The 228,491-nt window shown below is 59.6% G+C and carries 213 protein-coding genes and 6 pseudogenes (1 of these 219 running past the window's edge); 129 read left to right on the top strand and 90 right to left on the bottom strand.

Annotated elements, in window-relative coordinates:
* The 7 genes from EGT36_RS17575 to ligD form a co-directional block, all read left to right on the top strand.
* Positions 1-377, top strand: partial view of an ABC transporter substrate-binding protein gene (locus EGT36_RS17575; RefSeq protein ID WP_286084342.1) — the 3' end only. 1,162 nt of this gene lie to the left of the window's left edge; 377 of the gene's 1,539 nt are visible here — the last part of the coding sequence; its start codon lies off the left edge, out of view; it ends in the stop codon at positions 375-377.
* Positions 378-639: 262 nt separating this feature from the next.
* Positions 640-1,743: a hypothetical protein gene (locus EGT36_RS17570; RefSeq protein WP_125271407.1), complete on the top strand. Its 1,104-nt coding sequence runs from the start codon at positions 640-642 to the stop codon at positions 1,741-1,743.
* A gap of 185 nt (positions 1,744-1,928) precedes the next feature.
* Complete coding sequence (locus EGT36_RS17565) at positions 1,929-4,268, top strand: bifunctional diguanylate cyclase/phosphodiesterase (RefSeq protein ID WP_125270714.1); 2,340 nt, start codon at positions 1,929-1,931, stop codon at positions 4,266-4,268.
* Between the two features lie 245 nt (positions 4,269-4,513).
* Positions 4,514-5,407, top strand: a complete 894-nt coding sequence (locus tag EGT36_RS17560; protein ID WP_125270713.1) for an SDR family oxidoreductase — start codon at positions 4,514-4,516, stop codon at positions 5,405-5,407.
* Positions 5,408-5,448: 41 nt separating this feature from the next.
* A complete protein-coding gene (locus EGT36_RS17555; protein WP_125270712.1) occupies positions 5,449-5,736 on the top strand; it encodes a hypothetical protein in 288 nt (95 codons plus the stop codon).
* A complete protein-coding gene (gene ku / locus EGT36_RS17550; RefSeq protein WP_286084143.1) occupies positions 5,733-6,614 on the top strand; it encodes a non-homologous end joining protein Ku in 882 nt (293 codons plus the stop codon). The genes EGT36_RS17555 and ku (EGT36_RS17550) overlap by 4 nt, the downstream gene beginning before the upstream one ends.
* Positions 6,565-9,057 carry a DNA ligase D gene (ligD, locus tag EGT36_RS17545; protein WP_125270711.1) on the top strand — a complete coding sequence of 831 codons (2,493 nt, stop codon included), beginning with the start codon at positions 6,565-6,567 and terminating at the stop codon, positions 9,055-9,057. Before ku (EGT36_RS17550) ends, ligD begins: the two co-directional genes overlap by 50 nt.
* Before the next feature lie 9 nt (positions 9,058-9,066).
* Here ligD and ku (EGT36_RS17540) read toward each other — a convergent pair whose 3' ends face one another.
* The 3 genes from ku (EGT36_RS17540) to EGT36_RS17530 form a co-directional block, all read right to left on the bottom strand.
* On the bottom strand, positions 9,067-9,858 hold the full coding sequence (gene ku / locus EGT36_RS17540) for a non-homologous end joining protein Ku (RefSeq protein WP_125270710.1): 792 nt from the start codon (positions 9,856-9,858) through the stop codon (positions 9,067-9,069).
* Positions 9,859-9,948: 90 nt separating this feature from the next.
* Positions 9,949-10,953: an inorganic phosphate transporter gene (locus tag EGT36_RS17535; protein WP_004444749.1), complete on the bottom strand. Its 1,005-nt coding sequence runs from the start codon at positions 10,951-10,953 to the stop codon at positions 9,949-9,951.
* Entirely contained in the window at positions 10,953-11,597 is a 645-nt protein-coding gene (locus tag EGT36_RS17530; protein WP_111814143.1) for a DUF47 domain-containing protein, read from the bottom strand. The genes EGT36_RS17535 and EGT36_RS17530 overlap by 1 nt, the downstream gene beginning before the upstream one ends.
* A gap of 113 nt (positions 11,598-11,710) precedes the next feature.
* On the opposite strand from EGT36_RS17530, the gene EGT36_RS17525 reads away from it, so the two are divergent.
* The gene (locus EGT36_RS17525; protein WP_125270709.1) at positions 11,711-12,253 is read left to right on the top strand and encodes an NUDIX hydrolase; all 543 of its coding nucleotides are present in this window, start codon (positions 11,711-11,713) and stop codon (positions 12,251-12,253) included.
* 57 nt (positions 12,254-12,310) lie between these two features.
* Here the strand turns inward: EGT36_RS17525 and EGT36_RS17520 are convergent, their stop codons facing one another.
* Positions 12,311-15,496, bottom strand: a complete 3,186-nt coding sequence (locus EGT36_RS17520) for an efflux RND transporter permease subunit (protein ID WP_125270708.1) — start codon at positions 15,494-15,496, stop codon at positions 12,311-12,313.
* Position 15,497: 1 nt separating this feature from the next.
* On the bottom strand, positions 15,498-16,646 hold the full coding sequence (locus EGT36_RS17515) for an efflux RND transporter periplasmic adaptor subunit (protein ID WP_125270707.1): 1,149 nt from the start codon (positions 16,644-16,646) through the stop codon (positions 15,498-15,500).
* Positions 16,647-17,240: 594 nt separating this feature from the next.
* Between EGT36_RS17515 and EGT36_RS17510 the strand changes: the two genes are divergently transcribed.
* Positions 17,241-18,113, top strand: a complete 873-nt coding sequence (locus EGT36_RS17510; protein ID WP_286084341.1) for a DUF535 family protein — start codon at positions 17,241-17,243, stop codon at positions 18,111-18,113.
* Here the strand turns inward: EGT36_RS17510 and EGT36_RS17505 are convergent.
* Entirely contained in the window at positions 18,086-19,006 is a 921-nt protein-coding gene (locus EGT36_RS17505; protein ID WP_125271406.1) for a hydrogen peroxide-inducible genes activator, read from the bottom strand. The genes EGT36_RS17510 and EGT36_RS17505 overlap by 28 nt on opposite strands.
* Before the next feature lie 205 nt (positions 19,007-19,211).
* Here EGT36_RS17505 and katG point away from each other — a divergent pair, with 205 nt between their 5' ends.
* Positions 19,212-21,383, top strand: a complete 2,172-nt coding sequence (gene katG, locus EGT36_RS17500; RefSeq protein ID WP_125270705.1) for a catalase/peroxidase HPI — start codon at positions 19,212-19,214, stop codon at positions 21,381-21,383.
* Between the two features lie 126 nt (positions 21,384-21,509).
* Here the strand turns inward: katG and EGT36_RS17495 are convergent, their stop codons facing one another.
* A complete protein-coding gene (locus tag EGT36_RS17495; RefSeq protein WP_004444725.1) occupies positions 21,510-21,686 on the bottom strand; it encodes a hypothetical protein in 177 nt (58 codons plus the stop codon).
* A gap of 224 nt (positions 21,687-21,910) precedes the next feature.
* Here EGT36_RS17495 and EGT36_RS17490 point away from each other — a divergent pair, with 224 nt between their 5' ends.
* On the top strand, positions 21,911-22,804 hold the full coding sequence (locus EGT36_RS17490) for a helix-turn-helix domain-containing protein (protein ID WP_210211233.1): 894 nt from the start codon (positions 21,911-21,913) through the stop codon (positions 22,802-22,804).
* 131 nt (positions 22,805-22,935) lie between these two features.
* Here EGT36_RS17490 and EGT36_RS17485 read toward each other — a convergent pair whose 3' ends face one another.
* Positions 22,936-25,056, bottom strand: a complete 2,121-nt coding sequence (locus tag EGT36_RS17485) for a TonB-dependent siderophore receptor (RefSeq protein ID WP_125270703.1) — start codon at positions 25,054-25,056, stop codon at positions 22,936-22,938.
* 221 nt (positions 25,057-25,277) lie between these two features.
* On the opposite strand from EGT36_RS17485, the gene EGT36_RS17480 reads away from it, so the two are divergent.
* The 6 genes from EGT36_RS17480 to EGT36_RS17455 all read left to right on the top strand — a co-directional run bounded on the left by EGT36_RS17480 (position 25,278) and on the right by EGT36_RS17455 (position 29,879).
* Positions 25,278-26,285, top strand: coding sequence for an iron-siderophore ABC transporter substrate-binding protein (locus tag EGT36_RS17480; RefSeq protein WP_125270702.1), 1,008 nt, complete (start codon positions 25,278-25,280; stop codon positions 26,283-26,285).
* A gap of 2 nt (positions 26,286-26,287) precedes the next feature.
* The gene (locus EGT36_RS17475) at positions 26,288-27,325 is read left to right on the top strand and encodes a FecCD family ABC transporter permease (RefSeq protein ID WP_438860900.1); all 1,038 of its coding nucleotides are present in this window, start codon (positions 26,288-26,290) and stop codon (positions 27,323-27,325) included.
* Between the two features lie 2 nt (positions 27,326-27,327).
* Entirely contained in the window at positions 27,328-28,362 is a 1,035-nt protein-coding gene (locus EGT36_RS17470; RefSeq protein WP_125270700.1) for a FecCD family ABC transporter permease, read from the top strand.
* Positions 28,359-29,165 carry an ABC transporter ATP-binding protein gene (locus EGT36_RS17465; protein ID WP_125270699.1) on the top strand — a complete coding sequence of 269 codons (807 nt, stop codon included), beginning with the start codon at positions 28,359-28,361 and terminating at the stop codon, positions 29,163-29,165. The genes EGT36_RS17470 and EGT36_RS17465 overlap by 4 nt, the downstream gene beginning before the upstream one ends.
* 77 nt (positions 29,166-29,242) lie before the next feature.
* A complete protein-coding gene (locus EGT36_RS17460; protein ID WP_045533913.1) occupies positions 29,243-29,524 on the top strand; it encodes a type II toxin-antitoxin system RelE/ParE family toxin in 282 nt (93 codons plus the stop codon).
* Between the two features lie 55 nt (positions 29,525-29,579).
* Positions 29,580-29,879 (top strand): HigA family addiction module antitoxin, encoded by a 300-nt coding sequence (locus EGT36_RS17455; protein ID WP_112766393.1) that lies wholly within the window; start codon positions 29,580-29,582, stop codon positions 29,877-29,879.
* Positions 29,880-29,898: 19 nt separating this feature from the next.
* Here the strand turns inward: EGT36_RS17455 and EGT36_RS17450 are convergent, their stop codons facing one another.
* Positions 29,899-30,771 (bottom strand): helix-turn-helix transcriptional regulator, encoded by an 873-nt coding sequence (locus EGT36_RS17450; RefSeq protein ID WP_125270698.1) that lies wholly within the window; start codon positions 30,769-30,771, stop codon positions 29,899-29,901.
* Positions 30,772-30,903: 132 nt separating this feature from the next.
* Between EGT36_RS17450 and EGT36_RS17445 the strand changes: the two genes are divergently transcribed.
* From EGT36_RS17445 to EGT36_RS17420, 6 genes are all read left to right on the top strand, one after another.
* Entirely contained in the window at positions 30,904-32,118 is a 1,215-nt protein-coding gene (locus tag EGT36_RS17445; RefSeq protein ID WP_125270697.1) for an amino acid ABC transporter substrate-binding protein, read from the top strand.
* Between the two features lie 69 nt (positions 32,119-32,187).
* Entirely contained in the window at positions 32,188-33,060 is an 873-nt protein-coding gene (locus EGT36_RS17440) for a branched-chain amino acid ABC transporter permease (protein WP_125270696.1), read from the top strand.
* Entirely contained in the window at positions 33,057-33,965 is a 909-nt protein-coding gene (locus EGT36_RS17435) for a branched-chain amino acid ABC transporter permease (RefSeq protein WP_125270695.1), read from the top strand. The genes EGT36_RS17440 and EGT36_RS17435 overlap by 4 nt, the downstream gene beginning before the upstream one ends.
* Complete coding sequence (locus EGT36_RS17430; RefSeq protein WP_125270694.1) at positions 33,962-34,690, top strand: ABC transporter ATP-binding protein; 729 nt, start codon at positions 33,962-33,964, stop codon at positions 34,688-34,690. Before EGT36_RS17435 ends, EGT36_RS17430 begins: the two co-directional genes overlap by 4 nt.
* The gene (locus tag EGT36_RS17425; RefSeq protein WP_125270693.1) at positions 34,683-35,405 is read left to right on the top strand and encodes an ABC transporter ATP-binding protein; all 723 of its coding nucleotides are present in this window, start codon (positions 34,683-34,685) and stop codon (positions 35,403-35,405) included. The genes EGT36_RS17430 and EGT36_RS17425 overlap by 8 nt, the downstream gene beginning before the upstream one ends.
* Positions 35,406-35,421: 16 nt before the next feature.
* Positions 35,422-36,873, top strand: coding sequence for an aldehyde dehydrogenase (locus tag EGT36_RS17420; RefSeq protein ID WP_125270692.1), 1,452 nt, complete (start codon positions 35,422-35,424; stop codon positions 36,871-36,873).
* 29 nt (positions 36,874-36,902) lie between these two features.
* Here EGT36_RS17420 and EGT36_RS17415 read toward each other — a convergent pair whose 3' ends face one another.
* On the bottom strand, positions 36,903-37,799 hold the full coding sequence (locus EGT36_RS17415; RefSeq protein ID WP_004444701.1) for a choline sulfate utilization transcriptional regulator: 897 nt from the start codon (positions 37,797-37,799) through the stop codon (positions 36,903-36,905).
* Between the two features lie 94 nt (positions 37,800-37,893).
* On the opposite strand from EGT36_RS17415, the gene choX reads away from it, so the two are divergent.
* On the top strand, positions 37,894-38,847 hold the full coding sequence (gene choX, locus EGT36_RS17410; protein ID WP_080823145.1) for a choline ABC transporter substrate-binding protein: 954 nt from the start codon (positions 37,894-37,896) through the stop codon (positions 38,845-38,847).
* A gap of 14 nt (positions 38,848-38,861) precedes the next feature.
* A complete protein-coding gene (gene betC, locus EGT36_RS17405; RefSeq protein WP_125270691.1) occupies positions 38,862-40,376 on the top strand; it encodes a choline-sulfatase in 1,515 nt (504 codons plus the stop codon).
* 15 nt (positions 40,377-40,391) lie between these two features.
* Here the strand turns inward: betC and EGT36_RS17400 are convergent, their stop codons facing one another.
* The 6 genes from EGT36_RS17400 to EGT36_RS17375 are packed head-to-tail and all read right to left on the bottom strand — an operon-like array spanning position 40,392 to position 46,892.
* Positions 40,392-41,285 (bottom strand): carbohydrate kinase family protein, encoded by an 894-nt coding sequence (locus EGT36_RS17400; RefSeq protein WP_037092563.1) that lies wholly within the window; start codon positions 41,283-41,285, stop codon positions 40,392-40,394.
* Positions 41,282-42,322, bottom strand: coding sequence for an ABC transporter ATP-binding protein (locus EGT36_RS17395; RefSeq protein ID WP_006697291.1), 1,041 nt, complete (start codon positions 42,320-42,322; stop codon positions 41,282-41,284). The genes EGT36_RS17400 and EGT36_RS17395 overlap by 4 nt, the downstream gene beginning before the upstream one ends.
* On the bottom strand, positions 42,322-43,836 hold the full coding sequence (gene argH, locus EGT36_RS17390) for an argininosuccinate lyase (RefSeq protein ID WP_125270690.1): 1,515 nt from the start codon (positions 43,834-43,836) through the stop codon (positions 42,322-42,324). Before argH ends, EGT36_RS17395 begins: the two co-directional genes overlap by 1 nt.
* 4 nt (positions 43,837-43,840) lie before the next feature.
* A complete protein-coding gene (locus tag EGT36_RS17385) occupies positions 43,841-44,683 on the bottom strand; it encodes a carbohydrate ABC transporter permease (RefSeq protein ID WP_006697289.1) in 843 nt (280 codons plus the stop codon).
* Positions 44,680-45,621: a carbohydrate ABC transporter permease gene (locus EGT36_RS17380; RefSeq protein ID WP_111813810.1), complete on the bottom strand. Its 942-nt coding sequence runs from the start codon at positions 45,619-45,621 to the stop codon at positions 44,680-44,682. Before EGT36_RS17380 ends, EGT36_RS17385 begins: the two co-directional genes overlap by 4 nt.
* Before the next feature lie 17 nt (positions 45,622-45,638).
* Complete coding sequence (locus EGT36_RS17375) at positions 45,639-46,892, bottom strand: sugar ABC transporter substrate-binding protein (RefSeq protein ID WP_125271405.1); 1,254 nt, start codon at positions 46,890-46,892, stop codon at positions 45,639-45,641.
* A 251-nt stretch (positions 46,893-47,143) separates the two neighbouring features.
* Between EGT36_RS17375 and EGT36_RS17370 the strand changes: the two genes are divergently transcribed.
* Genes EGT36_RS17370 through EGT36_RS17360 form a run of 3 tightly spaced genes read left to right on the top strand, consistent with a single transcriptional unit; the run spans position 47,144 to position 51,700 of the window.
* Entirely contained in the window at positions 47,144-48,370 is a 1,227-nt protein-coding gene (locus tag EGT36_RS17370) for an ROK family transcriptional regulator (RefSeq protein WP_125270689.1), read from the top strand.
* A gap of 19 nt (positions 48,371-48,389) precedes the next feature.
* The gene (locus EGT36_RS17365) at positions 48,390-50,792 is read left to right on the top strand and encodes a PIG-L family deacetylase (protein WP_125270688.1); all 2,403 of its coding nucleotides are present in this window, start codon (positions 48,390-48,392) and stop codon (positions 50,790-50,792) included.
* On the top strand, positions 50,789-51,700 hold the full coding sequence (locus tag EGT36_RS17360; RefSeq protein ID WP_125270687.1) for a DMT family transporter: 912 nt from the start codon (positions 50,789-50,791) through the stop codon (positions 51,698-51,700). Before EGT36_RS17365 ends, EGT36_RS17360 begins: the two co-directional genes overlap by 4 nt.
* Before the next feature lie 10 nt (positions 51,701-51,710).
* Here the strand turns inward: EGT36_RS17360 and EGT36_RS17355 are convergent, their stop codons facing one another.
* Both EGT36_RS17355 and EGT36_RS17350 read right to left on the bottom strand, forming a co-directional pair.
* On the bottom strand, positions 51,711-52,178 hold the full coding sequence (locus EGT36_RS17355) for a hypothetical protein (protein WP_125270686.1): 468 nt from the start codon (positions 52,176-52,178) through the stop codon (positions 51,711-51,713).
* A gap of 77 nt (positions 52,179-52,255) precedes the next feature.
* Positions 52,256-53,142, bottom strand: a pseudogene (locus EGT36_RS17350) (AraC family ligand binding domain-containing protein).
* A gap of 198 nt (positions 53,143-53,340) precedes the next feature.
* Here EGT36_RS17350 and EGT36_RS17345 point away from each other — a divergent pair.
* From EGT36_RS17345 to EGT36_RS17295, 11 genes are all read left to right on the top strand, one after another.
* Positions 53,341-54,807 (top strand): alpha-glucosidase/alpha-galactosidase, encoded by a 1,467-nt coding sequence (locus tag EGT36_RS17345; protein WP_125270685.1) that lies wholly within the window; start codon positions 53,341-53,343, stop codon positions 54,805-54,807.
* Positions 54,808-54,913: 106 nt separating this feature from the next.
* Positions 54,914-57,001, top strand: a complete 2,088-nt coding sequence (locus EGT36_RS17340; protein WP_125270684.1) for an ABC transporter substrate-binding protein — start codon at positions 54,914-54,916, stop codon at positions 56,999-57,001.
* A 142-nt stretch (positions 57,002-57,143) separates the two neighbouring features.
* Positions 57,144-58,151 carry an ABC transporter permease gene (locus EGT36_RS17335; RefSeq protein WP_100911506.1) on the top strand — a complete coding sequence of 336 codons (1,008 nt, stop codon included), beginning with the start codon at positions 57,144-57,146 and terminating at the stop codon, positions 58,149-58,151.
* Between the two features lies 1 nt (position 58,152).
* Positions 58,153-59,289: an ABC transporter permease gene (locus EGT36_RS17330; RefSeq protein WP_022563840.1), complete on the top strand. Its 1,137-nt coding sequence runs from the start codon at positions 58,153-58,155 to the stop codon at positions 59,287-59,289.
* Positions 59,290-59,301: 12 nt separating this feature from the next.
* Positions 59,302-60,969: an ABC transporter ATP-binding protein gene (locus EGT36_RS17325; RefSeq protein WP_125270683.1), complete on the top strand. Its 1,668-nt coding sequence runs from the start codon at positions 59,302-59,304 to the stop codon at positions 60,967-60,969.
* Positions 60,970-60,992: 23 nt separating this feature from the next.
* Positions 60,993-62,366 carry an alpha-glucosidase/alpha-galactosidase gene (locus EGT36_RS17320; RefSeq protein ID WP_125270682.1) on the top strand — a complete coding sequence of 458 codons (1,374 nt, stop codon included), beginning with the start codon at positions 60,993-60,995 and terminating at the stop codon, positions 62,364-62,366.
* A 416-nt stretch (positions 62,367-62,782) separates the two neighbouring features.
* Positions 62,783-63,847 (top strand): HlyD family secretion protein, encoded by a 1,065-nt coding sequence (locus EGT36_RS17315; RefSeq protein WP_037092548.1) that lies wholly within the window; start codon positions 62,783-62,785, stop codon positions 63,845-63,847.
* An 11-nt stretch (positions 63,848-63,858) separates the two neighbouring features.
* Positions 63,859-66,627 (top strand): ribosome-associated ATPase/putative transporter RbbA, encoded by a 2,769-nt coding sequence (gene rbbA / locus EGT36_RS17310; RefSeq protein WP_125270681.1) that lies wholly within the window; start codon positions 63,859-63,861, stop codon positions 66,625-66,627.
* Positions 66,624-67,742 carry an ABC transporter permease gene (locus EGT36_RS17305; RefSeq protein ID WP_125270680.1) on the top strand — a complete coding sequence of 373 codons (1,119 nt, stop codon included), beginning with the start codon at positions 66,624-66,626 and terminating at the stop codon, positions 67,740-67,742. Before rbbA ends, EGT36_RS17305 begins: the two co-directional genes overlap by 4 nt.
* Positions 67,743-67,880: 138 nt before the next feature.
* Positions 67,881-68,483, top strand: a complete 603-nt coding sequence (locus EGT36_RS17300) for a hypothetical protein (RefSeq protein WP_035209641.1) — start codon at positions 67,881-67,883, stop codon at positions 68,481-68,483.
* Between the two features lie 217 nt (positions 68,484-68,700).
* Positions 68,701-68,847, top strand: a complete 147-nt coding sequence (locus EGT36_RS17295) for a DUF1127 domain-containing protein (protein ID WP_004444643.1) — start codon at positions 68,701-68,703, stop codon at positions 68,845-68,847.
* Between the two features lie 497 nt (positions 68,848-69,344).
* On the opposite strand, the gene EGT36_RS17290 is transcribed toward EGT36_RS17295, so the two are convergent.
* Positions 69,345-69,788 (bottom strand): response regulator, encoded by a 444-nt coding sequence (locus tag EGT36_RS17290; RefSeq protein ID WP_006700295.1) that lies wholly within the window; start codon positions 69,786-69,788, stop codon positions 69,345-69,347.
* 479 nt (positions 69,789-70,267) lie between these two features.
* Here EGT36_RS17290 and ftsZ point away from each other — a divergent pair, with 479 nt between their 5' ends.
* From ftsZ to EGT36_RS17275, 3 genes are all read left to right on the top strand, one after another.
* A complete protein-coding gene (ftsZ, locus tag EGT36_RS17285) occupies positions 70,268-71,230 on the top strand; it encodes a cell division protein FtsZ (protein ID WP_004444641.1) in 963 nt (320 codons plus the stop codon).
* A 241-nt stretch (positions 71,231-71,471) separates the two neighbouring features.
* The gene (locus EGT36_RS17280) at positions 71,472-72,170 is read left to right on the top strand and encodes a GntR family transcriptional regulator (protein WP_125270679.1); all 699 of its coding nucleotides are present in this window, start codon (positions 71,472-71,474) and stop codon (positions 72,168-72,170) included.
* A gap of 109 nt (positions 72,171-72,279) precedes the next feature.
* Positions 72,280-73,245, top strand: coding sequence for a dihydrodipicolinate synthase family protein (locus EGT36_RS17275; RefSeq protein WP_006700297.1), 966 nt, complete (start codon positions 72,280-72,282; stop codon positions 73,243-73,245).
* Between the two features lie 286 nt (positions 73,246-73,531).
* Here EGT36_RS17275 and EGT36_RS17270 read toward each other — a convergent pair whose 3' ends face one another.
* Positions 73,532-74,569: an Ldh family oxidoreductase gene (locus EGT36_RS17270; RefSeq protein WP_125270678.1), complete on the bottom strand. Its 1,038-nt coding sequence runs from the start codon at positions 74,567-74,569 to the stop codon at positions 73,532-73,534.
* Positions 74,570-75,013: 444 nt separating this feature from the next.
* On the opposite strand from EGT36_RS17270, the gene EGT36_RS17260 reads away from it, so the two are divergent.
* The 7 genes from EGT36_RS17260 to EGT36_RS17230 all read left to right on the top strand — a co-directional run bounded on the left by EGT36_RS17260 (position 75,014) and on the right by EGT36_RS17230 (position 82,022).
* Positions 75,014-75,820 carry an ABC transporter substrate-binding protein gene (locus EGT36_RS17260; protein ID WP_004444630.1) on the top strand — a complete coding sequence of 269 codons (807 nt, stop codon included), beginning with the start codon at positions 75,014-75,016 and terminating at the stop codon, positions 75,818-75,820.
* Positions 75,821-75,889: 69 nt separating this feature from the next.
* The gene (locus tag EGT36_RS17255; protein WP_004444628.1) at positions 75,890-76,555 is read left to right on the top strand and encodes an amino acid ABC transporter permease; all 666 of its coding nucleotides are present in this window, start codon (positions 75,890-75,892) and stop codon (positions 76,553-76,555) included.
* 12 nt (positions 76,556-76,567) lie between these two features.
* Positions 76,568-77,221: an amino acid ABC transporter permease gene (locus tag EGT36_RS17250; protein WP_006700301.1), complete on the top strand. Its 654-nt coding sequence runs from the start codon at positions 76,568-76,570 to the stop codon at positions 77,219-77,221.
* Positions 77,214-77,936 (top strand): amino acid ABC transporter ATP-binding protein, encoded by a 723-nt coding sequence (locus tag EGT36_RS17245; RefSeq protein WP_004444624.1) that lies wholly within the window; start codon positions 77,214-77,216, stop codon positions 77,934-77,936. Before EGT36_RS17250 ends, EGT36_RS17245 begins: the two co-directional genes overlap by 8 nt.
* Entirely contained in the window at positions 77,936-79,177 is a 1,242-nt protein-coding gene (locus tag EGT36_RS17240; protein ID WP_125270677.1) for an NAD(P)/FAD-dependent oxidoreductase, read from the top strand. Before EGT36_RS17245 ends, EGT36_RS17240 begins: the two co-directional genes overlap by 1 nt.
* A 111-nt stretch (positions 79,178-79,288) precedes the next feature.
* Positions 79,289-80,983: a cis-3-hydroxy-L-proline dehydratase gene (gene lhpI / locus EGT36_RS17235; protein WP_125270676.1), complete on the top strand. Its 1,695-nt coding sequence runs from the start codon at positions 79,289-79,291 to the stop codon at positions 80,981-80,983.
* Between the two features lie 10 nt (positions 80,984-80,993).
* Positions 80,994-82,022 carry a trans-3-hydroxy-L-proline dehydratase gene (locus EGT36_RS17230; RefSeq protein WP_125270675.1) on the top strand — a complete coding sequence of 343 codons (1,029 nt, stop codon included), beginning with the start codon at positions 80,994-80,996 and terminating at the stop codon, positions 82,020-82,022.
* A gap of 213 nt (positions 82,023-82,235) precedes the next feature.
* Here the strand turns inward: EGT36_RS17230 and EGT36_RS17225 are convergent, their stop codons facing one another.
* Both EGT36_RS17225 and EGT36_RS17220 read right to left on the bottom strand, forming a co-directional pair.
* Positions 82,236-83,258, bottom strand: coding sequence for a LacI family DNA-binding transcriptional regulator (locus EGT36_RS17225; protein WP_035209565.1), 1,023 nt, complete (start codon positions 83,256-83,258; stop codon positions 82,236-82,238).
* Between the two features lie 172 nt (positions 83,259-83,430).
* Positions 83,431-83,751: a hypothetical protein gene (locus EGT36_RS17220; RefSeq protein ID WP_022563853.1), complete on the bottom strand. Its 321-nt coding sequence runs from the start codon at positions 83,749-83,751 to the stop codon at positions 83,431-83,433.
* A 294-nt stretch (positions 83,752-84,045) separates the two neighbouring features.
* Here EGT36_RS17220 and EGT36_RS17215 point away from each other — a divergent pair, with 294 nt between their 5' ends.
* The 7 genes from EGT36_RS17215 (at position 84,046) to EGT36_RS17185 (ending at position 91,954) form a co-directional block, all read left to right on the top strand.
* Positions 84,046-84,849, top strand: coding sequence for a transporter substrate-binding domain-containing protein (locus EGT36_RS17215; RefSeq protein ID WP_125270674.1), 804 nt, complete (start codon positions 84,046-84,048; stop codon positions 84,847-84,849).
* 66 nt (positions 84,850-84,915) lie between these two features.
* Positions 84,916-85,620 (top strand): amino acid ABC transporter permease, encoded by a 705-nt coding sequence (locus EGT36_RS17210; RefSeq protein ID WP_112416631.1) that lies wholly within the window; start codon positions 84,916-84,918, stop codon positions 85,618-85,620.
* Positions 85,617-86,276 carry an amino acid ABC transporter permease gene (locus EGT36_RS17205; RefSeq protein WP_003521700.1) on the top strand — a complete coding sequence of 220 codons (660 nt, stop codon included), beginning with the start codon at positions 85,617-85,619 and terminating at the stop codon, positions 86,274-86,276. Before EGT36_RS17210 ends, EGT36_RS17205 begins: the two co-directional genes overlap by 4 nt.
* Positions 86,257-86,988: an amino acid ABC transporter ATP-binding protein gene (locus EGT36_RS17200; RefSeq protein ID WP_125270673.1), complete on the top strand. Its 732-nt coding sequence runs from the start codon at positions 86,257-86,259 to the stop codon at positions 86,986-86,988. The genes EGT36_RS17205 and EGT36_RS17200 overlap by 20 nt, the downstream gene beginning before the upstream one ends.
* 23 nt (positions 86,989-87,011) lie before the next feature.
* Complete coding sequence (locus EGT36_RS17195; RefSeq protein WP_125270672.1) at positions 87,012-87,947, top strand: 2-hydroxyacid dehydrogenase; 936 nt, start codon at positions 87,012-87,014, stop codon at positions 87,945-87,947.
* Positions 87,948-88,178: 231 nt separating this feature from the next.
* Complete coding sequence (locus EGT36_RS17190) at positions 88,179-90,353, top strand: putative bifunctional diguanylate cyclase/phosphodiesterase (protein ID WP_125271404.1); 2,175 nt, start codon at positions 88,179-88,181, stop codon at positions 90,351-90,353.
* A 452-nt stretch (positions 90,354-90,805) separates the two neighbouring features.
* Positions 90,806-91,954: a porin gene (locus tag EGT36_RS17185; RefSeq protein WP_125270671.1), complete on the top strand. Its 1,149-nt coding sequence runs from the start codon at positions 90,806-90,808 to the stop codon at positions 91,952-91,954.
* A 188-nt stretch (positions 91,955-92,142) separates the two neighbouring features.
* Here EGT36_RS17185 and EGT36_RS17180 read toward each other — a convergent pair whose 3' ends face one another.
* A complete protein-coding gene (locus EGT36_RS17180; protein WP_125270670.1) occupies positions 92,143-93,678 on the bottom strand; it encodes an amidohydrolase family protein in 1,536 nt (511 codons plus the stop codon).
* Positions 93,679-93,838: 160 nt separating this feature from the next.
* Between EGT36_RS17180 and EGT36_RS17175 the strand changes: the two genes are divergently transcribed.
* The 7 genes from EGT36_RS17175 to EGT36_RS17145 all read left to right on the top strand — a co-directional run bounded on the left by EGT36_RS17175 (position 93,839) and on the right by EGT36_RS17145 (position 102,267).
* Positions 93,839-95,404 (top strand): ABC transporter substrate-binding protein, encoded by a 1,566-nt coding sequence (locus tag EGT36_RS17175; RefSeq protein ID WP_125270669.1) that lies wholly within the window; start codon positions 93,839-93,841, stop codon positions 95,402-95,404.
* A 241-nt stretch (positions 95,405-95,645) separates the two neighbouring features.
* Positions 95,646-96,614: an ABC transporter permease gene (locus EGT36_RS17170; RefSeq protein ID WP_004444583.1), complete on the top strand. Its 969-nt coding sequence runs from the start codon at positions 95,646-95,648 to the stop codon at positions 96,612-96,614.
* 18 nt (positions 96,615-96,632) lie between these two features.
* Complete coding sequence (locus tag EGT36_RS17165; RefSeq protein WP_125270668.1) at positions 96,633-97,580, top strand: ABC transporter permease; 948 nt, start codon at positions 96,633-96,635, stop codon at positions 97,578-97,580.
* Between the two features lie 5 nt (positions 97,581-97,585).
* Positions 97,586-98,779: an amidohydrolase family protein gene (locus EGT36_RS17160; protein ID WP_045533954.1), complete on the top strand. Its 1,194-nt coding sequence runs from the start codon at positions 97,586-97,588 to the stop codon at positions 98,777-98,779.
* Positions 98,779-100,272 (top strand): amidohydrolase family protein, encoded by a 1,494-nt coding sequence (locus EGT36_RS17155; protein ID WP_125270667.1) that lies wholly within the window; start codon positions 98,779-98,781, stop codon positions 100,270-100,272. The genes EGT36_RS17160 and EGT36_RS17155 overlap by 1 nt, the downstream gene beginning before the upstream one ends.
* Positions 100,265-101,248 carry an ABC transporter ATP-binding protein gene (locus tag EGT36_RS17150; RefSeq protein WP_004444579.1) on the top strand — a complete coding sequence of 328 codons (984 nt, stop codon included), beginning with the start codon at positions 100,265-100,267 and terminating at the stop codon, positions 101,246-101,248. Before EGT36_RS17155 ends, EGT36_RS17150 begins: the two co-directional genes overlap by 8 nt.
* Complete coding sequence (locus EGT36_RS17145) at positions 101,245-102,267, top strand: ABC transporter ATP-binding protein (protein WP_125270666.1); 1,023 nt, start codon at positions 101,245-101,247, stop codon at positions 102,265-102,267. Before EGT36_RS17150 ends, EGT36_RS17145 begins: the two co-directional genes overlap by 4 nt.
* 8 nt (positions 102,268-102,275) lie before the next feature.
* Here EGT36_RS17145 and EGT36_RS17140 read toward each other — a convergent pair whose 3' ends face one another.
* On the bottom strand, positions 102,276-102,953 hold the full coding sequence (locus tag EGT36_RS17140; RefSeq protein ID WP_006700316.1) for a GntR family transcriptional regulator: 678 nt from the start codon (positions 102,951-102,953) through the stop codon (positions 102,276-102,278).
* 129 nt (positions 102,954-103,082) lie between these two features.
* Here EGT36_RS17140 and EGT36_RS17135 point away from each other — a divergent pair, with 129 nt between their 5' ends.
* The 8 genes from EGT36_RS17135 (at position 103,083) to EGT36_RS17100 (ending at position 112,698) form a co-directional block, all read left to right on the top strand.
* A complete protein-coding gene (locus EGT36_RS17135; protein WP_022563864.1) occupies positions 103,083-103,712 on the top strand; it encodes a flavin reductase family protein in 630 nt (209 codons plus the stop codon).
* A gap of 21 nt (positions 103,713-103,733) precedes the next feature.
* Entirely contained in the window at positions 103,734-104,456 is a 723-nt protein-coding gene (locus tag EGT36_RS17130) for an aspartate/glutamate racemase family protein (protein WP_072493768.1), read from the top strand.
* A gap of 100 nt (positions 104,457-104,556) precedes the next feature.
* Entirely contained in the window at positions 104,557-105,480 is a 924-nt protein-coding gene (locus EGT36_RS17125; protein WP_022563866.1) for a LysR family transcriptional regulator, read from the top strand.
* 114 nt (positions 105,481-105,594) lie between these two features.
* Positions 105,595-106,074: a formate dehydrogenase subunit gamma gene (locus EGT36_RS17120; protein ID WP_037092937.1), complete on the top strand. Its 480-nt coding sequence runs from the start codon at positions 105,595-105,597 to the stop codon at positions 106,072-106,074.
* Positions 106,071-107,627 carry a formate dehydrogenase beta subunit gene (locus EGT36_RS17115; protein ID WP_125270665.1) on the top strand — a complete coding sequence of 519 codons (1,557 nt, stop codon included), beginning with the start codon at positions 106,071-106,073 and terminating at the stop codon, positions 107,625-107,627. Before EGT36_RS17120 ends, EGT36_RS17115 begins: the two co-directional genes overlap by 4 nt.
* Positions 107,628-107,631: 4 nt before the next feature.
* Positions 107,632-110,514: a formate dehydrogenase subunit alpha gene (fdhF, locus tag EGT36_RS17110; RefSeq protein WP_125270664.1), complete on the top strand. Its 2,883-nt coding sequence runs from the start codon at positions 107,632-107,634 to the stop codon at positions 110,512-110,514.
* A 71-nt stretch (positions 110,515-110,585) separates the two neighbouring features.
* On the top strand, positions 110,586-110,930 hold the full coding sequence (locus EGT36_RS17105; RefSeq protein ID WP_125270663.1) for a formate dehydrogenase subunit delta: 345 nt from the start codon (positions 110,586-110,588) through the stop codon (positions 110,928-110,930).
* Positions 110,931-111,045: 115 nt separating this feature from the next.
* Positions 111,046-112,698: an OFA family MFS transporter gene (locus EGT36_RS17100; protein ID WP_125270662.1), complete on the top strand. Its 1,653-nt coding sequence runs from the start codon at positions 111,046-111,048 to the stop codon at positions 112,696-112,698.
* 135 nt (positions 112,699-112,833) lie between these two features.
* Here EGT36_RS17100 and EGT36_RS17095 read toward each other — a convergent pair whose 3' ends face one another.
* The 3 genes from EGT36_RS17095 to EGT36_RS17085 are packed head-to-tail and all read right to left on the bottom strand — an operon-like array spanning position 112,834 to position 115,421.
* Positions 112,834-113,730, bottom strand: coding sequence for a dihydrodipicolinate synthase family protein (locus tag EGT36_RS17095; protein ID WP_125270661.1), 897 nt, complete (start codon positions 113,728-113,730; stop codon positions 112,834-112,836).
* Positions 113,731-113,761: 31 nt separating this feature from the next.
* Positions 113,762-114,643, bottom strand: coding sequence for an SMP-30/gluconolactonase/LRE family protein (locus EGT36_RS17090; protein ID WP_125270660.1), 882 nt, complete (start codon positions 114,641-114,643; stop codon positions 113,762-113,764).
* A gap of 58 nt (positions 114,644-114,701) precedes the next feature.
* Positions 114,702-115,421 (bottom strand): FadR/GntR family transcriptional regulator, encoded by a 720-nt coding sequence (locus tag EGT36_RS17085; RefSeq protein WP_003521683.1) that lies wholly within the window; start codon positions 115,419-115,421, stop codon positions 114,702-114,704.
* A 301-nt stretch (positions 115,422-115,722) separates the two neighbouring features.
* Between EGT36_RS17085 and EGT36_RS17080 the strand changes: the two genes are divergently transcribed.
* From EGT36_RS17080 to EGT36_RS17025, 12 genes are all read left to right on the top strand, one after another.
* Complete coding sequence (locus EGT36_RS17080) at positions 115,723-117,672, top strand: ABC transporter substrate-binding protein (RefSeq protein WP_125270659.1); 1,950 nt, start codon at positions 115,723-115,725, stop codon at positions 117,670-117,672.
* Positions 117,673-117,793: 121 nt separating this feature from the next.
* Positions 117,794-118,780: an ABC transporter permease gene (locus tag EGT36_RS17075; protein WP_003521681.1), complete on the top strand. Its 987-nt coding sequence runs from the start codon at positions 117,794-117,796 to the stop codon at positions 118,778-118,780.
* Between the two features lie 9 nt (positions 118,781-118,789).
* Positions 118,790-119,914, top strand: a complete 1,125-nt coding sequence (locus EGT36_RS17070) for an ABC transporter permease (RefSeq protein ID WP_004444561.1) — start codon at positions 118,790-118,792, stop codon at positions 119,912-119,914.
* A gap of 8 nt (positions 119,915-119,922) precedes the next feature.
* Positions 119,923-121,647, top strand: a complete 1,725-nt coding sequence (locus tag EGT36_RS17065) for an ABC transporter ATP-binding protein (protein ID WP_172965661.1) — start codon at positions 119,923-119,925, stop codon at positions 121,645-121,647.
* A 42-nt stretch (positions 121,648-121,689) separates the two neighbouring features.
* Complete coding sequence (locus tag EGT36_RS17060; protein WP_125270658.1) at positions 121,690-122,877, top strand: galactarate dehydratase; 1,188 nt, start codon at positions 121,690-121,692, stop codon at positions 122,875-122,877.
* A complete protein-coding gene (locus tag EGT36_RS17055) occupies positions 122,864-123,751 on the top strand; it encodes an aldose epimerase family protein (protein WP_125270657.1) in 888 nt (295 codons plus the stop codon). The genes EGT36_RS17060 and EGT36_RS17055 overlap by 14 nt, the downstream gene beginning before the upstream one ends.
* A 153-nt stretch (positions 123,752-123,904) precedes the next feature.
* Entirely contained in the window at positions 123,905-124,666 is a 762-nt protein-coding gene (locus EGT36_RS17050) for a FadR/GntR family transcriptional regulator (RefSeq protein ID WP_034497871.1), read from the top strand.
* A 78-nt stretch (positions 124,667-124,744) separates the two neighbouring features.
* Positions 124,745-126,253, top strand: a complete 1,509-nt coding sequence (locus EGT36_RS17045) for an ABC transporter substrate-binding protein (protein ID WP_125270656.1) — start codon at positions 124,745-124,747, stop codon at positions 126,251-126,253.
* A gap of 67 nt (positions 126,254-126,320) precedes the next feature.
* On the top strand, positions 126,321-127,268 hold the full coding sequence (locus tag EGT36_RS17040) for an ABC transporter permease (RefSeq protein WP_125270655.1): 948 nt from the start codon (positions 126,321-126,323) through the stop codon (positions 127,266-127,268).
* Positions 127,269-127,280: 12 nt separating this feature from the next.
* Positions 127,281-128,153 (top strand): ABC transporter permease, encoded by an 873-nt coding sequence (locus EGT36_RS17035; RefSeq protein ID WP_162699385.1) that lies wholly within the window; start codon positions 127,281-127,283, stop codon positions 128,151-128,153.
* A gap of 21 nt (positions 128,154-128,174) precedes the next feature.
* Positions 128,175-129,959, top strand: a complete 1,785-nt coding sequence (locus tag EGT36_RS17030; RefSeq protein ID WP_125270654.1) for a gamma-glutamyltransferase family protein — start codon at positions 128,175-128,177, stop codon at positions 129,957-129,959.
* Positions 129,960-129,963: 4 nt separating this feature from the next.
* Positions 129,964-131,775 (top strand): ABC transporter ATP-binding protein, encoded by a 1,812-nt coding sequence (locus EGT36_RS17025; RefSeq protein ID WP_125270653.1) that lies wholly within the window; start codon positions 129,964-129,966, stop codon positions 131,773-131,775.
* Positions 131,776-131,814: 39 nt separating this feature from the next.
* Here EGT36_RS17025 and EGT36_RS17020 read toward each other — a convergent pair whose 3' ends face one another.
* The 7 genes from EGT36_RS17020 to EGT36_RS16990 all read right to left on the bottom strand — a co-directional run bounded on the left by EGT36_RS17020 (position 131,815) and on the right by EGT36_RS16990 (position 137,799).
* Positions 131,815-132,624: an inositol monophosphatase family protein gene (locus EGT36_RS17020; protein WP_004444544.1), complete on the bottom strand. Its 810-nt coding sequence runs from the start codon at positions 132,622-132,624 to the stop codon at positions 131,815-131,817.
* Positions 132,621-133,457, bottom strand: coding sequence for a glycerophosphodiester phosphodiesterase (locus EGT36_RS17015; RefSeq protein WP_125270652.1), 837 nt, complete (start codon positions 133,455-133,457; stop codon positions 132,621-132,623). The genes EGT36_RS17020 and EGT36_RS17015 overlap by 4 nt, the downstream gene beginning before the upstream one ends.
* Position 133,458: 1 nt before the next feature.
* Positions 133,459-134,493, bottom strand: a complete 1,035-nt coding sequence (locus EGT36_RS17010; protein WP_113730674.1) for an ABC transporter ATP-binding protein — start codon at positions 134,491-134,493, stop codon at positions 133,459-133,461.
* 9 nt (positions 134,494-134,502) lie between these two features.
* A complete protein-coding gene (locus EGT36_RS17005; RefSeq protein WP_004444541.1) occupies positions 134,503-135,327 on the bottom strand; it encodes an ABC transporter permease in 825 nt (274 codons plus the stop codon).
* Position 135,328: 1 nt separating this feature from the next.
* Positions 135,329-136,177: an ABC transporter permease gene (locus EGT36_RS17000; protein ID WP_210274067.1), complete on the bottom strand. Its 849-nt coding sequence runs from the start codon at positions 136,175-136,177 to the stop codon at positions 135,329-135,331.
* A gap of 32 nt (positions 136,178-136,209) precedes the next feature.
* A complete protein-coding gene (locus tag EGT36_RS16995) occupies positions 136,210-137,361 on the bottom strand; it encodes an extracellular solute-binding protein (protein WP_034497849.1) in 1,152 nt (383 codons plus the stop codon).
* Positions 137,362-137,595: 234 nt separating this feature from the next.
* Positions 137,596-137,799, bottom strand: a complete 204-nt coding sequence (locus EGT36_RS16990; RefSeq protein WP_004444538.1) for a CsbD family protein — start codon at positions 137,797-137,799, stop codon at positions 137,596-137,598.
* Between the two features lie 245 nt (positions 137,800-138,044).
* On the opposite strand from EGT36_RS16990, the gene EGT36_RS16985 reads away from it, so the two are divergent.
* The 6 genes from EGT36_RS16985 (at position 138,045) to EGT36_RS31075 (ending at position 142,801) form a co-directional block, all read left to right on the top strand.
* Complete coding sequence (locus EGT36_RS16985; RefSeq protein ID WP_034497847.1) at positions 138,045-138,452, top strand: low affinity iron permease family protein; 408 nt, start codon at positions 138,045-138,047, stop codon at positions 138,450-138,452.
* A gap of 82 nt (positions 138,453-138,534) precedes the next feature.
* Positions 138,535-139,152, top strand: a complete 618-nt coding sequence (locus EGT36_RS16980; protein ID WP_125271402.1) for a flavodoxin family protein — start codon at positions 138,535-138,537, stop codon at positions 139,150-139,152.
* Positions 139,153-139,345: 193 nt separating this feature from the next.
* Positions 139,346-139,663, top strand: coding sequence for a PepSY domain-containing protein (locus tag EGT36_RS16975; RefSeq protein WP_125270651.1), 318 nt, complete (start codon positions 139,346-139,348; stop codon positions 139,661-139,663).
* A 39-nt stretch (positions 139,664-139,702) separates the two neighbouring features.
* A complete protein-coding gene (locus EGT36_RS16970; protein ID WP_125270650.1) occupies positions 139,703-140,305 on the top strand; it encodes a hypothetical protein in 603 nt (200 codons plus the stop codon).
* A gap of 72 nt (positions 140,306-140,377) precedes the next feature.
* Positions 140,378-142,531, top strand: coding sequence for a catalase (gene katE / locus EGT36_RS16965; protein WP_125270649.1), 2,154 nt, complete (start codon positions 140,378-140,380; stop codon positions 142,529-142,531).
* A 138-nt stretch (positions 142,532-142,669) separates the two neighbouring features.
* Positions 142,670-142,801, top strand: coding sequence for a hypothetical protein (locus EGT36_RS31075; protein ID WP_286084092.1), 132 nt, complete (start codon positions 142,670-142,672; stop codon positions 142,799-142,801).
* Between the two features lie 54 nt (positions 142,802-142,855).
* On the opposite strand, the gene EGT36_RS16960 is transcribed toward EGT36_RS31075, so the two are convergent.
* On the bottom strand, positions 142,856-143,650 hold the full coding sequence (locus EGT36_RS16960) for an SDR family NAD(P)-dependent oxidoreductase (protein ID WP_113730680.1): 795 nt from the start codon (positions 143,648-143,650) through the stop codon (positions 142,856-142,858).
* A 9-nt stretch (positions 143,651-143,659) separates the two neighbouring features.
* Positions 143,660-144,829 carry a zinc-dependent alcohol dehydrogenase gene (locus EGT36_RS16955; protein ID WP_112552937.1) on the bottom strand — a complete coding sequence of 390 codons (1,170 nt, stop codon included), beginning with the start codon at positions 144,827-144,829 and terminating at the stop codon, positions 143,660-143,662.
* A gap of 220 nt (positions 144,830-145,049) precedes the next feature.
* On the opposite strand from EGT36_RS16955, the pseudogene EGT36_RS16950 reads away from it, so the two are divergent.
* From EGT36_RS16950 to EGT36_RS16915, 8 genes and pseudogenes are all read left to right on the top strand, one after another.
* A pseudogene (locus EGT36_RS16950) lies at positions 145,050-147,453 on the top strand (FdhF/YdeP family oxidoreductase).
* An 18-nt stretch (positions 147,454-147,471) separates the two neighbouring features.
* Positions 147,472-148,073, top strand: a pseudogene (locus EGT36_RS16945) (c-type cytochrome).
* Complete coding sequence (gene coxB, locus EGT36_RS16940) at positions 148,070-149,059, top strand: cytochrome c oxidase subunit II (RefSeq protein ID WP_125270648.1); 990 nt, start codon at positions 148,070-148,072, stop codon at positions 149,057-149,059. The pseudogene EGT36_RS16945 and the gene coxB overlap by 4 nt, the downstream one beginning before the upstream one ends.
* A pseudogene (gene ctaD / locus EGT36_RS16935) lies at positions 149,059-150,968 on the top strand (cytochrome c oxidase subunit I). The gene coxB and the pseudogene ctaD overlap by 1 nt, the downstream one beginning before the upstream one ends.
* Positions 150,965-151,567, top strand: a complete 603-nt coding sequence (locus tag EGT36_RS16930) for a cytochrome c oxidase subunit 3 (protein WP_125270647.1) — start codon at positions 150,965-150,967, stop codon at positions 151,565-151,567. The pseudogene ctaD and the gene EGT36_RS16930 overlap by 4 nt, the downstream one beginning before the upstream one ends.
* A complete protein-coding gene (locus EGT36_RS16925) occupies positions 151,564-151,875 on the top strand; it encodes a hypothetical protein (RefSeq protein ID WP_125270646.1) in 312 nt (103 codons plus the stop codon). The genes EGT36_RS16930 and EGT36_RS16925 overlap by 4 nt, the downstream gene beginning before the upstream one ends.
* Positions 151,863-152,750 carry a cytochrome c oxidase assembly protein gene (locus tag EGT36_RS16920; protein WP_125270645.1) on the top strand — a complete coding sequence of 296 codons (888 nt, stop codon included), beginning with the start codon at positions 151,863-151,865 and terminating at the stop codon, positions 152,748-152,750. The genes EGT36_RS16925 and EGT36_RS16920 overlap by 13 nt, the downstream gene beginning before the upstream one ends.
* A complete protein-coding gene (locus EGT36_RS16915; protein WP_064264239.1) occupies positions 152,731-153,138 on the top strand; it encodes a c-type cytochrome in 408 nt (135 codons plus the stop codon). The genes EGT36_RS16920 and EGT36_RS16915 overlap by 20 nt, the downstream gene beginning before the upstream one ends.
* Before the next feature lie 4 nt (positions 153,139-153,142).
* Here EGT36_RS16915 and EGT36_RS16910 read toward each other — a convergent pair whose 3' ends face one another.
* Positions 153,143-154,084: a c-type cytochrome gene (locus tag EGT36_RS16910; protein WP_286084091.1), complete on the bottom strand. Its 942-nt coding sequence runs from the start codon at positions 154,082-154,084 to the stop codon at positions 153,143-153,145.
* Positions 154,085-154,279: 195 nt separating this feature from the next.
* Between EGT36_RS16910 and EGT36_RS16905 the strand changes: the two genes are divergently transcribed.
* Complete coding sequence (locus tag EGT36_RS16905; protein WP_022563908.1) at positions 154,280-154,477, top strand: hypothetical protein; 198 nt, start codon at positions 154,280-154,282, stop codon at positions 154,475-154,477.
* 40 nt (positions 154,478-154,517) lie between these two features.
* On the opposite strand, the gene EGT36_RS16900 is transcribed toward EGT36_RS16905, so the two are convergent.
* A complete protein-coding gene (locus EGT36_RS16900; RefSeq protein WP_004444504.1) occupies positions 154,518-154,748 on the bottom strand; it encodes a hypothetical protein in 231 nt (76 codons plus the stop codon).
* A gap of 152 nt (positions 154,749-154,900) precedes the next feature.
* Here EGT36_RS16900 and EGT36_RS30550 point away from each other — a divergent pair, with 152 nt between their 5' ends.
* From EGT36_RS30550 to EGT36_RS16885, 4 genes are all read left to right on the top strand, one after another.
* On the top strand, positions 154,901-155,092 hold the full coding sequence (locus EGT36_RS30550; protein ID WP_004444502.1) for a hypothetical protein: 192 nt from the start codon (positions 154,901-154,903) through the stop codon (positions 155,090-155,092).
* Entirely contained in the window at positions 155,061-155,318 is a 258-nt protein-coding gene (locus EGT36_RS16895) for a hypothetical protein (protein ID WP_125270644.1), read from the top strand. Before EGT36_RS30550 ends, EGT36_RS16895 begins: the two co-directional genes overlap by 32 nt.
* An 11-nt stretch (positions 155,319-155,329) precedes the next feature.
* Positions 155,330-156,025, top strand: coding sequence for a class I SAM-dependent methyltransferase (locus tag EGT36_RS16890; RefSeq protein WP_125270643.1), 696 nt, complete (start codon positions 155,330-155,332; stop codon positions 156,023-156,025).
* Positions 156,026-156,121: 96 nt separating this feature from the next.
* Entirely contained in the window at positions 156,122-156,646 is a 525-nt protein-coding gene (locus tag EGT36_RS16885; protein ID WP_004444493.1) for a sigma-70 family RNA polymerase sigma factor, read from the top strand.
* Between the two features lie 2 nt (positions 156,647-156,648).
* On the opposite strand, the gene treZ is transcribed toward EGT36_RS16885, so the two are convergent.
* Positions 156,649-158,439, bottom strand: coding sequence for a malto-oligosyltrehalose trehalohydrolase (gene treZ, locus EGT36_RS16880; RefSeq protein ID WP_125270642.1), 1,791 nt, complete (start codon positions 158,437-158,439; stop codon positions 156,649-156,651).
* 197 nt (positions 158,440-158,636) lie between these two features.
* On the opposite strand from treZ, the gene EGT36_RS16875 reads away from it, so the two are divergent.
* Entirely contained in the window at positions 158,637-158,849 is a 213-nt protein-coding gene (locus EGT36_RS16875) for a hypothetical protein (protein WP_044458872.1), read from the top strand.
* Positions 158,850-158,873: 24 nt separating this feature from the next.
* Here the strand turns inward: EGT36_RS16875 and glgA are convergent, their stop codons facing one another.
* The 6 genes from glgA to EGT36_RS16845 form a co-directional block, all read right to left on the bottom strand.
* The gene (gene glgA, locus EGT36_RS16870; RefSeq protein WP_125270641.1) at positions 158,874-160,388 is read right to left on the bottom strand and encodes a glycogen synthase GlgA; all 1,515 of its coding nucleotides are present in this window, start codon (positions 160,386-160,388) and stop codon (positions 158,874-158,876) included.
* A gap of 162 nt (positions 160,389-160,550) precedes the next feature.
* Positions 160,551-160,733, bottom strand: a complete 183-nt coding sequence (locus EGT36_RS16865; RefSeq protein WP_004444486.1) for a hypothetical protein — start codon at positions 160,731-160,733, stop codon at positions 160,551-160,553.
* Positions 160,734-160,854: 121 nt separating this feature from the next.
* Positions 160,855-161,469: a cysteine hydrolase family protein gene (locus EGT36_RS16860; protein ID WP_125270640.1), complete on the bottom strand. Its 615-nt coding sequence runs from the start codon at positions 161,467-161,469 to the stop codon at positions 160,855-160,857.
* A gap of 110 nt (positions 161,470-161,579) precedes the next feature.
* Entirely contained in the window at positions 161,580-161,816 is a 237-nt protein-coding gene (locus EGT36_RS16855) for a hypothetical protein (protein ID WP_072493715.1), read from the bottom strand.
* Between the two features lie 113 nt (positions 161,817-161,929).
* Positions 161,930-162,691 carry a Crp/Fnr family transcriptional regulator gene (locus EGT36_RS16850; RefSeq protein WP_125270639.1) on the bottom strand — a complete coding sequence of 254 codons (762 nt, stop codon included), beginning with the start codon at positions 162,689-162,691 and terminating at the stop codon, positions 161,930-161,932.
* 14 nt (positions 162,692-162,705) lie between these two features.
* Positions 162,706-163,065: a hypothetical protein gene (locus EGT36_RS16845; RefSeq protein WP_125270638.1), complete on the bottom strand. Its 360-nt coding sequence runs from the start codon at positions 163,063-163,065 to the stop codon at positions 162,706-162,708.
* Positions 163,066-163,308: 243 nt separating this feature from the next.
* Here EGT36_RS16845 and EGT36_RS16840 point away from each other — a divergent pair, with 243 nt between their 5' ends.
* From EGT36_RS16840 to EGT36_RS30545, 4 genes are all read left to right on the top strand, one after another.
* On the top strand, positions 163,309-163,809 hold the full coding sequence (locus EGT36_RS16840) for a YciE/YciF ferroxidase family protein (protein WP_004444481.1): 501 nt from the start codon (positions 163,309-163,311) through the stop codon (positions 163,807-163,809).
* 124 nt (positions 163,810-163,933) lie between these two features.
* Entirely contained in the window at positions 163,934-164,281 is a 348-nt protein-coding gene (locus EGT36_RS16835) for a DUF982 domain-containing protein (RefSeq protein WP_072493713.1), read from the top strand.
* Between the two features lie 28 nt (positions 164,282-164,309).
* Positions 164,310-164,534: a hypothetical protein gene (locus EGT36_RS16830; RefSeq protein WP_004444479.1), complete on the top strand. Its 225-nt coding sequence runs from the start codon at positions 164,310-164,312 to the stop codon at positions 164,532-164,534.
* A gap of 24 nt (positions 164,535-164,558) precedes the next feature.
* Positions 164,559-164,705, top strand: coding sequence for a hypothetical protein (locus tag EGT36_RS30545; RefSeq protein WP_157952787.1), 147 nt, complete (start codon positions 164,559-164,561; stop codon positions 164,703-164,705).
* Between the two features lie 71 nt (positions 164,706-164,776).
* On the opposite strand, the gene EGT36_RS16825 is transcribed toward EGT36_RS30545, so the two are convergent.
* From EGT36_RS16825 to EGT36_RS31070, 3 genes are all read right to left on the bottom strand, one after another.
* Positions 164,777-165,118, bottom strand: a complete 342-nt coding sequence (locus tag EGT36_RS16825) for a hypothetical protein (protein ID WP_210211232.1) — start codon at positions 165,116-165,118, stop codon at positions 164,777-164,779.
* Positions 165,119-165,206: 88 nt separating this feature from the next.
* Positions 165,207-165,863 (bottom strand): UdgX family uracil-DNA binding protein, encoded by a 657-nt coding sequence (locus tag EGT36_RS16820; RefSeq protein ID WP_234882536.1) that lies wholly within the window; start codon positions 165,861-165,863, stop codon positions 165,207-165,209.
* 4 nt (positions 165,864-165,867) lie between these two features.
* Positions 165,868-166,593 carry a class I SAM-dependent methyltransferase gene (locus tag EGT36_RS31070; RefSeq protein WP_286084084.1) on the bottom strand — a complete coding sequence of 242 codons (726 nt, stop codon included), beginning with the start codon at positions 166,591-166,593 and terminating at the stop codon, positions 165,868-165,870.
* Between EGT36_RS31070 and EGT36_RS16810 the strand changes: the two genes are divergently transcribed.
* Both EGT36_RS16810 and EGT36_RS16805 read left to right on the top strand, forming a co-directional pair.
* Positions 166,474-166,989, top strand: a complete 516-nt coding sequence (locus EGT36_RS16810; protein ID WP_286084083.1) for a zinc-binding dehydrogenase — start codon at positions 166,474-166,476, stop codon at positions 166,987-166,989. The genes EGT36_RS31070 and EGT36_RS16810 overlap by 120 nt on opposite strands.
* A gap of 172 nt (positions 166,990-167,161) precedes the next feature.
* Positions 167,162-167,935, top strand: coding sequence for a Crp/Fnr family transcriptional regulator (locus EGT36_RS16805; protein WP_044458864.1), 774 nt, complete (start codon positions 167,162-167,164; stop codon positions 167,933-167,935).
* On the opposite strand, the gene EGT36_RS16800 is transcribed toward EGT36_RS16805, so the two are convergent.
* Positions 167,891-168,130, bottom strand: coding sequence for a DUF6894 family protein (locus tag EGT36_RS16800; protein ID WP_044458863.1), 240 nt, complete (start codon positions 168,128-168,130; stop codon positions 167,891-167,893). The two genes, EGT36_RS16805 and EGT36_RS16800, sit on opposite strands and share 45 nt — an antisense overlap.
* 47 nt (positions 168,131-168,177) lie before the next feature.
* Positions 168,178-168,366, bottom strand: coding sequence for a hypothetical protein (locus tag EGT36_RS16795; RefSeq protein WP_004444474.1), 189 nt, complete (start codon positions 168,364-168,366; stop codon positions 168,178-168,180).
* A 142-nt stretch (positions 168,367-168,508) separates the two neighbouring features.
* Between EGT36_RS16795 and EGT36_RS16790 the strand changes: the two genes are divergently transcribed.
* The 9 genes from EGT36_RS16790 (at position 168,509) to gst (ending at position 175,105) form a co-directional block, all read left to right on the top strand.
* On the top strand, positions 168,509-168,712 hold the full coding sequence (locus EGT36_RS16790; protein WP_113730704.1) for a hypothetical protein: 204 nt from the start codon (positions 168,509-168,511) through the stop codon (positions 168,710-168,712).
* Between the two features lie 14 nt (positions 168,713-168,726).
* Positions 168,727-168,915, top strand: coding sequence for a hypothetical protein (locus tag EGT36_RS16785; RefSeq protein WP_034497806.1), 189 nt, complete (start codon positions 168,727-168,729; stop codon positions 168,913-168,915).
* Positions 168,916-168,936: 21 nt separating this feature from the next.
* On the top strand, positions 168,937-169,227 hold the full coding sequence (locus tag EGT36_RS16780) for a DUF3175 domain-containing protein (RefSeq protein WP_004444471.1): 291 nt from the start codon (positions 168,937-168,939) through the stop codon (positions 169,225-169,227).
* Positions 169,228-169,354: 127 nt separating this feature from the next.
* Entirely contained in the window at positions 169,355-169,681 is a 327-nt protein-coding gene (locus tag EGT36_RS16775) for a GCG_CRPN prefix-to-repeats domain-containing protein (protein ID WP_022563936.1), read from the top strand.
* A gap of 167 nt (positions 169,682-169,848) precedes the next feature.
* Positions 169,849-170,541: a superoxide dismutase gene (locus EGT36_RS16770; RefSeq protein WP_022563937.1), complete on the top strand. Its 693-nt coding sequence runs from the start codon at positions 169,849-169,851 to the stop codon at positions 170,539-170,541.
* Between the two features lie 100 nt (positions 170,542-170,641).
* A complete protein-coding gene (locus EGT36_RS16765; RefSeq protein ID WP_125270636.1) occupies positions 170,642-171,631 on the top strand; it encodes a Bug family tripartite tricarboxylate transporter substrate binding protein in 990 nt (329 codons plus the stop codon).
* Positions 171,632-172,082: 451 nt separating this feature from the next.
* A complete protein-coding gene (locus EGT36_RS16760) occupies positions 172,083-173,873 on the top strand; it encodes an ABC transporter ATP-binding protein (protein ID WP_125271400.1) in 1,791 nt (596 codons plus the stop codon).
* A gap of 173 nt (positions 173,874-174,046) precedes the next feature.
* The gene (locus EGT36_RS16755) at positions 174,047-174,340 is read left to right on the top strand and encodes a hypothetical protein (protein ID WP_080823111.1); all 294 of its coding nucleotides are present in this window, start codon (positions 174,047-174,049) and stop codon (positions 174,338-174,340) included.
* Between the two features lie 66 nt (positions 174,341-174,406).
* On the top strand, positions 174,407-175,105 hold the full coding sequence (gst, locus tag EGT36_RS16750) for a glutathione transferase, Atu5508 family (protein WP_125270635.1): 699 nt from the start codon (positions 174,407-174,409) through the stop codon (positions 175,103-175,105).
* 47 nt (positions 175,106-175,152) lie between these two features.
* On the opposite strand, the gene EGT36_RS16745 is transcribed toward gst, so the two are convergent.
* From EGT36_RS16745 to EGT36_RS16705, 9 genes are all read right to left on the bottom strand, one after another.
* A complete protein-coding gene (locus tag EGT36_RS16745) occupies positions 175,153-176,922 on the bottom strand; it encodes a tetratricopeptide repeat protein (RefSeq protein WP_286084082.1) in 1,770 nt (589 codons plus the stop codon).
* Between the two features lie 81 nt (positions 176,923-177,003).
* Positions 177,004-177,813, bottom strand: a complete 810-nt coding sequence (locus EGT36_RS16740; protein ID WP_125270634.1) for a cyclase family protein — start codon at positions 177,811-177,813, stop codon at positions 177,004-177,006.
* 95 nt (positions 177,814-177,908) lie between these two features.
* On the bottom strand, positions 177,909-179,021 hold the full coding sequence (locus EGT36_RS16735) for an FAD binding domain-containing protein (RefSeq protein ID WP_125270633.1): 1,113 nt from the start codon (positions 179,019-179,021) through the stop codon (positions 177,909-177,911).
* A gap of 101 nt (positions 179,022-179,122) precedes the next feature.
* A complete protein-coding gene (locus EGT36_RS16730; RefSeq protein WP_125270632.1) occupies positions 179,123-180,370 on the bottom strand; it encodes an oxalate decarboxylase family bicupin in 1,248 nt (415 codons plus the stop codon).
* 1 nt (position 180,371) lies between these two features.
* Complete coding sequence (locus EGT36_RS16725; protein WP_125270631.1) at positions 180,372-180,836, bottom strand: hypothetical protein; 465 nt, start codon at positions 180,834-180,836, stop codon at positions 180,372-180,374.
* A 234-nt stretch (positions 180,837-181,070) separates the two neighbouring features.
* On the bottom strand, positions 181,071-181,445 hold the full coding sequence (locus tag EGT36_RS16720) for a response regulator transcription factor (RefSeq protein WP_004444449.1): 375 nt from the start codon (positions 181,443-181,445) through the stop codon (positions 181,071-181,073).
* A gap of 66 nt (positions 181,446-181,511) precedes the next feature.
* Positions 181,512-182,168, bottom strand: a complete 657-nt coding sequence (locus tag EGT36_RS16715) for a response regulator transcription factor (protein ID WP_113730722.1) — start codon at positions 182,166-182,168, stop codon at positions 181,512-181,514.
* Positions 182,161-183,741: a sensor histidine kinase gene (locus tag EGT36_RS16710; protein ID WP_125270630.1), complete on the bottom strand. Its 1,581-nt coding sequence runs from the start codon at positions 183,739-183,741 to the stop codon at positions 182,161-182,163. Before EGT36_RS16710 ends, EGT36_RS16715 begins: the two co-directional genes overlap by 8 nt.
* A gap of 195 nt (positions 183,742-183,936) precedes the next feature.
* Complete coding sequence (locus EGT36_RS16705; RefSeq protein WP_125270629.1) at positions 183,937-186,228, bottom strand: FdhF/YdeP family oxidoreductase; 2,292 nt, start codon at positions 186,226-186,228, stop codon at positions 183,937-183,939.
* 411 nt (positions 186,229-186,639) lie between these two features.
* Here EGT36_RS16705 and EGT36_RS16700 point away from each other — a divergent pair, with 411 nt between their 5' ends.
* The 3 genes from EGT36_RS16700 to EGT36_RS16690 all read left to right on the top strand — a co-directional run bounded on the left by EGT36_RS16700 (position 186,640) and on the right by EGT36_RS16690 (position 188,752).
* A complete protein-coding gene (locus EGT36_RS16700; RefSeq protein WP_125270628.1) occupies positions 186,640-187,158 on the top strand; it encodes a Dps family protein in 519 nt (172 codons plus the stop codon).
* A 14-nt stretch (positions 187,159-187,172) separates the two neighbouring features.
* Positions 187,173-188,153 (top strand): alpha/beta fold hydrolase, encoded by a 981-nt coding sequence (locus EGT36_RS16695; RefSeq protein WP_125270627.1) that lies wholly within the window; start codon positions 187,173-187,175, stop codon positions 188,151-188,153.
* Between the two features lie 392 nt (positions 188,154-188,545).
* Positions 188,546-188,752: a hypothetical protein gene (locus tag EGT36_RS16690; RefSeq protein WP_022563949.1), complete on the top strand. Its 207-nt coding sequence runs from the start codon at positions 188,546-188,548 to the stop codon at positions 188,750-188,752.
* Between the two features lie 118 nt (positions 188,753-188,870).
* Here EGT36_RS16690 and EGT36_RS16685 read toward each other — a convergent pair whose 3' ends face one another.
* The 10 genes from EGT36_RS16685 to EGT36_RS16640 form a co-directional block, all read right to left on the bottom strand.
* Positions 188,871-190,196, bottom strand: a complete 1,326-nt coding sequence (locus tag EGT36_RS16685) for an epoxide hydrolase family protein (RefSeq protein ID WP_125270626.1) — start codon at positions 190,194-190,196, stop codon at positions 188,871-188,873.
* A 180-nt stretch (positions 190,197-190,376) separates the two neighbouring features.
* Positions 190,377-191,795 (bottom strand): aldehyde dehydrogenase family protein, encoded by a 1,419-nt coding sequence (locus tag EGT36_RS16680; protein ID WP_125270625.1) that lies wholly within the window; start codon positions 191,793-191,795, stop codon positions 190,377-190,379.
* A gap of 289 nt (positions 191,796-192,084) precedes the next feature.
* Positions 192,085-192,501: an organic hydroperoxide resistance protein gene (locus EGT36_RS16675; protein WP_125270624.1), complete on the bottom strand. Its 417-nt coding sequence runs from the start codon at positions 192,499-192,501 to the stop codon at positions 192,085-192,087.
* Positions 192,502-192,617: 116 nt separating this feature from the next.
* Entirely contained in the window at positions 192,618-193,961 is a 1,344-nt protein-coding gene (locus tag EGT36_RS16670; protein ID WP_125270623.1) for an ATP-binding protein, read from the bottom strand.
* Positions 193,958-194,698 (bottom strand): response regulator, encoded by a 741-nt coding sequence (locus EGT36_RS16665; RefSeq protein ID WP_125270622.1) that lies wholly within the window; start codon positions 194,696-194,698, stop codon positions 193,958-193,960. Before EGT36_RS16665 ends, EGT36_RS16670 begins: the two co-directional genes overlap by 4 nt.
* Before the next feature lie 94 nt (positions 194,699-194,792).
* The gene (locus EGT36_RS16660; RefSeq protein WP_125270621.1) at positions 194,793-195,839 is read right to left on the bottom strand and encodes an alpha/beta fold hydrolase; all 1,047 of its coding nucleotides are present in this window, start codon (positions 195,837-195,839) and stop codon (positions 194,793-194,795) included.
* Between the two features lie 203 nt (positions 195,840-196,042).
* A complete protein-coding gene (locus EGT36_RS16655; RefSeq protein ID WP_125270620.1) occupies positions 196,043-196,801 on the bottom strand; it encodes an alpha/beta fold hydrolase in 759 nt (252 codons plus the stop codon).
* Between the two features lie 37 nt (positions 196,802-196,838).
* A complete protein-coding gene (locus EGT36_RS16650) occupies positions 196,839-198,617 on the bottom strand; it encodes a cytochrome c biogenesis protein DipZ (RefSeq protein ID WP_172965660.1) in 1,779 nt (592 codons plus the stop codon).
* Positions 198,618-198,798: 181 nt separating this feature from the next.
* On the bottom strand, positions 198,799-199,308 hold the full coding sequence (locus tag EGT36_RS16645) for a cytochrome P460 family protein (protein ID WP_125270618.1): 510 nt from the start codon (positions 199,306-199,308) through the stop codon (positions 198,799-198,801).
* A gap of 137 nt (positions 199,309-199,445) precedes the next feature.
* Positions 199,446-200,654 (bottom strand): MFS transporter, encoded by a 1,209-nt coding sequence (locus tag EGT36_RS16640; protein ID WP_034497759.1) that lies wholly within the window; start codon positions 200,652-200,654, stop codon positions 199,446-199,448.
* 216 nt (positions 200,655-200,870) lie between these two features.
* Between EGT36_RS16640 and EGT36_RS16635 the strand changes: the two genes are divergently transcribed.
* On the top strand, positions 200,871-202,814 hold the full coding sequence (locus EGT36_RS16635) for an ABC transporter ATP-binding protein/permease (protein ID WP_125270617.1): 1,944 nt from the start codon (positions 200,871-200,873) through the stop codon (positions 202,812-202,814).
* A 164-nt stretch (positions 202,815-202,978) separates the two neighbouring features.
* Positions 202,979-203,791, top strand: coding sequence for a nickel-binding protein (locus EGT36_RS16630; protein WP_004444419.1), 813 nt, complete (start codon positions 202,979-202,981; stop codon positions 203,789-203,791).
* A 112-nt stretch (positions 203,792-203,903) separates the two neighbouring features.
* Here the strand turns inward: EGT36_RS16630 and EGT36_RS16625 are convergent, their stop codons facing one another.
* The 12 genes from EGT36_RS16625 to EGT36_RS16570 form a co-directional block, all read right to left on the bottom strand.
* Positions 203,904-205,487 (bottom strand): Na+/H+ antiporter, encoded by a 1,584-nt coding sequence (locus EGT36_RS16625; protein WP_125270616.1) that lies wholly within the window; start codon positions 205,485-205,487, stop codon positions 203,904-203,906.
* A gap of 62 nt (positions 205,488-205,549) precedes the next feature.
* On the bottom strand, positions 205,550-206,374 hold the full coding sequence (gene eutC, locus EGT36_RS16620) for an ethanolamine ammonia-lyase subunit EutC (protein ID WP_125270615.1): 825 nt from the start codon (positions 206,372-206,374) through the stop codon (positions 205,550-205,552).
* A gap of 10 nt (positions 206,375-206,384) precedes the next feature.
* Positions 206,385-207,776 carry an ethanolamine ammonia-lyase subunit EutB gene (locus tag EGT36_RS16615; protein ID WP_042936983.1) on the bottom strand — a complete coding sequence of 464 codons (1,392 nt, stop codon included), beginning with the start codon at positions 207,774-207,776 and terminating at the stop codon, positions 206,385-206,387.
* 8 nt (positions 207,777-207,784) lie between these two features.
* A complete protein-coding gene (gene hisN, locus EGT36_RS16610) occupies positions 207,785-208,573 on the bottom strand; it encodes a histidinol-phosphatase (protein WP_125270614.1) in 789 nt (262 codons plus the stop codon).
* Positions 208,573-209,508, bottom strand: coding sequence for a choline/ethanolamine kinase family protein (locus tag EGT36_RS16605; protein ID WP_125270613.1), 936 nt, complete (start codon positions 209,506-209,508; stop codon positions 208,573-208,575). Before EGT36_RS16605 ends, hisN begins: the two co-directional genes overlap by 1 nt.
* A gap of 47 nt (positions 209,509-209,555) precedes the next feature.
* Positions 209,556-210,521 carry a phosphotransferase gene (locus EGT36_RS16600; RefSeq protein ID WP_172965659.1) on the bottom strand — a complete coding sequence of 322 codons (966 nt, stop codon included), beginning with the start codon at positions 210,519-210,521 and terminating at the stop codon, positions 209,556-209,558.
* Positions 210,518-211,807 (bottom strand): Zn-dependent hydrolase, encoded by a 1,290-nt coding sequence (locus EGT36_RS16595; RefSeq protein WP_125270612.1) that lies wholly within the window; start codon positions 211,805-211,807, stop codon positions 210,518-210,520. The genes EGT36_RS16600 and EGT36_RS16595 overlap by 4 nt, the downstream gene beginning before the upstream one ends.
* Complete coding sequence (locus tag EGT36_RS16590; RefSeq protein ID WP_006700553.1) at positions 211,800-212,561, bottom strand: DeoR/GlpR family DNA-binding transcription regulator; 762 nt, start codon at positions 212,559-212,561, stop codon at positions 211,800-211,802. Before EGT36_RS16590 ends, EGT36_RS16595 begins: the two co-directional genes overlap by 8 nt.
* Positions 212,562-212,619: 58 nt before the next feature.
* Positions 212,620-214,458 (bottom strand): dipeptide ABC transporter ATP-binding protein, encoded by a 1,839-nt coding sequence (locus EGT36_RS16585; protein WP_125270611.1) that lies wholly within the window; start codon positions 214,456-214,458, stop codon positions 212,620-212,622.
* Complete coding sequence (locus EGT36_RS16580) at positions 214,458-215,375, bottom strand: ABC transporter permease (protein WP_125270610.1); 918 nt, start codon at positions 215,373-215,375, stop codon at positions 214,458-214,460. The genes EGT36_RS16585 and EGT36_RS16580 overlap by 1 nt, the downstream gene beginning before the upstream one ends.
* Positions 215,375-216,355, bottom strand: coding sequence for an ABC transporter permease (locus EGT36_RS16575; protein WP_006700551.1), 981 nt, complete (start codon positions 216,353-216,355; stop codon positions 215,375-215,377). Before EGT36_RS16575 ends, EGT36_RS16580 begins: the two co-directional genes overlap by 1 nt.
* Positions 216,356-216,430: 75 nt before the next feature.
* Positions 216,431-218,014, bottom strand: coding sequence for an ABC transporter substrate-binding protein (locus EGT36_RS16570; RefSeq protein WP_125270609.1), 1,584 nt, complete (start codon positions 218,012-218,014; stop codon positions 216,431-216,433).
* Between the two features lie 454 nt (positions 218,015-218,468).
* On the opposite strand from EGT36_RS16570, the gene curA reads away from it, so the two are divergent.
* A complete protein-coding gene (gene curA, locus EGT36_RS16565; protein ID WP_022563963.1) occupies positions 218,469-219,494 on the top strand; it encodes an NADPH-dependent curcumin/dihydrocurcumin reductase in 1,026 nt (341 codons plus the stop codon).
* Entirely contained in the window at positions 219,491-220,453 is a 963-nt protein-coding gene (locus EGT36_RS16560) for a D-2-hydroxyacid dehydrogenase family protein (protein WP_125270608.1), read from the top strand. The genes curA and EGT36_RS16560 overlap by 4 nt, the downstream gene beginning before the upstream one ends.
* 134 nt (positions 220,454-220,587) lie before the next feature.
* On the opposite strand, the pseudogene EGT36_RS16555 reads toward EGT36_RS16560, so the two are convergent.
* The 6 genes and pseudogenes from EGT36_RS16555 to EGT36_RS31065 all read right to left on the bottom strand — a co-directional run.
* Positions 220,588-220,687: pseudogene (locus tag EGT36_RS16555) on the bottom strand (alpha/beta fold hydrolase); the annotation flags it as partial.
* Between the two features lie 395 nt (positions 220,688-221,082).
* Entirely contained in the window at positions 221,083-221,742 is a 660-nt protein-coding gene (locus EGT36_RS16550; protein ID WP_022563966.1) for an outer membrane protein, read from the bottom strand.
* 208 nt (positions 221,743-221,950) lie between these two features.
* Complete coding sequence (locus tag EGT36_RS16545; RefSeq protein WP_125270607.1) at positions 221,951-222,334, bottom strand: ester cyclase; 384 nt, start codon at positions 222,332-222,334, stop codon at positions 221,951-221,953.
* 109 nt (positions 222,335-222,443) lie between these two features.
* Complete coding sequence (locus EGT36_RS16540; protein ID WP_169692181.1) at positions 222,444-223,052, bottom strand: histidine phosphatase family protein; 609 nt, start codon at positions 223,050-223,052, stop codon at positions 222,444-222,446.
* A gap of 23 nt (positions 223,053-223,075) precedes the next feature.
* Positions 223,076-223,636: a P-loop nucleotide/nucleoside kinase family protein gene (locus tag EGT36_RS16535; RefSeq protein ID WP_125270606.1), complete on the bottom strand. Its 561-nt coding sequence runs from the start codon at positions 223,634-223,636 to the stop codon at positions 223,076-223,078.
* A gap of 114 nt (positions 223,637-223,750) precedes the next feature.
* A complete protein-coding gene (locus EGT36_RS31065) occupies positions 223,751-223,879 on the bottom strand; it encodes a hypothetical protein (protein ID WP_267900252.1) in 129 nt (42 codons plus the stop codon).
* 189 nt (positions 223,880-224,068) lie between these two features.
* On the opposite strand from EGT36_RS31065, the gene EGT36_RS16530 reads away from it, so the two are divergent.
* Together EGT36_RS16530 and EGT36_RS16525 are read left to right on the top strand one after the other, a co-directional pair.
* Positions 224,069-224,302 carry an AbrB/MazE/SpoVT family DNA-binding domain-containing protein gene (locus tag EGT36_RS16530; protein WP_125270605.1) on the top strand — a complete coding sequence of 78 codons (234 nt, stop codon included), beginning with the start codon at positions 224,069-224,071 and terminating at the stop codon, positions 224,300-224,302.
* The gene (locus EGT36_RS16525) at positions 224,299-224,703 is read left to right on the top strand and encodes a type II toxin-antitoxin system VapC family toxin (protein WP_125270604.1); all 405 of its coding nucleotides are present in this window, start codon (positions 224,299-224,301) and stop codon (positions 224,701-224,703) included. Before EGT36_RS16530 ends, EGT36_RS16525 begins: the two co-directional genes overlap by 4 nt.
* A 90-nt stretch (positions 224,704-224,793) precedes the next feature.
* Here the strand turns inward: EGT36_RS16525 and EGT36_RS16520 are convergent, their stop codons facing one another.
* Positions 224,794-225,114, bottom strand: a complete 321-nt coding sequence (locus EGT36_RS16520; protein ID WP_125270603.1) for a hypothetical protein — start codon at positions 225,112-225,114, stop codon at positions 224,794-224,796.
* Between the two features lie 417 nt (positions 225,115-225,531).
* Here EGT36_RS16520 and EGT36_RS16515 point away from each other — a divergent pair, with 417 nt between their 5' ends.
* Positions 225,532-225,804 carry a helix-turn-helix domain-containing protein gene (locus EGT36_RS16515; protein WP_125270602.1) on the top strand — a complete coding sequence of 91 codons (273 nt, stop codon included), beginning with the start codon at positions 225,532-225,534 and terminating at the stop codon, positions 225,802-225,804.
* The gene (locus tag EGT36_RS16510; RefSeq protein WP_286084078.1) at positions 225,801-226,016 is read left to right on the top strand and encodes a HipA N-terminal domain-containing protein; all 216 of its coding nucleotides are present in this window, start codon (positions 225,801-225,803) and stop codon (positions 226,014-226,016) included. The genes EGT36_RS16515 and EGT36_RS16510 overlap by 4 nt, the downstream gene beginning before the upstream one ends.
* A 125-nt stretch (positions 226,017-226,141) precedes the next feature.
* On the opposite strand, the gene istB is transcribed toward EGT36_RS16510, so the two are convergent.
* Positions 226,142-226,876, bottom strand: a complete 735-nt coding sequence (gene istB, locus EGT36_RS16505) for an IS21-like element helper ATPase IstB (RefSeq protein WP_003501246.1) — start codon at positions 226,874-226,876, stop codon at positions 226,142-226,144.
* A gap of 1 nt (position 226,877) precedes the next feature.
* Positions 226,878-228,376: pseudogene (istA, locus tag EGT36_RS16500) on the bottom strand (IS21 family transposase).
* Positions 228,377-228,491 lie beyond the last annotated feature (115 nt).

The following is a 228,491-nucleotide window of genomic DNA, read 5'->3' as shown; positions in this document are numbered from 1 at the left end:
CCGCGCACCGCGCGCGGGATTTTGATCTGCTCATCCCGCAGACCGGAGCCTACATGCCGAATGTTCTGGGCTCGATGGAGCAGTTCTCCAGCAACCCGGACAACTCGCTTGCCGCCAATAACGCCGGCAATTTCGTCTGGCGCTCGGCCTGGGATATTCCGGAACTGACCGCGCTCACGGCAAAGGCGTCACTCGAGCCTGATGCCAAGAAGCGCGGGGAAATCTACACCCAGATGCAGGAAATGTTCGTCGCGCAGAAGCCGGCGGTGCTGCCGATGTTCGAGAGATTCGAGCCGATCGTGCTGAATGCACGCGTCAAGGATTATGTGGGCCACCCCAGCCAGACGACCCGGCTTGAAAAGGTCACGAAGGACTGACGGCAAAGCATAGTTTGCGAAACAGGTGACGGGCGGTTTTACCGCCCGTTTTTATGCGTGACTGGGCCAATGCGCCAGAGTCTTCTCCCGCACATTGACCAGGCATACAGCGCCGGTACGGGAGATAGTCGTGCGCCATCCCGTAATTTCAGGGGGTTTTCTCAAGGACTTCATCGGTTTAGACCGTGCGGCAACTTTTCCTTCCGTCGGGCGAGAGTCGCGAACTCCGCTCACCTACCTCCCGAAGAATGCGTTGACGACTATGAACCTTGCACAGATAAAACTTCCGTCTCGGCCACTCAGCCTCAAACGTGGCGTCATTTCGGTGCCGGCAGCCTATTATTTCTCCGTTCCCGTGCTTCTCGTAATCACGATTGTCATGCTGGTAGCCGAAGGCCCGGGTGTCGTGCGTGACTACAAGATCAGCCAGGATCCGCTGGAGATTGAAAACGGCGATATCAGCGGCAGCTGCAAGACACGCAAGGCGATCTTCACGACCTGCAAGGCCAATCTTTCCTACGACCATGCGGGCGTGAGCTACAAGAAGGATGTCGAGGTCATGTTCGTCGATCTCCATTCCTGCGATTACGAAACCGGGCTGGTCATCTCCGCGAAGAACCCGGAACTCGCAACGATTTCGCTGGGTCTGGACATGCTCTGGAACCGCATCATCACACTCGGCGTGTTCGTCTTTCTGCTTGGTTTCGGCAGTCTCGCCATGCTGTTCACACTTGTCCGTATGCTGCGGGTCCGCCTGCAGCTACGCAACCCGGCGCCCTTGACCGTTATTCCGGTGGCGCTGACGGCCGTTGCAGAAAAACGCAGCCGTCTTTTCGTGACCTATGCCGATACGGTCAGAGACGATAAAACCAAGCGGCAATCCTTCACGCACCTGGAACGGGGTCGCATTCCCGTTGTCATCGGCAATACCGGCAAACAGGATGTGGCGCTTGCAGTCCTGCATGGTAACGGCGCCTTGCCTGTCCTGCTTGACGATCAGCTGGAGCGGATCGACCTGACGGAACAGGAGCGCGCGGAAGCTCTCGCATCGCTTGCCCCGATGGTCGCGCACGAGACACAGGAGGCTGCCGCCGCCCAGGCCGCGTCGATGAACAAGGGACCCGGCCTCTTGCGTAGGCTCGGGACTTTCGTCGCCATTCTCGCCGTCATCATCGTGGCGGTCATGGGCTACTGGCTTTGGTATGTCACAAGCGCTCCGTCGCAATTCAACTCCCCCGGCATGGACATCAACAACATGCTGCCGGCGGCACTCAACGAGTGGGGCTGCGCTCGCCTGCAAGAACGCTTCTCTGACGGCCGGGCTCCGTTTGGCTGCGCCGCTGCGGATTATCAAAGCTGGAAATAAAGGGTTTTCCTTTTTACCGTCGGGTCGGTTTGCCAAAAGCGTTACAGCCTGGCACACCGGCCCGGACTCTACTCAGGATTCTGGACGAGAAGAGGTCGTTATCAGTAGTTGCATTAGAGATTTATAAATAAACCACTTTCATAGTGCCATCGTGAGCGGTTCTTCAGAGGCTGGGAGAGTGCATCATGTTCACGGTGCTGGAATGCGTTGCCGTCCAACACGATCGGGAGATCGTGCTTCTTGCGGCATTGATCTGTCTGCTGGGAATGCTCGCCTTTTTTCACCTCTTGTTGCGCGCTGAGGAAAGTCCCTCCAGCCGAAAGCCCTATTGGGTCCTAGTTGCCGCCTTCGCGGCGGGGCTCAGTGTCTGGGCCACCCATTTTGTCGCCATGCTTGCCTATAAGGGCGCTGTTCCCATCGGCTTCGATTTTTACTTCACCGCGCTTTCGGCGGTTCTTGCCGTACTCGGCTTCTGGCTGGCGCTTACCGCCCGCACGCAGGCAATTTTCGGCCCGGTCATCGCCGCCACCCTGGTGACGCTCTCCGTTGCCGTCATGCATTTCGTCGGAATGGCGGGAATAGATGTCGCCGCCACGGTCAGCTACGATTGGGGGGCTGTTCTTGGCGGTTTTGCCGTCGCCTGGGCGTTTTTTCTTCTGTCCTCCTGGCTGTTTCACCGCCTCGGCTCCTGGAAGCGTATCGTTTTTCCCGCCGCCGCGTCGATCCTTGCAATCTGCGCGCTGCATTTCACTGCCGTGTCGGCCACCGTTCTCTCGCCCGATCCGTCCATTTCCGGACCAGACCCCGACAATCTCGGCCGGCTGATCATGATCGGCGCGGTTTCCGGCGTGACATTCCTGATCCTTTCCGCAACCGCGACCGCGGCGCTCGTGGACCGGTATCTCGTCGACCTCAAGGGTCTCGTCGACGCGACACTGGACGGCCTTGCGGTCGTGCGCGATGGCCGCATCGTCGAGCTGAATACGCGTTTCGCAGGCCTGCTGGGGCGCGATGAAACGTCGCTGGTCGGAAAGAATCCCGATGAACTTTTCCGGGCCACGGATGGGCAACCCGCCTATGTACCCCGTAATGCGCCCGTAGAGGCCATACGTGAGCGCGCCGACCGCGCGCAGGTGTTCGAACTCGCCGTGCGCACCATCGAATACCGAGGTCGTCCCTGCGAGGTCATGGCAATCCGCGACCTGACGGAGAAGCGTGAGGCGCAGCGGGAGATCGAATATCTTGCCCGCCACGATGTGCTGACCGGCCTTTCCAATCGCACCATGTTCCAGACGCGGCTGCGCCAGCAGATCGAGCATTGCGGCGAGGGCGACGAATTTGCGCTGCTGGCGCTCGATCTCGACCGCTTCAAGGCGGTCAACGATATATTCGGCCACGCCGAAGGCGACAGGGTACTCAAGAAAGTCGCGGCGATTCTCGATGAATGCGCGAGATCTGGAGATGTGGTCGCCCGGCTCGGTGGTGATGAGTTCGTCATTCTGACCGCGCGGCATACCAGGGCGGAAGAAGCGCGCCTGCTTGCCGAGACGATCCTCGCCATGTTCGCCCTGAAAATGAATGCCGCCAACGATCCGACCGCCGTCGGTGTCAGCATCGGTATTGCCGTCTTTCCGCGCGACGGAAAGGATGACGAGAGTATCCTGCATGCCGCCGATCTCGCGCTTTATCGCGCCAAGATGGGCGGCCGTGGCATATTGGCCTTTTATGACCCACTGATGGATCAGGAGGCGCGCGAGCGTCGCCAGCTCGAGACGGATCTCAGGCTGGCAATCAATCGTGATGAACTCGTGCTGAATTACCAGCCGGTCCTTTCCGTCGAATGCGGTGAGGTCGTCGGTTATGAGGCGCTGGTACGCTGGCAGCACCCCACAAGAGGCGTGGTGCCGCCGGACGTGTTCATCCCGATCGCCGAGGAAAGTGGTATTATCATCTCGCTCGGCGAATGGGTGCTGCGCGAGGCCTGCCGTCAGGCGAACACCTGGGCGCCGCATCTGAAAATCGCGGTCAATGTGTCGCCGCTGCAATTTTCCCTGGCCAATCTGGGCCATGTCGTTTGCACCATCCTGATGCAGACCGGCCTTTCGCCCAACCGGCTGGAACTGGAGATCACCGAAGCTGCCCTGCTGAAAGACCGAAAGGCGACGCTGACAATTCTGACCCAGCTCAAGGCGCTTGGCGTTGCCATTGTCATGGACGATTTCGGTACGGGTTATTCTTCGCTCAGCAACCTGCAGAGCTTCCCTTTCGACAAGATCAAGATCGACCGCAGCTTCATTGCCGCCATGAGCGATGACGACAATGCCCGCGCCATCGTGCGCGCAGTTATCGGCCTTGGCCGCAGCCTCGATCTGCCGGTAACGGCGGAAGGAATCGAAACCGATGCGCAATATCGCATGGTTGTCGATGAAGGATGCGCGCAGGCTCAGGGCTATCTCTTTGGCAAGCCGGATGTGGCGCCGGCACAGGCCGCGGGCACAACCACCCGGAAGAAATATACCGTTTGAGGAAGGCGCGGCAGCGCGTGGGGGGCGCTGCCGGCCATCTCTATGTCGGCCATCCACGCTAGGCCGTTCATCCTCCCAGCCTTATTTCATGGAACGAGAGCCTGCGCAGATCGTTAGGATTGCGTGTGGCGCGCCGTGTTGTCCGTGCCACTTCCGGCGCCGGTCAACCGCTCGGACAAAGCTGTCGGATCAGCTTTTCCCGGGCCGAGCGCGACGAATGCAACCTTTTATTGGGAGAGCCCGCAATGACAGACCGCCTCGAGCCCCAGGATCCGCGCAGCCAGTATCCGCGCCCGCCTTTTTCGACGCCGGAGCAGGAGATGCCGGGTCTCGTGACCAACATGACGCCCCTGCCGGATCATGGGGAGAAGACCTACAGGGGCTCGGGCAAGCTCGCCGGTCGCAAGGCGCTGATAACGGGCGGCGATTCCGGCATCGGCCGTGCGGTGGCAATCGCTTTCGCACGAGAAGGAGCGGATGTCGCGATCTCCTACCTTCCTGAAGAGGAATCCGACGCCGAGGAGGTGGTCGCGCTTGTCGAGGCGGAAGGCCGTCTGGCGGTGGCGTTACCCGGCGACATTACCGATGAAGGCTGGTGTCGCGAACTGGTCGAAAAAGCGGCTGGCGATCTCAACGGCCTGGATATTCTGGTAATCAATGCCGCAAGACAGCAATATCGCGAGAATATCGAGGAACTGTCGACCGAGGATTTCGACCGCACGATGAAGACCAATCTCTATGCTCTTCACTGGATTGCGCAGGCCGCCGTTCCGCATCTCAAGCCAGGCGCTTCCGTTATCACCACGGCCTCGATACAGGCCTACGAGCCTTCTGCAATCCTCTTGGATTATGCGACCACAAAAGCGGGCATCGTGGCCTACACCAAAGCGCTCGCGAAGCAGCTGATAGACAAGGGTGTGCGCGCCAACGCTGTCGCACCGGGCCCGTTCTGGACGGCGCTGCAACCGAGCGGCGGCCAGCCCACCGAAAAGGTGCGCAATTTTGGCAAGGATAGCGATTTTGGCCGCCCCGGCCAGCCGGTGGAGCTTGCGCCGGTCTATGTCCTGCTCGCATCGCAGGACGGCAGTTTTATCAATGGTGAGGTTTACGGCGTGACCGGCGGCAAGGGTATTGCCTGAGACAATGACTTTGTCGCCAGCTGGCTGGTCGAGGAGCAGACATGAAAAGGCACGAACGACGTTCACAAACGGACGCAAAACCCTTCGATGTACGCGACCGGCTGATATTGGCCCTTTACGCGCAGCTGAAGGCGGAAAGGCAGACGAGAGAGGCCATGGAATGGGTCATTCGCAATGGCGGCCTTTCCCCTGAAGTGCTGGAAGCCATGGCCTCCGACCCTGTGCCGGTTCTTGCGGAAGCGGACGTTCCTGCCATCGAGCGCATTCTTGCCGCAGACCGGAATGGGGGGAGCTCGTCGCGTAACGACAATCACGGGCGGGCGTCATGAACAGGAGGGCGAGCTGGAAAGGCCATCTGGTCTTTGGTGATTTGAATTGTGAAATCGGTCTTTATTCAGCGCTGACCTCGTCGGAGAAAATTTCTTTCAACATCGTCAACCGCAACACGGGCCACCGCGTGGAGCGGCAATATGTGGATAGCGATACCGGCGAGGCCGTCGACCGGGACGAGCAGGTCAAGGGCTACGAACGCGATAATGGCGATTACATCGTCATCGAGGGTGACGAAATCTCAAAGCTGATGCCGGAAAATGACAAGGTCATCCGTATCCGGCATTTCCTCCAGTGCGACGACATAGACAAGCTTTATTTCGACAGGTCCTATTATCTTGCGCCGACACAGGAAGGTGGCGAGGAGGCGCTGACGCTTCTCGCCAGAGCGATGGAAGACGAAAATGTTGCTGCCCTCGGAGAGGCCGTGCTGTTCCGGCGCAACCGCGTTGTCCTCATCCGGCCGAGCGGCAGGGCGCTCGTCGCAACCACGCTGAATTTCGGTTACGAGGTTCGGGCAGAGAACACCGTCTTCAAATCCATCCCGGACATCGAGTTCGATGACGAAATGCTGGAACTTGCCGGGCATATCATCGAAACGCGGGCCGGCACCTTCGATCCCTCCGATTATAGCGACCGTTACAACGATGCCCTTGCGGAGCTGGTGAAAGCCAAGATTGAGGGCCGGGAAATCCGCAAGCGGGCACCGCAGAAACAGGACAATGTGATTGATCTCAAGGAGGCGCTTCGTCGCAGTGCAAGGGAAGACGCCGGAAAAAAAAGCGAAGCCGTCAGGCCGCAAGACGTCGCGGAAAGCGAGCTGATCCATGGGATTGCAGACCTACAACGCCAAACGCAGCTTCGACAAGACCCCTGAGCCCAAAGGGACGAAGGCCGACGTTGAAGGCTCGAGCTTCGTCATCCAGAAACATGATGCCCGCAGGCTGCATTACGATTTTCGTCTAGAAATGGATGGGGTGCTGAAGAGCTGGGCGGTCACGCGAGGCCCAAGCCTTGATCCGGAAGAAAAACGCCTTGCCGTGCACGTGGAAGACCATCCGCTCAGTTATGGCGATTTCGAGGGTGTCATCCCAAAAGGACAATATGGTGGCGGAACCGTCATCGTTTGGGATCGCGGCGTCTGGCGGCCGATCGGCGACGCCAGAAAGGGCTATCGAAAAGGCCATCTCGAATTCGAGCTGGAAGGCGAGAAGCTGAGAGGCCGCTGGCATCTCGTGCGTATGCACGGAAAGCCTGGCGAAAAGCGGGAAAACTGGCTGCTGATCAAGGGCGATGATGACGAGGCGCGGCACGACGGCGGTGCCGACATTCTGGAAGAGCGGCCGGAATCGGTGAAAACCGGTCGCAGCGTCGAAGATGTCGCTTCAAAACCCAAGGACACGTGGAATTCCAAACCCGTGTCGAAAAAGGCCACGGCATCCTCTTCAGGCCGGAAGCAGGCGCATGATTTGCCCAGGGGCGCGCGTAAACAGGCGCTTCCGTCCTTCGTGCCGCCGGCGCTTGCCACGCTGAAGCCGAAACCGCCTGGCGGCGATCGCTGGCTGCACGAAATCAAGTTCGACGGATACAGACTGCAGGTCCGGCTCGACCACGGCAAACTCCAGCTTCTGACCCGTAGTGGCCTGGACTGGACAGAGAAATTTGGGGATGCGGTGGCCCGCGCGTTAAAGGCCTTGCCCGCCGCAACAGCCCTGATCGACGGTGAAATCGTCGTGGAACGGGACAGCGGCGCATCCGACTTTTCAGCCCTGCAACAGGATTTAAGCGAAGGGCGCAGCGACCGTTTCGTCTTCTACGCCTTCGATCTCCTGTATCTCGATGGGTCCGACCTGCGCGGCGCAGCGCTCACCGAACGCAAGGCTCTCCTCGAAAAACTCCTTCCGGCGGGCAATCCGCAGCTGCGTTACAGCGAACATTTCGAGGAGAGCGGCGCGCTGGTCCTTGACCACGCCTGTCGTCTCAGCCTCGAAGGGGTGATCTCCAAGGTCAAGGACAGCAAATATGCCTCCGGCCGCAAGGGTGATTGGGTGAAATCGAAATGTTCGATGCGGCAGGAATTCGTCATCGGTGGTTATACGGTTTCTTCCACTTCGGATCATGCCATCGGTTCACTGGCCCTCGGCGTGTATGAAAAGGGCAAGCTGCGCCATGTGGGCCGCGTCGGTACGGGTTACACCGGCGAGGTGGCTGAGATGCTGCTCGGACGCCTGAAGCCGCTCGCGCAAAAGGAAAGCCCCTTCGGAGAAAAGCTGACCGCGCTTGCACGTCGCGACCTCCACTACGTCAAACCGGAACTCGTGGCGGAGGTCGAATTCCGGGCGTGGTCGGGCGATGGCAATCTGCGGCACGCCTCATTCCGAGGACTGCGCGAGGATAAGCCTGCTCGAGAAATCGAACGCGAGGAGAAGGCCGTGAACGACACCAGACCGCCGCAGTCTGCCATCCAATTCACTCACCCGGACCGCCTTTACTGGCCGGATGACGGCGTGACGAAGGAAGGTCTTGCCGATTATTATGCCCAGGTCTGGAAGCAGATGGCGCCCTTCGTGGTAAACAGGCCGCTGGCGCTGCTGCGCTGCCCGGAGGGTATAGAAGGGCAGCGGTTTTTCCAGAAACACGCCTGGCGCGGCATCAACAAGGCCATCGAACAGATCAGGGATCCCAAGGACAAGGCCGGCGAACCACTGATCCGCATCACCGATTTTGACGGCATGATGGCGCTCGTGCAGTCTGCGGCGCTTGAAATCCACCCGTGGGGAGCGACCACCGCGAGCTGGGAAAAGCCGGATATGATCACCATGGATATCGATCCCGCCGAGGATGTCTCCTGGGAGGATGTGATAGAGGCGGCGCTCGAACTGAAGCGACGTTTTGAAGCGGCGGGTCTGGCAGCTTTCGTCAAGACATCAGGCGGCAAGGGGCTTCATGTGGTTGCCCCGCTGAAGCCGCAGGCGGGCTGGACGGCAGTCAAGGCATTTGCCAAAGCCATGGCCGCAGACATGTCGAAGGCCGAGCCGGACAGGTATCTCTCGGTCGCAACCAAGGCAAAACGCAAAGGCCGCATTTTCATCGACTATCTGCGCAACGGTCGCGGCAATACCGCGGTGGCGCCTTATTCGACCCGGGCGCGGCCGGGTGCGGCGGTCTCCGCCCCCCTCGAATGGTCCGAACTCACGGCCGATATCGGTCCTGCCCACTTCACGGTCAACAATATCGGGGCACGTCTTTCCGCATTGAAGAAAGATCCCTGGGAGGGCTTTTTTGCCGCCGCGGAGGCTTTGCCGAAAAAGGCACGCTAAGACAGCGTCTCAGCGCTTCTTTTCGGCCGCGATGCTTTTCTTCAAGGCGTCCATGATGTTGATGACGTTGCCGCCGGTTCGGGCCTTGGTGCCGGCCTTCTTGTTCGAGGCGGGCGCCTCATTGCCTTTGCTCTTGAGCAGCGACCTGATCTTTTTCTGGATCGGGTCCTGAACCAACGTTGGTTTCCACTCCGTCATCTGGCTGGAAATGCGTTTTTCCATGGCCTGCAGCAGCGGCTTTTCAAGTTTCATCTTCGGATCGAGAGCGTCAATGCTTTCGCGCACCTCCTCGCCGTAGTGCAATGTCCACAGGATGATACCCTTGCCGGAAGGTTCCAGCAGCACGGCCCGTTCCCGCCGGTAGAGCACAAGCCTGGCAATGCCGAAAACGCTGTTTGCCGTCATGGCCTCGCGAATGACGCTGAAGGCTTCGGCCCCGATCTTGTCTTCCGGGCGAAGAAAGTGCGGTCGGTCGTACCAGATCCAGTCTATGGAGCCTTTTGGCACGAAGGTCTTGATATCGATGGTGCGGGTACTTTCGAGCGCCACCGCATCGATCTCGTCATCCTCGAGCAGCACATAATCGTCCTCGCCACGGGGAAAACCCTTCACCTGGTTTTTCGCCGCAACGGGGCGGTGGGTGACGCTGTCGACATAACGGCTTTCGACGCGATTGCCGGTCTTGCGATTGAGAACGTGGAAGCGGTATTTGTTTCCTTCTGTCGTTGCAGGTGTCAGCGACACGGAGGCCGTCACCAGCGACAGCTTCAGATAACCCTTCCAGAAAACCTGACGTGCCATTTCCCGCGATCCGCTTGCCCGTTGATCTCCCGGATCAAACAGCCACGGTGTGGTTTTTGTTCCGGGAGGGGCCGATGGGGCAGGGGAGTGTCAGCCGAACAGCGATGTCAGCCAGTAAACGGAAGCGGAAATCAGTGCCGCTGCCGGCATGGTCACGATCCAGGCGATGACGATGTTGCCGGCCAGTCCCCAACGCACCGCGGAGACGCGGCGTGCGGCCCCGACGCCGACGATGGCGCCGGTGATGGTGTGCGTGGTGGAGACCGGGATGCCGAGCCACGTGGCGCCGAACAGCGTCAATGCGCCGCCGGTTTCAGCGCAGAAACCCTGCATCGGGTTGAGCCGCGTGATCTTTGAACCCATCGTATGCACGATGCGCCAGCCGCCGAACAAGGTGCCGAGCGCCATGGCAGACTGGCAGGAAATCACCACCCAGAAGGGCACGTAGAAACTCTCCCCGAGATGTCCCTGGCTGAACAGCAGAACCGCGATGATGCCCATGGTCTTCTGCGCGTCATTGCCGCCGTGGCCCAGCGAATATAGCGAGGCGGAGATGAACTGCATGACGCGGAAGGTGCGATCGACTGCAAAGGGGGTCTGCCGCACGAAAAGCCACGATACCGCAAGCACCAGAAGCAGCGCGAGGAAAAAGCCGATTGCCGGCGACATGAAGATGGCGCCGACTGTCTTCAGCAGACCCGACCAGACGATGGAATTGAAGCCGACCTTTGCCAGACCTGCGCCAACGAGGCCGCCGATCAAGGCGTGCGACGAACTGGAGGGGATGCCGAAAATCCAGGTGACGATGTTCCAGACGATCGCGCCGATCAGCGCCGCGAAAATCACCTGCGGAGATACGATGGCCGGATCGATGATGCCGGTGCCGAGCGTTTCCGCCACATGCAGGCCGAAGAAGAGGAAGGCTATGAAATTGAAGAAGGCCGCCCACGCAACGGCATATTGCGGCCGCAGCACCCGGGTGGAAACAATTGTGGCAATGGAATTTGCGGCGTCGTGAAGACCGTTCAGAAAATCGAAGAACAGTGCAATGGCGATAAGGCCGACAAGCAGCGGCAGTGCAAGTGCGACATCCATCAGACGTTCTCGATAACGATGCCGCTGATCTCGTTGGCCACATCCTCGAAGCGGTCAACCACCTTTTCGAGTTCGCCGTAGATCTCGCTGCCGATCATATAGGCCATGGCATTGCCAGCGGCGCCATGGCGGCGGAACAGGTCTTTCAGTCCCTGGTCGTGCAGGTCGTCGGAGCGACCCTCGACGCGGGTGATCTCTTCGGCGATGGACGACAGGCGCTGGGCATTGGTGCCGACCTTTTCGAGAAGCGGAATGGCCTCTGCGATCAGGCTCGCCGCGCGCACGATCTCATGGCCCATCTCCTTCATCAGCGGGTCGAATTCGCTCTGCTCGAAGAGGCGGATGGTCTTGACCGTTTTGTGCATCATGTCGATGGCGTCATCCATGGACTGGATCAAGTCCTTGATATCGCCGCGGTCGAAGGGCGTAATGAAACTGCGTCGCACCGCAAGCAACACGTCGCGGGTGATGTCGTCCGCCTGATGTTCGAGGGCAACGATGAGATCGCAGTTCTTTTCGACCTCGACGCCGCTCAACAGGCTATCGAGGGCTTCGGCCGCTTTGATGACGGTTTCGGAATGTTTGCTGAACAGGTCGAAGAAACGATCCTCGCGCGGCATCAATTTGCGGAAAATGCTCATCATGCGAATTGGCCCTCAGTGGCGCTTTTTATGTTGTGGGGGGTAATTGTCATAAAACTGTCATAAATGCACGCGGGGCATTGATGCAACCCGGAAAATCAGCACTATCAACGGATATGAAATCGACGAAGAAAAGCCGGAAATCCCGCCCGGCCCGCCCCCTGACATTGCTTCAGCAGCTTGCTGCGGTTCCGGAAAAGCTCTTCACAGGCGCTTTCCGGCAGCAATATGCTGCGCTGTGCTTTCGATATGGCGGGGGCGATGACAATGTCGAAATCCTGCTTGTCACGTCACGCACCAGCGGCCGCTGGATCATTCCGCGCGGCTGGCCGATGAAGCGCAAGAAGCCTCATGAGGCCGCGGCAATCGAGGCTTGGGAAGAGGCCGGTGTTCGTGGCCGGGTCAGAAAGGAAGCGGTCGGCCGCTATACCTATCTCAAGATGCTGGATAATGGCGAAGTCGTGCCCTGCGTCGTGGACGTGTTTCAGATCGAAGTGACGGGTGCGGAAACCAAATTCAAGGAGCGTGGCGAGCGTCTGGTGGAATGGGTTCGCCCGGACGAGGCGGCAAGAAGGGTCAGGGATATCGAGCTGAAATCGCTGCTGGTCGATTTCAGGCCAAAGGGCAAACGGAAGGGCCGCACGGGCGAAGGGGCATGAATATCTGCCGCATCGCCTGGCTGAACCGACGACTAATGTGGGCATAAAACGACAGGCTCAAATCTGCCGGATATCTTCTGGCAGGTGAAGCTCATGCTGAAGAAACTGCATCTGTCGATCCGACACGTCGTGCTCATCCGCCTCGTCCGGCGGTTTCGGCAGCAGTCGGGCGAAACGCGTGCTGATGCTGTCGATATAGGACAGGATGGTCGGCACGACGATCAGGGTGAGAAAGGTGGAACTGATGAGGCCGCCCACCACCGCATGGGCCATCGGCGCGCGCTGCGCGCCGCCCCCACCTATGGCGAGCCCGAGAGGGACCATGCCGAAGATCATCGCGAGCGTCGTCATGATGATCGGCCTGAAGCGGATCACGCCCGCATTTTCCAGCGCCTCGTTCAGCGAAAGGCCGCGCCGCCGTTCACGATTGGCGAAATCGACCAGCAATATGCCATTCTTGGTCACGAGGCCCATCAGCATGATGAAGCCTATTAGCGAGAACATGTTGATCGTACTGCCCGCCACCATAAGGCCGGCGAGGGCGCCGACAAGCGAGAGCGGCAGCGATGCCATGATGGCGAGTGGTTGCATGAAGCTGCCGAACTGCGAGGCAAGGACGATGTAGATGAAGATGACCGCCATGGTCAGCGCTGTCACCATATGGCCCACGGTTTCCTCCATTGTTTGGGCCTCGCCGCCGAAGCGTATGCGGTAACCATCCGGCAGATCGCGATGCGCTGTGAGGTTCTGCAACGCTTCCGTCAGATCGCCTAGCGTGCGGCCGGCAATATTGGCCGTGACCAGCACCTCGCGGCGATTGTCGATACGGCGGATTTCCGCCGGTGCCGGAACGACGTTGATCTCGGCGACCTGATCGAGACGCACCATGACGGGGGCGCCGTTCGACGTGGTCCGTCCGGTTGCGATCATGAGGTCGCTGATCGCCATGACATCGGAACGCCGCTCGGCGGGCAGACGCAGGACGATGTCGTAGCTGTTGCCGTTCCTGTCCGTCCATTTCGATACGTCTTCGCCGCCGATGAGCGGGGAGAGTGCTGCAGCGAGTTCGGACCTGCTGACACCGAGATCGCTCGCGGCTGCGGATTTCAGGCGTACGGAAAGGATGGGTCTCACGTTGCGGGCGCTGGAGGTTACATCCACAAGGCCCTGGATTTTCTTCATGTCTTTCATCAGGGCGGATGAGATTTTGTCGAGTACCTCCCTGTCGTCGCCGAGAACGCTGAGCTGCACCGGGCTTTCCTCGCCGCCAAGTCCGTCCTGCAGGATCGAGAACTCAATGCCGGGTATGGCCTTCAGGCGTTGGCGGATCGGGTCGGCAAGCGCCAGCGGCGTCCTGCTCCGCATATCGAGCGGCACGAGCGCCACCTGAATGATGGCGCGATGTTTACCGGCGGCGCCGCCGGTATTGATCGTGGAATAAAGCGTCTCGACTTCTGGAAACTGCCTGAGCGCCTTTTCGACCTGCCGGACCTTCACCGTGGTGTAATCCAGCGAAGAGCCGGCCGGTGCGGTAACGGCTATCTGGAAGCGGCCCCCGTCGGCGGTCGGCACGAATTCCGCGCCGAGCAGCGGCACCATGAAGAGGCTACCGATGAAAATGGCGATGGTGGCAAGCAATGTAACGAGCCGATGTCGGAGGGTCCAGCCGATCACGCGTCGGTACCTGCCGGCGAAACGTCCGAAGCCATGATCAAAACGTGCAATCAGGCGACCGATGCGCCCACGTTTCGCGTCAGGCTGTGAATCAGGATCGTACCAGACGCTCGACAGCATCGGATCGAGCGTAAAGGCGACGAAGAGGGAAATGAGCACGGCGGCCGAGACGGTGACGCCGAATTCGTAGAAGAACCGACCCACAATTCCGCCCATGAAGGCGACCGGCAGGAAGACTGCCACGATGGTCGCGGTGGTGGCGATAACCGCAAGCCCGATCTCGTTCGTTCCATCAAGTGCTGCGCGGATATGGGATTTGCCCATGTGAAGATGGCGGGTGATGTTTTCGCGTACCACGATCGCGTCATCCACCAGAATGCCGATGGACAACGTCAGCGCCAGCAGGCTGAGCGTATTGAGCGTGAAGCCGAGGAAATCGATTACTGAAAGCGTGCCAATGATGGCGACGGGCAGGGTCAATCCGGTAATGACCGTGCTGCGCCATGAATTGAGGAAGAGAAAAACGATGGCGATTGCAAGTGCCGCGCCCTCGATCAGGGTTGTCTGCACCTGAGTGACGGATTCCCGGATCGGGATAGACGAATCCGTGACGATGCGCAGTTGCACGTTCTGCGGGGCGAGTTCTCTATTGAGGTCGTCAAGGCGGCTCTTCACGTCCCTTACGACCTGAACGGTGTTGGCATCCTGTATCTTGACGATATCGATCGCCAGTGCCGTCTGGCCGTTGTAAAGGGCGCGGCTTTCCGCGTCGGCCGCCCCTTCGAAAACTGTTGCCACGTCGCCAAGCAGGATCGGCGCTCCGCCGCGCCGCGCCACGACCATCTCCAGCAGTGCCTGTGGGGTGTCGATGCGGCCCTGAACCTGAATGGTACGTTCGGAGGTTGGCTCCACGATGCTGCCTGCCGGGCTGTTACCGTTGCCACTGCGCAGCGCATTCGCCACCTCGTTGACGCCAATCGCGAGCGCGCGCATGCGCGTCTCGTCCATTGCAACATCGATCTGCCGCTTTCGGCCGCCGACGAGTGTCGCCTGTCCGACGCCTGAGACGCTGGTCAGTTGCCGCAACACCTTCTGGTCGGCAAGTGTGGTGAGGGCAGGCACATCGAGTGCCGTGGAGCTGATCGCGATCGAAAGGATCGGTTCCGCAGCGGGGTCGAAGCGAGAGATGACCGGCTTTTTCGTGTCTTCCGGCAGACTTGCCTCAATGGTCGCCACCCTGTCACGCACATCCTGTGCGGCGGTCGCGCCTTCAACCTCCAGCTTGAATTTTGCGACCACGACGGATCGCCCCTCATAGGAGGTAGAGGTGATTTCATCCAGACCGCCGACGGTGTTCAGGGCCTCCTCGACCGGACGTGTCACGTCGGTCTCCACCGTCTCCGGTGTCGCGCCTGGATAGGTAATGGCCACCACGACCACGGGCACGTCGACCCTGGGATACTGGTCCAGCCCCAGTCTCTGCAGTGAAAAGAGGCCCAGGACCAGCAGCGCCACCATCATCATGGTGGTGAAAACGGGATGAGTAACGGATATGCGGGTCAGAACCATGTCAGCCCGCCCTGTCTATCGTCACCGCCATATCAGGCTGTAACTCCGGCAACGGCGCGGTGAGGATCGTCTCGCCTCCGTTCAGGCCGGCGGCGATCTCGACGGAGCTTCCACCGTTCCAGCGCGCTCCAAGCGCAACGGCCTGGCGGCGGAGATGGCCGTTCAGCACCTTGAGGACATGATAGCCCGTCTCATCCTTGCGAAGCGCGATGGCGGGAACTACCAGCGCGTCGTTTTTTTCCCGCAGAAGGATCGATCCGCTTGCGAACATTCCGCCCCATAACCTGCCGTCACGGTTGGCAAGCCGCAGATAGACCGCGACGAAACGCGTCCCCTCTTCGGCAAGAGGATTGATGCGGTCGACGGTGCTCCTGACGACGTCCCCACTTAGCCCGTCGATCTCCAGGTCGGCCATCTGGCCGAGTGCGATGCGGGGAACATCGCGGGTGGCTACGAGGACTTTTGCTTCCATCACGCTGCTGTCCACCAGCGTCAGAAGTTCGCCATCGGCGCTGATCCGCGACCCCGTCTCTGCCACACGTCTGGTAACGGTACCGTCAAATGGTGCACGGATTTCGGCGTTGCGGAGGGCGAGACGGGCAATATCCACCTGTGCCGACAGGCTCTGAACCCTTGCCGTCTTCACCACGACATCGCTTTTCGCCTTGTCGAGCTGCTCTGCCGAGGCAATGTTTTTTGCAGCCAGCTGTTCGGTTCTCGCCAGCGCCTGCATCGCCAGTGTCAGCTCAGCCTCGGCCGCATTCCGGTCGCTTTGCCGGAGCAGCAGCGTTGATTGCAACTCGTCGGTTTCAAAACGCGCAAGCAGGTCGCCCGCCTTGACCGGCTGCCCCTCCCGGACCGTCATCTCAAGTATCTTTCCGGCTTCGCGGGCGCGGATCACAACGCGGCTGATTGGCTGAAGCTCGCCGCTGATGCTGAGGCGCTCCGCCATGGAGCTTGTACCGATCTTTGCCGTTTCCTGCTCTGTGAGTTCGAAAGGAATGCCGGCAGGGCTCATGGTAGCCGCCGCCACGACACCCTTGACGCGCTCATTCGCATCCGCGCTTCCGCGTACCGGACCGGGAGCGGTGACGACGAGAACGCAGCCAGCAAGCGCGCCCCCCGCCTTTATCGTTCTCTTCATCCACATAACATTGTTTCTCCAGATAAAACCGACCCGTAACCGTCGGGTCACGCCGCCTGCGCTCGGGCCGATGGCCAAGGGATAGGCATTCATAATTGCAGCAGCATTACCCGGCCTGAATGCCCGGCGGCATAATGTTGACGTAACGTTACCGGTGCAGAACGCCCTTCAGACTGACCGAACTGAGTTGGTTTGTGGTGTGGAGACGGATCGTGACTGATGGCAAAGGCGCTATGGGCCGGGATGGCGCAGTGGGTCCCTTCTGGAGGACGCCGGTGCCGTGCCGCCACGTGAAAACTCCCCGTCTGGAAAGTCTTCGTTTTCATCACGCGCCGCCCGTTTGGATTCACAGTCATGTCAGCTTGACGGGCCTAATTGGATTGGCGCGGCAAAATCCGAATTCGCAGGTGATTGCTATTATCGAGATGTCCTTCTCCCTCTTTTCCCTTTGCTCTCATTCTCTCTGCAGGTGTCAAAATGTGGCGCGCTGAAACGTCTGCCCTCCGGCGTGCTCATGACCCTGGTGCGCTTGATCCGCTGCCGGCTTACCCGGAAGGTCTCCCAGCCGCTGAGAGGGCGGGAGTGTCTTTTTTGCCGCTTATGACAAGGCTCGCGCGGTTCACCCGGCGGGCACACTGGAAGCGCGGTTTTCTTTTATGGATGCGTTTTGCGGGCAATCCCATCGTGACGCTGCGATGGTGGCGTTTTCTCATGCGGTTTTCGGCAATGGAGCAATTAGCGCTTCCGCACGACGATCTGCTGCAAAAACCTTTCTCGAAATTCCTTATCGCCAATCTGGGCTCCCAGAAACGTCTCGCACTTCTGACCACGAATTTTCACCTCGCCAGGGAGTGCCTTTCGCGCGGTGTGATGGCAGCGATCTGGGCTGGGGAGGCCGTCCAGATGTCAGTGATTTCCGGCCGTTCCGACGATTACCGGTGTATCCTGGCGCTTGCGGACCGCTTTGGCGGCCGGCACGAGGGCGCGTTTGCCATCCGGTTGATCCGATGCCGGGATGAGGCGACAGTTTGGACAGCCAAGTTCATGTTCGTAAACAGGGGCGATGTCAGGACGATCGTGGTCGGCGGAATGCAGGGGCCGCACGCGGCGAAGCAGGAAATGGTGGCTGTAACGCGTGATCTTTGTGGTCTGCGCCCCAAAGAGGCGGTGTTGATGGTTATGCAGGCCTATCTGGGAAAGGGTGCTTATAGCTTCTTTGCGATCTCGCAGGCCCGGCATCCGATAAACCATCGGCGAAGACGGCGCCAGAAGATGCTGCTTTCGGACATTGACGCTTTCTGGAACGAGCGGCTTGCAATGCCGGAGAGCATATTCGGGTTCGAAGTGCCCATTTCCACAATGGATGGCAGTGACAAGCGCAGCCGCATCAAAAAGGCTTTTTTCGAGGCTTCGGCCCGACTTTGCGCACCCTGTGCGCCTGACCTCTATCTGGTGGAAACGTTACCGCCCTGAATTTTTTGCAGGCCACAGTCTCGGATGATCTCCGAGATATGAGCGAACCGCGCCGAAAGCGGGTTACTCTTCCGCCACACAATACCGATGGTGCGGGACGGTCGCGGTTCCGCCAGACGGAAGACCGAGACCGTGGACTGCCGGGTCTCCATGTCGACGGCCATCTGTGGAATGAGTGTGACGCCGATGCCGGCGCCGACCATTTGCACCAGAGTGGATAGTGAACTCCCCTCCATCAGCACGCGGGGTGGCGCATTCGTGGTGCTGCAGAAGGATAGCGCCTGATTGCGGAAACAGTGGCCTTCCTCCAGAAGCAGCAGGCGCATTTCGCCGAGCTTGTCGGCGCTCGGCACCGGCATGCCCGCATCCTCCATCGGCCGCACCAGGATGAATTCCTCGGAAAACAGCGGGATTTCCTCCAGCGACGGTTCCGAGACGGGGAGGGCGACGATGGCCATGTCCAGCCGGGCCTCCAGAAGGTCCTCGATCAGTTTTTGCGTCACCGCCTCTCGCGGACGTGCTTCCAGCCCGGGGTAATGTCTCGTAAGCGTCTTGATGACCTGTGGCAGAAGATAGGGAGCGACGGTCGGAATGACGCCGATGCGCAGGCGGCCGCTGAGCGGGCCGTGCCGAGCCCGCGCCAGATCCTGCAGCTCATCGACCGATTGAAGGATCGCGCGGGTGCGCTCGGCAAACTCCTCGCCAAGAGTGGTCAACCTGATCTGCCGGCTGCCTCTTTCGACCAGCGGCGCACCGATCAGTTCTTCCAGTTCACGGATCTGAAGCGAAAGGGCGGGCTGCGAAATGGCGCAGGCCTCGGCAGCACGCCCGAAATGGCCAATCTTCGCCAGAGCGTCAAAATAGCGGAGATGTTTCATGGAGAGCGCAATCATAAGCTCAGCATATCGCAGCATTTAGAATATACAATTGGAAATTATGGAACCCGCCTGTTAGTCATCATCATGACAGAAAGAGGCTGTAGCTGTGAAAGGCCGTCAGTGTCGTTGCGGTTGGCAGTAACCCGTTGCGAACGCTGATTCATACCGCTGCCCGTGTCGAACTTATTTTGTTTAATTGCTAAACCCATCGGAGGGCGAAATGGACGCAACTTCAAAACCGGCTGGCAAATGTCCCGTCATGCACGGAGGCAATACGGCTTCCGGCAAATCGGTGACCGACTGGTGGCCGAACGCGCTGAACCTCGATATTCTTCATCAGCACGACACCAAGACCAATCCGCTTGGCACCTCCTTCAACTATCGCGAAGCGCTGAAGACGCTTGATGTCGAGGCCCTCAAGGCCGATCTTCGGGCCCTGATGACCGATAGCCAGGACTGGTGGCCGGCCGACTGGGGCAGCTATGTGGGTATGATGGCCCGTGTCACCTGGCATGCCGCCGGCTCTTATCGCGTAACGGACGGCCGCGGCGGCGCCAACACCGGCAACCAGCGTTTTGCACCGCTGAACTCCTGGCCTGACAACGTCAACACCGACAAGGGTCGCCGCCTGCTGTGGCCAATCAAGAAGAAATACGGCAACAAGATTTCCTGGGCAGACCTGATCGCGCTCGCCGGCACCATTGCCTACGACGTTGCGGGCCTGAAGACCTTCGGCTTCGCTTTCGGCCGTGAAGACATATGGGCTCCGGAAAAGGACACCTATTGGGGTGATGAAAAGGAATGGCTGGCGCCGAGCGACGGTCGTTACGGCGACGTGACGAAGCCGGAAACGCTGGAAAACCCGCTTGCCGCCGTGCAGATGGGTCTCATTTACGTCAATCCGGAAGGCGTGAACGGCAAATCCGATCCGCTGGCGACGGCGGCGCAGATGCGCGAGACCTTCGCGCGCATGGGCATGAACGACGAGGAAACCGTGGCGCTCACCGCCGGCGGCCACACGATCGGCAAGTCGCACGGCAATGGCAGCGCGGCCAATCTCAGCCCCGATCCGGAAGCCGCAGGCCCGGAATATCAGGGCCTTGGCTGGATCAACACCAAGGGCCGCGGCATCGGTCGTGATACCGTCGTCTCGGGTATCGAAGGCGCGTGGACGAGCCATCCGACCAAGTGGGACAACGGCTTCTTCGACATGCTGTTCAAGCATGAGTGGACGTTGACGCACAGCCCCGCCGGTGCATCGCAATGGGCGCCGATCACCATCGCCGAAGAAGACAAGCCTGTTGACGTCGAGGATGCCTCGATCCGCACCATCCCGATGATGACCGATGCGGACATGGCACTGAAGGTCGATCCGATCTACCGTGAGATTTCGCTGAAGTTCAAGGATGATCAGGATCATTTCTCCGAAGTCTTCGCCCGCGCCTGGTTCAAGCTGACGCACCGTGACATGGGGCCGAAATCCCGTTATTTCGGACCGGATGTTCCCGCAGAAGACCTGATCTGGCAGGACCCGGTGCCTGAAGGCTCGACGAGCTACAATGTGGCTGCCGTACAGGCCAAGATCGCCGCTTCGGGCCTTCCGGTCGCAGATCTGGTTGCCACCGCCTGGGACAGCGCCCGCACCTTCCGCGGTTCGGACAAGCGCGGCGGCGCCAATGGCGCACGTATCCGCCTTGCTCCGCAGAAGGACTGGGAAGGCAACGAGCCCGCCCGTCTTTCCCATGTGCTTTCGGTTCTCGAGCCGATTGCCCGTGAAACCGGTGCGAGCATCGCGGATGTCATCGTTCTGGCCGGCAATTACGGCGTGGAACAGGCCGCGAAAGCGGCCGGCTTCGATATCGCCGTGCCGTTTGCACCGGGCCGCGGCGACGCTTCCGCCGAGCAGACGGATGCCGACAGCTTCGCTCCGCTCGAGCCGCTGGCGGATGGTTTCCGCAACTGGATCAAGAAGGACTATGTTGTCAGCCCCGAAGAACTGCTGCTGGACCGCGCCCAGCTTCTCGGCCTGACTGCGCCGGAACTGACAGTACTTATCGGCGGTCTGCGCGTCATTGGCGCCAATTACGGCGGTGCGACACATGGCGTGTTCACTGACAAGCCCGGCGCCCTGACGACCGACTTCTTCACGACGCTGACGGATATGGCCTATTCCTGGGTCCCGACCGGCAACAATCTCTATGAGATTCGTGATCGCAGGACTGGCGTGGCACGATATACCGCCACTCGTGTCGATCTCGTGATCGGCTCGAACTCGATCCTGCGTGCCTATGCGGAAGTCTACGCACAGGACGACAACAGGGAAAAATTCGTCCGCGACTTCATCGCCGCCTGGACGAAGGTGATGAACGCCGACCGTTTCGATCTTCTGTAACGAGCCTGTTTGCCATTAAAAAGCGCCTCCCTGAGAGATCGGGGAGGCGCTTTTGTTTTCGGCTTCTCGTAGATCGGCTTGGCGCTCTCACACGCGTTGCGCAAATGTGCTGGACGCGGCGGCGGCTCACCGACGGTCGGAAGACGGTACCGGACGCTCCGGGGATGATTTCTCCGCCCCTTGCGACGGGGTTCTACCGCTCTTTTCATTCTCGTGGGCATCCGGTCCGGCGACGATGACGCCGCGGCCCTGTTCCTCGCGCTTCTTCTCTGCGAAGTCGCCGGGTTCCTTGTTGCGGTCCATGAATAATCTCCCTCGTTTGGTTCCTGTCAGGAATTCAACGGTCGTCCCGGGCAGAGGTTCCAGCCTTTTCGCGGGGGAGAATGTTTCTATTCATAATGATCTTTGCTATTAACATGAATAGATAAGTCATGTTATGGCGGCGTGCTGGGTGATCGCCACGATTGCACTGTGCCACGTTTATTTCCACGCCTCGGCCTCGGCTCGACAACCGGACGGTAACTGCATTGGGTTTCTGGCATTCCATGACCTGGTACACGGAAGGGATCAGCGTCACCGCGCCGGTCAAGTGGCGCCAGTTCGACGGGCTGGTCAGCGCTTTCTGGGAGGCGGAGAGCCAAGTGGGGGCGAAGGGGTATTATCTCGCCGCCGATCCACGCATCATGATTTTCTTCAACGACGTCTCGTCGCGGATCCGCATATCAAATCGCGACGGCGAGCTTTCGCAGCATTCGCGGCCGATGACGCGGGCGGTTTACGTGCCGGCAGGCGTGCCCATGTGGACGGGCAGCAGCGCCACGCATCGTTTTTCCCATCTCAACCTGCATATCCACAAGGACCGCCTTCTCCGCTTCCTGTCCCCGGCAGTCGGCGGTTCGGCGGCCATGACCGCGTTACGCCGTCCGGTCGAGATACAGGATATCGGCGGGGTGGAAACCCTGGCGGGCCTGCTGGTGGATGAACTGGCCGAGCCGCAGAAACATTCGCTTTATGCCGAAAGCCTCGTCGGCAGTATTGTTGCCGGCTTGCTGGATATTCCCGGACCAACGCCCGAGCAGGCCAATGGCAGGCTGACGCAGGCGCAGATGAACCGGTTACTCGCCCGCGTGGAAAAGCGCGGTGATGACCGCATGACGGTCGCCGAGATGGCCGATATTGTCGGGCTATCGGAAAGCTGGTTCGCCACGGTGTTTCGCCAGACAACCGGCAAAACACCTCTGCAATGGCAACTTGAGCGGCGTATCGATGCCGCACAGAAACTTCTGCTGGAAGGCGATCTGACGGTGGCCGATGTTGCTGCCCAGCTCGGTTTTTCCGATCAGGCTCATCTCACCAAGGCGTTCCGTCAGTCCGTGGGTAACACGCCTGCTGCCTGGCGACGTCTGCACAGGCTGCTTTGAAAAGGCGGGATTTGCGTCCTGATGCGTAGGCCGTGGTGGGCGACCGCCTGTTTGAATCTCGGCAAGCCAGAGCATGACATCGTGCATCAGGAAATATCCACAATATATTGAAATATGGTGGATATCTTACATCACCATGTCTTGCGCAGGGTAACCGAAAACGCCCTGCCCGGATTGTAGAAGTCTGCTCCAAACCCGCCATAAGAAACGTGTTTTTCGTTGAAAAGGTTGGAGACATTGACATCCAGCGAGGCGGTTTCCTGGATCTTGTAGCTGAATGCCGCATCCACGGTCACACTGCTTCCGGTTTCGACCTTGTTGGCATTGTCGAAGTAATAGGCGCCGGTATAGCGGCCGCCGAGACCGAACGTCATGTCACCGAAATGGTCGTTGCCCGCAAGCGTATAGTTGACCCATAGTGAGGCCTGATGTTCGGGCACAAACTGCGGCCTGTTGCCGACATTGCCGCCAGTGCCGTTTTCGGCGATTTCCGCATCGAGATAGGAATAGGCTGCCGTCAGGCTGAGACTGTCTGTGACCTCAGCCTTGGCCTCGAGGTCAAGACCACGCACACGCACCTCGCCGATCGTTGTGGGCAGGCTGGTGATCGGGCTTGTGACGGTGATGTTGTTCTTTTTCAGATCGTAGATCGAGGCAGTGAAGAGAGCCGGGAAAGCGTCCGGCCGGTACTTCACGCCGAGTTCGATCTGTTCGCCGCGCTCCGGCTCGACGGTGAGACCGGACGCGGGCACTACCGATTCAGCATAGCTGATATAGGGCGCGATCTCGTTGGTTATCTTGTAGGACACACCAATGCGCTTCGTGAGTTCGCTGATGTCGCCGCTCGCCGTCGTGCGGTTCAGCCGGTTTGTCTGGTCGGTGTCGATCCAGTCGTTTCTAAGGCCGGCGCTGATGGTGAGCCTGTCGAAGAAGGTCAGGTCCTGCTGCAGATAGAGCGCTCTTGTCTTCTGGTCCGTCAGGGAGTCCGCATAGAGCGGCACGGAAGAGGGCGCGCCGGTATAGATCGGGTTCATCCAGTCGATGCTCGGTGCAGCGCCAAAGTAGCTTTTGCTGCCGGAGGTGTAGTCATTATAGAAAACACCGACCAGGCTGCGGCTTTCTACGTTGTCGAACCGCGTGTCATATTGCAGGCGCGTGTCGATCAGGAAGTTTTCGGTCTCGGTGTCGTTGCCGAAATAGGAACGATTGGCGATGGTCGAACCGTTGGTCGGCGTCGACGATATATAGGCATAACCGAAGTCCGTATTCGCCTTGCTGTAGCGGGCGTTGGAACTCAGCGTCAGGCCGGATCCGAAATCGTGATCGAACATCACGCTCAGCGAGTTGCGGTTCGTGCCGCGATAGTTGTAGTCGGGTTCTCCGAAGAAGCGGCTCCGGTCGAAATGCGAGCCGACGGGATGGCCGCCGCCACCGGGAACGCCATCCTTGTTAAGGTGGTCGTAAACGACAGTCAGGCTGGTGGCGTCGGTCGGACGCCAGGTAAGACCGCCCATGAAGAATTTCTCGTCGTCGCGGGAATAGTCATATTCCGCATCGGCGTTGCGAAGCTTGCCGGTCAGACGATAGGACAGAGTGTCGTCCCCGGTGATGTTGTCGCCGAAATCGAAGCCGGTCTCGGCGCGGCCATAAGAACCGCCGGTCACATAGGCTTCGCCGAAGCGCGCATGTTTCGGCACTTTTGTGGAGTAATTTACCGAACCGCCGGGGTCCGAAACGCCGAAGGTGGTAGAATTGCCGCCCTTTATGACTTCGACGCGCTCATAGGCATAGGTTTCTTCGCGCAGCGCGCCGAAGGGGCGGCCGAGCGTCAAGCCGTCGCGGTACATGTAAGCGTCGAAACCGCGAATCTTGAAATAGTCGAAACGGTCGTCGGAGCCGTAAAAATCCGTGGTGACGCCGGCGGTATATTGCAGTGCTTCTTCCACCGTCTGCACGCCGCGCTGCTGCATTTCCTTGGCGGTAATGACAGAGACAGAGGCAGGTGTGTCGAGAATATCGGTCGCCATCTTGCTGCCGCTCGTCGTGCGGGTGGCGACGATCGATTTCTGATCATTGTCACCGCTGTCGATGGTGATGGTCTCCAGAACCGTGCTGCCGCCCGTGTTGGCAGCCTCCTGCGCCACGAGAAGGCCGGGCATGGATGCGGCAAGCGCCGTGCAGGTCAGCAGGGCCGCTTTCCCGTGGAGACGTCGCGCGGTTTTGCGGTTTCTGCCTTGGATTTCGATATTCATTGGTAGGTTCCAGAAATTAATGCCCCGATCGCCGTTTTCACGGACCACTCTCGATGCGCCCAATAACTTGAGAAAGTTTGTCCGGTATTGTAAATTTTTTCGGTTTTGTACAAAACCCCGGAAATTTCACCGCTGTTGCGGCAGCATTTCCTCCCCGGACTTGACGGGGGCAATTGAAGCTGAGAATTCAAGTCCACTTTTGAACTTTGAAAGCCTCGCTCATGCCCCGCCTGTTTTGTGGTCTTCTACCGGTCTTCGTGTTTTTTCTGTCCGTGATCGCACAGAATACAGCTGTGGCGGAGGAGACGGCACCCTATCCCGTCACCATCAAACATGCGTTCGGCACGACGACGATTGCGAAGAAGCCCGAGCGGGTCGCTACCGTCGCCTGGGCCAACCATGAGGTGCCGCTGGCGCTCGGCATCGTGCCCGTCGGCTTTGCCGCCGCCAACTTCGGCGATGATGACGGTGACGGGCTGCTGCCCTGGGTGGCGAAGCGGCTATCTGAGCTCGACGCGCCAAAGCCTGTGCTGTTCGACGAGGGTGACGGCATCGATTTCGAGGCTGTGGCGGCAACGCAGCCGGATGTCATCCTCGCGGCCTATTCCGGCCTTAGCCAGTCCGACTACGACACGCTCAGCCAGATCGCGCCGGTGGTCGCTTATCCTGTTTCGCCATGGGCGACGGACTGGCGCGACATGATCCGGCTGAATAGCGCCGGTCTTGGAATGGCCGCAGAAGGGGAGGCGCTCATCAGGCGCATCGAGGGTGAAATAGCCGAGGTCGTTGCCGGCCACCCGCAACTGAAGGGCAAGTCGGCCATGTTTGTCACCCATCTCGACGCCACAAATCTCAGCGTCGTCAATTTCTATACGGCCAATGATACCAGAGTGAAGTTCTTCAAAGATCTTGGCCTTGCGTCCCCCAAAAGCGTCGCGGAGGCAACGAGGCCTGGGCAATTCGCTGCCAGTATCAGCGCCGAGCGCGTCGATGCCTTCGACGATGTCGATATCATCGTGACCTATGGTAGCGAGCCGCTGCTGAATGCCATGCGCGCTGATCCGCTTCTCGCCCGGACGCCTGCCGTCTCAAACGATGCTGTCGTTATGCTGGGGCGCGATCCGCTCGGCACGGCTTCTAATCCAACGCCTCTGTCGATTTCATGGGTGTTGAAGGACTATGCCGATCTTCTGGCAAGGGCCGCGGGCAAGTCCGGGAAATCACAGTGACAATGTCCGGATCCGGCAAAGCGGCTGCCGTGCTTTTGGCCGGGCGCTCGAACCGCGTGCGGATGGCGTGGCTTGGCGCGGTGCTGGCGCTTCTCGGGCTGCTATGTGCGTTGTCGGTTGCCATCGGCACGCGTGAGGTCTCATTTGCGGATATTCTTGGTGGGGTGAGTGGCCGTGTCGAAACGGTTGCAGAAGCGGCGGTTGCTGTGCGCCTGCCGCGCACCGTGCTTGCGCTTATAGCGGGTGCCGCGCTGGGGCTGGCCGGCGCGATCATGCAGGGGGTCACACGCAATCCGCTTGCTGATCCCGGTATTCTCGGCGTGAACATGGGGGCGTCGCTTGCCGTTGTCATCGGCATCGTCTGGTTCGGCATCGCCTCGGCTCAGGCCTTCATCGTCACGGCAATTGCCGGGGCGGGGGCATCCGCGATCTTCGTTTATGTTGTCGGTTCGCTCGGGCGAGGCGGGGCCACGCCGCTGAAACTCGCACTTGCGGGTGCCGCCACCTCCGTCGCCTTCTCGTCGCTCGTCATCGCCGTGGTGTTGCCGCGCAGCGATATCGCCGGCGGCGTCCGCGCCTGGCAGATCGGTGGTGTCGGCGGGGCGACCTTCGAACGTATCGAGACCGTATTGCCCTTTCTGGCTGCCGGTTTCGTCATAAGCCTGCTTTCGGCGCGGAAGTTGAATTCACTGGCGCTTGGCGACGAGCTGGCCGCCGGCCTTGGAGAAAACGTTGCCGTCGCCAGAGCCATGGCATCCTTCGGCGCCATTCTTCTGTGCGGCGCTGCCACCGCCATTTGCGGCCCGATCGGTTTTGTCGGTCTGGTGGTGCCTCACCTCTGCCGCTCGCTGGTCGGGGTGGACAATCGCTGGCTCCTTCCGTTTTCTGCACTTGGAGGCGCCTGCCTGCTGCTGGCCGCCGATATTGTCGGCCGCATCGTCGCGCGGCCCTCCGAACTCGATGTCGGTATCGTCACGGCGCTGGTCGGCGCGCCCTTTTTCATCTGGATCGTCAGACGGCAGAGGGTGCGTGAGCTGTGAGCATGTTTCCCTCAGTCGTCGAAACGCTGGGTTTCAACCGCCATCGTCGGCAGGGCCGGCGCCGTCTCGTCATCTTTTGCCTGCTGACGCTTCTCGTCGCGGCTTTTGCGCTCACGCTGACGCTCGGCCAATCATTCACCCCGCCCGGTCAGGTGATCCGCGTGCTGCTCGGCGAGGACATCGCCGGCGTCAGCTTCACCGTCGGACAATTGCGCCTGCCACGCGCGCTGCTGTCGGTGCTGGCGGGGCTGAGCTTCGGCCTTGGCGGCGTCGCCTTTCAGATCATGCTACGCAACCCGCTCGCCAGCCCCGACATTATCGGCATCAGCTCCGGCGCCAGCGCCGCCGCCGTCTTTGCCATCGTCGTATTGCAGATGAACGGACCGCTGGTTTCGGTTGTCGCCGTCGTCGCCGGCCTTGGCATCGCCCTACTGGTCTATCTCCTCTCCTTCCGCAACGGCGTGGCCGGAACGCGTCTGATCCTTGTCGGCATCGGTGTTTCTGCCATGCTGGAAAGCATCATCGCTTATATTCTCTCCGTCGCGCCGGCCTGGACACTGCAGGAGGCGATGCGCTGGCTGACCGGCAGTGTCAATGGCGCCAAACTTGCCCAGACACTGCCGCTTGCCATCGCGCTGGTTTTCTTCGGCGGCCTGCTTCTCAGCCGTGCACGGGATCTCGAGACGCTCAGGCTCGGTGATGATGCCGCCGCGGCACTCGGCGTTCGGGTCGGGGCAACACGCATCGTCGTCATCGTCGCAGCCGTTGGTATGATCGCCTTTGCTACGGCCGTCTCGGGGCCGATCGCCTTCGTTGCGTTCCTGTCCGGACCAATTGCAGCGCGTATCGTTGGCAGCAATGGATCGCTGCTCCTTCCCGCCGCACTGGTCGGGGCGGCGCTGGTGCTGGCGGGTGACTATTGCGGCCAGTTCCTGCTGCCCGGCCGTTACCCGGTCGGCGTCGTCACCGGTGCGCTCGGTGCACCCTATCTGATTTATCTGATCGTGCGGGTCAACCGCAGCGGAGGCTCGTTATGACCGGCCACTCTCTTTCCGTAAGCGGCCTCTCGGCCGGCTATGGCGACAGCCTCATCATAGAAGAGCTGAACCTCACCGTCCCGCGCGGGAAGATCACGGTTATCGTCGGCGCGAATGCCTGCGGCAAGTCCACTCTGCTACGCAGCATGTCGCGGCTCATCACACCGCGCGCCGGTCAGGTCCTGCTTGACGGCAAGTCGATCCATCGTCTGCCTTCCCGGGAACTGGCTCAGCGGATGGGTCTCCTGCCGCAATCGCCGATAGCGCCTGTAGGTATCGTGGTTGCGGATCTCGTCAGCCGTGGACGACATCCGCATCACGGCCTGTTCGCACGCTGGACACGTGAGGATGACGAAGCGGTTGCCGCAGCACTCGTCGCCACCGACACGGTCGAGCTTGCCGAACGGCCGGTGGATGAATTATCGGGCGGTCAGCGGCAACGCGTGTGGATCGCCATGGCGCTTGCCCAGCAGACCGACATATTGCTCTTGGATGAGCCGACCACCTTCCTCGATATCAGCCATCAGGTCGAGGTGCTGGACCTTCTCCCAGACCTCAACCAGTCGCGTGAGACCACCATCGTCATGGTCTTGCACGATCTCAATCTCGCAGCCCGTTATGCCGATCATCTCGTCGCCATGAGCGACGGAAAGCTGCATGTCTTCGGCACGCCGGAAGACGTGTTGACGGAAGAAAATGTCCGCCACGTTTTTGGTATTGAAAGCCGTGTCATCACGGACCCGACGTCGGGCAAGCCGATGATGCTGCCTATCGGGCGGCATCGGACCGTGCAGGGGAAATAATAACGTATCTCTTTGAGATACGGTTTCGTTGACTTCTGCGCGTATCTATTTATGATACGAACATCAAGAGGCAGGCGATGATCCGTTCTTTCAAAAACAAGCTGACTGCTTCGATTGACGACGGATCTGTGAAGAAGGGATTTCCCTCCGATATGCTACGCCGCGCCCAGCAACTGCTCACGGTCCTGGATGCGGCGACTACGGTTGAAGACCTTCGGTCACCGCCCGGTAATCGTTTGGAAAAGCTTTCCGGCGACCGTGAGGGACAATATTCGATCCGGATCAACAAGCAGTGGCGCATCTGCTTCGTCTGGACGCAAGCAGGACCGGAAAACGTGGAAATAACCGACTATCACTAGTCGGTTATTCTCGTGGAAAGGCTCATGACAAATCGGCCAAGGAGGGCCAGCGAGCATGACAATCAGTAAATCGCCTCCGATCCATCCGGGCGAAATCCTGCGGGAACTCTATCTTGAGCCGCTGGGGATGTCGGCATACGCGCTCGCAAGGCACCTCAATGTTCCGCGCACCCGCATAGAACGGATTGCGGGAGAGAAACTTGGTATCACCGCGGACACCGCCTTGCGTCTGGCAAAGTTTTTCAAGACCACCCCGGAATATTGGCTGAACTTGCAGAACGCTTTTGACATTAAGGCGGCTGCAACGAGGCTGGAAACGGACCTTGCGAATATCAAGGAATTGGAAGCCGCGTAGTTGTCAGCCTCCTGTCCCGTCACGGCCAGGCCGCATAGGATGGCGGCGGCATGTTCTGCTTCTGCCTTGCCGTTCTTCTGAAACGGCCGGGAGAGGTCCCCTCGTTGCGGGTGAAGAAGCGATTGAAGTAGCCGGGGTCCTGAAAACCCAATCGAAACGCGATTTCAGCGACTTGCAGCGAAGAGTTCAGAAGAAGGTCGCGCGCCTCTGACAGGAGTTCCCGGTGGATATAGGCCTGTGGCGAAAGCCCCGTGGCCTTGCGGACCGCGAATCCCAGTCGCTCGCGGGTAACGCCGAGATGGTGTGCATAATCTTCGACGGCCCATTGATCGTGCTTGTGCTGGCTCACCAGAAGGACGAAACGTTCGGTGAGGCCGCCCGGGGTGGAGACGGCGGCAGCAACATCGGCGATGGCGTGCTGACAGACCCGGACAAGGGTGACGCAGAGCAGGCTGGCGATGATCGTGTCGGAACCGGTCGCTGCGCGGACATTTTCGCTCGCGATTGTCTGGAGATAAGCCTCCAGTTCCTTTTGGTCCAGCTCTTCGGGCGTCTGTACCAGAATACGCTGCAGTATCGCGCGTACGGCGTTTGCGCTCGTGCCCGTCGGCATCGCGTGAGCCAGCCCGATTTCGGTGGTCGTCAACAGCGATCCGCGGCTTCCGGCGCTCAGTCTCACGCGGCCGGCCGGGCCTATGGGCAGCCAGATGAGCCCCGGCGAAGGGACATCCAGCCTCTTATCGCCCTGCGTGATCTCCGCTTCCCCGACAGAAAGCAAAAGCATGTGGGCGCTGTCTGCTTCCAGCCGGAATTCCGATACGCGCAGCGAGGAGGCGAAGGCACGTGCCGTGATCTCCACGCGATTGGCGGCAAACTGGCTGTGCAGCGGCATTCAACCTCCAAAAGTGCAATAATGTACTACACTAGTGCATTTTATATGCGACTGTCATTGCTAAACTTCGATCAGCGCGTGGGGAGTCTTGAGGAGAAGGGCTGCCCGATCGAGCGCTTTGGGAGGAACATCATGAACAATTTGAAGCGCAGAACGCTGTTCTGCCTGCTCTCCGGTGCTGCCCTGTCTGCAGTGTCTTTCAGTCATGCCACTGCGCAGGACCGCACTTCCGTAAAGATTGGCTATGCCGTGTCAAAAAGCGGCGCCAATGCTACCGGCGCGGGTATCACGACCATTCCGAACTACAAACTATGGGTGAAGGAGGTCAACGATGCCGGCGGCCTCACGCTGCCAGATGGCAAGCGCTTGCCAGTTGACGTGGTCGAATATGACGACCGTTCCTCGGCCGAGGACGCGGTGCGGTTCACCGAGCGGCTGGCCAGCCAGGACAAGGTGGATTTCATCCTGCCGCCCTGGGGCACGGGGTTTAATCTGGCGGTTGCGCCGCTCTATGACCGTTTCGGCTATCCGCAGCTCGCGGTCACCGGCGTCACCGACAAGGCGCCCGATTTCGCCGCGCGCTGGAAGAAGAGCTTCTGGATGCTGGGCGGGGGGCACGACTATGCCGTTGCACTGGCCGATGTTTTGAAAGCCGCCCGCGAAGCAGGCCAGATCAATGACAAGGTGGCCGTGATATCTGTCGCGGACGGTTTCGGCATCGATCTCATCAAGGCTGCGCGACCCGCGCTGAAGGAAGCAGGTTTTACGCTTGCTTATGACAAGACCTATCCGGTCGGCACCTCCGATTTTGCTGCGTTTGTGAACGAGGCCGCGGCAAGCGGTGCGGACAGTTTCATCGCCTTCTCCTACCCGCCGGACAGTTTCGCGGTAACGAAGCAGGCGCAGACTGCACGATATAATCCGAAGGTGTTCTACGTCGGTGTCGGCGGTGCTTTCCCGATTTTCCCGAAGGTTTCCGATGGCAAGCAGGAAGGTGTCATCAGCATCGGCGGCGTCGATGGCAGCAGCGACAGGATCGAGGATTATTTCAAGCGTCACGAAGCCTTCATCGGCACCAAGCCGGACAGCTGGGCAAGCGCCATCACCTATGCGAGCCTCGAAATGCTGGCCCAGTCAATCCAGCGCGTCGGGCTCGACAAGGCGGCGGTGGCAGGCGAGCTTTCGACGGGAAGCTTCGACACCGTTATCGGCCCGGTCAAACTTGAAGACAACCAGCTTCGTCAGCTGTGGTGGGCGGGGCAATGGCAGGGCGAGCGTTTTGTCGCGATTGCGCCCGCGGAACGTCCAGGTGCGGCCAAGCCCGTTGTCCCGAAGCCGCAATGGTAAGCCCTTTCCGGCCGGGGCCGTGAACCCGGCCGGAAGGCTTCGGCCATGTTCCAGACTGGAGACATTTCCTTGTTCTTATCCACCCTCATCTTCGGCTTGATGCTGGGAGGGACCTATGCGCTGATCGCGCTTGGACTTTCGCTGCAATATGGCATCGCCCGCATCATGAACCTCGCTTATGGCGAAGTGCTGATCGCGGCTGCCTTCATCACCTTCGTTCTGTTTTCCGGTTACGGGCTTTCGCCGCTCTGGTCGCTTTTCATCATCGTACCGCTCGGTTACGGCCTGTCTTTCGCGATCTACCGGGTCATGATGCGACCGCTGGTGCGCCGTTCAGGCGGCTCCGGCCGTCTGGAAGTCGCTTCCATTCTGGCAACCTTCGGACTGCTCTTCGTTATCCAGGGCATCATGCTCGTGGCGTTCGGCGGCAATTACCATTCCTATTCCTATCTCGCCGATGGAGTCGATATATTCGGCACGACGGTGGCAATGAACCGGCTTCTGTCTTTCGGCTTGTCCGTCCTGATTGGCGGTGGGCTTTATCTGGCGCTCACCCACAGCCGCTGGGGTCTTAACCTGCGGGCAGTGGCGCTGTCGCCCCGTTCCGCGCCGCTGGTCGGCATCGATGTGAACCGTGTGGCTTCCCTTGGCTTTGCTCTCGGTGGCGCACTCGCCGTGGCGGGCGGGGTGATGATCTCGATGTACCAGACCTTCTCCGCTTCCTATGGCGTGGTCTTCACCATGAAGGCGCTTGTCGTCGTCATCATGGGCGGTGTCGGCAATCTGCTCGGCGCGCTGGTCGCCGGGCTGCTGCTCGGTCTCGTGGAAACCTTTGTGCTGGTTTATGTCGATCCCGGCCTCACACTTGCCGCCACCTACCTGCTCTTTCTCATGGTCCTGCTTTGGCGTCCGGAAGGCATCTTCGCAAGGAGGGGCAAATGATTCCGCTTCTGATCGGCCTCGCCGCAGCCGCGCTGCTGGCGCTTTCCCCCTTCTTCTTCGATGCCTATGGTGTCGGCGTCATCATCGGCCTTCTCGGTTATGCCACGCTTGCTTCCGCCTGGGCCATGTTCTCCGGTCCGACCCGCTATATATCGCTCGCCACCGTCGCCTTTTTCGGTGTCGGGGCCTATACGGTCGCGGTGCTGAGCGAGGTCTTGCCCTGGCCGCTCGTCCTCCTGTGCTCCGCCCTTGTCGGCGCGGCGCTTGCCTTCGTCGTTGGGCTTTCCACGCTGCGCGTCGCCGGCATTTATTTCGTGATCTTTTCTTTCGGCCTCGCCGAACTCATCCGCCAGCTCATCACCTGGTATGAAGTGAATGTGACCGGAACGCTCGGGCGCTATATCTTCCTGCCGCTGGAGCCGCAGCATGTCCTCTGGCAATTGCTGGTGCTGGCCGCCGTTACTCTTGTCCTGTCGACTCTCATCGACCGCAGCAAGCTCGGCCTGGCGCTGAAGGCAATCGGCGATGATGAGGTGGTGGCCGCCCACGCAGGAATTAATCTTGCCCGCACCAAGTTGGCGCTCTTCGTGCTGTCCGCCACCATCATCACGCTTGTTGGCGCCATCCAGGCCCCGCGCTGGGTCTATATCGAGCCGGCCATCGTCTTCAATCCTCAGGTTTCCTTCCTCACCGTGATCATGGCCCTGCTTGGCGGAGCGACGCGCCGCTGGGGACCCATCCTCGGTGCTGTGCCGCTGTTCCTGCTGTTCGAATGGCTGGGCGCCAATTTCCCCAACCATTTTTCCATCATTCTCGGCGCTCTCTTCATCCTCATCGTCTTTGTGTTGCCGGATGGCGTGCTGGCGGCGCTGGAGAAGTTGCGCAAAAAGGAGAAGATGGCATGAGCACGGTTCTCGAAATTGCTGATATCCGCAAGACCTTCGGCGGGCTGAAGGCAGTGGACGGTCTGGGCCTGACTATCAAGGCTGGCGAGGTCGTGGGGCTGCTCGGGCCGAACGGTTCCGGAAAGACGACGCTGATGAACCTGATTTCGGGCGCGCTGAAGCCGACGGAGGGATCAATCCGGCTGGAAGGGCAGGAGATTGCCGGCCGGCGGCCGGATGCGATTGCGCGCGCCGGCGTGGCGCGCACCTTCCAGCTCGTGCGGCTTTTGCCTTCGCTCTCCCTGCTGGACAATGTCGCGGTTTCGGCCATGTTCGGGCCGCAGCGGTTGTCCCGCCCAGCGGCGGAGAAGGTCGCGCGCACCTGTCTGCAAAGAATAGGGCTCGCGGGGCGGGAAGTCATGCCGGCCGGCGATCTCACCTATATCGATCAGAAGCGCCTCGAACTGGCGCGTGCGCTTGCGGGCGAACCGAAGCTTCTGCTTCTTGACGAATGGCTCGCAGGCCTCAACCCCACGGAGCTGCAAGAGGGGATCGCGCTGATCCGGCGGCTGGCATCGGAAGGGACGACCATCCTGCTGGTGGAACATATCATGGCGGCCGTGCGCGCCCTTTGCCCGCGCTCCGTGGTCATGGCGGCCGGCCGCAAGATCGCCGACGGGCCGACGGCAGCGGTGCTTGATGATCCGCAGGTTATCTCCGCATATCTGGGAGCGGCACATGCTTGAAATAGATGCATTGACAATCCGCTACGGCAAACATCTCGCGGTTGACGGCATATCGCTCAATGTTGCGAAGGGCGAAACCGTGGTGCTGCTTGGCGCCAATGGCGCCGGCAAGTCGTCGCTGCTGAAAGCTGTCGGCGGCATGGTTGTGCCGGCATCCGGGGAAGTGCGCGTCGACGGTGCGTCGCTTGCCGCTGTTCCTCCTCATCGGATCGTGGACTGCGGCGTGGCGCTGGTGCCAGAAGGGCGCGGAATTTTCGCGGCGCTGACAGTGGAGGAAAATCTCCGCCTCGGCGCCAATCCTCGCCATGCCCGTTCCGCAGAAAAAGTGACGCGGGAGCATATTTTCTCGCTGTTTCCGCGTCTCGCCGAACGCCGGCAGCAGCTTGCCGGCACCATGTCCGGCGGCGAACAGCAGATGGTCGCCATCGGGCGGGCGCTGATGTCGGCACCGGATTATCTCTTGCTGGACGAGCCGAGTCTGGGTCTTGCGCCCATCGTCACGCAGGAACTTTTTGCCGCCCTGGCCGAGATCAAGAAGAGCGGCCTTTCCCTTCTGCTCGTGGAGCAGAATGTGCGCGAAAGCCTGGCGCTGGCCGACCGGGGTTATTTGCTGGAAGCGGGGCGTATCGTCGGGACAGGTTCAGCTGAAGCCCTCTCCGCCGATGCCGCCGTGCAACGGGCGTTTCTCGGCGGCACCACCGCCGCCATTGTCTGAATTCAGGAGGAAGACCATGCAGACTGTCAATCTTTTCATCGGTGGCGACCATTGCCCGGCCGCGAACGGAAAGCGCTTCGAGCGTCACAATCCGATCACCGGCGACGTTGCGACCAGCGCGGCGGCGGCAACGGTGGAGGACGCTACCCGTGCGGCCGATGCTGCCGCGGCCGCCTTTCCCGTCTGGTCGGCCACATCGCCCGGCGAGCGCCGCCGCCTGCTGCTGGCGGCGGCTCAGGCGCTGCTCGCCGCCGGGCCTGACATTACCCAGGCGATGAAGGAAGAAATCGGCGCGACCGATGCCTGGGCTGGTTTCAATGTGAAGCTCGCAAGCGATATGCTGGTGGAGGCCGCAAGCCTGACCACCCAGATCAAGGGCGAGATCATTCCTTCCAACCGGCCGGGAACGACGGCGATGGCACTGCGCCAGCCGGCGGGCGTGGTATTGTCCATCGCCCCTTGGAATGCGCCCGTCATTCTCGGCGTACGTTCCATCGCCACGCCGCTGGCTTGCGGCAATACGGTGGTGATGAAAACCTCGGAACTTTGCCCGCGCACCCATGCGCTGATCATCGAGGCGGTCTCATCGGCAGGTCTGCCGAAGGGCGTGCTCAACGCCGTCTCCAATGCGCCGGAGGATGCAGCAAAGATCGTCGATACGCTGATTGCGCACTCCGCTGTCAGACGCGTCAACTTTACCGGGTCAACCCGCGTTGGCCGCGTGATTGCCGAAACGGCCGGCCGTTACCTGAAGCCAGCGCTGCTGGAACTCGGCGGCAAGGCGCCGTTCATCGTGCTTGATGATGCCGATATCGACGCCGCTGTCGCGGCGGCCGCCTTCGGCGCCTACATGAACCAGGGCCAGATCTGCATGTCGACGGAGCGCATCATCGTGCTCGACAGCGTTGCCGATACATTCGTGCAGGCCTTCGCCAAAAAAGCGTCCAACCTCACGGCCGGGGACCCACGCGAGGGAAAGACACCGCTAGGCTCACTGGTCAGCGCCGAAGCGACGTCACGCATAAGGGCGCTGGTGGACGACGCCGTGTCCAAAGGCGCAAAGCTGGTCGCGGGTGGCGGCGGCACCGGCACCATGCTCGATGCGATCGCCATCGATGGCGTCACTCCCGCCATGCGGCTTTATTCCGAGGAAAGTTTCGGTCCGGTCGTTTCCATCATCAGGGCCGGCAGCGTCGATGAGGCGGTAAGCATCGCCAATGAAACAGAGTTTGGTCTTTCCGCCGCGATTTTCGGCAGGGACCAGGCGCGGGCGCTTGCCATTGCCGCGCGGATCGAAAGCGGCATATGCCACATCAACGGGCCGACTGTTCACGATGAGGCGCAGATGCCTTTCGGCGGGGTCAAGGCCTCCGGTTACGGCCGCTTCGGCGGCACGGCGGGCATTGCGGAATTCACCGAATTACGCTGGGTCACGCTGCAGGACGGGCCGCTGCATTATCCGATCTGAACCGGACGCCGGGGGCGGCTGCGGCGGCCTCACCGCCGCTCGTCAATCAGCCAGCCGGTGAGTTTTCTCACCGCGCTGTCGCTGCTTTTCGGCCGCATCAACCAGTAGCCGCGCCCCGGTGCATCGAGGCTAGGGCCTGCCGTGACCAGTACGCCAGCCTCGAGCAGTGGATCGACGAGCCCGGCCCAGCCGAGCGCAAAGCCCTGTTCTCCGATGGTCGCCTGAACCACCATGGTGTAATTGTTGAAGCTGATGTCGCCGCCGTCGTTTTCGGGGCCTCTCTGAACGCCGAAATGCTTGAAATAGGAAGGCCAGTCGAACCAGTGCGCTGATGAGGTATTTTCGAGGTGGATGAGTTTCCGCCGCGAAAAATCAGCAACGCCTGCGGGCGCCGGCGTTGCTGCCAGAAACGCAGGTGAACAGACCGGCGTGACTTTTTCCGAAAGCAGCAGTACGGCCCCGTCACCCGCCTCCTGCCGGGTGCCGAAAATGATCATCACGTCGCTGTCATGCTTGCCCTGACCCAACGGGTCCTGCGTGGCGACGATCTGGATGTTGATGTCAGGGTTGAGCGCTCGAAATCCGTGCATCCGCGGAATGAGCCACAATGACGAAAAGGCATAGTCCGTATGCAGGCGGATGGTCTGGCGTTCCTCCGTCCGCCGAAGCTGCTGCGCGAGCAGATCAATGGCATCGACATTGCGGGAGACGATCTCGAACAGCCTTTGTCCCTCTGCCGTCAGATCGATGCCGCGATGTTTGCGGCGGATGAGCGCCACCCCAAGCTCCTCTTCGAGCCTGCGCATCTGATAGCTGACGGCAGGCTGGGTGAGCCGCAGGGAGCCCGCCGCCGCCGTCAGGCTGCCCTGGCGGGCAACCTCGGTAAAGATGCGCATCCATCCGAGATCGAGCGGCCGGTCTGACATTAAATTTCCTTATATCACTTATCGAAAAATACCCGCTTCACAGGCAAAAACAATGTGGTGTTCAATAAACTGGACTAATACAAGGGGAGCCGCAATGAAAACCGTTTCTCATCTGCACCGCATCGCCGCCGGCCTGTTCCTGTCCGTGGCGGCCTTCTCCACCCCGCTTCAGGCGGCCGATGACGCGTCCTGCAAGCTCGTACGTCTAAGCGATCCCGGCTGGACGGATATTACCGCAACCAATGGCGTCGCCTCGGTACTGCTCGATGCATTGGGTTATGAAGCCGACGTCAAGACGCTTTCCGTGCCCATTGGCTATCAGGCGATGAAGAACGGCGAAATCGACGTTTTCCTCGGGAACTGGATGCCGGCGCAGAAATCCTTCGTAGATGACCTCAATTCGGCGAAAGCTGCCGAGGTCTTGACGAAGAATCTCGAGGGCGCCAAGTTCACGCTGGCGGTGCCGTCCTACATGGCGGAGAAGGGCGTGAAGGATTTCGCCGATCTCGCCAAACATGCCGATGAATTCGAGAGCAAGATTTACGGCATCGAGCCCGGCGCACCCGCCAACCAGAATATCCAGAAGATCATAGACGCCAATGATTTCGGCCTTAAAGGCTGGCAGCTCGTCGAATCGGGTGAGCAGGCCATGCTGGCGCAGGTGGAACGGGCGGGCCGGGATAAGAAGGCCGTGGTCTTCCTTGCCTGGGCGCCGCATCCGATGAACGAGAAGATCGATATCGCCTATCTCTCCGGCGGTGACGCCTATTTCGGCCCGAATTTCGGCGGCGCAGAGGTTTATACGCTTGCCCGCACCGGCTGGCCGGAAAAATGCCCCAACGCGGCGGCGCTCTTCAAAAACCTGAAGTTCGATATCGGCATGGAAAATACCCTCATGGGTTCGATTCTCGGCGGAGAGGATTCCAAAGCCGCGGCAGCGGCCTGGGTGAAGGCCAACCCCAAAGCGCTGGATGGCTGGCTTCAGGGCGTTACCACGCTGGATGGAAAACCGGGTGCGGATGCCGTTAAGGGCAAGCTTGGTCTCTGAGCCGGAAAGTGGAAATGCCGCGTTCCAATATCCTCATTCTGATGGTCGACCAGTTCAACGGGACGTTGTTTCCCGATGGACCGGCCGATTTTCTCCATGCACCGCATCTGAAAGCCTTGGCGGAGCGGTCTGTACGCTTCGCCAATACCTATACGGCCAGCCCGCTTTGTGCGCCGGCCCGCGCCTCCCTAATGTCCGGGCAATTGCCAAGCCGGACGCGGGTTTACGACAATGCCGCCGAGTTCGCCTCCGACATTCCGACCTATGCGCACCATCTGCGGGCAGCCGGTTATTACACCGGTCTCTCAGGCAAGATGCATTTCGTCGGGCCTGACCAGCTGCACGGCTTCGAAGAGCGTCTGACGACCGACATCTATCCCGCGGATTTTGGCTGGACGCCCGATTATACCAAGCCGGGCGAGCGGATCGACTGGTGGTATCACAATCTGGGTTCGGTGACGGGTGCAGGGGTTGCCGAAATCACCAACCAGATGGAGTATGACGACGAGGTAGCCTACCACGCCACTCGCAAGCTCTATGACCTGTCTCGTCGGCTCGATGACCGGCCGTGGTGTCTGACCGTCAGCTTCACCCATCCGCACGATCCCTATGTGGCGCGGCGGAAATTCTGGGATCTCTATGAGGATTGCCCGGCGCTCGATCCGCAGTCGGAGGCCATTGCTTTCGATCAGCAGGACCCGCATTCGAAACGGTTGCTGGAAGCCTGTGACCACAATGCCTTCGATATTTCGCCGGAGCAGATACGCCGGGCACGCCGCGGTTACTTCGCCAACGTCTCCTATATCGACGAGAAGATCGGCGAAATCCTTGGCGTCCTGAAGGCGACGCGGATGGAGCAGGACACCATCGTCCTCTTCCTTTCAGACCATGGCGATATGTTGGGTGAGCGCGGCCTGTGGTTCAAGATGTGCTTCTTCGAGGGCTCGGCCCGTGTACCGCTGATGATCGCCGCGCCAGGCTGGCAGCCGGCATTGATCGATACGCCGGCCTCGACACTGGATGTGACGCCGACGCTGTGCGGTCTGGCAGGGCTTGATATCACCTCGCTTAAACGCTGGACGGATGGCGAGGATCTGGCGCCGTTGGCTGCTGGCACCGGCGGGCGCGGCCCGGTGCCGATGGAATATGCGGCCGAAGGCTCGATCTCGCCGCTCGTCGCCATCAGGGACGGTCGATACAAATTGTCCGTCTGTGAGGCCGATCCGCCGCTGCTTTACGATCTGGACGCCGATCCCGAAGAGCGCACCAATCTCGCCGGCGATCCCGCTTTCAGCGACGTGCTCTCGTCGCTTTCCGCGGAAATTGGCCGGCGGTGGCAGTTGCCGGTGTTCGACGCCGCCGTTCGCGAAAGTCAGGCGCGGCGCTGGGTGGTCTACAAGGCGCTGCGCAACGGCGCCTATTACCCGTGGGACTACCAACCCTTGCAGAAGGCTTCGGAACGCTACATGCGTAACCACATGGACCTCAACGTTCTGGAAGAAAACCAGCGTTTTCCGCGCGGCGAGTGAGGTGGGCAAGGTGCCTCAAGCGGTGGTCGACACCCTCGGTGCGCCGCCCGCCGCCTGCACGGCAAGACTGCCCGCGGCAACCCCGGCTGTGAGGCATTGCTGTTCGTCCCTGCCTTGAAGCCAGGCATCAAGAAAACCGGCATTAAAGGCGTCGCCGGCTCCGGTCGTATCGACGACGGGTACTTCCTGGGCTGCCAGATGCTGCAAGCCCCTTCGACAAGATATCCACGCGCCCTGCGCACCGCCTTTCAGCGCCACGACGGGAAAGGCCTCTGACAGGGCGTGGATGGCTCGTTCCGGGTCAGAATGCCCCGTGATTGCTTCCGCCTCTTCGAGATTGGGCAAAAACACGTCGACACCGGCACAGGCCTTCAGCAGCCCCTTGTCGTAAATCAGCGAAGCATCCCAGCTTGGATCGAGCGATACTGACAATCCGCTTGCCTTGGCGCGTGAAACCAGATCAGGCATCTCATGCAGCGTGGCGAATTCGGCGATGTGCAGATGCCGGGCGTTATCCCACGCGAAGGCGGCATCGAGCGTCGAGGGACGGGCGGCACCGGCGCGGCGCGTCAAAAATGCCCGGTCCTGGCCAACCACTGTCGCCACCGTCACCTGCGGTCCGGCATCTGCTGCATGTTCCAGAAACCGCAGGTCAACGCCGCTTTGCGCCATTTTCTCACCGATGTCGCGCGAAAACGTATCGGTGCCGAGCCTTGCGAGCAGAGCAACCGGGCGTCCGACATGGGCGAAATGGGCGGCGGCAATGAAGGCTCCGCCGCCGGGGGCGATTTCCATGTCTCGGGCAAACAGTTCCCGGCCGAGCACTGGCAGTTCATTAAGACCGGTGAAAATGAGGTCACAATAGATCCGGCCGATGCTGATGACGGCAGTTTTTTCCGTTGTCATCATGCGCGGCCCAGAAGCTTTTCCGTCTTGGCGTCGAAAAGATAAAGCGAACCTCGCGCCGCCTGGCATTGCAGCCTGCCGCCGACGGCCGGAATGGTTTTGCTTCTCGCCGTGGCGATTACCGAACTGGTGTCGGTGTCCAGATGAACAAGCGTCTCCGGCCCGAGCGGCTCGACTGCCGTTACCGTTCCTTCCAGGGTAAACGTCCCCTGAGCGGACCCAGACTCGCCAACAAGCAGATCATGCGGCCGGACGCCGATCAGAAGCTCACCCGTGGCGGACGGCGCGACGCTGTCGCCGGCTCTGGTTCCGCGCAGCAGGTTCATCGAGGGGCTGCCGATGAAGCGTGCGGTAAAGATGTCGACGGGTGTTTCATAAAGTTCCGTTGGCGTGCCGACCTGCAGGATGTGGCCGTCCTTCATGACGACGATCCTGTCGGCCATGGTCATGGCTTCCACCTGATCGTGGGTGACATAAACGGTTGTCGTCTTAAGACGCTGATGCAAGCGCTTGATTTCAATACGCATCTGTGCGCGCAGCTGGGCGTCTAGATTAGACAGTGGCTCATCGAACAGGAAGGCGGCGGGATCGCGCACCATGGCGCGGCCGATGGCGACACGCTGCCGCTGGCCGCCTGACAGGGCCGCCGGCCGCCGGTCGAGCAGGGCCTCCAGACCGAGCACCCGGCCGGCCTCCTCGATGCGGCGGTTCTTTTCCTCGCGGTCAAGCTTCGAGGTGTAGAGGCCAAAGCCGATGTTCTGGCGAACCGTCATGTGCGGATAGATCGCATAGTTCTGGAAGACCATCGCGATATTGCGCTGTTTCGGTTCCTTCTCATTGACGATGTCGCCGCCGATCTTCAGCGCTCCGTCGGAGATTTCTTCCAGCCCGGCGATCATTCTGAGGGTGGTGGATTTGCCGCAGCCGGACGGGCCGACAAAAACGACGAATTCGCCGTCTTCAATGGCAAGATCGATGCCCTTGACCGCCTCGACCTTGCCGTAGCGCTTCACGAGTTTATTGAGTTCGATTGTCGCCATCATCGGGCTCCCGTCAGGGCGGTGAATTTCTCTGTGAGTTCCGCGGCCTTTGCCGCTTCGTGATCGGCGGATCGCCGTGCTTCGGCCTCGAATGCAGCAAGCGTGTTGCGATAGGTGGCAATCGCCTCCCGCATCGGCTCGGGCGCAGGGCCGCCGAAACGGCTGCGTACGGCAACGAAGTGCTCGGGCGAGACGATCTGCATGAATTTTTCCTCATCGATCCCGGTTTGCCGCCCTGTCAGCTCATGGAACGCCTTGAGGAACGGCTGGTAACCGTCGTTCGGCAGATCGCCTTTCAGCGCGACGACGCTCTTGGCAACAGTCGCGGCAATCTCATGGGCCTGGCGGAAAGACAGGTCTTCGATGCGGACAAGCGAATCCGCCAGTTCCGTGATGGTGATACACGACCGGCGGATGTTCTGGTCGACCCTTTCGGGATCGATGCTGATCTGGCCAACGAGGCTGGCAAGAAGATCGAGAACCCGGCCCGCAGAGGCGAAGGCCTCATAACCCATGCCCTGCGTTTCGCCCTCACTGTCATTCATGTCGGTGAACGGCGTATTATGCATCACATCCAGCACCGTGCGCGCCCGCCCGAATGTCTGGCTGGCGAGGTGGCGCAGATGTTCAATCGGCACCGGGTTTCGCTTCTGCGGCATGATCGAGGAAATCTGCACCAGCGCATTCGGCACGTAGATCTGGCCAACCTCGAAACTCGTCCAGAACTGGAAATCCTGGATGAGCCGTCCGAGATGCAGGAACATCAGCTCGATCGCGCCATAGGTCGCGGTCGTGTAATCCACGGCGGCGATGCAGGAATAGGAATTGCGTAAGGGTGCAGCAAAACCCAGCAATTCGGCGACCCGCGCCCGATCGATGGGAAAGCCCGAGGTGGTGATGGCGGCAGCGCCCATCGGCGAAAGATCGACGATGCGGCGCGCCTCTGCAAAACGTTCGATATCCCGGATCAGCACCTCGATCGCGGCGGAAAGGTAGTGGCCGAAGGTGGTGGGCTGGGCCGGCTGCCCATGGGTGTAAGCCACGATCAGCGTGGCTTGATTGCGTTCGGCGGCATCGATCAGCGCTTTCAGCAGGACACGCGCCTTGACCGTGAGCGTGTCGATCTTTTCCTTGAGGCCGATCTTGAATAGAGTGTGATCGATATCGTTGCGCGAACGGGCCGTATGCAGGCGGCCGGCGACATCGACGCCGATGCGGGCTTTCAGCTCTTTTTCGATCAGGAAGAAGAAATCCTCGACTTCGCCGGTATAAACAAGCTCCGCGGGTTCGATGGTTTTGTCGATGTCTTCGAGTGCGCCGGCGATCTTGGCCGCCGTCTCGGCATCGAGAATGCCGGTCTCGCGCAGCATGACAAGGTGGGCGCGGTCTATGCGGCGGAACCCATCTACGTGGTGGTTCTTGGCGCCGTCGAAAAGCGGGCGCAGCACGGTTTCCTTGTAGACAGGGTCGGGAAACTTGCTGGTATCCGACTGGCGCGGGTTGATATCGGCCATGATGTTATCCTTTCAGGCCCGCCAGCATCACACCGCGAACGATGTAGCGTTGCAGGACGATGAAGACGATGAGGGTGGGGATGGTCGCAATGGCTGCGCCCGTCATGATCATTTCCCACTGGATCTGCTGTTCCACGGCAAAGCTCGAAAGGCCGACCGGCAGGGTGTAGAGCTCCTTGCTTGTCGTGACGATCAACGGCCAGAAGAATGCTGTCCAGTTCCCTAGGAAGGTGAAGATCGCGAGCGCGGAGAGCGCGGGCGTCACCAGCGGCAGGGCGACTTTCCACCAGATCTGGAATTCGTTCAGCCCGTCGACGCGCGCGGCCTCGATGAAGTCGTTCGGAACCGTCTCGAAGAACTGCTTCATCAGGAAGGTGCCGAAGGCCGTCATCATGCCCGGGAACATGATGCCCCAGTAGCTGTCGAGCCAGCCCAGCTGGCTGGACATCAGATACCAGGGAATGACGAGCATTTCGGTCGGGATCATCAGCGTCGACAGGATGGCGAGGAAGATGAAATAGCGGCCGCGAAACTCGAACTTCGCCAGCGTGTACCCGACCAGACTGTCAAAGAAGCAGTTGGAGACGGTAACGATGACCGCAACCAGCATTGAGTTGAAGAACCAGCGCAGGAAACGGCCGTCGGCCATGACCGTGATATAGTTGGCAAGCGTCGGTGCTGCGGGAATGAGCCTGAGATCATAGACTTGGTCCGCCGTCTTGAACGAGGTCGAGAACATGAATAGTAGCGGCGAAACCATGATCAGGCCGCCTATGAACAGCAACGTCCAGGCGAGAATGCGACCGGGGCGGATACGGGCGTGGGAAAGTGGCTTTGCTTCGCTCATTTCTTTTCCCTCAGGACCCAGAGCTGGATCAGCGATACGACGAGAAGAATGGTAAACAGGACGACCGTCTGCGCTGCGGCATAACCCATGGCATAGGAATTGAACGCCGTCTGATAGATCATCAGCACAAGCGGTTTCGTTGAGCCGAGCGGTCCGCCCGGATCATTGGTCGTCATGTTGTAGACCTGGTCGAAGATGCGCAGGAAACCGATGGACGAGAAGACCACGAGGAAGACCGTGGTGGGTTTCAGAAGCGGAAGCGTGATCTTGCGCAGGATCGCCCATTCGCCCAGCCCGTCGATGCGGGCGGCTTCGTAAAATGTCGTTGGAATGGCGCGCAGCCCGGCCATGAAGATGATGATCTGGAAGCCAAGGCCTGCCCAGATGGCTGTCACCATGATCGAATAAAGCGCCTGGTCCGTAGAGCGGATGAAGGGTTGCTGCGGAATGCCGAGAATTGCGAAGACGTCGTTGATGATGCCGATGGGCGGCGGTTGATAGAACCAGCGCCAGACCCAGGCCATCGCGGCCGCCGTCGTCAGATAGGGCAGGAAATAAAGCGCGCGGATGAAACCGTGCAGGATGCGTACGCGGTCGAGATAAAAGGCGATGACGAAGGCGAGCACGAGGCTGATCGGCGTGCCGACGATGAGATACGCGAAGGTGTTCTTGAACACCTTCCAGAATTGCGGGTCCTTGAAGAGCTTGACGTAATTGGCAACGCCAATGAACTTTGCCGGCCTCAGCAGGTCCCAGTTGGTGAAGGACAGATAGAAGGCCTGAAGCGTCGGGTAAAAACGGATGATGCTGTAAAACAGGATAGGGATCGCCAGAAAGCTCCATATCCATAAGAGCCGTTTGGTGCGCATGGAAAGACGGTCCCCAAAGGAGCCGCCGGGGCGGCCGGATACCGCCCCCTGTTGATCTGTCGCTGTCATGGTTGGACCTGCGGTTTTCAGGGTTTCGCCGCGTCGATGATTTCCTGCTCGGCCTCGGCGGCCTGCTTGATGGAATCTTCAACCGACTGGCCCTCGAGCAGGACCCGGTTGGTCATGTCAATGGCGTTCTGGCGCTGGGCGGCCTCATCCATGAACAGTGTCGTGTGGGCATATTCCAGACCCTTCAGGAACGGCGCGTAGATCGGGTCCTTCAGGTTTTCTTCGGTCAGCGCTGCGGAGCGTCTCGCCGGCAGTTCGCCCACTGTCTTCAGCCAGATCGCCATGGCTTCCGGTGAAGAGATATAGGCGAGGAACTTCTTGGACGCCTCAAGCTCTTCACCCGTTGTCTTGGCGCTGATGCCGTTGGCGAAATAGCTCGCATAGTTGGAGCGGATATTCTTGTCATTGGTCGGAAGTTCGGTCACGCCCCACTCGAAATCCTTGATGGTGCGGAACGAGCCCAGCCGGAAAGTGCCGTCGATGGTCATGCCCGCCTTGCCCGCACGGAAGGCGGCCTGGCCTTCATCCATGAAACCCGCCTCACCGATCTTTTTTTCGAGCTGCAGACTGGTGTAGAATTTCAGAGCCTGGATGCCGGGCTCGCTATTATATGCGACCTTCTGGTCGTTGTCGGTATAGGGCTCGCCACCATATTGGCGGATGAGCACCTCACGCCACCACTGGTGATCCTGTCCGCCCATATCGAGCGTGGAACCGGCGACGGTGAGATTGCCGGCGGCATCGTGCTTGGCGATCTTTTGCGCGGCGGCGACGAATTCATCGAGCGTCTTCGGCGGATTTGCGGGATCGAGACCCGCCTCGGTAAAGAGCTTCTTGTTGTAGAACAGTGCAAGCGAACGAACCGCGGTCGGCAGGCCGTAATAGTCCTCGCCGCGTTTCATGGCGCTGACGATCGGGAAAAATTCGCTTTCGATCTTGTCATGCGGGAAAGCGTCTGTTGGCAGTGGCTGCAAAATCCCGCCCGCCGCGAACTTGTCGAGCCAGCCGTAAAACAGCTGCATCACGTCCGGGCCCTTGCCGGACATATTGGCGGCAATCACGCGCGTCTGGTAATCGGCATAAGGGAAGGTTACCTGCTTGACGGTGATGTCGGGATTGGCCTTCTGGAACTGTGCGATCAGCTCGTCCATGGCCTTCACGCGGGTGTCGAAGACATATTGCCAATATTCGATTTCAACCGCCTGCGCGGCGTTGAATGCAAATGTGCTGAAACCGGCAACCAAGCCGGCGAACAGAGTTGCCCTGCGCATGTAAGCCTCCTTTTCCTCCGCCCGGTCTTCCGGATGCGGAGCCATCGTTCCCTTTTCCGCGCTTTCGCGCGCGCTCATCGATTTGCCGGTGGCGGAGTTTCCTCTTCCGCCCGGGCAAGCCTGACCCCCGGTCGCTCTTACGGTTCTCTGAAGGCAGGCATTTGTCAATAAGATAATTTACTTGAATTATTATATTGCGCTTATCGTCGGTTCGACGCTATTAATTTTCTAACAGACGGGAAGTTGAAGAGATGACGGTGCACACGGTGGACGCTTATCCCGTAGCAATCGGAAAAAACCCTGAGCGGAGCCGCGAACATAACAGGCGAGTCGTCCTCGATATTGTCCGGCGGCACGGCTCCCTCGGCCGCGCCCAGATCGCCAAGATCACGCATCTGACGCCGCAGGCGGTCGCCAATATCGTCGATGAACTCATGGGCGAGGAGTTGCTGAAGGAGCTCGGCCGTCGTCGCTCCGGTCGCGGCCAGCCGCCGATCCAGTTTTCGGTCAACCCGGATGGGGGGGCGACGATCGGCGTGGAAATCGCCGCCGACCATATGGTCACCGTCGGTCTTGATCTCGCCGGCGTTCTTCGCACGCAGCGCATCACGCCGCTCTCGGACACGACACCGGAAGCCATATTCAAGACCTTTGCCGCCGAGCATGACGCCGTTGCCAAAAATCTAGGCTGCAGGCTTCTTGGCACCGGGGTCGTCATGCCCGGTCCCTTCGAGATCGATGGCATGACTTCGGTGGGACCGACGACGCTTTCCGGCTGGGGCGGCATTGATGCCCGGCAGATGCTGGGCGAAGCCTGCGGCCAGCCGGTCGTGGTTGAAAACGATGCCACGGCCGCAGCAGTCGGGGAACGGCTGTTTGGTGCTGGTCTGGCGATCCCGAATTTCTGCATGATCTATTTCGGCGTCGGTATCGGCCTCGGCATCATCCAGGATGGCGCGCCCTATCGCGGTGCATTCGGGAATGCCGGCGAAATCGGCCATGTGACTGTTTCGCCGAGGGGAAGGCCTTGTCCTTCCTGCGGGCAGAGAGGGTGCCTGGAGGCTTATGCCTCAGTCTATGTACTGAAGGAAAAGCTTGTATGCGCCGGTGTTGCGGATACGGAACTTGATGATCTGGAGGCCCTGTTCAAGGCAGGCCATCCCGTGGTGAGGGAATGGATCGACGAAGCTGCGGCGCATCTGGCGCCCATGGTGGCGATGCTCGAGAATATTCTCGATCCGCAGACAGTCATTCTCGGCGGCGCTCTGCCTGAGGTCATCATCAGTGAAATCATTGCACGGATGGGGCCTTTGCCGACCTCGGTCGCAAGTCGCAGGCAGCGGGAACTTCCGCGTGTCATCCATGGCAAGTCCGGGCAGTTGACCGCTGCCCTCGGCGCTGCCGCCTTGCCGCTTTTCGATATCGTCACGCCAAAACTTGAGACATCCATGGGAGCCGCAGCGCAGGCAACCGGCTGAATATTGGAGGAGACCGCCCATGCTTACCCCCCGGGAGCGCATCGAACGGCAAATGGCCGATCCGTGGCTCATACGCCTGCATCGCAGGCTGAGCGCGCTGAAGTCCACGGTGACCGTCATGCATACCGGCGCGCATCCGGACGACGAGCAGAACGGGTTGCTTGCCTATTTCCGCATGGAGCTTGGCATGCGTACCATCATCGCCTGCTCGACACGTGGCGAGGGCGGTCAGAATGCGCTGGGGCCGGAAAGGCTTGGCGCGCTTGGCGTCATCCGCTCGCGGGAGCTGGAGGAGGCGGCCCGCGTCATCGATGCGGATATCAGCTGGCTCGGCCATGGGCCGGCGGATCTCATTCATGACTTCGGGTTCTCCAAGGATGGCGACCAGACCTTTGGCCGCTGGGGGCAGCAGCGCATCATTGAGCGGCTGGTGCGCGCTTATCGCAAGGAGCGGCCGGATATCGTCATCCCGACCTTTCTCGATGTGCCGGGACAACATGGGCACCACCGCGCCATGACGCGTGCGGCAAAGAGCGCCATCGCGCTGGCGGCGGACCCTGCGGCCTATCCTGAACATCTTGCAGAGGGGCTGAAGCCGTGGCAGGTGGCGAAATATTACCTTCCCGCGTGGTCGGGCGGTGGTGACACCTATGATGACGAAGTGCCGCCGCCGGAGACGACCGTAACGGTAAACGCTCGCGGCAGGGAGCAGGCGACTGGCGCGCAATATGACCGGATCGGCGAATGGTCGCGTTATTATCACGCTTCTCAGGGAATGGGACATTGGCCTAAGCTGGCGCAGGAGGTCTGGCCGCTGCATCTTGAACTCGCCAGTGATGCAGGGGGCCAAGAACACTCGATCCTCGACGGGCTGCCGTCTTCGTTGTCAGACCTTGCGGTGTTCCCGGGCCTGGATACCGAATTGGCAAAGGCGCTGGTCAAGGCGGAACAGGCGATAAGCGAAGCGATATCAGCCTTTCCCGACAGGCAGCGGATCACGGCGTCACTTCTCGCGGCGGCAGCGCTTTTGCAGACGGTGGACGAATCCGCCACTGCGGATTTCAGGGAACTGCACGGACATCGGATCAGGCGCAAACGGGCGCAGGTCGATGCCGCCATCCTGACGGCGCTTGATGTTTTCGAGCGGGCCTACGCCGAGCCGGCGGAGATCGTTCCGGGCGGAACGTCGGTTCTTTCCGTGGAGCTTTCAGATAAGGCGGCTCACATTGACGTTGAGGTCACCCCGGTCCTGCCATCAGGTGTATCGTCATCCATCCAGTCGCTTGGCGAGAGGCGGGTCTTTACGCTTGTCGCGGATCAGGATGCACCTGTTTCCGGGCTGTATCAGCCTGACTGGAAAGCCATGGGCGGCAATGGCCATGCCTCAGTGCGGCTTTCCGCAAAGGTTGAAGGCAGAACGGTTTCGGCCGCCTTCGACCTTGAGGAACCGTTTTTCGTGACGCCGGCGCAGTCGCTGACCATTGCGCCGGACGCTCTTCTGGTTCCGCTCGGACAGGGGCAGGAGGCGCATGTCTTTCAGGCGCATATAAAGGGCGCCGATGCGTTGCTGTCGTTCAGGAATACGGGCGGCTGGAACCTGCGCAAGAACGGCGGCGACTGGATTGCCGAACGTAACGGCGAGGCCCGGGTGGGCCTTGCCCAGATCGAGGCGCTTGTCGGTGCGCAACCCGCTTTTCAGATAACGCCGATCGCTTATCCGCACATCGGTCGGGCAAGATTTCTGGCGCCGTCCGTTCTGAAAATCCTCTCGCTGGACCTGAAGCTGCCCGAGAAGGCGCGGATCGGCTATGTCGGTGGTGGTGCTGACAGGGTGGGTCTTTGGCTGTCGCGAATGGGACTCGATGTCACCGACCTCGACGCTCAGGCGCTTGGCGGGGACCTGTCATCCTTTACGACGATCGTTATCGGCATCTTCGCCTTCGGCATCCGCAGGGATCTAGCTGCCGAGACGGAGAAACTTCACCGCTTCGTCGAAAACGGCGGTCATCTGGTCACGCTCTATCACCGGCCGACTGACGGATGGAACCCGGAAACGACACCAGTTCGGCGTCTTGAGATCGGCAAGCCTTCCCTGCGCTGGCGTGTGACCGATCCGCAGGCGGAGGTAACGGTGCTCTTGCCCGACCATCCGCTGCTTGTCGGGCCGAACAGGATTGATGCCGCCGACTGGGGGGGCTGGGACAAAGAGCGCGGGCTTTATTTCGCGTCACGCTGGGATGATGTCTACGAGCCATTGCTCGCCATGCATGATGTCGATGAGCAGCCGCTGAAGGGTGCGCTGGTTTCGGGCGTCATCGGCAAGGGTAGGCATACCCATACCAGCCTCGTGCTGCATCACCAGATGGACAAGGTTGTGCCTGGCGCTTTCCGCCTCATGGCCAATCTTGTGCAACCGGCGTGAATGGCGACGATCAAAACGAAGAACAGCAAGGCCCTCGCGAAACGGACACCCGCGCGGGCATAGGCTGGCTGTTGCTGGACATGACCCTTGTTGCGGGCGGTATGACCGCGCTCGTGAAGGCGCAAGGCGTCACCTATCCCGCCTTCCAGCTCGTCTTCATCAGGGCGATGATTGGTCTGCTGTTCATCCTGCCGCTGATCTGGCGGCACAGGGGAGAAATGGCGCGTATCCAATATCCCTGGCGTAACATTTTCCGCATCTGCTGCAATGCCATCGCACTCACCAGCAATTTCATCGCCATCACCCTGTTGCCGCTTGCGACCGTCAATGCCGTTGGTTTTTCCCGGCCATTGGTGACGATGGCGATGGCTGTCGCCTTTCTTGGCGAAAGCGTGAGCCGCTTTCGCTGGGCGGGAGCCTGTCTTGCATTTGTCGGCGTTCTGGTCGTCATTGGGCCGGGCGGCGCGGAATTTGGCGTGGGCGTGATTGTTGTTCTGATATCGGTGGTGTTCGGTGCGCTTGCGGTTATCCAGACACGAGCGCTGCGGCGGGAGAACACCACTGTCATGATGGTGTTCTACACGGTGGGCCTCGCCGTCATCACCGCCATTCCGGCAATCTGGACATGGAAGCCGGTTGCGTCATTTGACTGGGTTCCGTTGCTCGGCATCGGATTGCTGGCGCAAATGGGACAATATTGTTTCCTGCGGGCCTATCGTATCGCGGATGCAAGCGTCCTTGCGCCGGTCAGCTATCTGTCGATCCTGTTTGTGACTGCGGTCGGATATTTTCTGTTCGACGAAGTGCCTGAAGCCCGCGTTGTGTTCGGCATCGTCATCATTCTCGTGTCGCTGCAATCGACTGCGCTTGCGGAATATCTCTTGAGAAGGCTGCGCCGCAAAAGATGACGGGCAGGTTCTATCGCGATTGTGCAAGGATCCGAAGCCTAATCCAGCTCAGCGCCGCAAGTTTCAAACGGTCGTAAAACGAACGGGCAAAACGCACATAGCGCATGATCCAAGCGAGCCAGCCATAGGTGAGAAGCTTTTCCCGGCCGGCATGGTAGATGCGTTCGACAATCAGGAAGGTCGAAAGATGGGCAATGATCGTCAGAACCACCCCCGACTTGAAAGCCCCATGGGCAAAGAGGACGAGGCCCATGATCTTCATCGGTTCCGCAATCGCGAAGGGAACGGCGAGACAGAGCAGAATGGCAAGGCGCGGCAGCTGCGCTATCCGGCTTTCCAGCCGCTGGATGATTTTCAGGTTCGACAGGGCCCTGATGACCGGCCGGTAGAGCGGGCGGAAAATGCCGTCGAGGACCATGGCGAAAACGATGATCGCCCTGAGCGGAAAGACGAGAATCGTCCGGATTTTGCTGTTCACCTCTGCCAGCCTCCAAAGAAGGTGTAACGCCTATTCTTAATCGCCTGAAACATGTCAAAACCAAGTCCTGTTTCGCGTCAGCCCTGCCTGACACTGGCATACATGCCGGTGGTGCGGAATTCGCTCGGATTGGTGCCGTAAAGCCTGCGGAACACCTTCGAGAAATAGTTCGGATCCTCGAAACCGCATAGCACCGAGACTTCCTTGATTGGAATGTTGGCTGCAGTTGTCAATAGCTTGGCTGCCCTTCTCAGGCGTCTTTGCAAGACGAATTCCGCCGGCGGCAGGCCTTCGCTTGCGGTGAAGATTCGGGAAAATGCGCGCGGCTGAGACCCGCTACGGCGGCCAGGTCGCTGACGGAAAGTCGGTCGCCAAGGTGGCTGTCTATATAGCTCAGCACCTGCTGCATCGTGCGATATTCGCCGCCAAAGGAAGGATGCGAGCCGAAAACATCGTCATAAAGCGTCATCGCCGCCTCATAGGCGACAGCCGACGCCGCCCCCGGTGTCTCGGCACCGTTGACGAGACGTGAGCAGCATCCGGCGAGATGATCCACCGTTTCAGGCTGCAGCTTGAGGATCGGGCCGGTGACGGAAAGAATGTTGCGGTGGATGCGGAGCGCTTCCTCGCCATTCATTGAGATCCAGAAGAACTCCCACTCCTTGCCATCTTCCAGCCAGTAGCGGTGATTGTGAGGGATGAGCAGCAGCAGGGTTTCGCCGGGCCTCACCACGTAATGGCGGTTCTCATAGCGCAGGTTGCCCTGACCGCTGATGCAATATTGCAGGACGGTAAAGGGCGTCTGCCCGCGTTTGCGACCATCCCAGTCGTAAGTACCGCCACGGCGGATTTCATAACCGCTGCTGGTCGGCATGGTGTGCAGCGTCTGGCGGCCGCGCGGCAGTGAGACGGTTCGCATGCCGGGTCCTTGATCGATCAAATCCTGCAGCACAAAATTACCCATAAAAGCATAATCCTTCTCTGGTCCTCGTCGGTATTATACGCATAATCCCGATCCGAGGAGACAGCCAGCAGGATATTGTTGCTGAAAAATTGGAGAGGAAGGCCGGTTTTCCGGGATTCTCACGGGTGTTTTTCTGCAATGCCATTTTACGATCCGCCGGCCCGTTTCACCCGTTCGATTTGCAACAGAGGTGGCGTTATGAGTTTCAAAATCGCTATTATTGGCGCAGGCAGCGTCGGTTTCACGAAAAAACTGTTCACCGATCTCCTGTGTGTGCCGGAGTTTCGCGATCTTGAAGTCGCGCTCACGGATATCAGCCAGCACAATCTCGATATGATTAGGGCGATCCTTGAGAAGATCGTTGAGGCAAATGGTTTCCCCGTGAAGGTGACCGCCCATACCGACCGCCGCCGGGCGCTGGAGGGCGCGAAATACATCATCAGCTGCGTACGGGTCGGCGGGCTCGAAGCCTATGCGGACGATATCCGCATTCCGCTGAAATACGGCATCGACCAGTGCGTAGGTGATACAATCTGCGCCGGCGGCATTCTCTACGGTCAGCGCAACATTCCCGTCATTCTCGATTTCTGCAAAGATATCCGCGAGGTCGCGGCACCCGGCGCAAAGTTCCTGAACTATGCCAACCCCATGGCCATGAATACCTGGGCAGCCATCGAATATGGCAAGGTGGATACGGTCGGTCTCTGCCATGGCGTTCAGCACGGGGCGGAACAGATTGCCGAAATCCTCGGTGCGAAATCCCCGGCAGAACTCGATTACATCTGCTCCGGCATCAACCACCAGACATGGTTCATCGATCTGCGGCTCAATGGCCGCAAGATCGGTAAGGAGGAGCTGGTTGCCGCGTTTGAGGCGCATCCGGTCTTCTCGCAGCAGGAGAAGCTTCGCATCGACGTGCTGAAGCGCTTCGGCGTCTATTCGACCGAAAGCAACGGCCATCTCTCCGAATATCTGCCATGGTATCGTAAGCGGCCAGAGGAAATCGCCCGCTGGATCGACATGTCCGACTGGATTCACGGGGAAACCGGCGGTTATCTCCGCCACTCCACCGAAACGCGCAACTGGTTCGAAACGGAATTCCCGCAGTTTCTCGCATCGGCCGACAAGCCGATCGATCCGGCCAAGCGCTCCAACGAACATGCAAGCCATATTCTTGAGGCGCTGGAGACCGGGCGTGTCTATCGCGGCCACTTCAACGTCAAGAACAATGGTGTCATCAGCAATCTGCCAGCGGACGCCATCATCGAATCGCCCGGTTTTGTCGACCGTTTCGGCATCAACATGGTTTCCGGCATCACGTTGCCGGAAGCCTGCGCGGCCACCTGCATGGCTTCCATCAACGTGCAGCGCATGTCGGTCCATGCGGCAGTCACTGGCGATATCGATCTTTTGAAACTCGCCGTGCTGCATGATCCGCTGGTCGGCGCCGTCGCCACGCCGGAGGAGGTCTGGCAGATGGTTGACGAGATGGTTGTCGCTCAGGCGCGCTGGCTGCCGCAATATGCCGATGCCGTTCCGGCGGCGAAGGAGCGACTTGCGAAGTCCAGCGTCAAGACCCGTGACTGGGCGGGTGCCGCGCGCCGCAACGTGCGTTCCATCGAGGAATTGCGGGCCGAGAAATCGGCACTGAAAAAGGCCGTTTGAAGGAAAAGACATGGGAAAAGGCCGGCGGCGGAAGGGAGTTCGCCGTCCGGTCTCAACGATGAGAGAGGGTCGGCGGTCGAAGAGCTGCCATTTGGGAGGAATGACGATGTTACTTCAACGCAGGATTGGTATCATCTCGGCACTGGGGTTCGGTGTTTCGATGATCGCACTCAATGCGAATGCCTTCGAAACCACGACGCCGCCCGAGCCGCCGCAATTTCCGGCCGAAGGCAAGATCAACTATGTGGCGCGTGACTCGATCCTCGAATTCAAGGCGCTGCCAAGCTACAGCGAACCCGACTGGATCACCGAGAAATTCGAAAAGACCGGCAAGCTGCCGCCGCTGAAAGAGCGCCTGCCCGAGGAGCCGCTGGTCTACAAAACAGGCAATATGCCCGACGGCATGGGCGTTTACGGCGATACGATGCGCCATGTGGTCGGCGGCAGGCCGGAGGGCTGGAACTACATTGCCGGCCAGAGCCAGGGCTGGGGCGGCATCGATATCGCCCTTTCCGAATGCCTGACACGCACCGCCCCGCTGTTCCAGGTGGATGCCAAGGATACCGAACCGCTGCCCAATCTGGCGAAAAGCTGGGAGTGGTCGGAAGATGGCCACAAGCTGACGATGCATCTCGTCAAGGGTGCCAAATGGTCGGATGGCGAGCCCTTCAACGCCGATGACGTGATGTTCTACTGGGAAGACGCCGTCATTGACCCCAATGTCTCACCGCTTGGCGGCGGGGCATCGCCCGAGGCTTTCGGTGAGGGAACGACGCTGAAGAAGATCGATGACTATACCGTCGAATGGACGTTCAAGGCGGCGTTTCCGAAGCAATATCTCTACACCATGGCCTATCCGAGCTTCTGCCCCGGGCCGTCGCATATTCTGAAACCCCAGCATCCGAAATATTCCAAGAACACCTATAATCAGTTCAAAAACGCGTTCCCGCCTGAGTATATGAACATGCCGGTCATGGGCGCATGGGTGCCGGTTTCTTATCGGCCGGATGATCTCATCGTGCTGCGGCGCAACCCCTATTACTGGAAAGTGGACGAGAATGGCCAGCAGTTGCCCTATCTCAATGAAGTCCATTACAAGCTTTCTACCTGGGCGGACCGCGATGTGCAGGCCGTAGCGGGATCTGGCGATTTCTCCAATCTCGAGCAGCCGGAGAATTTCGTCGCCTCGCTGAAACGCGCCGCTGACCCCAATGCGCCAGCCCGCCTTGCCTTTGGACCACGCCTTATCGGCTATAATCTGCAGATGAATTTTTCCGCCAATGGCTGGGGCAATCCGGATGAGCGCGGACAGGCCATTCGTGAGCTGAACCGTAACGAGGTGTTCCGCCAGGCCGTCACCTCGGCTCTTGATCGCAAGGCGATCGGTGACTCGCTCGTCAAGGGGCCTTTCACGGCGATCTATCCGGGTGGTATTTCGTCGGGGACAAGCTTCTATGATCGTGCTTCGACGGTCTATTACCCCTTCAACCTCGAGGCTGCCAAGGCGGCGCTGGCTTCGATTGGCCTGAAAGACACTGACGGCGACGGTTTCCTGAATTTCCCCAAGGAAACGCTTGGCGGCCGTAATGTCGAGATTACCCTTCTCGTCAACAACGGTTACGCGACAGACAAGAGCCTAGCGGAAGGTCTTGTCGGCCAGATGGCGAAACTTGGGCTTCGCGTCGTCATCAATAGCCTCGATTCAAACCAGCGTGACGCCGCCCATTATGGCGGGCAGTTTGACTGGCTGGTGCGGCGCAATTCCACCGAGCTTTCATCCGTGGTGCAGAATACCGAGCAACTGGCCCCTGTCGGGCCGCGCACCAGCTGGAACCACCGCGCACCCGAAGGCAAGGAACTGGACCTGATGCCCTTCGAAAAAGACATGGCCGACATTGTGCGCAAGTTCATATCTTCGCAGGACAATGCCGAGCGGGCCGATCTGATGAAGCAGTACCAGAAGGTCTATACGCAGAACCTCTACACGATTGGCCTCACCGAATATCCCGGTGCGCTCATCGTCAACAAGCGGTTCTCCAATGTGCCGCAGGGTACGCCGATCTTCATGTTCAACTGGGCCGAAGACGCCATCATCCGCGAACGCCTGTGGGTCGCGGCCGACAAGCAGGGCAAATACGAACTTTTCCCTGAGCAGCTTCCCGGCAAGCCGGGCGAGGGCGGGCCGATCAACTGAAGCTTCCGGTAAAGGTGCGTAACGCCATTATGTCCGGAAGTACGAAAACCTGAAGAACTCCTCCCGGAGCACACCCGGTACCGGTCGCGCGTGAAGCGCGGCCGGCAACACACGGCCAATCCAAACCGAGGAAGACCGTTCGATGCTGAGATTTCTGACGATACGCGTGGCATCCGCCATTCCAGTGCTGTTGATCCTGAGCGTGGTGACTTTCGCCATCATCCAGGCGCCGCCCGGCGACTATGCCGACTACATCCGCTCGCAGCTGATGAACCAGGGCGGAGCTTCCTTCGAACAGGCGGAAGCGCAGGCGCAGGCATACCGTATCGAACACGGGCTCGATAAGCCGCTCGTTATTCAATATTTCAACTGGATCGGCGGCATCCTCGCCCGCGGCGATTTCGGCTACAGCTTTTATTACAACAAGCCGGTCGCCGATGTGGTTGGCGAACGCCTGCCGCGCACTATCGCTCTGGCGCTGGTCTGCCACATCTTCGCATCGGTACTTGGCATCGCCTTCGGCATATGGGCCGCCACACGGCAATATTCCTGGGTCGACAACCTGCTCTCCACCATTGCCTTCCTGGGCATGACGATCCCGCGCTTCCTGATGGCGCTGATCCTCGTCTACCTCATGGTATTTCATTTCGATGTGTCGGAGATCGGCAGTTTCTTTTCACCGCAATATGGCGGTGCGCCGTGGTCATGGGCGAAATTCGTCGATCTGGTCAGCCACGTCTGGCCGGTCGTCGCCATCGCCGTCTTCGGGGGGCTGGCCTACAATATGCGGGTGATGCGCGGCAATCTGCTCGATACGCTGAATGCGCAATATGTCGAGACGGCGCGTGCCAAGGGCCTTTCGGAAGGCGCCGTCATCATGCGCCATGCGGTGCCGAATGCCGTGCACCCGCTCGTCATGTATCAGGGCGTGGTGCTGCCCTACATGCTGAGCGGCGAGATCGAGACCGCGATCATCTTCGCGTTGCCGACCGTCGGCCCGGCCATCGTCGGCTCCATGGCGGTGGGGGACGTCTATGTCACCGCGACCTTCATGATGGTGCTGGCCGCCACGCTGATCGTCGGCAACATCATCGCCGATATGCTGCTCGCCATGCTCGACCCGCGCGTCCGCGAATTCGGGAGGGCCTGAGATGATGGCGTTTGACGAGATGAAAACCGAAACGGCCGCCGCGGCAAAACCCGACCGCTCCGCCAATGGCAACGAGACCTATCTGGCGCTTGTCTGGCGGCGTCTCAGACGATCCTTCACGGGTATGGTCGGGCTGGTACTGGTGGTGCTGCTGATCCTCATCTCCATTTTTGCGGACTTCTTCGCGCCGATGAACCCGCTCGAAACCCATGGCAGCTTTTCGCCGCCGCAGGTGGTCCGGTTCACCGACAAGGACGGCAATTTCAGCCTCGCGCCACGCGTCTATGCCATTGCGGAGACGGAAGAGCTCGATCCGGTCACCTTCCAGCCGATCGTCGGCCCGGATTACGACAATCCCGTCTATCTCGGCTTCTTCGTGAAGGGTGCGGAATACAAACTTCTGGGTCTCATTCCGATGAGCCGGCATTTCTTCGGCTCTACCGATGGCCAGCCGGTGCATTTTCTCGGAACGGACAAGTTCGGGCGCGACGTGCTGTCGCGCGCCATTTATGGCTCGCGCATCTCGCTTGCCATTGCACTCAGTGTTGTCGCCATCGTTACCGTCATCGGCACCAGCGTCGGGCTGATCTCAGGCTATTTCGGCGGGCCGCTGGATGCCTGGGTGCAGCGTTTCGTGGAGGTGGTGCTCGCTTTCCCGCAATTGCCTCTCTATCTCGCGCTGACTTCTCTTATTCCGGTCACCGCACCAACCACCGTGTTCCTCGTCTTTGTGGTCGGCGTCATGTCGGCGCTGGGCTGGGCGCAGATGTCGAGGGAGGTGCGCGGCAAGACGCTGGCACTGGCGCGGATCGATTATGTCCGGGCGGCGATCGCTGTTGGCGCCACCGACAGGCGCATCATCTTCCAGCACATCCTGCCGAATGTGATGAGCCATGTGATCGTCGCGGTGACCTTGCATATTCCAAGCGTCGTGCTGCTCGAATCCTTCCTCGGTTTCCTCGGCTTTGCGGTAAAGCCGCCGCTGATCTCCTGGGGGCTGATGCTGCAGGATACCGCTACCTATTCGGTCATAGGTTCCTATCCCTGGATTCTTGCACCGGTTGGTTTCGTGCTGGTCACCGTCTTTGCATTCAACGCGCTGGGCGACGGCCTGCGCGATGCCGTCGATCCCTATTGAGAGGAGCGTGACATGGTAGCTGCCCTGAACAACACCTTCGCTCCCGCCATCCGATTCGACGCGGATGATCGTCAGGATAACGCCATCATCGATGCCCGCAACATTGCCGTGACCTTCAAGGTGGAACACGGAATGGTGGAGGCCGTGAAGGACATTTCCTTCCAGCTTTACCGGGGTGAGACCATCGCCATCGTCGGCGAATCCGGTTCGGGAAAATCAGTGACAGCCCGCACCGTCATGGGCCTGCTGACGAAGCGTGCCACAGTCTCGAAATCGGCAGTCGTCCGCTTTAATGGCGACGACATCCTGAAATTCTCGTCGCGCCAGCGCCGGGCGCTGCGCGGCAATCGCATCTCGATGATCTTTCAAGAGCCGATGAGTTCGCTGAACCCGATCTATACGATCGGCAGCCAGATTGTAGAGGCAATCCGCGTCCACTCGAAATTGAGCAAGAAGCAAGCGGAGGCGAGGGCGCTCGATCTCCTGCGCCAGGTGCAGATACCGGAGCCGGAAGCGCGGCTCAAACAATACCCGCACCAGCTGTCCGGCGGCCAGCGCCAACGCGTCATGATCGCCATGGCGCTCTCCAATGATCCTGACGTGCTGATTGCCGACGAACCCACCACTGCGCTGGATGTGACGGTGCAGGCGCAGATACTCAACCTCATCCGGGATCTCCAGAAGAAGCGCGGCATGGCCGTAGTGCTCATCACCCATGACCTGACGATCGTGAAGCAGTTCTCCGATTACGTCTATGTCATGCAGCACGGCGAGATGCGTGAGCACAACACCACGGAGAAGCTGTTTGCAGCGCCTCAGCATCCCTACACGAAAAGGCTGCTTGCTTCCGAACCTCGGGGCACGGCAAAGCCGCTGCCGGAGAACTCCGGCGTCCTCCTGACGGCAAGCGGCGTGCGCGTTTCCTTCATGATGCGATATGGCGGCCTGTTCAAACCAGAACTCAAGGAGCTGATAGCGGTCGACAGTCTCGGCTTGACGCTCAGGCGGCACGAGACACTGGGGCTCGTCGGTGAATCCGGCTCCGGCAAGACGACCTTCGGCCAGTCCCTGCTCCGGTTGAACGAGCCTGTCGGAGGCGAGGTGGTTTTTGACGGTCAAAGGGTCGATGGTCGTTCCCGGGCTGAAATGCGGCCTTTGCGTTCGCGTATGCAGATCGTCTTTCAGGATCCCTTTGCCTCGCTCAACCCCCGCATGACCATTGGCCAGATCATCGAGGAAGGCCTCATCATCAACGGTCTCGGCAAAACGAAAGCCGAAAGGCTGGATCGGGTGCGTGACGCACTGGAGGCGGCAGGCATGCCCGGCAACATCCTCTCGCGTTTCCCGCATGAGTTCTCCGGCGGCCAAAGACAGCGCATCGCGATTGCGCGTGCCGTCGCGCTGGAGCCGGAATTCATCCTGCTTGATGAGCCGACCTCCGCACTCGATCTTTCCGTGCAGGCGCAGATCATCGATCTCCTGCGCAAGCTGCAGGATGAGCGTGGCTTGAGCTATCTGTTCATCTCCCACGACCTGAAAGTGGTCCGCGCCCTCTGCCACCGTGTCATCGTCATGCAGCGCGGCCGGATTGTCGAAGAGGGGCCTGTCGAGGACGTGCTCAGTCAGCCAAAAACTGAATATACACAGCGGCTTGTGCGAGCCGCCTTCGAAATCGCTTGAATTCCCAATTGCCGGAGGTAGACATGGCAAGAGATCCCAAGATTGCATTCATCGGCGCAGGTTCCACGGTGTTCATGAAGAACATCATCGGTGACGTGCTGCAGCGTCCGGCCCTTTCCGGCGCCACAATTGCGCTGATGGATATCAACCGTGAACGGCTGGAAGAAAGCGCCATCGTCGTCAACAAGCTGATTTCGACGCTCGGAGCAAAGGCGAAGGCCGAGACCTATACCGACCAGAAAAAGGCGCTTTCCGGCGCGGATTTTGTTGTCGTGGCGTTCCAGATCGGCGGATACGAGCCGTGCACGGTCACTGATTTCGAAGTGCCGCGTAAGTATGGGCTGCGCCAGACCATTGCTGACACACTTGGCGTCGGCGGCATCATGCGCGGCTTGCGCACCGTGCCTCACCTCTGGAAGATTTGCGAGGACATGCTGGCCGTCTGCCCGAATGCCATCATGCTGCAATATGTGAATCCCATGGCGATAAACACCTGGGCGATTGCCGAAAAATACCCGACGATCCGGCAGGTGGGTCTTTGCCATTCCGTGCAGGGCACGGCGATGGAACTCGCCCATGATCTCGATATTCCCTATGAGGAAATCCGCTACCGTTCGGCCGGTATCAACCATATGGCGTTTTTCCTGGAATTCGAGCATCGCCAGCCCGATGGCAGCTACAGGAGCCTCTACCCCGATCTCGTGCGCGCCTATCGCGAAGGCCGCGCGCCAAAACACGGCTGGAACCCACGCTGCCCCAACAAGGTGCGGTACGAGATGCTGACGAGGCTCGGTTATTTCGTCACCGAAAGCTCCGAGCATTTCGCCGAATACACGCCCTATTTCATCAAGGAGGGGCGCGAAGACCTGATCGAGAAATTCGGCATTCCGCTCGATGAATATCCCAAGCGCTGCATCGAACAGATCGAGCGCTGGAAGGGCCAGGCGGCCGCCTATCGCTCGGCCGAAAAGATCGAGGTCAAGCAGTCGAAGGAATATGCCTCCTCGATCATCAATTCGGTCTGGACCGGCGAGCCCTCCGTCATCTACGGCAACCAGCGCAATAATGGATGCATCAGCTCGCTGCCATCGGATTGCGCGGCGGAAGTGCCGTGCCTGGTCGATCATAACGGCGTGCAGCCCACCTTCATCGGCGAGTTGCCACCGCAGCTCACTGCGCTGATGCGCACTAACATCAATGTTCAGGAGCTGACCGTGCGGGCGTTGATGAGCGAAAACCGCGACCACATCTTTCACGCTGCGATGATGGACCCGCATACTGCGGCGGAACTCGATCTCGATCAGATTTGGTCCTTGGTGGACGATCTGCTGCTGGCCCATAGTGACTGGCTGCCGGAATGGACGCAGGCGGAGGTGAAACGGGCGCGGGCTGTGTAAACATCATCGCCCTCAGTAACGGATCGGAGGTGTGCAGCGAGCCCACATCATCCTTTCGCAAGCGCTATAGAAGACCCTACTCTGTCATCCTCGGGACAAGCTCGAGGATGACGTCCGATTGTCGAGGGGATGGCGCGGCATCGGTATGATCGCTTGGTACCGTCGGTGTTCTCAAAGGTGAGCCGGTTAACTGCCGGCGAACGGGGGGCGCCTTGATGACGCGCTCCATTAAATCCTTTCGCCGCTTGACTTGTGTCAAGGTTGCAGGCCGCTCTCTGGCGTAGACAGTCCCCGAAACCGGTTATTCAGCTTTCAGTGCGGGAAATACCGGGTACGAATTATGAACGTGATGGTGGCTGGCTTCTTCGGTTTTATCGTACTACGGTTGAAACCTGAAGGGTTCATGGGGAAGACGGATGTCTAAAAAGGGCTTGCTCATTGGTCTGGCGGTTGTGGTTCTGGCCGTGGCCGCCTATTTCGCCTGGTCGAAGCTGACGGCCGAGGGCCTGCCTTCGGGATTCGTGGCCAGTAACGGTCGCATCGAGGCCGTCGAGATCGATATCTCCACCAAGACCGCCGGCCGCCTTCAGGATATTATGGTCCGTGAGGGTGATTTCGTGAAGGCCGGACAGGTTCTGGCGCAGATGGATACGGCCCAGCTGGAGGCGAGGAAACGCCAGGCGGAAGCACAGCTTCGCCGTGCGAAAATAGCAATCGACACGGCCCACAGTCTTGTCGCCCAGCGTGAAGCGGAAAAGACGTCGGCGCTTGCGGTGGTGGAACAGCGAAAGGCCCAGCTCGATTCCGCCTCCAAGACCAATGCACGCTCGAAACAATTGCTGACGGGCAATGCGGTCTCGCAGCAGATCGTCGATGACAGCGAGGCCGCCGAGCAGTCCGCCCGCGCAACGCTCGCCTCTGCGCAGGCCTCGCTTGCGGCTTCCGACGCCGCGATCAACGCCGCCAAGGCGCAGATCGTCGACGCCGAAGCGGCGGTAGACGCCGCACAGGCTGACATCGAGAGCATCGAGACTGACATAGCCGATGCGACGCTGAAATCGCCCCGCGACGGTCGCGTGCAATATCGCATCGCCCAGCCCGGAGAAGTGCTGTCCGCCGGTGGAAGGGTTCTGAACCTCGTCGATCTCGGCGACGTCTATATGACGTTTTTCCTGCCGACGGCCGAGGCTGGCCGCACGTCCATGGGGTCTGATGTTCGACTGATACTGGATGCCGCCCCCCAATACACCATTCCGGCAAAAGTGTCCTTCGTCGCGGATGTCGCGCAGTTCACGCCGAAAACGGTGGAGACCGAAGAGGAACGCCAGAAGCTGACATTCCGGGTAAGGGCGCAAATCCCCCAGGAACTTCTGCAGAAATATATTCAATATGTGAAAACCGGGCTGCCCGGCATGGCCTATGTCCGGCTTGATCCGGAGGCCGCCTGGCCGGAGAATCTCGAACGCAATCTCGTCAAGTGAGGGTGGCCGCTATGGTCGCGCCTCCCGAAACAAATGACAGGAACGCGCCCGTTGCGCGATTGACCGATGTGCGGTTGACCTTCGGAAGCACGGTTGCGCTGGACGACATATCGGTCGAGATACCCGCCGGGCTGATGATAGGGCTCATCGGGCCTGACGGCGTCGGCAAATCGAGCCTGTTGTCGCTGGTCTCGGGCGCGCGCGCCATCCAGAAGGGCAAGGTGGAGGTTCTGGGTGGCGAGATGTCCGATCCGCGCCACCGCGAGGATACCTGCCCGCGTATCGCCTATATGCCGCAGGGCCTTGGCAAGAACCTCTATCCCACCCTGTCGGTCTTTGAAAACATCGACTTTTTTGGCCGGCTGTTCGGACAGGACGGAAGGGAACGGCAGGCGCGTATCGCCGAATTGCTCAAGAGCACCGGCCTCGAACCTTTTGCCGATCGTCCCGCGATGAAGCTCTCCGGCGGTATGAAACAGAAGCTGGGGCTCTGCTGCGCGCTCATCCACGACCCGGACCTGCTGATCCTGGACGAGCCGACGACAGGCGTTGATCCTTTGTCGCGGCGGCAGTTCTGGGAACTGATCGACTCTATCCGTGCCGGGCGTCCGGGCATGAGCGTCATCGTCGCAACGGCCTATATGGAGGAGGCCGCCGGTTTCGACTGGCTGGTTGCCATGGATGGCGGCAAGATTCTTGCCACCGGCTCGCCCGCCGAACTTCTCGACCGCACCGCGGCACCCAATCTCGACGCCGCCTTCATCGCGCTTCTTCCCGAAGAAAAGCGCAAGGATTACCACGAAGTCCATATCGCGCCACGAAAGCCGACCGGTGAGGGTGATTATGCCATCGAGGCATTGCACCTTAGCATGCGTTTCGGCGATTTCACCGCCGTCGACAATGTCAGCTTCAAGATTCCGCGCGGCGAGATTTTTGGCTTTCTCGGCTCCAATGGCTGCGGAAAATCCACCACCATGAAGATGCTGACGGGGCTTCTGGCCGCCAGCGAAGGAGAGGCGAAGCTCTTCGGACACAAGGTGGATGCGAGCGACATGGCGATCCGCCACCGCGTCGGTTACATGAGCCAGGCCTTCTCGCTCTATTCCGAACTGACGGTGCGGCAGAACCTTGATCTGCACGCCCGCCTGTTCAAGCTGCCTGAAGAGGCAATTCAACCGCGTATCGCCGAAATGGCGGAACGTTTCGATCTTGGCGCGGTCATGGACACGCTGCCGGACGATCTGCCGCTTGGCATCCGGCAGAGGCTTTCGCTGGCGGTGGCGATGATCCATTCGCCCGATATTCTCATCCTCGATGAGCCCACCTCGGGTGTCGACCCGGTGGCGCGGGACGGCTTCTGGCAAATCCTCGCCGATCTCTCGCGCAACGATAATGTCACCATCTTCATCTCCACCCATTTCATGAATGAGGCGGAGCGCTGCGACCGGATTTCGCTGATGCATGCCGGCAAGGTGTTGATCAGCGATACGCCCGATGCGATCACCAGAAGCCGTAATGCCGCAACACTTGAAGAGGCTTTCGTCGCCTATCTGGAAGATGCTTCCGGGGTTACGAGGGGCGCGCATGCGACAGCATCTGTGGCAGCAGCGGACGTGCAGGTGACGCAACATGCGGCGCCCACCCGCAAGAGATTTTTCGATTTCAGGCGCATGTTCAGCTATACGCGCCGCGAGGCACTGGAACTGCAGCGCGATCCCATTCGCGGCACGCTGGCCGTGCTCGGCAGCGTCATCCTGATGTTCGTCATCGGATACGGCATCAATCTCGATGTCGAGGACCTGACTTTCGCGGTGCTGGATCGCGACGATTCCACTATCAGCCGCGATTACGTGCTCGACATTGCCGGCTCCCGTTATTTCATCGAGAAGGAACCTATCCGGGACTATGCCGATATGGACCGGCGCATGCGTGATGGCGAACTGAGCCTTGCCATAGAAATTCCTCCTGGCTTTGGCCGCGATGTCTTGCGCGGCAAGACTGTGGAGGTAGGGGCCTGGATAGACGGCGCCATGCCGCAGCGGGCGGAGACCGTTCGCGGTTACGTGCAGGGCATGCATCAGACATGGCTGGCGCGGAAGGCCGCCGAGATTTACGGCAGCGCGGCCACGCAAAGCAGCTTCAGCATCGAAACGCGCTATCGTTACAATCCCGACGTCAAGAGCCTTGTCGCCATGGTGCCGGCGGTCATTCCGCTGCTTCTCATGCTCATCCCCGCAATGCTGGCGGCCCTCAGCGTCGTCAGGGAAAAAGAGCTCGGTTCGATCGTCAATCTATACGTGACGCCGACCACGCGGCTGGAATTCCTGATCGGCAAGCAGCTTCCCTATGTCGCCCTTGGCATGCTCAATTTCGTGCTTCTGACGGCATTTGCGGTCTTCATCTTTCAGGTGCCGTTCACCGGAAGTTATCTCGCTTATGCGACGGGCGCGCTGCTCTATGTCATCATCGCCACATCCATCGGCCTCCTCATGTCTTCCTTCATGAAGAGCCAGATTGCGGCAATCTTCGGCACGGCTCTTCTGACGCTCATTCCGGCGACGCAATATTCGGGCATGATCGATCCCGTCTCGTCGCTGCAAGGGGCGGGCGCCTTTATCGGCAACGTCTATCCTGCCACCTATTTCATGACCATTTCACGCGGAACTTTCTCCAAGGGCCTGGATTTCGCCGGACTTTCCGGCTCGTTTCTACCGCTTCTCATTGCCATTCCACTGCTCCTCATTGCCGGCGCTGCACTTTTGAGAAAGCAGGCGTCATGAGGCATTTTTCGTCCAACATCTTCCAGCTCGGCATCAAGGAACTGCGCGGTCTCGCGCGAGACGGAATGCTGATGCTGCTTATCGTCTATGCCTTCACGCTGCAGATCTATACCGGTTCCAGCGCGCTGCCGGAGACGCTGAACAACGCGGCCATCGCCATTGTCGATGAGGATCAGTCGCCGCTTTCCAGCCGCATCAGCACGGCGTTTTATCCGCCCTATTTCTCCCCGCCGAAGCGGATTTCCATCGCTGAAATGGACAAGCGCATGGATGCGGGCCTCGATACCTTCGCGCTCAATATTCCACCGGATTTCCAGCGCCGGCTGATGGCCGGACAGCAGCCGGCCATCCAGCTCAATATCGACGCCACCCGCATGAGCCAGGCTTTCAGCGGTGGCGGTTACGTGCAGAGCATCGTGACGAGCGAAATACAGGAGTATGTCGACCGCTATCGCGGCGCGACCTCGGTGCCGGTGGATCTCACGCTACGTTCCCGCTTCAATCCGGAACTGGACAAGTCCTGGTTCGGCTCGATCAACAACATCATCACTGCCATTACCATGCTATCCATCGTGCTGACGGGCGCGGCGCTCATTCGCGAGCGAGAACACGGAACGGTCGAGCATCTGCTGGTCATGCCAGTGACGCCGCTGGAAATCATGCTCAGCAAGGTGTGGTCCATGGGGCTGGTCGTGCTGGTGGCCTCTGCATTTTCGCTGTTCGTGGTGGTGAGGGGCCTGCTTGCCATTCCCATCGAAGGCTCGCTTTCTCTTTTCCTGCTCGGAACGGCATTGCAACTCTTCGCCATGACTTCCATGGGAATTTTTCTCGCGACAGTCGCTGGGTCCATGCCGCAATTCGGCATGTTGCTGATCCTGTTTTTGTTGCCGTTGCAGGTGCTGTCCGGCGCCATGACGCCTCGCGAAAGCATGCCTGATATCATCCAGTACATCATGCTTCTTGCGCCAAACACCCATTTCATCATCCTGGCGCAATCGGTGCTTTTCAGAGGGGCGGGGCTGGATGTGGTCTGGCCGCAACTGCTGGCGCTGCTGGCCATCGGCTCGGCTCTTTTCGTTTTTGCGCTTCGCCGGTTCAGGCGTTTCCTGCGCTGACAGCATCGGGATCATGCGCATATTTCAGCCGATTCCACGCAAGTTGAATTAATTGTGTTCGGTAACGGTATGTTCGCCTTCCGCGATTATGCCTATGAGGACGGCTGGGTAAAGCGGGCTTTGTTCAGGAGTAGCACGATGAATATTGCAGCACGTCTGTCGACGGCAGCCATGGTCGCACTGGCTGCCACGTCATCTTTCGCGTCGGAGGATATGACCTCTGAGACGAGTGAGGCGATATTCGGCTTCGCTGGCGCCATGACAAAAGAAGACATGCTGAAAAGCGCGGCGCTTATTCCCGTGGACTATGAAAGAAACGCTGTCATCGGCGGCGGCTATCAGTTCTATCCTTACCGTATCGGCAATATAAAACTGGGCGGTGAGGTCGGCATGGCCGTCAGGTTCGGCAAGGGCTTCACCGGCGAGGTGTGGGCGGGCCCGGTCGCGCGTTATGAACAGATCAGGCTTGGAGAGCGACTGTTCATCACCCCAAGTTTTACAGCAGGGCTCAGCCTTGTTACGGATGCGCAGCCGGGCCGCGAGCGCGAACAGGAAATCAAGGACGACGGCAACGCCAATGTCCTTTTTTATCTGGGGCCGGAAATCAACGTGTCATTCAGCGAGGGTTCCTCGACGGAATTCTTCTGGCGCCTCCACCACCGTTCCGGTGGCGGCAAAACACTTGGCAACATGAAGGGCGCAACAAACGCCAACGTGTTCGGAGTCCGCTACAAGTTCTGAGCCGCCGCTACGTTATAAGGTCCTGCGAACTGTCTGGATTTCAGCCACGTTTCTGTTTCAACGCAAACTGGCGCCAGCAACCCTTGCGTCTGATGCATGGGTGGATTGCCTTATTCTGCCTGTTAAATCCCCATTGGAAAGCGCATATAGAGGTCATCGAAGGACGCCGGAACGAAAACGTTACTGACGTCACCTAAACCTCAGAAAGGGTAATGTCATGAACGTAGCACGCAGCTTCAACAATTGGCGCAAATATCGTCAGACCATCACCGAACTCGGCCGCATGAGCACCCGTGAACTGCACGATCTCGGTATCGATCGCAGCCAGATCACCAGTGTCGCTCGCGCCGCTGTTGGCAAGTAAATAGGGCGATACCGCCACATTCTGAATGCTTCAACGCCCGCTTTGCGGGCGTTTTTGTTTGGTTTGAAAATGAAGGCACTTCATTGGGAGTGTCTGACAGCGAGGCGGTGCTCTCACCGGATGCGCCGCATTCTTCTCGATTGCTGTCGATGTTCGGTGCAGGTTGGGAACTCGGTAAAGGCCGGATCCGCGAGAAGCGGGTAAATGCCCGGTATCGTCCTTCGTGACGGACGCCATGCGCTCAGCGCATATCTGTGCTGCAACCTTATGCCTGTCAAATGCGCAGGGAAATGGTATGTTCCTCTCATCGAAACGGATGTACCTCCTCCCACATCCTTTTCGTAAAGCGGGTGATCCTACTCCTCCTCCCAAAGGATTGCCCCGGGGACAGCGGTTTTCCTCCTCCCATATCGCTGTTCATCTTTTCAGAAAGCCTGCCGCACCTCCTCCCGCGGCAGGCTTTTTTTGTTTTTGACCGTTTTCCGTGTTGGTATATCTCAGTCGAATGCCATCATGCCGATGGGCGTCACGGCACGGGTGCCTGCGCGTCTGGCGAGTGCATAAGTGAGGCATTGTTCGACTGCATCCTGCGGAACGGGCTTGGCGATGACGCCGGCGCCGATGCCGAGATTGACCACGACCTCGGGGTTTGCGGTCATGAAGATGACCACCACACCGTGCTCTTCGGAAAGCCGCCGCCCGATTTCCGGCCCGGTTTGTCCATCGGCAAGATTGACGTCGACAAATGCAATATCGGCGCGGCGGCCAAGTGCCACGGCATCATCCAGCTTGTTGGCGATACCGATGACGTCTGCCTCTTCATCCGCCTGAAGAATGGAATCCTCTATGTCCATGGCGATGAGGAACTCGTCTTCCACGATCAGTACCCGCGGCTGCTCCATGCGGAAGCCGGGTTCACTCTGCAAAACGTCTGCCAACATATGCCTGCCTCCATTGAGTACGCTACCAAGCACCGAACTGAAAAAATACGCCGCGGTTTGGGGTCGTCTGGTGCTTCGACAATATCTGGAGCGTCGGGACTGTTTGATCTCATCACCCGCCGCCTCAGCACGGTCGGCAAGCAAACACCCGGCGGGCCAACTCGTTCCAAAGTGAGATAAACATAGTGAATGGAGTGTAAACAACGTGCCTTTTGGGCTATCACCTCTTGATAGCGAAGCAGTTGATTCGGTTTGGTTTTCATCCGGGGGAAGGGTGGAGGAACGTCGCCGTAGCGCATCTTTCGCCGCTGGAGCACCAGTCTTTTGGCCGCAATCGGTCCTTAAGGCTTACATGGAAATTCAAGACGTTACGGCCTCCTTCGCGTGCCAGGAAGGAAGAGCGGGAACGCCACCGATCAATCGCGTGCCGCGGTCAAAACCGGCGCGGGACCCTATGAATTTGGAAAGAGAATTAGACGATGACACAGTCTCCGCGCGCTACCATTGCCCGCAACACTCCCAACATCGCCGTCGTCGGAGTTGGTGGCGGTGGCGGAAACGCGATCAACAACATGATTGCCGAGGGTATCGGCGGCGTCGATTTCATCGCGGCCAATACGGATGCGCAGGCGCTGAAGAAGACCAATGCGCCACGGCTCGTGCAGCTCAGCTCAGAACTGACGGGCGGGCTTGGTGCGGGTGCTGATCCCGAGGTCGGCCGGCAGGCTGCGATCGATTCCCTCGACGAGATCATGGATCACCTGAGCGGCTATGATATGTGTTTCATCACCGCCGGCATGGGCGGCGGCACCGGGACGGGTGCGGCACCCGTTATTGCCGAAGCCTGCCGTGCAAAGAACATTCTCACAGTTGGTGTCGTCACGCTTCCTTTCAGCTTTGAGGGCGTGCGCCGCATGCGGGCTGCTGAGTACGGTTTTGCCAATCTGCTCAACACGGCCGATACCGTCATCGTCATTCCCAACCAGAACCTGCTGCGCATTGCCGATGCCGGGACCACCTTCGAAAATGCGCTCAAAACCGCCGACAAGGTACTGTCGCTCGGCGTGCGCTGCATCACCGATCTCATTTTGCGTGAAGGTCTGGTCAATCTCGATTTCGCCGATGTGCGATACGTCATGAAGAATGGCGGCCGGGCGCTCATGGGCACCGCACAGGCCAAGGGCGAAAAGCGTGCTTCGGAAGCAGCGGCAGCGGCCATAGCCAATCCGCTGCTCGGCGAGCCCTCGCTGAAGGAAGCCCGTGGCGCGCTGGTCTCCATTTCCGGCGGCAACGACCTGACGCTTTACGAGATTGATGAAGCGATGACGCTGGTACGTGAGGCTGTCAGCGAGGAAACCGATGTGGTGATGGGCGCTTCGTTCGACCCAACGCTGGACGGTGCTTTCAAGATTTCCGTCGTGGCCACCGGCCTGCGGAACTGATCTCCGACTAAGGCGTCGCGTCGTCGCTGGAAGCCGCTATCCGCCGCTTCGGCCGTGAAAGCGCGATGAAGACGTCTGCGCCACAAACCGAACGATCGAAAGCCGTCGCGGGCAATTTTCGCGACGGCTTTTTGTTGTTTTTGAACAATTATTCCGTCATGCAAGCCAGCGACCCGGTGACACGTCGTTGATAACAAAAAAATATAATAGTACTCTTTATGTCGACAAGAAGGATTTGATTATGACGGATATATTTGCTTCTGCCGAGCGCAAGCGCGGCTCCGGTGTGAAGATGGTCTACGATCTGCTGCGCGACGAGATTCTTGATCTCGTCCTGCCACCCGGCAGTCCCATCGATGAAGTGCAGCTTGCCGAACGGTTCAAGATGTCGCGAACGCCGATCCGTGAGGCGCTGGTACGGCTTTCGGGCGAGGGGCTGATCGATACGCTGCCGAACCGCTCTACCATGGTGTCGAACATCGATTTCCTCAACATGCACACCTATTTCGATGCGCTGGTCTTGATGTACCGGGTAACGACCCAGCTTGCCGCGCAATATCACCGTCCGGAAGATCTGGCTGGCATTCGTGCCCATAATGCGGAATTCGCGGTTGCGGTGGAGGAGCAGGATGCGCTGGCGATGATTTCCACCAACGCCGCCCTTCATCTTTCCATCGCAGAGGCCGGGCGCAACCCCTATTTCACCAGCCTGTTCAAGCGGCTGCTGGACGAGGGGCGGCGCATTCTCAGGCTTTATTACCAGTCCTATGACGATCGTCTGCCGAAGCGCTTTGTCGATGATCATGAAGAGATGATCGAGGCGATTGCCGCACGCGATATCGCTCTTTCCGAAAGGCTGGCGCGGGAGCACGCTGAACAGATCGTCCGGCAGGTGCAGAAACTGCTGGTGCGAAACGAACGGCTGGAAATAAATCTGTAGCTTGTCGATTTCTTGTCGACAAATAAAATACAAGATAGTAATGTCCCTCTCGAAAGGGTGGCGCGGACGTGCGTCCATTCCCGAAAAACATGTCCCTTAGGAGCTAGTAATGACGGCCAGCATTTTTTCCGGCGTGATTCCCGCCTTGATGACCCCCTGCAAGGATGATCGCACCCCCGATTTCGATGCGCTTGTTCGCAAGGGCAAGGAACTGATCGCCGATGGCATGTCCGCCGTGGTCTATTGCGGCTCCATGGGCGACTGGCCGCTCCTGACGGACGAGCAGCGCATGGAAGGCGTGGAGCGTCTGGTGAAGGCCGGTGTTCCCGTCATCGTCGGCACCGGAGCGGTCAACACGGCGTCTGCCGTTGCCCATGCCGCCCACGCCCAGAAGGTTGGCGCCAAGGGCCTGATGGTCATTCCCCGCGTTCTGTCGCGCGGTTCGGTCATCGCCGCCCAGAAGGCTCACTTCAAGGCAATCCTCTCGGCTGCACCGGAAATCCCTGCCGTCATCTATAACAGCCCCTATTATGGTTTTGCGACCCGCGCCGATCTCTTCTTCGCGCTGCGCGCCGAGCACAAGAACCTCGTTGGTTTCAAGGAATTCGGCGGCCCGGCGGATATGCGCTATGCGGCTGAAAACATCACCAGCCGTGACGATGAAGTCACGCTGATGATCGGTGTCGACACCGCTGTCTTCCACGGCTTCGTCAATTGCGGCGCAACCGGCGCCATCACCGGCATCGGCAACGTGCTGCCGAAGGAAGTCATCCACCTCTGCAAGCTGTCGCAGGCTGCCGCCAAGGGTGACGCTGATGCCCGCGCACGCGCCTTGGAACTGGAACAGGCGCTGGCCGTTCTTTCGTCCTTCGACGAGGGCCCGGATCTGGTTCTCTATTTCAAGCACATGATGGTGCTGAAGGGCGACAAGGAATACACGCTGCACTTCAACGAAACAGATGCACTGACGGACAGCCAGCGGGGTTATGTCGAAGCACAGTTCAAGCTGTTCAACAGCTGGTACGCCGACTGGAGCAAGCTGCCGGGCGCAGTGCAGGCCTGCAAGGCCGCCTGAGATCTTGCTGCTGTGAAAAAAAGGCCCGCAACTGCGAGCCTTTTTTGCATGTGATGAGGTTTGATGTCTCTCCTCCGTCATGCCGGGCTAGATCCGGCATCCAGCCACGGCGCGTCTGCGCCGTGAAAGGTTTCTTCCGCGATCAAGGACTTGATCGCGCTGGACCCCGAATCTAGTCCGGGCTGAGAGGGCGGGGATGCCATGCACTCGCAAAAAAACGCTGAGTGACGTTGTCGTTATGAAGGCCCGCAATTGCGGGCCTTTTTTCATTTCCCCATCCAAACGGTCAGGAAACCGCGTCCAGCCCCTTTTCCAGCAGCCGGTCGAGCCCGGCCATTTCGGCGGCGGTAAGCGTGATGCCTTTGCTTTCGGATTTGGCGCGGGCAGTGAAGCGGCGGCCCGAGGGCAGGCGGGCGCCCTGGCCGATAATGGCGTCGAACAGCACTTCCGCGCGCTGGAAGGGATCGCCGGGGCGGCCCTTGGCAAAGGCTTCAGGTGAAAAAGCGACGATCAATTCGCCATGGGTGGGGGCAAGCGTGGTGGTGCCGAGAAATTCGAGCGCTTCGGGGCTGGTGAGATCGCCAATCATGATGCCGGCGAGAAGCTCGATCATGGTGCCGATGGCCGATCCCTTGTGGCCGCCAAAGGGCAGCATGGAACCGGCAAGGGCCGCCTCCGGGTCGGTCGTCGGCTTGCCGTCGGCGCCCAGAGCCCAGCCTTCCGGCAGGGGCTTTCCGGCCCGCCGGTGTAGTTCGATTTCACCGCGGGCCGCAACCGACGTCGCAAAATCGAAGACATAAGGGGAGGTGCCCTTGCGCGGCCAGCCGAAGGCGAAGGGGTTGGTGCCAAGCAGAGGCTTGGTTCCGCCGGTGGGCGCGACGGTGGAATAGCTCGGGCACATGACCAGCCCGGCGAGACCGTTTTCGGTCAGCCCTTCGACTTCCGGCCAGAGCGCCGAGAAATGCGTGCAGTCATTGACGACGAGTGCTGCGATGCCCGAGCGTCTCGCCCGCTCCACCAGAACCGGCAGACCGAGTTCGAAGGCGGGGTTTGCGAAGCCGCCGTGGGCATTGACCTTGACGACGGCCGTGCCGTCGTCTTCGGCCACTTCAGGTATCGCATCCGGATTCACCTTGCCGGCCTTAACGGTGCGGAGCGCGCCTTCGATACGGTAAATGCCGTGCGATTTGCAGGCATCGCGCTCACCGGCGGTGATGACGCGTGCCAATGCGCCCGACTGCACCTTATTGAGGCCCGCCTTGCTGAAAATCGCCTCGACCCGCGTCGAAAGCTCTTCAATGGTCAAGGTGGTGGTGTCGCTCATCATTATCCTCCGATGTCGGGCTCGCACATTTTGAATACATAAAGTATACAAAGGTGTGAGTATTGCAACGTGTCTTTTCGATGAAGCTCAGTCACAGCAGAAGGCCACCGTCTCAAACACGAAGATACCTCAAGCCCTCATTCCTATGCTTGTCACAGGATTGCAGTCGACGCGCGTCTGCGCATCGGAAAGCCACTTTCAGCCCAAAGATTTGGGCTGGCTAGATTCCTGTGACAAGCAACGGCATGAAGGAGGCGGAATGTTTCGCCCACCTTGTCCGCTCCCCCGCGCCGGCTCGCGTAATCATCCGCGACACCTCATCAGTTCGCAGATGCAAAAAATTCTTTTTGTATACTCATTGTATTTTTCTATTGCTTTCTAAGCCCCACAGGGAAATAGTGGCCGCGCCTTCAAGGGCAGACCAATTCTGGGAGCAAATCAAGAATGAAAAAATCGGTCATTTTCGCCGGCCTGCTGGCCGCCACTTCCGCTATCACCCCGGCCAAGGCCGACAAGCTTGACGACATCATCTCGTCTGGCACGCTGCGTTGCGCGGTTGTGCTCGACTTCCCGCCCATGGGCGCGCGCGATGACGCCAACAATCCTATCGGTTTCGACGTCGATTATTGCAACGACCTCGCCAAGGCGCTCGGCGTCACGGCTGAAATCGTCGAGACGCCGTTCCCCGAGCGTATTCCGGCACTGATGTCCGGCCGCGTCGACGTCGGTGTCGCTTCGACCTCCGATACGCTGGAGCGCGCCAAAACGGTTGGCATGACCGTGCCTTACTTTGCCTTCGAAATGGCCGTTACCGCCAACGACAAGTCCGGCGTCAAGTCCTTCGAGGACATGAAGGGCAAGACGGTCGGCGCAACGGCCGGCACGTTCGAAGCCATTGCGCTTGAAAAGTCGGTCAAGGAGTGGGGCGTCGGCGAATTCCGTCCTTACCAGACCCAGGCTGATGTGTTCCTTGCCCTGAGCCAGGGGCAGATCGATGCCACCGTTTCCACGTCGACCGTTGCGCAGTCCAACGTCAAGAGCGGCAAGTTCGCCGGTATCTCGGTGGTCGGCAAGGCGCCTTACGACATCGATTACGTCGCGCTCTTCACCAACCGGGATGAATACGGCTTCATCAACTACCTGAACCTCTTCATCAATCAGCAGGTTCGCACCGGCCGCTACGCCGAGCTCTACAAAAAATGGGTTGGCGGGGAAGTGCCTTCGCTCACCGTCAACGGCGTTTATCGCTGATCAGGACTTTTCGGAAACGGCGCGGTCGAATGATCGCGCCGTCGATCGTTTCTGAAAGGTGAGACGGTTATGTTCAACTACACATTTCACTGGAATCAGGCGCTGAAGGCTTTGCCGCAGCTTCTGGACGGTGCGGTGGTGACGCTGCAGATCGCCATCCTGTCGATGGTCATCGGCGTGTCCTGCGCCATCGTGCTGACGTTGTTCCGGCTTTCGGGCAACCGTATCCTCGGCGCCTTCGCCTCGGTCTGGGTGGAAATAGCCCGCAATACGCCGGCGCTGTTCCAGATCTACATGGCCCATTTCGGGCTCGGCAATTTCGGCATTCATCTGAGCCCCTATACCGCGCTTCTGGTTGGCATCGCCTTCAATAATGCCGGTTATCTCGCGGAAAATTTCCGTGGCGCGCTGAAGGCCATTCCGGATACGCAGACGCGTTCGGGCCGCTCGCTCGGCATGACCTCGATGCAGACCTTCAGGCTGATCATCCTGCCGCAGATGCTGCGGGTTGCTTTCCTGCCTGCCACGAACCAGATGGTCTGGGCAATCCTCATGACCTCGCTCGGCGTCACGGTCGGCATGAACACGGATCTCGCCGGTGTCACGCAGGCCTTGAACGCACGTTCGTTCCGCACCTTCGAATTTTTCGCGCTCGCCGCGGTCATCTATTACGTGATCGCCAAGATCGTCACGCTCGCCGCCAGATTGCTGGCCGCGCGTCTGTTCCGTTACTGAGAGAGGTGAGCCATGTTTGAAACCGCTCTCACCTGGAGTGATCTCGCCTTCCTGGCCAAGGGTGCCGGCATGACGCTTGCCGTCACCGCCGTCGCCGTCACGGCAGGCACCATCATGGGGATCATCTTCGGCGTCCTTCGCTTCCAGCTCGGGCCTTACTGGGCCCTGCCGCTCACCTTCGTTCTGGATGTCTTCCGTTCCGTGCCGCTGCTTATCCAGCTGGTTCTCGGCAATGCCTTCCAGTCGATCGCAAAGCTCGGCTGGCCACCCTTTACGACCTCCTGCGTGGTTCTGTCGCTTTATACCGCGGCCTATTGCACGGAAATCGTGCGTGGCGGCATCGAAGCGGTGCCCTCGAACACCCGCCGCGCCTGCCGGTCGCTCGGTATGACCTGGTCGCAGGACATGCGGTACATTGTTCTGCCGCTTGCCACGCGCGTTTCGCTGCCTGCCTGGATCGGCCTGACGCTGGGTGTCATGAAGGATTCAGCGCTCGTCCTTTGGCTCGGGCTCATTGAGCTTCTGCGTGCCTCGCAGATTCTCGTGACCCGCCTGCAGGAACCGCTGACCATCCTGATGATCTGCGGCGCCATCTACTTCCTTATCAGCTTCCCCATCGCCCGTTTTGGCGGGTATCTCGAAAGACGGTGGTCCCCCAATGATTGAGATCGAAAACGTCCGCAAATCCTTCGGCCCGCTGGAGGTTCTGAAAGGGATCAACCTCACCGTCAACAAGGGCGAGGTCGTCACCATCATCGGCGGCTCCGGTTCCGGCAAGTCGACGCTGCTCACCTGCATCAACGGCCTCGAGCCGATCGACAGCGGCAAGATCGTCATCGATGGCACCGAGGTGCATGCAAAGTCGACCGACCTCAACAAGCTGCGCCGCAAGGTCGGAATCGTCTTCCAGCAGTGGAACGCCTTTCCGCATCTGACGGTGCTTGAAAACGTCATGCTGGCGCCGCGCAAGGTGCTCGGTATTTCGAAAGAGAAGGCCGAAGAAATTGCGGTCAAGCAATTGACCCACGTCGGCCTTGCCGAAAAGCTGAAGGTCTATCCGAACCGCATGTCAGGTGGCCAGCAGCAGCGTATGGCGATCGCCCGCGCGCTCGCCATGTCGCCGGAATATATGCTGTTCGATGAAGTTACCTCGGCGCTTGATCCGATGCTGGTCGGCGAAGTGCTCGACACGCTGAAGATGCTGGCGGATGAGGGCATGACGATGATCTGCGTCACGCATGAAATGGCCTTCGCCCGTGATGTCTCGAACCGCGTCGCCTTCTTCCATCAGGGCGTGATGGCCGAGATCGGCACGCCAGACCAGCTGTTCGGTGCACCACAGCATCCCGAGACGCAGAAGTTCCTGGCGAGCGTTCGGTAATGCCTGCAAATGATGTCATCGTCATCGGGGCCGGCGTTGTCGGCCTCTCGGCGGCAATCGCGGCGCAGGGCCGAGGTCTTTCGGTCACGGTCATCGACCGTGAGGGACCGGCGGCGGGCGCTTCTGCCGGCAATGCCGGCGCCTTCGCCTTCACCGATATCCTACCGCTCGCGTCGCCCGGCATTCTCTGGAAGGCGCCGAAGTGGCTGCTCGATCCGCTTGGGCCGCTCAGCGTGCCGCCGGCCTATGCGCTGAAGATCGCGCCTTGGATGTTCCGGTTCTGGCGGGCCTGCGCCGCCTCGAAGGTGGAGCACTCAACTGCAGCGCAGACGGCACTGATGGACCTTTCCAGGGCCGAACTGGAGCCGTTCCTCAAAAGGACCGACACCATTGCCATGCTGCGCAAGGAAGGCAACCTCCAGGTCTATGAAAGCGATGCGGAATTCGAAGCGTCACTCGGCGGCTGGAAGGCGCGTGAGCGCCACGGTATCGAGTTCCGGCATCTGAACGCAGAGCAGATGGCCGAGATACAGCCCGGCATCGCACCGCGCTTCAGCTGCGGCACGTTCACGCCTGGCTGGTATTCCATTGCCGATCCCAGGCTTTACACGCTGGCGCTGGCCGACCATTTTCGCACCATGGGCGGGCGTATCGAATGCCTCGATATCGCCTCGCTCCGGCCGTTGGAGGATGGGGTCGAGGTGGTTAGCCATGACGGCCGCACGCGCAAGGCAGGCCGGGTGGTACTGGCGGCAGGCGCCTTTTCGCACCGCATTGCCCGTTCGCTCGGGGAAAAAATTCCGCTGGAAACGGAACGGGGCTATAATACAACCCTGCCTTCAGGCGCATTCGATCTGCGGACGCAGGTGACCTTCGGCGGCCATGGTTTCGTCGTTACCCGGCTTTCCTCCGGCATCCGCGTCGGCGGTGCGGTCGAGTTGGGCGGGCTGGAGCTTCCGGCCAATTTTGCCCGATCCGAAGCGCTGCTGGCCAAGGCGAAAGCCTTCCTGCCGGGCCTGAAAACCGAAGGCGGCAAGCAGTGGATGGGCTTTCGCCCCTCGCTGCCGGACAGCCTGCCGGCCATTGGGCATGCGCGACACACGGCGCGGGTGGTCTACGCCTTTGGCCACGGACATCTGGGACTGACGCAATCTGCGGGTACGGCGCGCATCGTCGCCGACATTCTGACGGGGCAAAAACCCGCCATCGACACGAGCGCTTTTTCGCCGCAACGTTTCTAGAGGATTTCGGCTTTTCCCCGAAACGCAAAAATTCTCTAGCACTTTTTCACGCATTTACCGGGGCGCAAAGCGCGACGCGCTTTTACTGGAAATGCCTTAGGGAGATTTTCGATGTCTTCTGCCGTTCCGCAAGCCCGCAGCATTCTTACCGGTGCGGCCGAAGGCCCCGTGATCGCCACGACGGAAGCGCTGAGTTTCTGGGGCGGTGTCGATCCCGCCACCGGCAGGGTGATCGACGTGCATCACCCGCTGCACGGCGTCAGTCTCACCGGCGGCGTGCTCTTTATGCCGACCAGCCGGGGCTCGTGCACCGGGTCTGGCGTTCTGCTCGACCTTATTCTAACGGGCCGGGCGCCATCCGCTCTCGTTTTCTGCGAGGCGGAGGATGTGCTGACCTTGGGCGCACTTGTCGCGGCGGAAATGTTCGAGCGGGCGCTGCCGGTCGTCCGTCTCGACCCCGAAAATTTTGCCCGCTTTTCCCGCGCGGTCCATGTTCGCATCGATGAAAACAGCATCGAGGCCGATGGCCTTTCGCTTGCCATAGCGCATCCCGCGACTGCCCGTCTCGATCTGACGGGTGACGACCGCGCGATGCTGGAAGGGCGCGACGGCATCGCCGTGCGCCAGGCCATGCGCATCATCGTCGCCATAGCAGCCCAGCAGGGCGCTTCCGCGCTCGTTAATGTCACACAGGGCCATATTGACGGCTGCATCTATGCCAGCCCCGCCAATCTCACTTTCGCGGAAAAAATGGCTGAGATGGGTGGCAAGGTCCGGGTGCCGACGACCATGAACGCCATTTTGGTGGACAAGGCCAACTGGCGGGCACAGGGCGTGCCGGATGATTTCGGCGATCCGGCGGCGAGACTGGCGGATGCTTATGTGCGCATGGGCTGTCGGCCCACCTTCACCTGTTCGCCTTACCTGCTCGACAGCGCGCCGGGCGCGGGTGAATCGATTGCCTGGGCGGAATCGAACGCGGTGATTTTTGCCAATACGGTGCTTGGTGCACGCACTGCCAAACATCCTGATTTCCTCGATCTATGTATCGCGATGACGGGCAGGGCGCCGCTTTCGGGTGTTTACCTGGAGGAAAATCGCCGGCCGCAGCGCATCGTGGACGTGGTGCTGCCGCAAGGGATAGACGATGCGTTCTGGCCGCTCGTCGGTTATCTCGCCGGCAAGGCGGCCCCCGATTGCATACCGCTGCTGCGCGGACTTGGGGCTGCGAAACCATCGCGGGATGATTTGAAAGCGCTCTGCGCTGCCTTCGGCACCACCTCAGCAGCGCCCATGCTGCATATCGAGGGCGTTACGCCGGAAGCCGGCATTGCGCCTCTGGAAACGGCCGACACGGTCAGCATTTCGCTTACCGATATGGCGGCCGGGTGGTCGCTGCTGAACGAGGGACCGGAGGAGGTGCAACTGGTCGCCATAGGTAGTCCTCACGCGTCGCTGGAGGAGTGCCGCGCCCTTGCGGCTGTTTTCGACGGTCGCAGGCGCCATGCGGATGTCGCCGTCATCGTCACAGCCGGCCAGCAGGTCATCGATGCAGCTGCCCACGACGGCACGTTGAAAAGCCTGAAGGATAGCGGTGTACAGGTACTGCCTGACCTCTGCTGGTGTTCTATCTCCGAGCCGGTCTTCCCGACGAAGACGCGCGCCTTGATGACCAATTCCGGCAAATACGCCCATTACGGACCCGGCCTCAGCGGCCGCGCGGTGCGCTTCGGCAGCCTTGCCGATTGCGTCGAGAGCGCGTTGACCGGCCGTGCCGCTTCCCGTCGTCCCGCCTGGCTTTCCTGAGGAGAATTCAATGCGCAGTATTAAGACCGTTCATGTCATTTCCGCCCATGCGGAAGGCGAGGTGGGGGATGTGATTGTCGGTGGCGTCAAGCCGCCACCAGGCGAAACGATCTGGGAACAGAGCCGTTTCATCGCCCGTGACGAGACGCTTCGCAACTTCGTGCTGAATGAGCCGCGCGGCGGCGTATTCCGCCACGTCAATCTGCTGGTGCCGCCGAAACATCCTGATGCGGATGCCGCCTTCATCATCATGGAGCCGGAGGATACGCCGCCCATGTCCGGGTCTAACTCCATCTGCGTGTCCACCGTCCTTCTCGATGGCGGTATCGTGCCGATGCAGGAGCCGGAAACCCATATGCTGCTGGAAGCTCCCGGCGGGCTGGTGAAGGTGCGTGCCGAATGCCGCAACGGCAAGGCCGAGCGTATTTTCGTGCAGAACCTGCCAAGCTTCGCCGCGAAGCTTGATGCCGAACTCGAGGTCGAAGGCCTTGGAAAGCTCAAAGTGGACACGGCCTACGGCGGCGACAGTTTCGTCATCGTAGATGCCGAAGCAATGGGTTTCAGCCTTAAACCGGAAGAGGCGCACGAGATTGCCCGCCTCGGCGTGCGCATCACCAACGCCGCCAACAAGACTCTGGGTTTCGATCATCCCGAAAACCCGGACTGGCGGCATTTTTCCTTCTGCCTGTTCGCCGGCAAGGTGGAACGCACGGCCGAAGGCCCGCGGGCAGGGGCGGCCGTCGCCATCCAGCCGGGCAAGGTGGACCGCTCGCCTACCGGCACGGCGCTTTCGGCCCGTATGGCCGTGCTGCATGCACGCGGCGAAATGAAGGAAGGGGAAACGCTGACGGCGGTGTCGCTGATCGGCTCTACCTTCACGGGCCGTATCCTCGGAACCACAACAGTCGGCGACCGACCGGCCATAATGCCGGAAATATCCGGCCGCGGCTGGATCACCGGAATACACCAGCACATGCTCGATCCGTCGGATCCATGGCCGGAAGGGTATCGTCTGACGGATACCTGGGGTGCGAGGTAAGGGCGTTACAGGTCACTCGGGTGGAATGGTGAGTACGCCACAGCGGTGCGGCATATTTCTTCTCCCCGCCGGGGAGAAGGTGGCCCGAAGGGTCGGATGAGGGGGTAACTCCGCGAGAGACGGAGAGCTTGCCCCCTCATCCGCTGCCGCGGACTTCTCCCCGGCGGGGAGAAGAAAGAAGCGGTACCCGCTCGTTCCAACAGGGCTAAAGCTTCACCGACCCAACCGCTTCGTCGTCTCCCGCACGATCAGCTCGAAGCCGACATCCACCCGCGCACCCTCGGGAACAGCGGCATCCTTTTCTGCCTCCAATATCGAAAGCAGCAACTCGCCCGCCTTGCGGCCGATCATCTGCGCGTCGACCCGTATCGTTGAAATCGCCGGATAGCATTGTCTGCCAATATCAAAATCACCGAAGCCGAGAATGGAAATCTGATCTGGTACATGAATGCCGCGGCGATGACATTCCATCAGCGCACCGACAGCGGAAATATCCGACACGGCGAAGATGGCTTCGACATCGGGCGCCTTGGCCAACAGGGAGCCCAGCGTTTTCGCGCCGTGATCGTATGAGACCGGCGCGCTGCCCTCGCGGATGATGAGATCATCGGCGATGCCGGCTTCGCGCAGCGCCGCCCCGAAACCGAGCAGGCGGCTTTCGCCGCGCCAGTCCTTAACGTCGCCATCGGCTCGGGAGCCAAGTGCGCCTATGCGCGTGAATCCAAGCGATATCAGGTGTTTGGCGGCGGTTCTTCCCACTTCGTAATTGGAGAAACCGACCGCGTGGTCGATCGGATGTTCGGGTACGTCCCAGATTTCAACGATCGGGATACCGGCGCGCATCAACACTTCGCTTGCCATCTTGGTATGAACCGTGCCGGCGACGACAATCGCGTCGGGACGGCGCTCCATCATGGTGCGGATGACGCGCTCTTCTTCCTGCAGGTCGTACATGGTGTAACCGATCAGCAATTGGTAATCGGCGGCGCGTAGCGCATTGGCCAGGCCTTGAGCGCTGTCGGCGAAGTTTGAGTTGGTGAGTGTCGGCAGGATGGCGGTGATGAAATTGGTGCGGCGAGAAGAAAGCGAACCGGCGATTCGGTCAGGCACATAACCAAGCTTCTCAATGGCCTTCATCACCCTCTGGCGCGTCTCCTCGGACACCAGAGCGGGATCGGCCAGCACCCGCGAGACGGTCATCTTGGAGACGCCCGCAAGTTTTGAGACGTCGCTCATGGTTGCTTTTTTTGACGTGACTAACGCTGCGGCCAAAGGCGTGCGCTCCACCAAAGCATGTCTCCCCAGTTACAATCCGGCTGAATGAAGACCGGTTCACGACAAGACATACACGAAGATACCAAGGGAAAGCACGCCGTATGATTGCAGATCAATGCGACGTGCACCGGATTTATGCGACGCGGCTATAGACCAGATGGTAGAAACGCCCGTCACACATGCTCATCATCTCATCCGTCAGTACCCGGCCTTCCAGCCGGACCGGCGAGACCAGCGCTTCCTCCACGGCCTCCATCGACGGATAGTCGATTTCCTGCACCATTATGATCTGGGCCGCGTCCGGGTCCGTGCGCTCCGTACGCATCACTCGCACCGCCTGCGCATTCGGCATGCGCTTCCAGACAGGCAGTAATTTTTCCTCGACGATGCGAAAAAACTCCTCCTCCCGGCCGGGGTGAATCCTGCCTTCGAAAATTGCCGAGCGTGTGTACATGTTTCCTCCCGAAATGAATGCCGACCGAAACAGTTCTGTAGATCGGACTTGCAATGATACCGATAACATGCATTATTGATCCTGCCAAGAACGTGAAGCGGCGTCGAAGAGAGGAAAATCGACAATCATAATAACCTATTGAATTTCGTGAGAAATTCATCTGGTTCTGTATTTTCACGGTTTCTTGGGAGGAGTTTTCAGTCAAGCGCCTAGAAATGTTATCGAGAACATTTTTCGGTTTGCGAAGGCCGCTGTTCTGCATTGGGCAGCTACTATTGGGTTGGAGGAGAAACCATGAGCATTTCAAGATTTCTGAAAAACATAACCGTTGCTGTTGGCGTTGCCGCAGCTTCGCTTGCGGCTACAACGTCCGCCCATGCCGTCTCGCTCAGCGAGATCACGGCGCGCGGCAAGGTCAAGATCGGTGTTCTCACGGGCGCGCCGCCGATGGGCATGGTGGATGAAAAGGGCAACCCTTCCGGTTATGACGTCGATGTTGCCAATCTCATCGGTTCCTACCTGTCGCTGCCGGTGGAACTGGTGCCGCTGACGCCTCCAGCGCGTATTCCGGCCCTTCAGACCGGCAAGGTCGATTTCCTCGTTGCGACGCTCGCGCCGACCGGCGAACGCGCCAAGACTGTGATGTTCACGCAGCCATACAGCGCCTTCAACATGGATATCATCTCCGGCAAGGACCAGAAATTCGAAAATCTCGACAGCCTCAAGGGCAAGCGCGTGTCGGTCAACCGCGGTTCCTCACAGGAAACCGCGCTGCGCAAGGCTAACGTCGAAGGTCTCGAAATCGTCGTTTACGAAGACGATTCCACCAGCGCCCAAGCTTTGCTTGCGGGTCAGGTGGATGCCGTCGCCCTGCCGTCCACGGTTGGTGAAGCAATCATCAAGCAGCGCCCGGAAGCCGGTCTCCAGGTCGGATTCACCTTCTTCCAGCAGGGCAATTCCATGGCGACCAAGCTTGAGGATTTCGAGCTGCGCCAGTGGCTGAACACCTCCATTTACCTGATGAAGATGTCCGGCGATCTCGACCGCATCTCGGTCAAGTGGACCGGTCGCCCGCTGCCGCAATTGCCAAGCTTCTGATTGAGCCTTTCAACGCGCCCGCCGGGAATACGTTCGGCGGGCCGGGAAATGTCAACGGAGTGACGCATGTCCTATACATTCCAATTCGGCGCGCTCGCCCAATATCAGAATGAAATTCTGAACGGCATATGGCTGACCATCAAGCTGTCGGTCCTCTCCATCGTGCTCGGCTGCGCTTTCGGCATTCTTCTCGCTTCATTGCGCTCCATCAATGGTGGCATCGTCCGCATCATCGTGGATGCTTATGTCGAAATCATCCGCAACACGCCGTTCCTCGTGCAGCTGTTCATCGTCTATTTCGGCCTGCCGGGTCTCGGCTTTCGCGTCGGGGCGGATACGGCGGCGCTGATCGGCATGACGATCAATCTTGCCGCCTATTCGACGGAGATCATCCGCGCCGGCATCGAGGCGGTGCACAAGTCGCAGATCGAGGCGGGTGAGGCTCTGGGCTTCACCAAGTACCAGATTTATCGTCACGTCATTATCGTGCCCGCCATTGCCAAGGTCTATCCATCGCTCTGCAGCCAGTTCGTGCTGATGATGCTGGCATCGAGCATATGCTCGGCCATCTCCACCCATGAGCTTGCCGCCGCTGCAGCCTTCGTGGAATCGCAGACCTATCGCTCCTTCGAGGTCTACATCGTCGTCACGCTCATCTATCTGGCGCTGGCGCTCAGCCTGCGGCTCATCCTTGCCCTTGTCGGCATGTGGCTGTTCGGTCGCCGCGTGGCCCGCAAGACGATGACCGCTTTGCCGGAGGTGCAGTCATGACCCTTAGAACTTTCGGCTGGAACGAATTCGGCTTCCTGCTGACCGCCCTGCAATGGACCGTGCTTCTGACGATCATTGCGCTAATCGGCGGCGGTATCGTCGGCTTCTTCGTGGCGCTCGCCCGCACCTCGAATTTCAAGGCGCTGCGCATTGCCGCCGGCACCTACATTCAGGTGATCCAGGGCATTCCGGTGCTGATGATCCTGTTCCTGTCCTATTATGGCCTCAGCCTTGCCGGGCTGGAACTGCCGCCGCTTTTTGCCGCCGGCGCGTCGATGACCATCTATACGTCAGGTTATCTCGCGGAAATCTGGCGCGGCTGCATCCAGGCGGTGCCGAAGCAGCAATGGGAAGCGTCGGAATCGCTCGCTCTCACCCGCGCCCAGCAATATCGCTACGTCATCCTGCCGCAGGCGATCCGAATTTCGCTACCGCCGACCGTCGGTTTTGCCGTCCAGGTCGTCAAGAACACCTCCATCGCATCGATCATCGGTTTCGTCGAACTGGCGAGAGCGGGGCAGCTCATCAACAATGCCACGTTCCAGCCGTTCCGCGTCTTCGTGGCGGTGGCCGTACTTTATTTCATCGTCTGCTACCCGTTATCCCAGCTGTCGCGTTGGCTGGAAAGGAGGCTTCATGCCGGAAGTAATCGTTGAAAGCGTTCACAAGAGCTTTGGCGCTCTGGAGGTACTCAAAGGCGTGTCGCTGACGGTCGGCCGTGGTGAAGTGTTCGCCCTCATCGGCCGCTCGGGCTCGGGCAAGAGCACGCTGCTGCGCTGCATGAACGGGCTGGAAAAGATCAATTCCGGGCGCATCGAAATCGCTGGTCATGCGATTGGTGAAGACGCCAAGGCCCTGCGGAAGCTGCGCACCGATGTCGGCATCGTGTTTCAGAGCTATAATCTGTTCCCGCATCTGACGGTCGGCGAAAACATCATGCTTGCGCCGCGCATCGTCAAGGACGTGGCAAAATCGGAAACCAAGGATATCGCCCGTGAGGTTCTGCAGCTCGTCGGTCTTTCGGAGAAATTCGATTCCTATCCGGACCAGCTGTCCGGCGGCCAGCAGCAGCGTGTGGCGATTGCGCGCTCGCTTGCCATGCGGCCGAAGGTAATGCTGTTCGACGAGGTGACGTCTGCGCTCGATCCGGAACTCACCGAAGAAGTGCTGACTGTCATGGAAAACCTCGCCAGAGACGGCATGACCATGATCCTCGTGACGCATGAGATGGCTTTTGCGCGGCGCGTGGCGACCGAAACGATCTTCATGCACAAGGGCAAGATCTGGGAGCAGGGCCGCTCGTCCGAACTCTTCGCCAATCCGCAAACGCCGGAACTCCGGCAATTCGTCAAGGCCGATGTAAAGTAGTTCACCGGCACAAAGGAAAATCCATGACCACTGAAATCGTGCAACTGTGCCCGCTCATTCCGGCACTGGAGGAAGAACTTGCGCAGCGCTTCACCGTGCATCGCCTGTTCGAAGTGTCAGACAGGGCCGCCTTCCTTGCTGAAAAAGGCGGCGCGATTTGCGGCGTCGTCACCGGCGGTCATATCGGCCTGCCGGCGGATATTGGTGAAGCGTTACCAAAGCTTGAAATCGTTGCCATCAACGGCGTCGGCTTCGACAAGGTTGATCTGGCTGAAGCGAAGCGGCGCGGCTTTCGTGTTTCCAATACGCCTGACGTGTTGACGGCCGATGTCGCGGATCTTGCTCTGGGCCTTATTCTGGCGCAGGCACGCAGGCTGCCGCAGGCAGACCAATATGTCCGCACCGGGCAATGGCTGAAGGGCGACATGGGCCTTTCCACCCGCGTGGCCGGTCGTCGCTATGGCATATTCGGTTTCGGCCGCATCGGTCAGGCGATTGCCAGGAGGCTCGAAGGTTTCGATGCGCATATCTCCTACACCGCGAGAAATCGTCGCGATGTCGCCTATGATTATTATGACAGCATCGAAGCTCTGGCCGCTAATTGTGACGTGTTGATCATCGCCGCAGCGGCCACCGCCGAAACGCGTCACATCGTCAGCGCCGAGGTTCTGAACGCGCTTGGCCCGCAGGGCGTGCTCGTCAACGTGGCTCGCGGCTCGTTGGTGGATGAGAAGGCGCTCATTGAGGCACTTTCGAATGGCGTGATCGCAGGTGCTGCGCTTGATGTCTTCGAGGATGAACCGCGTGTGCCGGAAGCGCTGTTTGCTTTCGAAACCGTCACGCTCGCCCCACATATCGGCAGCGGCACGCATCAGACGCGACGGGCCATGGCAGACCTCGTTCTTGCCAATCTCGACGCGCATTTTGCCGGCAGGGAGCTGCCGACGCCGGTGGCGTGACGGGGCCTTGCTGGATGCCGGAATTCTGGCGGCGCGGCTTCTATCCGCGCCGTTTTCCCTGAGACAGGCGCTATTTCATCGCCGCAAGCGTACAGACGGCCACCGGCCACCCTATCTCCGCCCCTCGTTCATATTTATATAATATGTATAATCCTACTATTCTGCTCTCTTATAAAGTGATGAGGCGGATAGGTGCGTTCCAAGGGCCCGAAGACACCCGTGCAGAACCGGATATCGCGAAAAAAGCGCGAAACAGGGCCATCTGCCTCTACCCCAACAGATGAAAATAGTAATCCATCCGACCGGCATGTGTTGTTGGAAGCGATGATCGACCACGTGCCGGATTTTATCTATGCCAAGGATCTGGAAGGTCGTTTCCTGTTTGCGAACCGCGCAATCGTCAAGGAAAATGGTTTTGACACGGTGGAGGAGCTGATTGGCCTCACCGATTATGATATTCATGGCGAAGCAGCACGGCGGGCGGGCATTCCCGACACCGAGGCACGGGTGATGCGCACGGGAGAACCGGATCTCGGTTACGAAGAGCGGGCCATGCGCGGCGATATCGACCGCTGGCTGATGATGTCGCGCGTGCCGCTGCGGGACAAGTCCGGCAACATCATCGGGGTGGTCGGCGCTTCTAGGGACATAACCCAGAAAAAGGCTTCCGAAAGGCTGCTGCAGACGCAGGCGCGCATTCTCGAAATGATTGTCGCAGCGGCGCGTATCGAGGATTTCCTCGAGGAATTCGTCAAGGCGATTGAAAATCTCGCCACGGGGCTTGCCTGTGCCGTACGGGTGTTCGACGCCGCTACGGGTGAACCTTCGGTTTATGCATCGCCGGCACTCGCTCCGCATGCGGGGCTGACGGCGCTGATTTCCTCGGTCAGCGATCCTGACATCATCACTTCCCCTGCCGATAACACGGCCTTCAGCTTCGATATTCCCGCCAGCGACGGCAAGGCGCACGGTTTTGTCTGGTGCATGCTCGCGGCCCGCCAGCCAGATCCGGCACTGGTGGAATTTATCGGTGCGGCTGCACGCATGGCGGGGCTCGCGATCGACCGCAAACGTGCGGCCGAACATATCGCCTTTCTGGCCGACCACGACATGCTGACCCGGCTCCCCAATCGCCGTTTTCTCGATACACGACTGCCGGAAGTTCTTGCGGCCGCGGCAAAAGCCAGGCGGACGATCGCCGTCTGCTTTCTCGACCTCGACAATTTCAAGCAGATCAACGACACGCTGGGCCACAGCGTCGGCGATGCGCTGCTTTCGAAGACGGCGGCGCGCATCGCAGGGACCCTGGGTCGAAACGATCTCGTGTTGCGGGTGGGTGGGGATGAGTTCGTCGTCATTCTGGAGAAGCAGCGTGACGGTTTCGAAAACCGGCTTCGGAGCATCCAAGCTGCGGTCTCACAGCCGCTGCGCATCGGCAATTATGATATCAAGGCGACATCCAGCATCGGCGTGGCGTTTTTTCCGGAACATGGGGAAACCACGGCGGAGATCGTCGCCGCTGCCGATCTTGCCATGTATCAGGCGAAACATAATGGTCGGGACGGTATCGCCACCTTCTCGCCGCGAATGGCAGACGATTTGAGAAAGAAGGTCACGCGTATCGAGGAATTGCGCAGGGCCGTGGAACGCGATGAATTCATCCTTCATTTCCAGCCGCAGGTCGATCTACTTACCGGCGGCATCAGTGGGGTGGAGGCGCTGGTGCGCTGGCAGCACCCGGCGGAGGGACTGCTTGGGCCTGCGGAATTCATCGGCCTTGCGGAAGAAACCGGCCTCATCGTGGAGCTTGGGGAGAGCATTCTGAAAAAAGCGTGCCGTCAGGCGCGAGACTGGATGGCTGCTGGATTGTCGCCTGTCAAAATGGCAGTCAATATCTCCCCCCGGCAGTTTCAGGCCGGCTTGGCGGACCAGATCAGTTCGGTGCTGAAGGAAACCGGCCTTGCACCTTCGCTGCTGGAAATCGAGATTACCGAGACGCTCATCATTCAGGATGTCGACACGTCAGTGCGCATCATGCGCGCCATCAAGCAGATGGGCGTCAGCCTGGCACTGGATGACTTCGGCATCGGCTATTCCTGTCTTGGCATGCTCAAGACATTCCCTCTCTCGTGCATGAAGATCGACCGGTCGTTCCTCACGCATCTGCCGGCAAAAACCAAAGACAGCGCCATTGTTTCGATCATGATCCAGCTTGCCGGTTCACTGGGCATCGATGTCATTGCCGAAGGCGTGGAAACGGCCGAGCAGGCTGACTTTCTGCGCGCTGCCGGTTGTCCCTACGGGCAAGGTTATTATTTCGGCCGCCCCGTGGCGGCTGGCGAGATCGAGGGCATGCTGAAGGCGATGCCCACATTTGCAACCGGGTCTTCCAGCCAACCGCTGTAATCGCCGATCCACCGCCCGCTGCGTCATCCGAACGGAATTGAAGCACCACGCGCGAGTTTCGGGTCGGGTATCGCCGCCTCGCGCACTCACTGCACCAGCCTCGGCCATTGTCACATCACCGTTGTTATTCAAGGTGAGCTGTTGGGCTCCTGCCGCAGCAATATTGTTACTAATCTCGTCATATTAGAATATTATCGTAAATTAAATATCCAATAAAGCTTATTTTCCCAGTTTATATAAGTGTATTTTTATATTTTAAACTTTATATTTGTTGTAATTTTACTACGTAATGTGATTGCGTCATCGTGTTGTATTTTAAATTCTGAGATTTGAATTGCGACTCCCCCGCGATTTCTGTCATTTGCTGATCAGCGCAGGGAAGCGGGCGGCAGTGAAAAGACCAGCCCACAAATTTGCGCATTCGTTGAAAAATTTTTGACTGGAGATTACAAATGAACATCAAGAGCCTTTTGATCGGCTCCGCTGCGGCTCTCGCAGCAGTATCCGGCGCACAGGCCGCTGACGCCATCGTTGCCGCCGAGCCCGAGCCCATGGAATATGTTCGCGTCTGCGATGCTTTTGGCACCGGCTTCTTCTACATCCCCGGCACCGAAACGTGCCTGAAGTTCGACGGTTACGTTCGTTTCCAGACGGAGTTCGGTCGCCGCAAGGCTGGCGACTCGGATTGGGACAGCTTCTCGCGCGCGCAATTCAACATAGATACCCGCACAGACACCGAACTGGGCGCTCTGCGCGGCTATATCGGTTTCCGTGGCGATGCCGACCAAGACAGCAGCCGCGGCGTTAACGTCGACCAGGCTTTCATCGAACTCGGTGGCCTGAAAGTCGGTTTCTACTACAACTGGTGGGATGATGGTCTCGCTGGCGAATATGACCAGCTCAGCTCCAACAAGACTCGTCTGAACGCTATACGTTACACCTATGATGCCGGCTCGTTCTACGCTGGTGTTGCAGTTGAAGAACTCGAAGGCGTTATCGCTGGCAACGACGCTGATGTAGCAGCAACAGTAACGGCTGGAAGGGTTAGTGGTGGTTACACCGCCACCAATAAAACGAACAACCTCGGCGTAGCCCAAGGCAACTGGACAACCGCCAACGGAAAAAGCGCCACCGACAACAACGTCGGTATTAGCGCTATCATCGGCGGGAAGTTCGGCGCTGTTAAGGCAAACATTCTCGGCGGTTACGACACCAATGCTGAAAATGGCGCAATCCGCGCAATCGTGACGGCTGACCTCGGTCCTGGCACGTTTGGTCTGGCTGGCGCATGGGCTTCCGGTGCAAACGCCTACTACGAAGAGTCGGAGTGGACTGTTGCCGCGGAATATTCCATCAAGGCGACAGACAAGCTGACCATCACTCCCGGCTTCCAGTATTTCGGTACGTTGGATATCGGTACGGACGGCAAGTTCACGGGTAACCGTGATGCATGGCGCGCTGGTGTTGCTGCCGGTTACAAGATCGCTTCTGGTTTCTCTACCAAGGTTGCCGTGACCTATCAGGATGTGGATGGCAAGAAGGATGTAAACGGTGGTGGCGACAGCTGGACCGGTTTCGTTCGTCTCGAGCGTTCGTTCTAACAGAGCCTGACAAAAAGCATAACCGGGTTAGACAACTCAGATCCACACCGTTTCTTGAACGGGTGAGTGCTAGCTCCAGTCAAAGTTCCTGACATGATGTCAGGTTTGCTCCCCGGTCCTCTCCTGGCCGGGGAGTCTTTGTCGTGATGTTGGCAAGAAGTCCAAGGGGCCTTGCCGACCCCAGTCGATTAGTGATCCCGCGTCGATTTGTGATCCTGAACAGGCCCTTGGTCGGCGGCGCGGAATCTCGCATCCGCCGGCGGACGGGGAGGGAGCACGGGTTCGTCGAACGTGCGCAGCAGGCGGCCCCAGCCCGGATCGTGCATGTGTGCTTTCAGACCCGCCCGTTCTGCCAGTGCCATGGCTTCCTGTTGGCCGAAGGTAATGGCGGCGTCTACATCTGATGTCAGTACCCGGCCATTTTCCATCAGCAATCTACCGTCCACGAAGACGGTATCTACATCGCTGCCAAGAACCTGATGTACCAGACGGTGGACCGGCATCCACATGGGCATGAGATGCGGCTTCCGCATGTCGATGATGACGACGTCAGCCTTCTTGCCGATCTCGAGCGAACCGATCTCGTCCTCCATGCCGATAGCGTGGGCGGCATCGATCGTGATCATCTCTAAGATCTTGCCCGGCGGAAGCAGGTAGCGGTCGTGATTGTGCAGGAGATGTTGCGTAAATTGTGCCAGGCGCGCCGTCTGCAACATGTCGAAATGGCGGCTTGGAGCTGCGCCATCGGTGGTGATGGCGACACGAATCCCTTTTGACATCATTTCCATGATGGGAGTTGCGCGGCCCGGCGGCGCATGGGTCACGCGTGTGCCGGTCTCGGCCAGTATGTCTATTTCGTCGTGGGAGATACCCCAGCAATGCTGAAGGTGAATGTCAGGGCCAAGCAGGGCATTTTCCTTGTCCTGAAACGCCATGCGGATTTGCCCGGCAAAGGCGTCGGAATGAAGCCTGACACCGGTCTTGCGCGCCATCTCGCGTATCCGGCGGGCCTGCATTCTGTCACCCTCTGTCAGTTTCACTGCCTGGTCCGGCGTAGATGCATTGGAGGGTTCGACCGACGGTGCGATGGTGAAAGGCGTCAGGAAAACGCTGATGCGGCCATCGGCGCTGCCGTGCAATGCTTCGATCACCGCTTCGCTGCCATCCATCATTTCGTCGAAGCTAACGTCGCGACGTTCCGGTAGACCGCTCTCCCACCGTGTGACCGGATGAGGCCATGGGAGGCCTGACGGCCCGACGCAGATGATTTCGCGAAGGCCGAGTTCGCTATAGGCGCGGGCGTGGTTGATGGCGAAGACGGGGTCATCCGCGCGTGGCATAGAAGTGATGATGCTGGCCCCGGTCGTCACCCCGGCGCGCAGCCGTTCAATGCCGGAAATCAGCCCGTCGGCATACCAGTAGTCGCGGGTGACGTAGTGGTAATAGGTCGGCGTGATGATTTTCATCCACATCGCATTGGTGTCCGCTGCGATGCTGCGAAGAAGGGCGTGGCCCGCGTGGCCATGGGCATCGATCAGGCCAGGAATGAGAAGCTTTCCCCTGCAGTCGATAACCGCCTTATCACTGTGGCGGGGGTCAAGTTCATCCACAGTGCCGATGTCGACAATCCTGTCGCCTTCTATCGCCAGTGCCCCGTTCTCAATAATGCGCCGCTCCTTGTCGATCGTAACGATCGTTCCGTGCCGCAGCAGAAAGCCTGTCATATTCTCTCCTCCCTCGCTTAAACTCGTATTCAAAAACTTGCGATTTTGAGTACGATAATTGTCAACAATATTATTGACAATAAGCCTCGGCGAAACAATACTCCTTCTGCCTGACCGGACCCGTGCCGGTTTCCAACGATCAATAAAAAGGGGGGATCAAATGTCCCGTATCAGAAGTTTTGTCTTGGCGGCCATGGCTGCTGCCGCCATTGCCGTTCCCGCCAGCGCGGAGACCCTTCGCTGGGGCGGTCGCGCCGATCTCTATTCGCTCGATCCCTATTCGGTCCCGTCCACATCCAACCTCGCTTTTCTCAATCATATCTACGAGGGTCTCGTCCGCTACGGACCGGACTTCCAGATCGAGCCGGCACTCGCCACCGAGTGGAAGCTGATTGATGGAAAGACCTGGCGCTTTACCCTTCGCAAGGGCGTGAAATTTCATGACGGTGCAGACTTCACCGCCGATGATGTCGTCGCATCCTTCACGCGCGCGTCGGACGCAACGTCGCCGCTGCGGGGCAATATCCCGATTTACGCTGGCGTCAAAAAAGTTGACGACTACACGGTGGACCTCGATGTCAACGCGCCGACTTCGCTCTTCCTGAACGACATAACCAATATCTTCATTTTTAACGCCAAGTGGTTGAAAGATAACAATAGCGAGAAGCCTACCGACTTCGCGTCGAAGGTTGACGGCTATACCACCATGCACACCAACGGCACCGGCCCGTTCAAGCTCGAAAGCCGCGTTCCCGACAGCAAGACTGTTCTCGTTGCGAATGAAGGCTGGTGGGACCAGAAGAAGCACAATCTCGTCCGCATCGAATTCGTGCCGATCGCATCTGCGGCAACACGCGTCGCGGCACTGCTGTCAGGTGAAATCGACCTGATCGATTCCGCCCCGATCCAGGATTTGCCGCGCCTGGAATCCTCGCCCAATATCACGGTCAAGAAGCGCACTGAGCTTCGCACGCTTTTCATTGGCTTCAACCGCCGCGAAAAACTGGAAAACGGTCAGCCGAACCCCTTTAATGATCTGCGCGTTCGTCAGGCCTTCGAAGCCTCCATCGATCGTGACCTGATCAACAAAAAAGTCATGCGTGGTCTTGCAAGACCATCCGGCTCGCTGATCGCACCTGAGATCGCTGGTTATGCCAAATCGCTCGACACGTTCGAGCCGGCCGATCCGGCCAAGGCGCAGAAGCTGCTCGCCGATGCGGGCATGAAGGACCTTGCCTTCACCTATACCTGCATGAATGACGAGAGCGTCAACGAAGAGGATATCTGCTCGGGCGTTGCCAACATGTTGAAGCGCGGCGGTTTCCAGCCTACCATCGATATTGCGCCACGTTCCGTGCAATCGCCCAAGCGCAATGGCGGCAAGGCTGACGTCTTCAACCTCAGCTGGGCAAACGAACCGACCCTCGACGCCTTCTCGATGCTGTCGCAGATCCTCTCGACCCGCAAGGGCGCGATGGGCGTCTCCAACTATGGCGGCTGGTCCAATCCCGAGATCGACAAGCTTGTTGCGCAGGCGGCGCAGGAGCAGGACAATACGAAACGCCTGGCGCTCGAAGAAGCTGCCCTGAAAATCGCCAAGGACGAGACCATGCTCGTTCCGCTGCATCAGCAGCCGATTGCGTGGGCGATGCTGGCCAAGGTCAAAAGCGTCGACTTCCGCGCTGACAACAAGCCACGCCATTGGCTGACCCAGCTCGACAAGTAAGACGGACAGCAAGCGAGGCGCCGGTCACTGGACCGAGCGCCTCGTCTGTTTCAGCGGACATTCGAGCACGCGCCAGTTCATTTGACTGGATGTGAAGCCGACGAAACCGTGTCAAAAATTGTCGACAAAGTTGCATCGTGTTCGTGGTTCTTGCCCGCCGCGCAACCTTTGCCCCATCTCTGGAAGAGAATGATCGAACCTGAAAGCCTGCGCGGCTCAGGCTCGCGTCCGAGAGGTAACAATGCTGGTATTCATCATCAAGCGACTTGGAAATGCCGTGCTGGTCATGCTTTCCGTTGCGCTTATCGCCTTTCTCATCTTTCGGCTGGCGGGTGATCCCGTCGAGCTGATGGTCGGCGAACAGACCTCGCAGGAGGATCGTGCAGCCCTGCGTGAGAGGCTCGGCCTCAATGACAGCCTGCCGACCCAATATCTGCGGTTCGTCAAAGACGCGGCGGAGGGCAATTTCGGCGTTTCCTACCGCAACGGCCAGCAGGTGCTGCCGCTGATCGCGGAAAGGTTCCCCGCGACCCTTGAGCTGGTGCTGGTTGCCACCGTGATCTCTCTGGTCGTCGGCCTGCCTCTGGGTGTTCTGACGGCGATCCGGCGCGGGAAGTGGTACACGGAAGGTCTGCAGTTCCTGTCGATCGTCGGGGTGTCCCTGCCAAGCTTCGTTGTCGGCATTCTTCTCATTCTTGTCTTTTCCGTTTCCCTCGGCTGGGCACCGGCATTTGGCCGTGGCGATGTCGTTCAGCTCGGCTGGTGGTCAACCGGGCTTTTGACCTCGTCCGGGCGTGCTGCGCTCATTCTTCCGGCTATCGCGCTTTCGCTTTATCAGATCACCCTCGTCATGCGTCTGGTGCGGGCTGAAATGCTTGAAGTTCTGCGGTCCGATTTCGTGAAGTTCGCACGGGCCCGCGGCATTCCGCGCTGGCGGATCTACTTCCGTCATGCGCTGCGCAACTGTCTGATGCCGGTGGTGACACTGACGACGATGAATGTGGGTTCGCTCATCGCCTTCGCGCTCATCACGGAAACGGTGTTTCAGTGGCCGGGCATGGGCATGCTGTTCATTCAGGCGGTTACCTTCCTCGATATCCCCGTCATGGCGGCCTATCTCTGCATCATCTCCTTCATCTTCGTTGTCCTCAACACGTTCGTCGATATCGCCTATGCCGTCATCGATCCGCGTCTGCGCACCGCGCGCTGACCGAAGGGAGCCAGTTTCATGACAGACCTTTCGCAAACGGAAAAAACCGCCCGTCGGTCACTTTTCAGCCGCATGCGCGATAGCGACCTCTACTGGTCGTTCAGCCGCAGTAAATCGGCCAAGATCAGCGCGCTCATCCTGACAATCCTCATCCTCGCAGCTGTCTTCGCGCCGTGGATTGCGCCCCAGAATCCCTATGACGGTGCATCGCTGGACATGTGGAAGGCCGAGCTGCCGCCGATCTGGCAGGAGGGCGGCGAATGGCCGTTTCTGCTTGGAACGGATACGCAGGGACGCGACATGCTCTCGGCCATTCTCTACGGCACACGCATCTCTATCGTCATCGGTGTCGCCTCCGTGCTGCTTTCGCTCGTCGTCGGCATGACGGCAGGTCTGGTGGCGGGGTACTTCGGCGGTTTTGCCGATGGCCTCCTGATGCGTATCGGTGACATCACGCTGTCCATCCCGACCATTCTGGTTGCCATCCTCGTGTCGACAGTTGTGCGGCAAATGCTGCCCGACAATCTGCGCGAGGTCGGTGCATCCGCCGTGCTCATTCTCGCCATCGCGCTTTCCGCCTGGGTGCAATATGCGCGAACGGTCCGTGCACAGGCGATTGTAGAAACCGGCAAGGACTATGTTCAGGCCGCTAAGCTGATCGGCGTGCCCGCCCGCCGCATCATGGCGGCGCATATCCTGCCCAATACGTTAACGCCGATCATGGTTGCCGCCACGCTGAATTTCGGCATGGCGATCCTGACGGAAGCGACGCTGTCCTTCCTTGGCATTGGCATGCCACCAAGCCAGCCGTCGCTCGGCACGCTGATCCGTATCGGCAACCAGTTCCTGTTTTCCGGCTCCTGGTGGATCGTGCTGTTCCCTGTCTTCCAACTCTGCCTGCTCGTCGTCACCGTCAACCTTCTGGGTGACTGGCTGCGCGATGCGCTCAATCCGAAACTGAGGTGAGCTCCATGCACGATCTTCTTCTGCGCAACGTACGGCCCATGGCGGGCGAAGCCTGCGATATTTTGATCAGGAACGGCAAGATTTCAGGTTTCGGAACATTTGACGCCGAACCCGGCATGCCGGTTGAGGACGGCAAGGGAGCAATTGCCGTTCCCGGTCTTATCGATGCCCATACGCATCTGGACAAGACGACGTGGGGCATGCCCTGGCACGTCAACAATCGTGCTGCTATCCTGCGCGAGCGGATCGATTTCGAGCGGGAAAACCGCGTTCAGATCGGCATCGATCCGCATCGCCAGTCCATGCGCCATGCGATCGGCCTTGCGGCCAATGGCGGCACCCATATTCGCAGCCATGTCGATATCGACCCCACCCATGGCCTGAAACTGGTAGAGGGCATATGGGAGACCCGTGAGAAGCTTAATGGCATCATCGACATCGAGGTCGTCGCCTTCCCGCAATCCGGCGTCATGGTCATGCCCGGCACGGTGGAGCTTCTCGATGAGGCGTTGAAGCAAGGCTGCGAGGTGCTTGGCGGCATCGATCCCTGCGGAATTGACCGCGATCCGAAGGGCCAGCTGGACATTCTTTTTCAACTGGCGACAAAACACGGCGTGCCGATCGATATTCATCTGCACGAAGCCGCCGACCTCGGCGCCTTCACGATGGAGCTCATCTTCGAGCGCATCCGGGCGAACGGCATGCAGGGCAACGTCGCCATCAGCCACGCCTTTGCCCTTGGCATGAACGACTATCTGCGCGTCGGCAGGCTGATCGACGAGATTGCGCGGCTTGATGTCGCCATCCTGACCACGGGTGCGCCATCGGCAAGCGTGCCGTCGATCATGCGCCTCAAGGAGGCGGGTGTGCGCGTTGGCGGCGGCTGTGATGGCATCCGCGACACATGGGGTCCGTGGGGGCAGCCGGACATGCTGGATCGCGCCAAGATCATCGGCATGAAAAACGGTCTGCGCTCGGATATCGAACTTGCGCATGTGCTCCATGTCGTTTCCAAGGGTGGCGCCGATGTCATGGGTCTTGAGTATTACGGCATGGAGATCGGCTGTGCTGCCGACTTCACGCTGCTGACCGGCGAAACGCTGGCGCATGCTGTTGTCGATATCGCGCCGCGGCCGCTGGTGGTCAAAGGCGGTCGTGTCACGGCGAGAAACGGCAAAGCCATCGTGGAGGCGCCGTGATGAGCGATGTTCTCAATGCGTTGCAACTCGGCGAAAGGCCGCAAGGGCGAACGTTGCTGACAGCCAGCTGGGTTGTCGGGCACAAGGATGGATCGCACCGCCTTCTGAAAAACGGTGAGGTTGTTTTCGAAAACGGCGAAATCGTCTTTGTCGGACATGGATTTCCCGGAGAGGTCGCCCGGGGTATCGATTTTGGCAATGCGCTCGTCAGCCCCGGCCTGATCGATCTCGATGCGCTTTCCGATCTCGATACGACGATCCTCGGCATTGATCATCATCCGGGCTGGGCGAAGGGTCGTGTCTGGCCGCGCTCCTATGTCGAGGCTGGTCCCTACGAAATGTATTCCCCGGAAGAGCTTGCCTTCCAGAAGCGTTTCGCCTTCGGGCAGTTGCTCCTCAATGGCATCACCACGGCAGCCCCCATCGCATCGCTGTTTTATCGCGAATGGGGGGAGACCGTGGCGGAATTCGAGGCGGCCGCCGATGCCGCCGGGGAACTTGGTTTGCGCGTTTATCTCAGCCCCGCCTTCCGTTCAGGCGGCATGGTGCTGGAAGAACCGGGCCGCATGGTGCCTGTTTTTGATGAGGAGCGCGGTTTTCAGGGCCTCGCCGACGCAATCGCCTTCATCGAAAAGCAGAGTGGAAGGCACGGCGATCTGGTGCGCGGCATGCTGGCGCCGGACCGCGTGGAAACCTCCACCCTGGCGCTCATTGAGCGCACCGACGCAGCGGCCCGCGAACTCGGCTGCAAGTTCCGTCTCCATATGGCGCAGGGCGTCATGGAGGTCGATACGGTTCGCAAGCTCCACGGTTCGACCGCGCCAGTCTGGCTCGCCAAGGCCGGGCTGCTCAGCGAAAGGCTGATCGCCCCGCACGCCACCAATGCGACGGGAGAAGATCTGGCGCTTTATGCGGAAAACGGCGTCTCCATCGTCCACTGTCCGCTGGTTTCGAGCCGTGGCGGCAGCACGCTCTCATCCTTCTCCTCCTGCCGCAAACGCGGCATCAATATCGCGATGGGAACGGATACGGCCCCGGCGGACATGCTGATGAATTTGCTCGTAGGGCTGATCACCTGCCGCATCAATGACGGTGCTCCGGACCAGATCCGCTGTGCCGATCTCTTCGATGCGGCCACACTTGGCGGCGCGCGGGCTCTTGGACGATCTGACCTTGGCCATCTTTCCCCGGGCGCAAGGGCAGACATTGCCGTCTTTGACCTCGACGATACCGTCATGGCGCCGAGCATCGATCCGATCACCACGCTGGTGACCGGCGGTTCGGGCAAGGTCACGCGGGCCGTTTTTGTCGACGGCCGTCTTTCCATGCGTGAAAGGCAGGTCGCCCGTATCGACATGCGGCGTGCCCGTGAACAGGCGCAGGCGCAGTTCGATCGCCTGATTGCAAAATATCCCGAACGGAGCTGGGCAAATCCGCCCGTCTCCGAAATCTTCCCTCCGAGCTATCCGGTGGAGGTCGCCCAGCATGGTTGACATGAACCAATCGGTTATCGATGTCCGCAATCTCAAGGTCGAGTTTCCCGGCCGTCGAGGCACCGTTACCGCGCTTTCCGATATCAGCCTTTCGATCCGGCCCGGTGAAATCCTGGGTGTTGTCGGTGAATCCGGTGCCGGAAAATCCATGACGGGCCTTGCCATACAGGGCCTGCTCGAGAAACCCGGCCACATTGCCGATGGTGAAATCTGGCTCGGGTCGCGGCGTATCGATCAACTGGATGACCGGGCGATGGAAAGCATTCGCGGTCGTGAGATCGGTGCGATCTTTCAGGACCCGCTGACCTCGCTCAATCCACTCTTTACGGTCGGTGCGCAGCTTGTCGAGACGATCCGCCAGCACCTGCCGCTGTCGAAAGCGGATGCACGCGCACGCGCCGTTCAACTGTTGAAGGATGTCGGTATTCCATCACCTGCGGATCGTGTCGATCATTATCCGCACCAATTTTCTGGCGGCATGCGCCAGCGTGTCGTCATTGCGCTGGCGCTCGCCGCCTCTCCGAAACTCATCATTGCCGATGAGCCGACGACGGCGCTCGATGTCTCGATCCAGGCGCAGATCATTTCCCTGCTGCGGCGGCTGTGCAAGGAAAAGCAGACGGCGGTCATGCTCGTCACCCACGACATGGGCGTCATTGCCGAGGCTGCCGACCGTGTGGCGGTGCTTTATGCCGGCCGGCTGATCGAGGTGGGCCCGGTCGAGCAGGTGCTGCACGAACCGCGCCACCCCTATACGCAGGGCCTGATGGCCTCCATCCCGTCACTTGGCGCACGGGTGGAGCGGCTGAACCAGATCGACGGCGCGATGCCGCGTCTCGACGCGATCCCGCCCGGATGCGCGTTTAATCCCCGCTGTGGATTCGCCGGGCCGCGCTGTCGGCGGGAAAGGCCTGAACTCGAAACCGTCGGCAACGGCGCCAGTGCGTGCTGGCTGAATGCAGGAGGCACAGCATGACCCAATCCGCATCTCAAAAGGCAGCATTGAGCAAGCCGGCCTTGACGGTGAAGGGCCTGACGAAAACCTTCGACGTTTCGGCCCCGCTGCTCAATCGCATCATCGAGCGCAAACCACGGCAGTTCGTGCAGGCCGTCAACGATATCGACTTTTCCGTTCCGGCCGGCGGCTGTCTCAGTATCGTCGGTGAAAGCGGTTGTGGCAAATCTACTGTTGCCCGCCTGGTAACGGGACTTTTTCGGCCAAGTGCCGGCGAGTTTCATTTCGCGGCAGGCGGCAAGGGTAAACCGCTGTCGGCACAGATGATCTTTCAGGATCCCTATGCCTCGCTCAATCCGCGCTGGCGGGTGAAGAACATCATCGCCGAACCGATCCGCGAATTGAAGCTGCGCGCGACCAAGGCTGAGACGATGGATAGGGTGGAGGAGCTTCTGAAGACTGTGGGGCTGTCGGCCTCTGACGGCGAAAAGTTTCCGCATGAATTTTCCGGCGGCCAACGCCAGCGCATCTCCATTGCCCGTGCATTGGCGAGTGAACCGGAATTCCTCGTCTGCGATGAGCCGACATCGGCGCTCGACGTTTCGGTGCAGGCGCAGGTGCTGAACCTTATGCGCCGCCTGCAGGATGAACTCGGCCTCACCTATCTCTTCATCAGCCACGACATGAGCGTTGTTCGTCACATGTCGGACCGCATTGCGGTGATGTATCTCGGGCGGATTGTGGAGGAGGGGGATACGGAAGAGCTTTTCGCCAATCCGCGCCATCCCTATACCCGGCTGCTTCTCCAGACGATCCCTAATATCAAGGCGCCGCAGCGGGACCGGGAGATTGTTGCCGGTGAAGTGCCAAGCCCTCTGAAGCCGCCTTCGGGTTGCGCGTTTCACCCGCGTTGTCCGCTCGCAACGGCGCAATGTTCGGCAGAAGTCCCGAAGGTGAAAAGCCTTGCCAACGGCACGCGGGTTGCCTGTCATCTGGTCGAAGATGACACGCAATGGGCAGGCGAGCGACAGCGCGCCTGAGCGGGGGATCAGCCGAGCGCGGCGCGCAGGTCGTGGGAAAGGTCGCGGATTTCGCTGAGATCGAGCTCCGCTTCCACATGCTCGAGGTGGTGGGTCATCAGGTGGATGGCCCGCGACGGATCATTGTTGGCGATCGCATCGACGATTTCTGCATGTTCGTCCGGGCCGCAGTTGAAGCGATCCGTGTTACGGTAAACGGCTGTTATCAGCGACGAGCGGGAAATGAGGTCGCGCATGGTGGTAAAGAGGAAATCAGAACCGAGCGTTTCCGCAAGCAGAAGGTGGAACCCGCCGGAAAGCTTGATGATGTCGGTCGTGACGTTTTTGGCATTGGCCACGCGCTCTTTGGCCACGTGGTCGCGTAGCTTTTTGAGATCGGTCTTGGTGGCGGATTTGCAAAGTCTTTCGACAACGCATTGCTCGACGGTACGGCGCACGAAGAAGACGTCGCGGGCTTCCTCGACCGACGGTTTGGAGACGAAAGCACCGCGATTGGGAACGATGGTCACCAGTCCGTCACGTTCGAGAACGGACAAGGCCTGGCGGATTCTGGCACGGCTGACGCCAAAGATTGTCGCCAGTTGCTCTTCTTTCAGCTGCACCCCCGGACGCAGCCGGCGTTCGGCGATCGAAAGCCATACTTTCTCGACAATCTGCTGCGTGGACGGGCCGGCCTGCTCGCTCATTCGACATACTCCCCAATCGTCCTAGAGAAGCGTGATGTGAATGAAAAAGTCAACCGTATCAACGGGATTTTGGTTGCAACATTGTCAACAATATGAGAGATAATTGTAGACTAAATTAGGATGCCGATCATGGAATTCGATTTCAGCGCGCTTGAGCCCCAGAGCCGCTACCGCCTTCTGACGAATTTTATCGGTCCGCGGCCGATCGCGCTTGTGACGACCCGCTCGGAAGCGGGCCATAATAATGCAGCGCCGATGAGCTTCTTCAACGTCTTCTCGCATGATCCTCCCATCGTGGTCCTCGGCATCCAGCCGAAAGTCAGCGGCGAGGAAAAGGATACGATGGTGAATATCCGCCGCACTGGCGAGTTCGTCGTCAATATGGTCGATATGTCGCTTTCGGAGCAGATGCTGATCTGCGGTCTCGGCTTCGACAATGAAGTTGACGAGATGTCGATGGCCAAGCTTACGGCCATGCCCTGCAGCAAGATCGATGCGAGTTATGCCGCGCAATCGCCCTGCGCCTTCGAGTGCCGGGTGGAGCGACTGATCGATTACCCCCGCCGCACGCTGGTGCTGGGCGAAGTGGTTCATATGCATGTCCATAACGAATGCCTCGATGAAGAGGGACGTTATGTCGATGCCGATCGCTACCAGCCGATCGCCCGGCTTCACGCCGACAACTACATCACCTCGGACCGCCAGTTTGTTTTGAAGGCGCCACCAATCACCGATTTCACCGCGCCTGACGGCAAGTGACAGCTCATCAGGATGCGTGCGATGCATATTCGTTTGATCAATCCCAATTCCACCGCCTCCATGACCGCGCAGGCTCTCGATAGCGCGTTAAGGGTCAAGCAGAAGGAGACCCACGTCTCCGCGGCAAATCCTGACGATACCCCCGTCAGCATCGAAGGGCAGGCGGATGAGGCCATGGCCGTTCCCGGGCTGCTCGCGGAAATCCGCAAGGGCGAGGCGCTGGGCGTGGATGCCTATGTGATCGCCTGTTTCGACGATCCTGGACTTCACGCCGCACGCGAAGTGGCGCGTGGACCCGTCATCGGCATCTGCCAGGCCGCCGTGCAGGTGGCGATGACGATCAGCCGCCGCTTCTCGATCATCACGACGCTGCCGCGTTCCATCGCGATCATCGAAGATCTGGTGGAGGATTACGGCGCGCAACGGCATTGCCGGAAGGTCCGGGCCATCAACCTGCCGGTTCTTGGCCTTGAAGAAGACCCGGAGGTCGCGGAAGCCCTGCTTCGTCGCGAGATCGAGGCCGCCAAGCGGGAGGATGCGGCAGAAGCGATCATTCTCGGCTGCGCGGGCATGTCCTCGCTCTGCGACCGGCTGCGCGACGCCACAGGTGTTCCGGTCATCGATGGTGTGACGGCAGCGATCAAGCTTGCCGAAGCTCTCGTTGGCGCCGGTTACAATACCTCGAAGGTCAATGCTTACGACTATCCGCGGGTGAAGGGGCCGGCCCTCGTCGCCTGCGCCTAGTCTGCAGGAAAATGCCCGCGGCCATTTGCGGGCGCTTGCGCCACGTTCTAGTGTTCTCCCGCGCACACCGGTCAAGCGGGCGCGCCGCGGGGGAGAGCGTATGATCGACAAGCTGGAATTTTTCATTGCATTAGCGCGGGCTAAACATTTCGGCCGGGCGGCGGAGGAATGTGGTGTCTCCCAGCCCAGCCTGTCGGCGGCAATCCGGCAGTTGGAGGATCAGTTGGGCGTCGTTCTCGTGGTGCGTTCAGCGCGGTATCAGGGGCTGACGCCGGAAGGCCAGCGTGTGCTTGAATGGGCGCGTCGTATCGTTGGCGATACACGCACCATGCGTGAGGAAATGCGCGCCGCCCGTAGGGGCCTTGCCGGACATATACGTCTGGCCGTCATTCCGACCGCGCTTGCCATGGTGCCGCGATTGACCGAATCCTTCCAGGCGCGCCATCCCGATGTGACTTTTTCCGTCACGTCCCGCACCTCGCTGCAGGTTTTGAGCCAGATTGAAAACCTCGAGATCGACGCGGGAATCAGTTACCTCGACAATGAGCCGCTCGGACGCGTGACCACCGTGCCGCTCTATTCCGAGCGTTATCACCTGATCGCGGCTGCCGGAACGCCACTTGCTGATCAGGAAAGCGTTACCTGGCAACAGGTTTCCAGTCTTAGGCTTTGTCTATTAACTCCGGACATGCAGAACAGGCGCATCATCAACCGGCACATGGCCGAAGCTGGCGTCGAGGCCAAGCCGACGCTCGAATCCAACTCGATGATCGTGCTTTTTTCTCATATCCGCACCGGACAATGGGCTTCAATAATGCCGCGTAACCTCGCGGAATCGTTCGGTTTTCCTAAGCAGATCCGGATAATCCCGATTACCGATCCGGACCCCGAACACCTCGTGGGCCTGATTGCCACCCACCGGGAACCACACACTCCGCTTGTCTCCGCGCTGCTTCACGAGGCTCGCCAAAGGGCCGCCGAGAAGGCATTTGATAGGAATTTCCTATCAAATGACGGAAACTGATTATTGACCTGATCCCGCCGATCTCGACATTCTTTCAGGCACCGCAGGGCTGCGAGAGGATTGACTATATCCCGCTCGTCATCCCTGCCCCTGTCGGTTTGGGAGGACTGGCTTATGAATATTCGAGCGGTTGCCGTAGATGAGGCGGCGCGTGTTTCCGCCATCATTGATGAATTTCTCCATCTGGAGGGGCCTTTGCTGCCCATCCTGCACGCAATGCAGGAAGAATTCGGCTATATCCCGGAAAGCGCCAAGCAGATCATCGCATCCGCGCTGAACATATCGCGCGCCGAGGTTCATGGCGTCGTCACCTTCTACCCCGATTTCCGTGATCATCCGCATGGTCGCCATGTCTTAAAGCTCTGTCGCGCCGAGGCTTGCCAGTCGATGGGTGGTGAGCCTCTTGCGCAAACCATCAAGAGCCGCCTCGGCCTCGACTGGCACGAAACCGCGCCCGACGGTTCCGTCACGCTTGAGCCGGTCTTCTGTCTCGGGCTCTGCGCTCAGGCACCGGCCCTGATGCTGGATGGCGAAGTCCATGCCCGTCTTGATGAGGACTGTCTTGTCGAGATTCTGGCGGAGGCACGCCGATGAGTGTCACCGTTTTTGTTCCCGGCGATTCCGCCGCTCTTGCCGTTGGCGCAAACCGCGTTGCCGACGCTATCGCCCGCGAGGCCGCTGGCCGTAATCTTGAGGTCGAGATTGTCCGCAACGGCTCGCGCGGTATGCTCTGGCTTGAAGTGCTGGTTGAAGTGCGCACCGAGCATGGCCGTATCGCCTATGGCCCCGTCAAGGCAAGCGACGTCGCCTCACTTTTTGACGCAAATTTTCTGACCGGTGGGGCCCATCGCCTCTGTCTCGGGCTGACAAAGGACATTCCGTTCCTGAAAAGCCAGACGCGTCTGACATTTGCCCGATGTGGCGTCACCGATCCATTGTCGCTGGAGGATTACCGCACCTATCAGGGCATGAAGGGTCTTGAAAAAGCTGTTGCGATGGCCCCGTTGGATATCGTCGCGGAGGTGACCCAGAGCGGCCTGCGCGGACGCGGCGGCGCTGGTTTCCCCACCGGCATCAAATGGAAGACCGTTGCCGATGCGGTGGCGGACCAGAAATACATCGTCTGCAATGCGGATGAGGGCGACAGCGGCACTTTCGCCGACCGGATGATCATGGAAGGCGACCCCTTCGTGCTGATCGAAGGCATGGCGATTGCCGGCCTCGCCGTCGGCGCGACCAAGGGCTTCATCTATACCCGCTCGGAATATCCCTACGCCATCAGGGTCATGGAAAAGGCGATCGAGATCGCAAGGCGTGAGGGTATTCTTGGGTCCTCCGTCCTCGGGTCAGGCCGCGCGTTCGACATGGAAGTGCGCATGGGCGCCGGCGCCTATGTCTGTGGCGAGGAGACCTCGCTTCTCAATAGCCTCGAAGGCAAACGCGGAACGGTGCGCGCCAAGCCGCCGTTACCAGCCCTGCAGGGCCTGTTCGGCAAGCCGACCGTCGTGAACAACGTGATTTCGCTCGCTTCCATTCCGGTCATCATGGATCGTGGCGCAGCGTTTTATCGCGATTTCGGTGTCGGCCGTTCGCACGGCACCATCCCGATCCAGCTTGCTGGCAACCTCAAGCATGGCGGGCTTTACGAAACCGCCTTCGGTTTGACGCTCGGGCAACTGGTGAACGATATCGGTGGCGGCACGATCACTGGCCGTCCGGTCAAGGCCGTGCAGGTGGGAGGTCCGCTCGGCGCTTATTTTCCGGTGTCGCTGTTCGACACGGTCTTTGACTACGAAGCGTTTACGGCGGCTGGTGGGCTGATAGGCCATGCGGGCATCGTGGTGTTCGATGATACGGCAGACATGCTGCATCAGGCCCGGTTTGCGCTGGAGTTCTGCGCCGTCGAAAGTTGCGGCAAGTGCACGCCCTGTCGCATCGGCTCCACGCGTGGTGTCGAGACGGTGGACAAGATTGCGCTCGGCATCGAGCGGGAGAAAAACACGGCGTTGCTGGAAGACCTCTGCGAAACCATGAAATTCGGTTCGCTCTGTGCGCTGGGCGGTTTCACGCCCTATCCCGTCATGAGCGCGCTCCGGCATTTCCCGGATGATTTTGCCCCCACCCCACGTGTTGAAGCGGCGGAGTAAGACGATGGCCCTTGTAACCGAATTCGACTACGGCACCCCCAAGTCCAACGCCACTGATATGGTGACGCTCACAATCGACGGCCGCCAGGTGACTGTTCCCGCGGGAACGTCGATCATGCGCGCCTCGCGTGAAGCGGGCATCGATGTGCCGAAGCTCTGTGCCACCGACATGGTGGATGCCTTCGGCTCGTGCCGGCTCTGTCTTATCGAGGTGGAGGGCCGCAATGGCACCCCTGCCTCCTGCACCACGCCTGTTGCCGCCGGTCTCGTCGTGCATACGCAGACAGAGCGGCTGAAGCAGATCCGCAAGGGCGTGATGGAGCTTTACATCTCCGATCACCCGCTCGACTGCCTGACCTGCGCCGCCAATGGCGATTGCGAGTTGCAGGATATGGCGGGCGCGGTGGGCCTTCGCGATGTGCGTTATGGTTACGACGGCGACAATCACGTCAAGGCCCGCACCGGGGAGGGCGATCTTAATGCCCGCTGGATGCCGAAGGACGAAAGCAATCCCTATTTCACCTATGATCCTTCCAAATGCATCGTCTGTTCCCGTTGCGTGCGCGCCTGCGAGGAAGTGCAGGGCACCTTCGCGCTCACGATCGAAGGCCGCGGTTTTGAAAGCAGGGTATCGCCCGGCGCGCACGAGGCATTCCTCGATTCCGACTGCGTGTCCTGCGGCGCCTGCGTGCAGGCCTGTCCGACCGCGACGCTCACCGAAAAATCGGTGATCGAGATTGGCCAGCCTGAACATTCGATGGTGACCACCTGCGCCTATTGCGGCGTCGGTTGCTCCTTCAAGGCGGAAATGCGTGGTGAAGAGCTGGTGCGCATGGTGCCGTGGAAGGATGGACAGGCAAACCGTGGCCATTCCTGCGTCAAGGGCCGCTTCGCTTACGGATATGCGACCCACAGAGATCGTATCCTCAACCCGATGATTCGCGAAAAGATCAGCGATCCGTGGCGGGAAGTCACCTGGGAGGAAGCCTTCTCCCACGTTGCGTCCGAGTTCCGGCGTATCCAGGGCAGCTATGGGAAAGAGTCCACTGGCGGCATCACCTCGTCCCGCTGCACGAATGAGGAAACATTCCTCGTCCAGAAACTCATTCGCGCCGGTTTCGGCAACAATAACGTTGATACCTGCGCCCGCGTCTGCCATTCGCCCACGGGTTATGGTCTTGGCCAGGCCTTCGGCACATCTGCCGGCACGCAGAATTTCGACAGCGTGGAGCATTCCGATGTCGTGCTTGTCATCGGCGCCAATCCGACCGACGGCCATCCCGTTTTCGGTTCCCGGCTGAAGAAGCGGCTACGTCAGGGCGCAAAGCTGATCGTCATCGATCCGCGCCGTATCGATCTTGTGCGCACGCCGCACGTGGAGGCCGCTTTCCACCTGCCGCTGCTGCCGGGCACCAACGTTGCGGTGCTCACGGCACTGGCGCATGTGATCGTCACCGAAGGGCTGTTCAACGAGGCATTCATTCGCGAGCGCTGCGACTGGTCGGAATTCGAGGACTGGGCTGCTTTCGTAGCCGAGCCGCAGCACAGCCCGGAAGAGACGGAACGTTTCACCGGTGTTCCCGCGGAAGATCTGCGCGGCGCGGCCCGGCTTTATGCCAAGGGTGGCAATGGCGCGATCTATTACGGTCTTGGCGTTACCGAACACAGCCAGGGTTCAACGACCGTCATGGCGATTGCCAATCTTGCCATGGCGACCGGCAACATCGGCCGTCCCGGTGTAGGCGTCAATCCGCTGCGCGGTCAGAACAATGTGCAGGGATCCTGCGATATGGGGTCTTTCCCGCACGAACTGCCTGGCTATCGCCATATCTCCGATGATGCGACACGGGATGTGTTCGAGAAACTCTGGGGCGTGAAGCTTAACAACGAACCGGGGCTGCGCATTCCCAACATGCTCGACGCTGCCGTTGATGGCAGTTTCAAGGGCATCTATATTCAGGGCGAGGACATTCTCCAGTCGGACCCGGATACCAAGCACGTTTCCGCCGGCCTTGCCGCCATGGAATGTGTCGTGGTGCACGATCTCTTCCTGAACGAGACGGCGAATTATGCGCATGTGTTCCTGCCGGGTTCCACTTTCCTCGAAAAAGATGGCACCTTCACCAATGCCGAGCGTCGCATCAACCGCGTGCGCAAGGTCATGTCGCCGAAGAACGGTTATGCCGACTGGGAAGTAACCCAGAAGCTCGCGCAGGCCATGGGTCTTGCATGGAACTACACCCATCCCTCCGAGATCATGGACGAAATTGCCGCGACGACGCCAAGTTTTGCCAGCGTCTCCTATGCTTACCTCGAAGAGAAGGGCTCGGTGCAGTGGCCCTGCAACGAAAAATTCCCAGAGGGTTCGCCGATCATGCATGTGGACGGCTTCGTGCGCGGCAAGGGCAAGTTCATCCGCACGGAATATGTGGCGACGGACGAGCGCACCGGTCCGCGTTTCCCGCTGCTGCTCACCACCGGCCGCATCCTGTCGCAATACAATGTCGGCGCACAGACACGGCGCACGGAAAACGTCGTCTGGCACGAGGAGGATCGTCTGGAAATCCATCCCCATGACGCCGAACAGCGCGGCGTCAAGGATGGTGACTGGATCAAGCTTGCGAGCCGCTCGGGCGATACGACGCTGCGAGCGCTGATTACGGATCGTGTGGCGCCGGGCGTGGTCTATACGACCTTCCACCATCCCGGCACGCAGGCGAACGTCATCACGACCGATTTCTCCGACTGGGCGACCAACTGCCCGGAATACAAGGTAACGGCGGTTCAGGTCTCTCCCTCCAACGGGCCGACGGAATGGCAGGAAGAATATGATGCGCTTTCGCGTCAGTCCCGCCGCATCGCGGGCAAGCTGGAAGCTGCGGAATAATCGGGGGCCGGGCTTGTCCCGGCCTTCTCATCATGTGGCGTCGGGACGTGAACTGGCGCGGGGAGTAGATCATGTTACTCAATCACACGGACGAAAAGCTGGTGAGGATGGCGAACCAGATTGCGACGTTTTTTCTGTCACAGCCGGAAGATATCCGTATCGATGGTGTTGCCACCCATATCAACAAGTTCTGGGAACCGCGCATGCGGCGGCGCTTCTTTGAGATGGTGGACGCCGGTGCCGGTGATTTTCTACCGCTCGTGATTGCCGCATCCAGAGAGATCAGGCGGCCAGACGCGCCAGCGGCCGATGCCGTAGGGCTGGGCGAAGACGCAGAGGGCGCACCGGGCGGCAAGGGGCCGATTGCGGGAGAATCCCTTTCGGAGCCGAGCGTGCCCGAAACAACGCGCGTCTGACCCGTGCGGAAATGAATGAAGCTTGCCGCCGCATGGGAGGACGTTTGGCGGCATCGCTATTCGCCCGGCGGGGCGAATGAAAGATGTCCAGACATTCACGAGGGAGGTAGTGTCAATGGCAGTAGCAGGCGCAACGGCGGGAGAGGCGGCGCAAGCCGGGTTTTTGGACCGCGAACGAATAATCGCAAGACCGGGTTTCAATCGCTGGCTGGTGCCGCCGGCAGCGCTTGCCATTCATTTGTGCATAGGCATGGCCTATGGCTTTAGCGTATTTTGGCTGCCGCTGTCGAAAGCGTTGCCAGCGACGGATCCGAGCTGCTCCAGCCTCACGCTGGTCGGCGCACTGTTTACCACCGAATGCAATTGGCGTGTGGCTGATCTTGGATGGATCTATACGCTTTTCTTCGTGCTTCTCGGCTGCTCGGCGGCTATCTGGGGCGGCTGGCTGGAACGGGTGGGACCGCGCAAGGCGGGCTTCGTTTCGGCCTGCTGCTGGTGCGGCGGCATTCTGGTGGCAGCCGTTGGCGTCATGACCCACCAATTGTGGCTGATGTGGCTGGGTGCCGGCGTCATTGGCGGCGTTGGCCTTGGCCTCGGTTATATTTCGCCGGTCTCGACCCTGATCAAATGGTTCCCGGATCGTCGCGGCATGGCCACGGGCATGGCCATCATGGGGTTTGGCGGCGGTGCCATGATTGGCGCGCCACTTGCCAACCTGCTGATGAACACCTTCAAGACCGAGACGTCTGTCGGCGTCTGGCAGACCTTCGTCGTCATGGCATTGATATACTTCGTCTTCATGATGGCGGGCGCCTTCGGTTATCGCATTCCGCCTGCGGGCTGGCGCCCGGAAGGATGGACGGCACCGGCGGCCAAAAGCGCGATGATCACCACGCGACACGTCCATCTGCGCGACGCGCATAAGACGAAACAGTTCTGGCTGATCTGGGCGGTGCTCTGCCTGAATGTTTCGGCCGGCATCGGTGTCATCGGCATGGCCTCTCCGATGCTGCAGGAAATTTTTGCGGGTTCTCTGATCGGCCTTCCGGGCGTGGGTTTTGCTGATCTCGATGCCGGACAGAAGGCGCAGATTGCGGCGATTGCCGCCGGCTTCACCGGCCTTCTTTCGCTTTTCAACATTGGCGGCCGTTTCTTCTGGGCGTCCATGTCGGACAAGATCGGCCGCAAGAACACTTACTTCTGCTTCTTCATTCTCGGCATCATTCTTTACGCGCTGGCGCCGACGCTCGCGACGATGGGCAACAAGGCGCTTTTCGTTCTCGCCTTCGGTATCATCCTATCCATGTATGGCGGCGGTTTCGCCACCATCCCGGCCTATCTTGCGGACATCTTTGGCACCCAGTTCGTCGGCGCAATCCACGGCCGTCTCCTGACGGCATGGGCGACTGCCGGCATCGCCGGTCCCGTGGTCGTCAATTACATCCGCGAGGCGCAGATCGCGGCGGGCGTGGCACCCGGACCCGCACTCTACACAAGCACCATGTATATTCTGGCAGGCTTGCTGGCGATCGGCCTCGTGGCCAACGCCTTCGTGCGGCCGCTCTCGGACAAGTGGTTCATGTCGGATTCGGAGGTGGCGGCGCTTCAGGCGAAGACCGCGGCCGCGAATGCCGGGCCGACAGGCTCCTTCGGGATCGGTCGCGGTGGACTGGACGCCAAGGCCGCTCTTGCCTGGGCTGCGGTTGGTATTCCGCTTCTCTGGGGCGTGTGGGTCACGGTAAAAAGCAGTCTGGCGCTATTCGGCTAGGCGTTCCGGCAAAAACTCATGGGCCGGCTATTGGCCGGCACATGATCGAGCAAGGCGAGGCGGCGCGGTTCGGATCACGTCAGATGAACCGCGCCCCGTTATTTGCGTAATTTGCAGCTGGACGGTTCGGCGCCATCAAGACCAGCTGGCAAGCAGTCCCTCAAGGGTCGCACGGTCCTCTTTATCCAGACGCGCCAGTCCCGGTGCGCGCACCGGGCCAACTTTGAACCCGAGTATGTCCATGGCTTCCTTCACAACGGTCACATTGGCGCCGTTGCGATATCGTGTGCGCAGCCGCTCGAACAATTCGATCTTTTGAACAATCTTCCGTGCAGCCGTAAAATCGCCTGAGGTCAGTGCCTCATGAACTTGCAGCGAAAATTGCGGCGCCACGTTAACGAGGCCGGAGGTGAAGCCGCGCGCACCAACCGCCGCGAAGGCAGCCGCCCAGCTTTCAGCCAGTCCGCAGACATATAGAGCGCCGTCCGGATCGGAAGCGGCAATCGCGCGCGACAGAAGCATGATGTCGGTCGTTGCGAACTTGATGCCGGCGACATTCGGGTGGCTCGCAAGCCGTACCATGTCATCGACCGAAAAGCCGTCCGCCCGGACATAAGCGACCAGCGGCAGTTCGCTGCCTTCAGCGAGGCCGGTAAAGTAGTCGATTTGCGATTGCGGGGCTGCGAAAGGATCGACTGGCTGATGCGACATGACGGCGGATGCGCCCATTTCTTTTGCCTGACGCGCCAAGGAGAGCGCTTCGCGCTGAGAGCGTCCAATAGCCGCCGTGACCGGGGCTTTCCCGCCGACACCTTCTATCGCGGCCTCATAGACCTTCAGAATTTCTGCAGGCGTCAAGGCGTAGAATTCGCCGGTATTGCCTGCCGCGACGATATTATGGATTCCAGCCTTTGCAACGCGTGCGTAAACCTCGGCGGTAACACCGGTCTCCACTTCGCCGTTTGCATCGTAAGCGGTTACCGGAACGCCGGAGATGCCCTTCAGGGCCTGGCGAAAATCGAATGTCGTCATCAACTGGGTTCCTTAAGATCAAAAGTCATCTTCAGATGGAGAATTTGTGAACGGGCGTGCCGGCGACCGGGGCATCGAATGCAACAACCGTACCTGCTGTGGTTATTCCGTCCGTCTCGGTGACGAGACTTGTAAGGTAGATCGTCTTGAGGGCGGGACCGCCGAAACAGGGCATGGTCGGCCCCTTGAACGGCAGCCTGTAGACCTCGAACAATTCGCCGTCCGGTGAAAAGCGGTTGAGACGTCCCGCCTGAACGCCGGCGCTCCAGTAACAGCCTTCGCAATCGGTCGCCGCACCGTCCGGCCTGCCTTCATCCGGCGCGAAATCGTGCAGACGTTCGGCCGGGCCGATCCTGCCGGTCGCAGCGTCGAAATCGAACGCCTGAAGCATGAGGCCGCTGCTGTCGGAATGGTACATGCGTCTGCCGTCCGGGCTCCAGGCAAGTCCGTTCGAAGTGAACATGTCGCCATCGATGATGCGTTCGATGCCGCCATCCGGGGCAACGCGATAGAGGCGTGCATTGCCCGTCTGTATCGCGGCCTCATCGCGGGTCCCCACCCAGAAATGGCCGTCCGGGCCGACTTTCCCGTCGTTGAGGCGGCTGTCGGGCCGCCCGCCGTCCGGATCGCAGAGAAGATCGAGCTTGCCGCTCGCGGGATTAAGAAGATGCACGCCGGTCCTGAGGCCCGCCACTATCAAGCCATTGTCGCAAAGGCCGAGACAGCCGACCTGGGCGGGCATGTCGTATCTGTCGAGTTTTCCGCCGGGATGCAGGCGGAAAATGGCGGGCGCGAGAATATCGACGAACCACAGATCGCCGGTTCGCTCGTCCCAGGCAGGCGATTCGCCGACCTTCAACGGGGTATCGATCAAGGAACGGAGCTTCGGTTCTATGATATGCGGCTGGCTCACTGGTTCCTCTCCCTCATCCGCCCTTTATGATTCTATTTTCGACAGTGCAGGATGCGGCCTAACTGCCAACGCCCTGAAACATGCGGGCGCGCGCCTTCAATATGTGGTCTTTCATCGCGTCATGCGCAGCCTGCTCCCGTCGCGCAAAAATCGCTTCCACGATTGCCGTGTGCTCGTTCTGGACTTCGCGCACATGCTGCGGCGTCCGCTTGAGGCTGAGGCTGCGTGTCACCGACTGGCCGATTGCGAAATGCGGCTTGAACCAGATCCGCACCGTGATGTGGAACTGGTTGTGGCTCGCCTTCGCGATGGCTTCGTGCAGGGCGAAATCTTCCTCAGCACCGAGATCGTTGCGCTCGAGACATTGTTCCAGCGCGGCAATCGCCTGCTCGATCCGCACCCTGTCAGCGGCCTGCCAGTTGCGCGCCGCAAGCTCAGCCGCGGAAGCCTCCAATCCGGCCCTGAACTCAAAAAAACGCTGCACGTCGGCCAGCGAGCCGACCGGCACCTGTTGCAACACGGAAGAATCCGGCTGCTGACGTACATAGGAGCCGGATCCCTTTTGCGAAACGATAAGCTCGTCGTTCCGAAGCCGCTCCAGCGCTTCCCGCACAACCGGTCGCGATGCACCGAACAGCGACGCCAGATTCTGTTCCGATGGCAGTCGCTCGTTCACAGGAAACCGCCCGTCCGAAATCATGCCGACGATTTTTTCGTAGATGATGTCGCTCAGCCGAGTTTCGCCTCGAGCGGCGGCAGATGCAGTGTGATTGTCCATCAGCAGCCCTTTCGTTGCAAATCGCTGAAGTTAATGGGTTTCCTGCATTTTAATCGCAACAGAGATACCGGAGTTTTTGTGCGCGAGGGGGCTGTCCTGCCGATTTTTTCTTCAAGCCTGATCCTGAAAGCCGGCCTACAGATAAAAAAGATGTAAAAATCTGTCAATACTTGTAATCATCTGAAAACGCCCATATGGTCTGCCCCTGCCGATGGAGGATCGGCTTGCTGGCTGGCCGGGAGGGCCGTCGCGGTTCGGTGAAAGCCGTCTCGCTGCCGGTGATTTTTTGGGAGGATTGTCGATGCGCGATGGCGAAGCATTTTCACTGGGCGTAACGCGCCGAACCTTTATGGCGGGTGTTGGCGGCGTGGCCGCACTTTCCGTCATGGGAGCCTCGGCGCGGGCTGCTGCCGGCAAGCAGGCGCCGGAACTGGAGGCGCTGGTAAAGGACGGCAAATTGCCGCCCTTGGCCGAACGCCTGCCGAAAAATCCGATGGTGGTGACGCCGCACGAGAAAATCGGCACCTATGGCGGCACATTGCGCCGTGGCCTGCGCGGTTCGTCGGACCATAACGGCATCCTGCGCATGGTCGGCAATCAGGGCCTTGTTCGCTGGAACATGGATTTCACCGAGGTTCTGCCGAACCTTGCGGTGAAATGGGAGGTCAACGACGATGCCTCGCAATTCACCTTCCATTTGCTGGAGGGCGCAAAATGGTCGGACGGCCACCCCTTCACCGCAGATGACGTGGTGTTCGCCATCGAGGACTGCATCAAGAACAAGGAGCTTTACAGTGCCACGCCGGCGCAGCTTTCCGTGGCCGGCAAGGCGGTCGATGTCGAAAAAGTCGACGATTTCACGGTAAAGTTCAAATTCGCCGCGCCGAATGCGCTTTATCTCGAAAACCTCGCCACGCCGCTCGGCCAGCATCCGACGCTGTTTCCCAAACACTATTGCAGCAAGTTCCTGCCGAAATACAACGCGGCGCTCGATGCCGATGTGAAGGCGGCGGGCGTCTCCAGCTGGACCGAACTGTTCCGCGCCAAATGCGGGGATATCGAAATTCCCTCCCGCTGGTCGAATGTCGACAAGCCGACGCTTGATCCATGGGTGGTGAAGGAGCCTTACTCCGGCGGTGCGACACGGGTGGTCATGACCCGCAACCCATACTTCTGGCAGGTGGATACCGAAGGTAACCAGTTACCCTATATCGACGAAATCAATTTCGGCATTTCGCAGGATGTGGAATCGCTGATGCTGAACGTCATTTCCGGCAAGATCGACATTCAGGAGCGCCATATCAGCGTTCTCGCCAACAAGCCGACCCTGTCGCAGAACATGAAAAAGGGTGACTACCGCCTGCTGACTTTGGTGCCGTCTGCCGCGCAGCAGTGCCAGATTTACCTGAACATCACCCACAAAGACCCGGCAATGCGCAAGATGTTTGCAGACAAGTCTTTCCGTCAGGCATTGTCCATTGCGCTCAACCGGCAGGAAATCATCGACATCGTTTATTTCGGCCAAAGCGAAGGGTATCAGGCCGGGCCACGTCCGACACATCCCTGGTACAACGAAAAGCTGGCGCGGCAATTCACCGAATATGACGCCGACAAGGCGAACGCGCTTCTCGACAGGGCCGGTTACGACAAGAAGAACGGCAACGGCATGCGGCTTCGTCCCGACGGCCAGCCGATCTTCTTCTCCATCGATGTTATCCCGACGCTCTATCCCGATCTGGTCGATGCGCTGGAGCTGGTGAAGGCGCAATGGGCGCAGATCGGCGTCGACATCAAGGTCAATACCATCGAACGCGCGCTCTATTATACACGCGGCGATGACAACGCCCATGATGCGGCCGTCTGGCCCGGTCCCGGCGGTCTCGATCCGATGCTCGACCCGCGCGATTTCTTCGCCTTCCACCCGCAGGGGTCGCGTTACGCCATTCCGTGGGCGCTCTGGTATACATCCAATGGCCAGAAGGGCGAGGAGCCGCCAGAAAGCCAGAAAAAGCGCTTCAAGCTTTTCGATGAGGCGCGCTCCACGGCCGACCTTGCCAAGCGCGGCGAGAAGATGAAGCAGATCTTCGACATTGCGGCGGAAGAGTTCGAAACGATCGGCCTCTGCCTTGCGGTGGGCGGTTTCGGCATCATCCGCAACAATCTGCGCAACGTGCCGGAAACGGAACCCGACAGCTGGACCTGGCCCAATCCCGGCCCGGCGCTGCCGCAACAGTTCACCTTCACAAGCTGATAACGCCACATGGGCGTCGCTGCCGCAACGCGGCGACGCCTCTCAGGTTGTTTCGACCACCCACAGCCCGTCTCCTGAGTGGAAGGCGGTGCGTGCGGCACAATGTGATTGCGAGAACGACATGCTGCTTTTCATCGTAAAACGCCTGCTGTGGATGATACCGTCCCTGTTTGCCGTCAGTTTCCTTGCCTTTGTCCTGATCCAGCTGCCGCCCGGCGACTATGTGACGACCTATATCGCCACACTGGCCGCCTCCAACGAGGTCATCGACCACAATACGGCGGCGCAGCTGCGCGAACGTTTCGGCCTCGATGACCCGATGATAGTGCAATATCTGAAATGGATATGGGGCATCGTCAGTCGCGGCGATTTCGGCATTTCGTTCGAGTGGCAACAGCCGGTTTCAGGCCTCATCTGGGAGCGCATGGCGCTGACGCTGGTTCTGGCCATCGCAAGCCTTCTTGCAACCTGGGCCATCGCGCTTCCCATCGGCGTCTTCTCCGCCGTGCGCAAATATTCGATAGGCGACTATCTCTTCACTGCCTTTTCTTTTTTCGGCCTTTCCATACCCTCGTTCCTGCTGGCGCTGGTGCTGATGTATGTCGCGGCGGTAGAGTTCGGGGCCGATGTCGGCGGGCTGTTTTCCGCGGAATATGAGACCGCCTCGTGGAGCATCGCCAAGATGATGGACCTGATGGCCCATATCTGGCTGCCGGTCGCCATCCTTGCCGTGTCTTCCACCGCAAGCCTCATCCGCGTCATGCGCGCCAATATGCTGGATGAATTGCCCAAGCCCTATGTGACCACCGCGCGGGCGAAGGGATTGTCCGAGTTCAAGCTGCTGACGAAATATCCGCTCAGAATTGCGCTCAATCCCTTCATCTCTACCATCGCATGGCTGCTGCCCAATCTCATTTCGGGCTCCGTGGTTGTCGCCATCGTGCTCAATCTGCCGACGGCCGCGCCGCTGCTTTTGCAGTCGCTGATGGCGCAGGACATGTATCTCGCCGGCGCTTTCGTGCTGCTGATCTGCGCGCTGACGCTGATCGGTTCGCTGATCAGCGACATCCTGCTTGCGCTGGTCGATCCGCGCATCCGGCTCGAATAGGAGGGCGCCATGAGCGATATCACCATGACCACCAATGCCCGGCAGGACCGCGCCGCCGTCGCTTCGCAGTGGCAGCTCATCTGGTGGGCGTTCAAACGCCACAAGCTGGCCATGGCCGCCCTGTTCATCACCATCGCCATGTATATCGTCGCGCTGGTGCCGGGCTTCTTCGCCATCAACGATCCGGTGCTTCAGAATGCCCGCGCCACCTTCCATCCGCCGCAGCGCGTCCACTTCATCGATACGACCGAGGGTTTCTCGCTCGGGCTGCACTATTATCCGCTGAAGCTGACCCGCAATCCGGAGACGCTTGCGGCGGTCTTCGTCGAGGATACGGCGAAGAAAATTCCGGTTCAGCTTTTCGGTCGCGGTTACGAATATTCCGTGTTCGGCCTGTTCACCACGGACCTCCATCTGCTGGCGTCCACCGATAAAACGCGGCCGCTCTTCCTCTTCGGCGCGGATCGTCTCGGCCGCGATGTCTTCAGTCGCGTTGTGCAGGGCGCGCAGGTCTCCCTGTCCATCGGTCTTGTCGGCGTGTTCTTCTCGCTGCTGCTCGGCGTCGTTCTCGGTGGCATATCCGGTTATTACGGCGGCCGCATCGATTTCGTCATGCAGCGTGTGATCGACTTCGTGCTGTCGCTCCCCACCATTCCCATCTGGCTGGCGCTGGCCGCCGCCCTGCCGCAGGGCTGGCCTGCCACGCTGCAATATATGATGATCACCATCATCCTGTCCCTGACCGGTTGGGCGCAGCTCGCCCGTGTCGTGCGCGGCCGGTTCCTGTCGCTCAGGACCGAAGAGTTCGTGGCCGCGGCCCGGCTGGATGGCGTGCCGGAAGGGCGCATCATCTTCCGCCATATGCTGCCGAGCTTTTCGAGCCATATCATCGCTTCGGTCACGCTTGCGGTTCCGGCGATGATCCTTGCGGAAACATCGCTGTCCTTCCTCGGTCTAGGTCTGCAGCCGCCGACGATTTCCTGGGGCGTTTTGCTTCGCGAGGCGCAGAATATCCGCTCGATTGCAACCGCACCCTGGCTGTTCCTGCCCGGTGTGGCTGTCGTTATTGCCGTCATGGCTCTCAATCTGCTCGGCGACGGCCTGCGCGACGCAGCCGACCCCTATAACAAGTGAGGCCCCGGATGAGCGACATTCTTTCCATGAAGCCAGCCAAACCGCTGCTTGAAGTCCGCAATCTGGTCACTGAATTTCCGGTCAGAAACGGCGTTTTCCGGGCCGTCAACGATCTGTCTTTCTCAATCGATCCCGGCAAGACCCTCTGCGTCGTTGGCGAAAGCGGATCCGGCAAATCCGTCACCGCCCGCTCCATCCTGCAGATCATCGACAGTCCCGGTCGCATTGCGTCCGGGTCGATCATCCTCAACCGCGCCGACGGCACCTCTCTGGATCTGGCAAAGCTCGATCCGCGCAGCCGTGCCATCCGCTCGGTGCGCGGCGCTGATATCGCGATGATCTTTCAGGAGCCGATGTCGTCGCTTTCACCCGTACATACCGTTGGTGACCAGATCACCGAGGTCCTGCGGCTGCATCTCAAGATGAGCAAGGCTGAGGCGCGCGCCGAGGCCATCGAACTGTTGCGGCAGGTGGAGATCCCCAACCCCGAAAAGGCGCTGGATCGCTACGCCTTCCAATATTCGGGCGGCATGCGCCAGCGTGCGATGATCGCCATGGCGCTGGCCTGCAAACCGCAGCTTCTGATCGCCGACGAACCGACGACGGCGCTCGATGTGACGACACAGGCCGAAATCCTCGACCTGATATCGCGGCTGCAAAAGGCGCATGGCATGGCGGTGCTGTTCATCACACACGATATGGGTGTGGTGGCGCAGATTGCCGACGACGTGCTGGTCATGCACCATGGGGTCGCCAAGGAATATGGAACCGTGGATGAGATATTCCACAATCCGCAGGACCCCTATACCCGCATGTTGATCGGCTCCGTGCTGAAGCTGGAGCAGAAGGCTGAAATCCGGCTCGCGCGACCTCCGCTCGATCTCACGGCCGCGCCGGTGCTGGAAGTGAATGACCTTTCCATGCATTTCGGCGAGATGAAGGCGCTGGACGGCGTGTCGATCAAGCTATTGCCGGGAGAGACGCTCGGCATCGTCGGCGAAAGCGGTTCCGGCAAGACCACGATGGGCCGCTCCATCATGCGCCTTTACGATCCAACCGGCGGCGCGATGCTCTATCGCCGGGCAGATGGCAGCGTGGTCGATCTGGCCAGGATAGAAGGCGCCGAGCTGAAAGCCGCACGGCGTGAGCTGCGCATGGTTTTCCAGGACCCGTTCGGCTCGCTCAATCCGCGCATGACCGTGGCGCAGGTCATCGGCGAGCCCCTGCTGGTCAACGGCATTGCCAGGGGCAGGGAGTTGGATGAGCGTGTCTGCGCCCTGATGGAGCAGGTGGGTCTCGATCCGGCCGGACGTGAACGTTACCCGCACGCCTTTTCCGGCGGCCAGCGCCAGCGCATCGGCATCGCCCGCGCCATAACCCTGAAGCCGCGTATCATCGTGGCGGATGAGGCGACCTCGGCGCTCGATGTTTCGGTGCGGTTCCAGGTGCTGGATCTTTTGATGCGGCTGCAGGACGAGCTGGGGCTCGCCTATATCTTCATCAGTCATGATATCGGCGTCATCCGCTATATGTGCGACCGCGTAGGCGTGATGTATCGCGGCAAGCTGGTGGAAGTGGGAGACGCCGAAAAGGTCTGCAACGCGCCGGATCATCCCTATACGCAGGCGCTTCTTTCCGCCATTCCGCGCCCGGACCCACGCGACCGGGACCGTACCCGCAGATTCCGCTACGTCGAACCATCCGAAGTCAAGAACGGGGCCGTCGCGCGATGATGCCGGGCCTCGCACGCTGCAATTCATGAGGAAGACTGAAGCATGAAAATCGATCGCATGCGGGTATTCGTCACCCGCGACAAGGACCGCCCCCGTGTCATCGTCGCTCTCGATACCGATGACGGTTTGACCGGCTGGGGTGAATGTTACAATCACGGCCCCGATCTCGCCCTGCCGCCGGTGCTGGATTACCTCTACGGATTCCTCGCCGGTCAGGATCCGACACGGGTGGAGTATCTCTATAATCTCCTGCTCCAGCAGAACCGCTTTCCGCCTGGAGCGCTCGGTCTGTCGGCGATCTCGGCGCTCGATCATTGCCTCTGGGACCTAGCGGCCAAGGCGGCGGGCGTGCCGGTCTACAAGCTGCTGGGCGGCGAAGTGCGCGACCGTATCAAGGTCTATGCCGGTGTCTACACCGCTCCGGATGCGCCGGCGGCAAAGGAGGAATTCGACCGTCTCAACGAGGATTGGGGCTTCACGGCCTTCAAGCTCAGCCCGTGGCGCCTCGATATCCACGCCCATCGCTGGGGTGAGGTGGTGCGCAGTTCCGCCGAGTATTTCCGTTCGCTTCGCGAAGCGGTGCGGCCGGACTACGACATCGCCTTTGACGCCCATGCCAAGATTTTCGAGCCAGCGGCCGCCCGCCAGCTTGGCAATGCGCTTGCCCCTTACGATCCGCTGTTCTTCGAAGAGCCTTTGCGCCCGGAAAACATCGAGATATGGGGAGACCTGAAACAGGGGCTGAACTGCACGTTGGCAACGGGTGAAAGCCTTTATAATCGCTATGAGTTCCTGCGTCTTCTTCAGGTAAAGGGTGCGGATATCATCCAGCCCGATATCTGCGTCGTCGGCGGCATTTCGGAGATGCGCCGCATCGCCACGCTCGCGGAAGCCCACTTCGTCAGCATCGCGCCGCATAACCCGATGGGACCGCTCGCCACCGCCGTCAACGTGCATTTTTCCGCTGCCCAGCAGAATTTCCGGATTCTCGAATACCGGCTGCCGAAAGGGCAATGCTACGTCTATGGCGGCACCGATCTCGAAAAACGCGAGGACGAAACCCGCTATGTCGTCGACCCCTATCTGCCGAAGGACGGATATCTGGAGCTGAGGCCCGACCGCCCGGGCTGGGGTGTCGAGATGGATGAAAAAGCCATGCAGGAAGATGGCTATGTTCATTGGCAAAGACGGGTGCCGAAACGGCCTGACGGCTCCTATGCCTTCGCCTGAAACGGTTACGATTGCCTGCGGGCGGCTCTATGCCCGCCTGTGCCCTGCCTGGGGTGGCAGGATGACCCATCTGTGGCACGCGGACTACGGCGATATTCTGGTGCCGATAACGGAGCAGGATTTCGAGCCGTTCAACTGGCCGAGGGCCGGCGCATACCCGCTGTTTCCCTATCACAACCGGCTCTATCGCGGGTCCTTCGTCCATACGGGTATCCGCCATGACCTGCTGCCGCATCCGGCGCTTGCGCCTGACGCCATGCATGGCCCGGCTCACCGCCGGCCGTGGGCGATTTCGGACCTGTCTTCGGATCGTGTCGCATTGGCACTGGACTACGAGGCTGACGGAGAGTGGCCGCTTTCCTTCCGCGCCGAGCAGTCTTTCCTGCTGGAAGACGACAGGATGACCGTGGAATTGTCGATAACGAATCGCGCGAACCTGCCTGCGCCGGTGTCGCTGGGCTGGCATCCCTATCTGGCGGCCGGGCTCGGTTGCGATGCGCGGACGGACGCCAAGCTGCAATATCCGCTGGACGCGCAGAACGTGCCAACCGGCCAGCCGCCGGCACCTCGCCCGAAACCCGCCATTCCCGCCGCAGCGGGATACACATTGCATTTCACCGATTGGTCGAGCGCGCAGGTCGACTTCGACAGGTTTTCACTGCGGCTCGAAGCCGATGCGGTTTTCGGCCATCTCGCCGTACACCGCATGGAACGTTATCTCTGTCTTGAGCCCGTTTCCATGGCCGCCGGAGCGCTTGGCCTGCCCCAGGCGCAGCGAGAAGGGCAGGGTCTGATGACGGTTGGCCCCGGCGAGCGCCTGTCGGGGCGCATCAGGCTCTCCATCGATCTTCAGGAGGGGCGGGTGCGTCTATAGCGCCCAATCGCCCAGCGCCCGTCGTTCACCTTCAAAAACGCCACATGCCCATATTTTGAGCGTCAGTTATTGCCGCTTAAAAATAAGCTTGACGACGGCGAAAATTTCTCACCAAATGAACCAATGTAAGATTGGTTCGGTAAATGGTGCGACGTGACGGTGAACCCCAACGACAACTCCAACTACGCGCTTGCGAAGTTGCGGGAGTACGTTCAGACGCAGGATCTTGCGAAAGACCGTCGCCTGCCCACGGAGCGGGCCTTCGCGGAAACCTTCAATGTCGGCCGTCGTGCGGTTCGTCGCGCACTTGAGGTTCTGGAAGCCGAAGGCCTCATATGGCGGCGGCAGGGGGCCGGAACCTTTGTGGGTGAAAAACCGGATGATTGGTCCGCTCAGGTCACGGAACTGGTCGCCGGGACGGATTTCATGGAAATCATGGAAGTGCGCCTGCGCATCGAGCCGCAGCTGGCGCAGCTCGCGGCCATGCGCGCCAAGCCGGACGAGGTGGAGCGTATGCGCGCCCTTGTCGAAAAGACCGGCCAGAGCACGGATGCCGATGCCAAGGAATTATGGGATGGCTCACTCCATCGCCAGATTGCCCAGAGCGCTGGCAACAAACTTTTCCTGTCCATCTTCGATGTCATCAACCGCGTGCGTCAGGATGATGCCTGGCAGTCGATACGGGAGCTTGCCCGGCGCAGCGGCGCAAACGGCAGGGCGTCTTTCGAACAGCATATGGCCATTGTCGACGCCATCGCCGACCGTGATCCCGCCAGAGCCGGTGAAGCCATGCGTCAGCATCTTCTCATGCATCAGGAAAGGCTGATCCGCGCCACGTCTCTCGGCTTCCTGGAGGAAGGCGTCGGGAAGGGCAATGCGGCCGAAGCTGTTAGTTCTATGACTGAGGCCTCTTGAGGCCACGGATGATAACTGCCGCCCCTCACGGGGCGGCCAATGACAAAAAGTCAAAATAACCTGACCAGAGGAACGAACATGAAGAAAATCCAGACATTGACTGCGGCGCTGTTGGCAAGCGTATTTCTGGCCTCGCCGGCGCTATCGTCCGAATTGCGCATCGGCCTTAATGACGATGCCGATGTGCTCGACCCCGCGCAATCGCGCACCTTTGTCGGCCGCATCGTTTACACCGCCATGTGCGACAAGCTGGTTGATATCTCGCAGGACATGAAGATCGTGCCGCAGCTTGCCACCGAATGGGCCTGGTCCGAAGGCGGCAAGGTTCTGACCATGAAAATCCGCGATGGCGTCAAGTTCCACGATGGCGAAACACTTGATGCGGCGGCGGTTGTCGCCACCATCGAGCGCAACATGACGCTGCCGGAATCTCGCCGCAAGAGCGAGTTGTCGTCTGTCGAGAAAGTCGAGGCGACCGGGCCGCTGGAAGTCAAATTCACCCTGAAGACGCCCGACGTTACCCTGCTGGCACAGCTTTCCGACCGCGCCGGCATGATCGTCGCACCGAAAGCGGCGAAGGAATTGGGCGCTAATTTCGGTTCCAAGCCAGTCTGCGCCGGACCGTTCAAATTTGTCGAGCGCATCCAGCAGGATCGCATCGTACTCGAAAAATTTGCTGACTATTGGGACAAAGACAAAATCCTCGTCGACAAGGTCGTCTATCTGCCGATCCCCGACACCACGGTGAAGCTTGCGAATCTTCGTGCCGGCGATCTCGATATCGCCGAGCGCATTTCGGCTTCCGATGCGGAATCCGTCAAGAGTGACCCCAAATTGAACTATGCCGATGTCATCGGACCGGGCTACATGGCCATGTATGTCAACATCAACAATGGGGCACGCGCTGACAATCCGCTCGGCAAGGACAAGCGCCTGCGTCAGGCCTTTTCCTACGCGATCGATCGCGAAGCGATCGGCCAGATTGTTTTTGAAGGCACCTCCAAGGCCGGCAATCAGGCATATCCGCCCACAAGCCCCTGGTTCAACCAGAACCTGCCGGTTCCGCCGCGTGATATCGACAAGGCCAAGCAGTTGATGAAGGAGGCGGGTTACGAGACGCTGGACGTCGAGCTTCAGCACGCCAACAACACAACGCAGACGCAGATGATGCAGGTCATCCAGTCCATGGTGGCGGAGGCCGGCTTCAACGTCACTCTGAAGGCCACGGAATTTGCCACGCTTCTTTCCGAACAGACCGCCGGCAATTATCAGCTCAGCCGCTCCGACTGGTCGGGACGTATCGATCCCGATGGCAACCTGCACCAGTTCGTCACCTGCAAGGGCGGCATCAACGATGTGAAATATTGCAATCCTGAAGTGGACAAGCTGCTGAACGAGGCCCGCGCTTCGACCGACGACGCGGTGCGCAAGGAAAAATACGACGCCGCAAGCGTCATCCTCAACGATGACATGCCGATCATCTATCTCGGCCACCAGCCTTATGCCTATGCCGTCTCCAAAAAGGTCAAGGGCTGGGCGCCGTCGCCTGACGGCATGATCCGCCTTCTCGGCGTTTCCAAGGACTGACCACTTCGTATAGGCCGCGCGGCTTGCCGTGCGGCCGCCAAGACCGGACCAAAACGGGGGCAATGCCATGCCTGTTTATATCGGCAAGCGACTGCTGGTCGCGATCCCGACGCTTCTGATCATTTCCATCTTCGTTTTCTCCCTGCAGAAACTCTTGCCGGGCGATCCCATCCTGGCGATGGCTGGCGAGGAGCGCGATCCCGCGACAATTGAGTTTCTGCGCGAGAAATACCGTCTTAACGACCCGGTTCCACTCCAGTACGTCAACTGGCTGGGCGGCGTGGTAACCGGCGATTTCGGCATTTCGCTACGCACGAACCAGCCGGTTCTGGAACTGATTGCCCAGAAGCTGCCGGTAACCATTCAGCTGGCTGTCATGGCGATGTTTTTTGCCATGATCATCGGCATTCCCATCGGCATTCTGGCCGCCGTCAAGAAGAATACGTGGATTGACTACACGGCTAATATCGTGGCGCTCTCCGGCCTGTCCATCCCGAATTTCTGGCTCGGCATCATGCTCATTCTGCTGGTGTCGGTGAAACTCGGCTGGCTGCCGGCATCGGGTTACGAATCGATCTTCGTAGACCCTGTCCGCTCCATCGAAACCATGATCATGCCCGCCTTCGTGCTGGGCAATGCACTGGCGGCGACGCTGATGCGCCATACACGTTCGGCGATGGTGGCGGTGTTGAGCTCCGATTACATCCGCACCGCCCGCGCCAAGGGGCTTTCCCCGCGCGAAATCATCCTGTCTCACAGTTTCCGCAACGCGCTTCTGCCCGTTATCACGCTCTTGGCGCTGCTCTTCGGCGAACTGCTGGCCGGTGCGGTTCTGACGGAGCAGATTTTCACCATTCCCGGTTTCGGCAAGATGACGGTCGACGCGGTGTTCACGCGTGACTATGCCGTCGTGCAGGGCATCGTGCTCTGCACCGCCGTCGGTTTCATCCTCATGAACCTGCTGGCCGACATTGCCTATGTCCTGCTCAACCCCCGCCTCAGGGCGACAATCTAAGGCCCTGATATCATGACCGTTCTGGATCAAAACCTTTCGATACCGGCGACGCGGCAGGAAAGCCGCGCCTGGAAAAAAATGAAGCGCAACAAGTCGGCGCTCGCCGGCTTGATCATCGTCGTGTTTTTCGCCGTGCTGGCGATTGCCGCGCCGATACTGCCGATTGCCGATCCGGTTGCGACCAGCTGGTCGGCCATCCGCAAGGCGCCGTCGGCGGCCCACTGGCTCGGCACGGATGATCTCGGCCGCGATATTCTCTCGCGCATGATTTATGGCGCCCGCGCTTCGCTGATGGCCGGCGTCGTCTCCGTCATGATCGCCGTGGTAATCGGCGTCCCCTTCGGGTTGATCTCCGGCTATTTCGGCGGCTGGGTGGATATGGTCATCTCCCGCATTACCGAAGCGCTGCTCGCCATGCCGTTCCTGATCATGGCGATCGCGCTTGCCGCCTTTCTCGGCCCGAGCCTTACCAATGCGATGATCGCCATCGGCCTCTCCGCCATGCCGATCTTCGTGCGGCTGACGCGCGGGCAGGTGCTGGCCGTCAAGATGGAGGATTATGTCGAGGGTGCAAGGTCTATCGGCCTCAACCACATCGACATCATGACCCGCTACATCCTGCCGAATGTCTTTGCCCCCATCATCGTGCAGGCGACGCTAACGGTCGCGACCGCCATCATCGCGGAGGCGAGCCTTTCCTTCCTCGGACTTGGCCAGCAGGCGCCCGCGCCTTCCTGGGGTTCGATGCTCAACACCGCCAAGAACTTCTTGAGCCAGGCGCCATGGATGACGATGTGGCCCGGTATCGCCATCTTCCTCGTCGTCATCGGTTTCAATCTTCTGGGCGATGGCCTGCGCGATGCGCTCGATCCGCGCGAAGCATGATTTTTTACAAGGAATATCGGAATGACTGATTTCACCACACGCCCTGAAATCCTTGGCACCTTCGGCGTCGTCACCTCAACCCACTGGATCGCCTCGGCGGTCGGCATGGCAATCCTAGAGAAGGGCGGCAATGCCTTCGACGCCGCCGTCGCCACCGGCTTCGTGCTGCAGATCGTCGAGCCGCATCTGTGCGGTCCGGGCGGTGATATGCCCGCCGTGTTTTATTCGAAGCAGAAGGACAAGGTGGAGGTCATCTGTGCCCAGGGTCCGGCTCCGAGCGGTGCGACGATTGAACATTATACTTCGGAAGGTCTGAAACTCATCCCGGGCGACGGGCTGCTCGCCACCGTCATTCCCGGCGCCTTCGATGGCTGGATGCTGATGCTGCGCGACTATGGCACGATGAGCGTGCGCGACGTGCTGGAACCGGCCATCTATTATGCCGAACATGGGCATCCAACGCTGCCGCGTGTCTCTGCCACCATCAAGGGGCTCGCCGATTTCTTCGAAAAGGAATGGCCGACATCCTACGAAACATGGCTGCCGGGCGGTGCCGCGCCGGAGCCCCACGCCAATTTTCGTAATCCTGTTCTGGCGGCGACCTATCAGCGGATCATCACTGAAGCTGAAGCGCGTTCTGGCCGCGAAAACCAGATCGAGGCGGCGCGCGATGCCTTCTACCGGGGTTTCGTTGCGGAAGCCATCGACAGTTACGTCAGCACTTCAGAGGTGATGGATGCCAGCGGCACAAGGCACAAGGGTGTGCTGACGGCGCAGGATATGGCCGGGTGGAGCGCTACCGTTGAAGCGCCGCAGACGCTCGATTACCACGACTGGACGATTGCCAAGACGCCCGCCTGGGGGCAGGGTCCGGTTCTGCTGCAATCGCTTGCACTTCTAAAGGGCTTCGATATCGCAGCCATGGACCCGTCCGGTCCCGATTTCATCCACACCATCGTCGAAGCCATGAAGCTCGCCTTTGCTGACCGCGAAGTCTATTACGGCGATCCGGAATTCGGGCAGATTCCGACGGAATATCTCCTGTCGGAAGGCTATAATGCCGGACGTCGCGCGCTGATTGGCAGCGAGGCCTCGCTGGAGCTGCGCCCAGGCATCGTGCCGGGTTACGAAAAGCAGGTGGACGCGACAATGGCGATGCTGGCGGAAATGAGCGGCAAGGGCACCGTCTACGAGCCGACCATGTCGCATCTGACCGAAAAGCGCGGTGACACCGTGCATATCGATGTCATCGACCGCTGGGGCAACATGGTTTCCACCACGCCATCGGGCGGCTGGCTGCAGTCATCCCCCATAGTGCCCGGCCTCGGTTTCGCGCTCAATTCCCGCGCCCAGATGTTCTGGCTGAAGGAAGGCCTGCCGACCTCGCTTGCGCCGGGCAAACGCCCGCGCACCACATTGACGCCCTCGCTTGCGCTGCATCAGGGCCGGCCTTCCATGGTCTTCGGGACGCCGGGTGGCGACCAGCAGGACCAGTGGCAGCTGCCCTTCTTCCTGCGTTATGCCCACCACGGCAAGAACCTGCAGGCGTCGATCGACATGCCCTTGTTCCATACCTCGCATTTTCCGGGTTCGTTTTATCCGCGCACCAGTTCACCGGGTGAAATCATGGTGGAGGGCACGGTGGGTGAGGCGACGCTTGCCGAGCTTCGCCGTCGTGGCCACCGGGTTACCGTTGCCGATGCCTGGTCGGTCGGGCGGCTCACCGCCGCGCGCCGCGATGCGGACGGCCTGCTGCGCGCCGCCGCAACACCGCGGTTGATGCAGGCCTATGCGGTGGGGCGGTGAGACCATGGAAACAAATCCAGTCCTCTCCGTCCGCAACCTCACCACCTCCTTCCTTGTCGATGGCGCATGGAAGAGTGTCGTGCGTGATGTCTCCTTTGATGTCGCGCCCGGTGAAACCGTCGCCATTGTCGGGGAATCCGGTTCCGGCAAATCCGTGACGTCGCTGTCGCTGATGCGCCTGCTTGCCCCGGCCTCCAGCCGGATCGAAGGCGAGGTGCTGCTTAACGGCCGCGATCTGCTTTCGCTTTCCGAAAAGGAAATGCGCGGTGTACGCGGCAACGATATCTCGATGATCTTTCAGGAGCCGATGACGTCGCTCAATCCGATCTTCACCATCGGCCGTCAGATTTCGGAAGTTCTCATTCGCCATAAGGGGCTTTCGAAACACGAGGCGCGGGCCGAGACGGTGCGGCTTCTGGAAAAGGTCCGAATTCCCAACGCGGCGGGCCGTTTCGACGAGTATCCGCACCAGTTTTCAGGCGGCATGCGCCAGCGCGTGATGATCGCCATGGCGCTCGCCTCACGACCGAAACTGCTGATCGCCGACGAGCCGACGACGGCGCTCGACGTGACCATTCAGGGCCAGATCCTCGACCTGATCAAACTGCTGCAGGAAGAGGAGGGCATGTCGGTGCTCTTCATCACGCATGACATGGGCGTCGTGGCCGAAATCGCCGACCGGACGATCGTGATGTATCGCGGCGACGAGGTCGAGACCGGGCCGACCGAGGAGATATTCAAACGCGGCAAGCATCCCTATACACGGGCGCTGCTTTCGGCGGTGCCGAAGCTCGGCTCGATGCGTGACCGGCACTGGCCGACGCGTTTTCCCGTGCTCGACATGAAGACCGGTCTTTCGACTGAGCCTCAGGAGGTGGCGGAGACCGTTGCGAGCGGTCAGACGCCGGTCCTGTCGGTGAAGAATCTTGTGACACGTTTTCCCATCCGGTCCGGCCTGCTGGCGCGCCAGACGGGTGCGGTTCACGCCGTTGAAAACGTCTCCTTCGATCTCTTTCAGCGTGAAACGCTGTCGCTTGTGGGCGAATCCGGCTGCGGCAAATCCACCACCGGCCGCTCGATCATGCGGCTTGTTGAGCCGTCGTCCGGCGATGTGTCACTCGATGGTTATGATGTGATGCGTCTCGATACGGTCGGGCTCCGCAACATGCGCAAATCCGTGCAGATGATCTTTCAGGATCCTTTCTCCTCGCTCAATCCGCGCATGACGGTGGGTACGGCAATTTCCGAACCCTTCATCAAGCATAAATTGGGCACCACGAAACAGGCGAAGGAAAAGACCGCCGATCTTCTCGAAAAGGTCGGGCTTTCAGCCGACATGGCCAATCGCTACCCCCATGAATTCTCGGGCGGCCAGCGCCAGCGTATCGCCATTGCCCGTGCGCTCGCCCTCGATCCGAAGGTTATCGTCGCCGATGAGAGTGTGTCGGCGCTCGATGTCTCGATCAAGGCGCAGGTGTGCAATCTGCTGCTCGACCTGCAACAGAGCCTCAACCTCGCCTTTCTGTTCATCTCGCATGACATGGCAGTGGTGGAGCGTGTCAGCCATCGTGTCGCGGTGATGTATTTGGGGGAGATCGTCGAGATAGGCCCGCGCGCGGCCGTCTTCGACAATCCGCAGCATCCCTACACAAAAAAGCTGATGGCGGCTGTGCCAGTGCCCGATCCGGCAAGGCGGGGAATAAGGCGTGGCATATCCAATGACGAGCTGAAGAGCCCGATACGGGCTATGGAATATGAAACACCTGCGCGAAACTACAGGACGGTATCGCCCGGCCATCTGGTGCAGTTGGCCTGAGGCGGGTGCTGCGGTATCAGTGCTTCGAAGAAGAAGCCTTTATGCCGGGTTCTTGAGCTGGACGCCTCGCAGGTGCTCCATCAGGTAAGCATGGGTCGCGGGATTGGCGACGATCAGCGTGCCCGTCTTTTCGTAGAATTCCGGACCGCGACCCCACCAGTCAGTCACGATTCCGCCCGCCTCCTGCACCAGCAGGATGCCGGCTGCGGTGTCGACGAAACCGGTTTCCTCATAATAACCGGTCAGCCGGCCGCAGGCCACGTAAGCGCATGAATTGGCGGCGCTGCCGACAACACGGACCGCGCCGATGGGCGCTCGGATCGCGTCGAGGCGCTGATAGGCGCCGGGATAAAGCTGGAGATTGGGCGTCGGCAGGCCGGTGCCGACGCACATCAAGGCAACATCGGTGCTGGCATTGACCTGCAGGCGCTCGCCGTTGAGATAGGCGCCTTCCCCTTTGATCGTCGTAAACATTTCGTCGGAGACGGGATTGTAGACCAGTCCGCATATGGTCTCGTCGCCGCGCCTGAGCGCGATGGTGATCGTGTAATGTTGGCCGAAGAGGAAATTGGTGGTGCCGTCGATTGGATCGACCAGCCAGCGATGATCCTGATCGGCTCCTTCCACAGGCGCAAATTCCTCGCCGGTCAGTCCCCAGGGATATTGGCCGAGCAGACGCTTTCGGATCAGCGTCTCGGAATCTCTATCGGCGTCGGAAACGAAGTCTCCCGGACCCTTGACGCCGATCTCGATGTCGCGAAAGCGCCGGAAATGGTCGAGCGTCAATGCGCCGGCTTCGCGGGCGGTGGCGACCATGTGCTCGAGGATGGCGCTGTAATTGACTGTCATTTTCTGAAAACCTCTGCGAGCCCTTCCGGGTCATCGGTGGTGATCTGGTCCACCTTCAGCCTCAAGAGCCGCTCGACTGCATCAGTGGATTGCGGCGTGACGCTGTTGATCGTCCAAGCATCCACACGGCGGCCCGCGGCATGGATCGGGGCGATGATATCGACACCAGCATCCGCAGCTGCAAGCACGATCTCGTACGCGAGGTAGATCATGTCCGCATCGGGTGCTGTGGCAAGTGCGTCTTCGATGAAGCCCAGATAGTTTCCGCTTGCCTTCAACTCTGCAAGGGTGCCGCGATGGCAGGGGTCATAGCCAGTGCGAAGGCCGGGGGCCGAGCCAGCCAGCGCGGTAATAGCGTCGAAATCGCCGCCTGACAGGATCACCGACTTTGCGATGGGTGAAACGCTTATCCCGAAGCCGGCGACCACCTGTGGGGCAAGCGCCTGCCGGTTTTCCTTGAAATCGAGCTGTAGCAGGGCGTCGGGATGAACGGTGTCGTCCGCAAGCAGGGCGCAAAGGTCTTCGAGCAGCATCACTTTCGAAGCGATTGGCTGGCCGTCATTATCGCGCAGGTGAAGCTGTCGCAGGGTTGCGGCGGATGTATCGCGTACCCGGCCGGTGCCAGTGGTTTCCCGCTCCAGCGTCCGGTCATGCAAAACGGCGCAACCGTGATCGCCATGAATGACGAGATCGACTTCGATGCTTGCACCGAGCCGCATCGCTTCGATGATACGCTCCCCCGTAAAGACCGGATCGGAAGCACGGCGGCGGCCGCGGTGCCATTTGAGCCAAGTGTTGTGGCCGTTGCGGTCGATGAGTATCGGATGGGTCATGTCAGCTCCGGTAGATCGGGCGGTTGTCGCGATAGGCCGTGATGGAACGGGGCGAAATCCGTACCCCCTGTCCCGCCCGGAACATATCCGGATGGGAGACCATGGATTTGATCCTGGTACCATCGGTCAGATCAAGGTCGACAAGGCCATGGGTGCCATAATCCGTCACCCGGTGCACACTCCCCTCCGGTGTTTCGGAGGTCGCCAGATCGATGGCTTCCGGGCGAATGGCGAGAATGGCCGGGCCATCAGAGATGGGAAGCGGAAAGGTGAAACCAGCGCGCATGAAGTTCCCATTTGAAACCGTGCCCTCAATCAGGTTCATGGTGCCGATGAAGCCGGCGACGAAAGGGGTCTGCGGCTCCCGGTAGATCACATTCGGCCGGTCGATCTGTTCGGTCTTGCCATTCGCCATCACGACGATGCGGTCTGCCATGGAAAGCGCCTCGTCCTGACCGTGAGTGACGAACAGCGTGGTGATGCCGAGACGCTGCTGGATATCCCGAACCTCTTCCCGCAGCCTTTCGCGCAGATGCTGGTCGAGACTAGCGAAGGGCTCGTCGAGAAGCAGGATTTTCGGCTCCAGAACCAGCGAGCGGGCAAGCGCCACACGCTGCTGCTGGCCGCCCGAAAGCTGGCTCGTGGCTCGCTCGCCATAACCGGAGAGACCGACGAGTTCGAGCACGGCCTCCACTTTCTCCCTGATCACGGCAGCCGGCATGCGGCGCAGTTTGAGGCCGAAAGCAAGGTTTTTGAACACATTCATGTGGCTCCAGAGCGCGTGACTCTGAAATACCATGCCGGTCGGTCGCCGCTCCGGAGGCAGGCGGGTGACGTCTTCGCCATCTATGGTGATTTGCCCGCCTGTCGGTTGCTCGAACCCGCCAACCATGCGCAGCAATGTCGATTTCCCCGAACCGGAGGGGCCGAGAAGGCAGACGAGTTCGCCATCAGCGACATCGAGCGAGAAACTGTCGACTGCCTTGGTACCACCGGAAAAGCTTTTCGTGACCTGGCGAATGTGGAGTACGGACATGTAGATTTCCTAACCGCCGAAACCGCGGGCAAATGCGCCGCCTCCGATGACGCGGCGGGCGAACATGAGGGCAATGAAGGACGGCACCCAGAGCAGGACGGACAGAACTGCACCATACTGGATGACCATCTGATTGTTGATGTAGCTGATCATCAAAACCGGCATCGTACGAATGCCGGGCGCCCCGATCAGCCATGCACCTTCGGTCTCATAAAAAGTACCAACGAAGCTCAGCATAACGGCGGCGGCAATAGTCGGTCCCGCCTGTGGCAGGGTAATTGACCAGAAGACCCTGAGCGGGCTGGCGCCGACATCCCGGGCGGCTTCTTCCATGCGCCGATCGACGGCCTGGAAGGCCGCCACGGGAATCCAGATCATGAACATCAGCGTGCCGACCAGCTGGATGAGAACGACGCCCCAGAAGGTACCGATGAGGTTGAGCTGCAGGAAAATGGCGGCAATTGCCACCAGAAGGCCGAATTTCGGGAAGGCGTGGCCGGCGAGGAAGGAGAAGAACAGGAGGTTACGGCCGGGAAAGCTCATACGCGCGAAGGCGTATGCAGCAGGAAGGCAGATCACCGCCGAAAGCAGCGTCACAACCGTCGTCAGCCGCAGGCTCAGCATCAAAGCGTTCCACACGTCAGCGCGGCCCAGTGTCTGGCCCCAGAACCGGAAACCGAACTGTTGTGGGATGACATTGGGGAAACGCCAGACCTCGGTGAATGCCCATGTGCCCACAACAAGCAGCGGCCCGACGATGGCGATGGTGAGAAGCGTAGCAAAAAAAATGCCGGGCCAGTCCATGCGGGCCCGAGCCCGCGTCATCGTCGTCATGTCATTTCCCCTGGTTGCGCGCGACCGAACGCACATAAAACAGGCCGAAAGCGATGCAGAAACCGAAAGCGATGACGGCCTGTGTCATGGCGCCGATGGGATCCTGCACTTCGCGCAGCGTGCGCTGCATGAAAGGGCCAAGCATTTCGGGAGAGGCCGGTCCGAGAAGATATGGAAGGGTGAAGGAGGAAAAAATGCCGAGCACCGAAAAGGAAAGCGCCACGAGAATGGAATTGGTAATGCGTGGCAGGATGATGTGACAGAAAACCTGCAGCGCGTTTGCGCCGACATCCCGCGCCGCCTCTACCGACTGGTTGGCAACGCTTCCAAGCCCCGCGAGCAGGATAAGCACGGTCAGCGGAATATTGTCCCAGACAAGACCGATGACGGGTCCCCAGGGCGTGAGATAGGGCGTGCGGATTTTCGGCAGGTCGACGGCGTTGAGCAATATGTCAACCATGCCGTTCGGACCGAGAACGCGGATGAAGGCGAAGGCGAGGATGATGGAGGGCACGAACATCGGGAATATGGCCAGCGCCTGCACGTAGGCCGAGAGGCGGCCCTGCGAAAAGCGCAGGTAAAGCGCGATCGGCAGGCAGATGACCAGCAGGAGGATCGCGCAGACCATCGTCGTCCACAACGTCACGGCAAGATTGTCGAGACTGTAGCGGTCCGAGAAGAAAAAGTCGTAGCTGGAAAGGTCGAAACGCGTTTCACCATTCGCGTCGATGCGCCAGACAGTGCGGCCGATGGCGTTAATCGCTGGCCATATAACGAGCCAGATCATCAGGAATACGGGTATGGCAACGAGCAGGAGGCCGCTTGGCCTCCTGCCTGACGTATTGTCCATGAGCGGGCGAGCCACTCCTTCTGCGACTTCGGTCACGACTTGCGGTCAACGTTGGGAGCGACGTTGCGATACCAGCCATCATTAATGGCGGTTTCCCATTTACCGGCTGGGAAGGTTGGAATAGTCTGGGGGATGATGTCGGCGAAACGCTTGCGCAGTTCTGCCGGCACAAAGTCCCAGGAAACGCCGGGGAAGCCGCCAAGTTCGGTGAGGATTGCCCCCTGGATTTCTTCCGACAGCACGAAATTCGCGAGCTTCAGGGCCGCATCGCGATTGGCGCCGTTCGCCAGTACGACGGCACGCGAAAAATTGCCGCACAGCGCGAGATCCTGAAGCTGCACCAGACCGGTTTCCTTCGGCAGAACGCCCTGGTCGATGGCCTGAAGCACCTGGTCGGACCAGACCGGGGTCATGGTGACGACGCCTTGGGAAAGAAGCTGCAACGACTGGGTGTTGCCGGACGAGTAGGCGCCCTTGTCGTAAAGCGACGGTGCGATGTCCTTGAGCAGTTCCCATGCCTTGCCGAGCGCCTTGTCGCCTGCTTCCGGCGTGTAATTGTCGACAGTGAATGCCTTGGGATCAAGGCCGTTCGCCTGATGGATGGCGCGACGAACAAAATTGCCGCCCGAACCGCCCTTGTCGGGGCGGTTGTAAACGAATTGACCCGGATTGGCCTTGATCCAGCTGACGAGCTGATCCCATGTCTTCGGCGCATCCGCCGGCTTCAGCTTGCTCGTGTCATAGGCGAGCAGGACCTGGCTGCCGCGATAGGGCAGGCTGTACTCGCTCTGGATAGCGAGCGGGTTGACACGCGAATAGTTGGAAAGCCCGGCCTTCGCCATGTTCACATAGATACCGGCTTCGATGGCGCCGGCAGGCAGCAGTGGATCGGCCGTTTCGAAATAATCGGCCTGCGGATCGGTACCGGTCTGCTTCGCGGCAACGGCGCGCTCGCCGATGGCGATAATACCGGCGCCGTCGCCGGCGTCGACCAGATTGAGCTTCAGGCCAGGATTGGCGGCTTCAAAGGCGGGCTTGATCGTGTTGGACCAGAAATCGAGGATGTTTGTATCCGAACTGGTGTACCAGTCGATCGTGCCTGCAGCGGCGAAGCTCATGCGCGGTGCAAGGGCGAGACCGGCGGCGGCGCCTGCGGCGGACATCATAAAGGTGCGGCGTTTCATCTATGTCTCCGATATTGTCGGCGCGAGTGGAACTGTCGAGCGCTGCCCGAGGGGCTGGTAGGCGCAGGCCAGTCGTTGCACAGCCGTGCATTTTTGGACCAGCCGGCGGCGGTTCTAATGTCTTTCCATAACGCTTTCGTGACAGTCCGCCCGCGACGCCTCGGAGCCGCGCGCTCATATCGCGCTTATTCGCGACGGAGCATAAAGAAAAACCCCGCCGAAGCGGGGTTTCCGTTACCAGGTCTGGCGACCATACCAGTCGTCAATGTCTTTTCGGGTGCGGTCCTTCTCGTAACCATAGCGCTCCTGAATCTTGCCTTCCAGCTGTTCGCGCTTGCCGTTGATGACGTCAAGGTCATCGTCGGTGAGTTTGCCCCACTGCTCCTTGACCTTGCCCTTCATCTGCTTCCAGTTACCTTCAACACGATTCCAATCCATTGGATCCTCCCACTGTTTTTGGTCTGCACCTGTAAATGTGCGAAGGCAGATCGGGTTCCGGCAAAACGCGAACATCGCACCCGGGCTTGAAACATTGGGCGAAGATAAAGCGCGGTACGGAATTTCCTTTCCGTGTGCGTTTCTACATGACGGAACAATCATTGCCCTCGATTGTTAGCTTCACTGGAAAGCCACGGTCCTCACCGGGCTTTGCTTTCGTGTCGAGCCGCAGGGTTCAGCGTGTCATGAACAAGTTCTTCACTCGCTTTGCGAGCCGTATCGCATCTTTCTCAGGTTCGCCCAGCGCCTTTGTCGTGGCGCTCGCCACCGTCCTCATCTGGGGCATCAGCGGACCCCTGTTTGATTTTTCGGAGGTCTGGCAACTCGTCATCAACACCGGCACGACGATCGTCACCTTCCTGATGATTTTTCTCGTACAGAATTCCCAGAACAGAGATTCCGCCGCGATGGAGGCGAAACTGGACGAGTTGCTGCGGGCTGTAGAGCAGGCGCGCGCCGACTTCATCGGCATCGAGCATCTGACGGAGGACGAGATCGAGGAGATCCGGACCCGTCTCGAAAAAGAAAACGGGCGGGAAAGCAACAAGCCGCCGCCCCATCACGCCATGGATCGTCTGCTTTCCCGGCGTTAGTCACCGGCCCCTGATTGATGGCCGATCATTGTTCACAACATTTTCCAAACCCTGGAAAGACCGTATGGCAGAAGGAGTTACCATGTCACTCACCGTTCTTGCTCTGAACGCGACGCTCAAACCGTCGGCCACGTCGGAACCATCCTCCACCGAGAAGCTGCTGGACCTCATATTACGGGAATTCGCCAGCCAGGATATCAAGGCCGAGACGATCAGGCTCGTCGATCACGATATCAAGCCGGGCGTCAGTTCAGATGAGGGCGACGGCGATGCCTGGCCGGCCATTCGGGAAAAAATACTGAAGGCCGATATCCTGCTCATGGGAACACCGATCTGGCTTGGCCAACCTTCGAGCGTTTGCAAGAGAGCGCTGGAGCGCATGGATGCATTCCTGGAGGAAACCGATGATGAGGGTCGGATGGTTTCTTATGGCCGGGTTGCGGCTGTCGCGGTTGTCGGAAATGAAGACGGCGCCCACCATGTCTCGGCGGAGCTCTTTCAGGCGCTGAATGACGTCGGCTTCACCATCCCTGCCAATGCTGTTGCCTATTGGGTCGGGGAAGCGATGGGGTCGACGAATTTCGTCGATCTGGACAAGACGCCCGATGCCGTCAAAACCATGGTCAGCATGCTTGTGCGCAATACCGCGCACCTGGCGGCTCTTCTCAGGAATTCCCCGTATCCCGGCAGCGATCAGTAGTGCGGGTCTTGTTCCGGTTGGTGAACAGGCATCGCCTCGGTCGCCGCGCAGAGGCGACGGTTCAAGCGGCCCCCCTCATTATTTTTTGGAACTCTCCGCCTTCCGCTTTGTTCGGAAGGGGCCTTTCCCGGGCCGGAAAGGCACCGTCTCCGACGGGAAGTATGGCTGATGGTGAAAAGGGAGGAAGACCCAAATGAAGAAGACTTTTTTCATGGTGTTGTTTGTTGGAGCCGGGGCTGTTTCGGCCTTTGCCCAGCAGGCTCCGACAGCCAATCCCGGTGGTGATACGCCGGCGGTTGTGACGCCGGACACGAAAAACCCGACGGCTCCGGTGGAAGGCGCCAACAGCTTTACGGAGGTGCAGGCGAAGAAGCGGATGGAGGAGTCCGGTTACACCGGGATCACAGGCCTCACCAAGAATGACAAGGGCGTGTGGATGGCATCGGGAATGAAAGACGGAAAAACCGTGGCCATAGCACTCGATTACCAGGGCAACGTCGTCGCCAGGTGAGGGCAGGACTTAAGCGCACGGACTTTTGGGAGAAACATGATGAGAACCGTAACTGCACTTTTTGATGATTATGATGATGCAAGTAACGCCTTCATCGAACTCGAGCGCGCGGGCATCCCCTCAAGCGACATCAGCATTGTGGCCAGTAACGCAGACAGACGCCACGGCGAGGACAGCAAAGCCGCTGAAGGTGCCGGCACCGGTGCCGGCATCGGGGCCATTGTCGGCGGCGCCGGCGGCCTGCTGACGGGCCTCGGCATGATGGCTATACCCGGTGTCGGACCCGTCGTCGCCGCTGGCTGGCTGGCCGCCACCGCCGTCGGTGCGGCAGGCGGTGCTGTTGCCGGAGGAGCCACTGGCGGATTGATCGGAGCCATGACCCGCTCAGGCGTTTCGGAAGAGGACGCCAATGTCTATGCGGAGGGCGTGCGCAGAGGCGGAACTCTCGTCACTGCGCGGGTTGAAGACGATTTTGTGCCTGAGGCGGAGGCTATCCTCCGACGCTCGAACTGGGTCGATCCCTTCGAACGGCGTTCGGCCTATGGTCAGGAGGGCTGGACGCGTTTTGACGAAACGTCGAGGCCCTACGCCGCTGAAGATGTTGAGCAGGAGCGGAACCGATATCGCCGCTCGGCGCTTTGACAGGAGCATTCCTCACCGCCCACCGGGCGTGGCGTCCTGCCACGCCCTTGCGAAAAGCTTTCAGGAGTTACCATGGCCAAAAAACCGGACACCACCGCATCGGCGGGAAAAAGCGACGTTGTTACGATCCACGACCAGAAACTTTCCCGCGGCGAGGGCGGCGAGTTGCACCAGACCGCCGAAGGCGACGCACCCGTCTTGACGACAGCGCAGGGCGGGCCAGTCGCCGACGACCAGAATACGCTTCGCGTCGGTCCTCGTGGCCCGCTTGTCATGGACGATTTCCATTTCAGGGAAAAGCTCTTTCATTTCGATCATGAGCGAATTCCAGAACGTGTCGTTCATGCCCGCGGTTATGGGGCCCATGGCTATTTCGAGACCTACGATTCCCTAGCCGCCTACACGAAAGCGGATCTCTTCCAGCGTGCGGGCGAAAAAACCCCGGCTTTCGTGCGTTTTTCGACCGTGGCCGGCAATAAGGGCTCTTTCGATCTTGCGCGCGACGTGCGCGGCTTCGCCGTCAAGCTTTATACGCAGGAAGGCAACTGGGATCTCGTCGGCAACAATATCCCGGTATTCTTCATCCAGGACGCCATCAAATTTCCCGACCTCATCCATGCCGCAAAACAGGAGCCAGACCGCGACTTTCCGCAGGCGCAAACGGCTCATGATACGTTCTGGGATTTCATCAGCCTCACGCCCGAAAGCATGAACATGGTCATGTGGATCATGTCCGACCGCACCATTCCGCGGTCGTTCCGGTTCATGGAAGGGTTCGGCGTGCACACCTTCCGTTTCATCAACGCGACAAACCAGTCGACTTTCGTGAAGTTTCACTGGAAGCCGAAGCTGGGTCTCCAATCCGTGGCGTGGAACGAGGCGGTGAAGATCAATGGTGCCGATCCCGATTTCCACCGTCGCGATCTCTGGGCGGCCATCCAGTCCGGCAATTTTCCGGAATGGGAGTTGCAGGTCCAGCTTTTCGACCAGGATTTCGCCGACAGCTTCGATTTCGATGTCCTCGATCCCACCAAAATCATTCCCGAGGAGATATTGCCGCCGCAGCCGGTCGGCAGGCTGGTTCTCGACCGCATGCCGGACAACTTCTTTGCCGAAACCGAACAGGTGGCGTTCATGACGCAGAACGTGCCGCCGGGGATCGATTTCAGTAACGACCCGCTGCTGCAGGGAAGAAATTTCTCCTATCTCGATACACAATTGAAGCGTCTCGGCGGGCCGAACTTCACGCACCTGCCCATCAATGCGCCCAAATGTCCCTTCGCGCATTTCCAGCAGGACGGCCACATGGCGATGCGCAATCCAACGGGGCGCGCCAATTATCAGCCCAACTCCTTTGGCGAAGGCCCGCGAGAATCGCCAGCGCGCGGCTTTACACATTTTGCAGGCGAAGAGCAGGGCGCCAAGGCGAGATTGCGGCCGGAGAGCTTCGCAGATCACTATAGTCAGGCGAGGCAATTCTATCTCAGCCAGACTCCTCCCGAACAGCGCCATATCGCCTCCGCCCTCACTTTCGAGCTGAGCAGGGTGGAGACGGTCGCCATACGTGAACGGATGGTGTCACACCTCCTCAACATCGATGAAACGCTTGCGTCGACAGTTGCCCAGAAGCTTGGTTTCCAGTCGATGCCTAAACCGGCGGAGGCGGCAGTGCCGACCCGACAGGACCTGGAGCCTTCACCCGCCCTCAGCATCGTCAATCGAGGGCCGCAACGTTTCGAAGGGCGCAAGCTCGGCATTCTCATTACGGATGGCGTCGACGCAAAATTGCTGCAGGGGCTGACCGGGGCTGTTACGGCCGAGAAGGCCGTCTTCGAGTTGATCGCGCCTAAAGTCGGGGGCGCCGTGGCTTCGGACGGCACTCTCATTAAAGCGCATTACATGATCGATGGCGGTCCTTCGGTTCTCTTTGATGCGGTGGCCTTGTTGACATCGGCAGAGGCCATCGACGATCTCGTCAAGGAAGCAACGGCCCGGGATTTTGTCGCGGATGCGTTCCAGCACTGCAAGTTTATCGGTTATGACCAGTCGGCCCTGCCATTGCTGAAAAAGGCCGGAATTGCCGATGTCATGGATGAGGGCGTCTTGCCTCTGCCGGGAGAAGACGGGTTGGCAGCCTTTGTTTCCGAACTCGGCAAGTTGCGCGTTTGGGCGCGCGAACCGTCGGTCAAGCTTGGGAAGGCATCAGTCCCTGTCGCTAACGGATAACGCAACGGGCGGCGTGCCCTCATCGTTTAAGGGAGCGCCGCGCCCGCGGCCAGTGCGCCGCAGCACCGGCAGACGAAAGTGCCGCCACATTTGGCGGCACTTCTCACCCGGAGGTCTTGTCCAGAGCGAGGTCTGATTATGAAGCTTGTCCGCGACAACGGATTGACCATCGTCCTTGTCCTTGCATCACTGCTGACGATCGGCGGGATGTTCGCCACACGCTGGGTCGTTCAGGAAAGCCCGCACCACAAGCGCGGCACGGATGATTGAGGTGGAGTCCGGCCGTGCCGGATGTGGCTTCGTGGCGCCGGAAGTGCTGCGAGGCTATTTCCCATCCGGCTCTGCCATCTTGCGGTGTTGTCTGGCGAGCGTTTCCGCCGGCGTTACATTGGCCATCGCCGACATCAGCTTGTTTTTCCAGCCGGACACGACATCGCCCTCACCATTCATCATCGCCTCATAGCCGGCCTTGGCCACGAAACCGGGATCATCCTTCTTCTGTCTGCCAACGGGGGTGTCGAGCATGTCCGCACGCTCGAAGAACTCCGTGTCCGTCGCGCCCGGCATCAGGCAGGTTACCGTGACACCCGTGCCATCAAGCTCTTCGCGCAGCGCGAAGGAAAAGGAATTGATGAACGCTTTGGTAGCGTTATAGACCGCCTGAAACGTGCCCGGCATGAAACCGGCGATGGAACCCGTAAACAGGATACGTCCATTGCCACGCTGGCGCATTCCGCCTGCAAGGGCATGAACCAGCGCAATCGTGCCGCTGATATTGGTGGCGATGACCCGCTGGATGTCCTCCATTCTCTGATCGAGAAAGCCATCGCCCAGGCCCTGTCCTGCGTTGGCGAACAGAAGATCGACGGGCCGCGACGAGGCGGTGATGCGGGTGAGAAGCTCCTCCACGCCAGCCTGTGTCGAAAGATCGGCCCGCACCGCCTCTACCTGCGTGCCGGCCGCGCGCAGCCGGGTGGCCGCGGCATCGATGTCATTTTCATCGGCCACGATGATGAGGTCGTAACCATCCTGCGCGGCGCACCGGGCGAGCTCATAACCGATGCCGGACGAAGCGCCGGTGACGACTGCAAGGCCCTTGGTGGATTCTTCCCTGCTCATGATCACCTCCTACGGCTTCAGGACGACTTTGATGCAGCCATCGTCGCGGTGGCTGAAGGTGTTGTAGAGGTCGGGTCCTTCATCGAGGGTGGCGCGATGGGTAATGACGAAGGACGGGTCGATTTCGCCTCTTTCGATGCGGCCCATGAGGTTGGGTAGGTAGGCCTGAACGGGCGTCTGCGCCATCTTGAACGTCAGGCCGCGATTGATGGCGGAACCCATGGGAATTTTGTCAAGAAGACCGCCATAGACGCCGACCAGCGAGACCGTACCGAAATTGCGGCAGCAATAGATTGCCTGACGAAGTACATGCGGCCGGTCGGTCCCCATGAAGGTGGCGACCTTGATGCGGTCGATCCTCGAATCCCATCCTGCCGCGGGATCGGGCTCCGTTCCTACCGCATCGATACAGGCATCCGCGCCGCGACCATGGGTCAGTTCCATGATGCGGTCGTAAATGTCCTCGTCGAGGTAATTGAGCGTCATCGCGCCGGCTTTCGCCGCGAGATCGAGCCTCTCCTGCACGGCGTCGATGGCGATGACCCGTTCCGCACCGAGGAGAAAGGCGGAACGGATCGCCATCTGACCCACCGGACCGCAGCCCCAGATCGCAATCGTATCGCCCGGCTGGATGTTGCAGAAGTCCGCGGCCATATAGCCGGTCGGAAAGATATCGGACAGGAAGAGGACCTGCTCGTCGGTCAGACCGTCCGGAACCTTTATCGGCCCGACATCGGCGTAAGGCACTCGCATATATTCCGCCTGGCCGCCGCTGAAGCCACCGAGAAGATGGGTGTAACCGAACAGGCCGGCGGGCGAATTGCCCCACATCTTCCGCACCTTGTGCGGATCGGGATTGCTGCGTTCGCAGCCGGAATAATAGCCACGCTTGCAGAAGAAGCACTCGCCGCAGGCGATGGTGAAGGGGACGACCACGCGGTCTCCGACCTTGAGCGCGGTATTGTCCTTACCGACCTCAACCACCTCGCCCATGGTTTCGTGGCCCATGATGTCGCCGCTGTGCATGTCCGGCATGATGCCATTATAGAGGTGGAGGTCTGAGCCGCAGATCGCGCAGGCCGTGACCCTGATGATCGCATCGCGGCCATGCTCGATTTTCGGATCGGGAACGCTTTCGCAGCGAATGTCGTGTTTGCCGTGCCAGGTCAGTGCCTTCATGTCGCTCACCTTCATTGTCTGCTGGGTTGTCAGAAGCGCCCTTTGTCGAGAGCGCCCTTTGTCGAGCGGGTGCCTAACCGGGCGTCCGCGCGAAAGTTCCCCGCGGCACCGGGACCTTCTCGCTCCCGGCGGCAAGGCAGGGCGGAATTTTTTTTAGAGAATGGAAACCCGCCGCGCTTTCAGAGGTTCGGTTACTCAGCAATTCGGGAGTTCATCGATCATGACATCACGACGCAAGGCAGCTCCCGATATCGGGTTTAAGCCCGGTCCGGGCGGCGGCTGGGGATCGGCCAAGTCGGTGGGAGAGGTGCTGTTGAGGGAACATGTTCCCCTGTCCGGTCCGACATTGCTGAAACACCAGAACAAGCCGCAGGGGTACATGTGCGTCAGCTGCGCCTGGGCGAAACCGGCCAAGATCCATCCCCTGGAATTTTGCGAAAATGGCGCGAAAGCCACCGCGTGGGAAATAACGAACCGACGCGCCGACAGTGCGTTTTTCGCCAGACACACCCTTGCCGAACTGGAGGGCTGGCGCGACTACGATCTGGAAGAGCAGGGCAGGCTGACGCAGCCGATGCGTTGGGACGCGGCCACGGACAGATATCTGCCAGTCAGCTGGCAGGCCGCATTCGAGGAGATCGGCCGGGAGCTGCGCGCTATCGCGCCGCAGCAGGCGGAGTTTTACACCTCAGGCCGCGCCTCGCTGGAAGCATCTTACATGTACCAGCTCTTTGCCCGCATCTATGGCAGTAACAATCTGCCGGACTCATCCAACATGTGCCATGAAAGCTCGTCCGTCGGCCTGCCCGAAAGCATCGGCGCTTCCGTGGGAACGGCGATCCTTTCGGATTTCCAGAATTGCGACTGCATTTTCTATATGGCGCAGAATGTCGGAACATCCTCGCCGCGACTGCTGCACGATCTGCAGGATGCGGTCGACCGCGGCGTGAAGATACTGACATTCAACATGCTGCGGGAGGCGGGGCTGGAGCGCTTCGTCAACCCGCAGTCGCCCGGCCAGATGCTGGCGACCCCCGCGACGCCGATCTCGACGAAGTATTACCAGGTGAAGAATGGCGGCGATATCGCTGCCCTTTTCGGTATCTGCAAGGCGCTTGTCGAGGCAGACGACGTGCTGCATGCGAGTGCCGCAAGCAAGGTTTCCGGCTCGGATGGGCAGCCGCGCGATCCGGCCAATGCGGCGGCGGTCGCATTTGCCGCTGCCATTGCCGCGGCTGACAAGAAGCATGTGCTCGATCATGATTTTCTTGCCGAGCACACGGCGGGTTTTGACGATTTCGCCGCTGCAGCCCGCCGCCATGAATGGGAGGAGCTAGAGCGCGTTTCAGGCCTGACCCGCGAGGAGATGATGGAAGCCGCCGCCATATATGCGGATTCCGACGCGGTGATGATGGTCTATGGCATGGGCCTCACCCAGCATGTGATGGGCGTGGAGAACGTTCACATGGTTGCCAACCTCGCGCTGCTGCGCGGCAATATCGGCAAGCCGGGTGCAAATATCTGTGCCGTCAGGGGCCATTCGAATGTGCAGGGCCAGCGTACAGTCGGCATTACGGAAAAACCCGGCCTCGTGCCGCTGGACAAGCTCGCCGACCTATACCAGTTCCAGCCGCCCGCGTGGGAAGGCCACTCGACGGTCGACAGCTGCAAATCCATTCTCGCCGGGGAAACAAAGGCTTTCATCAGCCTCGGCGGCAATTTTTTGCGGGCAGCGCCGGAAACCGAGGCGATGGAAGCCGCGTGGCGCAAGCTGCGGCTGACGGTCCAGATCGCAACGAAACTCAATCGCAGCCACGTCATCCACGGCGAGATCGCCTTTCTGCTTCCCTGTCTCGGACGCATCGAAATCGATGAACAGGCGACAGGGCCCCAGGCCGTCTCCATGGAAAGTTCCGTTGCGCATTTCCATGGTTCGCGTGGCAGGGCAAAGCCGGCCAGCCGGGAGTTGCTCTCGGAACCGGCGATCATTGCGGGCATGGCCGTGGCGACGTTGACGCGCGGCAACGTTCCTTGGCAGCAATGGGTTCACGATTATTCGCGCATTCGTGACGCCATAGAGCAAACCTATCCGGAAACCTTCAGGAACTTCAACGAACGGCTTTTCAAACCCGGGGGCATCCCGCGCCCATTGCCCGCAAGGGAGCGAAAATGGGTAACCTCAAGCGGCAAGGCGAATTTCCTGACCCCCCGGCCGCCTGTTCCCCGAATTCCCGCCTGAGGCGTCGGGTCCGGACGTCCTGCACCTGTCGACGTTGCGATCCAACGACCAGTTCAACACGACCGTCTACGGCTATAGTGACCGTTTTCGCGGCGTGGAAGGAACGCGGCAGGTTCTGTTCATGAATGTCGATGACATCGCCCTGCTTGGGTTTGCCGACGGCGATATCGTCGATATCGTTACGGCAATCGAGCCGCAGACGCCAAGGGCGGTCCGCGGGTTCAGGATCGTTGCCTATGATATTCCCCATGGCTGTTGTGCTGGCTATTTTCCGGAAACCAACCCGTTGTTTCCGCTGAGCCATCATAGTCCGAAAGCGAAGACGCCATCATACAAGCTGCTGCCCGTCCGATTGACGCCGTCAACCACGGTTCCTTCCAACTGAGGATGCTCGAGGTGCGGGATGCGGAGGAGGGAAAAGGCCAATCGTTCAGCGACACTTCTATGGTCCGCTCTATGCGGTTCTTTAATCGGAGCAGCGGCGATCATGGGTTACTGGCGTGAACCGCGAACATTCCGCAGCGACCCTCCCGTAACGGCAGCGCTTGAGCGATTGCGCTTCATGCCCGTTCCTGTGGCCGGCGCGCCGCCGGAAGTTTATTTTGCTCTCGGCAGGCCGTTCGAAAACGGTGCTTATGATCTTTCCCAGGGAAAACCCTCTATTCATGGTTCGGATGCCCGGCTTGCCACGGTGAAGGCGAAGGCGGCAAAGGTCCATCGTTTCTCAACGGTCAATGGATTTATGGACCATCCATGGTCTCTGTCGCGGCGTCGATCAGGGATGGCCGGCCGCACGGCATGCCGCCTTTCCGCGCCAGGATGACGACTGAAGAGATCTGGCAGCTTGCGGGATATGTGAGAACCATCGGGGCCTATTCGCCATCGGTGGCGGCCCCGGCCCGTAATGACGACCGTCAGACCCGTCCGGCTGAGAACCGGGCGCCTGCTGCCATCCTCTTCAACGAAGGGTCAGCGTGGAAAAGACCGGAGGAGCCGGTGCCTTGAAGATCGTCGCCGCTCTCCTTGCTGTCCTTACCCTGCTTTCGGGGTGCGGCGACGTTCAGTCGGTGCTGAACGCTGCGGGGCCGTCAGCGTCGATGTTGAAGAATCTGATCCTCTTCATCGTGGCGGTGAGCCTCGTCGTGTGGCTGGCAGTGATCGCGATCCTGATCCTGTCTCTCGTCAGAAGCCGGCGGGTGGCGCAGAACGAGACGGCAAGCGGCAAGCGATTGCAGCTTTTCGTCACGGGCGCGGTGATGATGACGGTTTTCATTGTCGCCGGCCTGACGCTTGCGAGCTTTCTTGCAACGCGGGCCATAAACTTCACCGGCGAGGCAGACTTGACGATACGTGTTCGCGCCCAGCAATGGTGGTGGCAGTTCATATACGAAGATGCGACACCGGATGGCGGTTTTCAGACCGCCAACGAAATGCACATCCTGGTCGGGCGGAATGTCCGGGTATTGCTCGAAAGCCCGGATGTGATTCATTCCTTCTGGGTGCCCAGCCTTGCCGGCAAGATGGACCTCGTTCCGGGACGAGAGAATACGCTTGTGTTTCGCGCTGACAGGCCGGGTGTTTACCGGGGCCAATGCGCGGAGTTCTGCGGCCTTCAACACAGCCACATGGCTTTCATGGTCATGGCCGATGACGAGGCGTCCTATCGCCGGTGGGCCAATAAGCAGAAGGCGGTGGCCGCCATGCCGCAAGACGCAGATGCTCTGGCCGGGAAGGCCGTGTTCCTGCGCAAGCAATGCGCCGCCTGCCACACCGTCAGGGGAACGCCGGCCGCCGGCACCACGGGGCCTGATCTTACCCATGTCGGCAGCCGCCGCACGATCGGCGCAGGCCTGCTGGAGACCACACGCGGCTCGCTTGCGGCATTGATCGCCGATCCACAGACGTTGAAACCGGGCAACAACATGCCGCTGGTGCCGCTCACCGGGGAAGAGTTGCGGCAGGTTTCCGCCTATATGGAGGGGCTCGACTGATGGCGGGAAAACAGGCCTCCATCCTCATGGATACCGATCTGCCGGTTCCCGGCATGGAGAGCGCGCTCGAAACAACATGGGGGTCGAGCCGCGGTTTCTGGGGCGCGATTGGTACTGTCGACCACAAGGTTGTAGCCCGGCGATATATTGTCACGGCCTTCGTGTTCCTGATACTCGGCGGCCTGCTTGCTCTCGTCATGCGCCTGCAGCTGGCAACGCCCGAAGCGCGTTTTATCGACCCGGACCGGTACAATCAGATATTCACCATGCATGGCGCGAACATGATGTTCCTCTTCGCCGTGCCGGTCATGGAGGCGATGGCAGTTTATTTCGTGCCATTGATGGTCGGGACGCGCAAATCGCCTTTCCCCGGCTGAACGCCTATTCCTACTGGGTATTCCTTGTGGGCGGGCTGCTTCTCTGGGTCTCGTTCGTGCTGGACAGCGCGCCTGATGTCGGCTGGTTCGCCTATGTGCCGCTCGCGGGCCCGGAATATGGCGCCGGCAAACGCGCCGACATATGGGCTCAGATGATAACCTTTACGGAGCCTTCCGCACTCTCCATTGCGGTGGAAATCGTGGTGACGGTTTTCAAGCAGTGCGCTCCCGGCATGTCGCTCGATCGAATTCCGCTTCTCGTCTGGGCAATGGTGGTCATGGCCTTTCTCGTCATCATCGCCATGCCCGCGATCATGTTCGCCAGTTCCACGATGATCATGGATCGTCTCGTCGGCACCCATTTCTACAATCCGGCCGAAGGAGGGGACGTGCTCCTGTGGCAGCATGTCTTCTGGTTTTTCGGACATCCGGAGGTCTACATCATCTTCCTGCCGGCTGTGGGCATGGTCTCCACCATCCTGCCCGCCTTTGTCGGCCGGCCGATATTCGGTTACATGCCCATGGTCATGGCGCTTGTCGCAACCGGTGTCCTGTCTTTCGGTCTCTGGGTGCATCACATGTTTGTGGCTGGCCTGCCGAAACTCGGAGAAAGTTTCTTCACTGCCTCCAGCATGGCGATTTCCGTGCCGGCCGGCGTGCAGATATTCTGCTGGCTGGCAACATTGTGGGCCGGGCGGCCGGTTTTCAAGACCCCGCTTCTTTTCATCATCGGCTTCATCGTCACCTTTGTCATCGGTGGTCTGACGGGCGTCATGGTGGCGTCCGTGCCCTTCGACACACAGGTTCACGACACCTATTTCGTGGTCGCGCATTTTCACTACGTCCTGATCGGGGGCGCCGTTTTTCCCCTGATCGGAGCCGTCTATTACTGGTTTCCAAAAATGACGGGCCGGATGATGAGCGAAACGCTTGGCCGCATCAGCTTCTGGCTGATCTTCGTCGGCTTCCACCTGACGTTTTTTCCAATGCATATTCTCGGTCTGCAGGGAATGCCGCGACGCATCTATACCTACTAGCCGGAGATGCCATGGGCGGGCCTCAACCTCTTCGTGAGCCTCAGCGCCGTCGTGCTGGCGACAGGTTTTCTCGTCTTTTTCATCGATATCGTCCGAAGCTTTGCCAAAGGCCGTCCCGCCGGGGACAATCCCTGGGGCGCCGCCACGCTGGAATGGGCAACCCCCTCTCCGCCGCCGCCCTTCAATTTCCGCTCCATACCCGTGGTGGGAAGCCGCGATCCACTGTGGGAGAACACCGGAGAACTGCCTGTTGTCGCGGGGATGCGGGTTGATCGCCGTGAAATTCTGGTCACCAGCGTCGTCGAGGCGCTGCCCGAAGCCCGCGAGGCTTCCCCGACCGACTCCGTGTGGCCGTTCTGGGCGGCCATTGCAACGTCCATCATGCTCATCTGGTCCATGTTCTCCCCCTGGGCAGTCGTCTGGGGATCGATCCCGATTGCTGTAGCGCTGATCGGCTGGTTCTGGCCGAAAGGAATGGCGGAGGAGGACGCATGAAGGAACGTGTCGCGCTCGATGTCTCCAAGCTGCCGATGTCCGGCAACGGCACCGCCAGCCCCATATGGTGGGGAACCTGCGCCTTCATGCTGATCGAAGGAACGGGCTTCGCGCTGGCGGTCGCCGTTTATTTCTACCTGATGAGCCTGGCACCACGATGGCCGATCGACGCCCCGCCGCCGGATCTTTCAGCCGGCACGGTGCTGACAGCGCTGCTTGTCGTCAGCGTCGTTCCGAATGTCCTCGTCAGTCGCTGGGCCAGGCAGAGGCGGCTTGTTCACGTCCGTTTCGGTTTAGTCGTCATGTCCGCAATCGGGTTTGTCCTGCTGGCGGTGCGCGCCTTTGAGTTCCCAGCCCTCCAGGTGAAGTGGGATGACAATGCCTACGGATCGATCGTGTGGACGATCCTCGGACTGCACACGACCCATATTCTGACCGACCTCATCGATACCATCGTCCTGACCTGCCTGATGTTTACCCGGCATGGCGACAGCGCCCGCCGTTACGGCGATGTAGAGGACAACGCGCTCTACTGGAATTTCGTCGTCGTAACCTGGCTTCCGCTTTACGCCTGCCTTTACTGGATACCACGGCTATGACCCTGAAAACCCTCGATATTGCCGGACTGTTCGGCGCTCCCCTGATCTGGGCGTTCAACACGCAGCTCGGCCAGATCTTGCCGGCGGTCGATTGCGGCAGCCGGACGGGCTTTACAGCTGTCGCTGCCTTCCTCTCTGCCGGGATAGCGGTTACCTGCGGCGTTCTTTCGGTAAGGGGCCGGAGTTCCACGGCATCGCGGATGGCGATGTTCCTGATGTCTTTGGGCGTCCTCGTCGCGCTGGTTTTTGCCTTCGCACTCCTTCTTCAGGGGGCAGCGACATTGCTGCTGAACCCATGCGCGCGCTGACACTGATCTTTCTGTTGCTGGTCAGCGCCGGGCCGCTCTCGGCCCATGAGGGGGAGCCGCATCCGACGGCGATGATATGGACTTTCGATGGCTGGATCATCGGACCGCTGCTTGTCGCAGCCAGCCTTTTCAGTACCGGTTTTTTTCGGCTGTGGAGACGGTCGGGCACCCGCCGGTGGATGGCGAGGTCCGCCTTCGCCTTTTCCGGCGGCTGGCTTGTTCTGGTTGCTGCACTTGTCTCTCCGATCCATTCCATGGGCGAGCACCTGTTTACGTTCCACATGATAGAGCACGAGATGGTAATGGGGGTTGCCGCGCCGCTGATCGTGCTGGCGCGCCCCGTCGGTATCTTTCTCTGGAGCATGCCGCGCATGGTTCGTCGTCGTGTGGCTGCGGTGATGACCGACAGGCGCGTGCGGGCCAGCTGGAATGTTCTTGCCGGCGGGGCTGTGGCAACATCTCTGCACGGGCTTGCCATCTGGGGCTGGCATGCGCCTGCGCTGTTCGATGCGACGGTGAGCGACATGCCACTGCACCGGATACAGCATCTCTTTTTCTTTCTGACCGCGATCCTGTTCTGGTGGGCAGTTTTCTGGCGCGCGGACCGGGGGCTTGCGGCCTGGCACCTGTTTGTCACGATGATGCATACCAGCATTCTCGGCGCCCTGATCGCGCTGGCGCCACAGGTGATTTACGTGGCCCAGACCCGAGACGCGCCGGCATGGGGCCTGACGCCCTTCGAGGACCAGCAGCTTGCCGGTCTCCTGATGTGGGTGCCCGGCGGTGTCATCTATGCCGGGGCGGCGCTCGCGATGCTGGCGATGTGGATTTCCCGGTCGGGCAGGGAGGACCGATATGGCGCGTCCCTTCTCTAGAACCGGGCTTATACTTGTTGCGGTGCTTTCGGCGGCGCTTGCCACGGGCATTGCGGTCGCAATCGTCAAGAACGTGTCTCAGCGCGGCGCCGTTGCCACGGCAATGACTGGCGGTGATGCGCGCCTGGCGCCCGGGATTTTCCGGCGCTACGGCTGCACGGGCTGCCACGCGATCCCCGGCGTTGCCGGTGCGGACGGGAAGGTGGGAGGCGAACTACGTTCACTTCGCCAGCGGGTCTATATCGGTGACGGCCTCAACAACACACCGGACAACCTCATTCGCTGGATTGTCTCGCCGACGCATTTTTCGCGGCAGAGCGCTATGCCGGAAACCGGTATCACCGAGGCCGAAGCGCGCCATGTCGCGGCCTATCTTTATGCTCACTGACGGGTCACGGATGCGGGGTTTGCCTTGCCGGCAAGGCCTTGATGTAGCGGGCAATCGCGTCGCGATCTTCCTGTGGCAACTGCGAAAGATTGGCGACCACGTCCACCATTGCGGACCCGACATGTCCGTCCTGTGGCTTCTGGCCTGTTGCGAGCATGGTAGAGATGTCGGTCTGCGTCCACCTGCTGAGACGTGCCGGCGTGATGTTTGGCACAAAGCCCGTGCCTTCCGCGTCGGGACCACCAGCGAAACGGGTTTCCGGGCGGATGGCGGCGAAGATATTACGGCTGGAATGGCATTCGGCACAGTGGGCAAGCGTCTCCGTCAGATAGGAGCCGCGATCAAGAGCGGGATCGCCGGTGATCGCCTGCGGTTTGCCGACCTCTTCAAAGAACAAAAGCTTCCAGACGCCAACGGCACGGCGCAACCTGAAGGGTGGCCACAGATCATGCGGCGGCGCTTTGCCGGAAACAGGCGGCAGGGTCCGCAGATAGGCGTAAAGGTTTTTTATGTCCTCGATCTTCATTCCCGTATAGCTCGTATAGGGAAAGGCCGGATAATAATGGCGGCCGTCAGGCGATATGCCGGCGACCAGCGCATTTGCGAAATCTTCAACGGTCCAGGAGCCGATCCCATCGGCAATGTCGGGGGATATATTCGGCGGACGGAAAACGCCGAAGGAGGAGGAAAGCGCCAATCCGCCTCCGAGCACGAGCGAGTCCGGCTGTCCCGGCGTGGCATGGCAGGACCCGCAGCTTGCAGCCAGAAATACCAGTTTTCCCTGCTGCGGATCGCCGGGCGATGATCCGATGTCGTTCGGTCCGAAGACCGGCTTCGGCGTGGTCAGAAGCCAACCCCCCAGGCAGGCCGCGGCTGCGAGACACCATATCAACAGCCGGCCTGGCTGAACCGACAGATGAAAACCGGGAGTCTCGCGAACCATCATCGGAAAGGTCCATCGTCAGAGCATACTTTTATGATTGCGCCGGGTTCCGGCCGCACGGCTGATCCGCCGCTATCGAACTTCGCATGCCGTTTGTGGTTCCCGCGCGATCATGTCGCCAGTCATGGCCGCCGTTCGGGAACAACCGGAGCCGACCGTGGTTAGGCCGGCATGTCCAATCCCAATGGAGGTCGGCACGTGGACCCGGAAACTGATCACGAGACCTGCAACAGCCTGAACATAGAGGCCGCAACTCCCAAGGTGGTCAAAATCACCATCGACGGTCGAACGCTCCTCGAAGGCGTGCTGAACACCGGAAGTGTTCTGAGCGTGCAGACGAAGGAGGGCGCCGAGCCGCAATCCATCGAACTGGTTGTCGAGGACTTGGCTCGGTAGCCGCTTCGCGAACACTCGGCGCGGCAAGGGCACCGCGTCTCTAGCCGCGAAAGTCGCCCTCGTTGCTTTCCCGCTCGTCGTAATTGATGTCCCAGTCTTTTTCCGGCTTTTTTGTACCTGGTGGCAGCTTGTTGGCGGTTGCGTCGTCCGAGCCGGTGATGACCCTCGGCTTCGCGCTCGCAACGCCGTTATTGGTCGAGGTCTTTTTGCCGGGGGCAAACTGGGGCGCGCTGTCCTTGTGAATCTGCTCGAGCTTGTCTTTTTTCGTCATGGCATCCTCCTGTCTGTCCCTAACCTTTTTACGCCAATGCTGTTCCCTCGAACCATTAGTACGGAACCGCTTTTTGCTCCCGGGGTTAGGAGGAGAGAGCGGACCGCAGGGTCTGCGCTGCAGGATGTTTTAAAAAAAAAGGGGCTTCCGCGATGACCCGATCACAGGACGATGTCAGGCCCGAACCCGGCACCGATGACGCACGCTCGACTGAAAGCGATGAAAGCCGCAAAGACCGTGAAAAGGCGACAGAAAACGCCGAACGCGAAAGGCGCTCCCGGTATGGACGCGACGAAGACAAGGAGAACAACGATGACGGAATCCGCAACAACCACCGATCATGACACGATACGGAAATGGGCGGAGCAGCGCGATGGCCACCCTGCCAAAGTGGACGTCTCGGGCGATGGAGGGATCCTCAGGATCGATTTCGGTGAGCCGGAGGATGCGCTGAAGGCCATACCATGGGACGAGTTTTTTGAAATCTTCGAGGACAGGAAGCTGGCATTCCTTTATCAGGACAGAACGTCGGGCGGCGAGAGCCGCTTCAACAAGTTCATTTCACGCTGAGGGAGAGGCGAGTGAGCGACGAAACGGTATCGAGCATCCCGAACCGGGCACAGCAGCAAAAGGCATATCGGTTCTGGGCCCCGGTTTATGACCGTGTCTACGGCTTCTTTCTCAAGCGGGCGCAGATGGAGTTGGCCAGATGTGTGGGTGGTGCCGGTCGCGACATTCTCGAAATCGGCGTCGGCACGGGGCTGGTCCTTCCGCTTTATCCTCCGGCCAGCAACGTGACCGGGATCGACATTTCAGCGGACATGCTCCGGAAGGCCAAAACAAAGGTGGCAGGCGGTTCACTGCCGCATGTGAAGGCACTGCATGTGATGGATGCCTGCGAAACCACGTTCCCGGATGCGTCCTTCGACGTGATTTCGCTGCCCTTCGTCATCACGCTCATTCCCGATACCGGCCGGCTGCTTTCCGAATGCGCCCGAGTGCTGAAGCCGCGTGGCGAGATCGTCATCGTCAGCAAGATCACCGACAGCAGCGGCGCAGTTCGCCGCATAGAACAGATGGTCTCGCCGGTGGCCCATAACATCGGGCTCAGTTCGGCATTTCGTCTGGACGGGATTGAGGACTGGCTGCGCCGCAACCCGTCTTTCCATCTGGCGGAAAACAGGACGATCCCCCCAACCGGGTATTTTCGTCTGCTGCGTCTTTCCCGCTCGTCGCCGGAGACGTCTGAGAAGACCGCGTCCCTTTCGGGTCACTAGGACCTCTGGTACCGCCGAAAAAATACGCATTGTACGTTGGCGTACGGCAACCAAGCGGTAGATGGGCCATTTCCCTTCTATGTGAAAGGAAGGACCATGGCCAAACACGCTATAAATGAAGAGTCCGGCCCCGCACTAAGCGAAGCGCAACTTGAGACCTTGCGTATCGGAATTGCCGATCTCGCGCCAGCGCTGACGGCGTTTGCGCGTCGTTTCGTCAGAAATGACGAGGATGTCAACGATCTCGTTCAGGAAACCATGATGCGGGGGCTTCGTTCCCTGCACCGCTTCACCCCCGGAACAGCCCTGAAATCGTGGCTGTTCACCATTTTGCGGAACACCTTCTGTACCCGATACAAGGTTGCAAGGCGCGAATGCGTCGGGCTGCCGGCGGGAATAGAGCAAACGATGTCGGTCCCCGCCAGTCAGGAATGGCGGATGGAGCACGATGAAGTCATGCGCGCAATCCGCGATCTGGATGCGGATCAGAAGAAGGCGCTGCTGCTCGTTGCCGGAGGAACGAGCTACGCCGATGCAGCCTCCATCTGCGGCTGCAGGGTGGGCACCATCAAGAGCCGCGTCAACCGCGCCCGCGAATCCCTGCGGCGCAATCTCGCCTGACATCAGCGGGCCACTGCAAACAGCACACTGTAGCTGCAGGATTTCCCCGTTTGCGCGTCGATGTCGCCAAGCCGGTGGAAGATTTCCCCTTCCACCGGTGGCAGATCCGCCGGAGCATCGGATAAATTTGCCCTGAGCTGCAACCGGCCGGCCGCAAACGCCCAGTCTATGGCAAGCGTTCGCGCAGGCGAACCGAGTGCCGTCCCGCCTCCGAATTCCGAAGCGAGCAGGGGCCAGACATACTGCCGGCGCTTTGCAAGCAATCCCGCAAGGATGTCGCTTGCCCGTCTCCCACCTTCCTCATCGGCCTGACGCCAGTTCAAGGTAGAAACGAGCCGCGTGCGCACATCATTGGGGTCCTGGACAAGATCGCGCGCGTTTTCGGGAAGAGCTCCCTGAAACATTTCTGCCTGCCGCAACCGCCCTTTTATCGCGGCTTCCCGATCGTGTTGCGGGTGGTCGGAAAAGAAGTAGAAGGGCTGCGTCGATGCGTGGTCGTCGCCCATGAACATCAGCGGCGTTTGGGGGGAGAGCAGTAGAATGCACTCTAGTATATCGAAAAGAGCTGGTTCGAGCAGGGCACGCAGTCTTTCGCCGCAAAGCCGGTTTCCGGCCTGATCGTGATTGTGAAGGAAATTCACGAAGGTTTGCGGGGATAGATGATCGCTGCGTTCGCCGCTCCCCGCAAAGTCCCGGGAAGGGCGCGGATCGCCCTGGTAAACGAAGCCGGTCGCAAGCGACCGACGAAGCAGGCTCTCCGGGTCCGAAACGAAATCCTGATAAAGACCGCCATCTTCGCCGGTCGTCATGACGTGAACGACGTGATGAAAGTCGTCGTTCCACTGGGCGTCTACCAGCGGTGGAGCATCTTCTTCGGGCGTCATCGGCTTTGCCGTGTTTCTTGCATCCTCTATGACAAGATACACATGCCTGCCCGTCACCTTGTGCCTGATCGTCTGGGCAAGCTCTGTCAGGAAATCCACCTCGCCGCCGCCGCCGGCCAGATGGTCGGCGGCATCGATCCGCAACCCGTCAAAACGGTAGGTCTGAAGCCAGTAAAGAGCGTTTTGCAGGAAATATGATCGCACATCCACGCTGTCGAAATCGGGAGCAGGGCCCCAGGGTGTTTCGTTTTTCTGAAAAAAGTCGGGCGCATAAGTTTGAAGGAAGTTCCCCTCCGGCCCGAAATGATTGTAAACCACATCCAGCAAAACCATCATCCCCAGGCCATGTGCCGCATCTATGAAGGCTTTGAGGTCGTCCGGCGATCCATAATCCCGCTGCGGCGCAAATTGCAGAACGCCGTCGTAGCCCCAGCCGCGATCTCCCTGAAAACTCGCGAGCGGCATCACCTCAATGACGGTGATGCCGAGTTCAGCCAGTCGTTCCAGCTTCTTTTCGGCCGCCCGGAACGTCCCTTCTTCCGTGAACGTGCCGATGTGAACCTCGTAGATCATAGCCTCGTGCCACGGCCTGCCGGTCCAATTCTCATGCTGCCACGCAAAGTCGTGATCGATGATGGTTGACGGGCCATCCAGGCCGCCTTCCTGCCAATGTGAGGCCGGATCGGGGATTTCACGCCCGTCCGGCAGAACAAAGTGATAGGTGGCGCCGCCACTCACATCCGCTGCAACGGCTTCGTACCAGCCGTTCCCCTCAGACCGCATTTCGTATTCCGCGCCGTTTATAACGAGCCTCGGCGCATCAGAACCGGGCGCCCATATGCGAAAGCGCGCATCTCCTGCAGCATCGAATTGCACGCCCCATTTGCGATATTTCATTGCGTTGAACATTCACGGAACCTCCAGTCAGCCTCGTTTGGTCCTAACCGGATTGCCGTTGGTCGGTTCCTGCCTCCGCACCGGGAATATGCTGATGAAAGGAACAAACGGGTTTGGCCGTCGTTCGCCGTTGAACAGCCAAAACGACGGCTCGGCGGGCATCAGCTTGCCGTCCGATCGCTGACCTGAAGACAGAAAGAGACGGTGACATGACACAGGAAACCGACCTTGCCGACTTTCTCCGCGTGGCAACGGACGACGAGTTATTCCACAAGATGCGCGAACTCGAAGCGAAGAGCGAGAAGGAGGGGCTGGAGGAAGTGGAAGCACTGGTGGATTTGACAGCCACGGAGATCGAAAACCGGTTTCCTGGCCAGTCGCTCGCTCCCTATGTCCGCTGGAAACAGGACCGGCTCCTTTGATGCGCGGTAAAGGCGGCGTTTGCCTTATTGTCTGGCCTGCCGCCGCTCGATACGCATTCTCGCGAATGCGTCCGGCAATATGTCGGGAAACGAAAGCGACTCCTGCGGCTCTTTGCTGACAAGTCCTTCAAAAAGCGCCAGATATTGCGCCGCACTCTTTTCCCAGGAAAAGTTGGCACGCATGGCCTGGGCCTGGAGGCGCTTGAAGAGTTCCCTGTTGTTGAACGCAGCGATGGCGCGCTCCAGCGCCGCCCGCAGGTCGTCGATATTTGCCGGTTCGAACTGAAAGCCGGTAGCAACCCCCGCATCTATGGCGGCGTCGTTGGCGTCGATGATCGTCTCGGCCAAACCTCCGGTGCGGCTGACGATGGGCAGGGCGCCGTATCGCAATGCGTAAAGCTGGGTCAGGCCGCATGGTTCGAAGCGCGACGGCTGGATGATGAAATCCGACCCCGCATGGATCATGTGGGCCAGACGTTCGTCATAACCGATATGGGCACAGACCATTTCCGGATATCTTTTCGACAGGTCACGCAGGCCATCTTCCAGTTGCCCGTCTCCTTCTCCGTGAACGATCAGCCTGCCTTTCCGCGCGATGATGAGGGGAACAACATCGAGCAAGAGATCAACGCCCTTTTGCCAGGTGAGGCGGCTTACCACACCAAATACCGGGCCCTGTGTGTGGGCAAGGCCCAGAGCCTGAAGCAGCGCATATTTGTTCAGGCTCCGCCTTGCCACGGTGGCCGACATGAAATTCGCGAGAATGAAGGGATCGGTCGCGGGATTCCAGACATCCTGATCGACGCCGTTGACGATGCCGCGCACACTTTCGCTTCGCGTGCCGAACACGCCATGCATGCCCATGCCGGCTTCCGGTGTCAGGATTTCGCGCGCATAGGTTGGACTGACCGTGGTAACGGCCGATGCTGTCGTCAGGCCGCCCTTCAGAAAAGAGATGTCGCCGTAATATTCGAGGCATTCCACCGTGCAGAGCTCGTCCGGAAGCCCCAGAACCCTTGCGCGCAAAAAAGGATATTGACCCTGAAATGAGAGGTTGTGAATGGTCAGGACGGTCGGCACCTCGCCCGGCGCCGCGTCGACGAGATAGACACAGGTCAAGGCGGCGTGCCAGTCGTGAACGTGGACGATATCCGGCCTCCACCCAGGGATTGATCCAAGGGCAATGTCCGCCGCGGTCTTGGACAGGACGGCGAACCGGAGGTCGTTGTCCGGAAACGGATGGTCCTTTTCGCCGTAAGGATGCCCATCCCGGTCAAAGAGGTCGGGCGCATCGAGCAGCAGCAAATTCTTCTGGTCGGCAACGAGCGAATATACCGTAACATCCTGTCCCAGCACGCTCCCGGAGAAGCAGGGCTGGTGCCCGCGGATGAGGGGACGCAGTTTGCGATAGAGCGGCAGCAGCGTGCGCACCTCCGCACCCAGTTTGGCAAGCGCGTCCGGCAATGCTCCCGTCGTATCGGCCAGCCCGCCGGTTTTGATGAAAGGGAACATCTCGGCCGTGACGGCAAGAATCTGCATGAATGCCTCCGCATTTCGTCGATCTGTCATCGTGAGTAGACGCGGGGCTTCTATTGTTTGCAAAGCCTCTCGCCGCTTTAGTGGGTGTGCCGTGTCACGGGGGCAGGCGGCGGCGCTCAGAAGGACGGCCGATCCGCAATTCTGCCTTGGCGCCGCGGAACGCTATCGATCCTGCTGATGTCCCTGATGGGTGGTGTTGATTTTTATGTTGGCCTGTCGTCCCGTGCGGGTGGAGGCGTTCTTCTCCTTCGCAGAAGAGGCTTCCTCCGCATTGAGGCGCTCATTGTCGCCCGGGCCCTTGTCCGTTTGGTTGTCTTTCGGAATGGGGAGCGTTTTTCTGGTCATTTTGAACCTCGTTCGCATCTGGTGCTGATCGTTTCGATCGAACGAGTCGAACCCTGCTTCCGAGCGATTGTTCCCGTCCGTTTCGTCGCGGTCGCTAATTTTCCACGCGGCGTTTTCGGGGTTAATCGCTGCGCAGGAATTCCTCTTTGGCCTGAAGCCAGTCCTGCGTGCTGACGAGGGTCAATTGTGCCGCGAAACGGCCCCTCAATACCGTCAGCGAGGCATCATGCGTTGCATCGCGTGCGCTGCAGACGGCGTCCTCAAGAAGGAAGATGCGATACCCCAGATCCACCGCCCCCAGCACGGTTGCGAGTACGCAGACATCCGTTTCCCCACCGGAAATGACAAGCGTGCCGACCCCTTGGCCTACGAGTTTTCGGTGCAGGCGACCATCCGTCCAGGGGGAATAGGTGGTTTTCAGGAATTCTTCCGCAGGTGGAACGTAGCCCGCGAACTCGCGGACGATATCGGTCATTTCGGGGCGAAGGTACTCGCCGGTCATCATCCACCATTTCTCATAATAACGCCCCCACCGCCCAGAGGCGGCGTCGGCATCCGGCGGTGGGATGAAGCGGGTGAAAATGGTCGTTTGCGGCGAGTTCTCAACCACCCGCCCGACATTGTCGATGATGCGCGGCATCCAGTCCACGTGCCATGGCGTCTCTTCCGCAAACATGCGCTGCATGTCGATGCAAAGATGACACCACCGGGGAAAGAGGCCCTCTTCAGAATTCATGGGAATGTCCGAATGATTTGTGGGTCAGCTACCGTCAGCTAACAATCCGGTCCGCCGAAAGTTCCGCCCGCACGGCCGCCTTAGCCCCGCCGCATCGACGACCCAAGGGCCTACGCCCGGCGTTGGCCGGCGCGCCTCATTCTGAAATAAAGCGCCGACATTTCATGGAGCTTGCCGGGATCGACAAGGCCCCGATTATACATTTTGAGGACGTAACGGGCGACGTCCTCCAAGCAAAGGCTGGGATCGTGCTCTCCGGCCAGGACGCTGTCATAAGCCGACTTGACCGTATTGATATCGTCATTCAGGAAGATACCCGAACTCTGATAGGCGCGATAGGCGGACAATTTCACCTCCTTGGCGGCTGCGTTTGCGAGGCCGAAAAAGGGATCACCTGTCTATCTTATACGGAAAAGAGTGGAGGTAAATGGTCGTGACCGTACCGAAGGCGCCGATCTGCCTATAATGCGAGATTATGTCTTCCGGCCACTTCGGGTATCTGCGCATGAAAGCGCGCGAATACCCGCGCACTTTCCTCCTCTGCCAGCCCGTAATATTCCTGCGCATATGTTTCCAGCGCTTGCCGGTCCCTTATGGTGATTTTCGCTCTCTCGGCGCGGATCAGGCGTTCGCTTTCGAGGACGTGCAGGGCGTCCGTCACGCTCGGGCGCCTCACCGCCAGCATCATCGACAGGAAATCGTGGGTCAACTGTAGCTGGTCGCCACGCACGCGGTCGTGACACATCAGGAGCCAACGCGCCAGGCGCTGGCTGACCGTGCCGGTGGCGTTGGCGGCGGCCGTGCATTCCACCTGCGTCCTCGCGACGTGCGAGGCGCAGATCACGATGTCCGAGAATATTTGATGTTTCGCCATCAGGCTGCGGAAAACCTCCATGTCCATAGCCACCGCCTTGCCCGGCGCCTGAACGACGATCTCGGTTAAGTTCTCCTCCGCGCCGGCGAGTGCGCCGGTGGGTATGAAACCTTCATGTCCGACGATGCCGCTCTCGGTTTTCCGTCCTGATCTGGAAACTACAACGATGGATGCTATGCCCGAGGCGAGGAAAAGCACGCGATCGATGCGCTGACTGGCTGAGAAAAGTTTGTCGCCAAGCGAAAGTGTCAACGATGTCGACGCCTTCAGCACTTCGCTCCGGATTTCCGCATCAAGAAGGGAAAGGAGGAAACCCGTTTCTTCTCGTCCGTTGCTCCGCTCCAGCATAACACTTTGCCTCGCTAGTGTCTTATGCCCCCTCCCTGCGCGATCAAGGCGGAGACAATGTTGTCTATGTCCTCTGAACGTGCGGAGAGCACAAAAGGTCCCGGTTCGCTCTCGAAGACCGGTCGGGGCACGAAAAACAGGTAGGGAACGGCCTTCTCTTCAAGCTGATCGGTCAGACGAAGCATGATCTCGGCCTCGTAGCGGACATCGATGATGGCGGCGGAAAACAGCAGCGTATCGTCATTTTCCATAACGTCGGCTGTATAGGGACCTATCAGGCCAACCTGCGCTCGGGACCAGGCTCTTGCTATTTCCGGTGTGACTGTGTCGGCCGCGCCGATGACCAGTATAGGGAGACGCTTGATAGTCTGCATGCCTTGCTCCTCGCATGCCACCGGCAATGCGTATGTCCATTCAATACTATAATGTCTAACTAACCGTAGTCGGTTCATCCGATTTCATCAAATATATGCGAGAAAGCACTACTGTGTAGTTCTGAACATGCACCGGCGATGAACGCGGCACGTCCGGATGCGCTTTTTTCAGGTCTTTTTTGCCAGAGCGGAACAATTACGGGCACGCGGGGTTCGGGGCGTCGTTCACTCAAGGAGACGTAAATGGCTAGTCAAAAAACGCTCGATGATCTGTTTCTGGATGGCCTGAAGGACATCTATTATGCGGAAAAACAGATACTCAAGGCCTTGCCGAAAATGGCGCGCGCCGCGCAGCTCGAAGAGGCGAAACAGGGTTTCCTGCAGCACCGGGATGAGACGCAAGGCCAGATCGAGCGTCTGGAGCGCGTGTTCGAAATCATCGGCAAGAATGCGCGCGGCAAGACCTGCGAGGCCATTCAGGGCATTATTGCGGAAGCCGAGGAAATCATCGAATCCTTCAAGGATTCGCCGGCGCTCGATGCGGGCCTGATTGCCTCCGCGCAGGCCGTCGAACATTACGAGATTGCCCGTTATGGCACTCTGGTGGCGTGGGCGGGCCAGCTGGGCATCGATGAAGGCGTTCCGCTGCTTCAGGCAAACCTCGACGAAGAAGGCGCAACCGATAAAAAACTGACGAAACTCGCCGCGACGGTTGCCAACCCGAAAAGCCAGAAAGCCGCCTGACGGAAATAGCGCTTGGTCCGTCTTCCGCATTTCGGATGCGAAAGTCGACCCGTAAGTGACGGCGCGGGCTGTTTCCGCGCCCGAACCCTGCATAGTCCACGACCGCGTGGCAAATGCCACGGCGATGGAGAAAAAGATGACGACAATTCCGCTGCTCGGCGCATATCCGCTTGAAATTTTCCTGGGCGGCCGCTGCTTCAACGTTTCTGGCGTGGATGAGGCGGTTCGTTTGCTGGAGGAGGAATGGCCTGAAAAGGCAGGCGTCCATTACGCTCGGGCTTTGAGGAGTTGCCGCCTGGCCATGTTGAGAAACGGCTCTTCGGCGGTTGCAAGAGAGCATTTGATTGCAGCATGCCTGGAGGCCGGTATTCCGCTTGGCCCATCGTCGGGTATCGAAAATACTCAGCTGCCGCTCTTTCCGGGGGCGAAAGCTGGCGGCAAAGGGAGTTTGGCGGCCGCGCCCCGCCGTTAAGACCCGGAACAGAAAGCACGAGGACAAGATGGCCGAGCCACGCGACCGCATAAAACCGGAAGAGGACCTCAATCGCCCTGTCAGCGAGGAGTTCGATTCCAAATATTCGCCCGTCGGCGTCGATGACGGTGCCTTTCGCGGACGGAAGCGAACATGGAAGAGGATGATGATTTATGCTTTGGTTATCTTCGCACTGGCTATCGTGATTGCATTATCTTTCCTTGTCGGTACGCATCCTGGCCGCGTATCCTGACAAGTATCCCGCGAGGAGAGGCAGATGAGCGAACGGACAGACGAAAAATCGATCTATTGGACGATTGTCGGCGCAGACACCAATACCAATGAGGGGCTGGCGCGATTGCTTGGCGTCATCCTGGTCTTCATCCTTATCGGCGGCTTTCTCGTCTGGCTGCTGGCCAGCTGAACCGGCGCCTGGCGGATAGATGGAGCGATGCCGTCCGGCATCTTTTTCGGACGGCATCCATACCGTATCCCTTAAAATTTTCCAGTGGCCAGGTCCCGGCCTTCAATCGAGACCGGCGTGTTTATTTCCCCGCGCCTGCGTTTCAAGGGAATGTCCACCTGGTAAGGCGCGGCGACTGTCAGCCGGAACGCTTCACCGTTTCGGCGCCATACCGCCCGGTCGGTCGCCATGACGTCCGTCGTCGAGTGACGCAGTGGCATGGCTTCGTCCACAAGGATGAAGTCCATGTGCCGCGCCTTCGCCGATGTTACCGCGAGATAACGGCTTGGATAAACAGCCTCCATGACGCTGCCGACCAGAACGGCCCAGCCATTTTCATGTGCCATGATCTCACATTCGATTTTCTTCTTCATCGCCATCAATCCTCCCTTTCGGCAGTGCCTAACCACGCTTGAAGAAGCTTGTTCCCGCGGCTGGAAATGATTGCTGCCAGCAGACCGCTTATTCTGCCGCCGCCAGAAATTTCGTTATCTTGCGCAGATCGGCGACGAAGGCCTGCCGTTGTAGTCGCGCCTCGTCGCGGTCGCGAAGGCGCAGCAGGTAGGAAGGGTGAATGGTCACGAGAAGGCGTGTTCCGCCAGGGGTGGTGGAGAGATGCCCCCGCTGCGCGGTCACTCGGCTGGTACGGCCGGTGAGCGAATAAAAAGCCGTCGCGCCCATGGCGACGATCAGCTCTGGTTTGAGTAACCGCAGTTCCGCTCCCAGCCACCACGCGCAGCGCTGCACTTCCCCGCTGTTGGGGCGCGCATGGAGCCGCCGTTTGCCCCTTTGTTCAAACTTGAAATGCTTGACGGCATTGGTGACATAACATTGCGAGCGATCGACGTCTGCTTCCTGCAGGCACGCGTCGAGCAGCCGGCCGGCGGGGCCGACAAATGGATGGCCCTTCAGGTCTTCGTCATTGCCGGGCTGTTCGCCGACAAGCACGACGCTCGCATCGTTTCTGCCCTCGCCAAAAACCAGCTGGGTGGCATTCTTGTAAAGATCGCAACGTTCGCAGCCTTCGGCCTGCCTGTGCAATGCAGCGAGTGAAGGCGCATCGGCATGATCGGGCTGAAAGGCCGGTGGGGGGCGGTTCTTGCGGGCTGCGGTCGGCACGGGGCTATTCTCCCGGCGGCGGATCTGCCGCATAGTGGCGTGCCCCGCGCCGGCATAGATAAACCTCCCGTTCCGGATGTCGCTCTATGATGAAGCCGGCGCTGCGAAGCATTGCCTCCACCGCGGCCCTGTTGGGTATGAACCAGTTCGTTGGATCGGCCGCATACCGTTCCTCCACGAAAAACAGTTTGGGATAAGCGGGATCCTCGAACATGGCCCATTCGGAAAACGGGTAATCTTCTTCGAGGTCGGGTATTCTCCCGTCACCCCGCTGGAGCGACTGGAAGAGCATCAGGTCGGCTGCGACATGTTCGTGGATGAGATCGAGCGCCAGCAGCGGATGCCGCAGATGGTAAAATACGCCCATGAAGATCACGAGGTCGAAACGCTCTTCAAGCTTGGCCACGTCATAAACCGACAATTGCCGGAACTCTATGTCGAGTCCAGCCATGATATTGCCGATGCCGGCCTCGTGGTGCGCCTGCCGTTCGAGCTGGATGGTCATCCATTTCCTGGCGAGCCCCTCGGCTGCGCCATGGACATCTTCGAACGCAGCGGGATTGAGGCAGGGCAGACGGTCGCCATCATCGGTATCGGCTTCATCGGCGCGTTGTTGACGCAGCTTGCCGCCCACCGCGGGGCACGGGTCATTGCCATATCGCGGCGGCCTTTTTCGCTTGAAATAGCGCAACGGATGGGCGCGACTGAGCTTGTCGAGATGGATGATCACTGGCGGATCATTGAATGTGTCAGGCAGTTGACTGACGGGCGCTTCTGCGATCGTGTCATCGAAGCGGTGGGCAAACAGTGGCCGCTTGATCTCGCAGGCGAACTGACGGCCGAACGCGGCCGGTTGATCATCGCCGGCTATCACCAGGACGGGCCGCGCCAGATCAATATGCAATTGTGGAACTGGCGCGGGCTTGATGTCATCAATGCGCATGAAAGAGATCCGGCCATCTATATCAGCGGAATGAGGAAGGCGGCGGCAGCGGTTGCCGCGGGCGAGCTCGATCCGTCGACATTATATACTCACCGGTATACTCTGAATGATCTGGACCGGGCGCTGAACGATACCAGGGATCGTCCCGAGAGTTTTCTCAAAGCGCTGATAACTTACCCATAAGCGAACCGTGAGGTCGCCTGCATTGATGGGATTCTGGTTTTGCCCGGTTCGATCGCAAGGCCGCGATGGTGCCCAAGGGTACGGAAACGTACATGGCATTTCCTTGCAATTTCAAGCTGCTAAGTTGCCGCGCGTTTGGTGTCGTCGAGCGAGGGGGAAGCGGGTAACGGTTATGCCTGGATCGAGTATTTTTGCGCGCAACCGATTGCTGAGGGCGTTGGGTGAAGAGGGGTTTTCGCGGCTGGTCGCCCGGATGGAGATGATCAATCTGCCCGTGGGCTATCAACTGGTCGGCGCCAACACGCCCATCTCGCGAGTGTGTTTCATTGAGAGCGGTATTGCTTCGTCCGTGGCCCGGACGGAAGGCGGCAAAAGCATGGAGAACATGCTTGTCGGCCGTGAGGGCATGACCGGATGGCCTGTTCTGCTGGGCGCGCGGACAACGCCCGACGAGACGACGATGGGCGTCGCGGGCGAGGGATTCGTCATCGCTGCAGCCGATCTCAGGCGCGAGATGGAACGGGACGCACGCCTTCGCGACCTGTTGCTGGGATATATCAATATCTGTCTGCTTCAGGTGGGTCAGCTTGTCCTCGCAAACGGACAATATGCCCTGCGTGAAAGGCTGTCCCGCTGGCTGCTGATGTGCCACGACCGGCTGGACACCGATGATCTGCCCATTACGCATGAGTTCATGTCTAGTGTATTGGGGGTGCGACGGCCGGGAATCACCAATGAGCTGCATATCCTCGAGGGCATGCGGGCCATTCGGGCAACACGCGGCAATGTGCGAATCATCGATCGCAAGGTGCTCGAGGAGACAGCGGGGGTGACCTATGGTGTCCCCGAAAAGGAATATGAAAGCCTGATGGCGCAATGGCGGGCAGAGATTCCCATCCCCTCAGGGCTTCCTGTCGAGGGCATCGGCGAAGGGAACCACTTTTAAGAGCTCGCGGGCCGAATCGCGGATCACGACGCATCCTTCCGAGATGTCGCGTCCCTGAAGGATCGCCTCGCTCATCAGTTCGCGGGCGTCCTTGTGGGCTTCCTCTATGGCCTGATCGAGCGAGGCGAGATCACTTCCCTCGTCATCATCGAGAATATGCTGGCCACTGACGATGCTGAAGAAAAACCTTGGCATTGATGTGTCCCAAGAACCAGGCGGCTTCCGGCGGGTTTCCGCCGCCGCTAACCGAATTCCCGCAAAATTTGCGCCTGCTTTTCCAGCCGCCCGGCAAGCTCGGAAATGCTCATGTTCGTCGCACAGAGATGGATTGCGCATTCAAGGAACTGCAGCGACGACCGCCTCAGGAAGTCCTGCTGCTGCTCATACACGATCCGGGAGATGCGATCGGGCTCATGGGGTTTGTCCGTCATCATCGTGCTCCACCAGTTTGTGTCAAAACTGCCTAACTTCGACCCGGCGGAATGGTTTCGAAAAATTCGCCCTGGTCGCCGGGCCGGGAACATTACCCGGGCTGAGTGGTTCGGGACCACCGAAACGACGCAGGAGGCAAAAATGGGCAATAATTCGCCAAGCGACGGTGCGCCTGGCACCACCGACCAATCGCCGCGCTGGGAGGGGCCGGAAGAAAACAGGCCGCGCGGCTACGTGAAGCCCAAGGACGATCCAGAACGTGACAGGGACGCCGTGGGCGAAAATCTGCGCGATCCAAGGAAAAAACGCGTCTCCGACGCGATGAAGACCAAGGACGACCAATAGGACAGGAGGAAACGATGTCGACCTCGACAAAGACACCGGCAAGCATCCGCCAGGGCGGCCCCGGCGCGTCCCATGAAAACGCCAAGGCGCCGCTGGACATCAAGAAGCCGCCGGCAGACAGCGACAGGCGCTCCCAAAGCAAGGTCTCCGGCGGTGGCGGCGAGCGCGACAGCCACCACACGCATGATCCGAAGCGAAAATGACGCCGGGTCGGGAGAAGACCGATGAAAAAGGGCAAGAAGAAAAAGAAGTGGTCGCAGAAGGTAACCAGCGAAAGCGATGCGCTTGATCTCGAGAAGGATGTTTTCACGAAAAAGGATCCCACCGGCATAGCCCGGTCGCTGAAAGCCTCGGCGGAACACTCGACACGGCGCAAGGCCAACCCGTTCCGCTCTGCGATGTCGATGCTGGTTTTCTATATCAATCGGGCAGGTGGCAAACTTCCGAAGGAGCGTAAGGAGGTTCTGGAGGAGGCAAAGGACAAGCTGAGAAAGGAATTCGGCAAGTCGGGATAGGGCGGTTTTTCCGGGAATTCATCAGTCGGTGCTGCCGCCGAATTGCCACGAAAACACCCAGATTCATTCAGCCACAGTTCACCCGGCGAGGCGCTAAATCGCTCTATCCCATAAGGAGGGAGATGCGATGCGTAAGATGATTTTAACCGCTGGAGTAATTCTCGGCGCCCTGTTGGGCACTGGCGCGAACGCCATGCCCGTCGGTCAACCATCCGCACCTTCGGCATCCCACATTCAGAATGTGGACTATGCCTGCGGCCGCGGCTTTCATCTGACACCCCGCGGCTATTGCCGCCCGAACGGACCGCGCTACGAGCGTGGCTGGGACCGGCGCGATCGCTGGGAGGGTCGCCGCGAATGGCGCGAACGTCAGGCACGGCGCGAATGGCGCGAGTGGCGTGACCGGCGGGAGTATCGTGACTGGCGAGACCGTCGCGATTATTACCGCTACTGAGCAGACGAAGCCCTCCATCCGGAGGGCCTTTTTTTGCTTTTCCTTCTTTGCGAAATGGCCCCGGGGTTTCTGACCGGGGATATCCGCCCGGACAATTCGGGGAAATCCAGGCAACCTCCGGCGTCCTTCAGGGTTTGCCTCTATCGTCACTGACAAGGAGGACCATCATGGAGATTACCAGACGCACGATTCTCGCCGCCGGCGCGGCAACCGCTGCCGCAGCCATCTTTCCCCGTCCGCACGTGGCGCGGGCGGCGCTTCCCCTCAGCCAGCCGGCACTTCCGTTCGCCGAGGCGGATCTGGCGCCGGTGATTTCGGCAAAGACGGTGGGGCTGCATTATGGCAAGCATCACAAGGCCTATTACGACAAGCTCAATACGCTGGCCGCCGGCACCCGTTATGCCGATATGGAGCTCGATCGCATCGTCGTCGAAGCGGCCCGGTCGAAGGAGGCTGCGGACGTCAAGATCTTCAACAATGCGGCCCAGGCCTGGAACCACGTTGCCTACTGGGATCAGTTCGTTCCGGGCGGCCCCAACCGGCCGCAGGGCGATCTCGCCGCTTCAATCGACAAGGCCTTTGGTGGTTATGACGGCTTCGTCAAACGCGCCGTCGATGTCTCGGACACCGTCTTCGGCACCGGCTGGGTGTGGCTGACGCGTGACGACAGCGGGCTTGCGCTGATCGGCTATGAGGACGGCAACAACCCTGTCGCCGTCGGCCGGCCGGCTTATCTCGGCATCGATATCTGGGAACATGCCTATTACGTCGATTATGAAAACCGCAAGGCCGAACACATCCGCGCCGTGCTCGACAAGCTGGTCAACTGGCGGGTCGTGGAGGAGCGCATGAAAGCCTAGCCGCGTTTCGCCGCCGGGCCATGTTTCCCGGCGGCTTGCCCTCAGGTGCATTTGAGCTACTATGCCGCCATGGCGGGGAGGCCATGTTACAGGAGGGTTCATGAATTACCGGTTTTCGAAACGGCGCATGGTGTTGAAACTTGCCGCGGCGGCAGTTTCTTTCGGCATGTTGGGAATGACGGCGAGCGCGCAGGGCTTTCCGGATCGGACGATAACGCTGGTGGTTCCCTTTGCGGCCGGCGGCTCCACCGATGTGGTCGCCCGCGTCATCGCTCAGAAGATGGGCGACGAACTCGGCCAGCAGATCGTTGTTGAAAATGTCGCCGGCGCAGGCGGCAATCTCGGCGCCGACCGCGTTGCCCGCGCGGAACCGGATGGCTATACTATCCTGATGGGCACGGTGGCGACCCATGCTCTCAACCCGCTCATCCTCAAGACCAAGCCCTACGATCCCGAAAAGGACTTTGCTCCGGTTTCATTGCTGGTGGTGGTTCCGAACGTGCTGGTCGTTAACCCGAAGCTCAACGTTAACAGCGTCGAGGAACTGATCGCACTGCTGAAAGCCGAGCCGGACAAACACGCCTATGCGTCATCCGGTAACGGAACACCGCTTCATCTTTCCGGCGAGCTGTTCAAGAGCATGGCTGGCGTCAGCATGCAGCACGTGCCCTACAAGGGTTCCGGCCCGGCGCTCAACGATCTTCTCGGCAACCAGATTTCCATCATGTTCGATAATCTGCCGTCTTCGTCAGGCCACATGAAATCCGGCACCTTGCGGGCACTTGGCGTCACCACCAGCGAGCGCGCTTCATCCTTCCCGGATTTGCCGACGATCTCCGAAACCGTACCGGGTTATGAGACCTATACCTGGAACGCGCTTTTCGCACCGGCCGGAACGCCGGCCGAGGTGGTCGACAAGCTGAATGCCGCCGCCAAGAAAGCGCTTGCCGATCCGGCCGTCGCCGCCCGCATGGCGGATTTCAGCGCCAAAATCGTCGCCTCCACGCCAGAGGAGCTGAAAACCCATGTCTCGGCTGAAATCGCCAAGTGGGAACCCGTCGTCAAGGCGGCAAATGTCCAGATGGATTGATCGGGCTCGATAGACCGATCTTCCGATTTCCGCTGCGTCCCGAGAGGGGCGCGGCGGGGCTTCTGGCATCATAAGGCCATGGCTGGGCCGCATCGGCCACGGATATAGTCGCCAAGCGCCAATGTGGCGTTTTCGCATCACTTGCCACAAGGTTGCAGAAACCGGCTTGGCAAGTCTGCCAGGTTCAGCTAGAAATTTCTTTACCGCGTCAGATCGAACCAAGGGAGGCGTTGCATGATACCAGCATTCATCGAAACCCTCCCGCAGGGAATGACCAGACACTAGGTCATATCCATTCGCGGCCCGCCTTTTGCGCGCCCGACATGCGGTTTTGTTTTCCTTCACAGTCCGATTGATCTGACGGGATCATTTTGTCTCCCGCCCGGGCTGTGCCTTCCAACTTCCATTTCAAGGACCGGTCGCCGAGCAGAATGGCGCCGTGCTGGTAAAAATGTCTCGCAAGAAGCTCGATTTCCGCGCCGATGCCTATCGCCATGTGCTCGGCTTTGTCTTTCACCACTGGAGCCACCGGCCGGTGCTGGTGGGTTTCATCATCGTTCTGGTCATCGCCAGCACATTGGCCGAAGTCATGGTGCCGGTCTTCTCCGGGCGGATCGTCGATGCCATCGCCGGCGGCGATGCGGCAGATCAGGCGTTGCGCGCCTTCGTCATCGTGGTGGCGCTGGGGCTGACCAGCGTCGCGCTGCGCTGGTTCATCTTCAACGGCATCATCCGGCTGACGTTGAAAACCATGGCGGATGTTACCAATAACGGTTTCCACAAGGTGCAGCGTTTCTCCACGGACTGGCACGCGAACAGCTTTGCCGGCTCCACGGTGCGCAAGATCACGCGGGGCATGTGGGCGCTCGATTCGCTCAATGACCTCCTGCTCATCGCGCTTCTGCCATCGCTCGTCATGCTGGTGGGCGCCACCATCGTTCTCGGCAGTTACTGGCCCGTCATGGGCCTCATCGTCGGTCTCGGCTCGCTGATCTATGTCGGTGTGACGGTGGGGCTTTCCATGGGATATGTTTCTCCGGCCGCACGGCTTGCCAATGCCTGGGATACGAGGCTTGGCGGCGCGCTGGCGGATGCCATCAGCTGCAATTCGGTCGTGAAGGCCTTTGGCGCGGAAACGCGTGAAGAAACGCGGCTCGGCCAGGTGCTGGTGAAGTGGGATAACCGCACGCGCAGGACATGGAAACGCGGCACGATAAACGGCACGATCCAGAGCTTCATGATGGTTTCCATGCAGGCCGGCATTCTCGGCACCGGCCTCATCATGTGGCGACAGGGACTGGCGACGCCGGGCGACATCACCTTCGTGCTGGCCATGTTCTTCGTGCTGCAGGGATATCTGCGGGACGTGGGGCAGGATATCCGCAACCTGCAGCGCGCCGTCAACGATATGGAAGAGCTGGTGCTGCTTTCTAAGATGCCGCTTGGCGTCGAGGACCGGCCGGATGCGAAACCGATTCATATTGGAAAAGGCGAGATCGTTTTCGATCACGTCACCTTCCAGTATGGCGCGCACGCCACGCCGCTTTATGATGACTTCTCAGTCACCATAAAACCCGGTGAGCGTGTGGGACTGGTCGGCCACTCCGGCTCTGGCAAGACGACCTTCGTCAAGCTCATCCAGCGCCTCTACGATATCAGGTCCGGTGCAATCCGCATCGATGGGCAGAACATTGCCGATGTCACCCAGGCGAGCCTGCGAGGGCAGATTTCCATCGTGCAGCAGGAGCCGATCCTGTTTCATCGCACACTGGCGGAAAACATCGCCTATGGCCGGCCGGACGCGTCGCGGCGCGAAATCGAGCAGGCGGCGAAACAGGCCAGCGCCCATGACTTCATCATGTCGCTGCCCAAGGGCTATGAGACCATGGTGGGCGAACGTGGCGTCAAGCTGTCGGGCGGGGAGCGCCAGCGGGTCGCGATCGCCCGCGCCTTCCTGGCGGATGCGCCGGTGCTGATCCTTGACGAGGCAACCTCAAGCCTCGACAGCGAAAGCGAGGTGCAGATCCAGCGGGCTATGGAACGCCTGATGGAAGGGCGCACCACCCTGGTCATCGCCCACCGGCTTTCGACCGTCAGGGCTCTGGACCGTCTGCTCGTATTCGACAAGGGCAGGATCGTTGAAGAGGGCGACCATCAGGCGCTGATCCGGCTCAATGACGGCATTTATCGCCGGTTGTTCGAGCGGCAGGCCCTGGAACTTACCAAGGGCTTGGTCGCATGACAAAAGCAACGCCGGAGCAAGTGATGCTTCGGCGTTGCCGTGCCGCATCGTCGATCCGCGCACTACTTTTCCGCTGCGGACGCGTATCTCCGAGCAAAAACTGACGGAGCCTGGAAACCACCAGCCTCTCCGGGCGTTTGGGTGTTTGAGTTAAGCCTGAAGGGAGAACAGCCATGGCCGACGATGCCACCGTCACCATTCGCGCCATTTTCGAAACACGCGAGGCAGCCGATATCGCCGTCGAGCATCTGGTCCAGCAGCACGGGATCTCCCGTCCGGATATCTTCATCCAGTCCACATCAGAGCAGAATACGACCGGCACCCAATCTTCACGTGGTGACCTGCCTCGCAGCGATGCGCCGCATGAGGGCGAGATCGAGGTGTCCGCCGATATTGCATCCAGCCGGATTGCAGCTGTCCAGCGCAGCCTCGGTGACGCGGGTGCGATCCGCGTTTCACACCGGTGATGTCAAAACCGGGAGGCCAATTCCGTACCTGCCGCCCGCGCCGCGCACCGCAATGAGGAGCCCGCAATGAGCAACTTCGAACTCTATTACTGGCCGGTCCCGTTCCGAGGCCAGTTCATTCGCGGTCTTTTAGCGCATGGCGGGTGTACCTGGGACGAACACGATGCCGGTGCAATCGAGGAGATCATGGGCCGTGATGCCGGCAAGCAGCCCATAGCGTTCATGGGACCGCCGGTGCTGATCGATCGAGAGCGCAATTTCGCTCTCTCGCAGATGCCCGCAATCGCCCTTTATCTCGGCGAGCGGTTGCAGCTTCTGCCGCCGGGCGCGGAGGGCCGCGCGCTCACTGCCAAGATCGTAAACGATGCCAACGATGTAATCGATGAACTGACGCTCGACGGTGGGCGCGAGATGTGGACCCCTGAAAAATGGGTGGCGTTCGTTCCCCGGTTGCAGGAGTGGATCCGCATTTTCGAGGACACGGGAGCGAGACACGGTCTGACCGGCGATTCGGGGTTCATGCTGGGAACGGAGACACCCGGCGTCGCAGATGTCGTCACGGCAATTCTCTGGACGACAGTTGCAGACCGCTTTCCAGTCATCAGGCGCATAATCGAGGATACGTCGCCCGTCATCTGGGCCTATTCCAGCCGAATGAAAGAGACGGCCCCGTTGGCCGTCCTGAGCCGCCGCGCCTTTGACGACTATGGCGACGCTTATTGCGGCGGGCAGATTGAAAAATCGCTACGGAAAGTAGCTGGCTGAGGACCGGGGCATCATCGGCCCCCGGTCAGAAAGCGACCCGGCCGCAGCTAGGGTTGCTCCAGCCTTTTCAGCGATTCCTGCGCAGTCGCAAGTCCCTGATCGGCGGCCTTGCGGAACCATGTGATGGCCTCGGCCCGATCCTGCGCAACGCCATGTCCCATTGCATACATGTTCCCTAGATTGCCCTGGGCGACGGCAAGGCCCTGATCGGCGGCTTTTTTATACCAGCTGACTGCTTCACCATTGTCGCGGGTAACGCCGAGACCCTGATCGTAGAGCAGGCCGACAGCGTACTGAGCGGTTGCAAAACCATGATCGGCGGCACGGCGATACCAGATCAACGCCTGTGCATAATCCTGAGCGACACCCTGGCCGCTTTCGTAGCTGTACCCCAGATTGTACTGGGCGACGGCCAGCCCTTGTTCTGCTGCTTTGCGGCCCCAGGACACGGCGAGTTCCAGGTCCTGCGGAACATCCTGGCCGACCGCATAGAGATCGCTAAGGCTGCTTTGCGCTTCCGCCCAGCCCTGATCCGCCGCTTTGCGGATGTATGCGGCGGCGAGTGCCGTATCACGGTCGACGCCCAGACCCGCCTGGTAAAGAACGGCAACCTTATATTGCGCGGCCGCGCTTCCCTCATCGGCGAGCGGTTTCCACGAGCGCAGGGCGGCGCCATAATTGCCGCTGTCATAGGCCGCCTGTCCTTCTTCAAGTGCCGTTGGCGCGGTAAGTCCTGACGTGAGGGCCGCAGCATTGGCGCCACGTTCCGGCAACGGATCAATGGAGGCTGCAGATACGGTGTGACTGTTCCAGTCCGGCAGGTCTGGCAGATTTCGTGGCAGGTCCTCACGCCACACATGGGTTTGGGTCCTGATTTTAATGCCGCCGCTTTCCGCCAAAACGGTTTCCCTCGCTTCGAGGGTCGATCCATCGCGCAGTGACATGACGACAGTCATCTGCACGTTTTTGCTTGCGTTTCTGGCGGCCGCCAGTTGCTCGTCGCCAAGCTGTTTGGCCTTTTCACTGAAGCTTGAGATCACTCCTTCCACCGCAGAAGCCTGTGATTGCTGGAACGCAACGCGGTCGTAGGTTTTTTGGAGGCTGAAGGTGGCTGTTTGTCCGGAGATATCTGCGGTCTCGAGCGTCCATTCGATGGCGACGGGAATGGGCGTTCCCCGCGCATATTCCACCACCGACGCCGTACCTGACTGGCCGATCTCGTATGTGGAACTTTCCTGCTCCTGTACTGTGGAAAGAAGCTCTGCCTCCGGTGCGAGATTATGAATAACCAGGATTGGATTGCTTTTGATGCCCTCGACAATATCGCGCAAACCCGCTGGCTGGTTCGCAACGCTGCCATCCGGTCCGACAACCGAGGTGCTGTGCAGGTTGCCGAGGATGGCATCCAATCCGACGAGTTTGCCAGGAAAGCCGTTAAGTCCCGCTTCATATTCCACCTGCCGGACGCCATAGGCCGACAGAGTGTTCCGATAGAGAGCGTTCATTGCGTAAGTGTCTCCAGCGCCCTCGGCGTCCTGTGGCAAATCTGCGCTGAGAGACCAGCGCACGCGCATACCCTGCGCATCCCGCGACAGGACCGTCATGCGCTGCCGAAAATCTCCGCGCATGATCGCTGCCGGCCTGTCGAACCACAACGACATGTCGGTGGAGGTGGTTTTATGGGAACGGTAGAGATATTCCACCCCCGTTTCCGGGGCGTAGCCGGGAACGACCACGCTGTCGGCGGCAAGAGCTTGAACCCCGCTCAACAGGCATGGCGAAAGGAGCAAAACGAGGGTCTTCCGAAGGCCTTTCATTTTAGATTCCCTTTTGTACCTGCGATGGCAAGCGGATGGTATCCGTCTCGGATTTCGGGTTTGCGGCAAACTCTACCGGCGTCAAACCAGAGCCAAAATACGGGCTGGTCCGCCTGTTCCGCCTCGGTGGGCAGGCGCGCCGACGATGATGGTCGCCCCCTTGGCCGGCAGTGCTTCCAGATTGTTCAGTCCCTCGATCCCGTAGCGCCCAGCGGGTAGCCAGGAATTATGGACAGCGAAGTCTGCAGAATTGCCCGGATCCAGCGAGAGTGTGTCGACGCCGATGGCGACTGTATCCAGCGTGAGCAGGAGGTCGGTGGCCGACTTGCCGAAGCCAGGGAAGGCAAATTTTCCGGCATCGTCATTACGGAAGGCCGGGCTTTTCACCTTCGTTGCCCAGCCGGAGCGCAAAGCCACGATTGCGCCTGCCGGAATGTCGCCATTTTCCGATATCCAGCGTTCGATGTCGCCTGCCTCGACCGTGGAATTGGCGTCCTCCCTGGCGCGATCCGTAATGTCGATGATGACCAGAGGGGCGACGAGCTTTTGCGGCTCGAGTTGATCGACGCTGGCGCCGTCTGCGCTAAAGTGGAAAGGCGCATCGATATGCGTTCCGGTGTGTTCGAAGATGGTCAGCTTATGGAGTTGATAGCCGCTTTTGGCGATATCTGCTGCCCACTCCATCTCAATGCCGGGTTTTCCATCGAACGTCGGAAACGTGGAATCGTAGGTATGGGTGAGATCGACGACCTGTCTGGGCGATTGCGCCAGAACCGGGGCCGCGAGGCTTCCCGCCGCCATCGCCGTTGCACCCGCCACTGCACCCTTCAACAGCAGACGCCGTGACAGCATGTTCTGTTTGACGTTCTCGATCACGCAGCTATTGCACATGCCTTATTCCCTCCAATGAGAAATTCCCCGGTTGTAAGCGTAACGCAAACACGCAGGGGCGCAAGGCGGGAGCGTGGCCGATTTTTCACCCGTATTCACATCGCGGTTTCGCCAAGTCGGCGTCCATAGGCCGCGATTGCCTTGCCCACTGGCAGGCGGGTGTTCTGATACCGCGCAAGGGCGGCAGGAAGGTCGTCCGTTTGCCGCAGGGCGTCGCGTAGCGCCATTGCATCGCCTGCCGCCTTTGAGACACCCATTGCCGTGTGAGGACGAACGACAAAGGCGGCATCTCCGACCAGGGCGATACGCTGGGAGACCATGTGTTCCGCCTCGTAATCAAAAATCCCCTGAATGGATGGCGTCTCCTCTACGTCCACGGCAAGCGCCATTTGCGACGGCAGAAGGGAAAAAGCCTCTTCGCGCAGTTGCGCCCTCCGGCTGCCGGAGAGCTCGCCGCGGGGAAGGGAATGCTCGAAATGCCTGCCGTCCCGGCCCGTGAAGGTTCGGGCGAGATCTTCGGCAGGCGTTGGACGATACCAGACCCAGTTATAGCGACGCTGTCCCTGCCGGGTCTCGCCGCGCGATCCCGGCACGAGATAACCCAGAACATGAATTCCGGACGTGATGTAGAAGGCGAAACGGTCCAGCAGCAGGGCGGCGTCGGCAGGCAGTCTTGTTTCGGGGATCAGCCCGCGCCAGGCGACGTAGCCCGCATAGGTGTTTTCCGAATGCTGGTTGACGGCGCTGCGGATGGCCGAACCCAAACCATCCGCGCCGATAACGAGGTCAGCACGTTCCTCCATGCCATCGGCAAAGGAGAGCGTCACTCCCTGCGGATCTTCGCGAACGGCGTTGACGTGATGGCCGAGACGATAAGTATCGGAGAGGAGGCGTGAGGATACGCTCTCAAAGAGGTAGTCCCATGAGACCTGCATCTGCGGCGTTTGCTGGCGCAGGGCAATGTGCCCGCCAGCATCGAGGTAGATGCGCTCCTTCGCAACCACACCGATCTGGGCAACGTCTTCGCAGCCGATTTCCCTCAGAACGTCGAACAGGTCCTTTTGAGGCACCAGTCCCGCCCCGCGCCCGGCAAGCCCGGATGACGAGCGTTCGTAGACCTTTACATCGTGTCCGTCCTGCTGAAGCAGTATCGCGGTAAAAAGACCGGCAAGCGAGCCGCCAGCGATGCGGATTTTCAGTGGTTTCATGGCCGTACCTGCCTTTCGATATCGATCTGGCGATTGTTCGTTCTGTCGACGGGAAAAGGCCGGCGGATCGGATACGCCGGCCCTACGGAAGGAGAGGATGTTCAGCCTGGCATGATTGCCGGCTGGTTTGCGGGAAACCTGGCGACATCCTCGATGCTGACATTCAGGTGCTGGGCAACGAGCGCCGGCGGGGTATGCGTGAGCCAGGAAGAGAGGCTGACTTCCTGATACTCTGCCGTCTTGAAGACCGCGACGAACTGCAGGTCGGTCTTGCCGGTATTCTCGATGATGTGGCCTTGGCTCCGTTTCACGTAGCCAATGTCGCCGGCGCGGAAATCGGCGGTCTGGCTGCGCGGACCGGCGTCGAACACGGTCATCCGGCCTTCACCCTTGATCCAGTATTGCCATTCGTCCGCGTTGGGGTGCCAGTGCATTTCGCGCACCCCGCCGGGCTTGATCGTTTCGATGGCGGCGGCGATGGTTTTGGACACGGTAAAGGCGCTGCTGTCGGCAAGGCGAATGACGCCAGCAGCGTTCTCCTTCAGCGGTTTGGAGGCCGCGAGCTTGTAAGTAAAGGGGTAAGGGGGAAGTCCTGCACCGGCAACGGCTTCCTGATCCCTGGAGAGAGGTCCGGGCTCCTTGCCCTGAAAAATCCAGAGGTTCTGCAGTGGAATATTGCGGAACACATCCTGCTCGACGCCGAAATTCTTCGCCAGCAGTTCAGGTGAGGTATGCACCAGCCAGTCCGTCAGTAGCAGGGTGCCATATTCGGACTGGTCGCCTTCGTCGAACACAATGACGAATTCGCACCCGTCGGGACCAAGTCCCTGCAGCGAATGGGGATAACCGGCCGGAAAATACCAGAGATCGCCGGCCTCGACGTCCTGGACATAAGCACGGCCTTCGGTATCGAGCACGGTGATACGGCAGCGTCCATTGGTCATGATCGCCCATTCTGCAGCGCGGTGCCAGTGCATCTCGCGAATGCCGCCCGGTCCCAGTCGCATGTTGACCCCGGACACGGCATCCGAAATAGCGAAATCGGATTTGGTCACCTGACGTGCCCAGCCTCCGTTCTGGATACGCTTGGCGGCATTGTTGAACGAACCCCAGAAGAGCTGCATGTCGCCGACATCCGTCGCGGGCGGGCTCTGGAAGGAGGGGAACTGGTCGTTGATAACAGGGTTCTTCGGGCCGGGATCGCTGAGCCCCGCGGCATTGGCGTTGATTGCTCCCTCCGCAGGCTGATCGGGATTGCCGAAAGATGCTGCCCCGGCCGTGCTGGCGGCAAGCGCGGTGCCGCCGACGGCGCCGATTGCGAGGACTGCGCGTCTGGTCAAAGCTTCCATTTCAGAACTCCTTGTTCATGGCGAGTTGCGACGAGGTACCGGTATCGTCGGGTTGTGATGCGAGCTGGAGCGCGGCAATGCGATCAATCAGCTCGGCATTGAAGAGACGGTGCTGCAGTTGACAGAAGGCTTTTGGCTCGAGCGCCTCGTACCGGTCCGTTTTTCGGGCGGCGCGGATGGCGATGCAGGACGTTTCGTCATTTGCCGGAGCTGACACGCCTGTTGCCGCATCCTCCCCTGGAGCAACAGGACCCGAAAGTCCGGCCAGCCTGTCGATCGCCTGCGGCGTGAGGATGCGGAAGGCGCTGGCCGATGCAACGTTTTCAGAGACGGCAAGCGCCGGCTCGGTATTCCTGATCAGGAGAGCGTTGCCGGCGAGCACTGCGGTCGCGCCCAATGCCAGCACCGTTGCGAGCTTGAGATGTCGAGGTTTGCGCTCGTCTGTCTTCTGACTGATGGAGGTCATGCCCTGCTCCTCAAAATGGATGATCGTGTCGTCAGGACCGTCCGGGAGGGAGGCGTTTGACTGGGACAAGGCTACGGCGGGTCAGCGCTGCGGGCACCTATACAGAGGTCTAGTTGGTATGGCGGAAGGTCGTGGCGGAATGGCAAACGCCGGGAGGAATTCCGTCAACGGCAATGCGTGCCACGGGGCCGGGGCATAAAAAACAGGGTTCGAAGGGAGAGCGTCAACCGAAGGTCAGGGCTGCGGTCCGAGAACCGATTCCAGGCATCCCATCAGTTTGCCGATATTGACCGGCTTGCGCAGAAAGGCGAGGGCGCCGCCGCTCAGGGCGGCGTTGCGGGTGCGGTCATCCTCATAGGAGGTCACGAAAATCATCGGCGCATGCTCGCCGCGCCGGTTCAACTCACTCTGCAATTCGATGCCGGAGAGGCCGGGCATCTTCACATCCACAACGATGCAGTCGATGTCCGCCTGCTGCTGCGCGTCCAGAAACTGTTCGGCAGAAGCAAACAGGCGGCATTGGTAACCGAAGGACATGATGAGATCGTCCATGGCTTCACGGATGGCAGGGTCGTCGTCAACGACGGCAATGACGGGAACGGGGGGCAATGAAAGCGACCTTTTCTGTTTTTCTTTCTTCCTCTATGCGCCCATGCCGCCCTCAAAGATACCATACTAAGATACAGGTGGGCGCATCTTCTCGCCGATCAGTTCCGCCTTGCGAACGAGATCGGCGACCGATCTCGCTTCCATCTTGCGCATCACATTGCCGCGGTGCAGTTTTACCGTGACCTCGCTGATGCCTAGCTCATAGGCGATCTGCTTGTTCATCAGACCGCGAACGACGGCGCTCATGACCTCGCGTTCCCTCGGCGTCAGTTGTTCGGCAAGGGAGGAGACGGCCTCGTTCTGGGCGCTTTCGCGGCGTCGTGATGCATCCCGTTCCATCGCTGCCGCGACGGCGTCCAGGATGTCCTGTTCCTTGAAGGGCTTTGTCAGGAAATCCACGGCGCCGGCTTTCATCGCCCGCACGCTCATCGGGATATCGCCGAAGCCGGTCATGAAAATGATCGGCATCCTGTTGCCGACGCGTTCCAGCTGCATCTGGAAGTCGAGGCCGCTGATGCCCGGAAGCCGCACATCGAGCAGCAGACAACCCGGCCGGTTCAGGTTGGCTTTTTCGAGGAAGGCAGTGGCACTGTCGAAAGCTTCGGCGTCAAACTTCATGGAGCGAAACAGATCGGTCAGCGCCTCGCGCATCGACACGTCGTCGTCGACGATGAAAACGACGGGTTGGGGTGGCTCCTTCGCCTGCTTGCGTGGGTCAGGCATGTTCCATCTCCTGGCTGATCGGCATGGAAATGGTAAAGACCGCCCCGCCGAGGGGGTGATTGTCACCGGTCAGCCTGCCGCCGCGCGCTTCCAGAGTGGTGCGGCAGATCGATAGCCCCATGCCCATCCCTGTCTCCTTTGTCGTGTAGAATGGTGAAAACAGCTTTTCCTTCATCTGCGCGGGGAAACCCGGTCCATTGTCGTGAACGGCAATATGGATATTGAGACCGTCTTCACGTTCTTTCCGCACCATGATGGTGCGATTGGTGCTGCCTGCCTCTTCCATCGCCTGAATGGCATTTGTGAGAAGGTTGATGAGGACCTGCTGCAATTCGATCCTGACGGCCGTTATTGGCGGAGTGGCCTGTTTCTCCACGTGGACGGCGGTGCCACTGCGCTCGAGCTCGTGTTCGAGAAGGCTGAGCGTTTCGTCAATGAACTCATCAAGATCGAAGGTTTCCGTCTTGCCGCTGGTATGGGCGAGCTGACAGCGTGTGTTCTGGATGATGTCGCTGGCGCGCTGGCCGTCACGGATCATGCGTTCGGCCGAACGGCGGGCCGCGGCGAGATCCGGCGGATCGCGATCGAGCCACCGCAGCAATGTCTGTGCATTGACGATGATGGCCCCTAGCGGCTGGTTCAATTCGTGGGAGAGCGATGCTGACATGGCGCCCACCGCCGCGGCCTTTGAAGCCTTCGTCAGCTCTGCCTTCGCTTCGGCCAGCGCCTTCAGCGCCATTTCGCGCTGGGTGATATCCACCATGCTCACCACCACGCGATTGAAGGCGGCGGCCTCGGCCGGAAAGCTGATGGAAAGAAGCACCAGCTTGTCTTCACCGCTTTCCGTGCGCACCACCACCTTGTCTTCAAAAACACGCCGGTTATCGATGATCGCCTGCAGGACATCGACGAATTTTCCGGAAGACGAAACGATCGATCGCTGAAGGGTTCCGCGCAGAGAGGAGTCGTAACCGAGCATTTCCTTTCCGGCCTCATTCGACGCAACGACCGTGATGAGGTCGATACATTGCTGCGTAAAACCCGGATTGGCGCGTGCGTGGGCGCGCATATCGGTGACGCCCTGTTGCTTGAGGCCCATCAACAGGGCGTGAAGCTTCGAATAGTCCCGCTCCCAGAGTGCCACGCGCGTGCGGTCGAAAATGGAGCGATAGCGCTCCTCGCTTTCTTTGAGCGCCGCGTTGACGGACAGCATCGCCAGCCGCGCGGTTTCGGTTTTCAGCAGCAGCATGGTGGTAACGGCGAGTGCCGCAAGGGCGACCACCAACCTAAGGGCAGACTGAAAGTCGGCGTCCTGCGCATGGGTCGCCGCATAGGACAGCAGCGATAGAATGGCGCAGGTGCAGGAGGTCGCGATGAGACCTGACCAGCTCACGGCCTGCGCGGCCAGAAGAACCGTGATGACATAAAGAACGGCGATCGCGCCTTCTATGTCGGTATAGGTGTCGACGTAAAATACTCCGGCCGCCAGCACCAGCGCGCCAATTCCAAAAACCAGATGGTGGGCTCCATCCTCCGGCTCTCGCGCGCGAAACATCATTGACGCAATCGACATTGTTCCCCCGATGCGATTTTTGCCGACAATACGGTTTTTTCAGCACAACCTGACCTATACATAGGTCTTGGGTGCCACCGCCATCTTACCATCACGATAGCGGCAAATGGGTGTGGCGCCATATGCAAAATTTTTACCCAAGACCTCGTCCACAGGGGCCCATTGCCTTTGCAATGCGCACCGGCCCTTCGCTCGTCAGACAGCTGCACTCACCGTAATCGGTACGCCTTTATAGGAAGGCGTTCCCGAAAGGCGATCATAGCGGCCTAGCGCGACCACCGCATTCATCTCGGGATAATAACCCGCTGCCGAGCCCTTCGGGATATCGTACTCAACAGCCGTGAAACCCTGAACGAGGTGGCGCCCCTCACTGTCTTTGGCGATACCGTGAATATCGATGCGGTCGCCATCCTTCAGGCCCCGTTCGGCGAGGTCGTGCCGATTCATGAAGATGACGTCCCTGCGGCCGAAGACGCCGCGATAACGGTCATCCATGCCGTAGATCGTTGTGTTGTACTGGTCGTGGCTGCGGATGGTCGTCAGTACGAGGGCGTCCGGATTGGAGATCAGCGGATCTTCCTCGATCCCGGTGGCGACAAGGAAATTGGCCTTGCCGCTCTCCGTGTTCCAGCGGCGGAAGGAGGCTGCGACATCAAGGCGGAAGCCGCCCTTCACGCGGACCCGGCTATTGAAATCCCTGAAGTCAGGGAAGACCTCTTCGATCTTGTCGCGGATGCGATCGTAATCGGCAATCAGCCAGTCCCAGTCAATGCCGTGACGGTTTCCGATGGTTGCCTTGGCGATGCCGGCGATGATGGCGGGCTCCGACCGCACAAGTTCGCCTGGCGGTTTGAGGAAACCGCGTGAGGCATGAACCATCGACATGGAATCCTCGACGGTCACCGCCTGCGGGCCGGAGGCCTGTGTATCCAGATCGGTTCGCCCGAAACAGGGCAAAATCAGCGATGTCCGTGCCGTCAGAAGATGCGAGCGATTGAGCTTCGTTGCAATGTGGACAGCGAGATCGAGTTTGCGCATACCTTCGAAGGTCGCGGCGGTATCCGACATGGCGACGGCGAGGTTTCCGCCAAGGCAGATGAGCGCCCGGGATTTTCCGGCGATGATTGCCTCGACGGCTTCTATGGCATTGTGGCCTTTTTCGGCGGAGGGGCGAAAACCGAAGGCGCGTTCCATGCCATCCAGCAGCGCCTTGTTCGGGATTTCGGTGATGCCGACAGTGCGATCACCCTGAACATTGGAATGGCCGCGAATGGGCGCTATCCCCGCACCCTGGCGGCCCATATTGCCACGCAGCAGCAGTAGATTGGCAATCTGCTGCACATTGCTCGTACCCTTGGCGTGCTGCGTTATACCCATGCCGTAACAGATAATGACATTGGAGGCGTTGACGTAAACCCGGGCAGCGCTCTCTAGCGCCTCCCTCGTCAGCCCGCTGACCGAGCAGATCGTATCCCATGAGGTGGCGTCGATATCGCTGCGCAGCGCGTCGAGGCCTGAGGTATGTTGCTCGATGAAGGCCCGGTCCAGTGCGCCGGCTCCGCCCGCATCGAGGCTTTCCGCATCCATTTGAAACACCGCCTTCATGATGCCCTTCAGGGCGGCCAGATCGCCGCCGGTGCGCAACTGATAATAGGCGGAGGCGATCGGAGTGGAAGAGAGCGTCGCCATTTCGATCGGGTCCTGCGGCGCGGCGAAACGCTCCAGAGCCCGTTCCTTCAACGGATTAAAAACGACGATCGGCACACCGCGTTTTGCGGCATTATGCAGCGTCGTCATCATGCGGGGATGATTGGTGCCCGGATTATGGCCGAAGCTGAAGATCGCATCCGCATGATCGAAGTCCTCCAGCGTCACTGTGCCTTTGCCGACGCCGATGGATTTCGGAAGGCCGACGCTGGTTGCCTCATGGCACATGTTGGAACAATCGGGAAAATTATTCGTCCCGAAGGCGCGCACGAAAAGCTGATAGAGAAAAGCAGCCTCGTTGGACGCCCGGCCTGACGTGTAAAATTCGGCCATGTCTGGGTCGCCAAGCTTGTTGAGCTCCTGCGCGATCAGGCGGAACGCATCGTCCCAGGCGATCGGCTCATAGCGATCACTCTCGGCATTGTAATGCAGGGGAAGGGTCAGCCTTCCGGCATCCTCGAGCTTGTGGTCGGTCCACTGCCACAATTCGGAGACCGTGTGCTGTGCGAAAAATTCAGGTCCGGATCGTTTGGCGGTCGATTCCCATGTGATCGCCTTGGCGCCGTTTTCGCAAAATTCGAACGATGAGGTGTGTTTGGGATCGGGCCAGGCGCAGCCGGGACAGTCGAAGCCTTCGGGTTGATTTGCCTTGAGCAGCGTCATGGTGCCCTGGGCGACGATCTGCTGGTGGGCGAGGGTTTTCGCGACGGCTTTCAACGCATCCCAGCCGCCGGCGGGATGATCATATTTTTCAATACCTTCCGGGCGTTCTTCTGTCATGTGGGATGTCCTTCGATTTTGCAGCCTGGGGATTGTCGTGCGCCACGACACTAGCCCACGTACGCAAGCTTAAACATCATACTCATGCATAGGTTGCCTGCTCACCAGAGGGCGAAACGAAAAGGCCGCCTCCTGCGGCGGGGGCGGCCTTTTGCGGATCGGGAGGGAGATCCGCGGCTCCGGGAAGGGGACGCCGGAGCTCCGGCTTCTGTGAGCCAATCGCCGAGGGGCAGGGCGACGGGCAAACGTTATCCCGGGCCGGCCTTAGCCGAAACTACACTTAGGTATCGGGTAAACTGTACCAGCAGCCGATTTCTCCTCACCCGTTCTTCTCCCTATTCTCGGGGCCGATCAGACAGCCGCAACAGGGACGCTCAACAACGGGCGGTCGATTGCCAAAGGAGAACGATCATGGACACGACAACAGCTTCCAGAAACCGCACGCTTCCACTTGCAACCCCGACCGATCTCGGAGCGGAGGCAAGCCGCGACATTGCCGCGGCGTTGACCGCCCTGCTGGCGGATGTCTTTACGCTCTACGTCAAGACCAAGAACTTCCACTGGCATGTTTCCGGTCCGCATTTCCGTGACTATCACACGCTGCTGGACGAACAGGGCGCCCAGATCTTTGCCATGACCGACGACATTGCCGAAAGGGCGCGCAAGATCGGCGGTACCACCATCCGCTCCATCGGACATATCGCCCGCCTCCAGCGCCTCCTCGATAATGACGCCGACTTCGTCACGCCTGAGGATATGCTTGCCGAACTGCGCGAGGATAACAAACAGCTGACCGCCATCCTGCGGCAAACGCACAGCCTTACCTCCGACCTCAACGACCACGCGACCACCAGTCTCATCGAGAACTGGATCGACGAGACCGAGCGGCGCACATGGTTCCTGTTTGAAACCACGCGCCGTGCGCGCTGAACGCAGGACAGGAAATGGCCGGCAATCCCATCGAGCTCGCGCTTTCCAGACGGCACCTTCTGCTGGCGGGCGCGGCACTTTCCACGGCGATGGCCATGCCATCGGCAGCTTTTTCAAACTCCACCCCACCTCCCACCGAAGGAGCATTTCCAATGACGGAATCATTCGTAAAGACCAAGGACGGCGTCGATATCTTTTTCAAGGACTGGGGCCCGAAGGATGCCCAGCCGATCGTCTTCCATCATGGCTGGCCATTGTCATCCGACGACTGGGACGCGCAGATGCTGTTCTTCGTAGAGAACGGTTATCGCGTCGTGGCGCATGACCGCCGCGGCCACGGCCGGTCGCAGCAGGTGAGCGACGGGCACGACATGGATCATTACGCCGCCGATGCCTTTGCCGTCGTAGAACATCTCGATCTCAAAAATGCGGTTCATATCGGGCACTCAACAGGCGGTGGCGAAGTCGCCCGTTATGTCGCAAAATTCGGCGAGCCGCACGGCCGTGTCGCCAAGGCCGTGCTCGTCTCCGCTGTTCCGCCGCTGATGCTGAAGACGCCGTCTAATCCCGGCGGCCTGCCGATCGAAGTCTTCGACAGTTTCCGCAAGGGCGTCGCCGATAATCGCGCCCAATTCTTCCTAGATGTCCCGACCGGCCCCTTCTACGGTTTCAATCGTCCGGACGCGAAGGTCTATCCCGGTGTTATCAAGAACTGGTGGCGTCAGGGCATGATGGGTAGCGCCAAGGCCCATTACGATGGCGTGAAGGCTTTCTCGGAAACCGATCAGACGGAAGACCTGAAGGCAATCTCGGTGCCCACGCTCGTCCTTCACGGCGATGACGATCAGGTCGTGCCGATTGCGGCCTCCGCCGAATTGTCGGTCAAGCTTCTGAAGAACGGGACGCTGAAGGTGTATAAAGGTTACCCGCATGGTATGCTCACCACCCATGCAGACGTTATCAATCCCGATCTGCTGGCTTTTGTGAAAGGCTGATCGCGTAAGGCGCCGCTGCCAGCGAAAGCGGGCGGCGGCCGGTTTCCACGGAGAAGGAGATTTCGATGCCGTCAGACCAGCTGATGAAACTCCTGTCCTTCGTGACGGGATCGCGAGCCTGCCGGAGATGGAGGATATCCAGCTTGAGCTTCCGCTCTCGTGCAGAACAGGGCGGGATATTGAGGGCGACGCCGGGCTGAAGCAGTCGAGGTCAAGTCCCAGCACCAAAGTGCCAGCCGCGTGCTTCGATCGCCACCGTTGACAGTCGCTTATTGTATCGCAAACCGGTGAAACTACATCCGGGTACCATTCCCGGCTTTTAACGAAAAACTCCAGACACAAGACTTGCCCATCGATTGGCACAACGTCGCTATCAAGTATGGAGAACCGTGATGTCCAACGAAGTCGTATCGCTCCTGGCGATCCGCAAGGTTTTAAATGAGTTTTGCGAAGATAATCGTCTTCCGATCGGCTGCGCCATGGCCGTCGATGCCGCAAGATACCTGATTGGAATTGCCTCAACAGATGAGGTCGAACGTTTAACCCTGCGACTGTCGCTGGATCAGTGGATGAAGGAACGGATTGCTGCTGCCGCCTGAAATGGCTCGGCTTGGTATAAAAGCCGCCCCAAATCGGGGGCGGCTTCTTTGCGTTATAGAAAGACCAGACGCAATACGTAGTGAAGCGCGGGCTGATCCCGCGCTTGTCTGACGGGATTCAGCGCAGCTTTCGGAAAGCTTCCCGCAGCTCACGGGAGAAAATATCGGGCTGCTCCCAGGCTGCAAAATGCCCGCCGTGATCCACCTGATGATAATAGGCGAGTGACGGATAGGCCTGCCTGCTCCAGCTCTCGGGCGCCTGGTAGATCTCCTTGGGAAACACCGTGATACCGACGGGGATCTTAATGTCGCGGGTCTTCTGGGCGTCCGCGCTGAAGTTGTTGTTGTTGTTTTCCCAATAGAAGCGTGCGCCAGAGGCGCCGCTGTTGGTCAACCAGTATAAGGTGATATCGTTGAGCATCTCGTCCCTTGAAAGAACGCTTTCGGGCTCACCATTGCTGTCGCTCCACTGCGCGAACTTCTCATAGATGAACGATGCAAGACCAATGGGAGAATCCGAGAGAGAATATCCGATCGTCTGCGGTCGCGTAACCATCATCGCGCCGTAAGCAGCGTTTCTGCCGAAAAATGTCTGCAGAGCGTTGTAGGCATCTCGTTCGGGAGGCGAGAGATCTGCCGGCGCAGCGTCACCGCTGCTGATACCCCTCATCAGCGTTCCGGGAACTGTGGCTGGCATAGTGAGGTGGATGCCAAGCAGACCCTTCGGAGCTTGGCGTGCGAGAGCATCGGAAATGACCGAGCCATGGTCGCCACCTTGGGAGACATAACGTGTGTAGCCCAAACGCTTAACAAGAACGTCCCAAGCGCGTGCAACACGATCCGGTCCCCAGCCGAGATCTGTTGGGTGACCTGAAAAACCATAACCGGGTATCGAGGGAATGATTACATCGAATGCATCTTCGGCTTTGCCCCCATAGGCGGTCGGATCCGTCAGCGGGCCGATAACCTTTGTGAACTCGAAGATTGAACCCGGCCACCCATGGGTAAGGATGACAGGCAGGGCATTGGGGTGGCGTGAGCGCACATGAATAAAGTGGATGTCGACACCGTCGATACTGGTGATAAACTGAGGCAATGCGTTGAGCTCGTTTTCGGCGTTTCGCCAGTCATAGCCGCTGCCCCAGTATCGAACGAGGTCCTGAACCCGCGAGAGCTGGATGCCCTGGGAGATATCCCCCACAGTCTCCCTGTCCGGCCAGCGTGCATTTCTGATTCTCGCCTTGAGGTCGTCAATCTGTGATTGGTCGATATGCACGTGGAACGGGTGAATGCTATCGTCTTCCCGAGCTGTCAGCGAGTGTGCTGGTTTGGCAGTTTCCGCTGCAAGGGCCGGGGAAAAGGCCATCAGTACGGCGGCCATGGCAGACCCAAGCACCATCGCGGTGCCGCGTGCGGTTTCCGCCGGATGAAGTATGTAGGTCATATTTCTCTCCATATGATAAGTTTTGCGATTATTTCCCACCCGAGACTGTTGGATGTTGCTCGTGTCCCGGCTGCTAGGTTCGACCTGGTGTTGCGTCACAGAACGCCGGTTCCGACACGGCTGACGCCGCGGGGTGCAGCAGACCGGAGCGCGCCGTCACGTGCCTGGCGAAAATTGGTGTCACGGAGTGAGAATGGCGCGCGGTTCGAGCATGCCATCGAGGCCGAAGGCACCGATTTCCCTGCCAATGCCAGACTGTTTGAAACCGCCAAAGGGCGCGCGGGGATCATGAGGAGCGCCGTTGATGACGACGCGGCCTGCCACCAACCTTTCGGCAATTTTTTCGGCACGCCTGAGGTCGGATCCGAGCACATATGCCTGAAGTCCATAATCGCTGTCATTAGCGATCTCGATGGCCTCGTCTTCGTTGTCATAGGCAATAAGGCAGAGGACCGGGCCGAAGATCTCCTCGCGAGCGATGCGCATGTCGTTCCTGACCCCGACAAAGATTGTCGGACGGGTGAACCAGCCCTTTTCCATTCCAGCCGGCCGCCCGGTGCCGCCCGTCAGCAGGGTCGCCCCTTCGTCGATGCCGAGTCGGATATACGCCTGAATCCTCTCCCACTGCGCAGCGTTCGCGAGAGGTCCTATCCGAACCTCCGGATCGCGGGGGTTGCCGACCTTGAATTTCCCAGTCTCCATCCGGAGCTTCTCCGAAATCTCTGTGAGGCGGGACCGAGGGGCGATGATGCGGGTGCCCGCGACGCAGGCCTGACCGCTGTTTGCAAAACCTGACATCAGGGCAACAGGGATCGCGGTTTCGAGGTTGGCATCCGGAAGGATGATTGTGGGCGCCTTTCCTCCGAGCTCAAGAACCAACCTTTTCATGCCGTCGATCGCGGAGCGCTGAATTATTTTTGCGGCCTGAGTGGAGCCGGTGAAACTGATGGTCGCAACGTCGGGATTCTGCGTCAGCGCCGCACCGACCACGGGGCCCGTGCCGTTAATGACATTGAAGACCCCCGCCGGAAGGCCGGCCCGGTGCAGCCTCCTCAGGAATAAATCCGTTTGAAATGCGCTCTGTTCTGCCGGTTTGATGACGAGGGACGAACCGGAGCCTATCGCGTGGGCAAGCTTGGTGGCGATAAATCCGAAATTGCTATTCCAAGGTGTGATGGCGGCAAGAACGCCGCGGGGCAGCATCCTGACCGTGCTTTTGCCCACAACACGGTCAAAGTCGTAGTTCCTAACGGTCTCGGCCATCACATCAAAAACTGAAGCGGCGTTCTGAACAGAGAACGCCGTAAAATAAGCGGGTGCGCCGTATTCTTCGGTCATGGCTTGCGCAAGCTCATCCGGCCTCTCGGCGACCACATCGCGCAAGCTGCGCAGCATATCGATACGCTGCATCTTGGTTGAGGCCGCCATGGCCGGAAAAGCGCGTTTTGCAGCTGCCACCGCCGCCCTTGCATCATGGGTGTTGCCGAGACGGACCTCGCCGATTTTTTCTTCGGTTGCCGGATTGAAAAGGTCCAGCCGCTCATCGCCGACCGGGATGACAAATTCACCGTCGACGTAGATCTGTTCTATTGTTCGCATTGATCTGGCCTCATTGAAGGTCGGAAGTTCGGTTCGATGGTCGCAGCGTAACGCGGCGAACTGCCCCCAAAGGAACTTCCGTGAGTGGATTGGAGGGGCACGCGGAGGTGAAAGCGTGAAGCGGCTGCGACATGCGCCGAACCTCTCCCAGGGTCACATCGCTCAAAGCAAGCCCAGAAGTCCCGTAAGCGGCGAAGGCTCGTCTGAACTTGCGTCATAGACACAGGGCACCGCGAATATTGCCGAGAGCACGAGGGCGATGACGAGCCAACGCGGGCGGAAAAGCGGTTTATGCGAGTTTGAGTGTGACATCGATGTTTCCCCTCGTTGCCTTGGAGTACGGGCAGATCTGGTGCGCATCCTCGACGATCGCCTGCGCCGTGGCACGATCGATGCCCGGCATGCTGACGGACAGGCGGGCCTGCAGGAAGAACTCGCCATCCGTCGTGCCGAGGTCAACCTCAGCATCGACGGCGGTGTCAGCCGGAAGGCGAAGCTGGCGCCTGGCCGCTGCCTTTGTCATTGCGCCGATGAAACATGCCGACCAGCCTGCCGCAAAAAGCTGTTCGGGATTGGTTCCCGGCTTGCCGCTGCCCGGAGGCGAGAGTTTGAGGGAAAGCGCGCCGTCGTCGCTTTGCGCCGATCCGTCACGGCCGCCGGTCGTGCGGGTCTTGCCCGTATAAAGAACAGTCTCGATTCTGGTCATGGGAGGCTCCTTTGATTGCCGCTGCCGCGGCGTTTTGCGATAGGAGCTTTGTGAGGGATCAGCGTATCGGCCATGTTTCCGGAAAACGCGAAACTGTATCGAAACGTATCGGCGCGTTACGAGGTGCTCGGCCTGCCTTCGTGTGAGGGAAAAGAAACCTCGGCCGCCAGCCCGCCACCCTGCCTGTTATAGAGGCGTACCGCGCCGCCGATCGTTCCGGAAAGCTGCTGCGCAATCGCAAGTCCGAGCCCCGTTCCGCCCGTGTCGCGATTTCTCGATGTCTCGATCCGGAAGAATGGCTGCATGGCGTTGTGCAGCATCTCGTCGGGGATGCCCGGTCCTTTGTCGAGCACCGTGATGACAACAGCGCCTTCAGCATGCCGATCCACTTTTATTTCGGCACTGCCAGCAAATTTGAGGGCATTATCTATGAAATTCGTGAGTATCCGTCGCAATGCGTGCGTTTTTGTCGCCGCCGTGCCGCGCACAATGCCTGAAACCGTGACGGCCTTTCCGGTATCCTGATAGTCGTAGGCGATGCTGTCGATGAAGGATGCCAGATCGATGCGAGAGGACTTCTCGCCGTTGCCGTGGGCGCTGCGCGCATAAGCGATCCCGTCCTGCACCAGACGTTCGATTTCACGCAGGTCACTGACCAGCTTTTCCTTTTCCGGCGTATCATCAGCCATGTCGGCCCGCAGCCGCATCCGAGTGATGGGCGTCTGCAGGTCGTGTGAAATCGCCGCGAGGATTTGGACGCGTTCCTCAAGATATTGTGCGACGCGATCGCGCATGGCGTTGAATGCACGAGCCGCGTGGGCAACTTCGCTCGGGCCGCTCTCACTCATCGGCAACCCCTTCTCCCCCGGATCGAGCGCTTCCGCCGCCGCTGCCAGCGCGCTGAGGGGTCTGGTCGTCTGCCGCACGGCAAACCAGGTGCAGAGGAGGAGAAGGGACATTTGTGCGGCGAAGACGTAGGGCAGCCATTCGGCGATGGGCATGACACCCCTTGGTGTTACGTCGATTGTCAGGGGCGAGCCGTCCGACAGCGTCAGATGAGCCTGAAGCCTTTTGCCGTCGCCGGGAATGGATTCCACCCTGACCGGAAACCGGTGCCCGGCGGCCTCTTCGATCCTCTGCGCGATTTCTGCCCCGCGCCCGGACATGTCGGCGACGCCGGGAAGGCCCGGACCGAGGATGAGCTGGTAGTTGCTGCGGCCGAGGCGGTTCACCCATCCCGCCCGTTCTTCCGCTGGCAGGCGGTCTATGATGGCGATGGATACCGCAAGGTCCTGCTCCAGTGTCCCGAGCATGACTGCCTTGGCAGACATATACCGTTCGGCAAAGAGGATGCTGAACGACAACCCGTAGGCAATGGCAAGCCCGGCAAGCAGGATGAGAAATAATCTGGACCGCAACGAGCGTGGCCACCAACCGGCAAGCAGGTGCCGGCCTTTCATGCCCTTGGCTCCGACATCTCCACCGGAACGGAAAAGACATAACCTTCCGCACGCACCGTCTTGATGTAGGTGGGTTCCCGCGCATCATCTCCCAGCCGCTGACGCACGCGGCTTACGAGAAGATCGATCGATCTGTCGAAGATTTCGGCATCGCGCCCCTGTGTGAGGTTCAGCAACTGGTCGCGGTTGAGGACGCGCTGGGGATGATCGATGAACACCCTGAGAAGCCGGTATTCAGCGCCGCTCAGTGCCACGGTCGTACCCTCCCTGTCCAGCAGATGGCGGCCCACCGTGTCAAGACGCCAGTCGCCAAAGGTCAGGAGCTGCCCCGCTTCGCTGATTTGCAGATTGGGCGGCAACATCCGGGTGCGGCGCAGGATTGCCTTGATCCGTGCGAGAAGCTCCCGGGCGGCGAAGGGCTTCGAAAGATAGTCGTCGGCGCCCATTTCGAGCCCGATGATCCGGTCCATCTCGTCATCGCGGGCAGTCAGCATCAGAACCGGCGTGGCCTTGTGCTTTCCGGCCCGCAACTCACGGCAGAGAACCAGGCCGTCATCGCCCGGCATCATCACGTCGAGCACGATCAGATCGACGGTATTGCCGTCCAGAAAACTCCTCATCTGCCGTCCGTCGGCAGCCACCGTTGTTCGCAAGCCGTTCTTCTTCAGGTAGCTGGAAACCAGCTCCCGGATTTCCCTGTCGTCGTCCACGACGAGAATATGATCGATATGTTCCATTGGATGCCTTCATCGTGCGGACGTTTCAGTGGCCCGCTGCTGCATTGCCCGCTGCCAACAGCAGTAAGACAACGGTTCGCGGGCTTCGGCAAGCCTAAAGCTTTGCGACGTCGAGAACGGCCTTGGCGAATGCCTCGGGCGCTTCCTGCGGCAGGTTGTGCCCTATGCCGCCGTTGATATTGCGATGCTGGTACTTGCCCGAAAACCTTGATGCGTAAGTGGAGGGGTCCGGATGCGGTGCGCCATTGGCGTCACCTTCCAGCGTGATCGTCGGGATCGTGATGAGGGGCAGTTTCGCAAGCCGGCGCTCGTAGTCGTCATATTTGGCTTCGCCTTCGGCAAGTGCCAGCCGCCAGCGGTAATTATGGATGGTGATCGCCACGTGGTCGGGATTGTCAAACGCGGAAGCGGAACGATTGAAGGTTTCGTCGGTGAATTTCCAGGTCGGGGAGGCCGTTTGCCAGATCAGGCGAACGAAGTCGCGGGTATTCGCGGCGTAACCCGCACGGCCGCGTTCCGTCGCGAAGTAGAACTGATACCACCAGGAAAGTTCCGCCCTGGGCGGAAGTGGCTTTTTGTTGATTTCCTGACTGCCGATCAGATAGCCGCTGACCGACACGAGGCCGGTGCAGCGCTCGGGCCAGAGTGCCGCCATGATATCGGCCGTGCGAGCGCCCCAGTCATAGCCCGCCACGACGGCCTGTCTCACGCCAAGGGCATCGAGAAAGGCGATCATGTCGACCGCGAGTGCTGCCTGCTGCCCGTTGCGTGCCGTTTCATCAGAAAGAAAACGTGTGGTGCCGTATCCGCGCAGATAGGGAATAAGCACGCGATATCCTGCCGAAGCGAGGATGGGCGCAACGTCAACATAGCTGTAGATGTCATAAGGCCATCCGTGCAGCAGCAGAGCGACCGGACCGTCCTCGGGCCCGGCTTCGGCGTAACCGACATCGAGTACACCCGCTTTGACCTGCTTCAGGGGCCCAAAGGACGTTTTTTCGCCTGTTGGTGCTGACGGGGTAGCTGAAGGCGCCTTGCCTTTGGCCTGGGCCAGGCCCGCCGCGCCGAACTCTACGGCGGCAACAGTCATTGCGGCAATGCCGAAGAACCGGCGGCGCTGGAAATTGATCTCGGAATTCATTGTCGTCTCTCCTGTCCTTTTTGGATGACAGGCAGTTAACGCTGTACGTGTATCCCCGATGTGTCCCGGGCGAACCTGATGTGAATGGTTTTGTAGCAGCGCCCCTTCTATATACAGACTGATACATTCAGGTTGCCCTCTGAATGCAGATCAGCCGCTCCCGATGTAGGAGCGGCTGTGGTGGTGTTCCACCAGATCCGTGTTTATTTCGCGGACCGCCGGGCAGCATCTGTGATGACGTCTGCGACCTCTTCGGGCTTGGATGCGAAGACTGCGTGGCTCCCGGCGATCTCGGTCACCGCGCTGCCGGCGCGCTTTGCCATGTCACGCTCGAGATCGGGGTTGATCGACCTGTCCTGCGTCGCGATGATCGACCAGCTTTTCTTTGTTTTCCAGGCTGGTTCGCCCGCCTCGGCTGCGAAGGCTACCTTGGCGGCGAAGACCTGGCTTTTGGCCATGAAGGCAGCCTCGTCGCGGGGCAGGTCGGCGGCGAAATCCTGCGCAAAGACCGCCGGATCCAGATAGAGGAAGGCGCCATCCTTCGTCTGCTTTATGCCGCTTCCGGCGGGTGGTTTTGCTGTGGCGAGGTCAAGAAGGCTCTCTCCCTTTTCCGGCTGGAAGGCGGCGACATACACGAGCCCCGCCACATCGGGCCGATTGCCTGCTTCCGAAATCACCATGCCGCTGTAGCTGTGTCCGACCAGCAGGCTGGGGCCCTGCTGGAGATCGAGCACGCGGTTTGTTGCTGCCACATCATCAGCAAGCGAGGTGATGGGTTCCTGGACGATGGTGACGTTGAAACCACGGCTTTCGAGGGTGTCCGTTGCCTTGCGCCAGGCAGAACCATCTGCAAGCGCCCCGTGGACGATGACGATATTCTTCACCTCCGCCGCCTGTGCGGCAAACGCAATCAGCGCGGTTGCAAAGGCGAGCGCTAATTTTGGCATGAGACGATGATGCATCGTGTTATTCCTTTCATGTGGCCGGATAAAAAACGGGTCAACCGAAGGTGAAGGCGTAGGCCTGCACACCGGGGTCGAGGAAGCGGATGGTGAAGGTTTTTGCTGTCACGGTGCCGGACTGGCGAACGAGCTGGTAAAGGCGGGTTGATGTGACGACGCCATTGCCATTGGCATCCGTATCCGCGCCATGATCAGGACCCGGTGGATGGCCATCCACGGTCAACTGGAAACGGACCGGCTTGCCGGAATCAACCGGACCCAGCACCAGATGCAGGTCACGGGCGCTGAAGCGGAAGGTGATACCGCCTTTTGCCGCATTAAGGGTGGCCGCTTCCGCGCCAACCGTCCATTCGCCGGAGAGCCCCCATTCATTGAGGGCAGGCGCCGTGACCGAATAGTCTCGGGGCGCGTCTGCACGCATTGTCTCGTTCGATGCAAAGCTTCGCGCCTGACGGTAGCCTATATAGGTTTCGCCGGAGAGCATGTGGCTCATGTCCGCGCCGGCTTCAGCCCCCTTTGTCTCAGGCGTCACGGTCTCAGTGGCGGATGCGCTGGTGCTGCCCGCCTCGCGCAGCAGATCCTGAATCGCCTCTTCGGTTTCCCTGTAGTCTCCCTCACCGAAATGGTGGTAACGGATCTGGCCTTTGGCATCGATCAGGTAATGCGCTGGCCAGTAGCTGTTATCGAAGGCGCGCCAGATCCTGTAATCATTGTCGATTGCTACCGGATACTCGATCTTGAAGCCGGCGACGGCCTGTCTGACATTGTCGATCTTCTTTTCGAAGGCAAATTCGGGCGCGTGCACGCCAATGACGACGAGACCCTGATCCCTGTACTTCTCCGCCCAGGCACGCACATAAGGAAGGGTGCGGATGCAGTTGATGCAGGAATAGGTCCAGAAGTCGATGAGCACGACCTTGCCGCGCAAGTCTTCACGGGCGAGCGGCGGGGAGTTCAGCCATTCGACAGCACCATCGAGGGACGGCGCGGTGCCTTCAACCGGCAGTGCCGGACGCATGGCGGCAGCGTCACCGTCCGGCGCTGTGGCTGCGGTTTTCTCCGCTACTTCTACCTTCTGTTCGGGCCCTCTGGCGGCGTCGAGACGATCAAGAACGTGCTGTTCGAACGATGTCGTGCTGGCATAGGAAATCTGCGATAGAAAACCTGTGTCCAGTCCAAGCGCGATGGCGGCAACGCCGGCCAGCACCGCTGCTCCGGTTGCCTGGCGAACACGCTCGCTGAAGCCGAGGGAACGCTTCATCGCCGCAAACACCCTGCCTCCAATGAGGACGGCGACGGCAAGCGATGTCGCAGCACCGGCGGCATAGGCGGAAAGCAGCAGGCTGGTTTCCAGATTGGCGCCCTTCAGGGCCGCACCGGTCAGCACGATCCCGAGGATTGGGCCGGCGCAGGGCGCCCACAGGAGCCCGGTGGCGATGCCGAGCAGCAGGGAGCCAGTGACCGTCGGGGCGGCACCGGGCTTGCCGGCGGCATTGGCAAGTCGGTTGCCGAATTCAACGACCGGACGGGACAGGACAGAGGCGAACTTCGGTGACATCAGCCCAATTCCGAAAAGGGAGAGCATTGAAAGGGCGGCGAGCCGGCCATATTCGTTGGCGTTGATCGCCCAGCTGCCGCCGATGGCAGCGAGCGTCGCAACGGCGGCAAAGGTGATCGACATTCCGGCGAGCAGCGGCAGCGTGCTGCGCAGGAACGGTTGGCCGGCCCGCGCGAAGACGAAGGGAAGAATAGGCAGGATGCAGGGGCTGAGAATTGTCAGCACGCCCCCGAGATAGGCAACGACCAGAAGCGTCATTATCTTTTCCTTTCAGCTGGGATTAGGGGCACCGGGCGGCGAAGGTGACCCGGTAATGGCGCAACCTTCCCGGCGTCGCGTATCTCTGATGTGTCGGTGTGTGGGTGATTTTGTATGGGAGTGTAGGCGAGCGGACGGACCGTCGACCATGAATGGCAACGGCGGCGTGGCCCTTTGCTCGTCAGGGCGCATATCGTGTGAAAACGAAATCGTGGTCCTTGACGTTGCCGACATGACACGAAAGGCAAGTCTCGTGCTGTGCGGTATCGACCGGTTTGCCGTTGACGAACCGCCCGAAGCCCCAGCCATGGCTGTCAGGATATTTCCTGGAGTCCTTGACCATCACCTGCACGGTGGTTGCCGCGCCCGGCATCGTGGCTGGTGGAAATTCCGCGGATTGCTGCCGCTTGTAGGCAAGCTTCACCAGTATCGAGCCATCAGGAAAGGGCAGGGTTCCGCTTTTGTAAGCGTTCACGGCGATGTCGTTTGCCAGAACGGCACGAAGCTCATCGAGCGGCGGCGCTTCCTGTGCGGGAGCGATGAAGCGCCAGTCGCGATATCCCTCGGGAAGCGTAACGCCATAGAGGGGTGAGGCGTTTTCCGGCGGGCTGTCAGCAAGGCTTGAATAAGCGGCTCCGAAACCTGCTGCCGCAACTGCAAGAGCGACGGCAAAGAAAATCTGGTTCTTCATGACAAATCCTGCCTGATCCGAAAACGATCAGACGATGATCTGCGCGGCAGGTATCCGGCATGTTTCCTGAAACCGGAATTTATGTATCAGATCGTAGCAGCGATTGTGCCGGCGAGGGAAGCGCCGGCACACACGTATCAATCGGCGCGCTGCAGCAGCGCGAGCGCGACGGTGGATGTCGCGAGGATTGCGGTCAGAGCCAGCGGCGCGGTGGCGCCGTAGGAATCGACGATATAGCCGCCGAACACTGCACCGATGCTGATGGCCACCTGGAAAGAAACGACCATCAGGCTGCCTGCCGCCTCCAGCGCATCCGGCGCGCCCCGGGAAAGGTTGGTCGGCAGCACGACAGGCGCCATGCCGAAGGCAAGGCCCCAAAGGGCGACCAGAGCAAATGCGGCACCGGTATGGACGCCCCAAAGAACCAGGGAAATCGTTGCAAATGCCATCAGTGCGGCGGTGACGATGAGTGCGAGACGGATACTGGCATCAGCCATCCGGCCACCCGCGACGTTGCCAATCACCGAGGCGACGCCAAATCCAAGCAGTGCGAGAGCAATCGGCGTTGTACCGAGGAGCGTCACCTGCTCGAGGAAGGGACGGACGTAGACCGAGCCGGCGAAATGTCCCGTCATGAGCAGGAGGATCGCGAGCATGGCCAGCTGAACGCTACGCCGCCGCGTCAGGCGGAAAACATCGGAAAGGCTGTTGCTGGTGCTTGCCGGCAGCGACGGCAGGCTGAGGATCTGCAGCAGCATGGCAATGACGGCAAGCCCTGCCGTCATCGACATTGCCGTGCGCCATCCCAGCCAGTCGCTGATAAGGGCTCCCATCGAAGGCGCGGCGATTGTGGCGAGCGAAACGCCGAGGGTAACGATGGCCATGCCGCGCCCGGTCGCATTTGCGCCCACAAGCCTTGCCACGACGGCAACCGAAAGCGCCCAGAACCCGCTGAGAGCAATCCCGAGCCCGGCCCGGCCCAGCAACAGAAGCCAGAAATCGGTTGCAAAGGAAGCAAGAAGGTTTGAGCCGATCGCCAGTGCACTCAGGCCGACTAGCACGGTTTTGCGGTTCAGCCTGCCGATGAGGACGTTGCTCAACAGCGCCGTCACTGCGCCGACGGATGCCGTGGCCGTGACGACCTGTCCGGCGGTCCCTTCGGTGATGCCGAGGTCACGCGCCATCGGCGTCAACAGTCCCGCCGGCAGGAACTCGGCCGATACCAGCGCAAAGCTGGTGGCCGCCATCGAAAGAACCGCGAACCATGTGGCGGCTGTCCAGGCGGGTTGCTCCTCGATGTCGAGGGACATCGTTGTCCCGTCAAACTCTGATGTGGTGTCGGTCATGGTATCTCTCCTTGAGTTAGGAGAGTTTTAGATGAATTTGTCTGGATGATATGTATCTAAAAGTCCGAATTTCATGCCTATTTGTCCAAATTTGTGCGGCGCACAACGCAGGCGCGTGCGCGGACGCAGGAATGTGTCCGGGGTCGTGCGCGTTTCTGCCCGCGGGAAATCTTTGCGGGCGGGCAACCTTTGGGACCGCCATCCGTTTAGCCGTCCATGACCGATGCTGACGCAAATTCGAAACGAGCCGATGGCACCGGCAAGAATGGTGCAGGGAAAGTACATGTCGAGAATGCAGCCGATGAGCCGCTGCCGCCGGAGGAAATCGGACCTGACGAGGGCCTGACGCCGGAGGAAGCCGAAAAGGCCCGCAAAAAATATCTGCTGAAACGCTTTTGGATCAGCGCGCGCGGCTTCTGGAGCCGCCGCGGCGACGGGCTGGCATGGCCCTTCTCCATCGGCCTGTTGGTGATGATCGGCATCAATGTCGCTTTCCAATACGGTGTCAACGTCTGGAATCGTGGCATCTTCGACGCGATTGAAAAACGGGACGCGTCCACCGTCTATTTTCTCGCTTCCATATTCCCGCCGCTGGTTCTGGGCAGCGTCCTGATTGTAACGTCGCAGGTCTATGTCAGGATGCGGATCCAGCGGCGCTGGCGGTCCTGGTTGACGAAGGTGCTGGTCTCCCGGTGGATTGCAAATGGCCGCTATTACCAGCTTAACCTGATTGACGGCGACCATCAAAATCCGGAGGCGAGGCTGTCGGAGGACATGAGGATCGCCACTGAAGCGCCGGTGGATTTCGTCGCAGGGGTCATTGCCGCCTTCGTATCGGCATCCACCTTCATCGTCGTCCTGTGGACGATCGGCGGCGCGCTGACATTACCGATCGGCGGCGTTTGGATAACGATACCCGGCTTTCTGGTAGTGGCAGCGGTAATTTACGCGCTTATCACCTCAAGCTCGATTGCGTGGATCGGCCGGAACTTCGTCAAAGTCTCGGAAGTCAAGAACCAGCTCGAGGCGGAATTCCGCTATACGCTGACCCGTGTGAGGGAAAATGGCGAGAGCATTGCGCTGCTGGGTGGCGAAGAAGAAGAGCGCAGCGATCTCGACAGCAGGTTCCGCAATGTCCGGCATCAGTGGAAGCGAATGGCGCAGCAATATATGCGTACCACCGTCGTGTCGCATGGATCGATGCTGATTGCGCCCGTCGTTCCGGTCCTGCTGTGCGCGCCGAAGTTCCTCGACGGAAGCATGTCGCTGGGCCAGGTCATGCAGGCGGCATCGGCTTTCACCATCGTTCAGTCCGCCTTCGGCTGGCTGGTCGATAACTATCCCCGGCTGGCGGACTGGAATGCCTGCGCAAGGCGTGTCGCATCGCTGATGATGTCGCTTGACGGCCTCGAGCGGGCCGAACAGAGCGATACGCTCGGCCGGATCGTGCGCGGTGAAACGGAGGGTGAGACGATGCTGAGCCTCAAGGATGTATCCGTTTCGCTGGGCGATGGTACTGCTGTCGTCAAGGAAACGGATGTCGAAATCGGACCCGGCGAGCGGGTGCTCGTCGCAGGTGAATCCGGATCCGGAAAAAGCACGCTCGTGCGGGCAATCGCCGGCCTGTGGCCATGGGGCGGCGGCAGCGTCAGTTTTCGTGCCGGCAGCCGGCTGTTTATGTTGCCGCAGCGGCCATATATCCCGTCCGGAACCCTTCGTCGGGCAGTCTGTTATCCGCAGGCAGCGGAGAGCTGGACTGCCGAAGAGATCGGCGCAGCTCTCGATAAAGTCGGTCTCGGCCACCTCAAGGACAAGGTGGAAGAAGAGGCGCCGTGGGACCAGACGCTCTCCGGTGGTGAAAAACAGCGGCTCACCTTTGCCCGCCTGCTGCTGAACGATCCCGATATCATCGTCATGGATGAGGCGACCGCCGCCCTGGATGAAAAAAGCCAGGACAGGATGATGCAGACGGTCATCGACGAATTACCAGATGCTACGATCATCAGCGTGGCACATCGCGCTGAGCTGGAGGCCTTCCACAGCCGCAAGATTACGCTGGAACGCCGGGAAGGTGGCGCGAAGCTGGTCAGCGATATCCACCTCATTCCGAGGAAGGCCCGGTCCGGCTCGTTGCTCCGCCGCATGGTCAAACGCAGGTGACGAAAGTCGCGCAGCACCTCCACCCCCTGATATAATGCGAATGAGTATCGCTCTTTCGGTGCTTCTATGTTTTCCACGTCACCCGTATGAACGGTGGACGGTCAATCGGTGACGTCGTAATCTGGCCGCCAGATGAGGCAACGACATACTCTCGGGAGGAAACAATGCCTATCTTCATGGACCGGCATGAGCTCGCCGGAGTTTCTGCGGCCGATATTGCCGCCGCGCATCTTAAGGATATCGACATTCAGGACCGGTATGGCGTCAGGTTTTTAACCTACTGGTTCGATGAAAGGCGCGGTACCGCCTTCTGCCTCATGGATGCGCCGGATGCTGAAACCGCGCAATGCGTGCACCGCGAAGCGCACGGTTTCGTCGCCAGCGAAGTTGTGGAAGTCGCTCTGTCGGCTGTGGAGGCGTTTCTCGGGCGAATACAGGACCCGACGCCGCTCGAGCCTGCCCCCAAACACATGGATGCTGGCCACCGTGCGATACTTTTCACTGACATCGTCGGTTCAACCGAAATGACCGCTCGCCTGGGCGATCGTATGGCAGCTGAACTCGTCCGCGCGCATGATGCGCTCGTGCGTGGCTGTCTGGTAAGACGGTCAGGACGGGAGGTAAAGCACACCGGGGACGGCATAATGGCAGTGTTCTCCTCCACGCCATTTGCAGTCGACTGTGCAATCGATATTCAGCGCGCCTTCCATCGCTACAACAGCGACAGGGGCGAACCCATTCACATCCGCATCGGGCTGGATTGTGGTGAGCCGATTGAAGACAGCAATGATTTCTTCGGCACGACCGTTCAACTGGCTGCAAGGCTTTGTGCTGCCGCCCATAGCGATCAGATCCTGATATCGGACAAGACCCTGCAGGAATATGGCAGCGCCGATGTCCCCGTATATGGCCATCGATACAGGCTTAAAGGCTTCGCCAAGCCGGTCCTAGCCTATCGTTGCGAGTGGTTGCATTGATTATGGTGCTCTTCAGGGCTGATCCTGACGCGGCACTACCGTTGCGATGCTTTTCTTGGCTTCCTGCTGCTTATAGGTGCTAGTTTCCTTAAGTTGGAAAGCATCCAGCCAGTCACGCCTTCGCAGAAATTGCGCCGAGCTCTTCAAGATCGAGATCATGCTCAAGCTCCCTTAGAGTTTCATCATCGATCTTCCCTTCGCGTCGCAGACGAATAAGTTCCTTTCTGCCGGCGGCGACAGCCTGAAGAACGACATCGAAGTGGACATGAAGAAGTGGCGAATATTTCTCGGTACTTTCGGCGTATCTGACACTTGCCGCCAGCCGGTGTTCGTATCTCTTCAGGAGTTGGGGATGGATGAGTTCCCCACTTTCGTCGTAGGCAAGCCCCTGAACGGCTGCGAGCTGGACCTGCGCCATGGCTGCTTCAGCCTCACTCATCGTCATCGGTGCGCGCTCCGGTTCGATATTGCCGAGCCCCGCCCAGGCGATAATCCACCCAAGCGTCGTTCCCTGTATGAGAACGGTTCCCACGATAACCGCGAATGCCATGACCAGAATGAAGTCACGTCCGGGAAAATCCTCCGGCAGGCTGAGCGCAAGTGCCAGCGTCACGACGCCGCGCATGCCTGCCCACCCGAGCGCCGTCACCCCTCCTGCTCCGAGGGGCGTCGAGCGAGCGACCTTGAGCCCCTGAAAAAACCTGATGACCAGATCCGACGTGAATATCCACACGAACCGCGCGATGACGAGCGTAACGAGGATTGCGGCCGCGGGGAGTGCCATCGAACCAACCAGTGAGCCAAAGCCGCCGCCACGTTCAACGACGTCCCGCAGCGATAGTCCTATCAGGATGAAAACCATAGCCTCCATCAGGAAAACAAGGACGTTCCAGAATGAGGTGCCGCGCATTCGTGTCGCCGCAGAAAAGACGGTGTGCTGATGCCATGACGCTATCAGCCCGGCCGTTACGGTGGCGATTACACCGGATGCATGGATCTGTTCCGCCAAAAGATAGGCGATCCATGACAAGATTGCGGTGGCGGCAATGATGAGGTACTCGTCGCCAAGGTGCCGGACGAGCTTTACCCATGCGAAGCCAACGACCACGCCGGTTGCGGCGCCTCCAAGGGCCAGAAAAATGAAGGTGCCGATTGCGTCGGTGGTGCTGAATGTACTTCCGGCCGCAGCCGCTACAGCAAAACGAAAGAGCACGAGCCCGCTGGCGTCGTTGAGAAGGCTCTCACCTTCAAGAAGGATTTGCAGACGCCTCGGAATCTTGACCCTTTCCAGCACGGCACGGGCTGACACGGCGTCCGGAGGTGAGACGATTGCGCCAAGGGCCGCGCAGGCCGCCCATGGCAGAGACGGCATCAGGAGGTGGACAACGACCGCGATGACGATTGTCGTGAACAGCACTGCACCGATCGCGAGAGATGCAATTCCAAAGACGTGTCGTTTTAAGCGATCGACGGCGATCGACCACGCTCCGTCGAGAAGCAGTGGCGGTAGAAATATAACGAGAACCAGTTCCGGATTGACAGCGATCGTGGGCAAGCCGGGAAGGAACGCCAGCGTTCCCCCGCCCACCAGTAGCGCTACGGATGGCGGCAGGCCCATGCGATGTGCGATGTAGTGCAGCACGATGATGGCGAGAAACATCGCGATCACGAGTTCGAACAGATGCGTGCCGTCCATATGCGCCCCCAATCCGCGTCGGACCCACATCAAATGACGAGATTTGCGAAAAAGCAACGCAGTCATTTTTGCTGGTTTGACTGAGTTCCGGCAATTATCATCGGTTCTTTAGGCAGCGCCGCGCCGTTCTCGCTTTCAGGAAGTGCTGCGATGGCAGCCTTGAGGCCTACGCCGCTGACCCGGGTACTCATCATATCCCTCGTAAGGGCGGTAATAATTCCGGCAGCTTCGGGGGGCGGCAGGCCGCCGTCCCGGATATTGGAGACGCAGTTGCGGTTGGAATCCGGGTTTCCCGGCGCCGGGCCATAAGTGATATAGGCTCCGAGGCTGTCGGCAGCGGATAGTCCCGGACGTTCGCCTACAAGCACGATCGTCAACTTGGCACCCAACGCCTTACCGACCGGATCACCAATGGCGACCCGAGCTTGATTAGCAAGGACAATTGGCGGGGACGAAAGCTCAAGTGCTGCCAGCCTCGGAACAAGCGCCTCAATCAGAGGCACCGCATTGATGTCAACCGCGCTGGACGAAAGGCCGTCCGCGACGATGATTGCGACATCACAGCCTTCGGCCGTCCTTTTTTGTTTGAGGCGGGCCGTAGATTCTGCTGAAAGCTGCCGCCCGAGATCAGGCCGGCGCACATAGATGCTGCGGTCACGTGCCGCGCTGTCAACATTGACAACCGAAAGGCCGAGGCGATTGAGCCTATCCGTCAGCGAGCGCTGATCGACGCTTGTCCAAACGGCCTCACGAGCCCGAGCGTGGTCGAGAAGAAAGGCGAGCTGTGCGCGTGTCGGAAGGCCTGCTCCATGGCGGCCAAGCGAAACACGGGCATCGGTCAAGTCCTTGAGGCTGAGAGCTGTGTTCCTGGTTTCCGGTTTGAGCATTCTCACCACCTCAGGCTCCAATCAGGTTGCTGTTTCGGACATAATTGGACAGCGCTACAGGCTCGCCAGCCATGGCACCGTGGCGATCGGTCAGCCCTATATCAAACAGCCATTTCTCGAATTCCGGCGCTGGCGGTCGCTTCAGGGTCTCACGGCAATAGACGGCGTCGTGATGGGAAAGAGACTGGTAGTTGAGCATGATGTCGTCTGCGCCGGGAACTGTGATGACGAAGTTGACATTCGCCGCGCAAAGCAGGGTGAGGAGCGTGTCCATATCCTCCTGATCAGCGTCAGCGTGATTTGTGTAACAAACGTCCACACCCATCGGCAGGCCAAGGAGCTTTCCGCAGAAATGATCCTCGATACCGGCTCTGATAATCTGCTTGCCGTTGAAGAGATATTCGGGTCCGATGAAACCGACAACCGTGTTTACAAGCAGCGGGTCGAATTCGCGGGCAACCGCATAGGCGCGTGTTTCCATCGTCTGCTGGTCGACGCCGAAATGGGCGTCGGCGGAAAGCGCCGCTCCCTGACCTGTTTCAAAATACATGACGTTGGCGCCCGGTGGGCTGCGCTTGAGCGATCGGGCCGCTTCATGTGCTTCCTTGAGCAAGGCGAGGTCAATGCCAAAACCGCGATTGGCTTTCTCCGAGCCGGCAACGGACTGGAAGACAAGGTCGACAGGTGCGGATCTTTCCATCGCCTGCATGGCTGTCGTGACATGTCCAAGGCAGCAGGTCTGCGTAGGGATAACCAGCTTCTCCCGCAATTCGTCGAGCAGTGAGACGATGCGAATGTAATCATCCGTTGCATCGGTTGCGGGATTGACGCCGATAACGGCATCTCCAGATCCCATGAGGAGACCATCGATCGCTGAGGCGATGATGCCGCGGCTGTCATCTGTTGGATGATTTGGCTGATTTCGAGTTGAAAGCCGGCCGGCGAGCCCCAAGGTGTTTCGGAAACGTGTAACGACATTGCGTTTGGCCGAGACAGCGATCATGTCCTGAAGCCGCATGATTTTCGATACCGCGGCAACCATTTCCGGGGTGAGGCCCCACGTCACCGCCTCCAGCTTTCGCTGCGTCGTCTCGGGACGTAGCAGCCATTCGCGAAATTCGCCTACGGTAAGCGAGGAGACCGGCGCAAACGCTGCGGCATCATGCCGTTCAGCGATCAGCCGTGAGACCTCGTCTTCGTCGGACGAAATCAGTTCTTCGCTCAGAAATGCCTTGAGCGGCAGATCGGCGAGCGCCATCTGCGCGGCGAGCCTCTCGACCGGACCTTCGGCGGCGATTCCCGCGAGTTGGTCGCCGGAGCGCTCCGGCGTTGCCTTCGCCATGAGGTCCCTCAGGTCATCAAAACGAAATACAGTTTTCTCGATCGTCATCGTGTGGGGCATAGGGTGGATTACCGGTTGAGAAGTGTGAGGGCGTGATCATGGAGTTTTGGGTTGGCCGACGCCAAAACGCGGCCATCCGAATGAAATGACAGCGCGTTGCCCTGCCAGTCGGTAATTGAACCGCCAGCGCCGGTCACGATTGGCACGAGCGCCATGTAGTCATAGGGTTGCAGGCCGGTTTCGAGCGCGATCTCGCAATGGCCAGATGCGAGGAGGCCGTAAATATAGCAATCACCCCCGAACCGTCGCAGCCTGGTTGCCTTGGACAGACGTTCGAAGCACGCGATGTCGGCGCCTGTGAACATATCGGGTGAGGTCGTGTAGAACCGAGCGTCAGAGAGATTTGCGTTGCTGCTGGTTCGTGCCGGTTTTCCGGCAAATGTTGTTCCTCCCGGCTGTCCCAGCCACCGCTCGCCGGTTGCGGGAATATCGACTACGCCACAGTATGGTTTGCTCTGATAGGCTAGCGAAATCAGCGTGCCAAATAATGGAAAGCCGGTGATAAAGCTCTTTGTGCCGTCGATCGGGTCCAGCACCCAAGTGAAGGCGTCACCTTTCTTGACGCCAAACTCCTCACCATAAATCCCATGGTCTGGAAAACGCGCCTCGATCATCTCGCGCAGATGTTTCTCGATTGCACGGTCGGCTATCGTGACCGGGCTGTCGTCGTTTTTCGAGATGACGTCCAGTGGCGTCCTGAAATAGGAAAGCGCCAGCGGACGTGCGGCGTCGGCAAGCGCTTCGGCAAAGGCGAGGTAAGGCGCTGCCTCTTGCAAATGGATATTGTCGGTGGTCATCAGAGCGCTTTCAGGAAAAGGGGCCAGCGAGGATCATGGATGATCGAGCGGGCGCGCATGTGTTTCCATATCCCGTATTTGTAAAAGTCGAAATCAAGCGTCGAAATCCGGTTCTGCACCATCGCCCATGTGCTCCACTTGATGTCGGCCAGCGCCTTGTGCACGATAAAGCGGGCATGAGACGCCTTGTTGTAGAAGCCGAAATATTCCTCGATGATTTCGCAGTCGATGTCCTCCGAATAGAACATTTCGCCGCTCCAGATCGCCAGATCGTAGAGGCGTTCGTTGTTCGAGGCATATTCGAAATCGATAAGCTTGATAGACTTGTCGTCGCCAATCAGGAAATTTCCCGGCATGGGATCGTTGAAGCATGGAACGAGATCAAGCCCGGAAGCCTCAAGCGCTGCGCGTGCCTGCTTGTAGGAGCGGAACAGCCAGTCGCGGTCGAGCGGCCAATGGCTGCTAAGTGCTCTTACCTGATCAAAATGCTCGTCAATCATGTCGAACACGGTTTTTGTCAGCGGCAGCGCAGGGGCATCGTGAAACTGCCGGTACACACGCACCGCCTCGTTTCTGATCGCTATGTCGGCGAAATCCTTATGGGTCGAGGCGCGGCGGCCGTCGATAAATTCAGCGATTTCGATATCGAGGTGATCGAGATAATCGAACGTCTTCGGCCCGACGCCGATCGCCTCGGCCTGCTTGCTCGCCGCAGCCGCAGCCCTGCGGTCGATGAACATCTCCGTGCCGCGGCCAGGGATTTTCAGAAAATATCCTAGGTCGTCACCTTCGACCTCTATGCGAAAATTGGTGTTGCTGATGCCTCCCGAAACCGGACGGTAGCGCAATCGCCTGCCTTGCCACGGTTTAACCTGGACGATTGCGGCTTCCAGCGCCCTTTCGGCATCTGATCGTGCCATTCCCAGTTCGTTCATAGGCTTGTTCCCGTTATCGTTTTTAGCCCGTTGTGTTAAGTGTAGACCTAGAGTGTCCGCAGTCTGGCTTCGAAGTCTGGATGGCCCAGCAGCATTCGGCAGCGTAGGAAACGCCAGCCGGCATGTTTCAGGAATTCGACACCCTTTGGTGGTGACCGAAGCTCCAGCACGAGGCTTCGTAAGGCCCAATAGAGGTCGTCCGCCGCAGCATAGACCCGGCAGCGACTGAAGGCCTTTTCGGTGAACGCGCCATCGTGCATTTCCAGCAGCGGCTTCATCTGGCTCTCGAACTGGTAAAGTTCATTCATCAGCACGCCGAGCTGATAATAGGGGTCGATGTCGGCTGCCATGTCGAAATCGACGAGCTTCAAAGAACCATCGGGGCCAAGCATGACATTCGACGTCTGCGGATCACCGTGGGCCGGTTTCACATCGATACCTGCTGCCGTCACCGCCTCGCGGATTGGCCTCATCCATGACAGCATCCACTCGGCATCACCGGGCACACCGCCATCGCCAGCGGAAACGATCGACCAAAGTTCTTCTATCCCGTCAAAGACCGACCACCTTTGACCGATGGGGGCACCGGTTGCGATTGTTGTCTGCATTTCTATCAGTCGGGCGGCCCTTGCCGGCTGCATAAGATCGTCGATCCTGGCCGTCCGCCAGCCGTTTGCGAGGAGTGAAAAAAGGGTTGCACGTGTCTTCTTGTCGTAAGCAATGGGTTCAGGTGAGAAGCCGAGTTCATGAAAACGGGTCGCGGCAGCAAACGCCGCCTCGCCATCGACCAGATCAGCGACTTCATCAGCACCAAGGCGAAGGAAATATTGCGCTTCCCCTTCATCGCTTGCCACTGCGTAGCCGTTGGACTCGACGGCGTGGTAAGACGGTGATGCGACGGCAGTCGTTGAGGGAGTATAGGCCGGTCGGTTTCCGACCACGGCAGAAAACGCAAGAAGTGCGTTCTCCGCGCGGTTTTCCAGCGGGTTTTGCGGCGATCCCACTATTTTCATTCGGCAGCCTCGACGAGTTCTGCGGCCTGCAGGCCTTCGCAGGCGATCCGGTAGAGCATGTCGGCAAGGATCTGCGTGCCAGCGGCCTGGTCTTCAGGGGAGGTATATTCAGTTGGATGATGGATGACGCCATCACGACTGTGCACCGCAAGTACCACCGCCGGGCAAACCGCTGACATCGCAACCGAGTCATGGCCGCCGATCGTATCGAGGTGGCGAGCGCTCAACCCGAGATTTGCTGCTGCACTTTCAGCAAGAGCAATTAGTCCAGGCGCGAATTTCCCAGCCTTGCGACGGTCAATAGAGCGTACTTCAGAGGTTACTCCTGCCCTTAATGCAGCCTCATCGATCTTGATTTTCATCTTGCGCTCGGCATCCGCCAGAACGTCCGGCGAGCCGGATCGCAATTCAATGAACAGTACGGCTTCGGCGGGCACTACATTTGGTGAATTGGGAAAGACTTCAAGTCGCCCGACCGAAGTATGCAAGTCGAGACCATGCTCGGTCGAGATTTGTTTAAGGTCGGCGATCAGATAGGCAGCGGCCAGCAACGCATCCTTCCGGTCTGCCATCGGAGTGGCGCCCGTGTGGGCCTGACGGCCGAGGAAGGCGAGGCGATATTTCGTAGCGCCCCAGAAGCGCGTAAAGATACCGAACCGCTCGCCGGCATTGCTGAGTGTCGTGTCTCCCTCGATATGCAGTTCGATCAGCGCGTCGGGGATTTCGACCTTGTCTTTTCCAGCGTAACCAATTTCTTCCAGCGACTGGCGCACGGTGATGCCGTCGCCATCTGCTCTATCCAACGCCCATTCGAGTTCCGTTGCCCCGGCAAAAACACTGCTGCCTAAAAGGCTTGGCTGGAAACGTGCGCCTTCTTCGTTGGTCCAGTTGACGATCTGAAAGTTGCAGGCGGAAAGCCGGCCCTCAGCCTTGAGGCGCTCGGTCACGGCGAGAACCGCTTCGCAGCCCGCGATGACGCCAAGCGCGCCATCGAAGCGCCCACCGTTCGGCTGACTGTCGATGTGCGAACCGACCATGATCACCGGAGCATTGGCGCCAGCCAGCGTCATCTTGCCGAACTGGTTGCCAATGGCATCGATGGACTGCGTGAAACCGTTATCGGCAAACCAGCGGCCGAGCCAATCGCGCGCCATGCCGTCTTCTCTGGACAGTGTAAGGCGTGTCATCGATCCGTCAGGACCGCCGCCGAAGGTAGACACGGCCTCCATCAGCGTCTGAAGACGATTGGGATTGATAGGGGCGGGAGAGGAAGGAACGTCAGGCATGTATGATTTCCACGTTTGATTGATTGAATTGTTCCGAGAATTCCCGGGCCATCACGCCACTGGTTACGACCGCGTCAATGTCATTGAGGCCGAAGGTGTGAATGGAGCCAAGGCGGCCAAATTTCGAGCTGTCGGCAACGACTACTGAGCGTTTGGCCTGCGCCTTGGCAACGCGGCGCAAGACGGCCTCGTCCTCACCGAAGTCCATGAAGCCGCGATCGGAATGGATGGCGCTGATGGCAATTATGGCCAGATCAAAGAAATGCTCTTTCAGAGCGGCAACGGTTTCATGTCCGTAAGTCGCCTGGTATTCGGGCCGCATACGTCCGCCGAGAACGCGGACGCTCGCCTGCGGCAGGTGGAAAAAATGGGCAGCGACAGCCAGAGAATTGCTGACGACAGTGATATCCTTGCGGCTTTCGAGATGTTTCAGGCAGGCAAGGGTCGTAGTACCGGTATCGATGAACACCTTCATCCCGTCTTCGACCAGGGCAGCTGCTGCCTCACCGATCCGTGCTTTTTCCCGAGACGCGACGCGCAGACGCTCGGTAAAGGGTTGATCGCTTTCCTGCTGGTCGAGAACTGCACCACCATAAACCCGGCGGGCATAACCGCGTGCCTCCAGTTCCTTCAGGTCACGCCGGATCGATTCCTGACTGACATGCAGATGATCGGCGAGTTCCTTCACGTTGACGCGCTGGGTCTGTTTCAGCGTGTCGAGGATAAGCTTGAGGCGATGTTCCGTGAAACTCATGAATATTCCCTGGATGCTAGCGACGGTCGGAACCACATTGCCGGGCGCGCGACCACGTTCAGGCCGAAGCCATTTGAGGTGTTTGCGTATCACCGCCGGCGAGTGACGGTACCAGATGACAGGCGGCGAAGTCCTGGCTGCCTCGTACAGTCAGAACAGGCTGAAGGTTGCCACATTTCGCCATTGCATGCGGACAGCGCGACTTGAAGCTGCAACCGGTGGGAATGTCGATCGGGCTTGGCGGCTCGCCCTCGAGAAGGCAATCTTCCGGCTGGTAACGGCGTTCCTCAAGCGTTGGCATCGCGCTTAAAAGCGCCATGGTATAGGGGTGGCCAGGATCGAAGAACAACCGCTCATTGTCGGCCAGTTCGAAGACCTCGCCGAGATACATCACAGCGACGCGGTTACAAACCTTGCGGACCATCGCGAGGTCATGGGAGATGAAGATGTAGGTGAGGTCGTATTCTTTCTGCAGTTTCTGGAAAAGATCGAGCAGCTTGAATTGCTCCGTCTGGTCGAGTGCAGACAGCGTCTCGTCCATGATGAGAATTTCCGGCTCCAGCACAAGTGCGCGGGCGACATTGATCCGTTGGCGCTGGCCGGCACTCAGGCCTATCGGCAGCTCTTCATAGAGATCGGTCGACAGGCCGACTTCTCCCATCACCTTGAGTACGCGTTCGCGAATCTTCGCGCTGTCCTTCCACCCGTGAGTGCGAAGCGGGCCCTCCAGCATCTTGCCGACAGAAGTGCGGGGCGGAAGCGAGCCGAAGGGATCCTGCAGAACCATCTGAAGCTTCTTGCGGAACGAAAGAAGGCCCTTGCCGCTCAGGGTCGCTATGTCATTTTCGCCGCACAGGACCTGACCGGAGCTTGGTAACTCCAATCGGCTGAGGAGCCTCATCAGCGTGGATTTACCACACCCGGATTCGCCGACGATCGCAAAACTATCGCCACGACGGACATCAAAGGTCACGTTTCTGACGGCACGGACGTGATTGAAACCGCCAAAGCCGGTTTTCTTTCTGACCTTGTAGATCTGCGACGCGTCGCGCAAACTCAGGACGGTGTCGCGCTTGTCGTTCAGCCGTGGGATCTCGCTTTTCTCGATCCAGATCTTCGGCGTCTGCTGAACAAGGTCCTTCGTGTAGGCGTGGGCAGGCGCCGCGATCAGTCGTTCGGTCTCCTGCTCTTCGATGATGCGGCCTTCCTCCATCACCAGCATACGGTCGCAGGCTTCCCGGGCCACCGGCAGGGAAGAGGAGACGAACAAGACGGCCGTGTCGAAGCCCGAAGTCAGTTCCTTCATCAGACGAATGACTTGAGCGGCAACGGTGACATCGAGCGGTTGAGTCACATTGTCGGCGATGAGAAGCGCGGGATTGGTAACCAGAGCATCGACGATCAGGGCACGTTGCATCATGCCACCTGAAAACTGCGACGGGTAGTCGCTGAAACGGCTGCGGGCAGATGGAATTCGTACCGCCTCAAGTAACTCGATTGTTCTTTTTTCCGCTTCTTGCCGGGACGTGCCCGGCACGACGGCACGCAGTTTCTCCACGATCTGAGAACCGACCGGTAGAGTTGGATCGAGGGCGCCCATCGGGTTGGCGCCAACATAGGCGACACGCCTGCGCAAGACGCGCATCTCGCTCTCAGGGATGCCGTAGATATCCTTGCCTTCGAAGAGCACGCTGCCGGATTGCAAGGCGAGTGGGGCTTCCAGCCAGTTGACGACGGCTTTTGAGAGAACCGTCTTGCCAGCACCGCTGGCGCCGACGACGCCAACGATTTCGCGCGGTGCGATGCTGAAAGATATATCATCGAGAATGATCTTCGGCTGGGCACCACGTCCGGCAGCAACTGTGACATTCCTGAGTTGGAGAAGCGGCTGGCTCATCACTCTGACCCTCCGTGAACGGTGTTTCGGGCACGCTCAAGAGAGGCGCCGATAAGATTGATGCTGGTCAACGTCAGGCCTAGGAACACGCCTGGCATGGTGGCGATCCACCACGCATTGAGAAGGTACTTCCGTCCATCCGCGATGATATTGCCGAAGGTGGGAGTCGGCGGCTGGACGCCTAGGCCTAGGAAACCGAGGGTCGATTCAAAAATCATCATTCGGGCCACGTCTAACACGGAGGTGAAGATCACGGGCGGGAGCAGCAGCGGCAGAAGCAAGCCAATGATGATGCGAAAATCGGTCGAGCCACCCAGCTTTGCGGCGCGCACATATTCCCGTTGTCTCTCTGTCATGACGATACTGCGCATGATGCGCGCGTAGACCGGCCAGCTCGACAGACCAAGGACAAGAACAATAGCGGGAATCGTCGGGCGTGAGACGCCCAGGACGGCGATTGCCAGAATGATCATGGGAATTGAAAGCTGCGCGTCGGTGAGACGCATGATCAGCGTGTCAATGCGACCGCCGAAATATCCGGCGATGGTTCCTAGGGCGCATCCGATGATGAGCGTCACCGCAACCGAGGCTATACCGATCAGGAAAGAGTAACGCAGGCCGACAAGCGAGCGAACCAGCATGTCGCGACCGATCTGGTCAGTGCCAAGCGGATGGAGCCAGCTCCAGTTGTCCCCCATGAAAAGCGGTGGAAGCAGGCGCGCCTTTACATCCATCTTGGTTGGGTCGATACCGCTGATCTCAGGATAAAGAGCGGCTGAGATTGCAAGCAGGAGGAAGATTGCAAGGCCGATGCGAAAACCGGGCGTGGAGGCGGCGCGGTCAAAGATACGCCTTGCAATAGAGCGGCTCGCGGCCTTCGATACGAGCGGGGTGTCGAGTGCGGATGTGATGGACATCAGTATTCCAGCCTTGGATCGATGGTTGTTGCGACAAGATCGACGATGATGTTGATCAGCACGAAAATCGCGCTGGTCACGATCGCAATGCCCTGGATCAGCGGAAAGTCACGCTGCAGCACAGCATTGATCGTCAGAAGACCAAGTCCCGGATAATCGAAGATGTATTCCACGATAATGACGCCACCGAGCAGACCGGAGAACTGCACGCCGAGCAGATTGAGCAAGGGAACCGAGGCATTGCGCAGCGCGTGGTTCGAAATGATCCGAGCCTTGCTCAGGCCACGCACGCGGCCGACCGAAACATAAGGCTCCATCATCTGCCCCGACACGGAACTGACCAGCGTGCGGATCAGAACCGGCGACAATTCAACCGCCAGTACGATGGCGGGCAGGATCGTATAGGCAAAGCCCTGATAGCCGATCGCAGGCAGCCAGCCGAGCTTGACTGAAAAGAGCAGAGCCAGAACGATGCCGAGCCAGAAATTCGGCAGCGAGATGAAGACCGAGGAAATGTAGAATGCCAGCTTGTCGGGCCATCTGCCGATCGACAGTCCGCCGGCAATGCCGACAATTGCAGAAAAGATCAGCGCGATCACCAGTGTGACAGCCGCAAGCTGGAGCGTCATCGGCAGGGCGTCGAAAATAAGGTCGAAGACTTTTGCGCGCTCACCGCGCGTCGTGTCGTTGAATGTGGCTCCGCCTGTCGAAGCGCCGTTTGCGGGGCGCACGAAGGACTGACCGAGATCGCCGCGAACGACGCCGCTCATATACCTGCCGAATTGCACCGGGATGGGATCGCGCAGGCCCATGTCGGTCGCGATCTTCTCGATCAGCGCCTCGGGCGCCATGCCGCCCGCCATGAGGCGCACCGGATCTCCCGGCACCACCCGCAACAGGGTGAAGATCAGCAGGGAGACGAGGAATATGATGATGACACCCTGGAAAAGGCGCCGCATCAGGAAGTTCACGGCAAACATTCAGCCACTCCGCTCGAAAACTTACGTGAAAGTCTGCACGCCTCCAAAGGAAAGGCGACGTGCAGATGAATGTCGTCAGGCAGCCGGTTTGGCGGCATCGATCGATCCGTCCGGATAGATGTACATGCCTTCAAAGTCCTTCTGCATGGCGTGGATCATCACCGACGTGAACAAGGAAAGCGCCGGCATTTTCGAGGCTATGAGCGGCATGGTTTCCTCCTGAAGGATTTTCTTGCGTTCCTCCAAAGTCGGTGCCGAACGCTCCTTGTCGAGGCTGGCATCGATATCCTTGTCCTCGATGCCGCAGATGCGGTGGGAGGTGGAGTGGAAATGAGTGCGCAGCACGAGATCGGGTTCCGGCGAAGCCGTCGACCAGCCGCAATCCACCATGTGGCCTGGGCCCCCGCCTGGCCGGTGATAAAGCTGCTCGTTCCAGGCCGCGGGCTCAAGTACGGTCAGGCTGACGTTGAAGCCCTGCTCCTGCAACATGGCCGTGACCATCTCGCCATATTCCTTCGTCTTCGGGTAGAAGCCCACAGAGGTGATGTATTCGAGCGGCGGCAGCCCTTTGCCGTTCGGGAAACCGGCTTCGGCCAGCAGGGCCTGTGCCTTTTCCGGGTCGAATTTCGGGTAGTCGGGCAGGTCGACATAGCCGAACTTGACCGGCGATACGAAGTTGGATGAGGCGTGGCCCGCCGAACCCATCAACTCCATGATCATGTCCCGATCAATCGAATGGCAGGCGGCCAGACGGATACGAGGATCGTCAAAAGGTGCTTTCGAGCAGCGGAACCACAGATACTTGTTTTCGACCGAAACGACCTTGTTGATGAATATTGCCGGATTGTCCTTGATCGAATCCACCTGTTCGGGCTCAAGCCGTTCGACGATCGAAGCCTGACCATTCATCAATGACAGCATCCGGGTGGTAGAGTCGCCGGTGAAGGTGAAATTGATACCGGGAATGGCAGGTTTGCCTTTGAAATAGCCATCATAGGCTTCCATCACGGTGTCGTTGCCGCGCTGCTCGACAAACTTGAACGGGCCGGTCCCGTTGAGCCGCTGCGACAGCGGACCACCAGGGCCGCCGGCAATATCCTTGGCCGACATGATTGGCAGGAAAGATGCGAGGAAGATGAAGAGGTGGGCCGGATATCCGCCCTTCGATGTATCGACGATGACGGTGAAATCATCAGGTGTTTCGATGCTTAGGGTTTCGGTGGGGCCGGGATACCACTGTGCCGGACGATCTGCCCGCGAGCCGTATTCAAAGGTTGCCTTGACGTCTTCCGCCTTGAAGGGCTTGCCGTCATGAAAGACGATGCCGTCGCGCAGTTTGATCTGCAGGCGGTGGGGATCAAGCAGCTTGATGTCGGTTGCCAGCTCGTAGACGACCGCACCCGGGTCGTCGAGCTTCATTGGCGTGCGGGTCAGGAAACCCATCACGAAGCCTTCGATGTTCTTCTGCGACAGTGTGGTGTGAGCGGTCGGGTCCCAGTTGCCGGTGATGTTCTCGGCTGACAGGAAGGTCATTGGCTTGCCGGCCTGTGCATAAGCCGACGAAATGAAGAAGTCAGGATTAATCTGCATATAGCCCGCAACAGCGGCGGCGCCAACAGAGCCTTGAAGGAAGCGGCGGCGACTGAATTCTGAACCCATTGAGTTCCCCTTTTCTATTTTGAGCAAACCGTCAAATCAGTCAAAACGGTCAAATCAGTCACAAGCAAAAGGCGTGCCAAGTCGACTTTTGTGGGGAATCCGCGCCTTCTCATTCAGAGTGTTTGTGGGATTTGACCATTTATTGGTCGATTGAGAAAGAATTAGTCGACAGGCGGGCGCAAGAACTGCTGTTTTCCGAGCCGCAACTCTAATTATCCAGGGTCGAAAACCAGTCTTAGCAACGTGGTCGCCTAGCGGCGGCGCAAATTTTCGGGCGATCGCTCATGCGATTACCTTGGTCTGGACGTGTTCGAGTACATCAAAATGATCTACAACCCAAAAACGCAAACACATCAGGAACAGGATGCCGCCGCCCCTCGAGTTCGAGAAGCGGTAGGATATTTACCCCGAGAGCGTCAAGAAAATCGGCCCTATTCAACGAGGAACGAACCTTATGATGACGATAAAACGCATTGTGCTGGCAAGCCGCCCCTTGGCAGAACCATCGCATGAAAATTTCCGCCTTGAGGATGCCGAGCTGCGCGAAGCAGCCGAGGGCGATGTCACGGTCCGCGTTCTCTATCTTTCGCTCGACCCTTACATGCGTGGGCGTATGAGCGATGCCAAATCGTACGCGGCGCCTGTACCCATCGACGGTATCATGGAAGGCGAGACGATCTGCGAGGTGGTGAAGTCACGGCACAACGGTTTTGCGCCCGGCGACATCGTGCGCGGGCGGACCGGTTGGTGTACGGGGGCGGTCATCAATGGGGACTTGCTACGAAAGGTCGAGACGCACGGCGCGCCGGTCACGACCGCGATCGGCGTCCTTGGCATGCCGGGATTTACTGCATGGAGTGGTCTGAAGTTCATTGGCAAACCGAAGCAGGGTGAGACGGTTGCTGTCGCTGCAGCCTCTGGCCCCGTTGGTTCCATGGTCGGACAGCTTGCAAAGCTTTACGGGGCGAGGGCAGTCGGTATAGCCGGTGGGCCCGACAAATGTGCATTCGTGAAGGATGAACTTGGCTTCGACAGCGTGGTTGATCATCGCTCGGAGAATTTTGTCAGCGATCTGAACGCGGCCTCTCCAAACGGGATTGATGTCTATTTCGAGAATGTCGGAGGACGCGTCTGGGATGCGGTACTGCCTCTTCTAAACCAGTTCGGGCGTGTTCCCGTCTGCGGCCTCGTTTCTCAATATAACGGTGCAAACTCGTCGCAGACAGACCGTCTTCCGGCAACGATGTCGGCGATCCTGAGACAGAGCCTTCTCGTTCGAGGTTTCATCCAGACTGAATTTGCGGCCGATCATTTCAATGACTTTCTCGCGGAGATTGGCCCAAGGGTCGCTAGCGGCGAGATCAGGTACCGCGAGGATGTCGTCGATGGATTGGAGAATGCTCCTGACGCCTTCATCGGCATGCTGAAAGGCAAGAATTTCGGCAAGCTTATCGTCAAAATCGGTGGCGTCGTCTCATGAGCCGCCATGACGTAAGAAATATCGCGGTTTTGGATGATTACCAGAATGTGGCGATCACCAGCGCCGACTGGTCGCCATTGAAAGACTGTGCCGAAATCACGATCTTCAATGACCACATCGCGGACGAAGAACGCCTGGTTGATCGTCTCTTGCCGTTCGATGCTGTCTGCGTCATGCGCGAACGGACGCCGCTGCCGCGACGTGTTCTCAAGCGCCTGCCGAACCTGCGGTTCATCGCAACGACTGGAGGGCGCAACGCCTCAATCGACCTTGCCGCGGCCCGTGATCTTGGCATCGTTGTTTGGGCGACGGGTGCGAACGGATCGGGCGCCCCGGAGCTGACTTGGGCACTCATCCTTGCGGCGGCACGCCATATTTCCACAGAAATTGCCTCGTTTCGGAGTGGTGGCTGGCAAACCACGGTCGGGCGCGACCTTTCGGGCAGCACGCTGGGTGTCATCGGTCTGGGCAGGATCGGCCGCCAGATCGCAAAGGTCGGGCTTGCTTTCGGTATGGACGTGATCGCCTGGAGCCAGAATCTGACCGATGAGGCGGCAGAATCTGCCGGTGTGCGACGGGTTGAAAAAGAGACGCTTCTTCGCGAGTCCGACTGGGTGACGTTGCATCTTGTTCTGTCGGAGCGAACGAAGGGCGTAATCGGTCTGGAGCAGCTGGCTTTGATGAAGCCAACAGCCTGGCTCGTGAATACGTCACGAGGTCCGCTTGTCGATGAAGGAGCTTTGATCGCTGCCCTGGAAACCAAGAGGATCGCAGGTCTTGCAGTGGACGTGTTTGATCATGAGCCTTTGCCCAGTAATCATCCGCTTCGGACTTTTGGCAATGTGATCGCGACGCCTCATATCGGGTTTGTTACCGAAAACTCATATCGGATTTTCTATCGAGATACCGTGGACAATCTCGTCGCATGGCTGAACGGAACGCCACTGCGGGTTTTGTGAACTTCCGAGTTGACCCTTGGTTCCCGTCGCACCGCCTGGCGGCACCATCTGGCCTCGCCCAAATAATAATGCGGCCGAATGATCGGCCGCATTCTGATGTCACAAAAGTATCAGCCCTTGATGAGGGCCAGCAGGTCGGCGATCGGAACGATCTGGTCGTCTTCACCGTGCAGAACAAGCGTCGGAACGGAGATTCTTCAGGTCCTCGGTCTGGTCGGTTTCCGAGAAGGCCTTGAAGGAACGTGAACTTTAGGTGCTGCTGGAGGTGCTGCGTGGCATGAGAATGCTCTACCAACTGCAAAAATCGGCGGACGGATGCGCAGATGCTGTGGGACTTGCTGCGGCGTCAATTGCCGCGGATGGCGCTGCGTGGTGCCGATCGTCAACTGCTTGAGGATTCGCTCAAAGGGGAGATCATGGATGAGACCGGCTGAGCGTCTGCTGGCGGAAGAAGGATCGTGTCCGTCCGCATTCGGTCCTGGTCGGCGTGTTCAGTAATTGTGCTGCGGATACGTTGACGAACCGGTTGCCCGCACTTGCCGGCCCCGGTTCCTTGCTGCCGCTTTTAAAAAGGTACAGGAAAAAGCCCGGCACGAAGGCCGGGCTTTTGTTGTTGCTGTCCAGGTGGATCAGAACTTTACGCCGAGGCCGACGCGGATTGCATGCTGGTCGACATCCGCGTTGATTGCAGCGCCACCGAAGTTGAAATCCTTGTCGCCGAAGTCGGTGTAACGGTACTCAACGCGTCCGAACACCATGTCGGTAAATGCATAGTCGAGACCAACGCCGACGGTGTAGCCATTGAAGGTTTCCTTCACGTCGGCAATGCCCGGGACTTCCGCATAGCCGCGAGCATAGGCCCAGCCTGCGGTACCGTATACCAGTGCACGGTCAAATGCGTATCCGACCCGGCCGCGAACCGAACCCTGCCAGTCAAACCCGTAGTCGAAGCCTGTGCCGAGAATGGTGGCGGAATCATCGCCCCAGTTCTTTTCGAAGTCAGCCTCAAGGCCAACGACCCAGCTGTTGCCAAGGTCATAGTTGAAGCCGACGAAACCGCCGGCGAGAGCGCCGTCGAAGTCTGCGGACGTTTCGCCGGGAAGGCCGACGATCGAAGCGTCATTGTTGTTCCAGCCGTAACCTGCCTGGACACCGGCGGTAAATCCGGTCCAGCTGAACAGCGGCGCAACCTCTGCTGCCGGGGCTGCAGGTACTTCTGATACGGCATCGGCCGCCATTGCAGTCGATGCCGCGAGCACGAATGCGATAGTCGATACGATTTTCTTCATAGTCTCTGAACTCCCTTACATGAGAGATCATTTATATGCCTTTTGCCTAAGAAATGATGTAACCTTTGTGCAACGCCTACGATCCGTGCAGCGGTCTGCATAAAATCGAGGCTGCCCGGGCGCGGTGGGAAGTCGCTTGCGCTCGCGCTCGTCAGGATAATTTTACAGGCCTTTGCCGGCAGCCGATGTCTTTGCAAGGCCAGGGCTCTCAGCCAAGCTGACGTTCGATTGCGGGCTTGTCGATGACCGACCAGACCCTGCGGATTTTCATGTGCTCAAATTCGTAGAACACATGCTCGCAGAACTGAACCCTCCTGCCATTGACCGGAAGGCTCATGAAGGTGGAGTTGGGCATGCAATCGAACGAAAGCCGGGCGGCAACCCGTGTCGCCTCGATGACAAGGATCTCTGCCTCGAACCGCAGGTCGGGAATGTCGGCAAAGTCGTTTTCCAGCATGTCGCGATAGCCCGACAATCCGAATGGTCGGCCGTTGTGTTCGACATTGTCGGCGACGAAGGTTCCAAGTTCATCGAAAGCCTGACGGTTGAGGCAGTCGAGATAGGAAAGATAGATATCCTGAAGTGTCGGCATGTGTTTCTCCGTATCGATCGAAGGGTCGAGCCTGCTTCGGCGCCGGGGTCGATGTCAGCAGTTTGCGCGTTGCTCGCGGTCCGTTGGGACAGCGAACTGTGCTCCGTCATTAAACAGGTGCAGGTATGGACGGGGAACCGGTGACGAGATCGCACCTGCCATCGTCTAGCCGGTAAAATCCATCCTGCGGAACGGGCAGTTCGAGCATCTCCCGCTTTGAAAGTCCGAGAAACACGCCGCGAAGGATCCGCCCGAACAGACCATGGGAAATGACGATGGTCGGATGCCGGATATCCCAGATCCATGACGTCGCGCGCTTGCAGGCGTCATCGAAACTTTCGCCGTCTGGCGCCCTGAAATACCAGTCGAACGCGTTTGTCCCGTCAAGATGGCCGGGAAACTCGTTGTCGATCTCAAATCGCGTCATCCCGTCCCAGGAGCCGGTCGTAACCTCAACCAGTCGGTCATCTTCTATATACGGGAGTGGCACCTTGGCCTGTACGCGGTCCGCGGTCTGGCGCACGCGCCCAAGCGGACTGATCTGCATCTGGAACAACTGGTCATCGTTGCAGAGCGTTTCGCGGAGCAAGTGAGCTACATGATCCGCCTGCTCGATGCCACGCTGCGTGAGAGGTGAATCCAATTGTCCTTGAAACCGGCCAAGAGAGTTCCAGACGGTTTCGCCGTGACGAAGGAGGTAGATGGTCGGTAGAGCCACGCTTGTTTCATCCTGCACATTCGTTATCGATTGCTTTCATCCAAAGCATCGATACGGAAACGTGCCGATTGCAGCGCATTGATGACCGATTGCAAAGCCTGACCCTTGTCCATGCCTGACATTGACAGGACATGGTGCTCGAAGGCACCAAGATCGGCGAACTGCGAGTGAAGATCGGCGACGACATCAGGATCGCTGAGGCTGTCACCACCGCGGGCTAGACAGCGTTCTACCGCCTCTGCCGCTGTCGTGCGCAGGACGATGTAATGCAGCGGCCGGGCAAGTGCCGTAAAGGCCGGAAGCCAGTCCGGTCGCACGACGCCATCGAGGATCACGAAGTAGCCCGCCTTCGCGTAGCGACCGGCAACGTCGGCGGCAATCTGCATGATCATCCGGTTCTGCTGATGGGATTGCGGCAGCCAGGGATCGATGCGGCCATGCTTGATATATCCCCACAGATCATCGCTATGGAAATGCACCTTTGGCACGCCGGGCAAGTGAGCCAGCGTTCCGGCGATTGTCGACTTGCCAGAGCCGGGATGGCCGGAGAGAAGCAGGATATGGCCGCCAAGATCGTCCGTCATGTTCCATTACTGACCTTTGGCAGGCATAAAGCGGATGATGATGTGATCATTGTGCTATCGATGTTGCCAATCTGGCGTATTCTATATTGGCCGGCACGCAGGCAATGAACCGCCCTAGCTGGCAAGGCTTGTCACGAGATAAGCTGACGCCAGAAGCAGGGTGATTATTGTGAAGAATATCAGTCCTGCCGCCAGTTCATCGAACCGGCCGTCGCGTTCATTGCGGTCCCAGTCGTAAGCCATAGCCAACCTCCATCGTTGCTAACCTAAGAGTGGTCCGGCATGGTTAATGTAATCCTAACGGCGATAGGCTGAATGTTGTCGGGTATGATTTGGTGGCTGGGCGTTGGTGACTGATTTCATCGCGAGATTGGTTGAAACAGAGGCACAGAAGTAATACCATCTTCTACGCCGGTATTACGGGAGTTTGAGATGGCAACAACGGTAACGGCCAAAGGGCAGGTCACCATTCCAAAAGCCATACGTGAGCTTTTAGGGATTTCGCCAGGAAGCTCGGTCGATTTTGTTCGGGCCCCCGATGGAAGGATAGTTCTCGTCAGGGCAGACAAGAAACAGCCACTCACGCGTTTCGCCAAGCTGCGCGGACATGCTGGTGAAGGTCTGGGTACCGACGCCATCATGGCGCTGACCCGTGGTGACGAGTGACGCTTGTCGATACAAATGTCCTGCTTGATCTTGTGACGGACGACCCGGTTTGGGCCGACTGGTCGATTGAGCAGCTCGAACTGGCGAGCGTTTCGGGTCCGCTGTTCATCAATGACGTCGTCTACGCGGAACTGTCTGTTCGATATGAGCGGATAGAAGAACTTGATGCTTTTGTTGATCAGGCGGGGTTGAAGTTCAGCCCTTTCCCTCGCGCGGCGTTATTTCTGGCGGGAAAGGCCTTTACCAGATATCGCCGCGGTGGCGGTACCCGTAACGGTGTTTTGCCTGACTTTTTTATAGGCGCTCACGCGGCAATACAAAACCTTCCCTTGTTGACGCGAGATGTGGCTCGTTATCGATCGTATTTTCAGACTGTCACTCTGATCTCGCCTGAAGCGTAGGAATGCGCGAGTCTTTGCATTTTTGATTACTCACCGGTTTCAGGGGCGGTTTCGGCTCTGGTGCCGCCGGTCAGGCGAGCTGCAACGCTTTCAACCGGCAGGTTTAACAAGGCTGATTTCGGTATTGCTGTCGAGGACGATATGCAGGTCGCGGATCATGCCGGCTGCCTGCAGCAGGGCGTTTCGGATCTCTTCATCGCTGCGCCACCCGCGTTCTATCGCGAGTGCGACGGTGTGGAGGTCAACGAGACTGTCACGGCCGGGGCCGGGTGGAATTCCGATTGTTTCGCGCATGTCGCGGATTGTTGTGACGGCCCGTTCGAGCATTCGCCGCTTCTGATAGTCATCGAGATGGTCGAGCTTGTTGGCGTCGCGTACGAGTTCGGCAATGAAACTGTTGGTCACGGTCATTGTATGAGGTTGCCGGATCGGCTGACGGGCGTCAATGGAAGTCCGGCAGCGCGGCCTTTGGACTGCGGTTTTGGGGCTTACTGTGATGCCGGTGCATCAGGGCGGAACGCGCGGTGAACAATATTATTCCGCGACATTGTGATACACTGTGTATAAATATCATCGGTTTATCTTATATTTCTAATGTATAAAATTAATAATATTGTAGGTGCCGGTGTAGTAATTTATCGGGCAATGTAGATGAAACAATAGTCTCCTTGTACGAGGAAAAGACATTTGCTCCTGCTGGTTGAGATCCTAGATAAATTCCCGATCGGGATGATTTGGTGCGATCAAGTGAAAACTTACCGATCGGGAAGCAATGCGTTGTTTTTTTGAAAACTTCCTGTACGGTAAGTCAAGAGATGGAGGTTGACGATGTTCAGGTCCGCACGCGATTTCGGCGCTGCCATCAGGGAGAAACGCAAATCTCTTGGCTGGACGCAAACCGGGCTTGCTGCCCGTTCCGGAACGGGTGAACGCTTCATCGTCGAGCTTGAATCGGGCAAGCCGAGTTGCCAGCTCGAAAAAGCCCTGATCGTCGCGCGCACCGTCGGCATTGAGATCGGCGATCTCAAGACGGTCCAGACTGTGCCAGCCGCGCCGGACGATGACCTTGGCTTTTTGCCGATGTTTGGTGCTGATCGATGACAACCATCTACTACGAGACCTTGCCTGTCGCCCATCTGACTTTTGATGGCGAATGGACGTTGGACTATGATCCGTGCTGGGAAGCAAGCCGCACGGCCTTTCCGGTGTCGCTCACCATGCCGCTGCGCTCCGGGGCCGTAGGTGCTGCCAAGCTGCTACCCTGGCTTGCCAATCTGCTTCCGGAAACACATTTTTGTCAATCGGCGTCGTAACGGGACCCCTTATCGGCTCCCAAAAGGGACCCCTGCCTCTAGTTGCATCGGGTCAGCGCGCGTAGGCCCGGGGCTCTCCATTTAGCGCAAGGGCCTGCGGGCGCGGGTTGTTTGTCTTTTCGGCTTTAGCTTTGAGAGCGGTTTTTAAAGCGCCAGGATTCGTTCCCGGTTTCCACGATCTCGCAATGGTGGGTGAGCCTGTCGAGCAGAGCGGCGGTCATCTTGGCGTCGCCGAATACGGCCGGCCACTCGCCGAAGGCCAGGTTCGTCGTGACGATGATGGACGTCCGCTCGTAGAGCCTGCTGATGAGGTGGAAGAGGAGCTGGCCGCCCGCCTGGGCAAATGGGAGATAGCCCAGTTCGTCCATGATGACGAAGTCGAGCCTGGTGATGAAGTCGGCCAGCCGTCCCTGTTTGCCGCTACGTGCCTCCGTCTCGAGCCGATTGACGAGGTCGACGACGTTGAAGAAGCGGCCGCGTGCGCCATTGCGGATCAGAGCACGAGCAAGGGCGATGGACAGGTGAGACTTTCCCGTGCCGGTTCCGCCGACCAGAACGATATTGTGCTGCTCGGCGAGGAAGGCCCCGGTTGCGAGTTGGCGCACCAGGCCTTCGTTGACCGGCGTGTCGGTGAAGTCGAAGTCGTCGATGTCCTTGGCCAGCGGCAGCTTGGCGACGGTGATCTGGTATTTGATGGAGCGCGCTTGCTTCTCGGCGATCTCCGACTGAAGCAGGTCACCGACGATGCGCGGCGGTTCGTGCTGTCGCTTGATGCCGGAGGCCATGATCTCGTCATAGGCGCTACGCATGCCGAACAGCTTCAGCGTGCCCATCATGTCGAGGATTTGGGATCGTTCCATATCAGCTTGCCCTCCTCAGGCTGTCGTAACGGGCGCAGTCGGCCAGAGGCTCATGGGTCAGGCGAAGCGCATCGGGGATGGAAAGGATGGCGGCCGGCTGCGGATCACGCTTGCGGGCCAGAATGTTGATGATGACGGCGGCCGAGAACACGCCCTGATCGATCGCCTCCTGGCAGGCCGCTTCGACGGCGGGGAGCCCGTCCAGGCCCACGCATTCGAGGATCGACACCATCTGCCGGTCGCCGTCATGCATTGCCTTCAGCCGGCGGCGCACCTTCTCCATGGCGGCGGGCAAAACCCAGTCGTGGAACGGCGCACCGTTGCGCAGTGCTCCCGGTTTGCGGGTCAGGACCGGCACGTAATGCCAGGGATTATAGATCGTCTCGCCACGGCCGAAGCAGCGATCGTGTTGGCCGATTTCCACGCCATCCTGCCGGATGACGATGCGATCTGCATAGGCATGTATCTCGGCAGGGCGGCCGACTGCCGTAGACAGTACCGAGTATTTGTTGTTGTCGAAACGCACGAGGCAGGTCTTGCCGATCGAGGCCTGCACAGCGTGGAAGCCGTCGAATTTGCCGGGATAGCCGACCAGGTGCGGCCGCTCCGCATCGAACACCTCCCAGATCGTGCGCTCCGTCTGATCGACGTGCTTATGAGCGCGGGCGTAACTGATGCACTTGTCCAGCAACCAGCCATTCAGTTCATCGTAGGATTTGAAGCGCAGTCGCGGCGTGAAGAAGCGTTCGCGCACCAGATTGACCTGGTTCTCGACCTGGCCTTTCTCCCACCCCGACGCCGGCGTGCAGGCCACCGGTTCGATCAGGTAATGGCTGCACATCTGTAGGAAGCGGCGATTGTATTGCCGTTCCTTGCCGACGAAGACCGTCTCCACCGCGGTCTTCATATTATCATAGATGCCCGCGCGTGCAGGCCCCGCCGAAGAAAGCGAACGCCCTGTCATGGGCGTCGAAGACCATCTCTTGCGTCTCGCGCGGATAGGCTCTCACATACATCATCCGGCTGTGGCAGAGCCGGATATGCGCAACCTTCACCGTCGTCGTCACGCCGTTCAGCACGACAATCTCGTGGCTCCAGTCGAACTGGTAGGCCTCGCCCGGCGCGTAATAGAGCGGCACATAGGCTTGCCGCCGTCACGGACCCGCGCTCCTTCGCCCATGTTCGGGCGTAACGCCGGACTGTGTCGTAACCGCCCTCGTAGCCGAGTCGCGCAAGTCCTCGAATATCCGGATCAGTGTCAGCCGTTCGCGAGAAGATTTGGCCTCATTGGCGAGGAGCATTCCATCGAGCTGACCGCGCCAGGGGCCGAGCTTCGGCTGAGGTTGACGGGTCGTTCGTATTTGAACTCCGTCTCATCGGTGCGCAAACCTTCCGCACCACTTTCCGCGATATGCCCAACTCCCGGCAGATCGCCTTGATCGACTTGCCCTGAACATGGGCTAGCCGCCGTATCTTCAGAATTGTTTCCACAATAAGCATCCGAACAAAAAGCCTCCGATGAAACGGAGGCTGTTGTAACCCCATTGCAAATGGGGGTCCCGTTTGGACGCCGATCACCCATGTGCGGGGTCCTTATTCCATGCCTAATCACACA

It is taken from the genome of Agrobacterium sp. FDAARGOS_525, from assembly GCF_003938925.1.
Taxonomy (GTDB): domain Bacteria; phylum Pseudomonadota; class Alphaproteobacteria; order Rhizobiales; family Rhizobiaceae; genus Agrobacterium; species Agrobacterium pusense.
This window is presented reverse-complemented; position numbering and strand designations above follow the sequence as displayed.

Bases quoted from the DNA above. Each gene is read 5' to 3' on its own strand.
- EGT36_RS16685 (WP_125270626.1), bottom strand. From the start codon at position 190,196: ATGACCTACATACTTCATCCGGCGGAAACCGCACGCGGCACCGCGATG.
- EGT36_RS17450 (WP_125270698.1), bottom strand. From the start codon at position 30,771: ATGCCGCTGCACAGCCAGTTTGCCGCCAATCGCGTGGAGATCACGGCA.
- EGT36_RS17100 (WP_125270662.1), top strand. From the start codon at position 111,046: ATGGCAGTAGCAGGCGCAACGGCGGGAGAGGCGGCGCAAGCCGGGTTT.
- EGT36_RS17270 (WP_125270678.1), bottom strand. From the start codon at position 74,569: ATGAGCGACACCACCACCTTGACCATTGAAGAGCTTTCGACGCGGGTC.
- EGT36_RS17130 (WP_072493768.1), top strand. From the start codon at position 103,734: ATGCATATTCGTTTGATCAATCCCAATTCCACCGCCTCCATGACCGCG.
- EGT36_RS16640 (WP_034497759.1), bottom strand. From the start codon at position 200,654: ATGACCGACACCACATCAGAGTTTGACGGGACAACGATGTCCCTCGAC.
- EGT36_RS16780 (WP_004444471.1), top strand. From the start codon at position 168,937: ATGAAAAAGGGCAAGAAGAAAAAGAAGTGGTCGCAGAAGGTAACCAGC.
- EGT36_RS17255 (WP_004444628.1), top strand. From the start codon at position 75,890: ATGTTCAACTACACATTTCACTGGAATCAGGCGCTGAAGGCTTTGCCG.
- EGT36_RS16740 (WP_125270634.1), bottom strand. From the start codon at position 177,813: ATGTGCAATAGCTGCGTGATCGAGAACGTCAAACAGAACATGCTGTCA.
- EGT36_RS17140 (WP_006700316.1), bottom strand. From the start codon at position 102,953: ATGAGCGAGCAGGCCGGCCCGTCCACGCAGCAGATTGTCGAGAAAGTA.
- betC (WP_125270691.1), top strand. From the start codon at position 38,862: ATGCCGCGTTCCAATATCCTCATTCTGATGGTCGACCAGTTCAACGGG.
- argH (WP_125270690.1), bottom strand. From the start codon at position 43,836: ATGGCCGATATCAACCCGCGCCAGTCGGATACCAGCAAGTTTCCCGAC.
- EGT36_RS16960 (WP_113730680.1), bottom strand. From the start codon at position 143,650: ATGAGCAGGGAAGAATCCACCAAGGGCCTTGCAGTCGTCACCGGCGCT.
- EGT36_RS16600 (WP_172965659.1), bottom strand. From the start codon at position 210,521: ATGAAAATAGTGGGATCGCCGCAAAACCCGCTGGAAAACCGCGCGGAG.
- katE (WP_125270649.1), top strand. From the start codon at position 140,378: ATGGCCAAAAAACCGGACACCACCGCATCGGCGGGAAAAAGCGACGTT.
- EGT36_RS16785 (WP_034497806.1), top strand. From the start codon at position 168,727: ATGTCGACCTCGACAAAGACACCGGCAAGCATCCGCCAGGGCGGCCCC.
- EGT36_RS17080 (WP_125270659.1), top strand. From the start codon at position 115,723: ATGCGCGATGGCGAAGCATTTTCACTGGGCGTAACGCGCCGAACCTTT.
- katG (WP_125270705.1), top strand. From the start codon at position 19,212: ATGGACGCAACTTCAAAACCGGCTGGCAAATGTCCCGTCATGCACGGA.
- EGT36_RS17395 (WP_006697291.1), bottom strand. From the start codon at position 42,322: ATGGCGACAATCGAACTCAATAAACTCGTGAAGCGCTACGGCAAGGTC.
- EGT36_RS17075 (WP_003521681.1), top strand. From the start codon at position 117,794: ATGCTGCTTTTCATCGTAAAACGCCTGCTGTGGATGATACCGTCCCTG.
- EGT36_RS16510 (WP_286084078.1), top strand. From the start codon at position 225,801: ATGACAACCATCTACTACGAGACCTTGCCTGTCGCCCATCTGACTTTT.
- EGT36_RS16930 (WP_125270647.1), top strand. From the start codon at position 150,965: ATGAAGGAACGTGTCGCGCTCGATGTCTCCAAGCTGCCGATGTCCGGC.
- EGT36_RS17320 (WP_125270682.1), top strand. From the start codon at position 60,993: ATGGCAAGAGATCCCAAGATTGCATTCATCGGCGCAGGTTCCACGGTG.
- EGT36_RS16735 (WP_125270633.1), bottom strand. From the start codon at position 179,021: ATGAAACCACTGAAAATCCGCATCGCTGGCGGCTCGCTTGCCGGTCTT.
- curA (WP_022563963.1), top strand. From the start codon at position 218,469: ATGATGACGATAAAACGCATTGTGCTGGCAAGCCGCCCCTTGGCAGAA.
- EGT36_RS16860 (WP_125270640.1), bottom strand. From the start codon at position 161,469: ATGAATTCTGAAGAGGGCCTCTTTCCCCGGTGGTGTCATCTTTGCATC.
- EGT36_RS17425 (WP_125270693.1), top strand. From the start codon at position 34,683: ATGCTTGAAATAGATGCATTGACAATCCGCTACGGCAAACATCTCGCG.
- EGT36_RS16710 (WP_125270630.1), bottom strand. From the start codon at position 183,741: ATGTCGATTGCGTCAATGATGTTTCGCGCGCGAGAGCCGGAGGATGGA.
- EGT36_RS16775 (WP_022563936.1), top strand. From the start codon at position 169,355: ATGCGTAAGATGATTTTAACCGCTGGAGTAATTCTCGGCGCCCTGTTG.
- eutC (WP_125270615.1), bottom strand. From the start codon at position 206,374: ATGCTCAAACCGGAAACCAGGAACACAGCTCTCAGCCTCAAGGACTTG.
- EGT36_RS16535 (WP_125270606.1), bottom strand. From the start codon at position 223,636: ATGACGGACGATCTTGGCGGCCATATCCTGCTTCTCTCCGGCCATCCC.
- EGT36_RS17530 (WP_111814143.1), bottom strand. From the start codon at position 11,597: ATGATGAGCATTTTCCGCAAATTGATGCCGCGCGAGGATCGTTTCTTC.
- EGT36_RS31065 (WP_267900252.1), bottom strand. From the start codon at position 223,879: ATGGCTTACGACTGGGACCGCAATGAACGCGACGGCCGGTTCGATGAA.
- EGT36_RS16515 (WP_125270602.1), top strand. From the start codon at position 225,532: ATGTTCAGGTCCGCACGCGATTTCGGCGCTGCCATCAGGGAGAAACGC.
- EGT36_RS16790 (WP_113730704.1), top strand. From the start codon at position 168,509: ATGGGCAATAATTCGCCAAGCGACGGTGCGCCTGGCACCACCGACCAA.
- EGT36_RS17295 (WP_004444643.1), top strand. From the start codon at position 68,701: ATGAACGTAGCACGCAGCTTCAACAATTGGCGCAAATATCGTCAGACC.
- EGT36_RS16845 (WP_125270638.1), bottom strand. From the start codon at position 163,065: ATGCAGACTATCAAGCGTCTCCCTATACTGGTCATCGGCGCGGCCGAC.
- EGT36_RS16595 (WP_125270612.1), bottom strand. From the start codon at position 211,807: ATGCCTGACGTTCCTTCCTCTCCCGCCCCTATCAATCCCAATCGTCTT.
- EGT36_RS17535 (WP_004444749.1), bottom strand. From the start codon at position 10,953: ATGGATGTCGCACTTGCACTGCCGCTGCTTGTCGGCCTTATCGCCATT.
- EGT36_RS17030 (WP_125270654.1), top strand. From the start codon at position 128,175: ATGACTGATTTCACCACACGCCCTGAAATCCTTGGCACCTTCGGCGTC.
- EGT36_RS17495 (WP_004444725.1), bottom strand. From the start codon at position 21,686: ATGGACCGCAACAAGGAACCCGGCGACTTCGCAGAGAAGAAGCGCGAG.
- EGT36_RS17105 (WP_125270663.1), top strand. From the start codon at position 110,586: ATGTTACTCAATCACACGGACGAAAAGCTGGTGAGGATGGCGAACCAG.
- EGT36_RS17170 (WP_004444583.1), top strand. From the start codon at position 95,646: ATGCTGGTATTCATCATCAAGCGACTTGGAAATGCCGTGCTGGTCATG.
- EGT36_RS16915 (WP_064264239.1), top strand. From the start codon at position 152,731: ATGGCGCGTCCCTTCTCTAGAACCGGGCTTATACTTGTTGCGGTGCTT.
- EGT36_RS16900 (WP_004444504.1), bottom strand. From the start codon at position 154,748: ATGACGAAAAAAGACAAGCTCGAGCAGATTCACAAGGACAGCGCGCCC.
- EGT36_RS16550 (WP_022563966.1), bottom strand. From the start codon at position 221,742: ATGAAGAAAATCGTATCGACTATCGCATTCGTGCTCGCGGCATCGACT.
- glgA (WP_125270641.1), bottom strand. From the start codon at position 160,388: ATGCAGATTCTTGCCGTCACGGCCGAGATGTTCCCTTTCATCAAAACC.
- EGT36_RS16760 (WP_125271400.1), top strand. From the start codon at position 172,083: ATGTCTCGCAAGAAGCTCGATTTCCGCGCCGATGCCTATCGCCATGTG.
- EGT36_RS17340 (WP_125270684.1), top strand. From the start codon at position 54,914: ATGTTACTTCAACGCAGGATTGGTATCATCTCGGCACTGGGGTTCGGT.
- EGT36_RS16585 (WP_125270611.1), bottom strand. From the start codon at position 214,458: ATGAGCCAGCCGCTTCTCCAACTCAGGAATGTCACAGTTGCTGCCGGA.
- EGT36_RS16575 (WP_006700551.1), bottom strand. From the start codon at position 216,355: ATGTTTGCCGTGAACTTCCTGATGCGGCGCCTTTTCCAGGGTGTCATC.
- EGT36_RS17160 (WP_045533954.1), top strand. From the start codon at position 97,586: ATGCACGATCTTCTTCTGCGCAACGTACGGCCCATGGCGGGCGAAGCC.
- EGT36_RS16925 (WP_125270646.1), top strand. From the start codon at position 151,564: ATGACCCTGAAAACCCTCGATATTGCCGGACTGTTCGGCGCTCCCCTG.
- EGT36_RS17275 (WP_006700297.1), top strand. From the start codon at position 72,280: ATGACGGCCAGCATTTTTTCCGGCGTGATTCCCGCCTTGATGACCCCC.
- EGT36_RS16975 (WP_125270651.1), top strand. From the start codon at position 139,346: ATGAAGAAGACTTTTTTCATGGTGTTGTTTGTTGGAGCCGGGGCTGTT.
- EGT36_RS16920 (WP_125270645.1), top strand. From the start codon at position 151,863: ATGCGCGCGCTGACACTGATCTTTCTGTTGCTGGTCAGCGCCGGGCCG.
- EGT36_RS17035 (WP_162699385.1), top strand. From the start codon at position 127,281: ATGACCGTTCTGGATCAAAACCTTTCGATACCGGCGACGCGGCAGGAA.
- EGT36_RS17325 (WP_125270683.1), top strand. From the start codon at position 59,302: ATGGTAGCTGCCCTGAACAACACCTTCGCTCCCGCCATCCGATTCGAC.
- treZ (WP_125270642.1), bottom strand. From the start codon at position 158,439: ATGTTCAACGCAATGAAATATCGCAAATGGGGCGTGCAATTCGATGCT.
- EGT36_RS16895 (WP_125270644.1), top strand. From the start codon at position 155,061: ATGACGGAATCCGCAACAACCACCGATCATGACACGATACGGAAATGG.
- EGT36_RS17560 (WP_125270713.1), top strand. From the start codon at position 4,514: ATGACAGACCGCCTCGAGCCCCAGGATCCGCGCAGCCAGTATCCGCGC.
- EGT36_RS16590 (WP_006700553.1), bottom strand. From the start codon at position 212,561: ATGAGTTTCACGGAACATCGCCTCAAGCTTATCCTCGACACGCTGAAA.
- EGT36_RS30545 (WP_157952787.1), top strand. From the start codon at position 164,559: ATGAGCGAACGGACAGACGAAAAATCGATCTATTGGACGATTGTCGGC.
- EGT36_RS17230 (WP_125270675.1), top strand. From the start codon at position 80,994: ATGCGCAGTATTAAGACCGTTCATGTCATTTCCGCCCATGCGGAAGGC.
- EGT36_RS17250 (WP_006700301.1), top strand. From the start codon at position 76,568: ATGTTTGAAACCGCTCTCACCTGGAGTGATCTCGCCTTCCTGGCCAAG.
- EGT36_RS16570 (WP_125270609.1), bottom strand. From the start codon at position 218,014: ATGGGTTCAGAATTCAGTCGCCGCCGCTTCCTTCAAGGCTCTGTTGGC.
- EGT36_RS17195 (WP_125270672.1), top strand. From the start codon at position 87,012: ATGACCACTGAAATCGTGCAACTGTGCCCGCTCATTCCGGCACTGGAG.
- EGT36_RS16700 (WP_125270628.1), top strand. From the start codon at position 186,640: ATGGACACGACAACAGCTTCCAGAAACCGCACGCTTCCACTTGCAACC.
- rbbA (WP_125270681.1), top strand. From the start codon at position 63,859: ATGGTCGCGCCTCCCGAAACAAATGACAGGAACGCGCCCGTTGCGCGA.
- EGT36_RS16840 (WP_004444481.1), top strand. From the start codon at position 163,309: ATGGCTAGTCAAAAAACGCTCGATGATCTGTTTCTGGATGGCCTGAAG.
- EGT36_RS16560 (WP_125270608.1), top strand. From the start codon at position 219,491: ATGAGCCGCCATGACGTAAGAAATATCGCGGTTTTGGATGATTACCAG.
- EGT36_RS17210 (WP_112416631.1), top strand. From the start codon at position 84,916: ATGTCCTATACATTCCAATTCGGCGCGCTCGCCCAATATCAGAATGAA.
- EGT36_RS17215 (WP_125270674.1), top strand. From the start codon at position 84,046: ATGAGCATTTCAAGATTTCTGAAAAACATAACCGTTGCTGTTGGCGTT.
- EGT36_RS17220 (WP_022563853.1), bottom strand. From the start codon at position 83,751: ATGTACACACGCTCGGCAATTTTCGAAGGCAGGATTCACCCCGGCCGG.
- EGT36_RS16765 (WP_125270636.1), top strand. From the start codon at position 170,642: ATGAATTACCGGTTTTCGAAACGGCGCATGGTGTTGAAACTTGCCGCG.
- EGT36_RS16675 (WP_125270624.1), bottom strand. From the start codon at position 192,501: ATGACCAGAATCGAGACTGTTCTTTATACGGGCAAGACCCGCACGACC.
- EGT36_RS17365 (WP_125270688.1), top strand. From the start codon at position 48,390: ATGCTTACCCCCCGGGAGCGCATCGAACGGCAAATGGCCGATCCGTGG.
- ku (WP_286084143.1), top strand. From the start codon at position 5,733: ATGAACAGGAGGGCGAGCTGGAAAGGCCATCTGGTCTTTGGTGATTTG.
- EGT36_RS30550 (WP_004444502.1), top strand. From the start codon at position 154,901: ATGACCCGATCACAGGACGATGTCAGGCCCGAACCCGGCACCGATGAC.
- EGT36_RS17445 (WP_125270697.1), top strand. From the start codon at position 30,904: ATGAACAATTTGAAGCGCAGAACGCTGTTCTGCCTGCTCTCCGGTGCT.
- EGT36_RS17015 (WP_125270652.1), bottom strand. From the start codon at position 133,457: ATGACCCATCCGATACTCATCGACCGCAACGGCCACAACACTTGGCTC.
- EGT36_RS17435 (WP_125270695.1), top strand. From the start codon at position 33,057: ATGATTCCGCTTCTGATCGGCCTCGCCGCAGCCGCGCTGCTGGCGCTT.
- EGT36_RS16705 (WP_125270629.1), bottom strand. From the start codon at position 186,228: ATGACAGAAGAACGCCCGGAAGGTATTGAAAAATATGATCATCCCGCC.
- EGT36_RS17020 (WP_004444544.1), bottom strand. From the start codon at position 132,624: ATGACAGTCAATTACAGCGCCATCCTCGAGCACATGGTCGCCACCGCC.
- EGT36_RS16755 (WP_080823111.1), top strand. From the start codon at position 174,047: ATGGCCGACGATGCCACCGTCACCATTCGCGCCATTTTCGAAACACGC.
- EGT36_RS17475 (WP_438860900.1), top strand. From the start codon at position 26,288: ATGTCCGGATCCGGCAAAGCGGCTGCCGTGCTTTTGGCCGGGCGCTCG.
- EGT36_RS31075 (WP_286084092.1), top strand. From the start codon at position 142,670: ATGAAGCTTGTCCGCGACAACGGATTGACCATCGTCCTTGTCCTTGCA.
- EGT36_RS17315 (WP_037092548.1), top strand. From the start codon at position 62,783: ATGTCTAAAAAGGGCTTGCTCATTGGTCTGGCGGTTGTGGTTCTGGCC.
- EGT36_RS16830 (WP_004444479.1), top strand. From the start codon at position 164,310: ATGGCCGAGCCACGCGACCGCATAAAACCGGAAGAGGACCTCAATCGC.
- EGT36_RS16520 (WP_125270603.1), bottom strand. From the start codon at position 225,114: ATGACCGTGACCAACAGTTTCATTGCCGAACTCGTACGCGACGCCAAC.
- EGT36_RS16985 (WP_034497847.1), top strand. From the start codon at position 138,045: ATGAACAAGTTCTTCACTCGCTTTGCGAGCCGTATCGCATCTTTCTCA.
- EGT36_RS17240 (WP_125270677.1), top strand. From the start codon at position 77,936: ATGCCTGCAAATGATGTCATCGTCATCGGGGCCGGCGTTGTCGGCCTC.
- EGT36_RS16865 (WP_004444486.1), bottom strand. From the start codon at position 160,733: ATGACCAGAAAAACGCTCCCCATTCCGAAAGACAACCAAACGGACAAG.
- EGT36_RS17165 (WP_125270668.1), top strand. From the start codon at position 96,633: ATGACAGACCTTTCGCAAACGGAAAAAACCGCCCGTCGGTCACTTTTC.
- EGT36_RS16715 (WP_113730722.1), bottom strand. From the start codon at position 182,168: ATGCCTGACCCACGCAAGCAGGCGAAGGAGCCACCCCAACCCGTCGTT.
- EGT36_RS17430 (WP_125270694.1), top strand. From the start codon at position 33,962: ATGAGCACGGTTCTCGAAATTGCTGATATCCGCAAGACCTTCGGCGGG.
- istB (WP_003501246.1), bottom strand. From the start codon at position 226,876: ATGGAACGATCCCAAATCCTCGACATGATGGGCACGCTGAAGCTGTTC.
- EGT36_RS16655 (WP_125270620.1), bottom strand. From the start codon at position 196,801: ATGCATCATCGTCTCATGCCAAAATTAGCGCTCGCCTTTGCAACCGCG.
- EGT36_RS16795 (WP_004444474.1), bottom strand. From the start codon at position 168,366: ATGACGGACAAACCCCATGAGCCCGATCGCATCTCCCGGATCGTGTAT.
- EGT36_RS17025 (WP_125270653.1), top strand. From the start codon at position 129,964: ATGGAAACAAATCCAGTCCTCTCCGTCCGCAACCTCACCACCTCCTTC.
- EGT36_RS17095 (WP_125270661.1), bottom strand. From the start codon at position 113,730: ATGACGACATTCGATTTTCGCCAGGCCCTGAAGGGCATCTCCGGCGTT.
- EGT36_RS16910 (WP_286084091.1), bottom strand. From the start codon at position 154,084: ATGATGGTTCGCGAGACTCCCGGTTTTCATCTGTCGGTTCAGCCAGGC.
- EGT36_RS17470 (WP_125270700.1), top strand. From the start codon at position 27,328: ATGTTTCCCTCAGTCGTCGAAACGCTGGGTTTCAACCGCCATCGTCGG.
- EGT36_RS17420 (WP_125270692.1), top strand. From the start codon at position 35,422: ATGCAGACTGTCAATCTTTTCATCGGTGGCGACCATTGCCCGGCCGCG.
- EGT36_RS16580 (WP_125270610.1), bottom strand. From the start codon at position 215,375: ATGTCCATCACATCCGCACTCGACACCCCGCTCGTATCGAAGGCCGCG.
- EGT36_RS17175 (WP_125270669.1), top strand. From the start codon at position 93,839: ATGTCCCGTATCAGAAGTTTTGTCTTGGCGGCCATGGCTGCTGCCGCC.
- EGT36_RS17565 (WP_125270714.1), top strand. From the start codon at position 1,929: ATGTTCACGGTGCTGGAATGCGTTGCCGTCCAACACGATCGGGAGATC.
- EGT36_RS17460 (WP_045533913.1), top strand. From the start codon at position 29,243: ATGATCCGTTCTTTCAAAAACAAGCTGACTGCTTCGATTGACGACGGA.
- fdhF (WP_125270664.1), top strand. From the start codon at position 107,632: ATGGCCCTTGTAACCGAATTCGACTACGGCACCCCCAAGTCCAACGCC.
- EGT36_RS17115 (WP_125270665.1), top strand. From the start codon at position 106,071: ATGAGTGTCACCGTTTTTGTTCCCGGCGATTCCGCCGCTCTTGCCGTT.
- EGT36_RS16695 (WP_125270627.1), top strand. From the start codon at position 187,173: ATGGCCGGCAATCCCATCGAGCTCGCGCTTTCCAGACGGCACCTTCTG.
- EGT36_RS16645 (WP_125270618.1), bottom strand. From the start codon at position 199,308: ATGAAGAACCAGATTTTCTTTGCCGTCGCTCTTGCAGTTGCGGCAGCA.
- EGT36_RS17155 (WP_125270667.1), top strand. From the start codon at position 98,779: ATGAGCGATGTTCTCAATGCGTTGCAACTCGGCGAAAGGCCGCAAGGG.
- choX (WP_080823145.1), top strand. From the start codon at position 37,894: ATGAAAACCGTTTCTCATCTGCACCGCATCGCCGCCGGCCTGTTCCTG.
- EGT36_RS17345 (WP_125270685.1), top strand. From the start codon at position 53,341: ATGAGTTTCAAAATCGCTATTATTGGCGCAGGCAGCGTCGGTTTCACG.
- EGT36_RS17150 (WP_004444579.1), top strand. From the start codon at position 100,265: ATGGTTGACATGAACCAATCGGTTATCGATGTCCGCAATCTCAAGGTC.
- EGT36_RS17375 (WP_125271405.1), bottom strand. From the start codon at position 46,892: ATGCGCAGGGCAACTCTGTTCGCCGGCTTGGTTGCCGGTTTCAGCACA.
- EGT36_RS16605 (WP_125270613.1), bottom strand. From the start codon at position 209,508: ATGAACGAACTGGGAATGGCACGATCAGATGCCGAAAGGGCGCTGGAA.
- EGT36_RS17480 (WP_125270702.1), top strand. From the start codon at position 25,278: ATGCCCCGCCTGTTTTGTGGTCTTCTACCGGTCTTCGTGTTTTTTCTG.
- EGT36_RS17370 (WP_125270689.1), top strand. From the start codon at position 47,144: ATGACGGTGCACACGGTGGACGCTTATCCCGTAGCAATCGGAAAAAAC.
- EGT36_RS17525 (WP_125270709.1), top strand. From the start codon at position 11,711: ATGAAATCGACGAAGAAAAGCCGGAAATCCCGCCCGGCCCGCCCCCTG.
- EGT36_RS16680 (WP_125270625.1), bottom strand. From the start codon at position 191,795: ATGCGAACAATAGAACAGATCTACGTCGACGGTGAATTTGTCATCCCG.
- EGT36_RS17185 (WP_125270671.1), top strand. From the start codon at position 90,806: ATGAACATCAAGAGCCTTTTGATCGGCTCCGCTGCGGCTCTCGCAGCA.
- lhpI (WP_125270676.1), top strand. From the start codon at position 79,289: ATGTCTTCTGCCGTTCCGCAAGCCCGCAGCATTCTTACCGGTGCGGCC.
- EGT36_RS17055 (WP_125270657.1), top strand. From the start codon at position 122,864: ATGCCTTCGCCTGAAACGGTTACGATTGCCTGCGGGCGGCTCTATGCC.
- EGT36_RS16980 (WP_125271402.1), top strand. From the start codon at position 138,535: ATGTCACTCACCGTTCTTGCTCTGAACGCGACGCTCAAACCGTCGGCC.
- EGT36_RS16635 (WP_125270617.1), top strand. From the start codon at position 200,871: ATGACCGATGCTGACGCAAATTCGAAACGAGCCGATGGCACCGGCAAG.
- EGT36_RS16805 (WP_044458864.1), top strand. From the start codon at position 167,162: ATGCCTGGATCGAGTATTTTTGCGCGCAACCGATTGCTGAGGGCGTTG.
- EGT36_RS17040 (WP_125270655.1), top strand. From the start codon at position 126,321: ATGCCTGTTTATATCGGCAAGCGACTGCTGGTCGCGATCCCGACGCTT.
- EGT36_RS16670 (WP_125270623.1), bottom strand. From the start codon at position 193,961: ATGAAAGGCCGGCACCTGCTTGCCGGTTGGTGGCCACGCTCGTTGCGG.
- EGT36_RS16745 (WP_286084082.1), bottom strand. From the start codon at position 176,922: ATGAAAGGCCTTCGGAAGACCCTCGTTTTGCTCCTTTCGCCATGCCTG.
- EGT36_RS17245 (WP_004444624.1), top strand. From the start codon at position 77,214: ATGATTGAGATCGAAAACGTCCGCAAATCCTTCGGCCCGCTGGAGGTT.
- EGT36_RS17045 (WP_125270656.1), top strand. From the start codon at position 124,745: ATGAAGAAAATCCAGACATTGACTGCGGCGCTGTTGGCAAGCGTATTT.
- EGT36_RS17125 (WP_022563866.1), top strand. From the start codon at position 104,557: ATGATCGACAAGCTGGAATTTTTCATTGCATTAGCGCGGGCTAAACAT.
- EGT36_RS16625 (WP_125270616.1), bottom strand. From the start codon at position 205,487: ATGGACGGCACGCATCTGTTCGAACTCGTGATCGCGATGTTTCTCGCC.
- EGT36_RS16665 (WP_125270622.1), bottom strand. From the start codon at position 194,698: ATGGAACATATCGATCATATTCTCGTCGTGGACGACGACAGGGAAATC.
- EGT36_RS16995 (WP_034497849.1), bottom strand. From the start codon at position 137,361: ATGAAACGCCGCACCTTTATGATGTCCGCCGCAGGCGCCGCCGCCGGT.
- EGT36_RS16955 (WP_112552937.1), bottom strand. From the start codon at position 144,829: ATGAAGGCACTGACCTGGCACGGCAAACACGACATTCGCTGCGAAAGC.
- EGT36_RS16875 (WP_044458872.1), top strand. From the start codon at position 158,637: ATGACACAGGAAACCGACCTTGCCGACTTTCTCCGCGTGGCAACGGAC.
- EGT36_RS17300 (WP_035209641.1), top strand. From the start codon at position 67,881: ATGAATATTGCAGCACGTCTGTCGACGGCAGCCATGGTCGCACTGGCT.
- EGT36_RS16970 (WP_125270650.1), top strand. From the start codon at position 139,703: ATGAGAACCGTAACTGCACTTTTTGATGATTATGATGATGCAAGTAAC.
- ku (WP_125270710.1), bottom strand. From the start codon at position 9,858: ATGGCACGTCAGGTTTTCTGGAAGGGTTATCTGAAGCTGTCGCTGGTG.
- EGT36_RS17520 (WP_125270708.1), bottom strand. From the start codon at position 15,496: ATGGTTCTGACCCGCATATCCGTTACTCATCCCGTTTTCACCACCATG.
- EGT36_RS17225 (WP_035209565.1), bottom strand. From the start codon at position 83,258: ATGAGCGACGTCTCAAAACTTGCGGGCGTCTCCAAGATGACCGTCTCG.
- EGT36_RS16770 (WP_022563937.1), top strand. From the start codon at position 169,849: ATGGAGATTACCAGACGCACGATTCTCGCCGCCGGCGCGGCAACCGCT.
- EGT36_RS17455 (WP_112766393.1), top strand. From the start codon at position 29,580: ATGACAATCAGTAAATCGCCTCCGATCCATCCGGGCGAAATCCTGCGG.
- EGT36_RS16825 (WP_210211232.1), bottom strand. From the start codon at position 165,118: ATGAAGAAGAAAATCGAATGTGAGATCATGGCACATGAAAATGGCTGG.
- EGT36_RS17330 (WP_022563840.1), top strand. From the start codon at position 58,153: ATGATGGCGTTTGACGAGATGAAAACCGAAACGGCCGCCGCGGCAAAA.
- EGT36_RS17380 (WP_111813810.1), bottom strand. From the start codon at position 45,621: ATGACAGCGACAGATCAACAGGGGGCGGTATCCGGCCGCCCCGGCGGC.
- ligD (WP_125270711.1), top strand. From the start codon at position 6,565: ATGGGATTGCAGACCTACAACGCCAAACGCAGCTTCGACAAGACCCCT.
- EGT36_RS16530 (WP_125270605.1), top strand. From the start codon at position 224,069: ATGGCAACAACGGTAACGGCCAAAGGGCAGGTCACCATTCCAAAAGCC.
- EGT36_RS17120 (WP_037092937.1), top strand. From the start codon at position 105,595: ATGAATATTCGAGCGGTTGCCGTAGATGAGGCGGCGCGTGTTTCCGCC.
- EGT36_RS17145 (WP_125270666.1), top strand. From the start codon at position 101,245: ATGACCCAATCCGCATCTCAAAAGGCAGCATTGAGCAAGCCGGCCTTG.
- EGT36_RS16990 (WP_004444538.1), bottom strand. From the start codon at position 137,799: ATGGATTGGAATCGTGTTGAAGGTAACTGGAAGCAGATGAAGGGCAAG.
- EGT36_RS17260 (WP_004444630.1), top strand. From the start codon at position 75,014: ATGAAAAAATCGGTCATTTTCGCCGGCCTGCTGGCCGCCACTTCCGCT.
- EGT36_RS16660 (WP_125270621.1), bottom strand. From the start codon at position 195,839: ATGAATTCCGAGATCAATTTCCAGCGCCGCCGGTTCTTCGGCATTGCC.
- EGT36_RS17485 (WP_125270703.1), bottom strand. From the start codon at position 25,056: ATGAATATCGAAATCCAAGGCAGAAACCGCAAAACCGCGCGACGTCTC.
- EGT36_RS17385 (WP_006697289.1), bottom strand. From the start codon at position 44,683: ATGAGCGAAGCAAAGCCACTTTCCCACGCCCGTATCCGCCCCGGTCGC.
- ftsZ (WP_004444641.1), top strand. From the start codon at position 70,268: ATGACACAGTCTCCGCGCGCTACCATTGCCCGCAACACTCCCAACATC.
- EGT36_RS17555 (WP_125270712.1), top strand. From the start codon at position 5,449: ATGAAAAGGCACGAACGACGTTCACAAACGGACGCAAAACCCTTCGAT.
- hisN (WP_125270614.1), bottom strand. From the start codon at position 208,573: ATGACCACCGACAATATCCATTTGCAAGAGGCAGCGCCTTACCTCGCC.
- EGT36_RS17570 (WP_125271407.1), top strand. From the start codon at position 640: ATGAACCTTGCACAGATAAAACTTCCGTCTCGGCCACTCAGCCTCAAA.
- EGT36_RS16650 (WP_172965660.1), bottom strand. From the start codon at position 198,617: ATGACGCTTCTGGTCGTTGCCTATCTCGGGGGCGTGCTGACAATTCTC.
- EGT36_RS17290 (WP_006700295.1), bottom strand. From the start codon at position 69,788: ATGTTGGCAGACGTTTTGCAGAGTGAACCCGGCTTCCGCATGGAGCAG.
- EGT36_RS16690 (WP_022563949.1), top strand. From the start codon at position 188,546: ATGTCCAACGAAGTCGTATCGCTCCTGGCGATCCGCAAGGTTTTAAAT.
- EGT36_RS17200 (WP_125270673.1), top strand. From the start codon at position 86,257: ATGCCGGAAGTAATCGTTGAAAGCGTTCACAAGAGCTTTGGCGCTCTG.
- EGT36_RS17505 (WP_125271406.1), bottom strand. From the start codon at position 19,006: ATGATTGCGCTCTCCATGAAACATCTCCGCTATTTTGACGCTCTGGCG.
- EGT36_RS17515 (WP_125270707.1), bottom strand. From the start codon at position 16,646: ATGTGGATGAAGAGAACGATAAAGGCGGGGGGCGCGCTTGCTGGCTGC.
- EGT36_RS17415 (WP_004444701.1), bottom strand. From the start codon at position 37,799: ATGTCAGACCGGCCGCTCGATCTCGGATGGATGCGCATCTTTACCGAG.
- EGT36_RS17010 (WP_113730674.1), bottom strand. From the start codon at position 134,493: ATGTCCGTACTCCACATTCGCCAGGTCACGAAAAGCTTTTCCGGTGGT.
- EGT36_RS17400 (WP_037092563.1), bottom strand. From the start codon at position 41,285: ATGATGACAACGGAAAAAACTGCCGTCATCAGCATCGGCCGGATCTAT.
- EGT36_RS17180 (WP_125270670.1), bottom strand. From the start codon at position 93,678: ATGACAGGCTTTCTGCTGCGGCACGGAACGATCGTTACGATCGACAAG.
- EGT36_RS17065 (WP_172965661.1), top strand. From the start codon at position 119,923: ATGAGCGACATTCTTTCCATGAAGCCAGCCAAACCGCTGCTTGAAGTC.
- EGT36_RS16800 (WP_044458863.1), bottom strand. From the start codon at position 168,130: ATGCCAAGGTTTTTCTTCAGCATCGTCAGTGGCCAGCATATTCTCGAT.
- EGT36_RS17305 (WP_125270680.1), top strand. From the start codon at position 66,624: ATGAGGCATTTTTCGTCCAACATCTTCCAGCTCGGCATCAAGGAACTG.
- EGT36_RS17005 (WP_004444541.1), bottom strand. From the start codon at position 135,327: ATGACGACGATGACGCGGGCTCGGGCCCGCATGGACTGGCCCGGCATT.
- EGT36_RS16630 (WP_004444419.1), top strand. From the start codon at position 202,979: ATGCCTATCTTCATGGACCGGCATGAGCTCGCCGGAGTTTCTGCGGCC.
- EGT36_RS16615 (WP_042936983.1), bottom strand. From the start codon at position 207,776: ATGCCCCACACGATGACGATCGAGAAAACTGTATTTCGTTTTGATGAC.
- EGT36_RS16835 (WP_072493713.1), top strand. From the start codon at position 163,934: ATGGAGAAAAAGATGACGACAATTCCGCTGCTCGGCGCATATCCGCTT.
- EGT36_RS17060 (WP_125270658.1), top strand. From the start codon at position 121,690: ATGAAAATCGATCGCATGCGGGTATTCGTCACCCGCGACAAGGACCGC.
- EGT36_RS17465 (WP_125270699.1), top strand. From the start codon at position 28,359: ATGACCGGCCACTCTCTTTCCGTAAGCGGCCTCTCGGCCGGCTATGGC.
- gst (WP_125270635.1), top strand. From the start codon at position 174,407: ATGAGCAACTTCGAACTCTATTACTGGCCGGTCCCGTTCCGAGGCCAG.
- EGT36_RS16725 (WP_125270631.1), bottom strand. From the start codon at position 180,836: ATGACCTCCATCAGTCAGAAGACAGACGAGCGCAAACCTCGACATCTC.
- EGT36_RS17000 (WP_210274067.1), bottom strand. From the start codon at position 136,177: ATGGACAATACGTCAGGCAGGAGGCCAAGCGGCCTCCTGCTCGTTGCC.
- EGT36_RS16850 (WP_125270639.1), bottom strand. From the start codon at position 162,691: ATGCTGGAGCGGAGCAACGGACGAGAAGAAACGGGTTTCCTCCTTTCC.
- EGT36_RS17510 (WP_286084341.1), top strand. From the start codon at position 17,241: ATGACAAGGCTCGCGCGGTTCACCCGGCGGGCACACTGGAAGCGCGGT.
- EGT36_RS17070 (WP_004444561.1), top strand. From the start codon at position 118,790: ATGAGCGATATCACCATGACCACCAATGCCCGGCAGGACCGCGCCGCC.
- EGT36_RS16885 (WP_004444493.1), top strand. From the start codon at position 156,122: ATGGCCAAACACGCTATAAATGAAGAGTCCGGCCCCGCACTAAGCGAA.
- EGT36_RS16545 (WP_125270607.1), bottom strand. From the start codon at position 222,334: ATGCCGACACTTCAGGATATCTATCTTTCCTATCTCGACTGCCTCAAC.
- EGT36_RS17205 (WP_003521700.1), top strand. From the start codon at position 85,617: ATGACCCTTAGAACTTTCGGCTGGAACGAATTCGGCTTCCTGCTGACC.
- EGT36_RS17280 (WP_125270679.1), top strand. From the start codon at position 71,472: ATGACGGATATATTTGCTTCTGCCGAGCGCAAGCGCGGCTCCGGTGTG.
- EGT36_RS16730 (WP_125270632.1), bottom strand. From the start codon at position 180,370: ATGGAAGCTTTGACCAGACGCGCAGTCCTCGCAATCGGCGCCGTCGGC.
- EGT36_RS17135 (WP_022563864.1), top strand. From the start codon at position 103,083: ATGGAATTCGATTTCAGCGCGCTTGAGCCCCAGAGCCGCTACCGCCTT.
- EGT36_RS17335 (WP_100911506.1), top strand. From the start codon at position 57,144: ATGCTGAGATTTCTGACGATACGCGTGGCATCCGCCATTCCAGTGCTG.
- EGT36_RS17085 (WP_003521683.1), bottom strand. From the start codon at position 115,421: ATGGACAATCACACTGCATCTGCCGCCGCTCGAGGCGAAACTCGGCTG.